Annotated in this window: 129 protein-coding genes, 1 tRNA gene, 2 pseudogenes and 1 riboswitch; of the genes and pseudogenes, 96 read left to right on the forward strand and 36 right to left on the reverse strand. The window is 72.8% G+C overall.

Annotated elements, in window-relative coordinates; translation table 11 throughout:
* Positions 1–171 precede the first annotated feature (171 nt).
* Together ACFVSN_RS34335 and ACFVSN_RS34340 are read right to left on the reverse strand one after the other, a co-directional pair.
* Positions 172–2,085: an FAD/NAD(P)-binding protein gene (locus ACFVSN_RS34335; RefSeq protein ID WP_387957438.1), complete on the reverse strand. Its 1,914-nt coding sequence runs from the start codon at positions 2,083–2,085 to the stop codon at positions 172–174.
* Positions 2,082–3,041 (reverse strand): amino acid ABC transporter permease, encoded by a 960-nt coding sequence (locus ACFVSN_RS34340; RefSeq protein ID WP_387957440.1) that lies wholly within the window; start codon positions 3,039–3,041, stop codon positions 2,082–2,084. The genes ACFVSN_RS34335 and ACFVSN_RS34340 overlap by 4 nt, the downstream gene beginning before the upstream one ends.
* A gap of 504 nt (positions 3,042–3,545) precedes the next feature.
* Here ACFVSN_RS34340 and ACFVSN_RS34345 point away from each other — a divergent pair.
* The 8 genes from ACFVSN_RS34345 to ACFVSN_RS34380 all read left to right on the forward strand — a co-directional run bounded on the left by ACFVSN_RS34345 (position 3,546) and on the right by ACFVSN_RS34380 (position 11,395).
* Complete coding sequence (locus ACFVSN_RS34345; protein WP_380440072.1) at positions 3,546–4,706, forward strand: LLM class flavin-dependent oxidoreductase; 1,161 nt, start codon at positions 3,546–3,548, stop codon at positions 4,704–4,706.
* Positions 4,703–5,203 (forward strand): GNAT family N-acetyltransferase, encoded by a 501-nt coding sequence (locus ACFVSN_RS34350; protein ID WP_387957442.1) that lies wholly within the window; start codon positions 4,703–4,705, stop codon positions 5,201–5,203. The genes ACFVSN_RS34345 and ACFVSN_RS34350 overlap by 4 nt, the downstream gene beginning before the upstream one ends.
* A gap of 25 nt (positions 5,204–5,228) precedes the next feature.
* Complete coding sequence (locus ACFVSN_RS34355; protein WP_387957444.1) at positions 5,229–6,176, forward strand: ABC transporter substrate-binding protein; 948 nt, start codon at positions 5,229–5,231, stop codon at positions 6,174–6,176.
* A 49-nt stretch (positions 6,177–6,225) separates the two neighbouring features.
* On the forward strand, positions 6,226–7,212 hold the full coding sequence (locus tag ACFVSN_RS34360) for an amino acid ABC transporter permease (protein ID WP_380500572.1): 987 nt from the start codon (positions 6,226–6,228) through the stop codon (positions 7,210–7,212).
* Positions 7,213–7,241: 29 nt separating this feature from the next.
* Positions 7,242–7,994 carry an amino acid ABC transporter ATP-binding protein gene (locus ACFVSN_RS34365; RefSeq protein WP_387957511.1) on the forward strand — a complete coding sequence of 251 codons (753 nt, stop codon included), beginning with the start codon at positions 7,242–7,244 and terminating at the stop codon, positions 7,992–7,994.
* A gap of 46 nt (positions 7,995–8,040) precedes the next feature.
* On the forward strand, positions 8,041–9,024 hold the full coding sequence (locus ACFVSN_RS34370; RefSeq protein ID WP_380496757.1) for an ABC transporter substrate-binding protein: 984 nt from the start codon (positions 8,041–8,043) through the stop codon (positions 9,022–9,024).
* Positions 9,025–9,099: 75 nt separating this feature from the next.
* Positions 9,100–10,347 (forward strand): serine/threonine-protein kinase, encoded by a 1,248-nt coding sequence (locus ACFVSN_RS34375; RefSeq protein WP_380440082.1) that lies wholly within the window; start codon positions 9,100–9,102, stop codon positions 10,345–10,347.
* A gap of 196 nt (positions 10,348–10,543) precedes the next feature.
* A complete protein-coding gene (locus ACFVSN_RS34380; protein WP_380500574.1) occupies positions 10,544–11,395 on the forward strand; it encodes a fumarylacetoacetate hydrolase family protein in 852 nt (283 codons plus the stop codon).
* A 75-nt stretch (positions 11,396–11,470) separates the two neighbouring features.
* Here ACFVSN_RS34380 and ACFVSN_RS34385 read toward each other — a convergent pair whose 3' ends face one another.
* Positions 11,471–12,229, reverse strand: a complete 759-nt coding sequence (locus ACFVSN_RS34385) for a TetR/AcrR family transcriptional regulator (RefSeq protein WP_380440185.1) — start codon at positions 12,227–12,229, stop codon at positions 11,471–11,473.
* Positions 12,230–12,423: 194 nt separating this feature from the next.
* On the opposite strand from ACFVSN_RS34385, the gene ACFVSN_RS34390 reads away from it, so the two are divergent.
* The 3 genes from ACFVSN_RS34390 to ACFVSN_RS34400 all read left to right on the forward strand — a co-directional run bounded on the left by ACFVSN_RS34390 (position 12,424) and on the right by ACFVSN_RS34400 (position 17,263).
* Positions 12,424–14,184 (forward strand): DUF885 domain-containing protein, encoded by a 1,761-nt coding sequence (locus tag ACFVSN_RS34390; RefSeq protein WP_380440086.1) that lies wholly within the window; start codon positions 12,424–12,426, stop codon positions 14,182–14,184.
* A gap of 256 nt (positions 14,185–14,440) precedes the next feature.
* Positions 14,441–16,006, forward strand: coding sequence for an MFS transporter (locus tag ACFVSN_RS34395; protein WP_380440088.1), 1,566 nt, complete (start codon positions 14,441–14,443; stop codon positions 16,004–16,006).
* A gap of 243 nt (positions 16,007–16,249) precedes the next feature.
* Positions 16,250–17,263 carry a trypsin-like serine peptidase gene (locus ACFVSN_RS34400; RefSeq protein WP_387957448.1) on the forward strand — a complete coding sequence of 338 codons (1,014 nt, stop codon included), beginning with the start codon at positions 16,250–16,252 and terminating at the stop codon, positions 17,261–17,263.
* A 118-nt stretch (positions 17,264–17,381) separates the two neighbouring features.
* On the opposite strand, the gene ACFVSN_RS34405 is transcribed toward ACFVSN_RS34400, so the two are convergent.
* Positions 17,382–17,453, reverse strand: a tRNA-Arg gene (locus ACFVSN_RS34405).
* 159 nt (positions 17,454–17,612) lie between these two features.
* On the opposite strand from ACFVSN_RS34405, the gene ACFVSN_RS34410 reads away from it, so the two are divergent.
* The 26 genes from ACFVSN_RS34410 (at position 17,613) to ACFVSN_RS34535 (ending at position 45,481) form a co-directional block, all read left to right on the forward strand.
* A complete protein-coding gene (locus tag ACFVSN_RS34410) occupies positions 17,613–18,041 on the forward strand; it encodes a response regulator (protein WP_380496763.1) in 429 nt (142 codons plus the stop codon).
* A gap of 84 nt (positions 18,042–18,125) precedes the next feature.
* Complete coding sequence (argS, locus tag ACFVSN_RS34415; protein ID WP_380440092.1) at positions 18,126–19,787, forward strand: arginine--tRNA ligase; 1,662 nt, start codon at positions 18,126–18,128, stop codon at positions 19,785–19,787.
* Positions 19,788–19,880: 93 nt separating this feature from the next.
* Entirely contained in the window at positions 19,881–21,275 is a 1,395-nt protein-coding gene (gene lysA, locus ACFVSN_RS34420) for a diaminopimelate decarboxylase (protein WP_380496765.1), read from the forward strand.
* Between the two features lie 137 nt (positions 21,276–21,412).
* Positions 21,413–22,705, forward strand: coding sequence for a homoserine dehydrogenase (locus tag ACFVSN_RS34425; protein WP_380440096.1), 1,293 nt, complete (start codon positions 21,413–21,415; stop codon positions 22,703–22,705).
* Positions 22,706–22,715: 10 nt separating this feature from the next.
* A complete protein-coding gene (gene thrC / locus ACFVSN_RS34430; RefSeq protein WP_380440098.1) occupies positions 22,716–23,813 on the forward strand; it encodes a threonine synthase in 1,098 nt (365 codons plus the stop codon).
* 409 nt (positions 23,814–24,222) lie between these two features.
* Entirely contained in the window at positions 24,223–25,161 is a 939-nt protein-coding gene (gene thrB, locus ACFVSN_RS34435; RefSeq protein ID WP_329927985.1) for a homoserine kinase, read from the forward strand.
* Positions 25,162–25,761: 600 nt separating this feature from the next.
* On the forward strand, positions 25,762–27,858 hold the full coding sequence (gene rho / locus ACFVSN_RS34440) for a transcription termination factor Rho (RefSeq protein WP_387957451.1): 2,097 nt from the start codon (positions 25,762–25,764) through the stop codon (positions 27,856–27,858).
* A gap of 163 nt (positions 27,859–28,021) precedes the next feature.
* Positions 28,022–29,110, forward strand: coding sequence for an LCP family protein (locus tag ACFVSN_RS34445; protein WP_380440100.1), 1,089 nt, complete (start codon positions 28,022–28,024; stop codon positions 29,108–29,110).
* Positions 29,111–29,247: 137 nt separating this feature from the next.
* The gene (gene rpmE / locus ACFVSN_RS34450) at positions 29,248–29,469 is read left to right on the forward strand and encodes a 50S ribosomal protein L31 (protein WP_030235761.1); all 222 of its coding nucleotides are present in this window, start codon (positions 29,248–29,250) and stop codon (positions 29,467–29,469) included.
* Between the two features lie 112 nt (positions 29,470–29,581).
* On the forward strand, positions 29,582–30,658 hold the full coding sequence (gene prfA, locus ACFVSN_RS34455) for a peptide chain release factor 1 (protein WP_380500579.1): 1,077 nt from the start codon (positions 29,582–29,584) through the stop codon (positions 30,656–30,658).
* A gap of 61 nt (positions 30,659–30,719) precedes the next feature.
* Positions 30,720–31,586: a peptide chain release factor N(5)-glutamine methyltransferase gene (prmC, locus tag ACFVSN_RS34460; RefSeq protein WP_380440104.1), complete on the forward strand. Its 867-nt coding sequence runs from the start codon at positions 30,720–30,722 to the stop codon at positions 31,584–31,586.
* 145 nt (positions 31,587–31,731) lie between these two features.
* Positions 31,732–32,379 (forward strand): L-threonylcarbamoyladenylate synthase, encoded by a 648-nt coding sequence (locus ACFVSN_RS34465; protein WP_380440106.1) that lies wholly within the window; start codon positions 31,732–31,734, stop codon positions 32,377–32,379.
* 32 nt (positions 32,380–32,411) lie between these two features.
* Positions 32,412–33,053: a protein-tyrosine-phosphatase gene (locus ACFVSN_RS34470; protein WP_359971718.1), complete on the forward strand. Its 642-nt coding sequence runs from the start codon at positions 32,412–32,414 to the stop codon at positions 33,051–33,053.
* A 126-nt stretch (positions 33,054–33,179) separates the two neighbouring features.
* Complete coding sequence (gene glyA, locus ACFVSN_RS34475) at positions 33,180–34,460, forward strand: serine hydroxymethyltransferase (protein WP_380440108.1); 1,281 nt, start codon at positions 33,180–33,182, stop codon at positions 34,458–34,460.
* Positions 34,461–34,630: 170 nt separating this feature from the next.
* Positions 34,631–35,911, forward strand: coding sequence for an MraY family glycosyltransferase (locus tag ACFVSN_RS34480; RefSeq protein WP_380440110.1), 1,281 nt, complete (start codon positions 34,631–34,633; stop codon positions 35,909–35,911).
* A gap of 300 nt (positions 35,912–36,211) precedes the next feature.
* Positions 36,212–36,655 (forward strand): hypothetical protein, encoded by a 444-nt coding sequence (locus tag ACFVSN_RS34485; protein WP_380440112.1) that lies wholly within the window; start codon positions 36,212–36,214, stop codon positions 36,653–36,655.
* Positions 36,656–36,940: 285 nt separating this feature from the next.
* The gene (gene atpB, locus ACFVSN_RS34490; protein WP_380440114.1) at positions 36,941–37,747 is read left to right on the forward strand and encodes a F0F1 ATP synthase subunit A; all 807 of its coding nucleotides are present in this window, start codon (positions 36,941–36,943) and stop codon (positions 37,745–37,747) included.
* 94 nt (positions 37,748–37,841) lie between these two features.
* Complete coding sequence (atpE, locus tag ACFVSN_RS34495; RefSeq protein ID WP_350879602.1) at positions 37,842–38,078, forward strand: ATP synthase F0 subunit C; 237 nt, start codon at positions 37,842–37,844, stop codon at positions 38,076–38,078.
* 34 nt (positions 38,079–38,112) lie between these two features.
* The gene (locus ACFVSN_RS34500; RefSeq protein ID WP_380440116.1) at positions 38,113–38,670 is read left to right on the forward strand and encodes a F0F1 ATP synthase subunit B; all 558 of its coding nucleotides are present in this window, start codon (positions 38,113–38,115) and stop codon (positions 38,668–38,670) included.
* Positions 38,667–39,482, forward strand: coding sequence for a F0F1 ATP synthase subunit delta (locus ACFVSN_RS34505; RefSeq protein WP_380440118.1), 816 nt, complete (start codon positions 38,667–38,669; stop codon positions 39,480–39,482). The genes ACFVSN_RS34500 and ACFVSN_RS34505 overlap by 4 nt, the downstream gene beginning before the upstream one ends.
* 156 nt (positions 39,483–39,638) lie before the next feature.
* Positions 39,639–41,213: a F0F1 ATP synthase subunit alpha gene (gene atpA / locus ACFVSN_RS34510; RefSeq protein ID WP_380440121.1), complete on the forward strand. Its 1,575-nt coding sequence runs from the start codon at positions 39,639–39,641 to the stop codon at positions 41,211–41,213.
* Between the two features lie 32 nt (positions 41,214–41,245).
* Positions 41,246–42,157 (forward strand): F0F1 ATP synthase subunit gamma, encoded by a 912-nt coding sequence (locus tag ACFVSN_RS34515; RefSeq protein WP_380440123.1) that lies wholly within the window; start codon positions 41,246–41,248, stop codon positions 42,155–42,157.
* Between the two features lie 2 nt (positions 42,158–42,159).
* On the forward strand, positions 42,160–43,605 hold the full coding sequence (gene atpD, locus ACFVSN_RS34520) for a F0F1 ATP synthase subunit beta (protein WP_380440125.1): 1,446 nt from the start codon (positions 42,160–42,162) through the stop codon (positions 43,603–43,605).
* A gap of 184 nt (positions 43,606–43,789) precedes the next feature.
* Complete coding sequence (locus ACFVSN_RS34525; protein ID WP_329927969.1) at positions 43,790–44,173, forward strand: F0F1 ATP synthase subunit epsilon; 384 nt, start codon at positions 43,790–43,792, stop codon at positions 44,171–44,173.
* Positions 44,174–44,321: 148 nt separating this feature from the next.
* A complete protein-coding gene (locus tag ACFVSN_RS34530; RefSeq protein WP_218201846.1) occupies positions 44,322–44,822 on the forward strand; it encodes a DUF2550 domain-containing protein in 501 nt (166 codons plus the stop codon).
* An 86-nt stretch (positions 44,823–44,908) separates the two neighbouring features.
* Positions 44,909–45,481, forward strand: a complete 573-nt coding sequence (locus tag ACFVSN_RS34535) for a cob(I)yrinic acid a,c-diamide adenosyltransferase (protein WP_380496773.1) — start codon at positions 44,909–44,911, stop codon at positions 45,479–45,481.
* Positions 45,482–45,485: 4 nt separating this feature from the next.
* On the opposite strand, the gene ACFVSN_RS34540 is transcribed toward ACFVSN_RS34535, so the two are convergent.
* Positions 45,486–46,085: a hypothetical protein gene (locus ACFVSN_RS34540; RefSeq protein WP_380440129.1), complete on the reverse strand. Its 600-nt coding sequence runs from the start codon at positions 46,083–46,085 to the stop codon at positions 45,486–45,488.
* Between the two features lie 157 nt (positions 46,086–46,242).
* Between ACFVSN_RS34540 and ACFVSN_RS34545 the strand changes: the two genes are divergently transcribed.
* The 5 genes from ACFVSN_RS34545 (at position 46,243) to ACFVSN_RS34565 (ending at position 52,465) form a co-directional block, all read left to right on the forward strand.
* Positions 46,243–47,463 carry a sensor histidine kinase gene (locus ACFVSN_RS34545; protein WP_387957453.1) on the forward strand — a complete coding sequence of 407 codons (1,221 nt, stop codon included), beginning with the start codon at positions 46,243–46,245 and terminating at the stop codon, positions 47,461–47,463.
* The gene (locus ACFVSN_RS34550; protein ID WP_380496777.1) at positions 47,460–48,110 is read left to right on the forward strand and encodes a response regulator; all 651 of its coding nucleotides are present in this window, start codon (positions 47,460–47,462) and stop codon (positions 48,108–48,110) included. The genes ACFVSN_RS34545 and ACFVSN_RS34550 overlap by 4 nt, the downstream gene beginning before the upstream one ends.
* A 200-nt stretch (positions 48,111–48,310) precedes the next feature.
* Positions 48,311–49,180, forward strand: a complete 870-nt coding sequence (locus ACFVSN_RS34555) for a 3-hydroxyacyl-CoA dehydrogenase family protein (RefSeq protein ID WP_380496778.1) — start codon at positions 48,311–48,313, stop codon at positions 49,178–49,180.
* A 410-nt stretch (positions 49,181–49,590) separates the two neighbouring features.
* Positions 49,591–49,914, forward strand: coding sequence for an STAS domain-containing protein (locus ACFVSN_RS34560; protein ID WP_380440136.1), 324 nt, complete (start codon positions 49,591–49,593; stop codon positions 49,912–49,914).
* A gap of 250 nt (positions 49,915–50,164) precedes the next feature.
* Complete coding sequence (locus ACFVSN_RS34565) at positions 50,165–52,465, forward strand: ATP-binding protein (protein ID WP_387957455.1); 2,301 nt, start codon at positions 50,165–50,167, stop codon at positions 52,463–52,465.
* Positions 52,466–52,469: 4 nt separating this feature from the next.
* Here the strand turns inward: ACFVSN_RS34565 and nucS are convergent, their stop codons facing one another.
* The gene (gene nucS, locus ACFVSN_RS34570; protein WP_355252708.1) at positions 52,470–53,129 is read right to left on the reverse strand and encodes an endonuclease NucS; all 660 of its coding nucleotides are present in this window, start codon (positions 53,127–53,129) and stop codon (positions 52,470–52,472) included.
* 486 nt (positions 53,130–53,615) lie between these two features.
* Here nucS and ACFVSN_RS34575 point away from each other — a divergent pair, with 486 nt between their 5' ends.
* Positions 53,616–54,008, forward strand: a complete 393-nt coding sequence (locus tag ACFVSN_RS34575) for an SCO5389 family protein (protein ID WP_329927961.1) — start codon at positions 53,616–53,618, stop codon at positions 54,006–54,008.
* A gap of 93 nt (positions 54,009–54,101) precedes the next feature.
* On the opposite strand, the gene ACFVSN_RS34580 is transcribed toward ACFVSN_RS34575, so the two are convergent.
* Positions 54,102–55,268: an LLM class flavin-dependent oxidoreductase gene (locus tag ACFVSN_RS34580; protein ID WP_380440189.1), complete on the reverse strand. Its 1,167-nt coding sequence runs from the start codon at positions 55,266–55,268 to the stop codon at positions 54,102–54,104.
* Between the two features lie 389 nt (positions 55,269–55,657).
* Here ACFVSN_RS34580 and ACFVSN_RS34585 point away from each other — a divergent pair, with 389 nt between their 5' ends.
* A complete protein-coding gene (locus ACFVSN_RS34585) occupies positions 55,658–55,978 on the forward strand; it encodes an ATP/GTP-binding protein (RefSeq protein WP_387957457.1) in 321 nt (106 codons plus the stop codon).
* Between the two features lie 29 nt (positions 55,979–56,007).
* Here the strand turns inward: ACFVSN_RS34585 and ACFVSN_RS34590 are convergent, their stop codons facing one another.
* Together ACFVSN_RS34590 and ACFVSN_RS34595 are read right to left on the reverse strand one after the other, a co-directional pair.
* Complete coding sequence (locus ACFVSN_RS34590) at positions 56,008–56,775, reverse strand: ABC transporter permease subunit (protein ID WP_380440142.1); 768 nt, start codon at positions 56,773–56,775, stop codon at positions 56,008–56,010.
* A gap of 1 nt (position 56,776) precedes the next feature.
* On the reverse strand, positions 56,777–57,781 hold the full coding sequence (locus tag ACFVSN_RS34595) for an ABC transporter ATP-binding protein (protein WP_387957459.1): 1,005 nt from the start codon (positions 57,779–57,781) through the stop codon (positions 56,777–56,779).
* 92 nt (positions 57,782–57,873) lie between these two features.
* On the opposite strand from ACFVSN_RS34595, the gene ACFVSN_RS34600 reads away from it, so the two are divergent.
* On the forward strand, positions 57,874–58,671 hold the full coding sequence (locus tag ACFVSN_RS34600) for an alpha/beta fold hydrolase (RefSeq protein WP_387592128.1): 798 nt from the start codon (positions 57,874–57,876) through the stop codon (positions 58,669–58,671).
* Positions 58,668–58,979 carry a hypothetical protein gene (locus ACFVSN_RS34605; protein ID WP_329927956.1) on the forward strand — a complete coding sequence of 104 codons (312 nt, stop codon included), beginning with the start codon at positions 58,668–58,670 and terminating at the stop codon, positions 58,977–58,979. The genes ACFVSN_RS34600 and ACFVSN_RS34605 overlap by 4 nt, the downstream gene beginning before the upstream one ends.
* A gap of 61 nt (positions 58,980–59,040) precedes the next feature.
* On the opposite strand, the gene ACFVSN_RS34610 is transcribed toward ACFVSN_RS34605, so the two are convergent.
* The 3 genes from ACFVSN_RS34610 to mce form a co-directional block, all read right to left on the reverse strand.
* A complete protein-coding gene (locus ACFVSN_RS34610; RefSeq protein WP_329927955.1) occupies positions 59,041–59,970 on the reverse strand; it encodes a cellulose-binding protein in 930 nt (309 codons plus the stop codon).
* Positions 59,971–60,077: 107 nt separating this feature from the next.
* A complete protein-coding gene (locus ACFVSN_RS34615; RefSeq protein ID WP_387957462.1) occupies positions 60,078–64,889 on the reverse strand; it encodes a hypothetical protein in 4,812 nt (1,603 codons plus the stop codon).
* 563 nt (positions 64,890–65,452) lie between these two features.
* Positions 65,453–65,896, reverse strand: coding sequence for a methylmalonyl-CoA epimerase (gene mce / locus ACFVSN_RS34620; protein WP_329928148.1), 444 nt, complete (start codon positions 65,894–65,896; stop codon positions 65,453–65,455).
* A gap of 248 nt (positions 65,897–66,144) precedes the next feature.
* Between mce and ACFVSN_RS34625 the strand changes: the two genes are divergently transcribed.
* Both ACFVSN_RS34625 and meaB read left to right on the forward strand, forming a co-directional pair.
* Positions 66,145–67,353 (forward strand): acetyl-CoA C-acetyltransferase, encoded by a 1,209-nt coding sequence (locus ACFVSN_RS34625; RefSeq protein WP_380440151.1) that lies wholly within the window; start codon positions 66,145–66,147, stop codon positions 67,351–67,353.
* Between the two features lie 77 nt (positions 67,354–67,430).
* Positions 67,431–68,390, forward strand: coding sequence for a methylmalonyl Co-A mutase-associated GTPase MeaB (meaB, locus tag ACFVSN_RS34630; RefSeq protein ID WP_387957464.1), 960 nt, complete (start codon positions 67,431–67,433; stop codon positions 68,388–68,390).
* Between the two features lie 66 nt (positions 68,391–68,456).
* Here the strand turns inward: meaB and ACFVSN_RS34635 are convergent, their stop codons facing one another.
* From ACFVSN_RS34635 to ACFVSN_RS34655, 5 genes are all read right to left on the reverse strand, one after another.
* Entirely contained in the window at positions 68,457–68,972 is a 516-nt protein-coding gene (locus ACFVSN_RS34635) for a MarR family winged helix-turn-helix transcriptional regulator (RefSeq protein WP_380440155.1), read from the reverse strand.
* A 65-nt stretch (positions 68,973–69,037) separates the two neighbouring features.
* Entirely contained in the window at positions 69,038–69,772 is a 735-nt protein-coding gene (locus tag ACFVSN_RS34640) for an AIM24 family protein (protein WP_380440191.1), read from the reverse strand.
* Between the two features lie 134 nt (positions 69,773–69,906).
* Positions 69,907–70,557 (reverse strand): AIM24 family protein, encoded by a 651-nt coding sequence (locus tag ACFVSN_RS34645; protein WP_380440157.1) that lies wholly within the window; start codon positions 70,555–70,557, stop codon positions 69,907–69,909.
* Positions 70,557–71,195, reverse strand: coding sequence for an AIM24 family protein (locus tag ACFVSN_RS34650; protein WP_359969407.1), 639 nt, complete (start codon positions 71,193–71,195; stop codon positions 70,557–70,559). Before ACFVSN_RS34650 ends, ACFVSN_RS34645 begins: the two co-directional genes overlap by 1 nt.
* A 58-nt stretch (positions 71,196–71,253) precedes the next feature.
* Positions 71,254–72,048: a DUF2127 domain-containing protein gene (locus ACFVSN_RS34655; RefSeq protein WP_380496788.1), complete on the reverse strand. Its 795-nt coding sequence runs from the start codon at positions 72,046–72,048 to the stop codon at positions 71,254–71,256.
* A gap of 249 nt (positions 72,049–72,297) precedes the next feature.
* Here ACFVSN_RS34655 and ACFVSN_RS34660 point away from each other — a divergent pair, with 249 nt between their 5' ends.
* Positions 72,298–72,609, forward strand: a complete 312-nt coding sequence (locus tag ACFVSN_RS34660) for a DUF3817 domain-containing protein (protein ID WP_380496789.1) — start codon at positions 72,298–72,300, stop codon at positions 72,607–72,609.
* A 216-nt stretch (positions 72,610–72,825) separates the two neighbouring features.
* Here the strand turns inward: ACFVSN_RS34660 and ACFVSN_RS34665 are convergent, their stop codons facing one another.
* The gene (locus ACFVSN_RS34665) at positions 72,826–74,463 is read right to left on the reverse strand and encodes a M4 family metallopeptidase (RefSeq protein ID WP_387957466.1); all 1,638 of its coding nucleotides are present in this window, start codon (positions 74,461–74,463) and stop codon (positions 72,826–72,828) included.
* A gap of 497 nt (positions 74,464–74,960) precedes the next feature.
* Between ACFVSN_RS34665 and ACFVSN_RS34670 the strand changes: the two genes are divergently transcribed.
* The 3 genes from ACFVSN_RS34670 to ACFVSN_RS34680 all read left to right on the forward strand — a co-directional run bounded on the left by ACFVSN_RS34670 (position 74,961) and on the right by ACFVSN_RS34680 (position 77,873).
* A complete protein-coding gene (locus tag ACFVSN_RS34670) occupies positions 74,961–75,509 on the forward strand; it encodes a MarR family winged helix-turn-helix transcriptional regulator (protein ID WP_380440165.1) in 549 nt (182 codons plus the stop codon).
* A 77-nt stretch (positions 75,510–75,586) separates the two neighbouring features.
* Positions 75,587–75,928 carry a DUF3817 domain-containing protein gene (locus ACFVSN_RS34675; RefSeq protein ID WP_329927945.1) on the forward strand — a complete coding sequence of 114 codons (342 nt, stop codon included), beginning with the start codon at positions 75,587–75,589 and terminating at the stop codon, positions 75,926–75,928.
* 259 nt (positions 75,929–76,187) lie between these two features.
* Entirely contained in the window at positions 76,188–77,873 is a 1,686-nt protein-coding gene (locus ACFVSN_RS34680; protein ID WP_387957469.1) for a methylmalonyl-CoA mutase, read from the forward strand.
* A gap of 76 nt (positions 77,874–77,949) precedes the next feature.
* Here the strand turns inward: ACFVSN_RS34680 and ACFVSN_RS34685 are convergent, their stop codons facing one another.
* A complete protein-coding gene (locus tag ACFVSN_RS34685; RefSeq protein ID WP_387957513.1) occupies positions 77,950–78,594 on the reverse strand; it encodes a TetR/AcrR family transcriptional regulator in 645 nt (214 codons plus the stop codon).
* Positions 78,595–79,020: 426 nt separating this feature from the next.
* On the opposite strand from ACFVSN_RS34685, the gene ACFVSN_RS34690 reads away from it, so the two are divergent.
* The 4 genes from ACFVSN_RS34690 (at position 79,021) to ACFVSN_RS34705 (ending at position 83,579) form a co-directional block, all read left to right on the forward strand.
* On the forward strand, positions 79,021–80,028 hold the full coding sequence (locus tag ACFVSN_RS34690; RefSeq protein WP_387957470.1) for a tetratricopeptide repeat protein: 1,008 nt from the start codon (positions 79,021–79,023) through the stop codon (positions 80,026–80,028).
* Positions 80,029–80,725: 697 nt separating this feature from the next.
* Entirely contained in the window at positions 80,726–81,394 is a 669-nt protein-coding gene (locus ACFVSN_RS34695; RefSeq protein ID WP_380440169.1) for a DUF6230 family protein, read from the forward strand.
* 131 nt (positions 81,395–81,525) lie between these two features.
* Positions 81,526–82,107 carry a DUF6114 domain-containing protein gene (locus ACFVSN_RS34700; protein ID WP_387957472.1) on the forward strand — a complete coding sequence of 194 codons (582 nt, stop codon included), beginning with the start codon at positions 81,526–81,528 and terminating at the stop codon, positions 82,105–82,107.
* Complete coding sequence (locus ACFVSN_RS34705) at positions 82,104–83,579, forward strand: hypothetical protein (RefSeq protein WP_387957474.1); 1,476 nt, start codon at positions 82,104–82,106, stop codon at positions 83,577–83,579. Before ACFVSN_RS34700 ends, ACFVSN_RS34705 begins: the two co-directional genes overlap by 4 nt.
* Positions 83,580–83,657: 78 nt before the next feature.
* Here the strand turns inward: ACFVSN_RS34705 and pyk are convergent, their stop codons facing one another.
* The 7 genes from pyk to ACFVSN_RS34740 all read right to left on the reverse strand — a co-directional run bounded on the left by pyk (position 83,658) and on the right by ACFVSN_RS34740 (position 96,673).
* A complete protein-coding gene (gene pyk / locus ACFVSN_RS34710) occupies positions 83,658–85,085 on the reverse strand; it encodes a pyruvate kinase (RefSeq protein WP_380440177.1) in 1,428 nt (475 codons plus the stop codon).
* Positions 85,086–85,179: 94 nt separating this feature from the next.
* The gene (locus tag ACFVSN_RS34715) at positions 85,180–86,421 is read right to left on the reverse strand and encodes an acetate kinase (RefSeq protein WP_380440179.1); all 1,242 of its coding nucleotides are present in this window, start codon (positions 86,419–86,421) and stop codon (positions 85,180–85,182) included.
* 100 nt (positions 86,422–86,521) lie between these two features.
* Positions 86,522–88,651 carry a phosphate acetyltransferase gene (gene pta, locus ACFVSN_RS34720; RefSeq protein WP_380509446.1) on the reverse strand — a complete coding sequence of 710 codons (2,130 nt, stop codon included), beginning with the start codon at positions 88,649–88,651 and terminating at the stop codon, positions 86,522–86,524.
* Positions 88,652–88,853: 202 nt separating this feature from the next.
* Positions 88,854–91,190: a 1,4-alpha-glucan branching protein GlgB gene (gene glgB, locus ACFVSN_RS34725; protein ID WP_387957476.1), complete on the reverse strand. Its 2,337-nt coding sequence runs from the start codon at positions 91,188–91,190 to the stop codon at positions 88,854–88,856.
* A 61-nt stretch (positions 91,191–91,251) separates the two neighbouring features.
* Entirely contained in the window at positions 91,252–92,742 is a 1,491-nt protein-coding gene (locus ACFVSN_RS34730) for a phosphotransferase (protein ID WP_380505779.1), read from the reverse strand.
* Positions 92,743–92,996: 254 nt separating this feature from the next.
* The gene (gene treS, locus ACFVSN_RS34735; protein ID WP_380441325.1) at positions 92,997–94,721 is read right to left on the reverse strand and encodes a maltose alpha-D-glucosyltransferase; all 1,725 of its coding nucleotides are present in this window, start codon (positions 94,719–94,721) and stop codon (positions 92,997–92,999) included.
* Positions 94,718–96,673: an alpha-1,4-glucan--maltose-1-phosphate maltosyltransferase gene (locus ACFVSN_RS34740; protein WP_380498053.1), complete on the reverse strand. Its 1,956-nt coding sequence runs from the start codon at positions 96,671–96,673 to the stop codon at positions 94,718–94,720. The genes treS and ACFVSN_RS34740 overlap by 4 nt, the downstream gene beginning before the upstream one ends.
* 1,159 nt (positions 96,674–97,832) lie before the next feature.
* On the opposite strand from ACFVSN_RS34740, the gene glgP reads away from it, so the two are divergent.
* Complete coding sequence (gene glgP, locus ACFVSN_RS34745; RefSeq protein WP_387957479.1) at positions 97,833–100,526, forward strand: alpha-glucan family phosphorylase; 2,694 nt, start codon at positions 97,833–97,835, stop codon at positions 100,524–100,526.
* 39 nt (positions 100,527–100,565) lie between these two features.
* On the opposite strand, the gene ACFVSN_RS34750 is transcribed toward glgP, so the two are convergent.
* Complete coding sequence (locus ACFVSN_RS34750) at positions 100,566–102,422, reverse strand: ABC transporter ATP-binding protein (protein WP_387957481.1); 1,857 nt, start codon at positions 102,420–102,422, stop codon at positions 100,566–100,568.
* Positions 102,419–104,221 carry an ABC transporter ATP-binding protein gene (locus ACFVSN_RS34755; RefSeq protein ID WP_387957484.1) on the reverse strand — a complete coding sequence of 601 codons (1,803 nt, stop codon included), beginning with the start codon at positions 104,219–104,221 and terminating at the stop codon, positions 102,419–102,421. Before ACFVSN_RS34755 ends, ACFVSN_RS34750 begins: the two co-directional genes overlap by 4 nt.
* A gap of 233 nt (positions 104,222–104,454) precedes the next feature.
* Between ACFVSN_RS34755 and ACFVSN_RS34760 the strand changes: the two genes are divergently transcribed.
* The gene (locus ACFVSN_RS34760) at positions 104,455–105,882 is read left to right on the forward strand and encodes a family 2B encapsulin nanocompartment shell protein (protein ID WP_387957486.1); all 1,428 of its coding nucleotides are present in this window, start codon (positions 104,455–104,457) and stop codon (positions 105,880–105,882) included.
* A gap of 11 nt (positions 105,883–105,893) precedes the next feature.
* On the opposite strand, the gene glgX is transcribed toward ACFVSN_RS34760, so the two are convergent.
* A complete protein-coding gene (gene glgX / locus ACFVSN_RS34765; RefSeq protein ID WP_380498039.1) occupies positions 105,894–108,098 on the reverse strand; it encodes a glycogen debranching protein GlgX in 2,205 nt (734 codons plus the stop codon).
* Positions 108,099–108,353: 255 nt separating this feature from the next.
* Here glgX and ACFVSN_RS34770 point away from each other — a divergent pair, with 255 nt between their 5' ends.
* The 6 genes from ACFVSN_RS34770 (at position 108,354) to ACFVSN_RS34795 (ending at position 115,041) form a co-directional block, all read left to right on the forward strand.
* On the forward strand, positions 108,354–109,595 hold the full coding sequence (locus ACFVSN_RS34770; RefSeq protein ID WP_380441337.1) for an Ig-like domain-containing protein: 1,242 nt from the start codon (positions 108,354–108,356) through the stop codon (positions 109,593–109,595).
* Between the two features lie 168 nt (positions 109,596–109,763).
* On the forward strand, positions 109,764–111,002 hold the full coding sequence (locus ACFVSN_RS34775; protein WP_380441339.1) for an Ig-like domain-containing protein: 1,239 nt from the start codon (positions 109,764–109,766) through the stop codon (positions 111,000–111,002).
* A gap of 200 nt (positions 111,003–111,202) precedes the next feature.
* Positions 111,203–112,417 carry an Ig-like domain-containing protein gene (locus tag ACFVSN_RS34780; RefSeq protein ID WP_380441341.1) on the forward strand — a complete coding sequence of 405 codons (1,215 nt, stop codon included), beginning with the start codon at positions 111,203–111,205 and terminating at the stop codon, positions 112,415–112,417.
* A gap of 160 nt (positions 112,418–112,577) precedes the next feature.
* A complete protein-coding gene (locus tag ACFVSN_RS34785; RefSeq protein ID WP_380441343.1) occupies positions 112,578–113,135 on the forward strand; it encodes an ATP-binding protein in 558 nt (185 codons plus the stop codon).
* Between the two features lie 553 nt (positions 113,136–113,688).
* Complete coding sequence (locus ACFVSN_RS34790) at positions 113,689–114,624, forward strand: DMT family transporter (RefSeq protein WP_387957489.1); 936 nt, start codon at positions 113,689–113,691, stop codon at positions 114,622–114,624.
* 135 nt (positions 114,625–114,759) lie between these two features.
* A complete protein-coding gene (locus tag ACFVSN_RS34795; protein ID WP_387592072.1) occupies positions 114,760–115,041 on the forward strand; it encodes a hypothetical protein in 282 nt (93 codons plus the stop codon).
* Positions 115,042–115,122: 81 nt separating this feature from the next.
* Here the strand turns inward: ACFVSN_RS34795 and ACFVSN_RS34800 are convergent, their stop codons facing one another.
* The 4 genes from ACFVSN_RS34800 to gcvT form a co-directional block, all read right to left on the reverse strand.
* Positions 115,123–116,490: an L-serine ammonia-lyase gene (locus ACFVSN_RS34800; RefSeq protein WP_380441348.1), complete on the reverse strand. Its 1,368-nt coding sequence runs from the start codon at positions 116,488–116,490 to the stop codon at positions 115,123–115,125.
* Between the two features lie 154 nt (positions 116,491–116,644).
* The gene (glyA, locus tag ACFVSN_RS34805) at positions 116,645–117,913 is read right to left on the reverse strand and encodes a serine hydroxymethyltransferase (protein ID WP_380441350.1); all 1,269 of its coding nucleotides are present in this window, start codon (positions 117,911–117,913) and stop codon (positions 116,645–116,647) included.
* A gap of 136 nt (positions 117,914–118,049) precedes the next feature.
* Positions 118,050–118,424 (reverse strand): glycine cleavage system protein GcvH, encoded by a 375-nt coding sequence (gene gcvH, locus ACFVSN_RS34810; RefSeq protein WP_359969324.1) that lies wholly within the window; start codon positions 118,422–118,424, stop codon positions 118,050–118,052.
* A gap of 99 nt (positions 118,425–118,523) precedes the next feature.
* The gene (gene gcvT, locus ACFVSN_RS34815; protein WP_380441352.1) at positions 118,524–119,645 is read right to left on the reverse strand and encodes a glycine cleavage system aminomethyltransferase GcvT; all 1,122 of its coding nucleotides are present in this window, start codon (positions 119,643–119,645) and stop codon (positions 118,524–118,526) included.
* Between the two features lie 231 nt (positions 119,646–119,876).
* A riboswitch (glycine riboswitch) is annotated at positions 119,877–119,982 on the reverse strand.
* A 208-nt stretch (positions 119,983–120,190) separates the two neighbouring features.
* Here gcvT and ACFVSN_RS34820 point away from each other — a divergent pair.
* The 8 genes from ACFVSN_RS34820 to ACFVSN_RS34855 all read left to right on the forward strand — a co-directional run bounded on the left by ACFVSN_RS34820 (position 120,191) and on the right by ACFVSN_RS34855 (position 129,357).
* The gene (locus tag ACFVSN_RS34820; RefSeq protein ID WP_380441354.1) at positions 120,191–120,985 is read left to right on the forward strand and encodes an enhanced serine sensitivity protein SseB C-terminal domain-containing protein; all 795 of its coding nucleotides are present in this window, start codon (positions 120,191–120,193) and stop codon (positions 120,983–120,985) included.
* A gap of 116 nt (positions 120,986–121,101) precedes the next feature.
* A complete protein-coding gene (locus ACFVSN_RS34825) occupies positions 121,102–122,043 on the forward strand; it encodes an enhanced serine sensitivity protein SseB C-terminal domain-containing protein (RefSeq protein WP_387957493.1) in 942 nt (313 codons plus the stop codon).
* 464 nt (positions 122,044–122,507) lie between these two features.
* Positions 122,508–123,497 (forward strand): ABC transporter permease, encoded by a 990-nt coding sequence (locus tag ACFVSN_RS34830; protein ID WP_387957496.1) that lies wholly within the window; start codon positions 122,508–122,510, stop codon positions 123,495–123,497.
* Positions 123,498–123,551: 54 nt separating this feature from the next.
* Positions 123,552–125,312, forward strand: a complete 1,761-nt coding sequence (locus tag ACFVSN_RS34835) for an ABC transporter substrate-binding protein (protein ID WP_380498046.1) — start codon at positions 123,552–123,554, stop codon at positions 125,310–125,312.
* 99 nt (positions 125,313–125,411) lie between these two features.
* The gene (locus tag ACFVSN_RS34840; RefSeq protein ID WP_387957498.1) at positions 125,412–126,422 is read left to right on the forward strand and encodes an ABC transporter permease; all 1,011 of its coding nucleotides are present in this window, start codon (positions 125,412–125,414) and stop codon (positions 126,420–126,422) included.
* A complete protein-coding gene (locus ACFVSN_RS34845) occupies positions 126,419–127,489 on the forward strand; it encodes an ABC transporter ATP-binding protein (protein WP_380441365.1) in 1,071 nt (356 codons plus the stop codon). The genes ACFVSN_RS34840 and ACFVSN_RS34845 overlap by 4 nt, the downstream gene beginning before the upstream one ends.
* 34 nt (positions 127,490–127,523) lie before the next feature.
* Entirely contained in the window at positions 127,524–128,588 is a 1,065-nt protein-coding gene (locus tag ACFVSN_RS34850) for an ABC transporter ATP-binding protein (RefSeq protein WP_380441367.1), read from the forward strand.
* Between the two features lie 109 nt (positions 128,589–128,697).
* On the forward strand, positions 128,698–129,357 hold the full coding sequence (locus ACFVSN_RS34855; RefSeq protein ID WP_380441369.1) for a trimeric intracellular cation channel family protein: 660 nt from the start codon (positions 128,698–128,700) through the stop codon (positions 129,355–129,357).
* Here the strand turns inward: ACFVSN_RS34855 and ACFVSN_RS34860 are convergent.
* On the reverse strand, positions 129,293–130,039 hold the full coding sequence (locus ACFVSN_RS34860; protein WP_380441371.1) for an IclR family transcriptional regulator: 747 nt from the start codon (positions 130,037–130,039) through the stop codon (positions 129,293–129,295). The two genes, ACFVSN_RS34855 and ACFVSN_RS34860, sit on opposite strands and share 65 nt — an antisense overlap.
* A gap of 176 nt (positions 130,040–130,215) precedes the next feature.
* On the opposite strand from ACFVSN_RS34860, the gene ACFVSN_RS34865 reads away from it, so the two are divergent.
* From ACFVSN_RS34865 to ACFVSN_RS34960, 20 genes and pseudogenes are all read left to right on the forward strand, one after another.
* On the forward strand, positions 130,216–131,397 hold the full coding sequence (locus tag ACFVSN_RS34865) for a cysteine desulfurase family protein (protein WP_387592058.1): 1,182 nt from the start codon (positions 130,216–130,218) through the stop codon (positions 131,395–131,397).
* Between the two features lie 170 nt (positions 131,398–131,567).
* Positions 131,568–132,704: a tRNA 2-thiouridine(34) synthase MnmA gene (mnmA, locus tag ACFVSN_RS34870; RefSeq protein ID WP_387592055.1), complete on the forward strand. Its 1,137-nt coding sequence runs from the start codon at positions 131,568–131,570 to the stop codon at positions 132,702–132,704.
* A gap of 47 nt (positions 132,705–132,751) precedes the next feature.
* Entirely contained in the window at positions 132,752–133,276 is a 525-nt protein-coding gene (locus ACFVSN_RS34875; protein WP_380441377.1) for a TIGR00730 family Rossman fold protein, read from the forward strand.
* 13 nt (positions 133,277–133,289) lie between these two features.
* Positions 133,290–133,979, forward strand: coding sequence for an SDR family oxidoreductase (locus ACFVSN_RS34880; RefSeq protein ID WP_380505820.1), 690 nt, complete (start codon positions 133,290–133,292; stop codon positions 133,977–133,979).
* Positions 133,980–134,015: 36 nt separating this feature from the next.
* Complete coding sequence (locus ACFVSN_RS34885) at positions 134,016–135,026, forward strand: methionine synthase (protein ID WP_387592050.1); 1,011 nt, start codon at positions 134,016–134,018, stop codon at positions 135,024–135,026.
* A gap of 21 nt (positions 135,027–135,047) precedes the next feature.
* A complete protein-coding gene (ligA, locus tag ACFVSN_RS34890) occupies positions 135,048–137,351 on the forward strand; it encodes an NAD-dependent DNA ligase LigA (protein ID WP_387957515.1) in 2,304 nt (767 codons plus the stop codon).
* 326 nt (positions 137,352–137,677) lie between these two features.
* Positions 137,678–139,450 (forward strand): annotated as a pseudogene (locus tag ACFVSN_RS34895) (putative bifunctional diguanylate cyclase/phosphodiesterase); the annotation flags it as partial.
* 162 nt (positions 139,451–139,612) lie between these two features.
* Positions 139,613–139,909, forward strand: coding sequence for an Asp-tRNA(Asn)/Glu-tRNA(Gln) amidotransferase subunit GatC (gene gatC / locus ACFVSN_RS34900; protein ID WP_329927886.1), 297 nt, complete (start codon positions 139,613–139,615; stop codon positions 139,907–139,909).
* A 5-nt stretch (positions 139,910–139,914) separates the two neighbouring features.
* Positions 139,915–141,408 (forward strand): Asp-tRNA(Asn)/Glu-tRNA(Gln) amidotransferase subunit GatA, encoded by a 1,494-nt coding sequence (gene gatA / locus ACFVSN_RS34905; protein WP_380441383.1) that lies wholly within the window; start codon positions 139,915–139,917, stop codon positions 141,406–141,408.
* Complete coding sequence (locus ACFVSN_RS34910) at positions 141,405–141,665, forward strand: hypothetical protein (RefSeq protein WP_380441385.1); 261 nt, start codon at positions 141,405–141,407, stop codon at positions 141,663–141,665. Before gatA ends, ACFVSN_RS34910 begins: the two co-directional genes overlap by 4 nt.
* Positions 141,666–141,756: 91 nt before the next feature.
* A complete protein-coding gene (gene gatB / locus ACFVSN_RS34915; RefSeq protein WP_380441388.1) occupies positions 141,757–143,265 on the forward strand; it encodes an Asp-tRNA(Asn)/Glu-tRNA(Gln) amidotransferase subunit GatB in 1,509 nt (502 codons plus the stop codon).
* Positions 143,266–143,491: 226 nt separating this feature from the next.
* The gene (locus tag ACFVSN_RS34920) at positions 143,492–143,650 is read left to right on the forward strand and encodes a hypothetical protein (protein ID WP_380441391.1); all 159 of its coding nucleotides are present in this window, start codon (positions 143,492–143,494) and stop codon (positions 143,648–143,650) included.
* Between the two features lie 50 nt (positions 143,651–143,700).
* Positions 143,701–146,841, forward strand: coding sequence for an AAA family ATPase (locus ACFVSN_RS34925; RefSeq protein ID WP_387957501.1), 3,141 nt, complete (start codon positions 143,701–143,703; stop codon positions 146,839–146,841).
* Positions 146,842–147,299: 458 nt separating this feature from the next.
* Complete coding sequence (locus ACFVSN_RS34930; protein WP_387592143.1) at positions 147,300–150,242, forward strand: putative bifunctional diguanylate cyclase/phosphodiesterase; 2,943 nt, start codon at positions 147,300–147,302, stop codon at positions 150,240–150,242.
* A 332-nt stretch (positions 150,243–150,574) separates the two neighbouring features.
* Complete coding sequence (locus ACFVSN_RS34935; RefSeq protein ID WP_380499309.1) at positions 150,575–152,431, forward strand: acetolactate synthase large subunit; 1,857 nt, start codon at positions 150,575–150,577, stop codon at positions 152,429–152,431.
* Positions 152,432–152,511: 80 nt separating this feature from the next.
* Entirely contained in the window at positions 152,512–153,036 is a 525-nt protein-coding gene (gene ilvN, locus ACFVSN_RS34940) for an acetolactate synthase small subunit (RefSeq protein ID WP_238951331.1), read from the forward strand.
* Between the two features lie 102 nt (positions 153,037–153,138).
* Complete coding sequence (gene ilvC / locus ACFVSN_RS34945) at positions 153,139–154,137, forward strand: ketol-acid reductoisomerase (protein ID WP_030243908.1); 999 nt, start codon at positions 153,139–153,141, stop codon at positions 154,135–154,137.
* A 248-nt stretch (positions 154,138–154,385) separates the two neighbouring features.
* On the forward strand, positions 154,386–155,966 hold the full coding sequence (gene serA, locus ACFVSN_RS34950; protein WP_380441418.1) for a phosphoglycerate dehydrogenase: 1,581 nt from the start codon (positions 154,386–154,388) through the stop codon (positions 155,964–155,966).
* Between the two features lie 289 nt (positions 155,967–156,255).
* On the forward strand, positions 156,256–156,417 hold the full coding sequence (locus ACFVSN_RS34955; RefSeq protein ID WP_380441399.1) for a hypothetical protein: 162 nt from the start codon (positions 156,256–156,258) through the stop codon (positions 156,415–156,417).
* A 226-nt stretch (positions 156,418–156,643) separates the two neighbouring features.
* Positions 156,644–159,991 carry a S8 family serine peptidase gene (locus tag ACFVSN_RS34960; RefSeq protein ID WP_387957503.1) on the forward strand — a complete coding sequence of 1,116 codons (3,348 nt, stop codon included), beginning with the start codon at positions 156,644–156,646 and terminating at the stop codon, positions 159,989–159,991.
* A gap of 59 nt (positions 159,992–160,050) precedes the next feature.
* Here ACFVSN_RS34960 and ACFVSN_RS34965 read toward each other — a convergent pair whose 3' ends face one another.
* Positions 160,051–162,483 (reverse strand): YfhO family protein, encoded by a 2,433-nt coding sequence (locus tag ACFVSN_RS34965; RefSeq protein WP_387957505.1) that lies wholly within the window; start codon positions 162,481–162,483, stop codon positions 160,051–160,053.
* Between ACFVSN_RS34965 and ACFVSN_RS34970 the strand changes: the two genes are divergently transcribed.
* From ACFVSN_RS34970 to cimA, 4 genes are all read left to right on the forward strand, one after another.
* A complete protein-coding gene (locus ACFVSN_RS34970) occupies positions 162,406–163,191 on the forward strand; it encodes a Uma2 family endonuclease (RefSeq protein ID WP_387957507.1) in 786 nt (261 codons plus the stop codon). The genes ACFVSN_RS34965 and ACFVSN_RS34970 overlap by 78 nt on opposite strands.
* A 9-nt stretch (positions 163,192–163,200) precedes the next feature.
* Complete coding sequence (locus ACFVSN_RS34975) at positions 163,201–164,238, forward strand: 3-isopropylmalate dehydrogenase (RefSeq protein ID WP_380441407.1); 1,038 nt, start codon at positions 163,201–163,203, stop codon at positions 164,236–164,238.
* A 259-nt stretch (positions 164,239–164,497) separates the two neighbouring features.
* Positions 164,498–165,610: a branched-chain amino acid aminotransferase gene (locus ACFVSN_RS34980; RefSeq protein WP_380441409.1), complete on the forward strand. Its 1,113-nt coding sequence runs from the start codon at positions 164,498–164,500 to the stop codon at positions 165,608–165,610.
* A gap of 360 nt (positions 165,611–165,970) precedes the next feature.
* Positions 165,971–167,575, forward strand: coding sequence for a citramalate synthase (cimA, locus tag ACFVSN_RS34985; RefSeq protein ID WP_387957509.1), 1,605 nt, complete (start codon positions 165,971–165,973; stop codon positions 167,573–167,575).
* 60 nt (positions 167,576–167,635) lie between these two features.
* Here cimA and ACFVSN_RS34990 read toward each other — a convergent pair.
* Positions 167,636–167,722, reverse strand: a pseudogene (locus ACFVSN_RS34990) (ATP-binding protein); the annotation flags it as partial.

Below are 167,722 nucleotides of genomic sequence, written 5' to 3' on the forward strand. Positions count from 1 at the left end.
ACTCTGTGGGTGGGGTGTTCTCACCGTTGGCAGTCTGAAAATCACCCGTCACGCCCCTCTCCGCGGCCACCCCCTCCGCCACCCCCTCCCGCAGCGCACCCTCTCGCCTGTGGGGGGAGGGGGAAGGGGGGTGGTTGAGGGGGTGCGTTGGTGCGGCGCGGTGGGGGGGCTTCAGATGGCCAGTGCCGGGGTCGGGTGGGTGGCCATGGTTTGTAGCAGGGTTCGGGCGGTGGAGTCGTTCTGGCGGAAGCCCAGGGAGTTGGTGCGGGGGCGGGCGAAGGCCGAGGCGGCGCGGAGGGTGGTGTGGGGGCCCATGGCGGTGCGGCGCGGGTGTGGGGCGCCGTTCAGGGCGGGGTCGATGAGGCGGCTGTCGTGTGGGGAGATCGCGATCAGGCCGGAGTGGTGGGTGTACTCCTCGTCGGTCAGGACTTCCTCGACGACCCGGTGGGTGTGGTGCAGGTCTTGCAGGACGGGGTCCGCGGTGCGGCCGATGGTGTGCTTCGGGAGGTAGGCCTCGATGAGGGCCGTCGCGGTGACGGTGTGGCCGGGGACGGTGGTTCCGGAGGCTCGCCAGGTGCCGTCGGCCTCGTTCCGGGTGATCCGGATGCCCGCGCCGAGGAACCGGACCACGCCGGCCTCGGAGAGCGCGAGCAGCTGGCGCAGCCGGAAGCCGGGCGGGCCGGAGGCGAGGTGGTTGAAGTAGCCGAAGAACCACCCGTCGACCTCCTCCGCGATCGACCGGGCGGTCAGCAGCCCGGAGCCGATCACCCGGGGGAGCTGGCCGAACAGCGAGAGCAGGGCGAGGAACGCGCCGAGGTCGGCGCTGTGGGCGGGGTCGGCGCGGCGGTCGGCGTCGGCGGTGATGTAGGCGCGCAGGTGGGCCTGGAGTTCGTCTGCGGACCTCAGTTCTGTTCCGGCCAGCGGGCGGTCGAGCCGTTCGAAGTCGAGCCGGTCGGCGGGGTCGGGGACGGCTTCGGCGACGAGGGCGGCGAGTTCGGGGGTGTACCAGCCGTACCGGTCGTAGCGGGCGAGGAACCCGGTCCAGGGCAGGGCGGTGCGTTCGGGGTGTGCGTGGAACAGTTCGTGGTAGTAGCCGAAGCCGACCTCCTTGGCCATCAACGGCCAGACGTCGCGGCGCAGTTCGAGCGGCCCTCCGGTGGCGAGGACGGCGTCGACGGCGGCCGCGCCGAAGTAGCGGGGGAGCGGGGCGGGCGGGCCTTGGAGGCGGTAGCCGGTCTTGGAGTGGTAGGGCACGCCGCGCCGGGAGCCGAGGTGGAGTACCGGTTCGCGGCCGGAGGGGTGGTAGCGCAGCCCGTCCGAGGTGGGTTCGTAGTGTCCGCCGCGGCCTTCGGTCAGGAGCGTGATCAGGTCGACCGCGGCCAGGCCGAGGCCGCGCAGCACGGTGTGCTCGCCGGGGGCGAGGCCCGTGAGGTCGGCGTCGGCGGTGTAGGCGGGCGGGAGGTGGAAGCGGCCGTGCCGGGCGGCGAAGTCGGCGTCGGCGTCGTGGCGGGGGTGCGGGGTGGAGTCGAGGTGGCCGAGGGTGAGGGCGACGTGGTCGGCGGTGAGCGTGCGGTCGCCGAGGTGGACGGTCTGCGGGCCGTCGGCGGGGCCGTCGATCCGCCGGACGGTGTCCCGGTGGACGGTCACGGTGACGTGCGGCGGCAGGTCGGCGACGGCGCGGCGGAACACCCAGTCCAGGTAGGCGCTCTGGGCCCGGCGGGTGGGGAAGTCGGTGGGGGCGAGGGTGCGCAGCTCGGCCCGCACGGCCGGGTCCGCGACCTCCCGGTAGGGCGCGAACTCGTGCCGGCGGCGGGCCCATTCGGCGAGCGAGGGGCCGGGGCGGACCGGGCCCTCGATGGTGGAGTGCTCGTCGGTGAACATCGTGACGTCCTCGGCCATCGAGTTCATCCGCAGCAGCGGGGACTGGTCGTGCCGCCAGATCCGGCCCGCGCCCGGCGGGTGCGGGTCGACCAGGTGCACGTGCAACGGCCGGTCGGCGGGCAGGAGTTCGGGGGCGTTGGCGGCGATCCGTTCCAGCAGCCCGGTGCCGCGCGGGCCCGCCCCGACGATGACGAGAACGCTCATGCCCCGACCGCCCGCCGGAGGGCCGCCCGGGCGCGCTGGAGCGGGGTGGGCGGCAGCCCGTCCCGGGTGGCTCCCCTGGCGTAGTGCCGTTCGACGTAGTACTGGCCGACGGACAGGACGGTGGTGATCACCAGGTACCAGATGGTGGCGACCATCAGCATCGGGATGACCTGGTACGACTGCAGGTAGACCAGCTGGACCGAGTACAGCAGGTCGGACACGGCCAGCACGCTGACGATGCTGGTGCCCTTGAGGGCGCCGATCAGCATGTTCCCCGCGGTGGGCACGATCGCCCGCATCGCCTGCGGCACGACGATCCGGCGCAGCACCCGCCACCGGCCGAGACCGAGCGCGGCCGCGGCCTCCAGCTGCCCGCGGTCGACGGACAGGATGCCGCCGCGGATCACCTCGGCCGCGTACGCGGTCTCCAGCAGGGTGAGGCCGATGACGGCGGTGAGGGTGGGCCCGATCAGGTTGACCGTCTTCACGGTGACGAACTCCGGGCCGAACGGGATGCCGACGCCGAGGGTCGGGTAGAGCGCGCCGATGTTGAAGAAGAACAGCAGCTGGACCAGCGGCGGGGTGGAGCGGAAGAGCCAGATGTAGCCCCAGCTCAGCGTGCGCAGCACCGGGTTGGCGGACAGCCGCATGGTGGCGAGCAGGGTGCCGAGCACGAAGCCGAGGCCGAGCGTGACGGCGGTGAGCCAGAGGGTCAGGCCGAGCCCGTCGAGGACGGACCGCGCGGTGAACCACTCGGCGACGACGCCCCACTGGAAGGCGTCGTTGCGGACGACCGACGCGACCGCCATGACGAACAGCAGCAGGGCGACCGCGGCGGCGATCCACTGGCCGGGGCTCCGGCGGGCGACGATCCGGGCCTCGGCGGCGGGGTCCGGGGGCGGTGCGGGGCGGGCGGTCGGTGCGGGGGAGGGGAGGACGTCCGGCGGAGTGGCCATGGCGGAGGCTCCTGGCGGGAGGCGGGAGGTACGGGTGTCGTCACGTACGGCCGTCACGCCGGCCCGCGTCCCTCAACACGGCCGGCTCTGCGCTCCGCCGTGATCGTAGGCCGCGGCGCGCGCGGGCTGTCAAGGGTGACCAGGAGTCGCGGGAGGACGTCGAGAGATTGCAACAGCGCTGCAATGATGGGCGGTTGACGTACCGCTCGGGCCGCTGGTCAACTTGAGGCCATGTACGCCGAGCAGCTCCTGGTCACCCGCGACCACATCGACTTCGGTCGGGTGTGGTCGGCGGCGTGTCCGGCCTGACCCGGCAGCGGACCGCCGTCCTCCCTCACCGAGGGCTTTCCTGACGGCCTTCCCGACAGCCGTGCGCTGCCGCTCCCCCCGGCCTCACCCACTGCGCTCCGGCAGTTCCCTCGCCCGTCACGTACCCGTGCTCACGGCCGCCCCGCCGCGGCCGCCTCCGGCACGCCCGGATCCGCCCATTCGAAAGGTTCCGCCATGCCCGTCGAGTTCCTCGGCATCGCCGCCACCGGCGACGGTTCGGAGACCACCGCCCGCACCACCGCCGCCTTCGACCGCGACTACACCCTGCGGCTGGCCCGCGCCCACGAGGACCACGGCTGGGACCGCGTCCTGTTCGCGTACGGGGCCGGGTCGCCCGAGCCGGCCGCGGCCGCCGCGTTCCTCGCGTCGAAGCTCGACCGGCTGCAGATCCTGCTCGCCCACCGGCCGAACGTCTCCTACCCGACCTTCGCCGCCAAGACCTTCGCGACGCTCGACCAGATCAGCGGCGGCCGGCTCACCGTCCACTTCATCACCGGCGGCAACGACCACGAGCAGCAGCGCGAGGGCGACTTCCTCACCAAGGACCGCCGCTACGACCGCACCCGCGAGTACATCGGCATCGTCAAGAAGGCCTGGACGAGCCGCGAGCCCTTCGACCACGAGGGCGAGCACTACCGCTTCAACGACTTCGTCTCGGACGTCTTCCCCGTCCAGCAGCCGCGCCCCGGCGTCTCCTTCGGCGGCTCCTCGGACGCCGCCTACGCGGCCGGCGGCGCCGAGGCGGACGTCTACTGCCTGTGGGGCGAGCCGCTGGCCCGCACCGCCGAGCAGATCGAGCGGGTGAAGGAGGCGGCGCGCGCCGCCGGACGCACCGACGTGCCGCGGATCCAGGTGGCCTTCCGGCCGATCGTCGCGCCGACCGAGGAGCTGGCCTGGGAGAAGGCGCACCGGACGGTGGACGCGATCAGGGCCCGCCGGGCCGGCGGGGAGCTGGTGCGCCGCGGCCGGCCGCTCGGTGCCGATGCTCCGGAGAACACCGGTTCCCAGCGCCTCGTCGAGATCGCCGAGGCCGGCGAGCGCTACGACCGCGCGCTGTGGACCCCGACCGCGGCGGCCACCGGCGGGGCCGGCAACTCCAACGCCCTGGTCGGCACGCCGGAGACGGTCGCCCAGGCCCTGCTCGACTACTACGACCTCGGCGTGGACATCCTCTCCGCGCGCGGCTACGACCTGCTGGACGACGCGATCGACTTCGGCCGGTACGTCATCCCGCTGGTCCGCGAGGAGGTCGCCAAGCGGGACGCCGCGAAGGCGGCGGCGCGGGCGAAGCAGGCCGAGCGCGACCGGCACCAGCTGATCGCGGTGCAGGCGTGAGCGAGCCCGCCCATGCGGTGGCGGCCCGCGCGGTGGAGATCCGGCGCGTCACGGTCGACGATCCCCTGGTCGAGCCGCTGCTGCGCGAGCTGACGCACGAGTACACCAGCCGCTACGGCCCCGCGGGGCAGGTCGAGATGACCCGCTACCCGGCGGACGCGTTCGCCGAGCCGCACGGCCTGCTGCTCCTCCTGCTGGAGGACGGCGGGCCGGTGGCCGGCGGCGCTTACAAGCGCTACGACGAGCACACCGCCGAGCTCAAGCGGATGTGGACGGCCTCGGCGCACCGCCGCCGCGGCCTGGCCCGCCGGGTGCTGGCCGAGCTGGAGCGGGCCGCGCTCGCCGCCGGGTACCGCCGGATCTTCCTCACGACCGGTCCGCTCCAGCCCGAGGCCAGGGGCCTCTACCTGGCGGCCGGCTACACACCGCTGTTCGACGTCACCGCCGATCCCGTGGCGATCGGCCCGCTGCCCTTCGAGAAGCACCTCTTCCACTAGCGCACGACCGCACGAAAGGCCTTCCGTGAGAACCACTCCCGTCCGCCGCCTGCTCGCGGCCACGACCGCCCTGCTGCCGGTCCTGGCGGTGGCCGCGTGCGGCGCGGACCCGAAGATCCCGGGCGCGCCCGGTGCGAGCCGACTGGCCGCCGCGGCGGGCCAGGACGTCGTCTCCGGGGTCGCCACGTCGGACGCGGCGGCCGCCCTGCTGCCCGAGGAGGTCCGCGCCGCCGGCACGGTGAGGTTCGGCACGTCCTTCGGCTACCCGCCGAGCGCCTTCTACGCCGACCAGGCCACGAAGAAGCCGGCCGGGATCGACATCGACCTCACCGACGCCGCCGCCAAGGTGCTCGGCCTCACCGTGCAGCGCGAGGAGGCCGCGTTCGAGACGATCCTGCCCGCCCTCGACAGCGGCAAGTACGACGTCGGCACCGGCAACTTCGGCGTCACCGCGGCCCGGCTGAAGACCATCGACTTCGTCACCTACATCGACGACGGCCAGGGCTTCGCGGTGCGCAAGGACGACGCGGGCGCCAAGCCCGTCACCGATCTCGTCCAACTGTGCGGGCTGACCATCGGCACCGGCGCCGGCACCACCTTCGAGACCACGCTGAACGCGAAGAAGAACGTGTGCGCCGAGGCCGGGAAGAAGCCGTACGAGGTCAAGGCGTTCAGCGACAGCGGCGCCGTGCTCACCGGCCTCCAGCAGGGCCGGATCGACATCGTGATGTCCACCATCAACGGCCTGCGCTACCAGGCCGCGCAGGAGGCCTCGGGGACGCGCTTCCTCGGCGAGTTCCACCGGCTGGACGTCGGCTTCGCGTTCAAGAAGGGCTCCCGGCTGACCCCGGCGTTCCGGGCGGCCGTCAACCAGCTGATCAAGGACGGGACGTACGAGCGGATCCTGCGCAAGTGGGGCGTCACCGACTCGGCGATCCCGGAGTCCCTGATCAGCCCGCCCGAACACCCATGACCCCCGGGTCCGTCGGAAGAGCCCCCGGGCCCGTTGGAGGAGTCCCCGCATGACCGTCACCGACACCACCGCCGTCCGCAGACCCGCCGGCACCGCGCGCGGGCCCGGGCACGTCGACCTCGACGAACTGGCCGGGCTGCGGACCGTCCCGGCCCGGCACCCCTGGCGGCTGGCCACCGGGCTGGCCGCGGTCGTGGTCCTCGCCCAGTTCGTCCACGGCCTGGCCACCAACCCGGGCTGGGACTGGGGCACCTTCCGGCTCTACTTCACCGCCGACGTGATCGTCCGCGCAGTCGGCCGCACCCTCGAACTCACCGCCTACGGCACCGTCCTGGGCTTCCTGCTGGGCGCCGTCGTGGCCGCGATGCGGCTGTCGCACAGCCGCATCCTGCGGACCGTCGCGTGGGCGTACGTGTGGGCGTTCCGCTCGATCCCGCTGATCGTCCAGCTGGTGTTCTGGTTCAACCTCTCCTACCTCTACAAGCGGTTCGGCCTCGGCATCCCGTTCGGCCCGACCTTCGGCGGCTTCGAGACGATGAACGTGCTCAGCGCGCTCGGGGCCGCCGTGCTCGGCCTCGGGCTGCACCAGGCCGCGTTCGCCGCCGAGATCATCCGCGGCGGCATCATCGCCGTCGACGCCGGCCAGCGCGAGGCCGCCGCCGCGCTCGGCATCCCACGCCTCCGCCAGGCCTGGCGGATCGTCCTGCCGCAGGCGATGCGCGGCATCCTGCCGTCCGCCGCCAACGAGGTGATCTCGCTGCTCAAGGGCACCTCGGTGGTCTACGTGATGGCCATCGGCGAGCTCTTCTACCAGGCCCAGGTGGTCTACGGGCGGACCGGCCGGGTGGTGCCGCTGCTCATGGTCGCCACCGTCTGGTACGTCCTGCTCACCACCGTCCTGTCCGTCGGCCAGTACTACGTCGAGCGCCACTTCGCCCGCGGCGCCGAGCGCACCCCGCCGCCCACCCCGCTCCAGCGCGCCCGGACGTTCCTCCGGGGCCCCGGCGCGGCCCGCAGCCCGGAAGGACAGTCGTGACCACCCTGACGAAGACCGAGGCGGCCCCCATGGTGCAGGTCCGCGGCCTGCACAAGAGCTTCGGCCCGCTCGCCGTCCTGCGCGGCGTCGACCTGGACGTCCCGGCCGGATCGGTGACCGTCGTGCTGGGCCCCTCCGGCTCCGGCAAGTCCACGCTCCTGCGCTCGATCAACCACCTGGAGAAGCTGGACCGCGGCTTCGTCGCCATCGACGGCGAGCTGATCGGCTACCGGCGCTCCGGCGACCGGCTGCACGAGCTCAGGGAGCGCGAGGTGCTGCGCCAGCGCACCCACATCGGCTTCGTGTTCCAGGGCTTCAACCTGTTCCCGCACCTCACCGTGCTGGAGAACCTGGTCGAGGCGCCGGTCAGCGCGCTGCGCAGGCTGAAGGCCGAGGCCAGGGCGGCCGCGCTGCGGCTGCTGGAGCGGGTCGGGCTGGCCGACAAGGCGGACGCCTACCCGCGGCAGCTCTCCGGCGGGCAGCAGCAGCGGGTGGCGATCGCCCGGGCGCTGGCCCTGGAGCCCAAGGTGCTGCTGTTCGACGAGCCGACCTCGGCGCTGGACCCGGAGCTGGTCGGCGAGGTGCTCGACGTGATCAAGGACCTCGCCCGCAGCGGCACCACGATGATCGTCGTCACCCACGAGATCGGCTTCGCCCGCGAGGTCGCCGACACCGTCGTCTTCATGGACGGCGGCGTGGTGGTCGAGCAGGGCCCGCCGGCCGAGGTCCTGGACCGCCCCCGGCAGGAGCGCACCAAGGCGTTCCTCGCCAAGGTCCTCTGAATCCGCACCCCTTCAGAAATCCCCTTCCCCGTACAGGAGTTCCGCCATGTCCCTGCCCCGCCGCGCCCTGGTCGCCGCAGTCGCCGCCGTCTCCCTCCTCGGCCTGGCCGCGTGCGGCGGCCCCGCGGGCGCCGAGGCGGAGCTCGCCCCGGCCAAGGGCAGCACCGCGCCGGACGGCACGACGGTCAACCTGACGGCCGACCAGAAGCGCGTCACCACGCCCAAGGTGGACGCCATCGCGGCGCTCGTCCCGGAGGAGATCCGCAGACGCGGCACGCTGACCGTCGCCGACAACCTCGGCACCACCCCGCCGCTGGAGTTCTACGCCGACGACGACAAGACCGTCATCGGCGTCGAGCCGGACATCGCCTCGCTCATCGGCAACGTGCTCGGCCTCAAGGTCGAGTTCAACCCGGTGTCCTGGGAGAACATCTTCGTCGGCCTGGACGCCGGCAAGTACGACGCCGGCCTGTCCAACATCACCGTCACCGAGGCCCGCAAGGAGAAGTACGACTTCGCCACCTACCGGCTCGACATCCTCGGCTTCGAGGCCAAGAAGGGCAGCGGCCTGAAGGTGACGGGTGCCAAGGACCTCGCGGGCCGCACGGTCGGCGTCTCCTCCGGCACCAACCAGGAGAAGCTGCTGATCGCCTGGAGCGAGGAGGACGTGCGCAACGGCCTCAAGCCCATCGACATCAAGTACTTCCAGGGCGTCGAGTTCTACCTCGCGCTCTCCTCCGGCCGGATCGACGCCTACGTCGGCCCCAACCCCAGCCTGTCCTTCCACGCCAAGCAGAGCGGCGAGACCGAGGTCGTCGGCACCTACTCGGGCGGCGGCGCCGACGTCCTCGGCAAGATCGCGGCGACCACCAGGAAGGACAACGGGCTGGTCAAGGCGCTCAACGCGGCGATCGAGGAGACGATCAGGAACGGCACCTACGCGCAGGTGCTCAAGCGCTGGGGCCTCGCCAACGAGGCCGTGCAGAGCTCCGAGATCAACCCGCCCGGGCTGCCGAAGACCGCGTCCTGATCCGTTCACCCGTTCGTCTTCCCCCGCCGCTATGGTGGTCCGCCCGGCGGCGAACGCCGGGCGGAGGAAATGGACTTGGGGGGAGACATGCAGGCGGGGGACGTGCTCGACGGCCGCTACCGGCTGGAGTCGCTGCTCGGCCGGGGCGGCTTCGGCTCGGTCTGGCTGGCCACCGACGCGCGGATGGGCCGCAAGGTCGCGGTGAAGGTGCTGCTGGAGGAGCACGCCACCGACCGGGAGGCCGTCAGCCGGTTCATCCGCGAGGCCCGGACGGCCGGCGGGCTCGCCGGCCCGCACATCGTGACGGTGCACGACTACGGCCGGGTGCCGGCCGGGGGCGGCTCGGGGTCGGGGTCGGGCGAGACCCACTACCTCGTCATGGAGTACGTCCGCGGCCGCTCGCTCGCCGACGTCCTCAAGGACGGCGTACCCGACCAGGCCGACGCCCTGCGCTGGGCGCGCCACGTGTGCCGGGCGCTGGACGCCGCGCACCGCGAGGGCATCGTCCACCGGGACATCAAGCCCGAGAACGTCATGATCGCGGAGGACACCGGCAAGGCCAAGGTGCTCGACTTCGGCATCGCCCGCCTGCTCACCCAGAGCGCCGTGCTCACCTCCACCGGCAACATCGTCGGCACCGTGCCCTACCTGGCCCCCGAGGTCTGGTCCGGTGCCGGCGCGGACAGCCGGGCCGACCTCTACGCGCTGGGCGTCATGCTGTACCAGCTGTGCACCGGCCGGCGGCCGTTCCAGGCGTCCTCGGCCGCCGAATACATGTACAAGCACCTGGAGGAGGTCCCGGCGAGGGTCCGCACCGCCGACCCGGCGCTCGGCGACCTCATCGCCCAGCTCCTCGCCAAGGACCCCGCCGACCGGCCCGCCGACGCCGCCGAGGTGCACCGCCGGCTGCGCGAGGTCCGCCCCGGCGCGCCCGGCCACGGCGACCCCGGCCCCAGCCCCGAACAGCTGCGCCGGCGCGCCGACCAGGCCTGGCGGCTCGGCGCGGGCGGCGCGCCCGGCGAGGCCGTGGCGATGCTGCCCGGGATCATCCGCGACCTCGCCCGGATCTGCGGCCCGGCCGACCTCCGTACCCTGCGCACCTGCCACGACCTGGCGGTCTTCCTCGCCCGCGACGGCAGCAGGGGCGCCGCCGTCGCGCTGCTGCGCGAGCTCGTCCCAGCCCTCGCCGCCGCCCCGGAGGCCCGGGCCGACGTGCTGCGCGACCTCGGCCGCTGGGAGCGCGAGCTCCCCGCCGAGGGCCCGGGCGAGCCCCGGGCCCTGACCCTCGACGGCCTGCTCGCCGGCGGCCCGCGGAACGGCTGAGGCACCGACGGGGGTGAAGGGTGTCAACCGTGCGGGACGCCGATTCGGGCCTTCCCCCGGCTGTAGGAATTGATAGGAATTCGCCCACCGGGACGGTCTGGATCGCCCGCGGCGCCGTTGATATACCTCGTTGCCAGACTCGGGACCGGTGTGCGGCCGGCCCGGTGACCTGCGACGAAATGGTGGTGACGGATCGATGAAGCTCCTCCGTGTCGGACCCCCGGGCGCCGAGCGTCCGGTCGTGCTGGGTCAGGACGGCACCGGTTACGACCTCTCCGGCCGGACCCGGGACATAGACGGGTCCTTCCTGGCCGGACTGGACGCGGCCGCGCTCGCCCGGGACGTGGCGGCCGGCCTGCTGCCCGAGGTCGACCTCGCCGGGCAGCGCGTCGGCGCCCCGGTGGCGCGGCCGGGCAAGGTGGTCGGGATCGGGCTCAACTACCGCGACCACGCGGCCGAGGCCGGGGCCGCGATCCCGGACGAGCCGGTGATCTTCCTCAAGCCGAGCTCGACCGTGGTCGGCCCCTACGACGAGGTCCTGGTGCCGCGCGGCGGCGACAAGACCGACTACGAGGCCGAGCTGGCCATCGTGATCGGGCGCCCGGCGAGCTACCTGGCCGGCCACGCCGAGGCGGCGCGGGTGATCGCGGGCTACACGATCGCCAACGACGTCACCGAGCGCGCCTTCCAGCTGGAGCGCGGCGGCCAGTGGGCCAAGGGCAAGTCGGCGCAGACGTTCACCCCGCTGGGCCCGTGGCTGGTCACCGCCGACGAGGTGGCCGACCCCCAGCGGCTGCCGCTGCGGCTCTGGGTCAACGGCGAGCTCCGGCAGGACGGCAGCACCGCGCACATGATCTTCCCGGTGCTCGAACTCGTCCGCTACGTCAGCCAGTTCATGGCCCTGGAGCCCGGCGACGTGATCGTCACCGGCACCCCGGCGGGCGTCACCCTGGGCCACCCGGGCGCGGCGTTCCTGGCCCCGGGCGACGTCGTCGAGATCGAGATCGACGGCCTCGGCCGCCAGCGCCAGGTGCTCGGCAAGGCCTGAGCACCCGCCGCCCGACCCCAGGCACGGGGGTCGGGAGGCCACCTCGGCCCCACCGTTCCACCGCGGCCCGCGCCCCTACCGCCCGGCCGCCAGCACCGCCCGCAGCCGCTCCGCCCGCGGCGCGTCCGGCCCCTCCAGCGCGAGCAGCGCGGCCAGCACCTGCGCCGTCTGCGGATCGTGCAGCGCCGTCGCCGCCGCCATCGCCGTGAACTGGTCGACCAGCCAGTCGCGCAGCTCGGCCACCGGCAGCGCGCGCCCCTCGTCCAGCCAGCTGAGCGAGGCCCCCTCGACCACCGCGATCCACGACCGCACCAGCAGCGTGAGCCGCGGGCCCGCCTCCCGGACGCCCAGGTGCCGCAGCGTGCGCCGCAGCGCCGCCCGCCGGACGTCGTCGACGATCGCCGAGGTGCGGGCCGTCTCCACCACCGAACCGCCGCGCAGCAGCGCCGAGTAACCGGCGTCGTGCTCGGCGACGAACGCGAAGTAGCCGTCCAGGACGGCCGACAGCTGCTCGGACGGCGTGCCGGTGAGCGGGACGGCGAAGCGGCTGGTCAGCTCGTCGGCGGCGGTGCGCAGCGCGGCCTCGTAGAGCTGCTGCTTGCCGCCCGCGAAGTAGCGGTAGACGAGCGGCCGGGAGGCCCCGGCGGCCTCGGCGACGTCGTCCAGGCCGACCTCCTCGGGCGCCCGGGTGGCGAACAGCTCCAGGGCCACCGCGATGAGCTGCTCGCGCCGCTGCTGGACCGGCAGCCGCCGGTAGCCGGTGCGGCGCGGCCGCGGTCCGGGGTCGGCCGGGGGGTCCGCCGGGCCGGATGCGGTGGCGGGGCGGGCATCCATGGCGCTCATGGCCGTCAGCGTAATGGGCGTCGGGACGATCGGATCCTGTCGGGCGTCGATGTTCTCGAACGGCTGTTTGCGGGTGCCTTCCGAACGGTTGTCGCGGCGCGCGGCCGGTCGCCGCCCTCCCGTGGGCCACCCGTACCGGGGGGCAAGGGGGTTGCATTCGGCCCGTGCCGCGAAATGATGTCCGAATGGTTGAAGAACTGATCACCTCCGACGGCCCCACCCCGCGCCGCATCGCCGACGGCTACGTCCGCGACCTCGCCGAGCTCGACCCGCTGACCGCGGTCTACCTGGGGCTGAACCCCGAGGACGACCGGCTCCCCGACCTGTCCCCGGCCGGCGCGGAGGCGGTCGCCGACCTCGCCCGCCGCACCCTGGACCGGCTGGCCGAGGCCGAGCGGGCCGGCGCCGCCGAGGACGAGGCCGAGCGCCGCTGCGCCCGGCTGCTGCGCGAGCGGCTGACCGCCGAACTCGCCGTCCACGACGCGGGGGAGGGCTACCGGGCGGTCCGCAACCTGGGCTCGCCGGTGCACAACACGCGTGACGTCTTCACCCTGATGGCCACCGAGACCGAGGAGCAGTGGGCGGTCGTCGGCCGCCGCCTGGCCCGGGTGCCGGTGGCGCTGGCGCAGTACCGGGAGACGCTGGAGGGCGGCATCGAGCGCGGTCTGCTCTCCGGCCCCCGCCAGGTCGCCACCGTGGTCGGGCAGTTCGGCGAGTGGCTGGCCGATGGCGACGTGCCGGCGGGAGAGGCGCCGCGAAGCGGCTCGGACGAGGGCGGTGGCGGGCGACGGGGGGGCTGGTTCGGGCAGTTCGTGGCGCAGGCGCCGGAGGCCCTGCGCGAGGAGCTGTCGGCGCACGCCGTCGCCGCCGCGGGCGCGCTGGCCGAACTGCGCGACTGGCTGCGCGACGTCTACGGCCCGGCCGCCGCCGGCACCCCGGACACCGCGGGCCGCGAGCGCTACGGCCGCTGGGTCCGCTTCTGGACCGGCTCCGACCTGGACCTCGACGAGGCCTACGCCTGGGCCTGGGGCGAGTTCCACCACCTGCTCGCCCAGATGGAGAGCGAGGCCGAGAAGGTCCGCCCGGGCGCCGGCCCGATGGAGGCGATGAAGTGGCTGGAGACGGACGGCGAGGGCCTCGCCGGCGCCGAGGCCGCCCGTGAGTACCTCCAGGGCCTGATGGACCAGGCGATCCGCGACCTCCAGGGCACCCACTTCGACCTGGCCGAGCCGGTCACCCGGGTCGAGTCGATGATCGCCCCGCCCGGCAGCGCCGCCGCGCCGTACTACACCGCCCCCTCGCTGGACTTCACCCGCCCCGGACGGACCTGGCTGCCGCTGCTCGGCCGCGAGCGCTTCCCGGTGTGGGACCTGGTGTCGACCTGGTACCACGAGGGCGTCCCCGGCCACCACCTGCAGCTCGCGCAGTGGAACTACGTCGCCGACCGGCTCTCCACCTACCAGGTCAGCCTCGGCGGCGTGAGCGCCAACCTGGAGGGCTGGGCGCTGTACGCCGAGCGCCTGATGGACGAGCTCGGCTACCTGACCGACCCGGGCCACCGCCTGGGCTACCTCAACGCGCAGATGATGCGGGCGCTGCGGGTCATCGTCGACATCGGCATGCACGCCGGCTTCGACTTCCCCGCCGAGTCCCCGTACCGGCCGGGCGAGCCGGTGAGCCCGGAGGCCGCCCGCGAGTTCTTCGGCCGCTACTGCGGCCTGTCCGCGGACTTCCTGGACAGCGAGCTGGTCCGCTACCTGGGCATGCCGGGCCAGGCGATCGGCTACAAGCTGGGCGAGCGCGCCTGGCTGCGCGGCCGCGCGGCGGCGAAGGCGGCGCACGAGGCGCGCGGCGAGGAGTTCGACCTCAAGGCCTGGCACATGGCGGCGCTGTCGCAGGGTTCGCTCGGCCTGGACGACCTGGTCGAGGAGCTGTCGGCGCTGTAGCGGCCGGGCCGTCCGGGCCGTCCGGGCCCCGGTCCGCCGGGGCCCGGACGCACGGTCCGGACGGCGGGGCGCGGACGTAGGCCGACGGTCGCAGGACCCCGGTCGTACGGCCTGGTCCTTTCGTCCCGCACCTCTTATTCCATTGGTCTGATATGGGTCGATTTGGTGAGGTTTTTCCTTGCCATTCGTCCGCATGCGCGTTTGGCTGGAAGGCGACTGCGTGACCTCTCCGTAAGCACTCCGGAAGGCTCGACCAGTGTCTGCGCAAACCGCCACCGGTCATGACGCCGCGGACAGCCGCCGCTGGTGGGCTTTGGCGGTCATCGCCATCGCCCAGCTCATGATCGTCCTCGACATCACCATCGTGAACATCGCGCTGCCCTCCGCCCAGCGGGACCTCGGGATCTCGGACGCCGACCGGCAGTGGGTGATCACCGCCTACACGCTCGCCTTCGGCGGACTGCTGCTGCTCGGCGGACGGCTGGGCGACCTCTTCGGCCGCAAGCGCGTCTTCACCATCGGCCTGCTGGGCTTCGCGCTCGCCTCCGCCGTCGGCGGCGGCGCGACCGGTCCGGCCATGCTCTTCGGCGCCCGTGCCCTGCAGGGCGCGTTCGGCGCCCTGCTCGCCCCGTCCGCGCTGGGGCTGCTCTCGACCACGTTCACCAACCCGAAGGAACGCAGTACGGCCTTCGGGATCTTCGGCGCGATCGCCGGCAGCGGCGCCGCGATCGGCTTCATCGCCGGCGGCCTGCTGACCGAGTACCTGAACTGGCGCTGGTGCCTGTTCGTCAACACCCCGATCGCCGTCGCCACCGCCTTCGCGGCCTTCTACGTCCTGGATCGCGACCACATCGCCAAGGGGCGGCGGGTCAGGCTGGACCTGCCGGGCGCGGTGCTCGGCTGCACCGGTCTGCTCGCCATCGTCTTCGGCACCTCCGAGGCCGTCACCCGCAGCTGGGGCGACGCACTGGTGATCGGCTCGCTGGTCCTCGGCGCGGCGCTGATCGCGGCGTTCGTCCTGGTCGAGCGGCGCACCGCGCACGCGCTGCTGCCGATGCACATCGTCGCGGACCGCAACCGCGGCGGCGGCGCTCTCTCGGTGGGGCTGGCGATGGTCGGCATGTTCGGCCTGTTCCTGTTCCTGACCTACTACCTGCAGGTCATCAAGCACTTCTCGCCGGTGGTCACGGGCGTCTCCTTCCTGCCGATGACGGGCGCGATCGTGCTGAGCTCGACCGGCATCGCGGCCCGGCTGATGACCCGGGTGCCGTCCCGGCTGCTGATCGGCCCCGGGTTGCTGCTCGCGGCGGCCGGCATGGCCTGGCTGACCCAGATGAAGGTGGACAGTCCGTGGGCCGCCATGGTGCTCCCGGCGGTGCTGCTGCTCGGCTTCGGCATGGGCCTGGTGTTCATGCCGTCGATGAGCCTGGCCACCCTCGGGGTCGCCCCGAACGAGGCCGGCGCCGCTTCGGCCACCATCAACTCGGCCCAGCAGGTGGGTGGTTCGTTCGGTACGGCGCTGCTGAACACGGTCGCGGCCAGTGCCACGGCGACGTACCTGTCCACCCGGCTCGTGCGGACGCCGCTGGTCCAGGCGCAGGGCGCGGTGCACGGCTACGTCATCGCGACCTGGGTGGCGATGGGCGTGCTGCTGCTGGCGGCGGTGATCGCGTTCCTGATGATCGACCACCGCCCGGCCCCCGGCGAGGCCACGGGCGTCCCGGGTGGCGCCGACGCCGCCGAGGCCGTTGCCGCTGTGGACGGGCAGCCCAGTGCCAAGGCGGGTGCGACCGCCCCGGCGGAGCGCCAGCGCGCCACCTGAAGGTTTCCGCAAGGTCTCGCAGTCAACCTCCGGCGCCTCCTCGACCCCTGGTCACCGTCCAGGGACCGGGGAGGCGCCGCCGTGCTGCCCGGAAGCCTTCGTCGGTGCGGACGGGCCGGAGTCAACTGCCGCCGGGTGACGGCTTTTCTCATGGAGCTTCAAGTCTCGGGTAACAACTTTTCCAGCCGGAGGCGTCATAGTCAGTGACCGGACAACGCCGCCTCCCGGGCAGGAGAGACTCGCATGGGCCAGCACAGCCGCCGCACGACCCCGCGACGCAGATTCCTGGCTCCGACCCTGTTCACCGCGCTCTCGGCGCTCACGGTGGCCGCCGTCGTGACCGGCATGCACTCGCTGAGCCCGTCCGAGGCGACGGCCGCGAGCAGTCCCACCCGCACTTCCCCGGCGGCGACGGCACCCGCGTCGCCCTCGGCCACCGCGGCTCCCACGACCCCCGCGGCCCCCGCGTCGACGTCACCGCTCGCCGAGCCCACGCCGTCGAGCACCCCGACGCCGACCGCCGACACCCCGACGCCCACACCCACGCCTACTCCGACTCCGACCGCCACCGCCACCAAGGCCCCCGGCACCCGCACGGTGAACCTCGGCACCACCGCGGCCGCCCCGGCGACCTCCGAATCGTCCACCGTCGGCGCGCTGTTCAGCGGCTCCGTCGCGGCCGGCAACCACTTCTGCACCGCCAGCGTGGTGCACAGCGCCACCGGCAACCTCCTGCTCACCGCCGCGCACTGCCTCACCAGCACCGACGGCGTGGTGTTCGTGCCGGGCTACCGCAACGGCACGGCCCCGTACGGCACGTGGCAGGTGACCGCGATCCACACCACCACCGACTGGTCCCAGAAGGGCGACGTGGACGAGGACTTCGCGATCCTGGAGACGGCCCCCAGCAACGGCCGCAAGGTCGAGGACGTGGTCGGCGCCAACCGCCTGGGCACCGACGAGTCGTTCGGCGCGACCGTCCGCCTCTACGGCTACCCGGCCGACTCCGAGTCCCCGAGCCTGTGCACCAACGCCAGCGACAAGCAGAGCACCTACCAGCGCGTCATCGACTGCCCGAGCTACCCGGCCGGCACCAGCGGCGGCCCGTGGATCGACACCGCGACCGGGGACGTCGTCGGCGCCATCGGCGGCTACCAGCAGGGCGGGGACACCGACGACGTGTCCTACAGCGCCTACTTCGACCACACGATCGCGACGCTCTACTCCCAGGCCGAGGCCGCCGCCTCCGCCTCCTGAAGCCTGCCGCCCGGCCGCCCACCCCGCGGCCGGGCGGCGTCTCCGCCGGCGTGGTCCGGAAAACGACGAAGGCCCAGATCCGTGGAACAACTCCACTGATCTGGGCCTCGGTTGCAAGTGCCCCCGGTAGGATTCGAACCTACGCACCCGCCTCCGGAGGGCGGTGCTCTATCCCCTGAGCTACGGGGGCCTGCTCTTGCCGTCGGGGCCTGCGCTCCGACGTGGAGAACACTACCAGGCTCCGGCCGTGGTCCGTGCACGGGTTTCGCACCGGGCCGGCCGGGCGCCCGCCGGGCGGAAGTCGGGAAAGGCCGGACGGGGCGGCGGCCCCGCCGATACCCTCGGTGAGGTGTCGGGAGAGTCCGGGCGGGTCCTCGTGGTGGACGACAGCGAGGTGATCCGCCAGCTGATCAGGGTCAACCTCGAACTCGAGGGTTTCGAGGTGGTGACCGCCGCCGACGGTGCCGAGTGCCTGGAGGTGGTCCGCCGGGTGCGGCCGGACGTGGTGACGCTGGACGTGGTGATGCCGCGTCTGGACGGCCTGCGGACGGCGGCCCGGCTGCGCGCGGCGCCCGGCACCAGCGGGCTGCCGATCGCGATCGTGAGCGCCTGCACCCCGGCGGACCTGGATCTGGGGGAGGCGGTGGGGGTGGACGGCTACCTCGGCAAGCCCTTCGACCCGGCGGACCTGGTGGCACTGGTGCGCCGCCTGATGACCCTGGGCGGGCGGCCCGGCGGGTTTCGCCCTGAGCGAACAGAGCGCACCGATCGAGGCTGACACCGCCGCCGGGGCGCCGCACGGGCGTCTCAACCGGCAAACCGAGTGGCGGGCGGGCACCCCGTCTCGCCTACGCTTGGCGTCGTGACCCCCGCAGAGCTTTCCCAGGCAATCCAGGCCGCAGTGAGCGCCGCCGTCGAGGCGGGCGAGCTGGCCGTCGCCGTGCCCGAGCACGTGACGGTCGAGCGGCCCAAGAACAGGGACCACGGCGACTACGCGACCAACGTGGCCCTCCAGCTCGCCAAGGCGGCCGGCAAGCCGCCGCGAGCCGTCGCCGAGGCGCTGGCCGACCGCCTGCGAGGGATCACCGGCGTCACCAAGGTCGACATCGCCGGTCCGGGCTTCCTGAACATCACCCTGGACACCGCCACCGCCGGTGCGCTCGCCCGCACCGTCGTCGAGGCCGGCGAGGCCTACGGGCGCAACGAGGCCCTCAAGGGCCTGAAGATCAACCTGGAGTTCGTCTCCGCCAACCCGACCGGCCCGATCCACATCGGCGGCGTCCGCTGGGCGGCCGTCGGCGACTCGCTCGCCCGCGTCCTGCGGGCCTCCGGCGCCGACGTCACCACCGAGTACTACCTCAACGACGCCGGCGTGCAGATCACCAAGTTCGCCGCCTCGCTGCAGGCCGCCGCGAACGGCCGGGAGGTGCCCGAGGGCGGGTACGTCGGCGAGTACATCGTCGACATCGCCAAGGCGATCACCGGCGCCGTCCCGGGCCTGCTCGACCTGCCCGAGGCCGAGCAGCTGCAGGTCTTCCGCACCGAGGGCCTCAAGCTCATGGTCGCCGAGATCAAGCGCTCGATGGACGAGTTCGGCACCCACTTCGACGTCTGGTTCTCGGAGAAGTCGCTGCACGACTCCGGCGCCGTCGAGAAGGCCATCACCCGGCTGCGCGAGCAGGGCCACGTCTTCGACCAGGACGGCGCGGTCTTCCTGCGCACCACCGACTTCGGCGACGACAAGGACCGCGTCCTGATCAAGGCCGACGGCGACACCACCTACTTCGCCGCCGACGCCGCCTACTACCTGTCCAAGCGCGACCGCGGCACCGACGTCGCGCTCTACATGCTGGGCGCCGACCACCACGGGTACGTCAACCGCCTCAAGGCCATCTCGGCCTGCGCGGGCGACGACATGAACCACAACATCGAGGTGAAGATCGGCCAGTTCGTGAAGATGCTTCGCGACGGCGAAGAGGTCCGCATGTCCAAGCGGGCCGGCAACATCATCACGATCGACGACGTCGTCGAGTGGATCGGCGTGGACGCCGCCCGCTACACGCTGGCGCGCTCCTCCACCGACTCGACGATCACGCTCGACATCAACCTCCTGACGAGCCAGACCAACGAGAACCCGGTTTTCTACGTCCAGTACGCCCACACCCGGATGTGCGGCGTGGCCCGCAAGGCCGCCGAGCTGGGCGTGGACAAGGGCCCGGCCGAGCAGTTCAAACCCGAGCTGCTCGCCACCGAGTGGGAGTCCGACGTCCTCGGCCACCTCGCAGAGTTCCCGCGCGTGCTGGCCACGGCCGGCGAGCTGCGCGAGCCGCACCGGGTCGCCGTGTACCTGGAGAAGCTCGCGAGCAAGTACCACCGCCTGTACGAGAACTGCATGTTCCTGCCCAAGGGCGACGAGGAGCTCAACGACACGCACCGGGCCCGCCTCTGGCTGGTCGAGGCGACGCGTACGGTGCTCGCCAACGGGCTCACGCTCCTGGGCGTGACGGCGCCCGAGCGGATGTAGGAACCACCCCCAAGCGCACAGCGGGGGCGGCTGACGGTCAACGGGGACCGTCGCCGCCCCTCGCCATAGGTCTCGAAGGACTGGGAAAGACACATGAGTCGTTCCGCACACCCCGCAGGCCCCCGGCACGGGGACGTGCTGCCCGAGGGCCACTACCAGGCCCCGCCGGCCGACCTGAACGCGCTCGACCCCAAGGTCTGGTCGCGCACCGTGGCCCGCGACGCCGAGGGCGTGGCCACCGTCGCCGGGATCGACGTCAAGACGCTGGCGGCCGAGTTCGGCACCCCGGCCTACGTCATGGACGAAGAGGACTTCCGCACCCGGGCGCGCGCCTGGCGCGACGCCTTCGGCGCCGACGCGGACGTCTACTACGCCGGCAAGGCGTTCCTCTCCAAGGCGGTCGTGCGCTGGCTGCACGAGGAGGGCCTGAACCTCGACGTGTGCAGCGTCGGCGAGCTGGTCGTGGCGCTGGCCGCCGGGATGCCGGCCGAGCGGATCGCGCTGCACGGCAACAACAAGTCGGTGGACGAGCTGGAGCACGCCGTGAAGGCGGGCGTCGGCCACGTCGTCGTCGACTCCTACGAGGAGATCGAGCGGCTGGCCGCGATCGCCGCCCGGCACGGCGTCCGCCAGCCGGTGCTGATCCGGGTCACCGTCGGCGTCGAGGCGCACACCCACGAGTTCATCGCGACGGCGCACGAGGACCAGAAGTTCGGCCTGTCGCTGACCGGGGGAGCGGCCGCCGAGGCGGTGCGCCGGGTGCTCGGCCACCCGACGAGCCTGGAGCTGCGCGGCATCCACTCGCACATCGGCTCGCAGATCTTCGACATGGCCGGTTTCGAGGTGGCCGCCCGCCGGGTGGTCGGCCTGCTCGGGCAGGTCCGCGACGAGCACGGCGTCCAGCTGCCCGAGATCGACCTGGGCGGCGGCCTCGGCATCGCCTACACCAGCGACGACGACCCCCGCGAGCCGGCCGAGATCGCCGCCGCGCTGGCCGACATCGTCCGCCGCGAGTGCCGGGCGGCCGAGCTGGACGTGCCGCGGCTGAGCGTGGAGCCGGGCCGGGCGATCGTCGGCCCGACCGCGTTCACGCTGTACGAGGTCGGCACCGTCAAGCCGCTGGAGGGCCTGCGCACCTACGTCAGCGTGGACGGCGGCATGTCCGACAACATCCGCACCGCGCTGTACGACGCCGAGTACTCGGTGGCGCTCGTGTCGCGCACCAGCGACGCCGAGCCGATGCTGGTCCGGGTGGTCGGCAAGCACTGCGAGTCCGGCGACATCGTCGTGCGGGACGCCTTCCTGCCGGCCGACCTCGTCCCGGGCGACCTGCTCGCGGTGCCCGCCACCGGCGCGTACTGCCGCTCGATGGCGAGCAACTACAACCACGCCCTGAAGCCCCCCGTGGTGGCGGTCAAGGACGGTGCGGCGCGGGTGATCGTCCGGCGCGAGACGGAGGAGGATCTCCTGCGTCTGGATATCGGATGACGAAATTCTTGTCTCAGATCATGGAACGACCGTAGATCCGTGCGGAAAGTCCCCGAGACTGGTACGGACCGAAGTTCCCGGCGGCCCGAGAAAACCGCCGGAATTACCGAAGCACGATGAATGCAGAGCGGAGTCGGATGATGCGTACGCGCCCGCTGAAGGTGGCGTTGCTGGGCTGTGGTGTGGTGGGCTCCGAGGTGGCGCGCATCATGACGACGACGGCCGACGACCTCGCCGCGCGCATCGGTGCCCCGGTCGAGCTCGCCGGCATCGCGGTCCGCCGGGCCGGCCGGGACCGCCCCGGCGTGCCCGCGCACCTGCTGACCACCGACGCCGAGGCCCTGATCAACCGCGGCGACATCGACGTGGTGATCGAGGTCGTGGGCGGCATCGAGCCGTCCAAACACCACATCCTGTCGGCGTTCAAGCAGGGCGCCTCGGTGGTCAGCGCCAACAAGGCGCTGCTCGCCCAGGACGGTGCCGAGCTGCACGCGGCCGCCGCGGCGGCCGGGGTGGACCTGTACTACGAGGCCGCGGTGGCGGGGGCGATCCCGCTGCTGCGCCCGCTGCGCGAGTCCCTCGCCGGCGACAAGGTGAACCGGGTGCTCGGCATCGTCAACGGCACCACCAACTTCATCCTCGACAAGATGGACACCACCGGCGCCGGCTACTCGGAGGCGCTGGAGGAGGCCACCGCGCTCGGCTACGCCGAGGCGGACCCGACCGCCGACGTCGAGGGCTTCGACGCCGCCGCGAAGGCCGCGATCCTGGCCGGGATCGCCTTCCACACCAAGGTGACCGCGGCGGACGTCTACCGCGAGGGCATCACCGAGGTGACCGCGGCCGACATCGCCTCGGCCAAGGCGATGGGCTGCGTCGTCAAGCTGCTCGCGATCTGCGAGCGGGCCGCCGACGGCGAGTCCGTCACCGCGCGCGTGCACCCGGCGATGATCCCGCTGTCGCACCCGCTGGCCTCCGTCCGCGAGGCGTACAACGCGGTGTTCGTCGAGGCCGAGGCGGCCGGGCGGCTGATGTTCTACGGCCCGGGCGCCGGCGGCTCGCCGACCGCCTCGGCGGTGCTCGGCGACCTGGTCGCGGTGTGCCGCAACAAGCTCAACGAGGCCACCGGCCCCGGTGACTCGGTGTACACGCAGCTGCCGGCCAAGCCGATGGACGAGGTCGTCACCCGCTACCACGTCAGCCTGGACGTGGACGACCGCGCCGGTGTGCTCGCCCAGGTGGCCTCCGTGTTCGCCGAGCACGGCGTCTCCATCGACACCGTGCGCCAGCAGGGCCGTGACGGCGACGCCTCGCTCGTCGTGGTCACCCACCGTGCCACCGACGCCGCCCTGTCGGCGACGGTCGACAAGCTCCGCGCGCTGGACAGCGTGCGGGACGTGGCCAGCATCATGCGGGTCGAAGGGGAGTAAGGAACTAGCCATGAACGCCGTTGCCGAGAACGTCGTCCGAGGCGCGCACACCCACCAGTGGCGCGGCCTGATCGAGGAGTACCGCGACCGCCTGCCGGTCACCGCGGCCACTCCGGTGGTCACCCTGCTCGAAGGCGGCACGCCGCTGGTCCCCGCCCAGGTGCTGTCCGAGCGCACGGGCTGCGAGGTCTACCTGAAGGTCGAGGGCGCCAACCCGACCGGCTCCTTCAAGGACCGCGGGATGACGATGGCCATCTCCAAGGCCAAGGAGGAGGGCGCGCAGGCCGTCATCTGCGCCTCCACCGGCAACACCTCGGCCTCCGCCGCCGCGTACGCGGTGCGGGCCGGGATGGTGTCGGCGGTGCTCGTCCCGCAGGGCAAGATCGCGCTGGGCAAGATGGGCCAGGCGTTGGTGCACGGCGCCAGGATCCTCCAGGTGGACGGGAACTTCGACGACTGCCTGACGCTCGCGCGCGAACTGTCCGAGAAGTACCCGGTGGCGCTGGTGAACTCGGTGAACCCGGTGCGCATCGAGGGCCAGAAGACGGCCGCCTTCGAGATCGTCGACATGCTCGGCGACGCCCCGGACATCCACGTCCTCCCGGTCGGCAACGCGGGCAACATCACCGCGTACTGGAAGGGTTACCGCGAATACGCCACCGACGGCCTGGCCTCCCGCACCCCGCGGATGTGGGGCTTCCAGGCCTCCGGCTCGGCCCCGATCGTGGACGGCGCGCCGGTGCTCAAGCCGCAGACCATCGCCACCGCGATCCGGATCGGCAACCCGGCCTCGTGGGACTTCGCGCTCGCCGCGCGGGACGAGTCGGGCGGCCTCATCGACAAGGTGACGGACCGTCAGATCCTGTCCGCCTACCGGCTGTTGGCCTCGCAGGAGGGCGTCTTCGTGGAGCCCGCCTCGGCCGCCTCGGTGGCCGGTCTGCTGGCCAAGGCGGAGGCCGGCCTGGTCGACCCGGGCCAGCGGATCGTCTGCACCGTGACCGGCAACGGCCTCAAGGACCCGGACTGGGCGGTGGCCGGTGCGCCGCAGCCGCAGATCGTCCCGATCGACCCGGAGGCGGCGGCCCGGCGCCTGGGCCTGCTCGACTGACCCACCAGAACGGGCCCACCGGGCCCATCGGGCAAAAGGCCTGATGCCCCACCGGACCGCGACGGGCCGACCCTTTCGGGGGTCGGCCCGTCAAAGTTCTCGACTGACACTTTTGTGTCAATTCCACTGCGCATTCCGAACCGATTCCGCCCCGCCCTTTGACCGGGTGGGGTGCGCATTCCGGCCAGAAGCGGCAACACACCAGATCGAAGGCCCACGGGGTGTACCACTGGGGAACCTCTCTTCGATACTCTGGGTCCGGCCGTGTGGCACATGCCCCGGGTCCGTCCCCCTCGCGGGCCGCACCGACGACTGTGACCGCCCGCCCCGGTACGGGGCCCGCGGCCCGCCTCCCCACCCCCGCACCGAGGCGCTCCGCGCCGCCGAATTCCCCAGGAGAGTCCACCGCATGGCCGGTCCCGCGTTCCGTGCCGCCGCCGTCCGGGTCCGGGTCCCCGCGACCAGCGCCAACCTCGGTCCGGGCTTCGACGCCTTCGGACTCGCGCTGGGCCTGTACGACGACGTCGTCGTCCGGGTCGCCGACTCCGGCCTGTCCGTCGACATCGCCGGCGAGGGCGCCGACTCGCTGGCCCGCGACGAGCGCCACCTCGTCGTCCGCTCGATGCGCGCCGCCTTCGACCGCCTCGGCGGCCAGCCGCGCGGCCTCGAAGTGGTCTGCGCCAACCGGATACCGCACGGCCGGGGCCTCGGCTCCTCGTCGGCGGCCATCTGCGCCGGCCTCGTGGCCGCCCGCGCCGTCACCATCGGCGGCCCGTCCGCGCTGGACGACGACGCGCTGCTGGACCTCGCCTCCGAGCTGGAGGGCCACCCCGACAACGTCGCGGCCTGCCTGCGCGGCAACTTCACCGTCGCCTGGACCGACGAGGAGTCGGCCAAGGCGGTCGTCCTGGAGCCGTCCGAGCGGGTCGTGCCGGTCGTCTTCGTGCCCGCCACCGAGGTGCTCACCAAGACCGCCCGCGGCCTGCTGCCCAAGACCGTCCCGCTCGGCGACGCCGCGGTGAACGCGGGCCGCGCCGCGCTCATGGTCGAGGCGCTGACCCGGCGCCCCGAGCTGCTGCTCGCCGCCACCGAGGACCGGCTGCACCAGGACTACCGCGCCTCCGCGATGCCCGAGAGCGCCGGGCTGGTGGGCGCCCTGCGCGCGGAGGGCATCCCCGCCGTCATCTCCGGGGCCGGCCCGACCGTCCTCGCGCTCACCGACGAGGCGGGCGCCGACAAGGTGCTCTCCTTCGCCGGGCACCACGGCCACGGCGGCGACCCGGCGTTCGCCGCGCACCGCCTGGAGCTCGACCGCACCGGCGCCACGGTGCTCCCGCTGGACGCCTGAGCAGCACGTCCGGGCGGTCCGCCCGGGCCCGGCGGCGGCACGCCCGCAGCCGGGCCGTCCGGACACGATTGGCAAGCGCAAGGCTGGGGAATGTGTGAGGGGGTCGGTAGTGTTAACCTCATTGCTGCACCAGGTGCCCTCCGGGGCTCGGTGCGCCGCGTCCCGATCCCAGCACTCCGCTGCCGCGGAGTCCCGGCGATATTCGGGGCGACGATTCTCCGGGAGCCCACCGCAGCGCGTACGCAGCCTGCCTGCGCGACTTGCGGCCGCATCCCGAAGCCGTGACGGCACCTGACTCCCACCCGCGGCCTCCCACCTTGAGGCCAGGACGGGCGGAGCGCGGGCCACCGTCACGCGACGGGGGCCCGGGATTCGCAGGCAGCGTGGGGGTACGCCCTTCGGGGAGGTCGGCACACGGCCGGCCCACCGCGCCACTCGCACCACCGTGCTTCGTGCACCGCACCTCGCAGCTCTCCCTCGACGGGCTTCCGCCATTCGAGGGATCCCCGCCTCGGACCGACGCAGTCGAGCGTTGGTCAGGACAGCACAACCGGTCGCCGAGCCAGACAGGCCGACGTCCGCTCCAGGGAAGGACCCTTAGTGAGCGACACCACCGATCTGATGGGCGCGCGCCCGGACGCCGACGCGTCGGACGCCGCCGCCCCCGCTGCCCCGGCCCGGCGCCGCCGTTCGGCCGCCGCGGGCCTGGACGGGATGGTCCTGGCCGAGCTGCAGAAGCTCGCCGCGGACCTGGGCATCACCGGTACCGGACGCATGCGCAAGAGCCAGCTGATCGAGACCATCAAGGAGAAGAGCGGCGGCGACCCGCTGCTCGCCGCCGGTGGTGGCGCCCCGGCCGCCAAGCGCACCGCCGCCAAGGCGGACGCCGAGGCCCCGGCCGAGAAGCCGGCCCGCCGCACCAAGGCCGCCGCGGCCGCCGCCGCCCCGGCCGACGAGCCGCAGGCCCAGATCGAGATCCCGGTCCAGGCCGCCGCCGAGACCGCCGCGCCCGCCCGCGCCGAGCGCACCCGCCGCCGCGCCACCTCGGCCGCCGGCGCCCCGGTCGCCGAGACCGCCGCCGCCGAGCCGGCCGCCGTCGTCGTGGCCGAGCCGAAGCAGACCGAGGCCCGCCCGGCCGAGACCCGCGCCTTCGAGGGCCGCGAGGAGGGCCGCACCGAGTCCCGCCGCGACCGCCGCGAGCGCCGCGACCGCCGCGACACCGGCGAGCGCACCGACCGCCAGGAGGGCGGCGAGGTCCAGGCCGGCCAGGACGGCGAGAGCCGCGAGTCGCGCCGCGACCGCCGCAACCGCCGTGAGCGCGCCGACCGCCAGGGCCAGCAGGGCGGCGGCCAGCAGCAGGGCGCCCAGGGCGACGGCCAGGCCCGCCAGGGCGGCCAGCAGCAGACCCAGCAGCAGCCGCAGGCGCAGCAGGGCGGCTACGACGACGACGAGTTCGGCGACGGCCGTCGCGGCCGTCGCGGCCGCTACCGCGACCGCCGTGGCCGCGGCAGCCGCCGCGAGGGCTTCGAGACCGGCGCCCCCGAGCCGCAGATCGGCGAGGACGACGTCCTGATCCCGGTCGCGGGCATCCTGGACATCCTCGACAACTACGCGTTCGTGCGCACCTCCGGCTACCTGCCGGGCCAGAACGACGTCTACGTCTCGCTGGCGCAGGTCCGCAAGAACGGCCTGCGCAAGGGCGACGCCATCACCGGCGCCGTGCGCCAGCCGCGCGAGGGCGAGCGCCGCGAGAAGTTCAACGCCATGGTGCGCCTGGACTCCGTCAACGGCATGGACCCGGAGAGCGGCCGCGGCCGTCCCGAGTTCAACAAGCTCACCCCGCTGTACCCGCAGGAGCGGCTGCGCCTGGAGACCGACCCGGGCGTGCTGACCACCCGGATCATCGACCTCGTGTCGCCGATCGGCAAGGGCCAGCGCGGTCTGATCGTCGCGCCGCCGAAGACCGGCAAGACGATGGTGCTGCAGGCGGTCGCCAACGCGATCACCCACAACAACCCCGAGTGCCACCTGATGGTCGTCCTGGTCGACGAGCGTCCGGAAGAGGTCACCGACATGCAGCGGTCGGTGAAGGGCGAGGTCATCTCCTCGACCTTCGACCGCCCGGCGGAGGACCACACCACCGTCGCCGAGCTCGCGATCGAGCGCGCCAAGCGACTGGTGGAGCTCGGCCACGACGTGGTGATCCTGCTGGACTCGATCACCCGCCTCGGCCGCGCCTACAACCTGGCGGCGCCGGCCTCCGGCCGCATCCTGTCCGGTGGTGTCGACTCGACCGCGCTGTACCCGCCGAAGAAGTTCTTCGGTGCCGCGCGCAACATCGAGAACGGCGGCTCGCTGACCATCCTGGCCACCGCGCTGGTCGAGACCGGCTCGCGCATGGACGAGGTGATCTTCGAGGAGTTCAAGGGCACCGGCAACATGGAGCTCAAGCTCGACCGCAAGCTCTCGGACAAGCGCATCTTCCCGGCCGTCGACGTGGACGCCTCCAGCACCCGCAAGGAGGAGATCCTGCTCGGCAGCGAGGAGTTGGCCATCGTCTGGAAGCTGCGCCGGGTGCTGCACGCGCTCGACTCGCAGCAGGCGATCGAGCTCCTGCTGGACAAGATGAAGCAGACCAAGAGCAACGCCGAGTTCCTGATGCAGATCGCCAAGACGACCCCCGGGTCCGGCGACTGACCGCAGTCGCACGGCTCGGCCGTCACGGAACCCCGGATCGCGCGAGCGGTCCGGGGTTCCGGCGTTCCCGGGCCCGGCTCCGGCCCAGGATCCGGGCCGGTTGTTCCAGAGTCGGTACATCTCGACCACATTGGTGACTCTTGTCCGATTTACCCTGGAGCGTATGGCCGAGCACAAGAGCGTCCCGAGCAACCGCCGCAGAGTCCTGCGGGTGGTCGCCTGCGCGTCCGCCGCGATCGCCGTCCTCGGCGCCGGGGCCGCCGCGTGGGCCTACTTCACGCTCGACGGCAACATCAAGAGCGTCGACATCAACGCCCGGCTGGGCGACGCCCGGCCGCCGGCCGCCACCGACGGCTCGTTCAACATCCTCGTGCTGGGCTCCGACTCGCGGGCCGGCGCGAACGGCGGCCTGGCGGGCGGGGACACCGGTGACACCGCGCGCTCCGACACCGCGATGGTCGTGCACGTCAGCCAGGACCACTCGCGCGCCGAGGTCGTCTCGATCCCGCGCGACACCCTCGTCGACCGCCCCGACTGCACCGACGCGAGCGGCAAGCCCGTGCCGGCCCTCAAGCGCGCCATGTACAACAGCGCCTTCGAGGCCGGCGGCGCCGCCTGCGCGGTCAAGACCACCGAGCAGCTGACCGGGCTGCGGATGGACCACTACGTGCAGGTCGACTTCGCCGGGTTCGCCCGGGTCGTGGACGCGATAGGCGGGGCCACCGTGACCACCACGGTGGCCATCCACGACAAGGACAGCGGGCTCGACCTCCCGGCCGGCGAGCACCACCTCGACGGCCGGCAGGCGCTCGCCTTCGTCCGCACCCGGCACGGCGTCGGCGACGGCAGCGACCTCGGCCGGATCGAGCTGCAGAAGCAGATGGTGAAGTCGCTGCTCCGGCAGACCGGCGGGGCGGGCCTGCTCACCGACCCGGTCAAGCTGTGGTCGATCGGCGACACCGTCACGAAGAGCATCACCACCGACTCGGCGCTCGGGTCGGTGAACGCGCTGGTGGGCCTCGCCCAGGAGCTCAAGGGCATCGGCCCGGACCAGCTGAGCATGGTGACCCTGCCGGTGGTCGCCGCCCCCAGCGACCCCAACCGGGTGGTCGAGCAGCAGCCCCAGGCGAACCAGGTCTGGGCGGCGCTCAAGGCCGACCAGCCGATCCCGCAGGCGGTCGTCGCGGCCCAGCCCGAGAACCCCGCCCAGGCGGCTCCGACGGCCTCCCCGGCGGCCGCGGCGCGGCGCTGAGGGCGTCCGGAATAACCCGGGACACGACCCGGTTTGGGAAGATGCGGCCCGTCCTGGCAGACTGGACCGTCGGTCCCGGTTCACGTGCGGCATTCCAGCCGCCGACCCGGTGCCCTCCCGATACCTAGGAGAACCCCTTGAAGTCCAACGTTCACCCCGAGTACGTGGTCACCCGTGTGACCTGCACCTGCGGCGCCGAGTTCACGACCCGCTCGACCGAGACCAGCGGCGAGATCCGCGCCGAGGTCTGCTCGCAGTGCCACCCGTTCTACACCGGCAAGCAGAAGATCCTCGACACCGGTGGCCGCGTGGCCCGCTTCGAGGCCCGCTTCGGCAAGCAGCACAGCGCGAAGGCCTAGCGCTCCCTCGGCGCCGGTTCCCGGTGCCCCCGTACTCGTTCCGGGGGCGCTGGGGACCGGCGCCGTTCGCGTCCCACCACCCCATCCGATCCCCGGGAAGAAGGCCACCCCCATGTTCGAGGCAGTCGAAGAGCTCCTCGTCGAGCACGCCGACCTCGAGAAGAGGCTGGCCGACCCGTCCGTCCACGCCGACCAGGCCAACGCCCGCAAGCTGGCCAAGCGGTACGCCGAGCTGACCCCGATCACCCGGGTCTACCGGGAGTGGCGGCAGGCCGGCGAGGACATCGAGGCGGCGCGTGAACTCGCCGCCGAGGACCCGGAGTTCATCGCCGAGGTGAAGGACTCCGAGGCGCGCCGCGAGGAGCTCACGGAGGAGCTGCGGCTGCTGCTCGTCCCGCGCGACCCGAGCGACGACAAGGACGTCATCCTGGAGATCAAGGCGGGCGAGGGCGGCGAGGAGTCCGCGCTGTTCGCCGGCGACCTGCTCCGGATGTACCTGCGCTTCGCCGAGCGGACCGGCTGGAAGACCGAGATCATCGACTCCAACGAGTCGGACCTCGGCGGCTACAAGGACGTCTCGGTCGCGGTCAAGACCAAGGGCAACGCCGAGCCCGGCCAGGGCGTCTGGGCCCGGCTGAAGTACGAGGGCGGCGTGCACCGCGTGCAGCGCGTGCCGGCCACCGAGTCGCAGGGCCGCATCCACACCTCCGCGGCGGGCGTGCTGGTCACCCCCGAGGCGGAGGAGGTCGAGGTCGAGATCTTCGCCAACGACCTGCGGATCGACGTCTACCGCTCGTCCGGCCCCGGCGGCCAGTCGGTCAACACCACCGACTCCGCGGTCCGGATCACCCACCTGCCGACCGGTATCGTGGCGTCCTGCCAGAACGAGAAGAGCCAGCTGCAGAACAAGGAGCAGGCGATGCGCATCCTGCGTTCGCGCCTGCTCGCCGCCGCGCAGGAGGAGGCCGAGCGGGAGGCCTCGGACGCGCGCCGCAGCCAGGTCCGCACGGTGGACCGCTCCGAGCGGATCCGCACGTACAACTACCCCGAGAACCGCATCTCGGACCACCGCACGGGCTTCAAGTCGTACAACCTGGACCAGGTCCTGGACGGCGAGCTGACCGCGGTGATCCAGTCCTGCGTCGACGCGGACGCGGCGGCCAAGCTCGCCGCGGCCCAACAGAACTGAGACCGGCGCGCCAGCGCCGGACAACCCCGCAGCCGGAGCGCAGAAACAAGAGGTCGTACGGATGAACCTGCTGCTCGCCGAGGTGGCTCAGGCCACCCAGCGGTTGGCCGCGGCCGGCGTGCCCTCGCCGCGCTTCGACGCGGAGGAACTCGCCGCCTACGTCCACAACGTCAAGCGCAGCCAGCTGCACACGGTGAAGGACGCCGACTTCGACGCCCGCTACTGGGAGGCCGTCTCCCGCCGCGAGGCGCGCGAGCCGCTCCAGCACATCACCGGGCGGGCGTTCTTCCGCTACCTGGAGCTGGAGGTCGGCCCCGGGGTGTTCGTGCCCCGGCCGGAGACCGAGAGCGTCGTCGAGTGGGCCATAGACGCCGTCCGCGACATGGACGTCGCCGAGCCGCTGGTCGTCGACCTGTGCTCCGGCTCGGGCGCCATCGCGCTCGCGCTCGCCCAGGAGCTGCCGCGCTCGACCGTGCACGCCTTCGAGCTCGACGAGGGCGCGCTGGAGTACACCCGGCGCAACATCGACGCCAGCCCGGACCGGGCCCGCATCACCCTGCACGCCGGCGACGCCACCAAGGCCTTCGCCGACGACCGCTCCTGGGACGGCCGCTTCGACCTGGTCATCTCCAACCCGCCGTACATCCCGCTCACCGAGTGGGAGTACGTCGCCCCCGAGGCCCGCGACCACGACCCGCAGATGTCGCTGTTCTCGGGCGAGGACGGCCTGGACACCATCCGCGGCATCGAGCGGGTGGCCGCCCGGCTGCTGCGCCCGGGCGGCGCGGTGGTGATCGAGCACGCCGACCAGCAGGGCGGCCAGGTGCCGTGGATCTTCAACGAGGAACGCGGCTGGACGGACACCGCCGACCACCGCGACCTGAACAACCGGCCGCGCTTCACAACCGCCCGAAGGGTGTCGTTGTGAACGATCGAGCACAGTACGACCGCCCGAAGGGTGTCGTTGTGAATCGGCGAGCACAGCACGACAGCCCGAAGGGCGTCGTCGTGACCCGCCGCGCGCAGCGCCGCGCCGTGAACGTCATGAGCCACTCCGGAAGGGGACCGCACCGATGAGCCGCCGCTACGACTGTGCCGATGCCGGGGACCGCACCACCGGTCTGCGGGAGGCCGCCTCCGCGATCCGCCGCGGCGAACTCGTCGTGCTGCCCACCGACACCCTGTACGGCGTCGGCGCCGACGCGTTCTCGCCGGAGGCCGTGGCCGCCCTGCTGGCCGCCAAGGGCCGGGGCCGCAACATGCCCTCGCCCGTCCTGGTCGGCTCCCCGACCACCCTGCACGGCCTGGTCACCGACTTCTCCGAGCAGGCCTGGGAGCTCGTCGACGCCTTCTGGCCCGGTGGCCTCACCCTGGTCGCCAAGCACCAGCCCTCGCTGCGCTGGGACCTCGGCGAGACCCGCGGCACCGTCGCCGTCCGGATGCCGCTGCACCCGGTCGCCATCGAGCTGCTGAACGCCACCGGACCGCTGGCCGTCTCCAGCGCCAACAAGACCGGCGGCCCGTCCCCGGCCACCTGCGACGAGGCGCAGGCGCAGCTCGGCGACGCCATCTCGGTCTACCTGGACGGCGGCCAGGCCGACCACGCGACCGCCTCGTCCATCGTCGACGTCACGGGCAAGGTCCCGGTCCTGCTGCGGGCGGGCGCGATCAGCGTCGAGCAGCTGAGGGAGGTCGTTCCCGACCTGGAGGCCGGAAGTTGACACCCACCGCCTCGCTCCACGCCGGTCCGGGCATAGCGCCGTACCTGAGCGTGGGACCCAGGCCGCTGGACCACTTCCGGATCCTGTACGTCTGCACCGGCAACATCTGCCGTTCGCCGATCGCCGAGCGGCTGACCCGGCGTGAGCTCGACACCCGGCTCAGCCCCCGAGTGGCCGGGCGGATCCTGGTGGAGAGCGCCGGCACCTGGGGCCACGTGGGCGCGCCGATGGAGGACCACGCCGCGACCGTGCTCGACGAGTACGGCGCCGACAGCGGCGGCTTCACCGGCCGGGAGCTGCTGGACGAGCACGTGGTCGAGGCCGACCTGGTGCTCACCGCGACCCTGGACCACCGCGCCCAGGTCATCTCGATGGGCCACGAGGCGGGGCTGCGGACCTTCACGCTGAAGGAGTTCACCCGGCTGGTGCGGACGATAGACCCGGGCACCCTGCCGGACCCGCGCCGCGGCGCGGACGTCACCGAGCGTGCCCGTGCGCTGGTCCGGGCCGCCGCCGCGCTGCGCGGCTGGCTGCTGGCCGCCACTCCGGAGTCCGACGAGGTGGACGACCCGTACGGGGCGCCGATCGGCATGTTCCGCAACTGCGGCGAGGAGATATTCCACGCGGTCGACCCGGTGGTCACCGCGCTCACCGGAGTGCCCGCGCACCCCTGAGCGCCCGCGTCCCGCAGGGCCCCGCGCGCGCCCGCCCGGGTGCACCCGGCCCGCGTCGGCGAGCCGCCCGGGGGGCCCGGTCCTACGCTGGAGGGACCGACCCCCGTAGCGCCCGGGAGCACCGCCATGACCGTCACCGACGCCGTGTCCGGCACCACCACGACGACGGGGCGCCCCTGGGCGTCCGAGGCGCTGCACCGGGCCGATCCCCAGCTGGCCGACCTGCTGGCCGCGGAGGCCGAGCGGCGGGCCGAGACGGTCCAGCTGCTGGCGGGGGAGAACCTGACCTCACCGGCCGTCCTGGCGGCCCTGGGCGGCCCGCTGATCGACAAGTACGCCGAGGGGTACCCCGGACGCCGCCACCACACCGGCTGCGCCCTCGCGGACGCCGCGGAGCTCCTCGCGATCGACCGGGCGCGCGAGCTGTTCGCCGCGCCCCACGCCAACGTCCAGCCCCGCTCGGCGACTTCGGCGATGCTGGCGGCGTACGCGGCGCTGCTGCGGCCCGGCGACGGCGTCCTGGCGATGTCGCTGGAGCACGGCGGGCACCTCAGCTGCGGCTCGCGGGCGAACTTCTCCGGCCGGTGGTTCACCTTCACCGGCTACGGCGTGCGCGAGGACGACGGGCTGATCGACCTCGACCAGGTGCGCGAACTCGCCCGCCGGGTGCGGCCGAAGGCCATCGTGGCGGGCTCGATCTCCCACCCCAGGCACCCGGACTGGGCCGGGTTCCGGGAGATCGCCGACGAGGTGGACGCGTACCTCATCGCCTCCGCCGCGCAGACCACCGGCCTGATCGCGGCCGGTGCGGCGCCCTCCCCGGTGCCGTACGCGGACGTCACGGTGGCGGCCACCCACAAGCTGCTGCGCGGCCCGCGCGGCGGCCTGCTGCTGTCCACCGCGGAGCTGGCCGAGCGGATCGACCGGGCGGTGTTCCCGTTCAGCCAGGGCGGCGCGGCGATGAACGAGGTGGCCGGCAAGGCCGTGGCGCTCGCGGAGGCCGCGACGCCCGCCTACCGGGAGTACGCGCGGCGGGCGGTCGCCGGGGCGCGCGTACTCGCCGAGGGGCTCGCGCAGGCCGGTATGCGCCCGTTGACCGGCGGGACCGACACCCACCTCGTGACGGCCGACGTGCGCCCGCTCGGCGTCACCGGGGCCGAGGCGGAGCGGCGCTGCGCGGCGGCCGGGCTGCTGCTCGGCAAGAGCGCCCTGCCGTACGACCCCGCGCCGCCCTCCGAGGCCTCCGGGATCCGGCTCGGCACCGGCACGGTGACCACGCAGGGGATGGGGGAGCGGGAGCTCGCGGAGATCGCCGGGCTGATCGGCCGACTGCTGGCCGGGGACGAGGTCGCGGCGGTCGGCGCGCGGGTGCGGGAACTGGCCCTGTCCTTCGCGGACCGCGGGTGAACCAGCGCGGCGGCGTATCCGGTTCTCCTACCCGGTAGGGCGAACCGCGATGCGCGTCCCCGGCGTCCGACTCAATAAGGTGTGTGCCGTGGCGACGCACCTCGAACCCCGGACAGGCGCGGGAGTACCTTGGGTACCTTCCCGCAGGACAGTGACGCAGGAGGCCAGTGGTGCGTGAGTATCTGCTGGTCCTGTTCACCACCGCGGCCGTCACCTACCTGCTGACCGGCCCGGTCCGGAAGTTCGCGATCGCGGCCGGCGCCATGCCGCCGGTCCGGGCCCGGGACGTGCACCGCGAGCCCACCCCGCGGCTCGGCGGCATCGCGATGTTCGGCGGTCTGTGCGCGGGCATCCTGGTCGCCTCCCAACTCGACAACCTGAGCAAGGTGTTCACCCAGGGCACCGACATCCGCGCGCTGCTCTCCGGCGCCGGGATCATGTGGCTGCTCGGCGTGCTCGACGACAAGTGGGGCGTGGACGCGCTGGTCAAGCTCGGCGGCCAGATGATCGCCGCCGGTGTGATGGTCTGGCAGGGGGTCACGGTGATCACCCTGCCGGTGCCCGGTGTCGGCGCGGTCGCCGTCAGTCCCACCCAGGGCATGGTCATCTCGGTGACGCTGGTCGTCGTCATGGTCAACGCGGTGAACTTCATCGACGGCCTGGACGGCCTGGCCGGCGGCATGGTCTGCATCGCCGCGATGGCGTTCTTCCTGTACTCCTACCGGCTCTGGTACGGCTACGCGATCACCGACGCCGCCCCCGCCGTGCTGTTCAGCGTGCTGCTGATCGGCATGTGCCTGGGCTTCCTGGCGCACAACATGCACCCCGCGCGGATCTTCATGGGCGACTCCGGCTCGATGATGCTGGGCCTGATGCTGGCCGTCGCCGCGATCTCGATCACCGGCCGGGTCGACCCGGACCTGATCAACAACGAGACCGGGTCGCAGACCGCCACCGTCCACGCCCTCGTGCCGATCTACATCCCGCTGCTGCTGCCGCTGACCGTCATCGCGCTGCCGCTGGCCGACCTGCTGCTCGCCGTCGTCCGCCGCACCTGGGCGGGCCAGTCGCCGTTCGCCGCGGACAAGCGCCACCTGCACCACCGGCTGCTCCAGGTCGGGCACTCGCACAGCCGGGCCGTGCTGATCATGTACTTCTGGGCGGCGCTGATCGCCTTCGGCACGGTGGCCTTCTCGGTCACCAACACCGGCCGCACGGTGGTGCTGACGCTCGCCGGGCTCTGCCTGGTCGGTCTGGTCGTGCTCCTGACGCCGCGGTTCCGGCCGCGCGCCCCGCGCGCGGTGCAGGCCTTCGTGCCGCCGCGCTACCGCCGGCAGCCCTCCGGTCCGATGGCTGAACTGTCGGCCAAGGACAAGCAACTTCTGGGTGAAGCCGGCGAGGGCTCCTCGGCGTCCTCCGAACCCCACGGTCGGACCACCGGGCGGCGCTAGCAAGGAATTTGACGCTCCGCCAGATGGGTTCACCCGATCGGCGGCACTCTTGCTCCGCCAGTGTGACAGGAGCCACACATTCATGGTAAAGCTCTCATCAAATAGTTTGTGATACCGTTCACGAGTACCGAGAACACGCCGAAAGACCTGACAGGTGGAGGACTTCCGTCCCTGGTCGGTCTCCCTCGACGGGCCCGCCGCTCCAGCGGGCGGCCCGGCGGCGGCCCCTCGGTCCGGTGCCACCCCACCGAGTGTTCTGCCCCGTCCCCGTAACACCGACATGCCGCCGGAGCTGCCGACATGCCGTCCAACGACGCCCGGATCCTCCGAGGCGCCGCGATTCCCACTGCGGTCGCCGGGATCATCGCCATGGCGATCTCGTTCCCCGTCGCCGGTGGGAAGGCTCTGCTCGGCGCCCTCTTCGGCGCGCTGCTCGTGATGGCCTTCTTCAGCTTCGGCCAGGTCGCGCTCGACCGGCTGACCAGGTCGAACCCGCACATCATGATGGCCGCCGCGCTGCTCGTGTACACCACGCAGATCCTGCTGGTCGGCATCGTGCTCGCGGTCTTCAAGAACACCGAGCTCTTCAACCGGCAGGCGTTCGCCTTCACCCTGCTGGGCTGCGCCCTCGTCTGGACGGGCTTCCAGGTGCGCGGCGCACTCAAGGCCAAGACCTTCTACGTCGTCCCCGACGCCTCCGAAAAGAAGGACGACAAGTCCTCCGGCTCGGGACGTCAACAGTGACGAGGCCCGACTGTCCCCCCAACGAGGGGGGCGGTGTTTATGCGCCACTGACGGGCTGCTATCGTCCGTCGCAACAACGGAGTACGGGAAGAGGCCAGGTCTGTCCGGACATTGGACGGATCGCCCCCCGGATCCGCGCAGTCTTCGATGATCCCGCAGTGGTGCAGCGCACCGCCGCGCAGGATCCGCGAGAAACCCATCAAGTTCCAGTGCCGCTCCGTGGCCGCAGGCCGCGCCGACACACCGAGGTTGCCGTAACCATGCGTCACGACGAAGGAGTCCGTGGTGAGTGCTGAACTCCCCCTCGCCAGCAGTTGCCACTTCGGGGACGCTGGCTGTGGCTTCCCGGCGCCGGGTCTGAACGAGTTCTCGTTCAAGCCGATCTTCACGATCGGCGGCGTCGACTTCAACAAGCCGATGCTGCTGTCGATGATCGTCGCCGTGCTGGTGGTCGTCTTCTTCTGGGCCGCCTTCGCCAAGCCGCGCCTCGTCCCGGGCAAGCTGCAGCTGGTCGGTGAGATCGGCTACGACTTCGTCAAGCGCTCCATCGTGCTGGAGACGATCGGCAAGAAGGGCGAGAAGTACGTCCCGATGCTCGTCTCGATGTTCTTCTTCATCTGGCTGATGAACATCATGTCGATCATCCCCTTCGCGCAGTTCCCAGTCTCGGCGGCGATCGCGTTCCCGGCCGGCCTCGCGGCGGTCGTGTGGATCACCTACATGACGCTGACCTTCAAGAAGCACGGCTTCGTCGGCGGTCTGAAGAACCTCTGCTGGCCGTCGGGCATCCCCGGCTGGGTCATGTTCATCCTGGTGCCGATCGAGTTCTTCTCGAACATCTTCGTGCGCCCCTTCACGCTCGCGGTCCGAGCCTTCGCGAACATGTTCGCCGGCCACCTGCTGATCGTGATGTTCTCCATCGCCTCCTGGTACCTGCTCAGCCCGACCCTGGGCGCGCTGTACGGCTCGGCCTCCTTCATCGTGGCCGTCGCGCTGACCGCCTTCGAGCTGCTGGTCCAGTTCCTGCAGGCCTACATCTTCGTGATGCTGGCCAGCAGCTACATCGCCGGTGCCCTGGAAGAGGCGCACTGAGCCCCGGGGCTCCGGCCCCGCCCCGAACCACACCTCCCGGATCGCCCGGTGGCCAATCACCACCGGATCACCACCCCTGCAAAGGACAACGTCAATGAGCATCCTCGCTGAGGGCAACGTCTACGGTTCCGTCGCCTCCATCGGCTACGGCCTCGCCGCGATCGGCCCCGGCATCGGCGTCGGTCTGATCTTCGGCAACGGTGTCCAGGCCATGGCCCGTCAGCCCGAGGCTGCCGGTCTCATCCGTTCCAACATGTTCATCGGCTTCGCGCTGACCGAGGCGCTCGCCCTCATCGGCATCGTCATGCCGTTCGTCTTCGGCAACAAGTAATCCGCCGTAGACCCTTTCTGAGGAAGGTCCAGATATGAGCCCCGTGCTTTCGCTCGCGGCCGAGGAGAAGATGAACCCTCTCCTCCCCGCGTGGCCCGAGGTGATCATCGGCCTGCTCTGCTTCTTCATCGTCTTCGGTCTGCTCGGCAAGAAGCTCCTCCCCAGCATCGAGAAGGTGCTGTCGGAGCGCCGGGACGCCATCGAGGGCGGCATGGAGCGCGCCGAGGCCGCTCAGGCCGAGGCCCAGGCCCTGCTTGAGCAGTACCGCGCCGAGCTCGCCGAGGCGCGTCACGAGGCTGCCCGCATCGTCGAGCAGGCTCGCGAGCAGGGCGCCGCCCAGCTCGCCGAGATGCGCGAGGAGGGCCAGCGTCAGCGCGAGGCCATCGTCGCCGCCGGTCACGCGCAGATCGAGGCCGACAAGAAGCAGGCGACTGCCGCCCTGCGCCAGGACGTGGGTTCGCTGGCCTCCCAGCTGGCCTCCCGCATCGTGGGTGAGTCCCTCGAGGACCACGCCCGGCAGAGCGGCGTCATCGACCGCTTCCTGGACGAGCTGGAGGCCAAGGCCGCCGTTGCTCAGGGTGCGGCCAAGTGATCGGCGCAAGCCGTGAGGCCCTCGCCGCCGGGCGGCAGAACCTGGAGAGCCTGACCGACTCCACCTCGGTGGACGCGGTCAAGCTCGCCGAGGAGCTCACCGCCGTCACGGTCCTGCTGGACCGTGAGGTGTCGCTGCGCCGCGTCCTGACCGACCCGTCCCGGTCGGGCCAGGACAAGGCCCAGCTGGTCTCCTCGCTGCTGACCGGTCAGGTCTCCGGCGAGACCGCCGACCTGGTGGCCGGCCTGGTCCGCTCGCGCTGGTCCGGTTCGCGCGACCTGGTCGACGCGACCGAGCAGCTCGCCGCGTACGCCGAGGTCATCGCCGCCGACAAGGCGGGCGCGCTGGACGACGTCGAGGACGAGCTGTTCCGCTTCGGCCGCGTCGTGGCCGGCTCGCACGAGCTGCGCGCCGCGCTGACCGAGCCGAAGGCCGGCACCGCCGCCAAGGCGGAGCTGATCGAGAAGCTGCTCGGCGGCCGCGCCAACGCGGGCACCGTCCGGCTGGTCACCGCCCTCGTGAACGCGCCGCGTGGCCGTAGCCTGGAGCAGGGCCTGGAGTCCTACTCGAAGCTCGCCGCCGCGCGTCGCGGCCGGGTGGTGGCCCTGGTCACCACCGCGGTGCCGCTGTCGGACGCACAGAAGGAGCGCCTGTCCGGTGCTCTGGGCCGGATGTACGGCCGCCAGGTCCACCTGAACATCGACGTCGACCCGGAGGTCGTCGGCGGGGTCCGGGTGCAGATCGGCGCCGAGATCATCGAGGGCACCGTGTCGAGCCGCCTCGAAGGCGCTCGCCAGTCGCTCGAAGGCTGAGTACCGAAGCAGCACATCCGACCCTCGGTCGGGAAACCGGCTCCCAACGGAGCCGGCACATCGTACGGCCGGTTCGGCAGACCCGGCCGAGAGTCGAATACTTGCGGCCCTCAATGGCGGGCCGAGGATCGCAAACTAGGAGAGCAGGGAAGCCTGATGGCGGAGCTTACGATCCGTCCGGAGGAGATCCGGGACGCGCTGGCCGACTTTGTCCAGTCGTACCAGCCGGACGCCGCTTCTGTGGAAGAGGTCGGCACGGTCACTGACGCGGCGGACGGCATCGCCCATGTCGAGGGTCTCCCCTCGGTCATGGCGAACGAGCTGCTGAAGTTCGAGGACGGCACGCTCGGCCTCGCGCTGAACCTCGACACCCGCGAGATCGGTGTCGTCATCCTCGGCGAGTTCGGCGGCATCGAAGAGGGCCAGACCGTGCGCCGCACGGGCGAGGTCCTGTCGGTCCCGGTCGGCGACGGCTACCTCGGCCGCGTCGTGGACCCGCTGGGCAACCCGATCGACGGCCTGGGCGAGATCGCCGCCACCGGCCGCCGCGCCCTGGAGCTGCAGGCCCCCGGCGTCATGGTCCGCAAGTCGGTCCACGAGCCGATGCAGACCGGTATCAAGGCCATCGACGCGATGACCCCGATCGGCCGCGGCCAGCGTCAGCTGATCATCGGCGACCGCCAGACCGGCAAGACCGCCGTGGCGATCGACACGATCATCAACCAGCGTGACAACTGGCGCTCGGGCGACCCGAAGAAGCAGGTCCGCTGCATCTACGTCGCCGTGGGCCAGAAGGGCTCCACCATCGCGTCCGTCCGCGGCGCCCTGGAGGAGGCCGGCGCGCTGGAGTACACCACGATCGTGGCCGCTCCCGCCTCCGACCCGGCCGGCTTCAAGTACCTCGCCCCGTACACCGGTTCGGCCATCGGCCAGGAGTGGATGTACGACGGCAAGCACGTCCTCATCATCTTCGACGACCTGTCGAAGCAGGCCGAGGCCTACCGCTCCGTCTCCCTGCTGCTGCGCCGCCCGCCGGGCCGCGAGGCCTACCCGGGTGACGTCTTCTACCTGCACTCCCGCCTGCTGGAGCGCTGCGCGAAGCTCTCCGACGAGCTGGGCGCGGGCTCGATGACCGGTCTGCCGATCATCGAGACCAAGGCCAACGACGTCTCGGCGTACATCCCGACCAACGTCATCTCCATCACCGACGGCCAGTGCTTCCTGGAGTCCGACCTGTTCAACGCCGGCATCCGCCCGGCCGTGAACGTCGGCATCTCGGTCTCCCGCGTCGGTGGCTCGGCCCAGATCAAGGCGATGAAGTCGGTCGCCGGCCGTCTGCGCCTGGACCTCGCCCAGTACCGCGAGCTGGAGGCCTTCGCCGGCTTCGGCTCCGACCTGGACGCGGCCTCCAAGGCCCAGCTGGAGCGCGGTGCGCGCATGGTCGAGCTGCTGAAGCAGGGCCAGTACCAGCCGTTCCCGGTCGAGGAGCAGGTCGTCTCCATCTGGGCCGGCACCACCGGCAAGCTGGACGACGTCCCGGTCGCGGACATCCGCCGCTTCGAGCGCGAGTTCCTGGACCACCTGCGCCTGCAGCACAAGGACCTGCTGGCCGGCATCGTCGAGACCAGCAAGCTGGAGGACGGCACCATCGACGCTCTCACCAGCGCGATCGCCGCCTTCAAGCAGGGCTTCACCACCGCCGACGGCAAGCTCCTCGGCGAGCAGGCCTGAGTCCGGTAGCGAGGGAAAGGACGTAACGACCCATGGGAGCACAGCTTCGGGTCTACAAGCGCCGGATCCGCTCTGTCACCGCGACGAAGAAGATCACCAAGGCGATGGAGATGATCTCCGCGGCGCGCATCGGCAAGGCGCAGCGCGCGGTGGCCGCCTCCACCCCGTACGCCGATGAGCTCACCCGGGCGGTGACGGCGGTGGCCACCCGGTCCAACGCCAAGCACCCGCTCACCACCGAGAACCCGAACGCCACCCGCGCCGCCGTCCTGCTGATCACGGCGGATCGCGGCCTGGCCGGCGGTTACTCGTCCAACGCCATCAAGGCCTCGATGGTGCTCTCCGAGCGCCTGCGCGGCGAGGGCAAGGACGTCGTGACCTACATCGTGGGCCGCAAGGGTCTGTCCTACTACACCTTCCGCAACCTCGCGGTGGGCCAGTCGTGGACGGGCTTCTCGGACAAGCCGGGCTACGGCGACGCGAAGGTCGTGGCGGCCGAGCTGATCGAGGCCTTCACGGCCGAGACCGGCGGCGTGGACGAGATCCACATCGTCTCCACCGAGTTCGTGTCGATGCTGACGCAGAACGCGGTCGAGGCGCGGCTGCTGCCGCTGAAGCTGGACGAGGTCCAGCAGGGCGAGCAGCCGGCCAAGGCGGAGATCTTCCCGCTGTACGACTTCGAGCCGTCGGCCGAGGGCGTCCTCGACGCCCTGCTGCCGCGGTACGTCGAGAGCCGGATCTACAGCGCGCTGCTTCAGTCCGCCGCCTCCGAGCACGCCGCACGCCGGCGCGCGATGAAGAGCGCGACGGACAACGCCGGCGAGCTCATCAAGTCGCTCACGCGGCTTGCCAACTCGGCCCGTCAGGCCGAGATCACCCAGGAAATCAGCGAGATCGTCGGTGGCGCCAACGCCCTCGCCGACGCTAGCCGCGGGAGCGAATGAGTATGACCACCACTGTTGAGCCGACCACGGCGACGGGCCGCGTCGCGCGGGTCATCGGCCCGGTCGTCGACGTGGAGTTCCCCGTCGACGCCATTCCGAACATGTTCAACGCCCTGCACGTCGAGGTGGACAACCCCGACGGCTCGGGCAAGAAGATCCTCACCCTCGAGGTCGCCCAGCACCTCGGCGACGGCCTGGTCCGCGGCATCTCGATGCAGCCGACCGACGGCCTGGTCCGTGGCGCGCAGGTCACCGACACCGGTGCCGCCATCTCCGTGCCGGTCGGCCAGATCACCAAGGGCAAGGTCTTCAACGCCCTCGGTGAGGTGCTGAACGTCGACAAGGCCGAGTTCGAGTCGCAGGTCGAGGTCCGGTGGCCCATCCACCGCAAGGCCCCGAACTTCTCCGAGCTCGAGTCGAAGACCGAGATGTTCGAGACCGGCATCAAGGTCATCGACCTCCTCACCCCGTACGTCCAGGGTGGCAAGATCGGTCTGTTCGGTGGTGCCGGTGTCGGCAAGACCGTTCTGATCCAGGAGATGATCTACCGCGTCGCCGAGAACTTCGGTGGTGTGTCGGTGTTCGCCGGCGTCGGCGAGCGCACCCGTGAGGGCAACGACCTCATCCACGAGATGGTCGACTCGGGCGTTCTGGACAAGACCGCGCTGGTCTTCGGCCAGATGGACGAGCCGCCGGGCACCCGTCTGCGCGTCGCGCTCTCCGCGCTGACCATGGCGGAGTACTTCCGTGACGTCGAGAAGCAGGACGTGCTCCTCTTCATCGACAACATCTTCCGGTTCACCCAGGCCGGTTCCGAGGTGTCGACCCTGCTCGGCCGCATGCCCTCCGCGGTGGGCTACCAGCCGAACCTGGCCGACGAGATGGGCCTCCTGCAGGAGCGCATCACCTCGACCCGCGGTCACTCGATCACCTCGATGCAGGCGATCTACGTCCCCGCGGACGACCTCACCGACCCGGCCCCGGCCACCACCTTCGCCCACCTGGACGCGACGACCGTTCTGTCGCGTCCGATCTCGGAGAAGGGCATCTACCCGGCCGTCGACCCGCTGGACTCCACGTCCCGCATCCTCGACCCGCGGTACATCGCGCAGAACCACTACGAGACGGCCATCCGTGTCAAGGGGATCCTGCAGAAGTACAAGGACCTGCAGGACATCATCGCCATCCTCGGTATGGACGAGCTGTCCGAGGAAGACAAGATCACGGTGCACCGCGCCCGTCGCATCGAGCGCTTCCTCTCGCAGAACACCTACGTGGCCAAGCAGTTCACCGGCGTCGACGGCTCGACCGTTCCGCTGTCGGAGACCATCGAGGCGTTCAACGCGATCGCGGACGGCAAGTACGACACCGTCCCGGAGCAGGCCTTCTTCATGTGCGGTGGCATCGAGGACCTCGAGAAGAACGCCGCCGAGCTGGCGAAGAAGTAATCGCGGCCGGTAGCAGCCGAGTGACCGTGAGGGGTGGGCCCCAACCCTGGGACCCACCCCTCGCGTCGCATCGGCTGTGATTCCGGTCAAGTCCGTGCCGCCGGTTTCATGCCGGAGGTGCGGGGCCGTTATTCTTACCGAAACTCCCGAGTAATCGGGGGTTGCATGAGCCTAGGAGCCCACGTTGGCTGAGCTGCACGTCGAGCTGGTCGCAGCCGACCGCAAGGTGTGGTCCGGTGCGGCCACCATCGTCGTCGCCCGTACGGCCTCCGGTGACACCGGCATCATGCCGGGTCACACCCCGGTGCTGAGCGTGCTGGAGACCGGCCCGGTCACCATCCGCACGGTGGACGGCGGCACCGTCGTCGCCGCGGTGCACGGCGGCTTCATCTCCTTCGCCGACAACAAGCTGTCTCTGCTCGCGGAGATCGCCGAGCTGGCGGACGAGATCGACGTCGCTCGCGCCGAGCGCGCGCTGGAGCAGGCCAAGTCCGACCTGGACGCGCACGCCGAGCGTCGCGCCGAGGTCCGCCTGTTCGCGGCGCGCGGCCTCAAGGCGCACGTCTGAGTACGCCTGACCCCGCCTCGGCGGGGTCGACCGACGGTCCCGGGGACGCGCGAGCGTGACCCCGGGACTGTCGTCTCAGTTGGTAGGTCAACGCGGTCGCCTTGTACGACCGATACGGGGAACGCGGGTAGCGAGGAGGTAGGTGAGCATGGTCCTCGCCCTCGTGGTGTGTGCGGCGGTCGTGGCACTCGGTGTGATCGGCCTGGTCGCGTTCGCGGTACGGCGCCGCCTCATCCAGCGGGTGGGCGGCACGTTCGACTGCAGCTACCGGCTCAAAATGCCCGCCGACGCCTCGACGCAGCCCGACCTCGACGAGAACGGCAAACCCACCTCGGCCCCGGTCCCACAGACCGACGGCAAGGGGTGGGTTTTTGGTATCGGCCGGTACAGCGGCGACTCGATCGAGTGGTTCCGGGTCTTCTCGTACGCCCCGCGCCCGCGCAAGGTGCTCCCGCGCCGGGAGATCGAGGTGCTCGGCCGGCGCTACCCGGAGGGTCAGGAGGAGCTCGCCCTGCTCTCCGGCTCGGTGGTGCTGCGCTGCCTGCACAACGGCGCCCCGCTGGAGCTCGCGATGAGCGAGGACGCGCTCACCGGCTTCCTCGCCTGGCTGGAGGCGGCGCCGCCCGGACAGAGGGTCAACGTCGCCTAGGGCCGATGTCGCCTAGGGTCGACGTCGCGCAGGATCGACGGCGCCTGGGGTTAACGGCGCTTAACCGGCCCGGCTAGTCTGGCCGCATGGTCAATCTGACGCGCATCTACACCCGTACCGGCGACGACGGCACCACCGCGCTCGGTGACATGAGCCGGACCACCAAGACCGACCCGCGGCTGGTCGCGTACGCCGACGCCAACGAGGCGAACGCGGCGATCGGCGTGGCCATCGCCGCCGGGGCGCTGGCGCCGGACGTCGTCGCGGTGCTCACCCGGATCCAGAACGACCTGTTCGACGTCGGCGCGGACCTCGCGACGCCCGTGGTCGAGAACCCGGAGTACCCGCCGCTGCGGGTCCTGCAGTCCTACATCGACCGGCTCGAAGGCGACTGCGACCACTACCTGGAGCAGCTGGAGAAGCTGCGCAGCTTCATCCTCCCCGGCGGCACGGCCGGCGCGGCCTACCTGCACCTGGCCTGCACGGTGGTGCGGCGGGCCGAGCGGGCCACCTGGACGGCGATCGAGACGCACGGGGACACCGTCAACCCGCTGACCGCCAAGTACCTCAACCGGCTCTCGGACCTGCTGTTCATCCTGGCCAGGGCGGCCAACAAGGAGCGCGGCGACGTCCTGTGGGTGCCGGGGGAGAACCGCTAGCGCCCTAGGGCAGCGGGGCCTTCTCCGGGGCGGGCTGCTCGACCGGCCGGCCGTCGACGACCGTCACGCCGGCCGGGGCCTCCTTGGGCCACTTCGAGTAGCAGCCGGCCACGACGACGTTGACGACGGCCGCGATGCCCAGCTTCCAGTACCACTGGGCGAAGGTGCCGAAGTGGGCGCTGCCCGCGGAGAGCGGGACGAGGAGGCTGATCAGGCTCAGGGTGATCGCGGCCGAGACGACCGTGCGCCACGCGATCCGCCACTCGTGCGTGGTCCGCTCCGGGCCGTACTTGGGGGCGGGCAGCGGCTTGGGGCCGCCGGCGAAGCGGTGCAGGAAGTGCCGGTCGGCCCAGGCGACCAGCGAGGGCCCGTAGCCGACCGAGAAACCGGCGTAGCTCGCCGCCAGCGCGTGCATCCAGCCCGCCTCGGCGCCGCCCCGCAGGTTCAGGACGGTGAGCGCGTACAGCGCGAGGTCCACCACCGGGAGGCCGATCAGCAGCGCGGTGCTGGTGCGGCGCCACCGCAGCAGGTAGCGGGCGCTGAGGCCGAGGCCGAGCACGATCCACCAGGAGATCTCGGCCGCGACGATGAGGGTGACGATCACGTTCTGCTCCCGGGCTGGTCGGCGGTGGTACCAGCCTCGTGTGCGGGCGCGCTCGCGTCGTCGTCGTGGAGTGCCGTCCCCGCGTGCATCTTTCGATGTAGCCGGATCCTCCGTGGACCGGAGCGGCGCGGTCCGCCGGGGATGGTGAGATGGGAGGGTGCTCCGTCCGTCCCTCTCACCACACGCGCTGGACCGGCTGATCGCCCTCTGCGGGCTGCTCGGCGGTGCGGTGCTGATCGCCTTCAAGGTGTACGACCGGCCCGACGACCTCCCGCTGTGGGCCGTCGTGGCGCCGCTGCTCGTGATGGCCGCGCTGGAGCTGGTGCGGCGGCGCAGGCCGGTGCTGGCGGTCTCCCTCGGCGGGCTCGCCTTCGCGGGCAGCATCCTCGCGGGCAGCCTGCTGGCGACGACCATCATGTACACCGACCTGCTGTACGCGGCGGTGATCTACGGGTCCGCGCGGATGTCGCGGATCCTGCACCTGACCGGCGGCGCCACCGTGCTGGTGCTCTCCACGCTGGCGCTGATCTACAGCGGAACGCCCGCTGGGCTGCTCGTCGTGGTGGTCACCTCGCTGGTCTTCCTGGCGCCGGTGTGGACCGGGGACGTGGTGCGCAAGCACCGGCAGGAGGCGGAGACCGAGCGGCTGCGCGCCGAACAGACCGCGCTGCTCTCGGAGATGGACCGCCGCGAGGCCATCGTCACCGAACGGGCCCGGATGGCACGGGAGTTGCACGACGTGGTGGCCAACCACCTGTCGGCGATCGCGATCCACGCGACCGGCGCGCAGTCCGTGGCCCGGCGCCAGCGGCGGGCCGAGGACGACCCGCTGGTGGAGGTGCTCGCCGTGATCCGGGAGAACAGCGTCCAAGGATTGGCCGAAATGCGTCGCATGATCGGACTGCTCCGGGACAGCGGCGGGGGCGAGGCCGACGAGTCCTACGCGGCGCCCGACCTCGCCGCGGTGGACGCGCTGCTGACGAAGGCCCGCGCGGCCGGCCGGGACGTCGGGCTGGAGTTCGAGCTGAGCGAGCACGGCGAGCACGGCGAGCGCGGCGAGCTGCCGGTGCCGGTGGGCCTGGCCGCGTACCGGATCGTGCAGGAGTCGCTGACCAACGCGCTCAAGCACGCCGGGCCCGGCCTGGTGCGGCTGCGGCTGGACTTCGGGGCGGGGGAGCTGCGGATCGCCGTTGACAGCCCGTACCGCGCCGAGGAGGGCCGCGGGCTGCCGGGGGCGCGGGCCGGGCTGGTGGGCATGTCGGAGCGGGCCGGGCTGCTCGGCGGCAGTTTCGAGGCGGGGCCGCGGGACGGGAACTGGAGCGTGCGCGCGGTGCTCCCGCACGGCCGGGGGAGCGAAGGGAACGAGGGACGCGCGTGACGATTCGGGTGCTGGTGGCCGAGGACCAGGCTGCGGTGCGGGCGGCGCTGGTGATGATCCTGCGGGCCGAGCCGGACGTCGAGGTGGTCGGACAGGCCGCCGACGGCGAGGAGGCCGTCCGGCTGGCCCTGGAGCTGCGGCCGGACGTGGTGCTGATGGACGTGCAGATGCCGCGCCTGGACGGCGTCTCGGCGACCCGCGAGGTGGTGGCCGCCGGCGCGGCCCAGGTGCTCGTGCTGACCACCTTCGACCTGGACGAGTACGTGTACGGCGCGCTGCGGGCCGGCGCGGCCGGCTTCCTGCTCAAGGACCTGGAGGCGGACACCCTCGTCGAGGGCATCCGGACGGTGGCGCGCGGGGACGGCATGCTGGCGCCCTCGGTGACCAGGCGGCTGATCGGCACCTTCGCCCGGCCGGACCGGGCGGTGGGGCCGGACACCCGGGAGGCGGTGGCCGGGCTCACCCCGCGCGAGCGCGAGGTGCTGGCCTGCATCGGCGCCGGGCTGTCGAACGGGGAGATCGCCGCCCGGCTCGCGATGGCGGAGGCGACCACGAAGACGCACGTCAGCCGGATCCTCGCGAAGCTGCGGCTGCGCAGCCGGGTGCAGGCGGCGATCCTGGCGCAGGACCTCGGGCTGATGATCTGACCGTCGCACCGACGATCGGCCGGGCTGATTGGTTCACCTGACCAGGTCGGTTGCAGATCACACTCCCGATTGCTATTGCACGGACGAAATGGGCGTTAGAGTCCCCGCCAGAGCGACGCGGCTCTACCGGGCGGCGACCCCTGCCCTGAGCCGCTTTCAGGGCCCGCCCGCGAGGCGGCGACGGCATCGGGAGACCCGCCATGAGCAATGCGTCCAGCAAGCAGATCGCCGTGATCGGTGCCGGCCTGATGGGCGCCGGCATCGCCCAGGTGTCGGCCCAGGCCGGCCACCCGGTGGTGCTGCGGGACGTCACCGACGAGGCGCTGCAGCGCGGTCTCGCCGGCATCCGCGCCTCGTACGAGAAGTTCGTCGCCAAGGGCCGGATGAGCGCGGAGGACGCCGAGGCCGCCCTCGGCCGGATCACCACCACCACCGACCTGGGCGCCGTCGCCGGGGCCGACATCGTGGTCGAGGCCGTGTTCGAGAAGCTGGAGGTCAAGGAGGCCGTCTTCCGCGAGCTCGACAAGCTCGCCAAGGACGGCGCCGTGCTCGCCTCCAACACCTCCGCCATTCCGATCACCCGGATCGCCGCCGCCACCCGGCGCCCGGAGTCCGTCATCGGCGTGCACTTCTTCTCGCCGGTGCCGCTGATGAAGCTGGTCGAGCTGGTGCGCGGCTACAAGACCAGCGACGAGACGCTGGCCACCGCCCGCGCCTTCGCCGAGGGCGTCGGCAAGGAGGTCGTGGTGGTCAACCGTGACGTGGCCGGCTTCGTCACCACCCGCCTGATCACCGCCCTGGTCGTCGAGGCCGCCAAGCTGTACGAGACGGGCGTGGCGACCGCCGAGGACATCGACAAGGCCTGCCGCCTCGGCTTCGGCCACCCGATGGGCCCGCTGGAGACCGCCGACCTGACCGGCGTCGACATCCTGCTGCACGCCGCCCGCAACATCTACGAGGAGACCCAGGACGAGAAGTTCGCCGCCCCGGAGGTCATGGCCCGCATGGTCACCGCCGGCGACCTCGGCCGCAAGAGCGGCCGCGGCTTCTACGGGCACGAGGGCAAGTAACCCACGGGCCGCGGGGCCGGGCGGGCCGGGCGATCGAGCATCGTAGGACCCGCCCCGCCCGGGGCGGGTGAGTTTCCTCACGCCGGGTGCCGCAGACGGGTGATTTGGGCGGTAATCGAGCGTAGGTGTGGAGACTACCTGCGTATATTCCCTCGGACGAGTGAAGTTGCTTCAGATCTGACCGCAACCAGCAACCTGCGGTGCTGGTTCGCCGTCAGATGAGGGGCCCAGGTTTGAACGACGGGCGGCCGGCCCGGGCGCGCGGCCCGTCGCCGTTCGGCGCAGCAGGCGGGCCTCCGGACGAGGGGCCACGGCCCGCCCGGGCGGCCACCCCGCTCCCCGGCCCGGCACGGCCGGGGCGGACCCACACCCCCGACACCGGGACCGGCCAGGCGAAGGAGGAGGAGAGCATGCGCATCACCGGCGACCACAGGGCGCTGGCCATCGAGGGCCGCCTCGACGTGCGCACCGCCGCCGACGCGCGGGCCCGGCTCCACCAGGCCGTCGACACCGGCCTCGGCGACCTCGTGCTCGACCTCGCCCGCCTGGAGTTCTGGGACGCCACCGGCCTCGGCGTCATCATGGGCACCCACCGCCGGGCCGGCCGGATCGGCCGCCGGCTCGTGCTGCGCTCCGTCCCGGCCCAGCTCCAGCGGCTGCTGGTGGCCACCAAGCTGCACCGCATCCTCGCCGTGGACGGCGGCGTCGCCGAGGCGCACGGGGTCGGTCTCTGAAGCACGCCGAAGGGGCTCCGGAAGGGGCTCCGAACGCGCTCCGGAAAGCGCTCCGGGGGCGCACGAGGCCCTCGTGGGGCGCGCGTGACGGGACGGCGCTGCACACGCGGGGCCGGATGTGCGAGAGTCTGCCCGTCAGAAGACGGCCGCCGCAGCCGGGCCATGCCCGCCCGGTCCCCGCACGGCCGCGACCGAGACGTCAGCCGGCCGGCGCGGCACGCCGGCGGCCGAGCACGATGCGGAGCAGAACGTGGCACAGCCAACCGGTGAGTTCCGGCAGGAGGCCGTCCGCGCCCGCAGTGGCGAGCTGGTCTCCGGCGCTCTGCTGGTGGGCGTCGGCGCGCCGGACGGCTCCGAGGCCCGGCCCTGCCCCGAGGAGTGGCGCCCGCGCCCCCGCCGGGTGCTGCGCAGCGAGCCCGCCCGCGGACCCGTCGGCGGCGTCGAGCGGGCGGTCGGCCCGCTCGCCCTCGGCGCCGGGCCCGCCGACCTGCCGCTGCTCGACCGCGAGGCGGACGTCGCCGAACTCCTCGGCCTGCTCGCCGAGGGCCGCTCGATACGCCTGGTCGGCCAGGCCGGCTCCGGTCGCAGCGCCCTGCTGTCGGCCGTCGCCGAGGCCGCCGCCGACCTCGCCCCCGGCGGCGTCGTCCAGCTCTGCGGCCACCGCCGCACGACCGCCGACGTGCTCCAGGAGCTGTTCGCCGCCACCCACCACGCCCCCGGCTACCGCCCCGACCCGGCCCAGCTGGCCGCGCACCTCGCCGACGTCGGCGCGATCGTCGTGATCGACGGCGCCGAACCCTCCGGCGCCGAGCTGGAGGAGCTGCTCTCCGCCGCCCCCCGCTGCGCCTTCCTGATCTCGGTCGACCCCGCCGCCCCGCCGCTGTCGGCCGGCTCCCGGCTCCAGGACCACCCCGTCGCCGGACTCTCGCGCGCCGCCTGCCTCGCGCTCGCCGCCCGGCTGGCCGGGCGGCCGCTGGACGTCGCCGAGAAGGCCTGGGCGGTCGACCTCTGGTTCGAGTCCGAGGGACTGCCGCTGCGCTTCGTCCAGGCCGCCGCGCTGCTGCGCCAGCGGGACGTGGCGGTGGACGCGCTGGTCGCCGCCGAGGAGGACCGCCTGGACGTGTTCGGCGCGGTCGACGGGCCCGTCCACGACCCCGACCCGGCCGTCCGCGAGGGCGCGCTGCGCCGGACCGTGCCGCTGCCGTCCGTCGCCGAGACCGCCTCGCCCGCCGTCCGGCTCGCCGAGGGGCTGAGCGAGCCCGCGCAGGCCGTGCTGCGGCTCGCCGTGGCGCTCGGCGGCGAGTGCCCGACCGCGCCGCACCTGCCCGCGCTGATCGACGTCGGCCAGGGCGAGAGCGCGCTCGCCGAGCTCGCCGACGCCGGGCTCGCGGTGTCCATCGGCGGCCACCACCGGCTGACCGCAGGGGCGCTCGAACTGCTCCTCCCGCACTGGCCGGCGCGCGGCAGCGTCGACGGCGCGGCGCAGCACTTCGCCTGGTGGGTCGGGCACAGCTCGGTGTCGCTCGGGCAGATCGCGGCCGAGGCGGAGGTGGTGATCGGCGTCCTGCTGGCCGACCGCACCGCCGGGCGCCACGAGGCCGTCGTCCGGCTGGCCAGGGCCGCCGCCCCCGCGCTGGCCCTGTCGCTGCGCTGGGGGGCCTGGGAACGGGCGCTGCAGCTGGGTCTGGAGGCCGCCAGGCGGACCGCCTCCAAGGCCGACGAGGCCTGGTTCCACCACGAGTTGGGCGTCTACGCGATCTGCGCGCAGGAACCGTCCCAGGCGATCGCCGAGCTGGAGACCGCGCTCACGCTGCGGGCCGTCGTCGGCGAGCAGCGCGGGGTCGCGGCGGCGCGTCGGATGCTCGACCTGCTGCGGGCCGAGGGCCGTCAACTGCCGGGCGCCCAGCCCGCGGCGGCGCCCGCGCGCGGTCCGGTGATCCGCAAGATCGCGGCCAGGGTGCCGTCCGGGCTGCGGTCGAGCCGGCGCCGGCGGGTGGTCGTCGCGTCGGCGGCGGTGCTCACGCTCGGGGTGCTCAGCACGGCGGTGGCGATGAGCGTCACCGGGCCGGGGGAGCAGCGGACCAACGACCCGCACAGCCGGCTCGACCAGGACGACACCGGCACCGGCGGGCAGGTCCCGCTGCCGCACTCCAGCACCGGCGCCGCCACGACGGCCGGCGCGGACGCCCCGGGCAGCAGCCCGGCGGCGAACGGGACCAGCCCGGAGCCCTCGGCGAGCGGCAGTGCGACGCACTCGCCGACCGCGTCGGCGTCGGCCTCGGCGACGGCGTCGAAGAAGCCGAGCCGCTCGCCCGGCGCGACGGGGTCGGACGCCCCGCAGCAGCCGCAGCCGCCCGCTCCGGGCGACCCGCAGCCGCCGACGCAGCAGCCCGGGCCGGGGCCGCAGCAGCCGCCCGTGACCCACCCGAGCCAGCCGCCGGCGCCGAGCAGTTCGCCGACGTCCTCGACCCCGAGTCCCACGGCCTCGCCTCAGCCGACGACGCCGGCACCGACCGGATCGGGCACCCCGACCGCGAAGCCGACGACCTGAGGCGTCAGAACAGCTTCAGCTTGTCGTCGTCGATGCCGCGCAGCTCGTCGTAGTCCAGGACCACGCAGCCGATGCCCCGGTCGGTGGCCAGCACGCGGGCCTGGGGCTTGATCTCCTGCGCGGCGAAGACGCCCTTGACCGGGGCCAGCAGCGGGTCCCGGTTGAGGAGTTCGAGGTAGCGGGTGAGCTGCTCGACGCCGTCGATCTCGCCGCGGCGCTTGATCTCGACGGCGACCGTCGCCCCGTCGGAGTCGCGGCACAGGATGTCGACCGGGCCGATCGCGGTCGGGTACTCGCGGCGGATCAGCGACCAGCCGGCGCCGAGCACCTCCATGCGGTCCGCCAGCAGCTCCTGGAGGTGTGCCTCGACGCCGTCCTTGATCAGGCCCGGGTCGACCCCGAGCTCGTGGGACGAGTCGTGCAGCACCTCCTCCAGGGTGATGATGAGCTTCTCGCCGGCCTTGTTCTCCACCGTCCAGACCCCGTCGGCCTCCTTGAGGACGCACGGCGGGGACATCCAGTTGAGCGGCTTGTAGGCGCGGTCGTCGGCGTGGATGCTGACGCTGCCGTCGGCCTTGACCAGGATGAGCCTGGTGGCGGAGGGCAGATGGGCGGAGAGCCGACCGGCATAGTCGACTGAGCAGCGGGCAATTACGAGACGCACGGTCGACCACGCTAGCCCACCGGGGCCAGTTGATGCGATTCCGCGACGACGGGGTGAAGGAAGCGCGAACCCCGCGAACATGGAGGTTCGGCGATTCCGGGGATGCCTCCCGCGGTCTGGCGCCCCTACGCTGGGGTCGCTACCGTGTGTGACGGCATGCGTGCGGGGCCGCTGTCAACGGGGATGGAGACTTCAGATGAACGATCCGACAGGATCCGGCCATTCTGGTGCACCACGGCGTATTTACGGAGCAATCCCTAGGAACCACCGGCCTGGCCCGCCGTTGACTGACACGCTGTTCTGAAGCGGTCGGTATCCGGGACGTTACGTCCAGTGGTGCCGCCGCACCCTTCGCACGGCGCCGGAAACAGCCGTTCCGTCGCTGTTCCGGACATCCCGTGCGATTTCGCCCACCCTCACTGTGAGCTTCGGACCACGCACCACCACCCGCGCGCCGCGCGCGGGTGGTCCGCGAGAGGAGAATCCATGTCGCTCGACGTCTCACCGGCCCTGCTCGAAAAGGCCGAGCGGGGCGAGGTCGACGAGCGGGAATTCGTCGACTGCGTCCGCGTCTCGCTGCCGTACGCCTGGAACCTGATCAGCTCGCTGGTCGCCCAGGCCAAGGTCGACGGCACCGATTTCGCCGACAACCAGGTACCGCCGCCCAGCGAGCAGGCCCGCGGCCAGCTCCTGCGGGCGCTCGCCAGCGACGCCATCCGGGGTGCCCTGCAGCGGCACTTCGGGGTCCGGCTGGCCTTCCAGAACTGTCACCGGGTGGCGGTGTTCCTGCCGTCCGACGCCAACGAGGCGCGGTTCGACCGCTTCACGTCCGTCCGGGAGCAGCTGCTCAACCAGTCCGAGGAACTGCGGGACTGCTGATCGACCCGCTCACGGCGGCGCCGGAACGCCGTCGGCCCCTCCCCCGGTGCGGGGGGAGGGGGCGGCGCGGTTCGGTCCGGCGGGCGGTGCGGCTCAGCTCAGTTGCGGGAGCACCTCCGAACCGAGCCGGGCGATGTTGTGCAGGGTCGCCTCGCGGTCGCCGCTGCCCTCGGCGAGCAGTGCGAAGCGGCGGATGCCGGTCCGCTCGGCGGTGGCCAGCAGACGGTCGGCGCACTGCTTCGGGGTGCCCACCGCGTGCAGGTCGCACAGGAACTCGGTGTACTGGTGCGGGTCGCGCATCTTGCGCTCCCGGCCGTCCACGGTGCGGTGGGCGCCGAGCCCGTACTCGAACCAGCCCGGCATCGCGCTCAGCAGCGTGGCCCGCGCCGTCGAGGTGCGGTCGTCGACCTGGGCCACGCCGGCCGCGACGTGCCGGCGGTTGATCCGGCGCAGCTGCTCCTCGTCGCGTCCGGCGGCCAGCCAGGCGCTGCGGTACAGCTCCAGCATGTTCAGCTTGTCGTCGTCGCCCGAGTGCATGCCCAGCAGCATCGGCAGGCCGCGTTCGGCGGCGAGTCTGACCCCGGCCGGGGACGTGCACGCGACGACCACCGGCGGGCCGGCCACCGGCCGTCCGGCGGGGGTGAGTTCGTCGCCCGCGCCGAGGCTCGCACCCGCCCCCTCGACGTCCTGGCGCTGACGCGGCAGGCGCACCCGGCCGCCGGGGTCGCCGAGGCCTAGCCAGGCGCCCAGCCCGGGCCGGCGCAGCGGCTCGGTCGCCCGCGGGACGACGGCGACCTCGGGGAAGGCGAACTGCGGCCCGTCCGCGCCGACGCGGGAGCCGCGCAGCCAGCGCAGCAGCAGGTCCAGCCGCTCCGGGAAGCCGTTCTCGAAGGCGTCCACGCCGCTGCCGAACACGTCCAGGTCGATCCACGGGCCGCCGCGGCCCACCCCGAGCGTGAAGCGCCCGCCGGAGGTGAGGTGCAGCAGCGCGGCCTGCTCGCCGAGCGCCACCGGGTGGGCGGTGGACAGCACGCTGACGGCGGTGCCGACGCCGATCCGGCGGGTGCGGCCGAGCAGCAGGGCGGCGAGCGTGGCGGCGTTCGGGCAGACCCCGTACGGGACGAAGTGGTGTTCGGCCAGCCAGACGCTGTCCAGGCCCGCGCGTTCGGCCTCGACGGCGGCGCGTACGGTGCGGTCGAGCGCCTCCCCGTGGCTCTGCCCGGGGAACTGCGCGGAGAGCATGAAGGCGCCGACCCGGATCGGTGCGGTGTCCGCGGGGAACGCGGCGGCCCGCTGCGCGGCGGGCAGCGGATCGCCGGCGGCGGCCGTCACCGGGGGAACGGTGGTCAGCGCGGGCCCGGGGGCGGGCGGCCGGACCCCGACGGGCCGACGGGTCTCGGCGCGGGCGGTGGTCTTGGACATCGGTGGGCCTCCTCGGGTGCGCGCAGGGTCTGCGGGCCCCGCCTGTTCCCCTTGTGGGTATCGGATGTCATGTGCCAATGGCACGCCGAACCACGAATTTCGGGGAAGATCGGGTGGATCTCGCCGGAAACCCCGAACCGGCGCGTGATGCCGTGATAGAGGCTCTCGGGGGTCGTGCCCGGCCGTAGGCTGGAACGGTCCCGAGCCACCGGAGAGAGGTAGTCGCCGTGTCGCCCCGCCACAACCGGATCAAGAGCGCCGCCGACCGGGCGGACGAACCGGCCGCCCCGCTGGGCGGTTCGCTGCGCCGCACCGAGAGCTACCAGGGCGACGACTGGGTGGTCCAGACGGTCGCCGGGACGTCCGGGCGCAGCTACCGCTGCCCGGGCTGCGACCAGGAGATCCCGTCCGGGGTCGGCCACGTGGTCGCCTGGCCGATGCACGGCGCCGGGGTGGACGACCGGCGGCACTGGCACCGCGCGTGCTGGGGAGCGCGGGAGCGCCGGGCCTCCAACGTGCTGCGGGGCCGCGGCGCTCCGCGGTACTGATCCGTCGCTCCGGCCGGCGGTCAACCGCCTTACGCGTCGCGGTTCTTGAGCACGAGCGCGCCGCCGGCCAGGGCGGCCAGCGTCCAGGCCAGGCAGATCGCGAAACCGGCCCACGGTCCGTACGGCTGGCCGTGCTGCTCGTACACCAGCAGCATCCGCGAGCCCGCGTAGTCCGGGAAGTAGTGCGCGAGCGTCTTGACCTTCGGCACCGCCGAGAGGATCGGCGAGAGCAGGAAGAAGAACGGCACCAGCACGCCCAGCGCGAGCGTCTGGTTGTGCAGCATCGCCGTGACGCCGGCCGAGAACAGGCAGAGCATCGTCAGGTAGAGCGCGGCGCCGAACACCGCGCGCAGCACGTTCGGTTCGCCGAGGGTGGTGGAGTGCGAGCCGAGCAGCGACTGGCCGATGAAGAAGGTGACGAAGGCCGTCACGACCGACACGGCCAGGGCCAGCGAGCCGAGGACGACGGCCTTGCCGGTGAGCAGGGTGCCGCGCTGCGGGACGGCGGCCAGGCTGACCCGGACCATGCCGGTGCTGTACTCGTTGCCGATGGCCAGCACGCCGAAGACGATGATGGCGAGCTCGCCGAGCATGATGCCGGAGAAGGCCGTGCCGGTGGCGTCGAACGGGCTCTGGTCGTTGCGCCGGAACTCGGTGAAGTTGTTGTTGGTCAGCAGGGACAGCAGCGCGCCGATGCCGACCGTGACGACGAAGGTCAGCGCGAGGGTCCAGACCGTCGAGCGGACGCTGCGGATCTTCGTCCACTCGGAGCGCAGGATCGCGGGGAAGGACGCCATCTCAGTTCTCCTCCTGTCCGGCCGGGGCGGCCGCCTGTTCGGCGCCGGGCTGCCAGCCGGCGCCCCACACGCCGGGCGCGCCGGCCGCGTCCCGGCCCGGTCCGTCGCCGGCGTGGTACTCCACCGAGTCGGCCGTCATCTGCATGAAGGCCTCCTCCAACGAGGCCTGCTGGGGGCTGAGTTCGTGCAGGACGACGCCGTTCGCGGCGGCCAGGTCGCCGAGGCCGGCGAGGTCGCCGTCGACCACCTCGTAGGAGCCGTCCGGCCCGGTCTCGTGGTGGATCCCGGCGCCGGCCAGGACGTCGAGCAGGCGCTCGGGGCTCGGGGTGCGCAGCCGGACGGCGGAGCGGGAGTTGCGCCGGATGAACTCGGGCATCGGCAGGTCGGCGAGCAGCCGGCCCCGGCCGATGACGACGAGGTGGTCGGCGGTGACGGCCATCTCGCTCATCAGGTGCGAGGAGACGAAGACGGTGCGGCCCTCGGCGGCGAGCCGCTTCATCAGGTTGCGGATCCAGAGGATGCCCTCCGGGTCCAGGCCGTTGACCGGCTCGTCGAACATGACGATCTCCGGGTCGCCGAGCAGCGCGGAGGCGATGCCCAGGCGCTGGCCCATGCCGAGCGAGAAGCCGCGGGCGCGCTTGCGGGCGACCGGGGTGAGGCCGACGAGGGCGAGTACCTCGTCGACCCGGCGCTCGGGGATCCGGTTGCTCTGGGCGAGCCAGAGCAGGTGGTCGCGGGCGGTGCGCCCGGGGTGGACGGCCTTGGCCTCCAGCAGGGCGCCGATGTACTTGAGCGGCTCGCTGAGCTGTCCGTACCTCCGGCCGTCGATGGTGACCCGGCCGGAGGTGGGTCTGTCGAGGTCGAGGATCATGCGCATGGTGGTGGACTTGCCCGCGCCGTTGGGGCCGAGGAAGCCGGTGACGACTCCCTGGGGCACCCGGAAGCTGAGCCGGTCCACCGCGAGGGTCTTGCCGTAACGTTTCGTCAGGTCGTGCAACTCGATCATTCGCGCTCCCTTACTCTCTGTCAGGCTAGGACAAAGCGGATATCGCGGCCCGCTGAGTGGGCCCGCCGGGCGCACCGGAATACGGTGGCCCCATGACCCAGCTCCCCTCAGCATTGTCGGTGCGCGAGAGCGGCACCGGAACGCCCCTCGTACTCCTGCACGCCTTCCCGCTGAACGCCGCGATGTGGTCCGCCCAACTGGACGCGCTGCCCGGACTGACCGGGGACGACGCCCGCGTGCTCGCCCCCGACCAGCGGGGGTTCGGCGGCACCGTGCTGGGCACCGACGAACCCTCGCTGGACCTGGTCGCGGACGACCTCGCGCTGCTGCTGGACGCGGCCGGGATCGACCGGGCGGTGGTCGGCGGGCTCTCCATGGGCGGCTACGTGGCGCTGGCCTTCGCCCGCCGTCACCCGGACCGGCTGGCCGGGCTGCTGCTGGCCAACACCCGCGCCACCGCCGACTCCGACGCCGTCCGCGCCAACCGGGAGCGCATCGCCGCCGCGGTCCTCGCCCGGGACAGCGTCCAGCTGCTGTTCGACGAGGAGGTGGCGGCCGGCCAGCTCGGGCCGGACTCGCAGCACCTGGTCGAGCGGGTGCAGGCGCTGGTCGCCGCCGCGCCGCCGGCCGCCGTCGCGTGGGCGCAGCGGGCCATGGCGGCCCGGCCGGACTCCCGGGAGGTGCTCGCCGGGGTGCGGGTGCCGACCGCGGTCGTCGCGGGCGCCGAGGACGCCCTGGTGGCCGTCGAGGAGGCCGAGCTGATGGCGCGGCTGCGGCCGGACGCCGAACTGACCGTCATCCCCGGGGTGGGCCACCTGAGCGCCCTGGAGGCACCGGAGGCGTTCGACGACGCCGTGCGCAAGCTGCTCGCCCGGGTGGCCGCCGGATGACCGAGGAGGAGGCCGGCTGGGACTTCTCGGCCCTGGAGGTGACCGGCCGGATGCCGCTGACGAACCGCGGCGAGGGGCTGCTGGAGCTGACCCTGGAGCCGCTCGGCGAGGACTACTGGATGCGCCCGGGGGAGACCTTCATCGTCACCTCGTACGGCGACCACGGCTCGGGCCACCCGTTCGAGGTGCAGTACTGGCCGGACTCGGTCTCGGTGTGGTGCACGTCGTGGTTCGGCACCGTCTCGGACGACGAGGGCAACCAGCTCAGCAGCGGCCACCAGCGGCCGGACGGGGCCTACCCGAGATGATGACGCCCTGAACGACGGCGGGCCCTCACCCGGGAGGGTGAGGGCCCGCCGTGCTGCTGCGTCAGCGGCCCTGCTGGGCGGGCACGCCGATGGTGTCGTCGTTCGGCAGCGAGGCGGCGGCCACGGCCGCGCCGGTCAGCGTCGCCAGCATCTCGCGGACGTTGGTCAGCTGGGCGTTGATGCTGTCGCGGCGGTTGGTGAGCGCCGCCAGCTCGCGCTCGGACTCGCTGCGGATCCGGTCGGCCTTGGCGTTCGCGTCGGCCACGATGTCCTCGGACTGGCGCTGGGCCGTCTCGACGGTCTGGCGGGCGCGGCGCTCGGCGTCGGTGCGCAGCTTCTCGGCCTCCAGGCGCAGCTGCTCGGCCCGGTGCTCGATCTCGGCGAGGCGCTTCTCGGCCTTGGCCTGACGGGCGGCCAGGTCGCGCTCGGACTGCTCGCGGCGCTTGGCCAGGTTGGTCTCGAACTCCAGTGCGGCCTGGGCGGCCTTGGTGCGGGTCTCCTCGAAGAGGGCGTCCGCCTCCTCGCGCTTGTTCTGCGCGTCCTTGTTGGCCTCGGCGCGCAGCTGGGCCGCGTCGCTCTTGGCCTTGTCGACGATCCGCATGCCCTCGTCCTCCGCCTTGGCCTTGCGGTCCTTGGCGTAGTTCTCGGCCTCGGTGCGGACCTGCTGGGCGGCGGCCTCGGCGAGCTCGCGGTGCTGCTCGGCGGCGCGGTGCGCCTCGTCGCGCAGGTCCTTGGCCTCCTCCTCGGCGAGGCGCAGGATCTTCTCGACCCGGGCGCCGAGACCGGCGTACGACGGCTCCTGCTCGGCGACCGCCGCCTGGGCGGTCTGCGTCTCCAGGTGGAGCTCCTCGATGCGCTTCTCCAGCGCACTGATCCGGGTCAAGGCACTGTCACGGTCGGCCACCAGCTTGGTGATCCGCTCGTCGACCTGGGCACGCTCGTACCCACGGCGCACCAGGTCGAAGCCGTGAGGGGAGTGACTGTCGCTCATGGGGTTCTGGGCTTCCTGTCGTCAAACCGCTGAGGTGGTTGAGGGAATCCTGACACGGTACCGGAGTGTCGACGGCGAAATGCCGTTGTCCCGCGGACAATGTCCGCTCAATCGGGTGGTGCGTTCTTGGAGCGATTGCCACCCGACCGGGGGGAGCCAACTCCGGCACCGGCCTTGGCACCCCCGTCCTTCTTGCTGTTTCCCCCGTTGGTCTGTGCGACCGGTGCCGGTGCCTCAAAGGCCTCCAGGGCGGACAGGACGTCCTGGACCCTGGAGATCTCGGTGTTGATGTCCTTGCGACGGCGCACCAGTTCGTCGAGCTCGCGCCGGCCCTCGGTGGTGACGCGCTCCGCCTCGGCGCGCGCCTCCTCCAGCAGGCGCTCGGCCTCGGCCTTGGCCAGCTCGACCTGCTCGTCCGCCGCGCGGTCGGCGGCCTGCAGCCGCTTCTCCGCCTCGGCGGACGCCTTCTCCAGCCGCTCCTCGGCCTCCTCCTGGGAGGACCGCAGCTTGGCCTCGGCCTTCTCGATCAGCGCCTCGGCCCGGTCGGTGGAGGTGGAGAGCTTGGTCTCCGCCTCCTTGAGCAGGCCCTCGGCCTTGCGGACCGCCGACAGCCGGACCTTGCTCGCCTCGGCGGACGCCTCCGAGGAGAGCTCCCCGGCCCGTTCCTCGGCGGCGGCGACCAGGGCCGCCGCGCGGTCCTCGGCCTCGGCGACGGTGGCGACCGCCTGCTCCTCGGCCTCGGTGAGCTGCTCCTGGGCGGCCGTCACCAGCGCGTCGACGCGCTCGCCGGCCGACTTCATGGCCGCCGCGTTCTCCTTGCGGGCGCGCTCGTGCAGCGCCTCGACCTCGGCGTCCGTGCGCTCGCGCAGCTCCTCGGCGCGCTCGCGGATCGCGGTCGCGTCCCGGCGGGCCTCGGCGAGCAGCGCGTCGGCGTCGGAGCGGCCCTTCTCCACCTCGCCCTGGCCGGCCGCCTCGCCGGCGGCGACCAGCCGGTCGGCCTCCTTGCGGGCGGCGGCGACCATCGCGTCGGCCTGCTCCTCGGCGGCGGCGGTGGTGGCCAGCGCGGTGGTCTGGGCGTCCTCGCCGAGCGACTCGGCGTCCGCGAAGGCCCGCTCCAGGACGGACTTGGCCTGGTCGCGGGTGGCCTTGTCGAACTGCTCGGCGGCCTCCCGGGTGTCCGCGTCGTAGGCGTCGGCGCGGGCGTGGGTCGCGGAGTCGTACTCGTCGGCCAGGGTGCGGGTCGCGAGCGCGTACTCCTCGGCCTCCGAGCGCAGCGCGGCGGCCAGCTCCTCGGCGTCGGCGACCACGCCGGCCGCGTGCTCCTCGGCGGCGGCGACCGTCCGGGCGGCCTGGGCCTCGGCGTCGGCGCGCAGCTGGTCGGCGGCCTCCTGGGCGGTGCGCAGCTCGTGGTCGGCCTCGGCGCGCAGCTGCTCGTCGTAGGCCTGGGCCTCGGCGTGCCGGCGGGCGATCCCGGCCTCGGCGGCCTCGCGCTCGGCGGCGAGCTCCAGCTCGGTCTGCTCGCGCAGGGCGGCCGTCTCGGCCTCGGTGCGGGCGCGCAGGTCGGCGGTCTCGCGGTCGGCGAGCTCGCGCTGCTCCGAGGTTTCCCGGTCGGCGAGCTCGCGCTGCTCGGCGGTCTCCCGCTCGGCGTCGGCGCGCAGGTCGGCGGCGGCCTGTTCGGCCTGCTCGCGGACGTCGGCGGCCTCGCGCTCGGCGGTGGCCGTCAGCTCGGCGATCTGCTGGGAGGCGGCCTCGTGCAGGCCGGCCACCGACTGGCGGACCTCGGCGGCCTCGTCCTCGGCGACCTCGACCAGCGCGGCGCACTCCGCCTTGGCGGCGGCGACCAGCTCGTCGCCGTCGGCGCGGGCCCGGTCCAGGACGGCACCGGCCTCGGCGCGGATGGTGTCGGCGGTGGCGCGGGCGTCGGACAGCTCGCGGCCGGCCTCGGCACGGACCGTCTCGGCCTGCTCGGCGGCCAGCGCCAGGTCGGCGGCGGCCTTCTCGCGGATCTCCTTGGCGGCCTGGGCGGCCTCGGCCTTGCGCTGCTCGGCGGAGACGCGGGCGGCCTCCAGCAGCTCCTCGGCGTCGGCGCGCTGGGCGGCGGTCTCGGTGGCGGTGTGCTCGGCGAGCTCGTCCGCGGCCTGCTCGGCCTCGGCGCGGACGCGCTCGGCGTAGGCCTCGGCGTCGGTGCGCTGGGCGACCGTTTCGGCGGCGGTGCGCTCGGTGAGGTCGGCGGCGGCCTGCTCGGCCTCCGTGCGGACGCGCTCGGCGTAGGCCTCGGCATCGGTGCGCTGGGCGGTCGTCTCGGCCGCGGTGCGCTCGGTGAGGTCGGTGGCGGTCTGTTCGGCCTCGGTGCGGACGCGCTCGGCGTACGTCTCGGCGGCCTCGCGGACGGCGGCCGTCTCGGCGGCCGTCCGCCTGGTCAGCTCGTCCGCGGCCTGCTCGGCGGCAGTGCGCTGGGCGGCCGTTTCGGCGGCGGTGCGCTCGGTGAGGTCGGTGGCGGTCTGTTCGGCCTCGGTGCGGACGCGGTCGGCGTACGTCTCGGCGGCCTCGCGGACGGCGGCGGTCTCGGCGGCCGTCCGCTTCGTCAGCTCCTCGGCGCCCTGCTCGGCCTGCTCACGCGCGGCCCGGGCGGCGGCCAGCTGCTCCGCGGTCTCCTCGCGCTCGCGCTGGAGCCCGGCGGCGGCCTCCTCGTGCTCGCGCCGGCTCTCCTCGCGCAGCGCGGTGGCGACCGTCTCGGCCTCGCCCCGGGTGCGGGCGGCCTCGGTGTCGGCCTCGGTGCGCACGCGCTCGGCGTCGGCCACCGCGGCGTCCCGCACGGCCTTCGCCGCGGCGTCGGCATCGGCCCGCAGGGCCTCTGCGGCGGTGCCCGCCTCGGCGCGCACCCGCTGGTCGAACTCGGCCGCGTCACGCCGGAGTTCGGCGGTCTCGCGCTCGGCGGCGGTGCGGTTCTCGGCGGCCGCGGCGCGGGCGGCGGCGAGCGCGTCCTGGCCCTGCTGCTCGGCGGCGGCGGTGATCTTCCCGGCCTCGGCACGGGCCCGGGACAGGGTCTGCTCGGCCCGGCCCTGGGTCTCGGCGGCCTGCTCCTGGGCCTGCTCGCGCAGCCGCTCGATCTCGGCGGCGGCGCCGGCGCGCAGCTCGTCCGCGTCGGCCTTGGCCTTGGTGAGCAGTTCCTCGGCGTTCTTCGCCGACTCCTCGATCTGCACCACGGCCTGGCGGCGGGCCTCGCCGCGGACCCGGTCGGCCTCGGCGGCGGCCTGGGCGCGCAGCTCCTCGGCCTCGGCGCGCAGCCGGGCGGCCTCGTCCTGCATCTGCTCGATCCGCTCGCGGATCGCGGCGGCGTCGTCCAGGGCGGCGTTCTGGGCCTGCTCGACGGCGGCCTGGGCCTGCTCGCGCAGGAGCTGGGCCTCGGCGGCGGCCTCGGTGCGGATCCGCTCGGCCTCCGCGGCGGCCTCGCTCCGCGCCGCCTCGGCGTCCCGGTCGGCCCGGTCGAGGACCTCCTCGGCCGTCTTGGCGGCCTTGGCGAGGTGGACGGTGGCGTCCTTGGCGCCCGCCGCGCGGCCCTCCTCCTCGGCCTCGCCGCGCAGGCGCAGCGCGTCGGCCTCGGCCTGTGCCCGCAGGTCGGCGAGGTCGCGCTCGGTGCGGGCGCGCAGGTCGGCGATCGCCGCCTCGGCCTCGGCCTTCAGCTCGGCGGCGACGGACTCGGCGGTGGCGCGCAGCCGCTCGCTCTCCTCGGCCGCGGCGGCCCTGGCGGCGTCCGCCTCGGCCTGCCGGTTGGCGGCCTCGGCCCGCACCGCCTCGGCCTCGGCCCGCACCGCCTCGGCCTCGGCCCGGATGGCCTCGGACTCCTTGGTGGCCTTGGCGACCAGGCGGGCGATCTCGGCCCGGGCGGTCTGGGAGCGCTGCTCGTTGGCGGCGTCGCCGTCGGCGACCCGGCGCTCGACGGCGGCCTCGGCGTCGGCCTGGAGCTGCTCGGCGGCCCGCTCGGCCTGGTCGCGCAGCTCGGCGGCCTCACGGCGGGTGCGCTCGGCCTCGGCGATCGCCTCGGCGCGCAGCCGCTCTATCTCGGCCTGGGCGTGGGACAGCTGCTGCTCGGCGCGGGCCTGCTCGGCGGCGGCGTGCTCCTTGAGCCGGCCGATCTCGCCCTGCGCGGCGGCGAGCTGCTGTTCGGCGGCCGCGTGCGCGGCGGCCAGCTGCTGCTGGGCCTCGCCGCGGGCGGCGTCGACGTCGGCGGCGGCCTGGGCGCCGGCCTGCTGGGCCTGCTCGGAGGCGGCGCGCAGGAGGCGCTCGGCGTCGTTCTGGGCCCTGTGCAGGGCGGCCTCGGCGGCGGCCTGGGCCTCGCCGCGGGCGGCGTCCACGTCGGCCGCGGTCTGCGCGCGGGCCTGGTCGGCGAGGGCGACGGCCTCGGCGCGGGCGGCGGCCATCATCCGCTCGGCCTCGGCGCGGGCCTCCTGGAGCAGGCGGTGGGCCTCCTGCTCGCTGCCGGTCCTGGTCTGCTCGGCCCAGCCGTTCAGGTGCTGCTCGGCGTTGCGGCGCAGCTCGGTGAGCTCGTCCTCCAGCTGGCGGCGGCGGGCGGTGAGCTCGGCCTCCAGGCGGGCGGTGCGCTCGGCGGCCTCGGCCATGATCCGCTGGGTCGCGGCCTGGGAGTCCCGCAGCTGGCGCTCGGCGTCCGCGCGCATCTGCTGGGCCTGCATCTCGGCGGTCCTGAGCATCTGCTCGGCCTGGCCGGAGACGGCGTCGAAGGCACGCGGCTGGGCGAGCATGCGACGGGATTCGTGCAGCTTGGCCCGGAGCACCTCCACCTGGTAGGCGAGGTCCTCGGCGTGCTCGACTGCCTTGTCCCGCTCCTTTCGAGTCCGACCCATCTCGGCCTCGAACTGGGAGAGGTGATCGTCAGCCTCGTAGCGGTCGTTGCCCCGCACTCCGCGGTCCCATCCATCTCCTGGTCGCGTCCTCGACCCGGCCGGTGCGAGGCCCCCGTGGTTCCGGGTGCCGCTCCGACTGGTCCTTGCATCCGCGGCCGGTGAGCCCCCACGTTCAAGCCGGGGCCGCCCGCCGCGGTCGTCGGAGCCCTCGGTGCGGGAGCGCGGTGATGCCGCGTTCCCCCGTCCGGGTGGACTCCTGGGCGAACTCTTGCCTTGTGGAGAATGGTGACAGATCCGACTTGCGACTGTTCAGCCGTGCCCGCGTAGTGGACTCCCCTGCGACGGGCCGCCGCCGGAGGGCGGACGGGCCTGTCATCGGCCGTGCCCGTCCCCTCCGTCCCCCGGAGTCTTCGCGCACCTGGGCATTGTAGTGGGAGCGCACTGCGGGGGAATGGCCGCGTGGGGGTTTTCGGCGTACCCGGCCAGGTTACTGACGAGTTCCCGGGTCCGGGCGGAGCGAGGGCCCCGTCGAAAGGTGCATGCGCGTCCGGCGCCTCCCGGGCGTCAGTGGGGGGAGGGAGCGGGATGCCGCCCGGGGCGGGAGCGGCATCCCGGGGCTCTCAGTGCTCGTCGTGGGCGGCCGGTTCGGCCGAGGTGACCAGCTCGGTCAGGACGCCGCCGCAGTCCTTGGGGTGCAGGAACGTGATCCGCGAGCCCATCGAGCCGATCCGCGGCTGGTCGTACAGGACCCGGACGCCCTTGCCCCGGATCGCCTCCGCGTCGCCGTCGACGTCGGCGGTGCCGAAGGCGATGTGGTGGACGCCCTCGCCGTTCTTCTCCAGCCACTTGGCGACGGTCGAGTCGGGCCGGGTGGGCTCCAGCAGCTGGAGGTAGGAGGCGCCGCCGTCGCCGGTGTCGTTGATCTTGAGCATGGCCTCGCGGACGCCCTGCTCCTCGTTGACCTCGCTGTGGAACACCTCGAAGCCGTACGTGGCGCGGTAGAACTCGACCGTCTTGTCGAGGTCTCGGCAGGCGATGCCGATGTGGTCGATACGGGTCAGCACGGCGGCCTCCGGTGAGCGGGTCGCGAAACGGGTGGCCACCAGTGCAGCGCATCGCGCTTAACGCGCGCCAGCGCCGGACGTGCGAGTCTGCTCACACGCCCGGGGTTCACCCGGACCGCGTTGACACGGTGTTGACTGGACGGTGCCAGTGCGCTCGATCACACCGTAGCTCCGGTGACGGGCGGGTAACAGGTCAGTACATTGAGCGGCATCCTCACCTGGCCACGACGTGCGAAGGGGCTCGTCCCATGACCAACACCACCTCTGTGATCGTTGCCGGTGCGCGGACCCCCATGGGTCGCCTGCTCGGCTCGCTCAAGGGCTTCTCCGGAGCCGACCTCGGCGGCTTCGCGATCAAGGGCGCGCTGGAGCGGGCCGGGATCACGGGGGAGCAGGTCCAGTACGTCATCATGGGCCAGGTGCTCCAGGCCGGCGCCGGCCAGATCCCGGCCCGCCAGGCCGCCGTCAAGGCCGGCATCCCGATGAACGTCCCGGCGCTGACCATCAACAAGGTCTGCCTCTCCGGCCTCGACGCGATCGCCCTGGCCGACCAGCTGATCCGCGCGGGCGAGTTCGACATCGTCGTGGCCGGCGGCCAGGAGTCGATGACCAACGCCCCGCACCTGCTGCCGAAGTCCCGCGAGGGCTACAAGTACGGCGCGGTCGAGGTGCTGGACGCCATGGCGTACGACGGCCTCACCGACGCCTACGAGAACATCCCGATGGGCGAGTCCACCGAGAAGCACAACACCCGCCTCGGCATCGGCCGCGAGGTCCAGGACGAGATCGCCGCCGCCTCGCACCAGCGCGCCGCCAAGGCCCAGGCCGACGGCCTCTTCGACGCCGAGATCGTCCCGGTGCCGATCCCGCAGCGCAAGGGCGAGCCGGTCCTGTTCGGCCAGGACGAGGGCATCCGCGCGGACACCACCGCCGAGGGCCTCGGCAAGCTGCGCCCGGCCTTCGCCAAGGACGGCACGATCACCGCCGGCTCCGCCTCGCAGATCTCCGACGGCGCCGCCGCCGTGGTCGTGATGAGCAAGGCCAAGGCCGAGGAGCTGGGCCTGACCTGGATCGCCGAGATCGGCGCCCACGGCAACGTGGCCGGCCCGGACAACTCGCTGCAGTCCCAGCCGTCCAACGCGATCAAGCACGCGCTGGCCAAGGACGGCCTGACCGTCGCCGACCTCGACCTGATCGAGATCAACGAGGCCTTCGCGGCCGTCGCCCACCAGTCGATGAAGGACCTCGGCGTCTCCGCGGACATCGTCAACGTCAACGGCGGCGCGATCGCCCTCGGCCACCCGATCGGCATGTCCGGCGCCCGGGTGGTGCTGCACCTGGCCCTGGAGCTCCAGCGGCGCGGCGGCGGCGTCGGCGCGGCCGCCCTGTGCGGCGGCGGCGGCCAGGGCGACGCCCTGATCGTGCACGTCCCCAAGGATCACAGCCCGAAGGCCTGATCAACCTCGACCTGTCCGGGGCTGCGGACCGCCACGAGCGGTCCGCGGCCCCGTCGGCATCCGCCAAGGAGCACCCGATGATCGATGTCGCCACGCTGGTCGAACAGGCCCGGCACGGCCGACCGCGCGCCGTCGCCCGGCTCATCACGCTGGTCGAGAACGCCGCCCCGGAGCTGCGCGAGGTCATGGCCGCGCTGGCCCCGTACACCGGACGCGCCTACACCGTGGGCCTCACCGGCTCCCCCGGCGTGGGCAAGTCCACCTCCACCTCGGCGCTGGTCTCCGCCTACCGGCGGCTCGGCAAGCGGGTCGGGGTGCTGGCCGTCGACCCGTCCTCGCCGTTCTCCGGCGGCGCGCTGCTCGGCGACCGGGTCCGGATGCAGGAGCACGCCACCGACCCGGAGGTCTTCATCCGCTCGATGGCCACCCGCGGCCACCTCGGCGGCCTGTCCTGGGCCGCCCCGCAGGCCCTGCGGGTGCTGGACGCGGCCGGCTGCGACGTGATCCTGGTGGAGACCGTCGGCGTCGGCCAGTCCGAGGTGGAGGTCGCCGCGCAGGCCGACACCACCGTCGTGCTGCTCGCCCCCGGGATGGGCGACGGGATCCAGGCCGCCAAGGCCGGGATCCTGGAGATCGGCGACCTCTTCGTGGTCAACAAGGCCGACCGGGACGGCGCCGACGCCACCGCCCGGGAGCTTAACCACATGCTCGGCCTCGGCGAGGCCCGCGAGGCCGGCGACTGGCGCCCGCCGATCGTCAAGACCGTCGCCGCGCGCGGCGAGGGCGTGGACGAGGTCGTCGAGGCGCTGGAGAAGCACCGCGCCTGGCTGGAGGAGCACGGCGAGCTGGCGGTGCGCCGCCGCCGCCGGGCCGCCGACGAGATCGAGGCGATCGCGCTGGCCGAGCTGCGCGCCCGGATCGGCGACCTGCGCGGGGACCGGCACCTGGCCGGGCTGGCCGAGCGCGTCGTCACGGGCGACCTGGACCCGTACGGCGCCGCCGACGCCCTGGTGGCCGGGCTGACCGCCCAGGCCTGAGACGACGGAGGAGGCCGGACCCCGCGGGGTCCGGCCTCCTCCGTGTCCGCGTGCCGTGCGCGGGCCCTACGAGCGGCCGCGCAGGCCGCGCAGGTGCTCGGCGACGGGTGCCAGGGCGTCGTACATCGCGTCCAGCTGCTCCGGGGTGAAACGGTCGATGAAGTGGCTGCGGACGCTGCGCACGTGGTCCGGGGCGACGCGCTGCATCGTCTCCCAGCCCTCCTCGGTGAGGTGTGCGAAGAGGCCGCGGCGGTCGCCCGGACACTCCTGGCGGAGCACCAGGCCGGCCGTCTCCATGCGGGTGATCTGGTGCGAGAGCCGGCTCTTGGACTGCAGGGTGGCCGTCGCGAGGTCGGTCATCCGCATCCGGCGATCGGGCGCCTCGGAGAGGACGACCAGGATCTCGTAGTCGTTGATCGCCAGGTTGTGCGGCTGGAGCTCGCGGCCGAGCTGGTAGTCCAGCAGCTTGGCGACCTCCAGATGGGCGCGCCACATCCGCTGCTCCCGGGCGGTCAGCCAGGGCGTCTCGTCCTCGGGCTGCGACGCGGGGGCGTCCGCGGTGTCGGCGGGGTGCGTGTCCATGGCGCCCAGCATACCCCGATTTAGTTAAATCTTGTACGAGTTTACGGGGCGAAACGTCGTCCGGCTCAGGGTACCGACCCTTCGGCGCCCACGAGACCGACCGGCCGTCCGGCCACCACGCGCTCGGTGGACTGCAGCAGCACCTGGCCGGCGCCGACGAACTCGAACTGGTGCTCCTCGCCGGACACCCCGCCGATGCCGGTCAGCCGCCGCAGGCCGCCGACCACGCCGTGCAGGTAGTCGTGGTCGTAGTGGTGGCAGGGAGCGGGGCAGTCCGCCCAGCCGACCAGCGCCTGTGGGTCCACCCGGATCGGCGGGTCGACGAAGTGCACCGGGCCGTTGGACGCGGCGACGAACCGGCCGGTGCCGAGCAGGGTCAGGAAGCCCGGGACGATCGACTGCTTGAGCCGCAGCGCGGGGTCGAAGGCGAGCAGGTTGCCCGAGCGGACGGTCAGGTTGCCGTCGTCCAGGTCGTAGGAGTTGAGGTCGTAGGCGCGGTCCGCCAGCAGCAGCTTGCCGCGGCCCCGGGCGACGACCCAATCGGCCGCGTGCAGCGGCGAGTTGAAGTGCAGGCTGAGCATCCGGTCGAGCGCGCCGGCGCCGACGCCCTGGAAGGAGATGTCGCCGTAGTAGGCGATCATCTTGCCCTTCTGCAGGAAGTACGAGCCGTTGAGGTCGACCGAGAACGCGTACGGGTTGACGTTGTCGTCGACCGGCAGGGTGTACGCGTCGTGGACCACCGGGCCGGCGCCGTCCCGCGGCTCCGGGAGGGGCACCGAGAGGTCGTACTGGGTGGGCATCGGGATCGCGAGGCCCGGCTGCGTCGGCTGGTCGTAGGGCGACTGCCCGTACTCGGGCTGGCCGTACTCGGGCCGGCCGTACGCCGGCTGCCCGAACGAGGGCGGGCCGTACGGCGGCTGGGGCGGGTGGGTCATCAGAGCTTCTCCTCGCTCGCCTGGACGTACACCGCGCCGTGCCCGTCCAGCTCCAGCTGGAACGCCTCGCCGGAGCCGCGGCCGATGAACTCGCGCCACCCCAGCGCGGTGGACAGCCGGTTGCGCACCTCGCCGCGGTGGGCGACGTAGGCCTGCGGGTCGACGTGCACCGGCTGCCCGGGGACGATCGGCAGCTCGAAGACGCCGCCGTGCGCCATCACCGCGACCGCGCCGTGCCCGTCCAGCCGGGTGGTGAACAGCCCCTGGCCGGTGGCCTGGCCGCGGACGACGCCCATCACCCCGCCCTGCGCGCCGAGGAACGCGGTGGACTGGCGCAGCGAGCCCTCGAAGGCCAGCAGCCGGTCCGCCTCGACGAACAGGGTGTCCCCGGTCAGGTCGATCACGTGCACGTGGTGGCCGCCGTGGCCGAACATGACGGTGCCCTGGCCCTCGACGGTCATCAGCGGGGTGTCCTCGTTCGCCACGCGGCGGCCGATCATCGACAGCACGCCGCCCTGCCCGCCGGTGATGTCCGGCGTGAAGCGGACGTCCCCGGTGTACGCGATCATCGCGCCGCGCTGGCTGAACAGCCGCTGTCCGGGCAGCACCCGGGCCTCGACCAGCTTGCCGTTGAGCTGCCGGAAGGCCATCAGACATCACCTCCGAGGGTGTGCTTCTCGGAGGGCTGGACGTACACCAGGCCCTCGCCGGTGAACTCCACCTGGACGGCCTCGCCGCCGCCCTCGCCGATCGCCGTCGTCCACCCCGCGCCGGACTTGAGGCTGCGGTGCAGGCTGCCGGTGTGCGCGACGTACGCGCCCGGGTCCACCCGCAGCGGCATGTCCTTGCCGACCCGCAGGACGACGGCGGGGCCGTTCGAGGTGACGGCGGCCCAGCCGTGGCCCTCCACCTTGGTGGTGAACAGGCCGTTGCCGGAGGAGACCCCGTTCAGCCCGGTGAAGGTGGTGCCGGTGCGCAGGGCGGCCTCGGTGCAGAGCAGGTTGTCCGCCTCGACGTACAGCACCTCGCCGGTCAGCCGGACCAAGTTGATCTCGGTGGCCCGGTCGGCGAAGTAGCAGGTGCCCTGCCCCTTGACCTCCATCACTTCCATCTGTTCGCCGGTCAGCCGTCTGGCGACCATGCCGCGCAGGCCGTCACCGCCGCCGGTGAGCTTCTTGAAGGCCATCTGCCCGGTGTAGGCGACCATCGAGCCGTTCCTGGCCTTCACGGCGTCGCCCGCCAGCTCGACGGCGAGCACCCGGGACCCCTGGAGTCTGAACTGTGCCACGGCCGCAATGTAACCGGAGCGGCCGTGGCAGTGGGAGGGGGCCCGGGGCGTGTCCGGCTTACGTGCGGGCGTGCGCGCCCCGGGACGGCGGCACCGTGCCGGCCGACTCCTCGACCTCCAGCAGCGAGGCCGAGTGGCGCTCCGCCTCGAAGGCGACCACGCCGCCGCGCAGGCCGAACAGCCGCTTGGAGAGCATGATCCAGACCACCGCGGCGATGTTGAGCAGCAGCGTGCAGATCTTCAGCACGCTCGTCTTCTCGTGCAGCTCGTAGCCCTCCAGCGGGAGGAAGGCGGCGGTCGCGATGACGGTCAGGTACTCGGCCCAGCGCTTGCCCAGCCACAGGCCGAAGGCCTCGACGATCTCGATCAGCGCGTAGGCGACCAGCGCACCGGCGACGATCACCAGGGTGCTCTTCTTGTAGTCGAAGGTCTTGCGGATCGTGTCGACGATCGGGGAGTGCTCGATGTCCCAGTTGAAGTGGTCGGTGACCGGCTTGAAGACCGTCAGGTCCTGGTCGAAGACCCGGTGCACGGCGTCCTGGCTGTTGGAGAACTTCCAGACGCCGAACGCGACGATGAGGATCAGCACGCCGCGCAGGATCCGTTCGACGGCCAGGAAGCGCAGGATGAAGATGTCGCGCAGGGCCTTGCCGCGCGGCACCAGGGGGGCGTTCCCGGCGGGGCCGGAGCCGTGCGGGGCGCCGAGGGCGAAGTCCCCGCAGCGCAGGCAGCGCCAGGCGTCGCCGAGCGCGGTCGCGGCGTGCAGCCGGGCGGCGAGCTCGGGCTCGGCCGGCGCGTAGGTCACGTGCCCGCGCTTGGCGCAGGTCCTTCGGTCCCAGTCCCGCTTGAACATCGGTGGCTACCCCCGTCGTGCGTTGCGTACGGCGCCCGGTTCGCCGGGCGCGCGGGCAGCAGGATAGGGGCAGCGGGCGGCGCGGCGCCCGGCGCGGCGCGGTTCTGGGGCCCGGTTGTGACATCGGGCACCCCTGGCGTGCTGCCGGGCACCCCGGCGGCCGGTTCGGACGTGTGCTCGGTGATAATGGCCGGAGGCTTGTGAGCGGGTTCACAAGCGATCTCCGACCCCCGCATCGAGGTATCCATCGTGAACAGCAGCGCCGTCCACCGCCTGCGCCTGGTCTCCGGCCCCGAAGGGGTCTCGTTCATCCTGCTGCTGATCTGCTCGGTGCTGAAGCGGACCACCAGCTTCGACGCCGTCCCGGTGATGGGGATGGTCCACGGGATCCTGTTCATCCTGTACGTGGTCTTCTGGATCCAGGCGTGGCAGGCGCAGAAGTGGGACGCCAAGCGCGGCGTCCTGCTGTTCGTCCTCGCGGTGCTGCCGACCGGCGGCTTCTTCGCCGAGCGGATGCTCGGCAAGGAGGAGCGCGGGGAGCTGCAGCCGGCCGCCGCCTGACGCCCTCCGTCCCACGCGCAGCCGGTCGACAGGCTGTCGCGGCCTCCTCTCCCAAGGGCCGCGACAGCCTGTCGCCGTTTCCGGGGGTGGCTCCGACAGAAGCATGACAAGTCGCGGCCGGGAAGAACAGAGCGCCTCGGGGGATTGGCCAAGAAGAGGCCCTGCGGACGTTCGGACGTCCGCAGGGCCCTGTGCCGTTCGTCGGGGCGCCGTGGGTCAGTTGACGTTGACGCCGCTCCACGCGGCCGCGACGGCCTTGTACTCGGCGCTGGTGGCGCCGTACAGGTCCGCCGCCGCCTTGAGGGTGCCGGTGCGGGCGCTCGCGTAGTTGGTGGTGGACGTGAAGTAGACGGTCAGCGCGCGGTACCAGATCTGCGCCGCCTTGTCCCGGCCGATGCCGGTGACCGTCGAGCCGTTGGACGTCGGGCTGTTGTAGCTGAAGCCGTTGATGCTCTTCGCGCCGCTGCCCTCGGACAGCAGGTAGAAGAAGTGGTTCGCGACGCCGGACGAGTAGTGGACGTCCAGGTTGCCGACGCCCGACGACCAGGAGTCGGCCGAGGAGCCGTCCTTGCTGGGCTGGTCCATGTAGCGCAACGGGGTGCCGTCGCCGTTGAGGTTGATCAGCTCGCCGATCCAGTAGTTCGGCGGGTTGGAGGGCAGGTTGGCGTAGAACTCGACCATCGTGCCGAGGATGTCGGAGGTGGCCTCGTTGAGGCCGCCGGACTCACCGGAGTAGTTGAGGCCCGCGGTGGCGGAGGTGACGCCGTGGGTCATCTCGTGGCCGGCCACGTCGATCTCGGTGAGTGGGTGGGTGTTGCTCGCGCCGTCGCCGTAGGACATGCAGAAGCAGGTGTCGCTCCAGAAGGCGTTGACGTAGTTGCTGCCGTAGTGGACCCGGCTGGTCGCGCCGACGCCGTTGTTCTTGATGCCGCTGCGGCCGAAGGTGTTCTTGTAGAAGTCCCAGGTGGCCGCCGCGCCGTACTGGGCGTCCACGGCGGCGGACTCGCCGTTGCCGGCGCTGCCGTTGCCCCAGGTGTTGGTCGACTTGGCGTAGAGGGTGCCCGAACCCGAGGTCCGGTTCTTCATGTTGACGGTGGACTGCCCGCCGCGGCCGGCGTCCTTCAGCGAGTAGCCGCCGGTGGTCTGGGTCGTGGTGAGCGGGACCTTGCCGACGAAGACGCCGGTGCCGGTGCCGGCGGCGGTCTGTACCTGCTCGTGGGTGGACAGCACCTCGCCGGAGGCCGCGTCGGTGACCAGCAGCTGGCTGCTCGGGGTGCCGTCGGCGCGCTCGCCCTCGACGGTGGTCCGGTACGCCAGGCGCGGGTTGCCGTCGGAGGCCCAGATCACCAGCTCGGGCTTGCCGGTCCGGTGGACGGCCGTCAGCGGGGACTCGTCCTTGTCGGCGGTGACGCCGACGGTGGACTGCACGGCGCCGGTCGCCTGCGCGGCGGCCTGGTCGGCGGGGATCTCCGGGGTCAGGCTGGGCACCGCGATCGGGGCGGCTATCGCCTTGTCGACCGACTCGACGGCGCCGCCGGCGCTCTGGTGGACCACCAGGTCGCCGCCGAGCACGGGCAGTCCGGCGAAGGTGCGCTCGAAGCGCAGGTGGCGGGTGCCGTCGGCGTCCACCACCGCGTCCTTGGCGACGAGTTGCTCCTGGCCGCCGAGCGCCAGGGCCTTCCCGAGCGGCCCGGCCTGGCCGCCGGCCAGCGCGAGCGCGGCGGCGTACTGCTGCGCGGCCTGCGCCTGGAGCGCGGGCGCGGGGGTCGCCACGGCGGCGGTGCCCACCTGGACGACGCCGGTCAGGAGGGCGGTGGCGGAGAGTACGGCGACGGCTGCGAGCTTTCGCTTCACGTGCGAGTCCTTCCGGGAAACCGCGGGTGCGCGGTCACGCCGCGTCCCGGGGGCCGGGGTCGGCACCTTGGGGGCGGAACGGGCGCTGACGTGCTGGGCAACCCCGTGCGGCGGACGGCGGCGCACCGATGGGTGGGGGTGGTGGCCGCTGAACGGGGTTGGCCGAAAGCATGACAATCGAGCAAACGAAATGACAGGTCTGGTTCATGAATTGGCCAAGTCCCGCCAGGGCGAAGCATTGTGAACGGGCCGACAAAACCGGCGAATCACCCCGTCTTTCAGCGGGTTACCGCCCGAACCGAGGCCTGATAGCGGGGTGAACCGCTGATTCGGCGTCAGCGGCCGTGTCGTGACCGTGCGTTGGCGGGCCGACACACCGCCGCAATGTCCAGGTATGGACCTGCCCGCCCGATTGGCGGGATCCCGCCACGCACCGTCGCTTGTCCAGCATCAGGACGGCTGGTAGCACACGTCCGTTCCGCCGGTACGGTAAGGAGGTGGCCAAGCCCCTCGCACTCGACTTCGACCCGATCGCCCGCGCCGACGAGCTCTGGACCCGCCGCTGGGGCGGTGCCCCCTCGATGGCGGCGATCACCTCGATCATGCGCGCCCACCAGATCCTGCTCTCCCGGGTCGACGCGGTGCTCAAGCCGTACGGGCTGACCTTCGCCCGTTACGAGGCGCTGGTGCTGCTCACCTTCAGCCGGACCGGCGAGCTGTCCCTCTCCAAGATCGGCGAGCGGCTCATGGTCCACCCGACCAGCGTCACCAACACCGTCGACCGGCTGGAGCGGGCCGGCCTGGTCGCCCGCCGCCCCAACCCGCTGGACGGCCGCGGGGTGCTCGCCTCGATCACCGCGCGCGGCCGCGAGGTGGTCGAGGAGGCCACGCGGGAGCTCATGGCGATGGAGTTCGGGCTGGAGGAGTACGACGCGGGACAGTGCCGGCAGGTGTTCGACCTGCTCCGGCCGCTGCGGGTCGCCGCCGGGGACTTCACCGACGAGGGTGACGAAGCCGACGAGGGGCCTGCGCCGGCGCGGCCGTGAGGACGGCTACCCTCGTTCGGAGCGGTGCGCAGATCCGGACGTACCGGCCGATCCAGCCGAACGAGGCGATGTAGAAGATGAAGGCGACCCCCCTGCTGGGCTGGTACCGGGCCCTGGCCGTCGCGACCGGTGTGGCGCTGCTGGTGTTCTGCGGCTTCATGGTCGCGAAGTACGGGTTCCAGACCGGCGAGGACGTGACGACGTACGTCGCGATGCTGCACGGCTACCTGTACATCGGCTACTTCGTGGTGACCTTCCTGCTGGGCCAGAAGCTGAAGTGGCCGCTCGGCCGGCTGGTGCTGACCCTGGCGGCCGGCTGCATCCCGTTCCTCTCCTTCGTCTTCGAGCGCCGGGTGGCCCGCGAGGCCGCCGCGAGCCTCCCGGCCGGGTCGGACGCCCGCCAGCCGGCCGGTGTCTGAGCGCGGACGCGGCGCGCAGCGACGACGGAACCTTCGAGGGCCCTCCTCCCCGGTGCGGGGAGGAGGGCCCTCCGTCGTTCCCGGGGAGGCCCCCTGTTCCCGGGGAGACCTCCCGTTCCCGGGGGATCTCCGCGATGTCCACCCGCTTGCCCCGGTTCGTCCATCGACAAGTAGTAGGACGTCCGAGTAAATTAGTAGGACGTCCTAATAGCTGTGCCGCCCCGGTGCCGTGGCGGCCGTACGGAGCGGAGTTCGGCCCATGGACGCCGAGGAGATCGAGCGCGGACGCCTGCGCTGGCAGCAGCGGTACGACGCGGCCCGCAAGCGCGACGCGGACTTCACCACCCTCTCCGGCGACGAGGTCGCGCCGGCCTACGGCCCGCCGGCCGGGCAGCCGTACGAGGGCTTCGAGCGGATCGGCTGGCCGGGGGAGTACCCGTTCACCCGCGGGCTGCACGCCACCGGCTACCGCGGGCGCACCTGGACCATCCGCCAGTTCGCCGGCTTCGGCAACGCGCAGCAGACCAACGAGCGCTACCGGATGATCCTGGAGGCGGGCGGCGGCGGCCTCTCGGTCGCCTTCGACATGCCGACCCTCATGGGCTACGACTCCGACGACGCCAAGTCGCTCGGCGAGGTCGGCCACTGCGGCGTGGCCATCGACTCGGCCGCCGACATGGAGGTGCTGTTCGCCGGCATCCCGCTCGGCGAGGTCACCACCTCGATGACCATCAGCGGCCCGGCCGTCCCGATCTTCTGCATGTACCTCGTCGCCGCCGAGCGCCAGGGCGTCGACCCGGCGGTGCTCAACGGCACCCTGCAGACGGACATCTTCAAGGAGTACATCGCCCAGAAGGAGTGGCTCTTCGCCCCCGAGCCGCACCTGCGCCTGATCGGCGACCTGATGGCGTACTGCGCGAAGGGCATCCCCGCGTACAAGCCGCTGTCCGTCTCCGGCTACCACATCCGCGAGGCCGGGGCGACGGCCGCGCAGGAGCTGGCGTACACCCTCGCCGACGGCTTCGCGTACGTCGAGCTGGGCCTGTCCCGCGGCCTGGACGTCGACGTGTTCGCGCCGGGCCTGTCGTTCTTCTTCGACGCGCACCTCGACTTCTTCGAGGAGATCGCCAAGTTCCGTGCCGCGCGCCGGATCTGGGCCCGCTGGATGCGCGACCGCTTCGGCGCGAAGACCGACAAGGCGCAGTGGCTGCGCTTCCACACCCAGACCGCCGGCGTCTCGCTCACCGCGCAGCAGCCGTACAACAACGTGGTCCGCACCGCCGTCGAGGCGCTGTCCGCGGTGCTCGGCGGCACCAACTCGCTGCACACCAACGCCCTGGACGAGACCCTGGCGCTGCCCTCCGAGCAGGCCGCCGAGATCGCCCTGCGCACGCAGCAGGTGCTGGTGGAGGAGACCGGCGTCGCCAACGTGGCCGACCCGCTGGGCGGTTCGTGGTACGTCGAGGCGCTGACCGACCGGATCGAGCAGCAGGCCGAGGCGATCTTCCAGCGGATCCTCGACAAGGGCCGCGAGGACCACGAGATCGGCCCGATCACGGCCGGCATCCTGCGCGGGATCGAGGAGGGCTGGTTCACCGGCGAGATCGCCGAGGCCGCCTTCCAGTACCAGCAGGGCGTGGAGAAGGGCGACAAGCGCGTGGTCGGCGTCAACTGCCACCCGCGCAGCGTCACCCCGGAGCTGGAGATCCTGCGGGTCAGCCACGAGGTCGAGCGCGAGCAGGTGCGCGTCCTCGCCGAGCGCAAGGCGGCCCGGGACGAGGCGGCGGTGCGGGCCGGGCTGGACGCCATGCTCGCGGCGGCGCGCTCCGGCGAGTCGATGATCCCGCCGATGCTGGACGCGGTCCGCGCCGAGGCGACGCTGGGCGAGATCTGCAACGTGCTGCGCCAGGAGTGGGGCACCTACCAGGAGACGGCGGCCTTCTGACAGGTCCTCCGGCCGGTTCTCTTCCCGGAGCCGTCCCGCACGCCATGGGCGCGGGACGGCTCCGGCATGCCCCGCGTCAGGGGGTGGCGAGGCTCGGGAAGGGGCCCAGCAGGAGGCTGGTGAAGCGGCGGGTCCACTCCGGGGTGATCGGCTCCCCGCTGACCAGGACGCGGTGCTCGACCGTCCCCGCGATGGTGTCGAAGATGATGTCGATCTCCTCGCCGGCCGCCGACGGGTCGGTGTCCGGGGCGAGTTCGCCGCGCGCCTGGGCGGCCGCCCGGCCCTGGCGGACCAGCCGCTTCTGCGGGTCGACGATGGCCTCCCGGATCCGCCGGCGCAGCTGCCGGTCGCGGGTGCCCTCGGCGAACAGGGCGAGCAGCGCGGCCTGGGTCTCGGGCCGGGCCAGCAGGTCCGCGAACTGGGCCACCACGGCCTCGATGTCGGCCCGCAGGCTGCCGAGGTCGGGCATCACGAGCTCGTCGAAGAGACTGGCGACGGCGTCCACGACGAGCTCGTTCTTCGACGGCCAGCGGCGGTAGAGGGTGGTCTTGGCGACCTTGGCACGGGTGGCGACGTGGCCCATGGTGAGCCCGCCCCAGCCGAGTTCGGCGAGCGTCTCGCGGGTGGCGTCGAGGATTGCGAGGTCGGCGGCGGCGCTGCGCGGGCGCCCCTTGGCCCGGACCGTGACGGCCTCCGCCGGGGTGCCCGGGGCCGCCGGCAGCGCCGTGGCGGACGGGTTCGCGGCGGTCGGCTGGCTCACGGGGGGCTGGGCGGCCGGCACCGGGCCTCCTTGCACTCTACTGGTTAGTAACTTGGGTGGGGCTGGTAACGGTAGCGACTGTCCGGCACTTCGGACAGCCGGGCGGTCCGCGAAAGTGGGGCAGGTCACGTCACGGAACGGCCGGTGGGGCTTGCGGGCGGGCCACTCGCTCCAGTTACGCTACGACTCGTAGCGAAAGCAGTGACAACCGGGCGCCGGATCCCGTGGGACGGGAACAGCGTGGGTGCGGGTGGGGATCCGCACCGGAGGCAGCAGGCTACTGGGGGGAGCGCACGGCGCTCCGGGGAGAGGCACCGCGCAGCCCGCGCGGGACGACTTTCCCGAGGTTGGTGCTCGCGGGCGGCGCGGACGGGGGAGGATGGTGCCATGCAGCCACGGAATTCGCGTCAGAACAGCTCCGCCCTGCGTGGTGCGGTCGACCTCGCCGCCGTGAAGGCGGCCGGTGAGGCAGCCCAGAAGGCCGAGCAGGCGCGGGCCGAGCGGGCCCGCCAGGCCGCCGCCGCCGAGGCGGCCGGCATCGCCCCCGCCGAGCCCGCTTACGAGCTCGTCATCGACGTCACCGAGGACACCTTCGAGACCGAGGTCGTCCAGCGCTCCGCCGAGGTGCCGGTTGTCATCGACTTCTGGGCCGAGTGGTGCGGCCCCTGCAAGCAGCTCAGCCCGATCCTGGAGGGCCTGGCCGAGGAGTACGCCGGCCGGTTCGTCCTCGTCAAGATCGACGTCGACTCCAACCAGATGCTGGCCCAGCAGTTCGGCATCCAGGGCATCCCGGCCGTGATGGCCGTCGTGGCCGGCCAGCTCGTGCCGCTGTTCCAGGGCGCGGAGAGCGCGGCCAACGTCCGCAAGGTCCTCGACCAGCTGATCCTCGTCGCCGAGCAGCGCTTCGGCATCGTCGGCGGCCAGGCCGCCCCCGGCACCGCGGACGGCGAGGCCGGTCCGGCCGGCGCCCCGCAGCGCTTCGAGGACCCGGCGCTCGCCGCCGCGCACGACGCGCTCGACCGCGGCGACCTCGCCGGCGCGATCCAGGCCTACCGGAACGTGCTGGCCGACCAGCCCGGCAACACCGAGGCCAAGCTGGGCCTGGCCCAGGCCGAACTCCTGCACCGCGTCGAGGGCCTGGACCTCCAGGCCGTCCGGGCGGCCGCCGCGGCCGACCCGAAGAACGTCGAGGTGCAGCTCCGGGCCGCCGACCTGGACCTGGTCGGCGGCCACGTCGAGGACGCCTTCGGACGCCTGATCGACACCGTCGGCAAGACCTTCGGCGCGGACCGGGACACCGTCCGGCTGCGCCTGCTCGAACTCTTCGAGGTCATCGGCGCGGAGGACCCGCGCGTCGTGGTGGCCCGCGCCGGGCTGGCGCGCGTGCTCTTCTGAGCCCGCGTGCCGGGTGGTGCGCATGGCACGGCGGGTGACCTGCGGTGTCGCTGGTGATTTGGCGACAATCCGGTCAACCCGGCCGACGTTTACCAAATCTTGATTTCACCCGTGGGTGGTCACCAAGTGTGACCACCCACGGGTGTTTCGGCGGTGTTTCCGGGGGATTTCGCCAACACGATTCCTACACGACGTCACGCACGGTGCAGATCGGGCCGAGTTCATGATCGACGCCACCGACTGTTGCATTACCCGTCAGTAAGGCACCTCTTGTGCTTCGCCCGGGATTCAAGCACGATCGGCCACGCCCGGTCCCAGACTCCTTCCCCCGACAGCCGGTCGGCCACGGGGAGCGCGGGATCCCCACCGGGTGATCCGCCGGCCACGGCCGGCGGTAGGGAGGGCAGGGGGGTATCCGCGGTCCCACGGCGGTTCCTGTCCTTCGACCGGCCGCGTGCCCTGCGCGGTCGCTGGTTGTCGCTCGGGGGTGATCGCCGATGTCGCCGGTCCTGCCCGCCGCCCCACAAGGACGGCCGGTCCAGGGACGGGAGTGCCGCTCCACGCAGGCCGCTCCCGCGTCCGACGACACGCGCGCTCTCCGCTACCGAGGACGTAGCTCTCTCCCATCCCAGGCCCCCACCGGTGCCGGAGGCGCCGCCGGGGAGCCGGAGATGTACGTCCCAGAAGGAGGACTCGCATGTCCAAGACCTACGGCAAGACCCGCTGGAAGCGCTTCGCCCTGGTGATGGTGCCGAGCATCGCGGCCACCGCCGCGGTGGGCTTCTCCATTGCCAACAGCGCGCTCGCCGCCTCGTTCAGCATCTCCGGCCAGGAGTTCAAGGTGCACACCACGCACCTCCAGGGCGAGGGCTTCTCCCAGTTCGGCACCGTCGACGTCGAGGCCGGCGGCAAGCTGCACCCGGTCGCCGTCTCGGCCTTCGACAAGGCCGACATCACCAACCTGTGCCAGTCCGTGGTGACCGACCTGAGCGGCTTCGGCCTCGGCAAGATCACGCTTCAGCTGAACGCCGGCGGCGAGGGGAGCACGCCGGTGCACGCCGAGAAGCTGCTCATCGACCTGGAGGACCTGAAGGCCGACGCGACCTTCCAGGACATCAACATCGGTGAGGACGCCTCTGCCCTGACCGGCCCCGCCGTCGGAAGCTGGCACCCCCACCCGGTGGTCGGGAAGGCGACCGGGGACAAGCTGCCGACCGGCGCCATGGGCTTCGCCCAGGCCGCCAGGACGGCCACCCTGGACAACGTGCAGCAGACCGCGCGCGCCACGTCGGCCGGCACCTTCGTCCTCAGCGGCCTGCACCTGTCGCTCAAGCAGGGCGACGGCGCGGGCAACGAGTGCTTCTGAGCCTCGCCTGACGGCGTGCCGGCCGGCACGCCCGAGTGACGGGTCTTCTCGGGCCGGGGGCGGCGGGTCACCGTCGTTCCCGGCCTCCTGCCAATCGTTCTTCCCTCGTAGCGATGTCGAGGAGCTGCACCATGTCCAGCGCAACGGTCGAAACCCGGACCGGCCACCAGAACGCGATCGGGTGGCTCTGGCGGCACTTCCGCGCGTTCCGCCGCACCAGGCCCTTCTGGGGCGGCCTGCTGGCCATGATCGCCGGCGTCCCGATCCTGTACTTCCCCTACGCGCACCTCGCGCTCGGCAGCGTGACGATCGCGATGTCGACCACGGCGGGGGCCGGGTCGCTGCTGATCGGCATCCTGATGATCATCCTCGGGATCACCGGGTGGTTCCAGCCGGCGGTCCGGGTCTTCGCGGGCATCGCGACCATCCTGCTGACGCTGGTCTCGATCCCGATGTCCAACCTGGCCGGTTTCGGCATGGCGCTGCTGCCGGGCCTGATCGGCGGCGGGCTGCTGGTCTCCTGGGCGCCGCTGCCGGAGCCCGAGGCTGCGGCCGAGAACGCCGTCGCCGAGAACGCCGTCGCCGAGAACGCCGTCGCCGAGAGCGTCGCCGCCGAAGAGCCCGCTGCCGCCGAGGCGCCCACGGCCAAGCTGCCCGCCCAGGCCGTGCCGGGGGAGCAGGCCGCCACGGCGGACCCGGGGGAGGCGCGGTGAGCACGGGCGACGACCAAGCGAAGCGCTCCGGGCGCCACGCCGCTCCGCGGACGCCCGTCCGGGTGCGGCTGCGGGGCCGGGCGCTGGCCATGGCCGCGGTGCCGACGGCGCTGCTGATGGCCGCCGCCTACACGCCGAACCCGGCGTCGGCCGAGTCCACGGCCGGCAAGGCGTGCCCCACCGCCCCCGTGGCGGTGCCGGACGTCTCGTCGGTCCAGGAGACGCCGGTGCCCAAGAGCGAGCTGCCCGCGCCGCCGCCCGGTCCGTCCGCGACGCCCACCGGCACGCCCACCGCGGGGGCGAGCGCCGCTGCGACGGGCGTCCCGACGCAGGCCCCGACGGCCGCGCCCACCCCGCAGCCGTCCGCGCCGGTGAAGACGCCGACCGCCGCCCCGACGGCCCCGACGTCGACGGCGACCACCGCGCCGGCTGTCCGGTCCGCTGCCAACGGCGGTGCGGGCGCGGTGAGCGCGGTCTACCAGGGCGACCCGAACGGGACGGCCAAGGCGTCCCAGGCCGGGCTGATCGACGACATCCTCGGCGGGATCGGCAACCTCCTGAACCCGGGTGGTTCGGCGTCCCCGACGCCCTCCGCGTCGCCGACCGCCACCCCGGCCCCGGCGACCACCCCGGCGCCCGCCGCGCCCGCCCCGCGGGTCGGCGCCCCGGTCCAGCCCGGGCAGCCGCCGACCCAGCCCCAGCCGCAGACCCAGCCGCAGGCGCAGCCGTCCCCGCAGGTGCCCGGCGGCGGCACGGTGACCCAGGCCCCGAAGTCGCCCGCGACGGGCAAGGCGCCCACCAAGCCGGCGCCGTCGTCCAGTGCCTCGGCCGCGCCGTCCGGGTCCGGCACGCCGTCCGCCTCCGCCTCGACCTCGGCGCCGTCGTCCTCGGCGTCCCCGTCGGCCTCCGGCTCCCCGACCGCGAACCCGAACTGCGCGGTGGACGCCCGCGGCCTGACCGCCGCCCCGGCGCCCGGCGAGCAGGTCGTCCCGGAGCAGAACTGGACGCTGCAGACCAGCCGCCTCGGCCTGCACGGCGCGGCCTTCCACGGCGTCTACGACGTCAGGACCCCGACCGGCACCAAGCGGGTGCTGAAGTTCGTGGTGTCGAGCGTCGACATCGAGAACCTCGACATGTCGACTCTTGAGGGCAACGGCGTGACGTTCCACGTCCAGGGCGCCCCCGGCTCGACCTCGACCATGCGCAACGGCGCGGTCACCATGTACGTGGAGCGGCTGTCCGGTCACCTGTCCAAGCTGCTGGGCCTGCCGATCCCGATCGACCTGGGCGAGATCACCCTCACCCCGGACACCCTGCCGCGCTGGCTGTACGACCTGATCGGCTCGGTCCCGATCCCGCTGGACATCGAGCTGACCGGGGTGACCGCCAAGCAGGCCGGCCAGTTCGGCGGCACGCTGCACATCCCCGGGATGCACCTGTTCAACGACAACGCCCCCTACAGCGACAAGTAGGAGCAATGCACGACGCCCGTGGGGCGGCTCCTCCGCGACGGAGGGCCGCCCCACGGGCGTTGGGCGGTGCGGCGCGGACTACTCGCCGTGCGAGCCCAGGCGGTGCACCTGCACCATGTTGGTGGTGCCGGGGATGCCGACCGGGACGCCGGCGGTGACGATGACGGTGTCGCCCTCGGACAGCTCGCCCATCTTCAGCAGCTCGCGGTCGACCTGCGCGACCATCGCGTCGGTGGTGGCCACCTGCTCGGTGACGTACGACTCGACGCCCCAGCTCAGCGAGAGCTGGTTGCGGGTGGCCGAGTCCGGGGTGAACGCGATCACCGGGATCGGCGAGCGGTAGCGGGACAGCCGGCGCGCGGTGTCGCCGGACTTGGTGAACGCGATCAGCGCCTTGCCGTTCAGGAAGTCGCCCAGCTCGCACGCGGCGCGGGCGACGGAGCCGCCCTGGGTGCGCGGCTTGCGGCCCGGGTTGAGCGGCTGCAGGCCCTGGCCGACGAGCTCCTCCTCGGCCTTCTCGCAGATCCGGCTCATGGTGCGGACGGTCTCGACCGGGTACTTCCCGACGCTCGACTCGGCCGACAGCATGACCGCGTCGGCGCCGTCCAGGATGGCGTTGGCGACGTCGGAGACCTCGGCGCGGGTCGGGCGCGAGGCGTGGATCATCGACTCCATCATCTGGGTGGCGACGATGACCGGCTTGGCGTTGCGGCGCGCCAGCGTGATCAGGCGCTTCTGGACCAGCGGGACCCGCTCCAGCGGGTACTCCACGGCCAGGTCGCCGCGGGCGACCATGATCGCGTCGAAGGCGAGGACGATCTCCTCCATGGCCTCGACGGCCTGCGGCTTCTCGATCTTGGCGATGACCGGCACGCGGATGCCGACCTCGTCCATGACCTCGTGGACGTCCTTGACGTCGTCCGCGTTGCGGACGAAGGACAGGGCGATCATGTCGACGCCCAGGCGGAGCGCGAAGCGCAGGTCGTCCTTGTCCTTCTCGGACAGGGCGGGCACGTTCACGGCCGCGCCGGGCAGGTTGATGCCCTTGTTGTTCGAGAGCACGCCGCCCTCGACCACCACGGTCCTCACCCGCGGGCCATCGACGCTGACGACCTCCAGGGCGATGACGCCGTCGTTGATCAGGATCGGGTCGCCGGGCTTCACGTCGCCGGGCAGGCCCTTGTAGGTGGTGCCGCAGATGTGCTGGTCACCGGGGACGTCCTCGGTGGTGATGGTGAACTCGTCGCCGTTGTCGACGGTCACCGGGCCGTTGGCGAAGGTCGCCAGACGGATCTTGGGACCCTGGAGGTCGGCCAGGACGCCGATGGCCTTGCCGGTGTCCTCCGAGACCTGGCGGACCTTTCGGTACCGCTCCTCGTGGTCCGCGTGGGTGCCGTGGCTCATGTTCAGTCGGGCGACGTTCATGCCCGCTTCGACGATGGCCTTCAGCTGTTCGTAGGAGTCCGTCGCCGGACCCAGGGTGCAGACAATTTTCGCTCGGCGCATATGGATCAGTCTATCCGTTCGTGTTATGGGTGCATTCGGCACGAATCGTGAGGAATCGCCGACGAAGGATTCCGCGGACCGAGACGACGGAGTGTCAGTCCTCGGACCCGTGGGTTCCCTGCGCCTCCTGGTCCCGGCGGTGCACGAGGGCGAAGGCCTGTCGGGCGATCTCCAGCTCCTCGTCGGTCGGCACCACCGCGACCGCCACCCGCGCGTACTCCGGCGAGATGATCCTGGGCTCGCCGGAGCGCACGGAGTTCAGCTCGGGGTCCACCGCGATGCCCAGCTCCTCCAGGCCCGCCGTGGCCGCCGCGCGCACCGGTGCGGCGTTCTCGCCGACGCCCGCGGTGAACGCGATCGCGTCCACCCGGCCGAGCACGGCGTAGTAGGCGCCGATGTACTTGCGGAGCCGGTGGACGTAGGAGTCGAACGCGAGCCTCGCGTCCGCGTCCCCCTCGTCCGCGCGGCGCATGATCTCGCGCATGTCGTTGTCCCCGCACAGGCCGCGCAGGCCGCTGCGGCGGTTGAGCAGGTCGTCGATCTCGTCGATCGACAGGCCGCCCACCCGGTGCAGGTGGAACACCACGCCCGCGTCGATGTCACCCGAACGGGTGCCCATGACCAGGCCCTCCAGCGGGGTCAGGCCCATCGAGGTGTCCACGCACCGGCCGCCGGCGACGGCCGACGCGGAGGCGCCGTTGCCCAGGTGCAGCACGATGACGTTCACCTCGGCCGGGTCCTTGCCGAGCAGCCGGGCGGTGGCCCGCGAGACGTACTGGTGCGAGGTGCCGTGGAAGCCGTAGCGGCGCACCCGGTGCTCGTCCGCGACGGCCTTGTCGATCGCGTACCGGGCGGCCGGCTCGGGCATCGAGGCGTGGAAGGCGGTGTCGAAGACGGCCACCTGCGGCAGGTCCGGGCGCAGCGCGCGGGCCACCTCGATGCCGGTGATGTTGGCCGGGTTGTGCAGCGGCGCGACCGGGATCAGCCGGCGGATCTCCCGGAGCACCTCGTCGGTGAGCACGGTCGGCTCGGTGAACCGCTTGCCGCCGTGCACCACGCGGTGGCCGATCGCGGCGAGCTCCGGGGAGTCCAGCCCGACGCCGTCGGCGGCGAGTTCCTCGGCGACGGCCTTGAGCGCGGCGGAGTGGTCCGGGAAGGTCTGCAGGCTCTCGCGCCGCTCGCCGGAGCGCGGGGTGTGCACCAGCCGGCCGCTCGGCTCGCCGATCCGCTCGACCAGCCCGGAGGCGAGCCGGGCGCCGTCGAGCATGTCGATCAGCTGGTACTTGACCGACGAGGAGCCGGCGTTCAGGACCAGGACGCGCGTTCCTTCACTCATGCGTCCACCTCGCTGCGCTCGGTGGTCGCTTCGCGAAACACGCACCCGCTGATGATTCTCCCCCAGCCTCCGGCCGGGGGGACCCCCATGCTGCGCTCGCTCATGCGTTCGGCTCCTTGCGGTCCTGGGACTGGATCGCGGTGATCGCGACGGTGTTGACGATGTCCTCGACCAGCGCGCCGCGGGAGAGGTCGTTGACGGGCTTGCGCAGGCCCTGGAGAACCGGGCCGACGGCGACCGCGCCCGCCGAGCGCTGCACGGCCTTGTAGGTGTTGTTGCCGGTGTTGAGGTCCGGGAAGATCAGCACGGTCGCCCGGCCGGCCACCGCGGAGCCCGGCAGCTTGGTGGCCGCGACGTGCGGGTCCACGGCGGCGTCGTACTGGATCGGGCCCTCGACCAGGATGTCCGGGCGCAGCTCGCGGACGAGCTCGGTGGCCTTGCGGACCTTGTCGACGTCCGCGCCGGAGCCGGAGGTGCCGGTCGAGTAGGAGAGCATCGCGACCCGCGGCTCGACGCCGAACTGGGCGGCGGTGGCCGCGGCCTGGATCGCGATGTCGGCCAGCTGCTGGGCGTCCGGGTCCGGGTTGACGGCGCAGTCGCCGTACACGAGGACCTTGTCGGCCAGGCACATGAAGAAGACGCTCGACACGATGGACGCGCCCGGCGAGGTCTTGATGACCTCGAAGGCGGGCCGGATGGTGGCGGCGGTGGAGTGCACCGCGCCGGAGACCATGCCGTCGGCGATGCCCTCCTGGACCATCAGGGTGCCGAAGTAGGAGACGTCGGTGACGACGTCCAGCGCGAGCTCGACGGTCATGCCCTTGTGGGCGCGCAGCCGCGCGTACAGCTCGGCGAACTGGCGGCGCAGCGGGCTGGTGGTCGGGTCGACGATCCGGACCCGGGCGCGGTCGGCGCCGGAGTCTTCCCGCGGTATCGCGATGCCGAGGCCCGCGGCCGTGCGGCGCACCGCGTCGACGTCGCCGAGGAGGGTGAGGTCGCAGATGTTGCGGCGCAGCAGGATCTCGGCCGCGCGCAGCACGCGCTCCTCGGTGCCCTCGGGCAGGACGACGTGCCGGCGGTCGGCGCGGGCGCGCTCCAGGAGCTCGTGCTCGAACATCATCGGGGTGACCCGCTCGGACCGGCCGACCTCGATCCGGTTGGTCAACTCGACCGTGTCGACGTGCAGTTCGAACAGTCCGAGGGCGATCTCGGCCTTCCGCGGGCTGGCCGCGCTGAGCTTGCCCTCCAGGTGGGTCAGGGTGGCGGCGGTCGGCCAGCTGCCCCCGGGGACGACCGCGACCGGGGTGCCGGGGGCGAGCCGGGCGGCCAGCGCCATGACGTTCGGCCCCGGGTGCTGGCCGAGCGTCAGCAGCACGCCGGCGATCGGCGGGGCGCCGGCGGCGTGCGCGGCGAGCGAGCCGATGACCAGGTCGGCGCGGTCCCCGGGGGTGACGACGAGGGCGCCGTCGGTCAGCGCGTCGAGGAAGGTCGGCAGCATGGCGCCGCCGAAGACGAACCCGCGGACGTCCCGGGCGAGCCCGGCGGCGTCCCCGAGCAGCACCTCGGCGCCGGTCGCCTCGACCAGCTGGGCGACGGTGGGCGCGGCCAGCGCCGGCTCCTCGGGGATGACGTAGGCGGGGATCGGCAGCTTCTCTGTGAGCTTGCGCTGGATCCGCTGCTTGGCGGCGGGGGCGACCCGGTTGGCGATCATCGCGAGGGTCTCGCAGCCGAGGTCGGTGTACGCCCGGTGGGCGTTGCGGACCTCGGCGGTCACGGCCTCCGCCTCCTTGCCCTGCCCGCCGAGCACCGGCAGCACGGCGGCGCCGAACTCGTTGGCCAGGCGGGCGTTGAAGGCCAGCTCGTCCGGGATGTTGGTGTCCGCGAAGTCGGTGCCGAGCACCAGCACGGCCTCGCAGCGCCGCTCCACTGCCCGGAACCGGTCGACGAGGGCCGACACCAGCTCGTCCTGCCCCTGGGCGGCCTGCAGGGCGGCGGCCTCCTCGTACGTCAGTCCGTACAGGTCGGTGGCGGGCAGGTCGATCCGGTACCGGCCGCGCAGCAGCTCGACCACGTGGTCCGACCCGGACTCTCCCGGGGCGTGCGCGTGCACCAGCGGCCGGAACACCCCGACCCGGTCCACCTGCCGGGTGAGCAGCTCCATGACCCCGAGCTCGACCGCCTGCCGTCCGTCCCCCCGGTCGATCCCGGTCACGTACACGCTGCGCGCCACGCGGTCTTCTCCGTCCCGTCGCCTCGGAAAGTGGTCATATCGACCATACCTTCGCACCCCGAACTGGCGTCCGCGAGCAGAGCATCCCGGGGGAGGCAAGGGACGAAGGTCACGTCGGTTGCGGAAGACCGCGAACGGAAGACCGCGAACGGCGGCACCGCGGACGTCCGCGGTGCCGCCGTCGGTCGTGCCCGCGGAGGGGTCAGGCCGGGCGGAGCCAGATGGTGGCCAGTGGGGGGAGGATCAGGTCGGCGGAGCGGGGCTGGCCGTTCCACTCGACGGGGTCGGCCTTGATCGGGGTCGAGTTGCCGGTGCCGGTGCCGCCGTAGGCCTCGGCGTCGGTGTTGAGGACTTCCTCCCACAGCTGGTCGCGGCCGTCGAGGGAGGGGAGGCCGACGCGGTGGCCGTGGCGGACGACGGGGGAGAAGTTGCAGACGGCGACGAGGGGCGAGCCGTCGGCGGCGTGGCGGACGTAGGAGAGCAGGTTGTCGTCGGCGGAGCCGCCGTCGAGCCACTGGAAGCCCTCGGGGGAGGTGTCGAGCTCCCAGAGGGCGGGGGTGTCGCGGTAGTGGCGGTTGAGGTCGCGGACGAGGCGGCGCACGCCCTGGTGGTCGCGGTGGGCCGGCCACTGCTCGTCGAGCACCCACCACTGCGGGCCGGTCTCGTGGTCCCATTCCGCGCCCTGGGCGAACTCCTGTCCCATGAAGAGGAGTTGCTTGCCGGGGTGGGACCACATGAAGCCGAGGTAGGCGCGGTGGTTGGCGCGCTGCTGCCACCAGTCGCCGGGCATCTTGGAGACGAGCGCCTGCTTGCCGTGCACGACCTCGTCGTGGGAGATCGGCAGGATGTAGTTCTCGGAGTAGGCGTACACCATCGAGAAGGTGATCTCGTCGTGGTGGTACCTGCGGTGCACCGGCTCCTTGGACATGTAGACCAGCGAGTCGTGCATCCAGCCCATGTTCCACTTGAGGCCGAAGCCGAGGCCGCCGCCGTCGGTCGGGCGGGTCACGCCGTCCCAGGCGGTCGACTCCTCGGCGATCGTCACGACGCCCGGGCAGCGCCGGTAGACGGTCGCGTTCATCTCCTGGAGGAAGGAGGCCGCGTCGAGGTTCTCCCGTCCGCCGAACCGGTTGGGCGTCCAGGCGCCGCCCTCGCGGGAGTAGTCGAGGTAGAGCATCGAGGCGACGGCGTCCACGCGCAGCCCGTCGATGTGGAACTCCTCGCACCAGTAGACCGCGTTGGCGACGAGGAAGTTGCGCACCTCCTTGCGCCCGTAGTCGAACTCCAGCGTGCCCCAGTCGGGGTGTTCGGCGCGCAGCGGGTCGGCGGGCTCGTAGAGCGGCTCGCCGTCGAAGCGGGCGAGGGCGAAGGCGTCCTTGGGGAAGTGGGCGGGCACCCAGTCGACGATCACGCCGATCCCGTGCCGGTGCAGCGTGTCGACGAGGTGGCGGAAGTCGTCCGGGGTGCCGAGGCGGGCGGTGGGCGCGTAGTAGCCGGACACCTGGTAGCCCCAGGAGCCGCCGAAGGGGTGCTCCATGACCGGCATGAACTCCACGTGGGTGAAGTTCAACTCCTTCAGGTAGCCGGGGAGTTCCTCGGCGATCGCGCGGTAGCTGGTGAGGTCGGGCCGCCAGGACGGCAGGTGCAGCTCGTACACCGACATCGGCGCCCGGTGGTGCGCGGCGCGTGCGCGGCGGGCCATCCACTCGCCGTCCTCCCACCGGTAGGCGGAGGAGGTGACGACGGACGCGGTGCCGGGCGGGCACTGGGCGGCGCGGGCCAGGGGGTCGGCCTTGTCGAGCACCCAGCCCTGCCGGGTGTGGATCTCGTACTTGTAGGTGGTGCCCTCGGCCAGCCCGGGGACGAAGAGCTCCCACACGCCGGAGGAGCCGAGCGAGCGCATCGGGTGCCCGGTGCCGTCCCAGTGGTTGAAGTCCCCGATCAGCCGCACCCCGGCGGCGTTCGGCGCCCACACGGCGAACGCGGTGCCGGCCACGCCGTCCACCGTCCGCACGTGCGAGCCGAGCACCTGCCACAGCTGCTCGTGCCGGCCTTCGGAGATGAGGTGCAGGTCGAGCTCGCCGAGGGTGGGCGGGGTGCGGTAGCCGTCCTGCTGGACGAGGGGTTCGCCGTCCGGGTAGGTCACCAGCAGCCGGTAGTCGGGCGGTGCGCCGCCGGCGAGCAGGCCGGTGAACAACCCGGCCTGCTGGTGGGTGAGTTCGGCCGGGCCCTGGGCGGTCTCGACCACGACCCGTTCGGCGAACGGCCGCAGCACCCGGATCGCGGTGCCGCCGTGCACGGGGTGGGCGCCGAGCAGCGCGTGCGGGTCGTGGTGCTGGCCGCCGACCAGCCGGTCCACCTCGGAGGGCGGCAGCGGCGCCTCGGGCAGCCGCAGGGCCCCGGCCGGCAGCGGTTCGGGAGCCGGGGCGGGGCCGGGAGCAGAGGTGGCGGCGGGGGCAGGAGCGGGTGTCCCCGTACCGGCCAGGAACGTGGCCGGTACGGGACGGGTGGTGCGGCCGGGCGGGTCGAGCGGCGTCACGGCGGGGTCCTCCTGCGGCGGGGGGTGTGGGCGAACTCCTGCGGGCGGTACGAGCGGGGGATCACACGGTCAGGGCGAGCCGGTTGATCGCGGCCAGCGGGATCGGCAGCCAGCTCGGGCGGTGCCGGGCCTCGTACACGACCTCGTAGACCGCCTTGTCGATCTCCAGCGCGCGCATCAGCTCCGGCGAGGCCGCCGGGTCGACGCCGCCCCCGGCGGTGTACCCGGCGCAGAAGGCGGTGCGGTTGCGCTGTGCCCAGGCGGCGGCGAGGTGGGCGAGCTCGGGGTCGACCGGGCCGCCGGCGAGGAGGTGGGCCGCCGCGTAGTCGAAGGAGCGCAGCATCGCGGCGACGTCGCGCAGCGCGGGCTGCGGTTCGCGGCGCTCGTTGACGGACTTGGCGGGCTCGCCCTCGAAGTCGAGCAGGACCCAGCCGTGCGGGGTGCGCATGGCCTGGCCGAGGTGCAGGTCGCCGTGGATGCGCTGGACCGGAAGGCCGTCCGGGTGGGCGTCGGCGAGCTGCTGGAAGGCGCTGCGCAGGGCGGCCCGGTAGCGCATCAGTCCGGGGACGGCGGCGACGGCGCTGTCGAGGCGGTCGGCCATGGCGGTGGCGAGCTGGCGGGTCTGGGCGCGGTCGAGGCGGGCGACGGGCATCGAGCGGGCGAGCACCCGGTGCACCTCGGCGGTGGCCCGCCCGAGCCGGTGGGCCTCGATCGCGAAGTTGCCGGGGGACGGGTCGCCCTTGAGCCGGCCGACCTGGTCGAGGGCGAGCTCCCAGCCGTCCTCGGCGTCCGGCAGGTAACGCTGGAGCAGGCCGAGGGTGGCGGGTTCGGCGCGTTCCATCCGGCTCTCGAACCAGGCCGCGACCCGCGGGATGCGGGTGGAGCCGGCCCGGGAGAGGGCGAGGGAGAGTTCGAGGTCGGGGTTGGTGCCGGGGTGGACGCGGCGGAAGAGCTTGAGGATGTACGAGGTGCCGTAGATGACGGAGCTGTTGGACTGCTCGGCGGTGGAGGCGCGCCCGGGGATCGTGGTGGGCAGGCCGGAGCCGGGGGTGCGGCGGAACGACAGCGAGCCGAAGCGGTCGCCGGTGGCCAGGTGCTCCAGCAGGCGCCCGGTGAGCTCCGGGTCGTGGACGGCGTCGTAGAGCGTCGCGCCGTCGTACGGGCCGTGGGTGAGCCGGCCGAGCACGGCGCCGGGCTCGATGTCGGCGGGGCGCTCGGAACGGACGCCGAGGAGGAGTTGGTAGACGTCCCCGTGCGGGGCGCCGGCCGTGGTGGCGTGCTCGACCCGCAGCAGGAGGTGCAGCAGGGCCGGGTCGCCGACCTGCAGCGGGGTTCCGACCACCGGGGTGAGCCCGGTGATGGGCCGTCCCTTCCCGGCGTACCAGCGCTGGGTGGGGAGCCACTCGGAGATCAGCGGCACGGCCGCCTGGACGAGTTCGCTGACCCCCAGGGCGGTTCTCCGGAGCCCGGTGCTCCGCGCGCCCGCCGACGCGGCGGGGCCGGCCGGGGTGTCGTGCTGCACATGGGCTTGAGAACGGGAGGTTTCGGACATGACTCCCTTTCCCCGGAAGCGGGCCGACTGCCCGACGGGTCTGGCCGGGTCCGTCAGTCTTCCGGATTTCGGCGGCGCGGCGGTGGCGGCACGCGAGCGGGGCTCAGGTGTCACGCCTTCGTGTGGGTGGCCGTTGGGCTGTTCTCCGTACGCGGCGCCGGGGGCGCCGCGGGGCGGAGGACCCCGGGGCGCGCGGGTTCAACTCGCGCTCCCCGAGGGTCTGGTGGTGCGGTCGGGGCCGGTGCGGCGGATCGTTACTTCGACCGCCTGGTCCCGCTCAGTCGCGGGGGCTGCCGGAGCTGGAACCAGTAGAAGCCGTGGCCGGCCAGGGTGAGCAGGTACGGCCACTCACCGATCGAGGGGAAGCGCACTCCGCCGATCAGCTCGACCGGGTAGCGTCCGCCGTACTGCCGCAGGTCCAGTTCGGTCGGTTGTGCGAACCGCGAGAAGTTGTTCACGCACATGACCAGGTCCCCCTCGTGCTCCCGCACGAAGGCCAGCACCGCGGGGTTGCTGGAGGGCAGTTCGGTGTACGTGCCCAGACCGAACGCCGGGTTGAGCTTGCGGATCTCGATCATGCGACGCGTCCAGTGCAGCAGCGAACTCGAACTGCTCTGCTGTGCCTCGACGTTGGTCACCTGATAGCCGTACACCGGGTCCATGATGGGCGGCAGACTGAGCCTGCCCGGGTCGGCGGAGGAGAAACCCGCGTTGCGGTCCGGGGTCCACTGCATCGGGGTGCGGACGCCGTCCCGGTCGCCGAGCCAGATGTTGTCGCCCATGCCGATCTCGTCCCCGTAGTAGAGCACCGGCGAGCCGGGCAGCGAGAGGAGGAGGGCGGTGAACAGCTCGATCTGGTTGCGGTCGTTCTCCAGCAGCGGGGCGAGCCGGCGCCGGATGCCCACGTTGGCGCGCATCCGGGGGTCCTTGGCGTACTCCGCGTACATGTAGTCGCGCTCCTCGTCGGTGACCATCTCCAGGGTCAGCTCGTCGTGGTTGCGCAGGAAGATGCCCCATTGGCACCCGTACGGGATGTGCGGGGTCTTGGCGAGGATCTCCGAGACGGGGTAGCGGGACTCGCGCCGCACCGCCATGAAGATCCGCGGCATCACCGGGAAGTGGAACGCCATGTGGCACTCGTCGCCGCCCGCCGCGAAGTCGCCGAAGTAGTCGACGACGTCCTCGGGCCACTGGTTGGCCTCGGCGAGCAGCACGGTGTCGGGGTAGTCGGCGTCGATCTCCTTGCGGACCCGGCGCAGGAACTCGTGGGTCTCCGGCAGGTTCTCGCAGTTGGTGCCGTCGCGCGCGAACAGGTAGGGCACCGCGTCCAGCCGGAAGCCGTCGATGCCGAGGTCGAGCCAGAACCGCAGCCCGGCGATCATCTCGTCCTGGACGCGGGGGTTGTCGTAGTTGAGGTCGGGCTGGTGAGAGAAGAACCGGTGCCAGAAGTACTGCTTGCGGACCGGGTCGTACGTCCAGTTGGAGGTCTCGGTGTCGACGAAGATGATGCGGGCGTCCGGGTACCGCTTGTCGTCGTCGGCCCACATGTAGAAGTCGCCGTACGGCCCGTCCGGGTCCGCGCGGGAGGCCTGGAACCACGGGTGCTGGTCGCTGGTGTGGTTCATGACGAAGTCGATGATCACGCGCATGCCGCGGGCGTGCGCGGCGTCCACGAACTCCATGAAGTCGGCGATGTCGCCGAACTCGGGCAGCACCGATTTGTAGTCGGCCACGTCGTACCCGCCGTCGCGCAGCGGCGAGGCGAAGAACGGCGGGAGCCAGAGGCAGTCGATGCCGAGCCACTGGAGGTAGTCGAGCTTGGCCGTGAGCCCCTTCAGGTCCCCGACCCCGTCGCCGTTGCTGTCCTGGAAGGACCGCACCAGCACCTCGTAGAAGACCGCACGCTTGAACCACTCGGGGTCCAGGTTCTTCTTCGAGGTCTCGGGGAAGGTGTCGGGGACGGGCTCGTTCACTGTCACGCTGGGTTCCTCCGAACCGTGAGGAGGTGAGCCGGCTCGGCTGAGGGATCGAGCCGGACGTAGTTGTGCCGGCCCCAGGTGTAGGCGGCGCCGGTGAGCTCGTCGTGCACCGCGAACGGGCCGTCGCCGTCGAGCGTGACGGTGGCCTCCTGGACGTGGTGCGGGTCGAGGTTGACCACGGTGATGACCTGGTCGGTCAGGCCCTCCGGGGTGGTCGCGGTCTTGGAGTAGGCGATCACCTGGTCGTTGTCGGTGGGGTGGAAGCGCAGGTCGCGCAGCTGGCGCAGGGCGGGGTGGCGCCGGCGCAGCCGGTTGAGCACGGTGAGCAGCGGGGCGAGGGTGTCGGTGCGGTTCCAGTCGCGCGGGCGCAGCTCGTACTTCTCCGAGTGCAGGTACTCCTCGGAGCCGGGGTGGGCCGGTTCGTTCTCGTACAGCTCGAACCCGGCGTAGACGCCGTAGGTGGGGGAGAGCGTGGCGGCGAGCACGGCGCGGACGGCGAACGCGGCCCGGCCGCCGTGCTGGAGGTAGGCGTGCAGGATGTCGGGGGTGTTGGCGAAGAAGTTGGGCCGCATGTAGGCGGCCGCGTCACCGGTGAGTTCGGTGAGGTAATCGGTGAGTTCCGGCTTGGTGGTGCGCCAGGTGAAGTACGTGTACGACTGGTGGAAGCCGATCTTCCCGAGGGTGTGCATCATCGCGGGGCGGGTGAAGGCCTCCGCCAGGAACACGACGTCGGGGTCGGTGCGGGCGATGTCGGCGAGCACCTTCTCCCAGAACAGCACCGGCTTGGTGTGCGGGTTGTCGACCCGGAAGATCCGCACTCCGTGGGACATCCAGAAACGCAGGATGCGAACGGTTTCCTTGACGATTCCATCCATGTCCTGATCGAAGTTGACCGGATAGATGTCCTGGTACTTCTTCGGCGGGTTCTCGGCGTACGCGATGGTGCCGTCGGCGCGGTGGCTGAACCATTCCGGGTGCTTGTTCACCCACGGGTGGTCGGGGGAGCACTGGAGGGCGAAGTCCAGCGCCACCTCCAGGTGCAGCGCCCGGGCCTCGGCGACGAAGTGGTCGAAGTCCTCGATGGTGCCGAGGTCCGGGTGGACGGCGTCGTGGCCGCCCTCCGGCGAACCGATCGCCCAGGGCGAGCCGACGTCGTGCGGACCGGCCGTCAGGGTGTTGTCCGGGCCCTTGCGGTAGGCGCGGCCGATCGGGTGGACGGGCGGCAGGTAGACCACGTCGAAGTCCATCGCGGCGATCGCGGGCAGCCGCTCGGCGGCGGTGCGCAGGGTGCCCGAACGCGGCGGCTCGACGCCGTTCGGGTCCACCACGGCGCCCTCCGACCGCGGGAAGAACTCGTACCAGGAGCCGAACAGGGCGCGCTCGCGGTCCACCTGGAGCGGCAGCGGGCGGGAGGCGCTCAGCAGCTCGCGCAGCGGGTACCGGGCGAGCAGCTCCAGCACCTCGGGGGCGAGCGCGGCCGCCAGCCGGGACAGCGGCGGCAGGCCTGGGTCGCGCAGCGCGTCGGCGGCGGCGAGCACGTGCGCGCGGCCCTCCTTCTTCGGCACGCCGGCCGCGGCCTGCTCCAGCAGGCGGGCGCCCTCCTCCAGGACGAGCGCGGTGTCCATCCCGGCGGGGAGCTTGACCGACGCCGTCCTGCGCCAGGTGGCGATCGGGTCGCTCCACGCCTCGACCAGGTAGGACCAGCGGCCGGGCGCGGTCGGGGTGACGTGCGCGCCCCAGCGGTCGGTGCCCTCGGCGAGCTCGCGCATCGGGGTCCACGGGCCGCTGCGCCCGCGCGGGTCGCGCAGCACGACGTTGGCGTTGACGGCGTCGTGGCCCTCGCGGAACACGGTCGCGGTGACCAGGAAGGTCTCGCCGGCGACGGCCTTGGCCGGGCGGCGGCCGGAGTCGACGAGCGGGCTGACGTCCAGGACGGGGATGCGGCCGATCACGGTGTCGCTCTCTGTCTTTCGGGCGGCGGTCTTGCCGGCGGCGGTCTTGCGGGCGGGCGCCTTGCGCGGCGGGGCGTCGGCCTTCGCGGCGCCCGCCTTGGTGGCACCGGACCTCGCACCGGCCTTCGCACCGGCTTTCGCACCGGCCTTCGCGCCATCCGCCTCCGGGGTGGCGGACGGTGCGGTGGACCCGGCGGTGGCGGTGCGGCGCGTGGTGGTGGTGCGCCTGCGCGGTGCCGTGGTCCGGCTCTCCGCGACCCCTGGTTGTCGGGCCGCTGCGGAGGACTCGGGCTCGGAGTGTTCGAGCGGGGAGGGGTGTTCGGACGAGGGCTGCCCGGGTGAGGCGTGCTCGGGTCCGGAGTGCGGGGGACGGGCCGCTCCGGCCGCCCTGGGCGCCGGCATCGCCGGATCCGTCCGAGTGTCAGAATCCGCCCGTCCGGCGGATTCCGCGACCGCTGCGTCGAGGGTGTCGGCCACCGGTGTGGACTGGTCCCGCGTGTCGCCGTGCATGCCAAGCTCCTGCCCGAGATCGGCGGCAGCTCCCGCCGGCGCCGGGGGGCGGGCCGGGGGAGTACCGGGAGGACTGCTGGGTGGGGAGGACGTGCGACCGAGAGCCTGCCCGCGCCGCCGTCCCCGGCAACCTGCCCGGCGCCCGCCCGGCCCGTGGGGGGACGCCCCGGAGCCCGCGCGCGTCCCGGCGCACGCCTCCGGGGGCACGCCCCTGGGCGACCCGGTCGACCCGTGAACGAGCCGACCGAGTACGAGGACACGCGTCGGAGCGCCGTGGGCGCCGAATGGGCTAAGGAGGACGAGGAACGATCAACGCGAAAAGGATTCGGACGTGCTGCTTCAAGGGGGGCGCCGCCCGTCGCCGCACTCCCCACAGCATCAACGACCTCGGTTCATACTCGCACCGCGGGCCGGACTTTCGCAGCGGTACGACAGTAGTTTCGGGCTTTGTCCGGAGCGGATGAGCGATCGGAAATGGGGTCGTTCCGCAGTGTTCACGCTTTGGTAGCGCGAGCCCCCGGAAAGTGCGCCTCGCGCGCCCCCCGTGCAGCCCAATGCGCCGAATGCGATCTCATCAATAGGCCGAACGGATGCCCAATAGCCCACTTGACGCACTGTCATGACGGCCGTCGGGGCTACGCTTCACGCCGTGAAGGCAATCCGCAGATTCACCGTCCGCACCGTCCTGCCCGAACAACTCCAGCCGTTGCACGAGCTGGCCCTCAACCTGCGCTGGTCCTGGCACCCCGAGACCAGGGACCTCTTCCGGTCCGTGGACCCGGAGGTCTGGGCCGCGACCGGCGAGGACCCGGTGCGGCTGCTCGGGGAGGTCCCGGCCGCCCGGCTCGCCGCGCTCGCCGCCGACCGGCGCTTCCTGCGCCGCCTCGGCGACCTCGCCGACGACCTGCGCGACTACCTCGCGGGCCCGCGCTGGTACCAGGCCCAGGAGGGCGGCGGCACCCCGCTGCCCGCCGCCGTCGCCTACTTCTCGCCCGAGTACGGCATCGCCGCCGCGCTGCCCCAGTACTCCGGCGGGCTCGGGATCCTGGCCGGCGACCACCTCAAGGCCGCCAGCGACCTCGGCGTCCCGATCATCGGCGTGGGGCTGTTCTACCGGCACGGCTACTTCCGGCAGTCCCTCGACCGGGACGGCTGGCAGCAGGAGCGCTACCCGCTGCTCGACCCGGACGAACTCGCGGTCAGCCTGCTCCGGGAGGCCGACGGCACCCCCTGCCGGGTCGACCTCGCCCTGCCCGGCGGCCGGACCCTCGCCGCGCACATCTGGAAGGCCCAGGTCGGCCGGGTCCCGCTGCTCCTCCTCGACTCCGACACCGAGGAGAACTCGCCCGCCGAACGCGACGTCACCGACCGCCTCTACGGCGGCGGCAGCGAGCACCGGCTGCTCCAGGAGATGCTCCTCGGCATCGGCGGCGTCCGGGCCGTGCGCGCCTACTGCCGCCTCACCGGCCACCCCGCCCCCGAGGTCTTCCACACCAACGAGGGCCACGCCGGCTTCCTCGGCGTCGAGCGGATCCGCGAACTCGTCGCCGCCGGCACGGCCGAGACCGACACCGCCGGGGCCGACGGCGTCGGCCCCGACTTCGCCGCCGCCCTGGAGTCCGTCCGGGCCGGCACCCTCTTCACCACCCACACGCCCGTCCCGGCCGGCATCGACCGCTTCGACCGCGAGCTCGTCGCCCGGCACTTCTCCGGCGACGCCGCCCTGCCCGGCGTCCCGGTCGAGCCGGTGCTCGCGCTCGGCGCCGAGACCTGGCCCGGCGGGGACCCGAAGCTCTTCAACATGGCCGCCATGGGCCTGCGGCTCGCCCAGCGCGCCAACGGCGTCTCCACGCTGCACGGCGAGGTCAGCCGGGCCATGTTCAACGGCCTGTGGCCCGGCTTCGACCCGGCCGAGGTCCCGATCACCTCCGTCACCAACGGCGTCCACGCCGCCACCTGGATCGACCCGGCCGTCGTGCGCCTCGGCGCCGCCGAGATCGGCGCCGACCGCGCCGAGGACGCCATGACCAACGGCGACGCCAAGCGCTGGACCGGCCTGGAGCGGATCGGCAACACCGAGATCTGGGACCTGCGCCGCAGCCTGCGCGCCCAGCTGGTCGACGAGGCCCGCCGCCGGCTGCGCACCTCCTGGCGCCAGCGCGGCGCGGGCGAGGCCGAGCTCGGCTGGGTCTCCTCGGTGCTCGACCCGGACGTCCTGACCATCGGCTTCGCCCGCCGGGTGCCCTCCTACAAGCGGCTCACCCTGATGCTGCGCGACCAGGCTCGGCTGCGCTCCCTGCTCCTGCACCCGACCCGCCCGGTGCAGATCGTCGTCGCCGGCAAGGCCCACCCGGCCGACGACGGCGGCAAGCGGCTGATCCAGCAGATGGTCGCCTTCGCCGACGACCCGGCCGTCCGCCACCGGATCGTCTTCCTGCCGGACTACGACATGGCGATGGCCCAGCACCTCTACCCGGGCTGCGACGTCTGGCTGAACAACCCGCTGCGCCCGCTGGAGGCCTGCGGCACCTCCGGGATGAAGGCCGCGCTCAACGGCTGCCTCAACCTGTCCGTCCTGGACGGCTGGTGGGACGAGTGGTACGACGGCCAGAACGGCTGGGCGATCCCCACGGCGGACGACGCCGGCGGCGTGCTCGACCCGGAGAGCAGCGAGGCCGAGCGGCGCGACGACATCGAGGCGGCGGCGCTCTACGACCTGATCGAGGAGCAGGTCGCCGCGCGCTTCTACGACCGCGGCGCGGACGGGCTGCCGCACCGCTGGATCGCGATGGTCCGGCACACCCTGGTCACCCTCGGCCCCAAGGTGCTGGCCGGCCGGATGGTCCGCGAGTACGTCGAGCGGCTGTACGCCCCGGCGGCGCTCGCCCAGCGCGAGCTGGCGGCCGGATCGGGCGAGGGCGCCCGCGAGCTGGCGGCCTGGAAGGCGAAGGTCCGCGAGGCCTGGCCGGCCGTCCGGGTCGAGCACGTCGAGGCGGACTGCCCGGCCGAGGCGCAGGAGCTCGGCAGCTCGCTGGCGCTGCGGGTGCAGGTCGCGCTCGGCGCGCTGTCGCCGGGCGACGTCGAGGTGCAGGTGGTGTCCGGCCGGGTGGACGAGACGGACGGCATCTCGGACGCCGGCCTGCTCGCGCTCAAGCCGGTCGGCGGCCCGGACCTGGACGGGCGGACGCGCTACGAGGGCTCACTGGAGCTGTCCAGGACCGGTCCGTTCGGCTACACCGTCCGGGTGCTGCCGTCCCACCCGCGGCTGGCCTCCCCGGCGGAGCCGGGGCTGGTCGCCCTGCCCGCCGAGTCGGCCGGGATGGACGCGGGCCTACTGCGCTGAGGCGCTGCGCCGGGACGGGCTGGGCCGCGGCGGGGCGGCTCAGACCAGGCTGTCCCGCCAGGCCTGGTGCAGTTCGGCGAAGCGGCCGGCGCCGGCGATCAGCTCCTGCGGGCCGCCGTCCTCGACGATCCGGCCCTGGTCCATCACCAGCCCGCGGTCGGCGATCTCCACGGTGGAGAGCCGGTGCGCGATGATCACGGCCGTCCGGCCCGCCAGCACCGTGCGCATGGCCCGCTGGACGGCCTGCTCGCCGGGGACGTCCAGCGAGCTGGTCGCCTCGTCCAGGATCAGCACCGCCGGGTCGGCCAGCAGGGCGCGGGCGAAGGCGACCAGCTGGCGCTGCCCGGCGGAGATCCGGCCGCCGCGCTTGCGCACGTCGGTGTCGAAGCCGTCCGGGAGCGCGGCGACGAACTCGTACGCGCCGATGTCCCGGGCGGCCTGTTCGACCTCCGCGCGGGTGGCGCCGGGGCGGCCGATCGCGATGTTCTCGGCGACGGTGCCGGAGAACAGGAAGGACTCCTGGGTCACCATGACCACCCCGCGCCGCAGTTCGGGGGTGGCGAGGTCGCGCAGGTCGACGCCGTCCAGCCGGATCCGGCCCTCGGTCGGGTCGTAGAAGCGGGCCAGCAGCTTGGCGACGGTCGACTTGCCCGCGCCGGTCGCGCCGACCACCGCCACCGTCTGTCCGGCGGGGATCACCAGGTCGAAGGGCGGCAGCACCTCCTTGCCGGTGCGGTAGGCGAAGCGCGTCCCCTCGAAGGAGACCTCGCGGCCCTTGCCGGCCGCCCGCGGCAGTTCGGCGGGCTCGGCCGGCTCGGCGACGGTCGGCTCGTGGGCGAGCAGGCCGGCGATCTTCTCCAGCGCGGCGGCGGCCGACTGGTAGCTGTTGAGGAACATCGCGAGCTGGTCGATCGGGTCGAACAGGCGGCGCAGGTAGAGCAGGAAGGCGGTGAGGACGCCGAGTTCCAGCGTGCCGTCGACGACCAGCCGGCCGCCGAGCAGCACCACGCCGGCCGTCCAGACGTTGGCGGCGGTGCGGGAGAGGCCGACGTAGCGGGCGAGCTCCAGGAAGCCGTCGGCGGTCGCGGTGGCGGAGCGCTGGTTGACCACGGCGAAGGCCGCGTCGTTGGCCTTCTCGCGGCGGAAGGCCTGTACCGGGCGGATGCCGTTCATGGTCTCGGTGAAGCGGACGATCATCGAGGCGGCGGAGGTCCGCGAGCGGCGGTAGACCCGGCGCGAGCGGGTGCGGAAGGAGCGGGCGATCAGGCCGAGCGGCACCAGGGCGGCCAGTGAGGCCAGCCCGAGGCGCCAGTCCAGCACCATGAGCAGCACCGAGATGTAGCAGACCGACAGGAAGACGGTCAGCAGCTCCTGGAGGCCTTCGGAGAGCAGTTCGCGCAGCGCGTCGATGTCGCTGGTGGCGCGGGAGATGATCCGGCCGGAGGTGTAGCGCTCGTGGAAGTCCAGGCTGAGCCGCTGGGCGTGCCGGAAGATCCGGCCGCGCAGCTCCAGCAGGATGTCCTGGTTGACCCGGGCGCTGATCTTGATGAACACCCACTGCAGCAGCGGGCTGAGCAGGGCGAAGCACAGGTAGGCGGCGATCACCGCGATCAGCGGTCCGGCGTCGTTCCCGCGCAGCGCCGGGATGCCGCGGTCCATCGCCACCGCGACCAGCAGCGGGCCGGACTGCAGGGCGGCCTGCTGGACGAGGATCACCACCATCGCGACGGTGATCCGGGCCCGGTGCGGGCCGAGCAGCGAGCGCAGCAGCGCCCGGGGCGCGCCGGGCGGGACGGGGATGTCCTCCTCGTCGTCCGGGGGAGGCGCCAGCTCCTCCTCGGCGGCGGGGCCGGCGGGGTCGGCCGGCTCGACGGCGGGTTCGGCGGTGGTGGTCACCGGGAGGTGCTCCCCTCGGGGATCAGGGCGGCCTCGCCCGTCATCAGTTCGCGGTAGCGCGTGGAGGTGCGCAGCAGTTCCTGGTGGGTGCCGACGGCCTCGATCCGGCCGTCCGCGAGCACCGCGACCCGGTCGGCGAGCAGCACGGTGCTGGGGCGGTGGGCGACCACCAGGGCGGTGGTGCCGGCGAGGACCTCGCGCAGGGCGCGTTCGACCAGGGCCTCGGTGTGCACGTCGAGGGCGGACAGCGGGTCGTCGAGGACGAGGAAGGCCGGGTCGCCGACGACCGCGCGGGCCAGGGCGAGGCGCTGGCGCTGGCCGCCGGAGAGGCTCAGGCCCTGCTCGCCGACCTCGGTGTCCGCTCCGGCCGGGAGCTTGTCGACGAAGCCGGCCTGGGCGGTGGCGAGCGCGGAGCGCAGCCGGTCCTCGCCCGCGCCGGGGGCGCCCATCAGGACGTTCTCCCGGACGGTCGCCGAGAACAGGGTGGGCTCCTCGAAGGCCACCGCGACGAGCTCGCGCAGCCGCTCCCGGGGCAGGTCGCGGATGTCGCGGCCGTCCAGCGTGATGGTGCCGCCGGTGGCCTCGTACAGACGGGGGAGCAGGGCGGTGAGGGTGGTCTTGCCGCTGCCGGTGGCGCCGACCAGGGCCATCGTCTCGCCGCTGCGCACGTGCAGGTCGATGCCCCGGAGCAGGTCGGGGGTGCCGTCGGGGGCGTCGGGGTAGCGGAAGCGGACGCCGGTGAGGCGGATGCCGTCCGAGGTGGCGCCGAGGCCGGTGGCGGTGCCCGGGTCCTCCTCCTCGGGTTCGTCGAGGACCTCGAAGAAGCGGTCGGTGGCGGTGGCGGCCTCGTTGGCGTAGGCGAGCAGCCAGCCGAGGGACTCGACCGGCCAGCGCAGCGCGAGCGCGGTGGAGAGGAAGGCGACCAGGCTGCCGGCGCTGAGCTGGTCGTGGGCGACCAGGTAGGCGCCGACGGCGAGGGCACAGCCGAGGGCGATCTCCGGCAGGCCGACGATCACCGCCCACAGGTTCGCCAGCAGGTGGGCCTTGTGCAGCTCGGTGCGGCGCAGCAGCCGGGACTGGGCGCGGAACCGCTCGTGCATCGAGCGGTGGCGGCCGAAGGCCTTGAGGACGCGGATGCCGAGGACGGACTCCTCGACGACGGTGGCGAGGTCGCCGTTGCGGTCCTGGGCGAGCCGGGAGGCGCCGGAGTAGCCGGACTCGAAGCGCCGGGTGAGCACGAACAGCGGTGCGGCGGGCAGCACGACGATCAGGGCGAGCCGCCAGTCCTGGGTGAACATCACCACCGTGCCGGCCAGGAACATCACCGAGTTGACGATGAGGAAGACCAGCGGGAAGGCCAGGAACAGCCGCATGGTGTACATGTCGGCGGTGGCCCGGGAGAGCAACTGGCCGGATCCCCACCGTTCGTGGAAGGAGACCGGCAGTCGCTGGAGCTTGGCGAAGAGGTCGCCGCGCATGGCCGTCTCCAGCCCGGCCAGCGGGCGGGCCAGGACCACCCGGCGGGTGTAGAACAGGCCGGCCTCGACCAGGCCGAGGAGCAGCAGCAGGCCGACCAGCGGCCACAGCCCGGCGAGGTCGTGCCGGGCCAGGGGTCCGTCCACGATCCGGCCGAGCACGATCGGCACGCCGAGGACGCTCAGCATGGCGAGCACGGCGGCCGTCACGGAGGTGGCGAGCCGGCGGCGGACGGCCCGGGCGTAGGGCCACAGGCGCAGCAGGGAGCGGACCGTGGAGCGGTGGGCGGTCCCGGGGGCGTCGGGTTGTCGGTTCTCGGCCATCGCCGTGAGGGTAGGCAGACCTCCCGTCATTTCTCACCAGGTTTTTCACCCCTGTCGGCGCGGTGCGGCGAGAACCGGCCACCCGTACGGGTGGGGCGGAGGCGTTCGACGGGGCGCACGTGTCGGTTCGTGCAGGGAGGAGTGCGTCGAGCGCCTCTTGCGAGCCCCTGCCGATCGGCCGATTACATCTCCTGACGGATGGTCACTGATGCGCGAGTGGTAGGAGATGCGACATGACGGTCGAGACCGAGCCGGGCCCCGCGGGGGGCGCCGCGCTGGTGCAGGTGCGGACACAGCTCAGCCTCAGCACGGTGGCGGCGCGGAACCTGGCGACGACGACCAAGTCCGAGCCGCAGATGCAGGAGATCACCTCCCGGTGGCTGCTGCGGATGCTGCCCTGGGTACCGGTCCAGGCGGGTACGTACCGGGTCAACCGCCGCCTGAGCTACGCGACCGGGCGCGGCCGGGTGAGCTTCGCCAAGACCGGCACCTCGGTGAGCGTGATCGCCCCCTCGCTGCGCGAGGTGCCGGCGCTGCGCGGCTTCGAGGACGACGCCGTGCTGGAGGAGCTGGCCCGCCGGTTCGTGCAGCGGGACTTCGCCCCGGGCGACGTCCTGGTGCAGGAGGGGTCGCCGATCGAGGAGGTGTTCCTGCTCGCGCACGGCAAGGTCGACCGGCTCGGCACCGGCAAGTACGGCGAGCAGACGGTGGTCGGGACGCTCGCGGACGGCGACCACATCGGCGACGAGGCCCTCACCCGGGAGGACGGCACCTGGCCGTACACCGTGAAGGCGGCGACCGCGGGCGTCGCGATGGCGCTCTCGTGGCCGGTGTTCCAGGAGCTGGTCGACCGCTCGGACGCGCTGCGCGAGCAGCTGCTGGGCTTCGCGGCCGACGCCGCGCAGGCGCAGAACCCGCACGGCGAGGCGAACATCGACCTGTCGGCGGGCCACGAGGGCGAGTTCGAGCTGCCCGGCGCCTTCGTGGACTACGAACTGCGGCCGCGCGAGTTCGAGTTGAGCGTCGCGCAGACCGTCCTGAAGGTGCACACCAGGGTCGCCGACCTCTACAACCAGCCGATGAACCAGACCGAGCAGCAGCTGCGGCTGACCGTCCAGGCGCTGCGCGAGCGCCAGGAGCACGAGCTGATCAACAACCCCGACTTCGGGCTGCTGAGCAACACCGACTTCGACCAGCGCATCCAGACCCACTCCGGCCCGCCCACCCCGGACGACCTGGACGAGCTGCTCGCCATGCGCCGCGACACCGACTACCTGTTCGCCCCCTCGCGGGCGATCGCGGCGTTCGGGCGGGAGTGCAACAGGCGCGGCATCCACCCCGGCACCGTCGACGTCGCGGGCAAGCACCGGCCGACCTGGCGCGGGGTGCCGATCTTCCCGTGCGACAAGATCCCGGTGGCGGACACCGGCACCACGTCCTTCATCGCGATGCGCGTGGGCGAGGACAACCAGGGCGTCATCGGCCTCAACCAGATCGGCATCCCGGACGAGTACGAGCCCGGGCTGAACGTCCGGTTCATGGGCATCGACGAGAAGGCGATCGCGTCCTACCTGGTCAGCGCCTACTACTCGGCGGCGGTGCTGGTGCCGGACGCGATCGGCGTGCTGGAGAACGTCGAGGTGGGCCACGCGCGCGGCTGACGCGCGCCGGATCACTCCGGGGCGGGCGCGCGCAGCAGCTGGAGCGAGCGCCCGCCCAGCACGACGGCCCCCCGCGGGTGCGGTTCGCCGGTGCCCGGGGCCGCCGTGTCGACGACCGTCCCGTACGCGGCCTCCGGCGCGGCCCAGGGCTCGCCGGGGAGGGTGAAGACGACCGGTTCGTGGCCGGCGTTGAGGAGCAGCAGGAAACTGTCGTCGTGCGACGGCCGCCCGGCGCCGTCCCGTTCGGACATCGCGGCACCGGACAGCAGCATGCCGAGGCAGGCCGTCGGCGCGAACCAGTCGGCCTCGGTCATCTCCTTGCCGAGCGGCGTGAACCAGGCGAGGTCCGGCAGGCCGCCCGGGACGGCGGCCCGGCCGGAGAAGAACGCCCGCTGCCGCAGCACCGGGTGGGCGCGGCGCAGCCGCACCAGGCGGGCGGTCAGGTCACACAGGTCCCGCCAGCCGGGCTCGCGCAGCAGGGACCAGTCCAGCCAGCTGACCTCGTTGTCCTGGCAGTAGGCGTTGTTGTTGCCGCCCTGGGTGCGTCCGAACTCGTCGCCGGCGGTGAGCATCGGCACGCCGGTGGAGAGCAGCAGCGTGGCCAGCAGGTTGCGCAGCTGGCGCAGCCGCAGGGCGGTGACGTCCGGGTCGCCGGTCTCGCCCTCGACGCCGTGGTTCCAGGAGCGGTTGTCGTCGGTGCCGTCCCGGTTGGCCTCGCCGTTGGCCTCGTTGTGCTTGCGGTCGTAGCTGACGAGGTCGCGCAGGGTGAAGCCGTCGTGCGCGGTGACGAAGTTGACGGAGGCGTACGGGCGCCGTCCGCCGCGCTGGTAGAGGTCGGAGGAGCCGGACAGCCGGTAGCCGAGCTCGCGGACGTCCGGGCGGGCGCCGCGCCAGAAGTCCCGGACGGTGTCCCGGTACTTGTCGTTCCACTCGGCCCACAGCGGGGGGAAGCCGCCGACCTGGTAGCCGCCCGGGCCGACGTCCCACGGCTCGGCGATCAGCTTGACCCGGCTGAGGAGGGGGTCCTGGGAGACGGCGGCGAGGAACGGGTGCTCCATGTCGACGCCGTCGCCGGCGCGGGCGAGGGCGGCGGCGAGGTCGAAGCGGAAGCCGTCCACGCCCATCTCGGTGACCCAGTACCGCAGCGAGTCGGTGATCAGCCGGATCACCTGCGGGCGCCGGGTGTCCAGGGTGTTGCCGCAGCCGGTGTAGTCGGCGTAGCCGCGCGGACGGTGCGGGGCGAGGCGGTAGTAGGCGGCGTTGTCGATGCCGCGCAGCGAGAGCGTGGGCCCCAGTTCGGCGCCCTCGGCGGTGTGGTTGAACACGACGTCGAGGATCACCTCGATCCCGGCGGCGTGCAGGGCGCGGACCATCCGCTTGAACTCGCCGACCTGGCCGCCGCGCGAGCCGGAGGCGGAGTAGCCGGCGTGCGGGGCGAAGAACCCGACGGTGTTGTAGCCCCAGTAGTTGGCCAGGCCGCGGGCCTGGAGGTGGTCCTCGCTGGCGTGCTGGTGGACCGGCAGCAGTTCGACGGCGGTGACGCCGAGGCGGGTCAGGTGGGCGACGGCGGCGGGGTGGGCCAGGCCCGCGTAGGTGCCGCGCAGGTGGGGCGGGACGTCGGGGTGGCGCATGGTGAAGCCGCGGACGTGCAGTTCGTAGAGGACGGTCTCGGCCCACGGGGTCTTCGGGCGGTGGTCGTCGTACCAGTCGTCGTCGTCGTGGACGACGACGGATCTGGGCACGTAGCGGGCGGAGTCGCGGTTGTCCCGGACGGTGTCGGCGACGTCCGCCTCGGGCCAGTTGCGGACGGCGCCGCTGGCCGCGTCGTGGGAGGTGTAACAGCCGTCGACGGCGCGGGCGTACGGGTCGAGCAGCAGCTTGGCCGGGTTCCAGCGGGCTCCGGTCCACGGGTCCCAGCGGCCGTGCACGCGGAAGCCGTACCGCGTGCCGGGGCGCACGCCGGGCAGGAAGCCGTGCCAGATCTGGAAGTCCTGTTCGGTGAGGCGGTGCCGGCTCTCCTTGCCGTCCTCGTCGAACAGGCACAGGTCGACGGCCTCGGCGCCGGCCGCCCAGAGCGCGAAGTTGGTGCCGGGGCCGCCGAGCCGGTCGGTGCGGAAGCGGGCGCCGAGCGGCTGCCAGTCGCCGGGCCACGGTGGCTCGGCGGTCCGTCCGCCGCGCGTCCGCACACCGGCTTCCAGCTCCTGCCCTGACGCCATGGCCGTGCCCTCCCTGGCCGGGGTGTCCCGGACCCCGTGCCCTTCCTCATTCCCGGTTTGCACTGATCGGAAGCGGCTGAACGGGGGCTTACCGGCGGATGGCGGCCGAGGGGTGCGGGCCGTGGGGTGCCCGGGTCGGCGCGGGGCGCCCGCGCGGCCCGGGGGGCGGGCGCCGGCCGGCCCGCGCCGCCGTGTCCGGTCCCGGGGCTCCTCGTTGTTCCGGATATCGGAACGACACGGCTGGAGGCCCCCGGAATGCGGCGCCGAGGACGGGTTTGGGCGCGGCGGGCGGTGGCGGCGGCCTGGTGCCTGGCCGCGCTCACGGGCTGCGGCAGCGGCGGCGCCCCGGCCGCGCCCGCCAACGACGGGGCCCCGCCCGGGGTGCACACCCCGCCCCCGCCGCCGTCCCGGGCGGTGCTCGCCGCCCTCCCCGCCGACGGCGCCCAGGACGTGCCGCCGGACGGGCCGGTGCGGGTGACGGTCGCGCAGGGCAGGCTGGTCTCCGTCCGGCTCGCCGACAGCAGGGGCACCGAGGTCCCCGGCACCGTCGCCCCGGACGGCGCGGCGTGGACGCCGGACGGCCCGCTGCCGCTCGGCACCGCGTACACCCTGGACGCCGTCGCCGAGGACGGGCAGGGCCAGAAGGCGGCCCAGCACTCGGCGTTCTCGACCGTCGCCCGCGCGCACACCTTCGTCGCCTTCTTCACCCCCGAGGACGGCTCCACGGTGGGTGTCGGGATGCCCGTCTCGCTGCGCTTCAGCCGTCCGGTCACCGACCGGGCGGCGGTGGAGCGGGCGGTGCGGGTGAGCGCGGACCCGCCCGTCCCGGTGGCCGCGCACTGGTTCGGCGGCCAGCGGCTGGACTTCCGCCCGCAGCGGTACTGGGCGGCCGGGACGAAGGTCACGGTGGAGCTGCGGCTGAAGGACGTGCAGGGCGCGCCGGGGGAGTTCGGCACCCAGACCAAGGACCTGCGCTTCACGGTCGGCCGGGCCCAGGTGTCCACGGTGGACCTCGACGCGCACACCCTGACCGTCCGCTCCGGCCAGGGCGGCAAGGTGCTGCGGGTGCTGAAGGTGTCCGGTGGCAGCCCCGACCACTCCACCTACCGGGGGGTGCTGGTGGTGTCGGAGAAGTACCGGGAGACCCGGATGAACTCGCAGACCGTCGGCATGGGCGACGAGTACGACATCAAGGACGTCCCGCACGCGATGCGGCTGACCGCCTCCGGCACCTTCATCCACGGCAACTACTGGGCGGATCCCGGGGTGTTCGGCACCGCGAACACCAGCCACGGCTGCATCGGCCTCGCCGACACCAAGGGCGGGACGGGCAAGGACACCCCGGCCGGCTGGCTGTTCGAGCACACCATCCCGGGGGACGTGCTGGAGGTGAAGGCCTCCGCCGGGGACGTCGTGCCGCCGCAGAACGGGCTCAACGACTGGAACGTGCCGTGGGCCCAGTGGGTGGCCGGCAGCGCGCTGCCGCCGTCCCACTAGCGCCGGGAGCCTTCACGACTGCTTCACCCACCTCCCCCCGGAGTTCACCCGGACGGCCCGGTTATCCTGCTCCGACGTGCCGGGACCCGGCGCGAAAGATCGGCGCCCGGTGCAACTTTCGGGGGCACTCGCCGCGTCAAGTGAGTGAATACCGGGAGGGGAGAAACCGTGAAGACGGGTACGACGGCCGGCGCCGCGATACGCAGGGGTGCGGTGGCACTGGCCATGGGCGGGGTGCTGCTGCTCACCGCGGCCTGCAACGACGACAACGGGGGCGGCGACAAGGCGTCGGGGGGCAGCACGACGGCGGCCGACGGCGCCGCGGCCCCGGCGGCCTCGCAGGCCGCACCGAAGACCTCGGCCGCGGTGCTGGCCGTGGCACCGAAGGACGGCGCCCAGGACGTCGCGCCGAGCAACGGGCTGCAGGTGGGCGTGTCCAACGGCAAGCTCACGTCGGTCGAGGTGACCGACAAGGACGGCAAGCCGGTCGAGGGCGCGATCACCCCGGACGGCACCGGCTGGAAGCCCGCGGCGGCGCTCGCCGTCGGCATGGCGTACAAGGTGAACGCGCAGGCCAAGGACGCCGACGGCCTGGTGGCCGCGTCCACGACGACGTTCACGACGCTGACGCCGGAGAAGAAGGTCTCCACCAACGACAACATCAGCGACGGCGCCACCTACGGCGTCGGCATGATCGTCTCGGTGAACTTCACGAAGGACGTCAAGAACAAGGACGCCGTCGTCAAGGGCATCACCTTCGAGAGCAGCAACGGCACCGAGGTGAAGGGCCACTGGTTCGGCGACCGCCGGGTGGACTTCCGTCCGGCGGAGTACTGGAAGCCGGGCACCAAGGTCACCATCAAGTACCGGTTGAAGAACGTCGAGGTGTCGCCCGGTGTCTACGGCGACGTGGACAAGGACGAGCCCTTCACCATCGGGCGCTCGATGGTCTCCACCGCGGACGCCAAGACGCACCAGATGACCGTCGAGCGGGACGGCAAGAGCACCACCGTGCCGGTCACGCTGGGCGCGGACGCGACGCCGTCCTGGGGCGGCACCATGGTGATCATGTCCAAGGAGAAGGTCACCCGGATGAACTCGCAGACCGTCGGTCTCGGCGGCGAGTACGACATCCAGGACGTGCCGCACGCGATGCGGCTGACCACGTCCGGCACGTTCGTGCACGGGAACTACTGGGCCAAGAACAACCCGTTCGGGAACCTGAACGGCAGCCACGGCTGCGTCGCGATGTCGGACGTGCAGGGCGGCAGCGACTCCTCGGTCGCCGGCAGGTTCTACAACGACTCGATGGTCGGCGACGTCGTCAAGGTAGTGAACACCAAGGAGAAGACCGTCTCGCCCTCCAACGGGCTGGGCGGCTGGAACGTCGCCTGGGCGAACTGGTAGGACTTACCCGGCAATAGGCCCGGGTAGTCCCGTATCGTCACTGCTTTTCCGTCGAGCGGCCCGATCCTCACCCGTTGGGGTCGGGCCGCCGGCGTTTTCCGAGCGCGAAGCCCCTCGAATGGCGCAACCTTTCCGGTGGCCAGCGCGTGTATTGGTCGGGCCCGCTGGGTCCGAACGGGGTGTTTGAGGGAGGGATCGACGTGAAGTCGATACGCAGGGTGATGGCCGTCGGTCTGGTCGGCGGAATGATGGTCCTGACGGCGGCGTGCAACAACAACGACGGCGGCGGGAGCGCGGCCAAGGCCGACCTCGGGGGCGGCGCGGCCTCCGCGGCTCCCTCGGCGGCCGGCACGAGCGCGGCGCCGAAGACGTCGCAGGCCGTGGTGTCCATCGAGCCGAAGACCGGCTCGGTCGACGTCGCGCCGGACGCGCTGAAGGTCGGCGCGACGGGCGGCAAGCTCACCACCGTGAAGGTGAGCGACAAGAGCGGCAAGGAGATACCCGGCACGATCGCCGCCGACGGCTCCAGCTGGACCCCGTCCGCCGGGCTCGCGGTCGGCACCTCCTACCAGGTGAGCGCGATGGCCGCGGACGCCAACGGCGCCGTGGCGCAGGCCGACAGCAGCTTCACCACGCTGACCCCGACGGCGCTGGCCAAGGCCGCCGACAACGTCGACAACAACGCGACGTACGGCGTCGGCATGATCGTCTCGGTGAACTTCAGCAAGGACGTCAAGAACAAGGACGCGGTCCTCAAGGGCATCACCTTCGAGAGCAGCAACGGCACCGAGGTGAAGGGCCACTGGTTCGGCGACCGCCGGCTGGACTTCCGCCCCGCCGAGTACTGGAAGTCCGGTACCAAGGTGACGGTGCACTACCACCTGGGCAGCGTCGAGATCGCCCCCGGCGTCTACGGCAGCGACCGCGACGAGCCCTTCACCATCGGGCGCTCGCAGGTGTCCACCGTCGACGCCAAGACCCACAGGATGACGGTCGTGCGGGACGGCCAGTCCTCCGACATCGACATCACCTCCGGCTCGGACGCGCACCCGACCTGGAACGGCACCATGGTCATCGAGTCCAAGGAGGGCGTGGTGCGGATGCAGTCCAGCACCCTGCCCGGGATGACCGGCGCGCCGTACGACCTCCAGGTGCCGCACTCGATGCGCCTCACCGACTCGGGCACCTACATCCACGGCAACTACTGGTCGGACGCCTTCGGCGAGGACAACGTCAGCCACGGCTGCGTCGGCCTCAAGGACGTCAAGGGCGGCGGCGACTCCACCTCGATGGGCAAGTTCTACGACGGCTCGATCGTCGGCGACGTCGTGATCGTGAAGAACTCCAGCAAGAGCGAGACGCTCGACCCGTCGAACGGTCTGAGCGGCTGGAGCCTGCCCTGGGCCTCCTGGTAGCCACCGGGCACCACGCGTTCCCCGCGACCCGGGACCGGCCTCGTGCCGGTCCCGGGTCGTCGTTTTGCCGCCCGCCCGTCGCCCCCTCTTGCACGGGGCATATGCCGAATCGGTCGTGATCGTTTGCTCATTGTCCGTACGCGGCTGCTTGCGTTCCGCAATGATGGGTCGCATGGCGGGTTGGGGCGAAACAGATCAGTCATCAGTTCCGGGAGCCGGAATGGTCGCGGAGGCGTCCTGGATCGACGTCCCGGGCGCGCTGTCGGCGCTGGAGCGGCTCAGCTCCGGGGAACTGGAGGAGATGTACTTCGGCAGGCTGTGCGACCAGTCCGCGCCGGGCGAGGTGCGGCTGCCGTCCCGGGCGGAGTCCGCTCAGGTGGCCCGCCGGCTGGTGCTCTCCGTCCTGGAGTCCTGGGACCTCCACCAGCACCTGGAGGCGGGGGAGTTACTCACCAGCGAGCTCGTCTCCAACGCCGTTCGGCACGCCGCCGGCCGCACGATCGGGCTCCAGGTGATCCGCAAGCCGGGCTGGCTGCGGGTCGAAGTCCGGGACTCCTCAAGGGCGTTGCCCTGCGTGATCCTCGCCGAGCCGCTGCCCGTCACCGAGCGGGGGCGCGGCCTGAAGGTGGTCGACGACCTCGCCGACCGGTGGGGTGCGGACCTGCTGCCGCGGGGCAAGGGCGTCTGGTTCGAGCTGAAGATCCGCGAGCGCCATTGACGCGGCAGGGTCCGGAAAACACGCAGGGCCCCCTGGAATCGCCGTGGTCCGGCGGATGGGGGCCCGTGCAGGTCATCGCGCCGGCCAAGGGGGTGCGTGCCGCGCGATGGGCGTCGACTGTGCCAGGTCGGGCCAGTCGAAGTCCGATGTGTCGACTATGGCACGGATCTCAGCATGTGGGCAAACCGGGCAGCTTGGATTGAAAGGTTTGTAACCTACTTCACCTTGGGAATTTGCATAGGTTAACGATGTTGCCTGTGAATATTCATAAATGATCGCCCCCGAGGGGCCGCCCGACCGGTGTCGCCATCCCTGTGTGGGTGGGGGCGGCCGTTAACGCTTTCGGGCGAGCGTGCACCATGCGCCGTTGACGTAGCATCGGGGGCGTGAACCCGTACTGGCGCGTCGCGCTGCCACCGCTCCGCGCCTGAGCGGGCGCGCGCAGGTGATCTGACCCGCAGCCCCGGCCGGCCCCTGCCGCCGGGGGTCCGTCGCGTGCGCCCGTTTTCGAAACCAGTCCCAAGACGGTCTTCGACGACGGAAGTTCACCACTGTGCCGAACCGCACCCGTACCCGCACGCCCTCCCGCCCCGCCACCCCGGCGGCTCCCACCGCCCCCGGCCGCCTGCGCGGTCCGCTGCCGATCCTGGCCGCCGCCGTGCTCTGGGGCACCACCGGGACGGCGAGCTCCCTCGCGCCCGCCGGTGCGCCCCCGGCGGTCCTCGGGGCCGCCGCGCTCGTCCTCGGCGGGCTCCTCCTGTTCCTCTCCAGCCGCGACGCCCGCGCCCTGCCCGGGGCGTGCACCCGCGGCGAGCGCCGGCTGCTCGCCCTCGGCGCCGTCGCGGTGGTGGGTTACCCGCTCACGTTCTACCCGGCCGTGACGCGCACCGGCGTCGCCGTCTCCACCGTGATCGCGCTCGGCAGCGCCCCCGTGTTCACCGGCCTCCTCGGCTGGATCGCCGGGCGGCAGCTACCGGGCACCCGGTGGGCCGTCGCCACCGCCGCCGCCGTCCTCGGCTGCGCGGTGCTCGTCCTCGGGCCCGGACTCACCGGCGCCGGCGCGCCCGTGGACCTCCTCGGCGTCCTGCTGGCCGCCCTCTCCGGGCTCTCGTACGCCGCGTACTCGCTCATCGGGGGCGCGCTGATCGCGCGCGGGCACGCGTCGGGCGGGGTGATGGGCGCGATGTTCGGCGCGGCCGCGGTGCTCGTGCTGCCCGTCCTGGTGTGCGGCGGCGGGCCCTGGCTCGTCTCGCTCCGGGGGGCGGCCGTCGTGCTCCACCTGGCCGTGATCACGACCTTCCTCGCGTACCGCCTCTTCGGCCACGGCCTGCGCCGCACCACGGCCCAGACCGCCACGACGCTCACCCTCGCCGAGCCCGCCGTCGCCGCCCTCCTCGGCGTCGCGGTGCTCGGCGAACGGCTGCCGGCCGTCTCGTGGTCGGGCCTCGGCATCCTGGCCGCCGGGCTGGCCTTCCTCGCCTTCGGGTGATCTTGGCGGGTCGTCGGCGCGGCCCCGGGCGGTCGGCGGGCCACTTCGGTATCTCTTGCCGGGACCGGGAGTTGGTGGACGAAGCGTTCGTCCTTCGTCCGCCGACTCCGTGACGACCGGAAGGATTTGCCGACCATGAAGCTCGTACGACGGATCGCCGCCGCGGCCACCGGCCTCACCCTCGCGCTGGGTGGTGTCGTCGCCCTCGCGCCGGCCGCGAGCGCGACCCCGCAGGGCTGCTTCTACTACGTCCTGGAGAACAAGCCGGACGCCGACGCCCAGATCGCGGAGGACGCCTGCCTGATCGGCGCGGCCGGGGGACAGGCTGCCTTCCAGAGCTGTTACCACCTCCTGCGGGAGGACTACGTCCCGGCCGTCATCGCCGGCAACGCCTGCCGCCGCGCCGCGCAGGAATAGCGGCAGGCGGGCCGGCCGCCGCAACACAACGGGCCCCCGGACGGTCACGCCGTCCGGGGGCCCGCCGTCACGCCGGGGCGATCAGCACTCGATGACGTTCACGGCGAGGCCGCCGCGGGAGGTCTCCTTGTACTTGATCTTCATGTCGGCGCCGGTCTCCTTCATCGTCTTGATCGCCTTGTCGAGCGAGACGTGGTGCCGGCCGTCGCCGCGCAGGGCCATGCGGGCGGCGGTGACGGCCTTGACGGACGCCATGCCGTTGCGCTCGATGCACGGGATCTGGACCAGGCCGCCGACCGGGTCGCAGGTGAGGCCGAGGTTGTGCTCGATGCCGATCTCGGCGGCGTTCTCGACCTGCTCGGGGGAGCCGCCGAGGACCTCGGCGAGGCCGCCCGCGGCCATCGAGCAGGCGGAGCCGACCTCGCCCTGGCAGCCGACCTCGGCGCCGGAGATGGAGGCGTTCTCCTTGAACAGCATGCCGATCGCGCCGGCCGCGAGGAGGAAGCGGACGATGCCGTCGTCGTCGGCGCCCGGGATGAAGTTCAGGTAGTAGTGCAGGGTGGCGGGGATGATCCCGGCCGCACCGTTGGTCGGCGCGGTGACCACCCGGCGGCCGGAGGCGTTCTCCTCGTTGACCGCCATCGCGTAGAGCGTCACCCACTCCATCGCGTTGGCCGGGCCGATGCCCTCGGCGCGCAGCGCGCGGGCCGCGGCCGCCGCCCGGCGGCGCACCTTGAGGCCGCCCGGCAGGATGCCCTCGCGGGACATGCCGGCGCGGACGCACTCCTGCATGACCTGCCAGATCTCCAGCAGCCCGGTGCGGATCTCCTCCTCGCTGCGCCAGGCCTTCTCGTTCTCCAGCATCAGGCCGGAGATCGACAGCCCGGTCTCGCGGGTGAGGCGCAGCAGCTCCTCGCCGGTGCGGAAGGGGTACTTCAGCGCGGTGTCGTCCGGCTTGACCCGGTCGGCGCCGATCGCGTCCTCGTCGACGACGAAGCCGCCGCCGACCGAGTAGTAGGTCTTCTCCAGCAGCGTCGAGCCGTCGGCCGCGAACGCCCACAGGGTCATCCCGTTGGCGTGGTACGGCAGCGAGCGGCGCCGGTGCAGGATCAGCTGGGTGTCGGGATCGAAGTCGATCGGGTGCTCGCCGAGCAGGCTGAGCCGCTTCTCGGCGGTGATCCGCTCGACGTCCCGGTCGGCCTGGTCGACGTCGACCGTGCGCGGGGAGTTGTTCTCCAGGCCGAGCAGGACGGCCTTCGGGGTGCCGTGGCCGTGGCCGGTGGCGCCGAGCGAGCCGTACAGCTCGGCGCGGACGCTCACCACCCCGGGCAGCAGGCCTTCGGACCGCAACCGCCGGGCGAACATCCGGGCGGCGCGCATCGGGCCGACCGTGTGGGAGCTCGACGGGCCGATACCGATGGAGAAAAGGTCGAAGACACTGAGGGCCACGGGGGGACGTCCTTGTCTGGTCTCGTGGACGGACATTGCGTTGCTGTGCGTAGGCGCAGCATGAGGAGGGGCACCGCGCGTCTTTCCAGTGTGCGCGGTGCCCCGGAAACTCCCGTGGACGACCGGCGTGAGGCCGGTCACCCACCCCCGGCGATCAGAGGTTCGGGTAGAGCGGGTACTTCTCGGCCAGCGCGGTGACGCGGGCCTTCAGGCCGGCGGCGACGGTCTCGTCGAAGCCCGGCTTGAGGGCCTCGGCGATGATGTCGGCGACCTCGCGGAAGTCCTCGGCGCCGAAGCCGCGGGTGGCGAGGGCCGGGGTGCCGATGCGCAGGCCGGAGGTGACCATCGGCGGGCGCGGGTCGTTCGGGATCGCGTTGCGGTTGACCGTGATGCCGACCTCGTGGAGGCGGTCCTCGGCCTGCTGGCCGTCGAGCTGGCTGTTGCGCAGGTCGACCAGCACCAGGTGCACGTCGGTGCCGCCGGACAGCACGGAGGCGCCGGCCTCGGCGACGTCGGCCTGCAGCAGGCGCTCGGCGAGGATCCGGGCACCGTCCAGGGTGCGCTGCTGGCGCTCCTTGAACTCCTCGGACGCGGCGACCTTGAACGCGACGGCCTTGCCCGCGATCACGTGCTCCAGCGGACCGCCCTGCTGGCCGGGGAAGACCGCGGAGTTGATCTTCTTGGCCCACTCGGCCTTCGACAGGATGACGCCGCCGCGCGGGCCGCCCAGGGTCTTGTGGGTCGTGGTGGTGACGACGTCCGCGTACGGCACCGGGTTCGGGTGCAGGCCCGCGGCCACCAGGCCGGCGAAGTGCGCCATGTCCACCATGAGCAGGGCGCCGACCTCGTCGGCGATGCGGCGGAACTCGGCGAAGTCGAGCTGGCGCGGGTAGGCGGACCAGCCGGCGATGATCAGCTTCGGCTGGTGCTCCTTGGCGAGGCGCTCGACCTCGGCCATGTCGACCTGGCCGCTCTTCTCGTCGACGTGGTACGCGGCCACGTTGTAGAGCTTGCCGGAGAAGTTGATCTTCATGCCGTGGGTCAGGTGACCGCCGTGGGCCAGGCTCAGGCCCAGGATGGTGTCGCCCGGCTGGATCAGCGCGAACATCGCGGCGGCGTTGGCCTGCGCGCCCGAGTGCGGCTGGACGTTGGCGTGCTCGGCGCCGAACAGGGCCTTGACGCGGTCGATCGCGATCTGCTCGACGACGTCGACGTGCTCGCAGCCGCCGTAGTAGCGGCGGCCGGGGTAGCCCTCGGCGTACTTGTTGGTGAGCACCGAGCCCTGGGCCTCCATGACCGCCACCGGGGCGAAGTTCTCGGAGGCGATCATTTCCAGGGTGGTCTGCTGGCGGTGCAGCTCGGCGTCGACCGCGGCGGCGATCTCCGGGTCGAGCGAGTGCAGGGATTCGTTGAGAACCGTCATGGTGTGGTCTTCCCGGGGCGAAGGAGGAATCGGGACCGCCGCGCGAAGTGCGCCCTCGGAAGGGCGGCGGCGGGTGACGGGTGGGCGGTGAGGGGGGCGGGCCGCCGCGCTGCGGCCCGCCGTGCCAAGGGCCTGGTCAGCCGCCGATGAAGGCGGTGTACTCGTCGGCGCTGAGCAGCTCGTCGGTGGACTCCACCTTGACCTTGAACAGCCAGCCGCCCTCGAACGGGGCGCTGTTGACCAGGGCGTTGTCGTCCAGGACGTCCTGGTTGACCTCGACGACCTCGCCGGTCACCGGGGAGTACAGGTCGCTGACCGACTTGGTGGACTCCAGCTCGCCGCAGGTCTCGCCGGCGGTCACCTCGTCGCCGACCTCGGGCAGCTGCACGTAGACGATGTCACCGAGCGCGTCCGCGGCGTGCTTGGTGATGCCGACCGTCGAGACACCGTCCTCGGCGGCCGTCAGCCACTCGTGCTCCTTGGTGTACTGCAGGTGCTGGGGGTTGCTCATGGCGTCATTCTCCAGGATGGGAAGCGGGTACGACGAAGCGGGCCGCCGCGCGGACGGCTTCGTCGCGGATCAGTGGTGACCGAGGGCCCGGGAAGATCCTCAGCGGGCGCGCTTGTAGAACGGCAGGGCGACGACCTCGACCGGCTCGTGCTTGCCGCGCACGTCCACCGCGACGGCGGTGCCGGGGGCGGCGTGGGCCGCGTCGACGTAGGCGATCGCGATCGGCTTGCCCAGCGTCGGGGACGGCGCGCCCGAGGTGATCCGGCCGATCGGGGCGCCGTCGGCGGAGACCACCGTGTACTCGGCGCGCGGCACGCGCTTGCCCTCGGAGACCAGGCCCACCAGGACGCGCGGCGGGGTCGACTCCGCCTCGGCGGCGGCCTTCTCCAGGGCCTTGCGGCCGACGAAGGCGCCGTCGTTGGTGGTCTTGTCGAAGCGGACGACCCGGCCGAGGCCGGCGTCGAACGGGGTCAGGTCGGTGGAGAGCTCGTGCCCGTACAGCGGCATGCCCGCCTCCAGGCGCAGGGTGTCGCGGCAGGACAGGCCGCACGGCACCAGGCCGTGGCCCTCGCCGGCGGCGGTCAGCGCCTGCCAGACCGGCTCGGCGTCGGCCGGGGCGCAGAAGATCTCGAAGCCGTCCTCGCCGGTGTAGCCGGTGCGGGCGAGCAGCACGTCCCGGTCGGCCACCCGGGCCGGGAGGATCGCGTAGTACTTCAGGCCGGGCAGGTCGGCCTCGGTGGTCTTCGCGAGGATCGCGGTGGACTCCGGGCCCTGGACGGCGATCAGCGCGTAGGTGTCGCGGTCGTCGGTGACGACGGCGTCGAAGCCCTTGGCGCGGGCGATCAGCTCGTCCAGCACCAGCTGGGCGTTGGAGGCGTTGGCGACGACGAGGAAGGAGTCCTCGCGCAGGCGGTAGACGATCAGGTCGTCCAGGATGCCGCCGTCCTCGGCGCAGATCATGGTGTAGCGGGCGCGCAGCACGCCGAGGGCGGAGACGAAGCCGACCAGCGCGTGGTCCAGCATCTCGCCGGCCTGCGGGCCGGTCACGGTGATCTCGCCCATGTGGGACAGGTCGAACAGACCGGCCTTGGTGCGGACGGCGAGGTGCTCCTCGCGCTCGCTGCCGTAACGCAGCGGCATGTCCCAGCCGGCGAAGTCGGTCATGGTCGCGCCGAGGGCGCGGTGCAGCGCGTCGAGCGCGGTGAGGCGGAGGGACGACATGGCCTGGGAACTCCTCGGTCTGGGCACTCAGGGGTGCACGCGCCGGACCGGACCCGCTCGGGGACCGACTCCTGCGCGCGGGCATGCGGCGGCGTGGGTCTCCCCATCTGTCGTCGAACCTGAGAGCTTCACCGCGCAGCGGCCCGTCGCTGTTTCCAGCTTTCCGGACAGGATGGCGGCTTGCACCGTGGGTGGGCGCACGACAGGCCGTGCGCCGCTTTCCAGATGTGCCTAACCCGTGCGGTAGGGGGGCCTGAGAGATTCCGGGGAGGACTTGCTCCTTCGGCGCCGGCCGTGCCACCAGACGGGGCACTCCGGACTCTCCCGCGCGGGTTCGAGCGGCCGGTATGGAGTTAGTGGGGCCGACTGCGCACGACGCCGTCGGACGCGCACATCATGGCACGTCCGCGGCACCGATGGGAGGGGGGACCCGGTCACACCCCACAGGGGACCCGGCCACACGCCACACAAGGGAACACGCACCCTAGACTGCTGCGCGTCGGCAGCAGTGGGCGGCCGACCGGCAGAGGGCGGTACAGGGGCGCATGGGGTACCCGGTGGAGCAGCAGCAGGGGTGGGGCGGCCCGGACACGCCGCCACCGGGCGGGGCCTGGCCGGCCAACGAGCTGGAGCAGGTGCTCACCGCCGCGCTGGGCGATCCGGGCGCGACGCCGCGGGTGGTCGAGGTGCTGGCCCGCAGCCAGGTGTGGATCCCGCTGCCCGCCGGCGGCGACCCGCAGGGGCAGTCGCTGGACCTGCCGACGATCGAGCTGGGCGGCGAGCCGTACGTCCCGGTCTTCTCCTCGCAGGAGGTGTTCCTCCAGCAGGCGCCGGGGATGGCGTTCGCGGTCGCCCCGGCCTGGGAGTTCGCCCGCGGGCTGCCGTTGGGCGTCGGGATCGCCGTCAACCCCGAGGCCGCGGTGGGCATCCCGGTGCCGCCGCAGGGCGTCGCCGAGCTGCGCCGCGGTCCGCGCGAGGACCGCTGGGAGGACCCCTCGGCGCCGACCGGTGGCCGGGTCGCGCTGCGCGAGCCCGTGCCGGGGGAGGACCCGGAGCACTTCCTGGCCGTCTGCCGGGCCGAACTCGCCGCCCTGCCGGGAGTGTTGACCGCGCGCCGCGCGCTCGCGAGCATCGAGGGCGAGCCGACCGTGATGTTCATCGGCGTGCAGCTGGACCCGGCCGCCCCGGCCGACCCGGCGGCGGTGAACGAGGCGCTCGGCCGCGCGCTGGGAACCGCGCCGCTGCCCGGCGGCGTCCACCTCGTGCTGCTCGACCTCGCCGACGATCCGGTGGTCGAGTGGCTGCTCACCCGGGTGCTGCCGTTCTACGCGCGGGTGTGACGGGGTTCGTTCGTAGGCACGTCGCCGTGGCGTCGGCCGGTGCCGCGCCATAGGGTGCGTGCAGACGGCCGACGGGCCGGCGGCAGGTGAGGAAAGAGGCGCGGCGAGGTGGGCGCATGAGTGCGGGAGCGGTGTCCGGTGGTGCACCGGGGCCCTGGGGCCAGGCACCGGCCGGACGCCCCGGCGCGGATCCGGGCGTGCTGGAGCGCGCGCTGCGCGAGGTCGCGCCGGAGCGCTACGAGGCGTACGAGCAACTGCTCCGCGCCCTGGCCGAGGGCCAGGTCTGGATGCTGCTGTGGCACGGCACCCCGGGCAGCCCGGACGCCCAGTACGGGAACATGGAGATCAGCGGCCACGGCTACGCGCCGGCCGTCACCTCCCCCGAGCAGCTGGCGGCCTCCGGCTGGGCGCGCGCCCACGAGGTCGTCTCCGGGCGCGAGATCGCCGCGTCGCTGTACCGCACCCGCTGGGGCCTGTGGCTGAACCCGCACGCCCCGGGCGGCGGGGTCGGCGTGCCGTGGGCGGACCTGCGGCGGATCGCGGGGGGCCTGGACCGGCTGCCGGCCGGGCCGCTGAGGCTCAGCGAGCCGCAGGTGAACGCCCAGCAGTTCTTCGCGCTGCTGGAGCACCAGGCGCGCGAGGTGCGGGCCGTCCGGGCGCTGCGCCGGGCCTGGGTGCAGCCGGCCGTGGGCGAACCGTACCTGGCCATCGGCCTGGACCTGTACGACGGCTCCCCGCCGGCCGTGGAGGCGGTGCGCGCGCTGATGCAGCGGGCGATCGCGCTGGCCCCGGAGGGGCTGGCGGTGTCCACGGTGGCGATGGCGGACGAGTACGACCCGGTGGCGTTGTGGATGCGGGCCAAGGCGCGGCCGTTCTACGACCGCGAGGCGGCCGGGCTCGCCCGGCCGACCGGTGCCTACCCGCCGGTGCCGCCGCCGGGCCACCAGGCGCCGCCGTACTACCCGCAGCAGACCGGGCCGGGCTGGCACGGGCAGCCGCAGCCGCAGCCGCAGCCGCAGCCGCCCCAGCGGCCGTGGCCCGGATACCCGGGGCGCTGAACCGCTAAACCCGCCAAAACCCATTTCCAGAAGCCGACTTGACTTTGCGTCAGGTCGGCTTCGGCGTTTTCCGGACGACTTCGCGGCTGCGGGTGTCAGGCATCTTGACACGGTTATCACGACCGTGTGAAGAGGGATATGCCGATGATCGTGGAGGTGCATGCACGCAGATCACAGTTGGGCATCTGTCGCTTGGCAGGGCTGGCGCAAGCCAGTTCGGATGGCAGAGAGTTCTGCGCAACGCACCGCGCGAACTCGGAACCCCACAAAGGTCAACGCGCACGCCGACCGCTCCAGCCACGCGACGCCCATCCCGCGTGGTGGCAGTGCACCGTGCACGACGCACTGCCGCACTGCCGCGAAACCCCGCTCCTTAGCACCTCCGCACGTCCGCATAGCCGCACCGCCGAAGCCGGCGACCGGCACCCGTGGGCCGGCCACCGTCGGCGAGGGGACCTACTGACATGACCACATCCGTCACCACCGCCGGGAACGATCCGGAGGCACCCGCCCCCGCGAGCCCGGCCCAGAAGATCGAGGGCCGCTCCCTCGGCCAGATCGCCTGGACCCGTTTCAAACGGGACAAACTGGCCGTCGCCGGCGGCATCGTCGTGATCCTGCTGATCCTGCTCGCCGTGCTGGCCAAGCCGATCGAGGGACTGTTCGGCCTCGACCCGGACGCCTTCAACCAGGACCTGCTGGACGCCAACCTCGGCGGTCTGCCGCTCGGGGACTGGGGCGGCATGAGCTGGGACCACCCGCTGGGCGTCGACCCCCTCACCGGCCGCGACCTGCTCGCCCGTGTCATCGAGGGCTCCTGGGTCTCCCTGCTGGTCGCCTTCGGCGCGACGCTGCTGTCCAACACGATCGGCACCGTGCTCGGCGTCATGGCCGGCTACTACGGCGGCTGGGTGGACACGCTGATCAGCCGGATCATGGACGTCTTCCTCGCGTTCCCGCTGCTGCTCTTCGCGATCGCGATCTCGACCTCGCTGCAGGGCGGCGCGTTCGGCCTGCACGGCCTCCCGCTGCACCTCCTGGTGCTGATCTTCGTGATCGGCTTCTTCAACTGGCCCTACATGGGCCGGATCGTGCGCGGACAGACCCTCTCGCTGCGCGAGCGGGAGTTCGTGCACGCGGCCCGCAGCCTCGGCGCCCGCGGCCCGTTCATCCTGTTCAAGGAACTGCTGCCCAACCTGGTCGGTCCGATCCTGGTCTACTCGACCCTGCTGATCCCGACCAACATCCTCTTCGAGGCGGGCCTCAGCTTCCTCGGCGTCGGCATCCAGCCCCCGCAGGCCTCCTGGGGCGGCATGCTCAACGACGCGATCAAGTACTACCAGGTGGACCCCCAGTTCATGGTGGTCCCCGGTCTGGCGATCTTCCTCACCGTGCTCGCCTTCAACCTGCTCGGCGACGGGCTGCGTGACGCCCTCGATCCCAAGAGCAACTGACCCTGCGTCAGGAACCTTCACCGTTTCCACATCCTCAAGGGGTTGATCTCACCCATGCGTAGGTCCCGTACCGTCGCGCTGACCGCGGTGGCAGCTGCCGCAGTCCTCGTCGTGACCGGATGCACGTCCAGCAAGACCACAGGTGGCTCCTCCAGCAGCGCGGCCGGCGGCGGCGCCGACGCCGCCACGAAGGGGGTCGTCAACGCCTCGGACAAGAAGGGCGGGACGGTCACCTACGAGATGAAGGGCACCCCGGACTCCTTCGACCCGGGCAACACCTACTACGCCTACATCTACAACTTCTCGCGCCTGTACGGGCGTCCGCTGACCACCTTCGCCCCGGGCCCCGGCGCGCAGGGCAACAAGCTCGTCCCGGACCTCGCGGCCGGCCTCGGCCAGCCCAGCGCCGACGGCCTGACCTGGACGTACAAGCTGCGTCCCGGCCTGAAGTACGACGACGGCTCCGCGATCACCTCGAAGGACGTCAAGTACGCCGTCGAGCGCTCCAACTTCGCGCCGGACGTGAACTCCAACGGCCCGACCTACTTCCACGACCTGCTGGTCGACAACGCCACGCCTTACCAGGGTCCGTACAAGGACAAGGAAGGCGGCCTGAACTCGATCGAGACCCCGGACGACCTGACCATCGTCTTCCACCTGAAGCAGCCGTTCGCGGACTTCGACTACCTGGTCAGCGCCCCGCAGACGGTCCCGGTCCCGCAGGCCAAGGACGACGGCGCCGGCTACGTCAAGCACGTGGTCTCCTCGGGCACCTACAAGTTCGCGTCCTACGACGACGGCAAGCAGCTCTCCCTGGTGCCGAACACCAACTGGGACCCGAGCACCGACCCGATCCGCAAGCAGCTCGCGGACAAGATCGTGGTCAAGATGGGCATGGACCAGGCCACCATCGACAAGGACCTGATCGCCGGCAACGCGCAGGTCGACCTGGTGGGCCTGGGCGTCGACCCGCAGACCCAGGCGCAGATCCTGCAGAACCCGAAGCTCAAGGCCAGCAGCGACAGCTCCTACGGCGGCCGCCTGATCTACACCGCGATCAACACCAAGGTCGCGCCGTTCGACAACGTCGAGTGCCGCAAGGCCGTCCAGTACGCGATCGACAAGCTCTCGGTGCAGACCGTCGAGGGCGGCCCGATCCGCGGCGCGATCGCCAGCACCGTGCTCCCGCCGGACATCCCGGGCCACCAGGACTTCAACACCTGGGCGACCCCGGACAACAAGGGTGACGAGGGCAAGGCCAAGGACGCCCTCAAGGCCTGCGGCAAGCCGGACGGCTTCAGCACCGTGATCTCCGCCCGCACCGAGCGCGACCCCGAGATCCAGGCGGCGACCGCGATCCAGGCCGCGCTGAAGAAGGTCGGCATCAACGTCGAGATCCAGAAGTACCCGCAGGGCAAGTACTTCTCGGACAACGCCGGTTCCCCGCAGTTCACCCAGGACCACAACATCGGCCTGATGATGATGCAGTGGGGCGCCGACTGGCCGACCGGCTACGGCTTCCTGCAGCAGATCGCCGACGGCCGCGCCATCAAGGCCTCCGGCAACAGCAACCTGGCCCAGCTGAACGACCCCGCGATCAACAAGCTGCTGGACGACGCGATCGCCAACACCGACCAGGCGGCCCGCGAGAAGATCTACGGCGACATCGACAAGAAGATCATGGACCAGGCGGTCTACGTCCCGCTGATGTACGCCAAGGTCTTCCTGTACCGCCCGGACAACGCCACCAACCTGGTCTCCACGTCGGCCTTCTCGGGCCAGTACGACTACCTGAACATCGGCACCACCAAGTAAAGAGCCTGGCTCCGCATCCCTGAAGGCAGGTGAAGGCAGCGGCGCCCGCCACCGTCCGGCAGACCCCGGACGGTGGCGGGCCGCCGGAGCCGCCCAACTGTGTTTGCCTACATCATCCGCAGGACATTCGCGGCCGTCGTACTGCTGCTGGTGGTCAGCGCGGTCACCTTCGCGATCTTCTTCCTGCTCCCGCGCATCGCCGGCGAGACCGCCGACCAGCTGGCCGCCCAGTACGTCGGGAAGAACCCGTCGCCGGAGGCGATCGCGGCCGTCAAGAGTAACCTCGGGTTCGACCAGCCGCTGTACACCCAGTACTGGAACTTCCTGAAGGGCCTGGTCGGCGGCGCCGAGTACAAGTTCGGCCCGGACCCGGTCACCTGCCACGTACCGTGCTTCGGCTACTCCTTCAAGAACCACCTCGAAGTCTGGCCCGAGCTCACCAAGCGCATCCCGATCACGCTCTCGCTGGCCATCGGCGCGGCCGTGCTCTGGATGGTCTCCGGTGTCACCACCGGCGTCATCTCCGCCCTCAAGCCGCGCTCGGTCTTCGACCGCATCGCCATGGGCATCTCGCTCGCCGGCGTCTCGCTGCCGGTCTTCTTCACCGGCGCGCTGCTGCTCACGGTCTTCAGCTACGAGTGGCCGATCCTGGACAACCTCCAGTACGTCGACTTCACCGACGACCCGATCATGTGGGCCCGCAACCTGATCCTCCCGTGGATCTCGCTGGCCTTCCTCTACTCGGCCCTCTACGCCCGGCTCACCCGCGCCGGGATGCTGGAGACGATGAGCGAGGACTACATCCGCACCGCCCGGGCCAAGGGCCTGGTCGAGCGCAAGGTCGTCACCCGGCACGGGCTGCGCGCCGCGCTCACCCCCGTCGTCACCATCTTCGGCATGGACCTCGGCCTGCTCCTCGGCGGTGCGCTCATCACCGAACAGGTCTTCTCGCTGCAGGGCGTCGGCGCCTTCGCCGTCCAGGCGATCTCCGACAACGACCTGCCGAAGATCCTCGGCGTCACCCTGCTCGCCGCCTTCTTCATCGTCGTCTGCAACCTCGTGGTCGACCTCCTGTACGCCCTCGTCGACCCCCGGGTGAGGCTCTCGTGACCGAGCTCCAGAAGACCACGGCGCCCGCCGCGCAGACCCCGGCCGGCGACCCGTTCCTCTCCGTCCGCGACCTGCGGATCCACTTCGACACCGACGACGGCCTGGTCCGCTCGGTGGACGGGGTCAGCTTCGACCTGCACAAGGGCCGCACCCTCGGCATCGTCGGCGAGTCCGGCTCCGGCAAGTCCGTCACCTCGCTCGGCATCATGGGCCTGCACCGCTCCAAGCGGGCCCGGATCAGCGGCGAGATCCGGCTGAACGGCGAGGAACTGGTCTCGGCCGGCCCGGAACGGGTGCGCCAGCTGCGCGGCCGCGAGATGGCGATGATCTTCCAGGACCCGCTGACCGCGATGCACCCCTACTACACGGTCGGGGCGCAGATCGTCGAGGCCTACCGGGTGCACCACCCGGACGCGTCCAAGCGGGCGGCCCGCGCCCGCGCGATCGAGATGCTCGACCGCGTCGGCATCCCGCAGCCCGACCGCCGCGTGGACGACTACCCGCACCAGTTCTCCGGCGGCATGCGCCAGCGCGCGATGATCGCCATGGCCCTGGTCAACGACCCCTCCCTGCTGATCGCCGACGAGCCCACCACCGCCCTGGACGTCACCGTCCAGGCGCAGATCCTGGACCTCATCCGCGACCTCCAGGAGGAGTTCGGCTCCGCCGTCATCATCATCACCCACGACCTCGGGGTGGTCGCCGAGCTCGCCGACGACATCCTCGTCATGTACGGCGGCAAGTGCATCGAGCGCGGCCCCGCCGAGACCCTCTTCGACGCGCCCGAACACCCCTACACCTGGGGCCTGCTGGGCTCCATGCCGCGCCTCGACCGGGAGCTCCAGGACCGGCTCGTCCCGGTCAAGGGCACGCCGCCCAGCCTGATCAACGTGCCCGGCGGCTGTGCCTTCCACCCGCGCTGCCCGTACGCCGGGCAGACCGGCGGGCGCTCCACGAGCGAGGTCCCGGTGCTGGCCGAGGCCGCGCCCGGGCACCACGCGGCCTGCCACCTCGCGGCCGCCGAGCGGCACCGCATCTTCGCCGAAGAGATCGCGCCCCGGCTGTGAGCCCGGCCTCGTACCACCTTTCTGGAGAGAACCGATGACGGACACTCAGGCGGCCGCGCCCCAGGCACAGTTGAACGGGGCGTCGCCGGCGCCCGCCTCCGACCGCGAGCCGCTGCTGAAGGTGACCGGTCTGACCCGGCACTTCCCGATCCGCGGCGGGCTGCTGCGGCGCCAGACCGGCGCGGTGCGGGCCGTCGACGGCATCGACTTCACCGTCAACGCCGGCGAGACGCTGGGCGTCGTCGGCGAGTCCGGCTGCGGCAAGTCGACGATGGGCCGACTGGTCACCCGGCTCGACGAGCCGACCGCCGGCACGATCGAGTTCGAGGGCACCGACATCACCCACCTGGGCGTCGGCGCGATGCGGCCGCTGCGCCGCGACATCCAGATGATCTTCCAGGACCCGTACTCCTCGCTCAACCCGCGGCACACCGTCGGCACCATCGTCGGCGCACCGTTCAAGCTCCAGAACGCGGTGCCCGAGGGCGGGCTCAAGAAGGCCGTCCAGGAACTGCTGGAGCTGTGCGGGCTCAGCCCCGAGCACTACAACCGCTACCCGCACGAGTTCTCCGGCGGCCAGCGCCAGCGCATCGGCATCGCCCGGGCGCTCGCCCTGCGGCCCAAGATGATCGTCGCCGACGAGCCGGTCTCCGCGCTCGACGTCTCGATCCAGGCCCAGGTGGTCAACCTGCTGGACGACCTCCAGCGCGAGCTCGGCCTGACCTACCTGATCATCGCGCACGACCTCTCGGTGGTCCGGCACGTCTCGGACCGGGTCGCCGTGATGTACCTCGGCAAGGTCGTCGAGATCGCCGACCGGGACTCGCTCTACCGCAACCCGATGCACCCCTACACCACCGCGCTGATGTCCGCGGTGCCGGTGCCCGACCCGCGCCGCCGCCAGCGCGCCGGCCGCGAGCGCATCCTGCTGAAGGGCGACGTCCCCTCGCCGATCAACCCGCCCAGCGGCTGCCGCTTCCGCACCCGCTGCTGGAAGGCGCAGGAGATCTGTGCCACACAGGAGCCCCCGCTGGCCGTCATGCGGACCGGGCACCAAGTGGCGTGCCACTTCCCCGAGCAGAGCGAGGGGAACGACTAGCACGGCCCGGAGAACACCCGGACGGGCACCCTCGTGGACGCGACGGCCTGACGCACCGGGCGCCGGAGGACGTCGGAGGGGGAGGTCCGCGCAGGTCATAGTTGTTCCCGTGACCTCGCAGATCTTCCCCTCCGACGTGCAGCAGTCGCTGGACCTCGTCGGCATCTTCGTCTTCGCCCTCTCCGGAGGGCTGCTCGCCGTCCGCAAGAACATGGACATCTTCGGGATCTGCGTGCTCGCCGAGGTCACCGCGCTCGGCGGCGGTGTCATGCGCGACCTCGTCATCGGGGCCACCCCGGTCGCCGCGTTCAGCAACCTCGGCTACTTCCTGACGCCGCTCGCGGCCGGTTTCGTCGTCTTCTTCCTGCACCCCGAGGTCGAGCGGATCAACCGCGCCGTCCAGACGCTCGACGCGCTCGGGCTCGGACTGTTCTGCGTCACCGGCACCGCCAAGGCCCACGACTACGGGCTCGGCGCCGTCGCGTCCGTCGCGCTCGGCATGGTCACCGCGGCCGGCGGCGGCGTCGTCCGGGACGTCCTCGCCGGGGAGATCCCCTCACTGCTGCGCTGGGACCGCGAGATCTACGCCGTGCCCGCCCTGGTCGGCGCCGCCCTGGTCGCCGTGCTGATCGGCCTCGACCGGCTCACCGGCGCCACCGGCACCGCCGCCGCGCTCACCGCCTTCGTGCTGCGGATGCTCGCCCTCAAGTACGGCTGGCGCGCCCCGCGGGCCTGGCACCGCAACGGTTCTCGCACCAGCGAGGAGTAGGCGAGCCGCCGTACGCCAGCGAGATCGCCTCCGCCGTGCACAGCAGCTCCGGCACCATCCGGGCCAGCTCGCCCGGCGGCACCTCGCTCACCGGCGCGCTCACCGCGCACGCCGCGACCGTCCGCCCGCCGCTGCCCGACACCGGCGCGGCCACGCACGTCACCGGCTCGCGGTGCTCGGCGGACTCCGCCGCCCAGCCCCGGCGGCGCACCGCCGCCAGCTCCGGCGGCAGCTCCTCCTCGCGGGCGCCGTCCTCCGGCCGCCCGGCCAGCAGCACCCGGCCGATCGCCGTCCCCGCGGCCGGCGCGCGCCGCCCGATCCGCGACGGCCGCCGGGCGCCGGGCCCGGCGACCTCGTCGACGTACAGCACCTCGCCGTCCTCCAGCACGGCCAGCTGGACGGTGAGTCCGCTGCGCGCGTTCAGCGCGGCCAGGTACGGCGCGGCCACCTGGCGGACGTCGATCTCCTCCAGCGCCCGGTGCGCCAGCGACAGCAGCCGGCCGCCCAGGCGGTAGCGCCGGTCCGGCTGGCGCTGCGCGAAGCCGTGCTCCTCCAGCGTGCGCAGCAGGCGCAGCGCGGTGGACTTGTGGACGCCGATGCTGGTCGCCGCCTGTTCCAGGGTCACGGGTCCGTCGCCGAGCGAGCCGAGCAGCGTGAGGGCGCGGTCGACCGACTGCGACATGGCGTCCCCCGAGTTCCGACGAGAAGTGTCCGTCAGGCTAACCACCGGACGGCGCAGTGGGTCAAACCGGCGCCGGACGCGGCGGTCCCGGCTCGGACGGGTCTTTCGGATCAGGTCGCATTCTGGTGCGCAGGCCGGGAACGGTGCCGGGGACGGCCCTCTACAATCTGATGGTTATGCCATACCTGGACCATGCGGCGACCACGCCGATGCTGCCCGAGGCGATCGCCGCGATGACGGCGCACCTCGGTGTCGTCGGCAACGCCTCCTCCCTGCACGCGGCCGGCCGCCGGGCCCGCCGCGTCGTCGAGGAGGCCCGCGAGTCGCTCGCCGACTCGCTGGGCGCCCGGCCGAGCGAGATCGTCCTCACCGGCGGCGGTACCGAGTCCGACAACCTCGCCGTCAAGGGCCTGTACTGGGCCCGGCGGGACGCCGACCCGGCCCGCACGCGGGTGCTGTGCAGCCCGGTCGAGCACCACGCGGTGCTCGACGCGGTGCACTGGCTCTCCGAGCACGAGGGCGCCACCGTCGAGTACCTGCCGGTCGACGGGCTCGGGCGGGTCCATCCGCAGGCGCTGCGCGAGGCGATCGAACGGGACCCGGGCTCGGTCGCCCTGGTCACCGTGATGTGGGCGAACAACGAGGTCGGCACCGTCCAGCCGGTGCGGGAACTCGCGGCCGTGGCGGCCGAGTTCGGCATCCCGATGCACGCCGACGCGGTGCAGGCGCTCGGTCAGGTGGAGGTGTCCTTCGCCGACTCCGGGCTCACCGCGGTCACCGTCACCGGGCACAAGATCGGCGGCCCGTTCGGCATCGGCGCGCTGCTGCTCTCGCGCGGCGCCGCGCCCGTTCCGCTGCTGCACGGCGGCGGCCAGGAACGCGACGTCCGCTCCGGCACCCTCGACGCCCCCGCCGCGGCCGGCTTCGCGGCGGCCGCGGCCATCGCCGTCGAACGGCGGGCCGAGCACGCGGCGGCGCTCGGCGCGCTGCGGGACGACCTGATCGCCTCGGTGCTCGCCGCCGTGCCCGACGCGGTGCTCAACGGCGACCCGGCCCCCGAGGGCCGGCTGCCCGCCAACGCGCACTTCTCCTTCCCCGGCTGCGAGGGCGACGCCCTGCTCATGCTCCTCGACGCCCAGGGCATCGAGTGCTCGACCGGCTCCGCGTGCTCGGCGGGCGTCCCGCAGCCCAGCCACGTGCTGCTGGCGATGGGCGCCGACCCGCTCCTGGCGCGCGCGTCCCTGCGCTTCTCTCTCGGCCACACCTCCACCCAGGACGACGTGAAGGCCCTGGCCCAGGCGATCGCCCCCGCCGTCCAACGCGCCCGCAACGCGGGCCCGATGTCGGTCCGCCGCTAGCCGCTCCGCGGGCGCGCACTTCGGGGGTCTGAACGCCCGTCGAAGGCGCGCGCCCCGGCGCTGTCGACCTGCGGCCCCCGAGCCGGCGTCCGTCGTCGGCCCGGGCCCCGGGCGGAGGCCCGATATCGGCTCGGGGAACACCGGGGGCAGCACGTACGCTTGGGGGCATCATGACTGATTTCCCGGGTGCCCCGACCGCTCCGTCCACTGGCCGTCTGCGCGTGCTCGCGGCGATGTCCGGCGGGGTCGACTCCGCCGTCGCCGCCGCCCGTGCCGCCGAAGCGGGGCACGAGGTGACCGGCGTCCACCTGGCGCTGTCGTCGAACCCGCAGTCCTTCCGGACCGGCGCCCGCGGCTGCTGCACCATCGAGGACTCCCGGGACGCCCGCCGCGCCGCCGACGTCATCGGCATCCCCTTCTACGTGTGGGACCTCGCCGAGCGCTTCCGCGAGGACGTGATCGACGACTTCGTCGCCGAGTACGCGGCCGGCCGCACCCCCAACCCCTGCCTGCGCTGCAACGAGAAGATCAAGTTCGCCGCGCTGCTGGACAAGGCGGTCGCGCTCGGCTTCGACGCCGTCTGCACCGGCCACTACGCCCGGATCGTCGACCTGCCGGACGGCCGCCGCGAGCTGCACCGCGCGGTGGACGCCGCCAAGGACCAGTCGTACGTGCTCGGCGTGCTGGACGCCGACCAGCTGGCCCACTCGCTGTTCCCGCTCGGCGACACCACCAAGGACGTCATCCGCGAGGAGGCCGAGCGCCGGGGCCTGGCCGTCGCCAAGAAGCCGGACAGCCACGACATCTGCTTCATCGCGGACGGCGACACCCAGGGCTTCCTCGCCAAGCACCTCGGCACCGCGACCGGCGACATCCTCGACGTGGACGGCACCAAGCTCGGCGAGCACGACGGCGCGTACGGCTTCACCATCGGCCAGCGCAAGGGCCTGCGGATCGGCCGCCCGGCGCCGGACGGCAAGCCGCGGTACGTGCTCGACATCTCGCCGGTGAACAACACCGTCACGGTCGGCCCGGCCGAGGGCCTGGACGTGGTCGGGCTGACCGCGATCCGCCCGCGCTGGTGCGGGGGCGAGCCGGCCGCCGACGGGCGCTACACCGCCCAGCTGCGCGCGCACGGCGAGGAGGTGCCGGTCTCGGCGTCCGTCGTGGACGGCGAGCTCCGCGTCGACCTGGACTCGCCGGCCCGCGGCATCGCCCCCGGCCAGGCCGTGGTGCTGTACGACGGCACCCGGGTGGTCGGCTCCGCGACCATCGCGACGACCGAGCGCCCGGCCGTCCGGGCCTGAAACCCCGGTGAGCGGTCCCCGGTCCGCGTGATAGACCGGACGACACTATGAACATCACTGTCTTCTGCTCCGCGTACTCGCTCGACGACCGCTACACCGCCCCCGCCGCCGAGTTCGCCCGGCTCCTCGGCGAGGGCGGGCACACCCTGGTGTGGGGCGGCTCGAACGCCGGCCTGATGGGCCTGCTGGCCGACGGGGTGAAGGCGGCCGGCGGGAAGCTGGTCGGCGTCATGGTCGAGATGCTGAAGCACAAGGGGTACGACGGCGCCGACGAGCTCGTGATGACCCGCGACCTGGCCGAGCGGAAGGCGGAGCTCGCGGCCCGCGCGGACGCCATCGTCGTGCTGGTCGGCGGGCTGGGCACGCTGGACGAGGTCACCGAGGTGCTGGAGCTCAAGAAGCACGGGATGTTCGAGAAGCCCGTCGTCGTCCTCGACAGCGAGGGGTTCTACTCGGGCCTGCGCCTCCAGCTGGAGCGGATGGACGCCGAGGGCTTCCTGCCGCGCCCGCTCGGCGAGTTGATCTCCTTCGCGGACACGCCCGCCGAGGTGTTCGCACAGCTCAAGTCCTGAGAGGATCGGCCCCATGCCTGCACATCTGATCACCGGCGCCGGCTCCGGCATCGGCGCCGTCCTGGCCGGGCGCCTCGCCGAGCGCGGCGACGACCTCTGGCTCCTGGCCCGCGACGCCCGCCGCGCCGCCGAGCTGCGCGAGCGCTTCCCCGGCGCCCGCACCCTGGTCGGCGACCTGGGCGACCCGGCCAAGCTCGCCTGGGCCCTCGGCCACCAGGAGCTGCCGGTCGAGCTGGACTCGCTGCTGCACATCGCGGGCGTGGTCGAGCTCGGCCCGGTCGGCGACCTGCCGGTCAAGGTGTGGAACGACACGCTCGGCGTCAACCTCGTCGCCCCGGCCGAGCTGACCCGCCTCCTGCTGCCCTCGCTGCGCCTCGCCAAGGGGCACGTCGTGTTCGTCAACTCCGGTGCGGGCCTGCGGGCCGGCGCCGAGTGGGCGGCGTACGCGGCGAGCAAGCACGGCCTCAAGGCGCTCGCCGACGCGCTGCGCGAGGAGGAGCACGCCGGCGGGGTGCGCGTCACCTCGGTGTACCCGGGCCGCACCGCCACCGCGATGCAGGTCAAGGTGCACCAGCAGGAGGGCAGGTCCTACGACGCCGGCCGCTGGATCGAGCCGGAGTCCGTCGCGAGGGCGGTCCTCGCGGCCCTGGACGCCAGCCGCGACGCGGAGATCACGGACATCACCGTCCGCCCGGGCCACTGATCCGGGGCCGGTCGGCGGCGCACTAGGCTCGGACGGGTGAGCACCCCACACCCCTTCCCCGACCTGCACGGCGCCGCCACCGGCGTCGGTTCGCTGCCCGGCACCGACGCCCGGGAGGCCGCCAGGACCTCCACCGGGGCGCTGGAGCAGCTGCCGTTCCTGCCCGAGCTGCCCGCGCGCGGGCCGGGCGCCGACATGATCGGCCGCAGCGCCGGCCTGCTGGCCGAGCTGTTCGCGCAGACCGAGCCGAGCGGCTGGCGCTTCGCCGACCGCCCCGGCCGGGACACCCGGCGGGCCCGCTCCTGGCTCGGCGAGGACCTCGACGCGCTGGAGGAGTACACCCAGGGCCACCGGGGGCCGCTCAAGGTCCAGGCCGTCGGGCCGTGGACGCTGGCCGCCTCGATCGAGCTGAAGCACGGCGAGAAGGCGCTCGCCGACCGCGGCGCCTGCCGGGACGTCGCCGAGTCCCTCGCCGAGGGCCTGCGCCGCCACCTCGCCGAGGTCCGCAGGCGGGTGCCGGGCGCGGAGGTGGTGCTCCAGCTCGACGAGCCCTCGCTGCCCGCCGTGCTGGCCGGCTCGGTGAAGACCGCGAGCGGCTTCCAGCGGCTGCGCGCGGTGGACCGCCAGGTCGCCGAGGAGGCGCTGCGCGAGCTGATCCGCGCCCTGGACGCACCGGTCGTCGTGCACTGCTGCGCGCCCGACGTGCCGATCCCGCTGCTGCGCCGGGCCGGCGTCGCCGGCGTCTCGCTGGACCTCTCGCTGCTGACCGAGCGCGCCGACGACGACCTCGGCGAGGCCGTCGAGGCGGGCACGGCGATCCTCGCGGGTGTCGTCCCCTCCACTGACCAGGAGGTGTCCGACCCGGCCGGTAGTGTCCAGGGTGTCAGGACCTTGTGGCGCAGGCTCGGGTTCGCCCCGGAGCTGCTGGGCCGTCGTGTGCTCGTGACACCGACCTGCGGGCTGGCCGGGGCCTCCCCGGCGTACGCGCGCAAGGCGCTGCTGCTCGCGGCGCGGGCGGCGCAGAGCCTGGTGGACAACCCGGAATGAGAACGTAGGAGGCTTGCGGTGGTGGCTGTCGAGGGCTGGGAGGACGTCCCGGCGGAGGTGCGCAGGCGGCACGCCGAGCTGGCGGCGGAGATCACCGACTACCGCGCCCGCTACTACGAGCAGGACGCCCCGGTCGTCTCCGACGCCGAGTTCGACGGCCTGATGCGCGCGCTGGAGGCGCTGGAGGCCGAGCACCCGGCCCTCGTCACCCCGGACTCGCCGACCCAGAAGGTCGGCGGCGCCCCGACCGAGCTGTTCGCCTCGGTCGAGCACCGCGAGCGCCTGCTCAGCCTCGACAACGCCATGGACGACGACGAGCTCGCCGCCTGGGCCGAGCGCGTCGCGGGCGAGCTGGCCGGCATCGACTACCACTACCTGTGCGAGCTCAAGGTGGACGGCCTGGCCGTCAACCTCACCTACGAGAACGGCCAGTTGGTGCAGGCCGCGACGCGCGGCGACGGCCGGGTGGGCGAGGACATCACCCCCAACGTCCGCACCATCAAGGAGATCCCGCAGCAGCTCAAGGGCGACGACGTCCCCGAGCTGGTGGAGATCCGCGGCGAGGTCTACTTCCCGACCGAGGCGTTCGACGCGCTCAACGCCTCGTTCGCGGAGGAGAACGAGCGCCGCCGCCAGGAGAACGAGGAGCGCGCCAAGGAGGGCAAGCGGCCCCGGGCGCTGATCCGGCTGTTCATGAACCCCCGCAACGCCGCCGCCGGTTCGCTGCGCCAGAAGGACCCGCTGGTCACCGCCTCGCGCCCGCTGCACATGGTGGTGCACGGCATCGGCGCCCGGGTCGGCTTCGACATCGACAACCAGTCGCACGCCTACGACCTGCTGCGCCAGTGGGGCCTGCCGACCGCCCGGCACAACGAGGTGGTCGGGACGCTCGACGAGGTGCGGGCGTTCATCAAGCGCTTCGGCGAACAGCGGCACTCCGTCGAGCACGAGATCGACGGCGTCGTGGTCAAGGTGGACGAGATCGCCCTCCAGGGCCGCCTCGGCGCCACCTCCAAGTCCCCGCGCTGGGCGATCGCGTGGAAGTACCCGCCGGAGGAGGTCACCGGCAGGCTGGCGGAGATCCGGGTCGGCGTCGGCCGCACCGGCCGGGCCACGCCGTTCGCGGTGCTGGCCGAGCCGGTGAAGGTGGCCGGTTCGATGGTGCAGTACGCGACGCTGCACAACCAGCAGGTCGTCAAGGCCAAGGGCGTCCTGCTCGGCGACACCGTGGTGCTGCGCAAGGCCGGTGACGTCATCCCGGAGATCCTCGGGCCGGTGGAGGACCTGCGGGACGGCACCGAGCGGGAGTTCGTGATGCCCTCGCACTGCCCGGAGTGCGGCGCCGAGCTGCGTCCGATGTCCGAGGGCGACATCGACCTGCGCTGCCCCAACGCCCAGTTCTGCCCGGCCCAGATCCGGGAGCGGATCGCCTTCCTGGGCGGCCGTTCCTCGCTGGACGTCGAGGGGCTCGGCTACGTCGCGGCCACCGCGCTGACCCAGCCGCTGGAGCCGGGCGAGGCGCCGGTGAAGGACGAGGGCGACGTCTTCGGGCTGACGATGGAGCAGCTGCTGCCGATCAAGGTGCTGGTCCGCGACCAGAAGACCGGCATGCCCAAGCTGGACGACCGCACCGGCAAGGAGAAGATCGCCACCTTCTTCGCCAACCAGAAGGGCGAGCCGAAGAAGACGGCCGGCCTGCTGCTGGAGAACCTGGAGAAGGTGAAGGACCGGCCGCTCTGGCGGTTCCTCAACGGCCTGTCGATCCGGCACGTCGGTCCGGTCGCGGCCCAGGAGCTGGCACGGGAGTTCCGCGATCTCGACCGGATCTTCTCGGCCACCGAGGAGGAGCTGGCGGCCGTCGAGGGGGTCGGGCCGACGATCGCCCGGTCCGTCATCGAGTGGTACCAGGAGGAGTGGCACCGCGGGATCCTGGAGAAGTGGCGCGCGGCCGGCGTCCGCTTCGTCGAGGAGCCCGCCGACGAGGAGGAGGCGGAGCGCCCGCTGGAGGGGCTGACGGTGGTGGTGACGGGCACGCTGGCCGGGCACACCCGGGACGGCGCCAAGGAGGCGCTGACCTCGCGCGGAGCGAAGGTGACCGTTTCGGTTTCGAAGAAGACCGACTTCGTGGTCGCCGGTGACAACCCCGGGTCCAAGTACGACAAGGCCGTTCAGCTCGGCCTGGCCGTCCTGGACGACGCCGGCTTCGCCGTCCTGCTCGCCGACGGGCCCGCCGCCGCCCGCGCCCACCTGGGACTCGACACCCCGGAGGACGCTCCCGAGGACACCCCGGAGGACGCCCCCGAGGAGGCCCCCGCCGAGGGCTGACCCGAGCCGCGAGTGGCCGAATCCGTCTTGTTATCGTCCTGATGCAACGTCACCGGGTGCCGTTCAGTGAAAGCGGGCACAGTGTCCCTGAGCGACACCCGGGCACGGTGGCGCGTTTCCGGTTGTCCGAAAGTCTGCCCACCGGGTGGGCCCCGGCATACCCTGGAGCGCAACAGAGTGTCAGCAGGGGTGGGGGCACCGGCTGAGCCGGTACTCCGCGGGGTCGCTCCATGCCCGCCAGCAGTCGGTACCGGCACGGTGCCTCACCGTAAGGCGGCCTGACGGGGCGGGCCCGACGGAGGACAGGGCTTATGGATCGTACGACCGGCGGCGCGCCCACACGCCCGCCGCAGGGGGTGGCGGGTGCGGTCCTGCTGCTCGGCGTGCTGCTGGCCGGAGCCGCGCCGCTCATCCCGCTGGCCGTCCTGGTCTACCGGTACGAACCCGAGCTGTTGCCGCTGTTCGCGGTACCGCTGGCCGTCCTGGTCGCGGCGTGGCGGATCGCCCGGGACCGCGCCCGCGACCAGCTGACCGACCCGCTGACGGACCTGCCCAACCGTCAGGCCCTGCTGCTGGCCGCCCAGGAGGCGATCGCCGAGCACGAACAGGGCTACAGCGTCGGTCTCATACTGCTCGACCTCGATCGCTTCCGATCACTCAACGACACCCTCGGCCACACTGCCGGTGACCGGCTCCTCGTGCACATCGCCCGCCGGCTGCACCGCGCCCTGCGCTCCGGCGGCGCGGTCGGCACCCCCACCCGCGAGTCCATCGACGACGTCTTCGCCGGCCTGCCCCGGCACTACCGCCGCGGCCGCCCGATGGTGGCCCGGATGGGCGGCGACGAGTTCGCCGTCCTGCTGCCCGGCATCAACTACCCGGACTGCCTGGAGCGCGTCGCCAAGGCCCTGATCGCCGAACTCGCCGCCCCGATCCGGCTGGACGGGCTGCTGCTCGTCCTGGAGGCCAGCGCGGGCGTCTGCGTCTTCCCGCAGCACGCCCAGGACGCCGAGTCGCTGCTGCGCCGCGCCGACGTCGCGATGGGCCACGCCCAGCGCGGGCGCAGCGGTGTCGAGCAGTACGACGAGACGCAGGACGCCGACACCCCGTACCGGATCGGGCTCCTGGGGGACCTGCGCCGCGCGCTGGAGACCGGCGAGGTGCAGCTGCACTACCAGCCGAAGGTGGCCTTCGACGGCCGGGTGGTGGGCCTGGAGGCGCTGCTGCGCTGGGAGCGGCCGGGCCAGGGCAAGGTGTCGCCGGACGAGTTCGTCGGGCTCGCCGAGTCCAGCGGGCTGATGCCGCGGCTGACCGACTACGTGCTGGAGGCGGCGGTCGGCCAGCTCGCGTACTGGCGCGACCAGGGCCTGCAGGTGCAGGTCGCGGTGAACGTCTCGCCGCGCGACGTGCTCAACCCGGGCTTCGCGCAGCGCGTCGCGGGGCACCTGGTGCGCCACCAGGTGCCGGCCCACGCGCTCCAGCTGGAGATCACCGAGCGGCTCCTGCTGGACGACTCGAGGCGGGCCGCCGACACCCTGGCGGAGCTGCGCGGCTACGGCGTCGGGATGTCCCTGGACGACTTCGGCACCGGGCACTCCTCGCTGGTGCGGCTGCGCAGCCTGCCGGTCGGCGAGCTGAAGATCGACCGCTCCTTCGTCTCCCGGATGGTCGCCGACGACCACGACGCGGCGGTGGTCCGCTGCTCGGTGGAGCTCGCGCACTCGCTCGGGCTGACCGTGGTCGCCGAGGGCGTCGAGGACGACGAGACCTGGGAGCGGCTGCACTGCATGGGGGTGGACGCGGTGCAGGGCTGGCTGGTGTCGGCCGCGCTGCCGCCCGAACAGGCCACCGCCTGGCTGCGGGTGCACCGCACCGGCAGCCCGACCGTGGAGCGGCTGGCCGCCACGCTGCCGCCCGGCATCAAGCCGGCCGTGCAGAAGGTCCCGGGCGGCAAGCCGGCGATGCCGCCGGTCCTGCCCCCGACACTCCCGCCGGTCCTGCCGCCCGTCCTGCCCCCCGTGGTGCAGGCCGTGCAGGCCGCGCAGATGGAGATCAACGCGCCGGGGACGCAGAGTTGGGCCCGGACCAGGCCGCAGTAACCGCCGCCGCCGGTTACTCGTTGGCCGGTGGCCGGGCCGGGCCCCATAGGATGGGGTCCAAAGACCACGAGGACGGGAGCGCCGAGCCGGCTGCTCCTGCCCGGGCCCGGCACCGCTGAAGCAGCGCCGGGCCTCACCAGAACTCACCCTGAGGATCGCTGCATGCCTGGCATCACGCGCGAGGAGGTCGCCCACCTCGCCCGGCTGTCGCGTCTTGAGCTGAAGCCCGAAGAGCTGGACCACTTCGCCGAGCAGCTCGACGTGATCATCGGCGCGGTCGCCCGCGTTTCCGAGGTCGCCGGACAGGACGTCCCGCCGACCTCCCACCCGCTCCCGCTCACCAACGTCATGCGGGCGGACGAGGTGCGGCCGTCGCTCACCCCGGAGCAGGCGCTCGCGAGCGCGCCCGCCGCCGAGGAGCAGCGTTTCCGTGTGCCGCAGATCCTCGGGGAGGACTGACCGAGATGACCGACCTGATCCGCTACACCGCCGCCGAGACCGCGAGCGCCATCGCCAAGGGCGAGGTCTCCGCCGTCGAGGTCGCGCAGGCGCACCTGGACCGCATCGACGCCGTCGACAAGAAGGTCAACGCCTTCCTGCACGTCGACACCGAGGGCGCGCTGAACGCCGCCAAGGCGGTCGACGAGAAGCGCGCCAAGGGCGAGGAGCTGGGCCCGCTGGCCGGCGTCCCGCTCGCGCTGAAGGACGTCTTCACCACCAAGGGCATCCCGACCACCTGTGGTTCGAAGATGCTCGAAGGCTGGATCCCGCCGTACGACGCCACGCTGACCTCGCGCCTCAAGGACGCCGGCGTCGTCATCCTCGGCAAGACCAACATGGACGAGTTCGCGATGGGCTCCTCCACCGAGAACTCGGCGTACGGCCCGACCGGGAACCCGTGGGACCTCTCCCGCATCCCCGGCGGCTCCGGCGGCGGCTCGGCCGCGGCGCTGGCCGCCTTCGAGGCCCCGCTGGCGATCGGCACCGACACCGGCGGCTCGATCCGCCAGCCCGGCGCCGTCACCGGCACCGTCGGCGTGAAGCCGACCTACGGCTCGGTCTCCCGCTACGGCCTGGTCGCGTTCTCGTCCTCGCTGGACCAGGGCGGCCCGTGCGCCCGCACCGTGCTGGACGCGGCGCTGCTGCACGAGGCCATCGCCGGGCACGACCCGCTGGACTCCACCTCGATCGACGCGCCCGTCCCGGCCGTCGTCGCGGCCGCGAGGATGCGCGACGTGCGCGGCATGCGCATCGGCGTCGTCAAGGAGTTCGCCGGCGAGGGCTACCAGGCCGGTGTCATGCAGCGCTTCGACGAGTCGGTGGAGCTCCTGCGCGAGCTGGGCGCCGAGGTCGTCGAGGTGTCCTGCCCGTCCTTCACCCTCGCGCTGCCCGCGTACTACCTGATCGCGCCGTCGGAGTGCTCCTCCAACCTGGCCCGCTTCGACGCGATGCGCTACGGCCTGCGGGTCGGCGACGACGGCAGCCGCTCGGCCGAGGAGGTCACCGCGCTGACCCGCGAGGCCGGCTTCGGCGACGAGGTCAAGCGCCGCATCATCCTCGGCACCTACGCCCTCTCCTCGGGCTACTACGACGCCTACTACGGCTCGGCCCAGAAGGTGCGCACGCTGATCTCGCGCGACTTCGACGCCGCGTTCGCCGGGGTGGACGTCCTGGTCTCGCCGACCACGCCGACCACCGCCTTCCCGATCGGCGAGCGCGCCGACGACCCGATGGCGATGTACCTGGCCGACCTGTGCACGATTCCGTCCAACCTGGCGGGCAACGCGGCCATGTCGCTGCCGGTCGGCCTGGCCCCGGAGGACAATCTCCCGGTCGGCCTGCAGATCATCGCGCCCGCGATGGCGGACGACCGCCTGTACCGCGTGGGCGGCGCCGTCGAGGCCGCACTCAACGACAAGTGGGGGCACACCCTGCTGGAGGAGGCACCGGCACTGTGAGCAAGATCGAGAAGGCCAAGGCCCAGTCTGCTTCTTTGAAGGGCTTCAAGCATTCCAAGCCCGGTCTGTGGCTGTCCATCGGCACCAGCGCCTTCGGCGCGATCTCCGTGGTCAAGGACGTCCGCAAGGCCCGCGAGGAGAGCGACACCCTGAAGCTGGTCAACGCCCTCGTCGGCGCCGCCGCGCTGATCACCGGCACCGCCCTGCTGGTGCGCGAGCTGCGGCAGCTCGCCTCCGACGACGTGCTGCTGGGCTAGGGCCACTCTTCGGGCCGAGCGCCCCGGCCCGGCCCCGCGCGAGCGGCGGCCGGGCCCGTACCTCCCAAGTCTTTACGTGAGAAGGGACGCTGTGAGCGTCATGAACCTGGTCTCCTACGAGGACGCTCTCGCGTCGTACGACCCGGTGATGGGCCTTGAGGTCCACGTCGAGCTCGGTACCAAGACCAAGATGTTCTGCGGTTGCTCGACCGAGCTGGGCGCCGAGCCGAACAGCCAGACCTGCCCGACCTGCCTGGGCCTGCCGGGCTCGCTGCCGGTGGTCAACGCGACCGGCGTGGAGTCGGCGGTCAAGATCGGCCTGGCGCTCAACTGCGAGATCGCCGAGTGGTGCCGGTTCGCGCGGAAGAACTACTTCTACCCGGACATGCCCAAGAACTTCCAGACCTCGCAGTACGACGAGCCGATCGCCTTCAACGGCTACCTCGACGTGCAGCTGGAGGACGGTTCGACCTTCCGCGTGGAGATCGAGCGCGCCCACATGGAGGAGGACACCGGCAAGTCCAGCCACGTCGGCGGCGCGACCGGCCGCATCCACGGGGCCACCCACTCGCTGCTCGACTACAACCGGGCCGGCATCCCGCTGATCGAGATCGTCACCAAGCCGATCACCGGCGCCGGCGAGCGGGCCCCCGAGGTCGCCAAGGCGTACGTCGCCGAGCTGCGCGAGGTCATCCGCTCGCTGGGCGTCTCCGAGGCCCGGATGGACAAGGGCCAGATGCGCTGCGACGTGAACCTGTCGCTGCGCCCCAACGGCACCGAGACCTTCGGCACCCGCTCGGAGACCAAGAACGTCAACTCGCTGCGCAGCGTGGAGCGGGCCGCCCGGTTCGAGATCCAGCGCCACGCCACCGTGCTGACCGACGGCGGCACCATCGTCCAGGAGACCCGCCACTTCCACGAGGACAACGGCAGCACGACCTCGGGCCGGATCAAGGACAACGCCGAGGACTACCGCTACTTCCCCGAGCCGGACCTGGTCCCGATCGCCCCCTCGCGCGAGTGGGTCGAGGAGCTGCGCGCCGCCCTGCCCGAGCTGCCGCGGGTGCGCCGGGCCCGCCTGCAGGCCGAGTGGGGCCTGTCCGACAAGGACATGCAGTCCGTCCTCAACGCCGGCGCGGTCGGGCCGATCCAGGAGACCATCGCAGCCGGTGCCCCGGCCGACCAGGCCCGCAAGTGGTGGATGGGCGAGCTGGCCCGCCGCGCCAACGAGACCGGCACCGAGCTCAGCGAGCAGCCGATCACCCCGGCGCAGGTCGCCCGGGTCGCCGCGCTGGTCGCCGAGGGCAAGCTGAACGACAAGCTGGCCCGCCAGGTCATCGAGGCCGTGCTGGCCGGCGAGGGCGAGCCGGACGAGGTCGTCGAGAAGCGCGGCCTGGCCGTCGTCTCGGACGACTCCGCGCTCGGTGCCGCGGTCGACCAGGCCATCGCCGAGAACGAGGCCGTCGCCGCCAAGATCCGCGACGGCAAGGTCGCGGCCGTGGGCGCGCTCGTGGGCGCGGTCATGAAGGCCACCCGCGGCCAGGCGGACGCCGCCCGCGTGAAGGATCTGATCCTTGAGAAGCTCGGCGTCTCTGCCTGAGTTCCTAAGGCGCCTTAGGCATCTAAGGCCCCCTAAGTAAGGCCTAAGGCCCGGTTCCACCCCCAGATCGGGAGGGAACCGGGCCTTTGCCGTGCCCGAGTGGCCTCATCTAAGGCATCCGGGCCCCGAAACATCGGGAAGCCTGCCGATGTGGTGCCCCCCTCTGGGAGAGGAAGCTCTTAGTCAACAGGGAAGACCGAAGAACGAAACCCACAAGGGGAACACCGTGATCGAGTACGAGCTCATCCAGCAGCAGGTCCACGAGCTCCAGGTCCACGCCGAACACCAGCGCCTCGTCCGCGAGGCGAAGGAGGCCCGCCGCGGCCTGCGCCGCCCGGTCGCCGCGCGCTTCCAGCGCCGCGCCGCGCGGAAGACGGAATGCTGACGGACCGGCACCCGGCGGGTGCCGAGGAGAAGTCGGAGGGGGAGGCGCGAGTGAGCGCCTCCCCCTCCGGGCGTTCGCCGGGCGAGATATCCCCTCGGCCCGCCGCCACCGCCTATGGCATGCTCGCCTCCATGCAGCAGATGTCGGTCAGTCCCGTCTTCGTCGGCCGCGGCACCGAGATCACCGCGCTGGCCGACGCGCTGCGCCGGGCCGGCACCGGCAGCCCGCAGACCGTCCTGGTCGGCGGCGAGGCCGGCGTCGGCAAGACGCGCCTGCTGGAGGAGTTCCTGGACCGCGCCGGCCACGGCGGGGGAGTGGTCACCACCCTGGGCGGCTGTCTGGAGATCGGCGCCGAGGGCCTCCCGTACGCACCGATCGCGGGCGCCCTGCGCCGGCTGCACCGCACGCTCGGCCCCGAACTGGAGGCCGCGGCCGCCGGTAGCGAGGGCCATCTCGCCCGCCTGCTGCCCGAGTTCGGCGACGGCGACGGCGAACCGAACGACGAGTACGGCCGGGCCCGGCTGTTCGAGCACACCGCGAGGCTGATCGAACGGCTCGGCGCGGACCGTACCCTCGTCATCGCCGTCGAGGACCTGCACTGGTCCGACCGCTCCACCCGCGAGCTCCTCGCCTACCTGGTCCGCACCCTGCACCGCGCCCGCGTGCTGCTGGTCGCCACCTACCGCTCCGACGACCTGCACCGGCGCCACCCGCTGCGCCCCTTCCTCGCCGAGCTCGACCGGCTGCGCACCGTCCAGCGGCTGGAGCTGGCGCGGTTCCGCCGCGGCGAGGTCGCCGCCCAGCTGGCCGGCATCCTCGGCACCGCCGCGCCCGACCGGCAGCTGGTGGACCGGATCCACCGCCGCTCCGAGGGCAACCCCTTCTTCGTCGAGGAGCTCGCCACCGCCTTCGAGGACGGCTGCGGGGCCGGCCTCACCGACTCGCTGCGCGACATCCTGCTGGTCCGGGTGGAGAGCCTGGACGAGGAGGCCCAGAAGGTGGTGCGGATCGCCGCGGAGGGCGGCTCGCACGTCGAGCACGCCCTGCTCGCCGCCGTCCTGGCCGACCTGATGGCCGACGAGGAGGAGCTGATCGGCGCCCTGCGCACGGCCGTCGGCGCCAACATCCTGCGCCTGGACAGCGACGGCGAGGGCTACCGCTTCCGGCACGCGCTGGTCCGCGAGGCCGTCTCGGACGACCTCCTGCCCGGCGAACGGCACCGGATCAACCGCAAGTTCGCGCTCGCCGTCGAGGCCGAGCCGCACCTCGTGCCCGCTGACGCCCTGCCCGCCCGGCTCGCCAACTACTGGTACCACGCGCACGATCCGGCCCGCGCCCTGCCGACCGCCCTGGACGCCGCCCGGGCCGCCCGGCGCCGCAACGCCTTCGCCGAGCAGCTGCGCATGCTCGAACGCGCCCTCGAACTGTGGGACATGGTCTCCGAGGACGTCCTCGCGCACACCCTGCGCCCGTACGACTGGGCCGAGACCTACCCGCCCGGCTCCTGCGACGTCCGTCCCCAGGACGAGGACTGCGACCGGATCCAGCTGATCGACGTGCTCGCCGAGGCCGTCGTCGCCGCCCGGCGCAGCGGCGACCGCGAGCGCGGGCTCAGCCTGGCCAAGCGGGCGCTCAAGCTGGTCGACGAGACGGTGGACCCGCTGCGCGCGGCCTGGTTCCGGATCAACCGGGCCCGCATGCTCGGCCACCTGCGGCGCTCGGGCGACGACGAGGAGATCGCGTACGCGCACCGGCTGGTCGACCACCTGCCGCCGTCCGCGGTGCAGGCCGAGGTGTTCGCGCTCGGCGCCGGCGTCGCGATGCTCAAGGACCCGGGGCCCGAGCACATCGAGCTCGCCGAGCGGGCGATCCGGATCGCCCGCGAGGTCGGCGCGCACGCCGTCGAGCAGCACGCGCGGATGACGCTCGCCGGCCTGCGCTACGACCTGGAGGGGGACGCCGAGTCCGGGCTGGCCGGGCTGCGGGCCGCCGTCGAGGCCTCCCGGCGGGTCGGCACGCCGGACGTGCTGCTGCGCGGCATCAACAACCTCGCGAGCGTGCTGCGCGGGCTCGGCCGGTCCGAGGAGGCGATGGCGATGGCCCGCGAGGGCCTGGAGCACGCCGCCGGCTACGGACTGGTGCGCAACAGCGGCAGCATCCTGACCGGCAACCTGGCCGAGGCGCTGATCGACCTCGGCCGCCTCGCGGAGGCCGTCGAGGTGCTGGGCGACTGCGACCCGGACGAGACCACCAACGCCCACGCCGAGTTCCTGGAGCGGATGCGCGGCGAGATCGCCCTGCTGCGGGGGGACCTGCCCAAGGCGGCCGTCCTCGTGGCCCGGGCCCGGGAGGCCAACCGGGTCGGCCGGATCCAGCACTCGGCGCCGATCAGCCGGCTCGCGGTGCGGATCGCGTGGCTGAACGGCCGGCCGATGGAGGCCCGCGCCGAACTGCTCGGCGCGCTCGCGGACGCCCGGCGGCTCGGCGACGAGGCCGACGTGTACCCGCTGCTGTTCGAGGGGGCCGCGGTGGAGGCGGACTCCCGGGGCCTGCCGGAGGCCGCGGCCGGGCGGGCCGAGGCGCTGGCCGGGATCGCCGCGACGGCGGCCGGGCTCACCCCCAAGGCTCCGCTGCACCACGGCTGGGCGCGGCTGCTGGAGTGCGAGCTGGCCCGCGCCGGGGGCACCGACACCCCGGAGCAGTGGGCCGCCGCGGTCGCCCTGCTGCGGCCGGTCGCCCTGCCGCACCCGCTGGCGCTCGGCCTGCTGCGGGCGGGCGAGGCCGAGGTGCGGGCCGGGCGGCGCGAGGCGGCCGCCGAACTCCTGCGCGAGGCGCGGGAACTGGCCGAGGCGCGCGGCGACCGCCCGCTGGTCGCCGAGATCACCGGCCTGGCCGACCGCGCCGGGCTGGCGCCGGCCCCGGCCGCGCCCGCGGCGGCCTCCTCGGGGCAGGCCGCACCGGCGGGGGAGTCGTTCGGGCTCACCCCCCGTGAGCGGGACGTGCTCCGGTTGCTCGCTCGCGGCTGGACGAACCGGCAGATAGCCGAGGAGCTGTACATCTCTCCGAAGACCGCGAGCGTGCACGTGTCCAACATCCTCGGCAAGCTCGCGGTCGGCGGCCGCGGCGAGGCGGCCGCGCTGGCCCACCGGCTGCGGCTGTTCCCGGACGACCTGGCCCCCGCCACCGGGTGACCCGCGCTCCGGCCCGGGACCGGCCGGCGGACCCCGCCCGCCGGCCCCGGACCGGTGGGCGCCGTCGCGTGCTCCCGTGCGCGCCGCGTGAGCCCCCGCCCGCGCGCCGCCGCCAACCGGGCCGATCCGCCGGAATCAGGTGCATTTCCCTACCCTCCCACCATTACTCTAAGTTCAGTGTGCGTGTCATTGAGTGACGGAATTGGTGTAGGGTCCCGATCGGGAGCATCGGTGCGGTGCGGCGACCGGAAGGCCGCCCACCCCCTGGGCCACCGTCCTGACGGTGCGCCAGGTCACCGCGTACGGCGAAGCGGCGCGCGGCCGGTGGCCCGTGGCCGGGGCGCCGGGTCCCGGGCCGGAGGGGGAGAGGTCAAGTGAGCTCCACCGATACGGTGCTGCCCGCGGCCGAGCGGCCGGGCGCGCCGGCCGCCGACGCGCCCACCACGAGACGCGGCCCGATGCGCCGCCTGCGGGAGGGCCGCGCCCTGCCCGGCCTCGCCCTCGGCGCCCTGTGCCTCAGCTACGCGTGCGGCGCCGCGACCGGCTGGGGGTCCCACCAACTCGCCGTCTTCATGGGTGATTTCGGTCTCGCCGCGGCGGCCCTCGCGGCCGCGCTGTCCTGCCTGGTCTACGGCTGCACGGTCGGTGGCCACGCCCGCCCGGCCTGGCTGCTGTTCGGCCTCTCCTCGCTCACGGTGGCCTTCGGCAACGGCACCTGGGGCTGGTACGAGCTCGTCGAACGCACCGCCCTGCCCCAGGACTCGCTCGCCGCGTACGCCTTCCTGCTGTTCGCCCCGCTCTCCATCACCGGCATCCTGGTGCTCGCCCAGCGCCCGCGCTCCGCGGCCGGCTGGCTCTGCCTCCTGCTGGACGGCTGGCTGATCGCGGGCTCGCTGTTCACCCTCAGCTGGAGCCTGGCGCTCGGCCGGATCGCCGCCGGCGAGGGCGGCTCGGTGCTGACCCTGGCCCTCAAGCTGGCCTACCCGGTGCTGGACATCCTGCTGGTCAGCCTGGTGGTCGGGCTGCGCTTCGGCGGCCGGGACGGCAACCGGGCCGCCGTGCACACCGCGATGATGGCGCTCGCCGTCACCGTCATCTGCGACGCCCTGTTCACCTCCCCGGCGCTGCACAGCAGTTACCACTCCGGCGAGCTCCTCGACGCCGGCTGGTTCTCCGGCAGTCTGCTGCTGGCCTGGGCGCCGTGGTCGCCGCGCTGGCGCCGCCCGCTGCGCGAGCACCCGTCGGCCGGCGGCCTGCCGCGCCGCCGGGTGGCCACCACGTTCAGCGCGCTCACCCCGTACGCCGCGGCCGCGGTGTGCACCGCCGGGATCCTGTACAACGCGCTCGGCGGGCGCCAGCTCGACCGGGTGGTGGCCGCGGCCGCCTGCACCGTCGGCCTCGCGCTCATCCTGCGCCAGGGCGTGATGCTGCTCGACAACCTCTCGCTCGCCCAGGAACTCGCCCACAAGGAGGCGCACTTCCGCTCCCTGGTGCAGGGCTCCAGCGACGTCATCATGATCGCCGGCGCCAACGGCGTCCTCTCGTACGTCTCCCCGGCCGCGCTCGGCGTCTACGGGCGCGACCCGGAGGAACTGGTCGGCGGCAACCTGCTGGACCTCGTGCACCCCGAGGACGTCGACCGGGTGCTCGGCGAGGTGCGCCGCTACCTCGCCCGGGTCCGCCTCACCGCGCACCGCTCGCCGGGCACCGCCGAACCCTCCGCCCGGGTCGAGTGCCGGATCCGCTCCGGCGCCGGCGAGTGGCTGCACGTCGAGTCCACCGTGAGCCGGCACCGCGACGGGCTGATCCTCAACAGCCGGGACGTCACCGAACGCGTCATGCTCCAGGCCCAGTTGCAGCACAACGCCTTCCACGACCCGCTCACCGACCTGCCCAACCGGGCGCTGTTCACCCAGCGGCTGCGGGCCGCCCTCGGCACCCGCGACCGGCAGGGCGGCCGGGGCGAGCCGGGCGCCGGGATCGCCGTGCTCTTCCTCGACCTGGACGGCTTCAAGGCGGTCAACGACAGCGCCGGCCACCAGGTCGGCGACGAGCTCCTGGTGCAGGCCGCCCGCCGCCTGCAGGGCGCCGTCCGCTGCGGGGACACCGTCGCCCGCTTCGGCGGCGACGAGTTCGCCGCGCTGGTGTGCGGCCCGCTCGGCCGCCTCCAGGTCCAGGAGCTCGCCGACCGGCTGCGGGTCGCGCTGTCCGAGCCGTACTGGATCGGCGGCGCCGAGCTCGCGGTCGCCGCCAGCATCGGCATCGCCTTCGGCACCCCCGAGCGCGGCCCGGCCGCCGACCCGCGCACCGGCGCCGACGAGCTGATGCGCAACGCCGACCTCGCGATGTACCGGGCCAAGTCCGAGGGCAAGGGCCGGGTGGTGCTCTACAGCCCCGCCATGCGGGCCGACCTGGAGCGCCGCACCGAACTCGACGAGCGGCTGCGGGTCGCCGTCCGCGAGGGCGGCTTCACGCTGCTCCACCAGCCCGTGGTCGACCTCGGCAGCGGCGCCGTGACCGGCGTCGAGGCGCAGGCCCGCTGGCGCTCGGCGAAGGGCCTGCTGCTCACCCCCGCCGAGTTCCTGCGCTCGGCCGAGCACGGCGACGCGGCCACCCGCTTCTCCCGCTGGCTGATCCACGAGGCGGTGGCGGCGGCCGCCGCCCGGCGCGGCCTGCCCTCCCGCAACCGCACCGGCCCCGCGCCGGTGCCCGTCGCGGTCCGCCTCTCCGCCGAGCGGCTGTGCTCGCCCGGACTGTACGAGACCGTCGCGGCTGCGCTGCGCGACCACCGGCTGCCGGCCGGCGAGCTGGTGATCGAGGTGGCCCGGATGGGCCCGGACGCCCTCGCCGACGAACTCGGCCGCCGCCTGGCCGCACTGCGCCGGCTCGGGGTCGCCACCGTCCTGGCCGGTTACGGCGCCGGCAGCGGCTCGCTGGGCGCCCTCGCCCGGCTGCCGCTGGACGGCCTCAAGCTGGACCGCTCCCTCGTGCAGGACCTCGGCGAGTCCGCGCTCAGCCGCACCCTGGCCGGGCACGCGCTGCGCCTCGGCCGCGACCTCGGGCTGCTCACCGGCGCCGAGGGGGTGGACCTGCCCCGGCAGATCGCCGCCCTGCAGGAGCTCGGCTGCCGCCAGGGCCAGGGATCGGCCTTCGCGCCGCCGCTCGACGAGCCCCGGCTGCGCCGCGCCCTGGTGCGCCGCGGATACCCCCTCCCGAGACCGCTCGGCTCGCTCTCGGCCCGCCGGGCGTACCTGGCCGCGGACACCCGGACGAGTGGCCGCGGGGAGTCTCAGGGAGGGCGTGTCGTACATCACCACGGGGCCTCCGACCTGCCCGAACACCGGGCCGTGACAGGTCCGGGAGCCGGTCCGCATGGCGAGACGGCCGTCCCACCTGCTTGACACGCGCCCCCGAACGGGAGGAAGGTCGTTGCCATGCGCACCCGAATTCTCGTACTTGGCGGGCGCGTCGGCTGAGCGGGCACGCACGCCCCGCTTGTGACAGACCGACGCGCCACCCCTCGCATGCCCTTGGCACGAGGGGTTTTTTGTTGCACTGACGCTGTTCCACCCACGCAAGACCCCTGGCCGCAACTGCTCCGCGAACCCCACGGAAACGGGGAAAAGCGGGACGATTGAGGCAGAGCCGGCGATCGGCCCGAACCGGGACCCCACCCTCGAAGCACCTGGGGCCCGCACCACAGGGCCGGCAAAACCCGAGAAGAGACAGGTAGATGACCGAGCACGCCGCATCCCCCCGCCGCGGGGACAACCCGGCCGCCCACGCTCCCGCTCCCCAGCACGTCGTCGAGACCATGACCGGCGCCCAGTCGCTCATCCGCTCGCTCGAAGCCGTGGGCGCGGACACCGTGTTCGGCATCCCGGGCGGGGCCATCCTGCCCGCCTACGACCCGCTGATGGACTCGGCCAAGGTGCGTCACATCCTGGTGCGCCACGAGCAGGGCGCCGGGCACGCCGCCACCGGCTACGCCCAGGCCACCGGCAAGGTCGGGGTCTGCATGGCCACCTCGGGTCCGGGCGCCACCAACCTCGTCACCCCGATCGCCGACGCCTACATGGACTCCGTCCCGATCGTCGCGATCACCGGCCAGGTCGCCTCCAAGGCGATCGGCACCGACGCCTTCCAGGAGGCGGACATCTGCGGCATCACGATGCCGATCACCAAGCACAACTACCTGGTCACCGACCCCGCCGAGATCCCCCGGGTGATCGCCGAGGCGTTCCACATCGCCGCCACCGGCCGCCCCGGCCCGGTCCTGGTCGACATCGCCAAGGACGCCCTCCAGGCCACCACGACCTTCCGCTGGCCGGTCGAGACCTCGCTGCCCGGCTACCGCCCGGTCACCAAGCCGCACGCCAAGCAGATCCGCGAGGCCGCGAAGATGCTGGTGGGCGCCAAGCGCCCGGTGCTGTACGTCGGCGGCGGCGTGATCAAGGCGCAGGCCACCGCCGAGCTGCGGATCCTGGCCGAGCTGACCGGCGCCCCGGTCGTCACCACCCTGATGGCGCTCGGCGCCTTCCCCGACAGCCACCCGCAGCACCTGGGCATGCCCGGCATGCACGGCAGCGTCCCGGCCGTCACCGCGCTGCAGAAGGCGGACCTGCTGTTCACCCTCGGTGCGCGCTTCGACGACCGCGTCACCGGCAAGCTGGACGGCTTCGCCCCGTACGCCAAGGTCGTCCACGCGGACATCGACCCGGCCGAGATCGGCAAGAACCGCCCGGCCGACGTGCCGATCGTCGGCGACGCCCGCGAGGTGCTGGCCGACCTGATCGTCGCCGTCCAGGCCGAGTTCGACGCCGGCCACAAGGGCGACTACAGCGAGTGGTGGCAGAAGCTCGACGAGTGGAAGAAGACCTACCCGCTGGGCTACGAGCCCGCCCCCGCCGGGGAGCTCTCGCCGCAGCAGGTCATCGAGCGGATTGGCCGGATCGTCGGCCCGGACGCCATCTACGCCGCGGGCGTCGGCCAGCACCAGATGTGGAGCTCGCAGTTCATCCGCTTCGAGAAGCCGGCCACCTGGCTGAACTCGGGCGGTGCGGGCACCATGGGCTACGCGGTCCCGGCCGCGATGGGCGCCAAGGCGGGCCGTCCGGAGGCCGTGGTCTGGGCGATCGACGGCGACGGCTGCTTCCAGATGACCAACCAGGAGCTGGTCACCTGCGCCCTGAACGGCATCCCGATCAAGGTCGCGGTCATCAACAACGGTTCGCTGGGCATGGTCCGCCAGTGGCAGACGCTGTTCTACAACCAGCGCTACTCCAACACCGTGCTGCACGCCGGCCCCGGGCACGACGGCGTCGAGCCGCCGGAGCAGGGCGGCACCCGGATCCCCGACTTCGTCAAGCTGTCCGAGGCGATGGGCTGCGTCGGGCTGCGCTGCGAGCGCCCCGAGGACCTGGATGCGGTCATCGAGCAGGCGATGGCGATCGACGACCGCCCGGTCGTCATCGACTTCATCGTCCACCAGGACGCCATGGTCTGGCCGATGGTCGCGGCCGGAACCAACAACGACGAGATCCAGTTCGCCAAGGGCATCCGCCCCGACTTCGGCGACGACCTCGACTGACGCCCCGCCCTCCCGTCGCCCACCGCCACCCTTCTCGGGACCGGCTTCGCCGGACCCCCCTCGTGCGCCTGAGGAACGACATGTCCAAGCACACCCTCTCCGTCCTGGTCGAGAACAAGCCCGGCGTGCTCGCCCGCATCGCCTCGCTGTTCTCCCGTCGGGGCTTCAACATCGACTCCCTCGCCGTCGGCCCGACCGAGCATCCGGACGTGTCCCGGATGACGATCGTGGTCAACGTCGAGGACCTCCCGCTGGAACAGGTCACCAAGCAGCTCAACAAGCTCGTGAACGTGATAAAGATCGTCGAACTCGACCAGGCCGCTGCGATCCAGCGGGAACTGGTCCTGGTGAAGGTCCGCGCCGACAACGAGACCCGGTCGCAGATCGTCGAGATCGTCCAGCTGTTCCGTGCCAAGACCGTCGACGTGTCGCCCGATGCGGTGACCATCGAGGCCACCGGCAGTTCGGACAAGCTGGAGGCCATGCTCCGGATGCTGGAGCCGTACGGCATCAAGGAACTGGTCCAGTCCGGCCTGGTCGCCATCGGGCGCGGTGCCCGTTCGATCACCGATCGTTCGCTCCGCGCCCTGGACCGCAGCGCGTAACCGGCGTTTCTCACACGCTGAACAAAGACCCCACACCCCGCCGGGTGCGAATACGGTAGGCACCGCGTACCCGGCACCCATCACGCAAGGAGATGTGCCCCCGTGGCCGAGCTGTTCTACGAAGACGACGCCGACCTGTCCATCATCCAGGGCCGCAAGGTCGCGGTCATCGGCTACGGGAGCCAGGGCCACGCCCACGCGCTGTCCCTGCGCGACTCCGGCGCCGACGTCCGCGTCGGCCTCAAGCCCGAGTCCAAGTCCCGTGCCAAGGCCGAGGAGGCCGGCCTGCGCGTGGTCACCCCGGCCGAGGCCGCGGCCGAGGCCGACGTCATCATGATCCTGGTGCCGGACCCGATCCAGGCCGACGTCTACGAGGCGGACATCGCCCCGCACCTGAAGGCCGGCGACGCCCTGTTCTTCGGCCACGGCCTGAACATCCGCTTCGGCTTCATCAAGCCCCCGGCGGACGTCGACGTCTGCATGGTCGCCCCGAAGGGCCCGGGCCACCTGGTCCGCCGCCAGTACGAGGAGGGCCGCGGCGTCCCCGCGATCGTCGCGGTCGAGCAGGACGCGACCGGCAACGCCTTCGCCCTGGCGCTGTCCTACGCCAAGGGCCTCGGCGCCACCAAGGCCGGCGTCATCAAGACCACCTTCACCGAGGAGACCGAGACCGACCTGTTCGGTGAGCAGGCCGTCCTCTGCGGTGGCACCGCCGCCCTGGTGAAGGCCGGGTTCGAGACCCTGGTCGAGGCCGGCTACCAGCCGGAGATCGCCTACTTCGAGTGCCTGCACGAGCTGAAGCTCATCGTCGACCTGATGTACGAGGGCGGCCTGGAGAAGATGCGCTGGTCGGTCTCCGAGACCGCCGAGTGGGGCGACTACGTCACCGGCCCGCGCATCATCACCGACGCCACCAAGGCCGAGATGAAGAAGGTCCTCGCCGAGATCCAGGACGGCACCTTCGCCAACACCTGGATCGCCGAGTACAAGGCCGGTCTGCCCAAGTACAACGAGTACAAGAAGGCCGACGAGGACCACCTGCTGGAGACCACCGGCAAGAAGCTGCGCTCGCTGATGAGCTGGGTCAACGAGAAGGCCTGACCCGGCCCGGGGTCTGCCCCGTTCCGCAACTCCCTTGTACAAGTAGGCTGCTCCCGTCCGGGTGATTTCGCCGGACGGGAGCAGCCTCGTACTCCGCCCGTCGATACACTTCCGAGTGCGCGTCAGGCCCACAGCGTCGTGCGTCTACCTACGCGGCATGCCACCTTCCCCCGCCCTCCACGCCACCGCCGTGCCCGGGGGAACCGGACAGTTAAGGACACACTGTCGTGAGCACTGCTAACAACACTGTGAGAACCGGCGTCGTACTGATCGCCGAGGAGCTGTCGCCCGCCACCGTCGACGCCCTCGGCCCCGACTTCGAGATCCGCCACTGCAACGGTGCCGACCGCACCGAGCTGCTCACCGCGATCGCCGACGTCGACGCGATCCTGATCCGCTCGGCGACCAAGGTCGACGCCGAGGCGCTGGCCGCCGCCCGCAGGCTGAAGGTCGTCGCCCGCGCCGGCGTCGGTCTCGACAACGTGGACGTGGCCGCCGCCACCAAGGCCGGCGTGATGGTCGTCAACGCGCCGACCTCCAACATCGTCACCGCCGCCGAGCTCGCCTGCGGCCTGCTGATCTCCGTCGCCCGCAACATCGCGCCGGCCAACGCCGCGCTCAAGCAGGGCGAGTGGAAGCGCAACAAGTACACCGGCGTCGAGCTGAGCGAGAAGGTCCTCGGCGTCGTCGGCCTCGGCCGGATCGGCGTCCTGGTCGCGCAGCGGATGTCCGCGTTCGGCATGAAGATCGTCGCGTACGACCCCTACATCCAGGCCGCCCGCGCCGCGCAGATGGGCGTCAAGCTGGTCTCGCTCGAAGAGCTGCTGGAGGTCTCGGACTTCATCACCGTCCACCTCCCGAAGACCCCCGAGACGATCGGCCTGATCGGCGACGAGGCGCTGCACAAGGTCAAGCCCACCGTGCGCATCGTCAACGCCGCCCGTGGCGGCATCGTCGACGAGGAGGCGCTCGCGAGCGCCCTGCGCGACGGCCGGGTGGCCGGCGCCGGCCTCGACGTGTACGCCAAGGAGCCGTGCACCGACTCCCCGCTGTTCGCCTTCGACAACGTGGTCGCCACCCCGCACCTCGGCGCCTCCACCGACGAGGCGCAGGAGAAGGCCGGCATCGCCGTCGCCAGGTCGGTGCGCCTCGCGCTGGCCGGCGAGCTGGTGCCGGACGCCGTCAACGTCCAGGGCGGCGTGATCGCCGAGGACGTGCGCCCGGGCCTGCCGCTCGCGGAGAAGCTCGGCCGGATCTTCACCGCGCTGGCCGGCGAGGTCGCCGTGCGGCTCGACGTCGAGGTCCGCGGCGAGATCACCCAGCACGACGTCAAGGTGCTCGAACTGTCCGCGCTGAAGGGCGTGTTCGAGGACGTCGTGGCGGAGACGGTGTCCTACGTCAACGCCCCGCTGTTCGCCCAGGAGCGCGGTGTCGAGGTGCGCCTGACCACCTCCAGCGAGAGCCCCGAGCACCGCAACGTCATCACCGTCCGCGGCACGCTCGCCGACGGCGAGGAGATCGCCATCTCCGGCACGCTGGCCGGCCCGAAGCAGACCCAGAAGATCGTCGGCGTGGACGCCTTCGACGTGGACGTCGCGCTCACCGACCACATGGCCTTCTTCAAGTACGAGGACCGCCCGGGCGTCGTCGGCGTCCTCGGCAAGCACCTCGGCGACGCCGGCATCAACATCGCCGGCATGCAGGTCGCGCGGGACGGCGGCGGCGCGCTCGCGTCCCTCACCGTGGACAGCGAGATCCCGCAGGACGTGCTGTCGGCGATCGCCGCCGAGATCGGCGCCCGCTTCGCGCGGTCGGTCGACCTGGGCTGATTTTCCCGCGGCTCCGTACCGGGCCCGGACCTCCGTTTCGACGGTGGTCCGGGCCCGGTTGCGTGCGTGCGGGTGACTCCCGTCTCAGATACTAGGAAATCCAAGTATTCGTGCAGACACGGCCGGGCCGGGGTCGTACCGTGGAAGAGCCATACGGTGTGCCGCCCCTGTAGCCAGGGCGCGCGGCCCGTGTGTGCGTGCGCCTTCACGGGCAGGCGACCCCTGCCTCTGCGCGTACCCCTCCCCTCACCATGTCGTGCTTCTGCGCGCCGCTTCCAAGGAGTCCGGTATGCCTTCCACCGCCGACCGCCACGCCTCTCCCGCCCCCGCCGCCACCCCCGTCCGCGCCCCGCGCCGCCGCCGGTCCGCCGAGCGGAACCCCTTCGCCGCCGCCGCGCTGCAGCGCTCGCTGGACCGCCGCGACAACGGCGGTGCGACCGGCCACCTCTGACCGGCGGGGCCGTCCGGGCGTTCATCTGCCAACTGGGCCGGACGGGCTGACGGACGGTCACCCGGGAGAGTGCACCTTGCCTCCGTCCGGGGGACGGTGCTCGCACCGGCCGACGCGATCATCCTAATTTGGGGCCCCCGGAAGGGTGATCGACGCCCGCGCGGGCGGGCGTCAGCGACCTCCTCGGTGTGCGGATCCGTCCCCCTTGCCGGGGGAGAGGGCCCACGTGCGTCTGCCAACCGTCCGCCGTTCGCTCGCCCGGATCGGCGTCACCCTGACCCTGCTGGTCGGCCCGGCGGTGCTCGCCGCCGCGCCGGCCGGCGGCAGTCCGCCGACGGACCCGCCCGGGTCCGACCGCGCGGCGTCCGTCCTGCTCGAACTCGGCACCGAGGCGGCCGGCCCCGCCTGGCGGCGCGCCGCCGACGACTCCCGGCGGGCCCGGCGCTCCCCCGAGGAGGTCCGCCGGGTGGCCGCCAGGGCCGGCGCCGACCAGCGGGCCAGGGCCGGCGACGCGCTGGACCGGGCCGCCACGGCCGTCCACCGGGCCGTGCCCGCCGCCCGCGAGCTGTACCGCACCCGCACCCTGCTCACCGGCCTCGCCGTCACCGCGCCCGCCGACCGGCTGGCCGCGCTGCGGGCGCTGCCCGGTGTCCGGGCCGTCCACCCGATCGTCCGCAAGCAGCGCGACAACGCGTACTCCGTTCCGCTGACCGGCGCCCCACAGGTGTGGGAGGCCGCCGCGAGCGGGACGGGGAGCGCCGGCAACACCGGCAAGGGCGTGCGGATCGGCGTCATCGACAGCGGCATCGACTACACCCACGCGGACTTCGGCGGCCCCGGCACCGAGGCCGCCTACCGGTCGGTCGAGCGCGGCAAGCCCGCCCCGGCCGCGCTGTTCCCCACCGCCAAGGTGATCGGCGGCAAGGACCTGGTCGGCGACGACTACGACCCGGACCCGTCCTCCCCGCACCACCAGCCGGTGCCGCACCCCAGCGACAACCCCATCGACTGCGACCGCAACGGCCACGGCACCCACGTCGCCGGCACCGCGGCCGGTCTCGGCGTCACCGCCGACGGCCGCACCTACACCGGGCCCTACCGGGCCGGCCTCGACCCGGCCGGCTTCAGGATCGGCCCCGGCGCGGCCCCCGGCGCCCAGCTGTACGCGATCCGGGTGTTCGGCTGCGAGGGCTCCACCGACCGCCTCGCCCAGGCCCTCGACCTCGCCGCCGACCCCAACGGCGACGGCGACCTCGGCGACCGCCTCGACGTCGTCAACCTCTCGCTCGGCAGCCGCTTCGGCAGCCCCGACGACGCCGACGCGGTGGCCGTCGACCACCTGGCCGCGCTCGGCACCGTCGTGGTCGCCGCCGCCGGCAACGAGGGGGACGTCTACGGCATCAGCGGCAGCCCCGGCACCGCCGCCCGGGCCATCGCCGTGGCCGCCTCCGTGCACGGGCACGCCGACACCGACGGCATCACCGTGCTCGCCCCGGCCGACCTCGCCGGCGCCGTCCCCGCCCACTGGAGCGAGCGCTACCAGGGCTGGTCCACCGCCGACGTGCACGGCCGACTCGCCCTGCCCGCCGACCAGTCGGACGGCTGCGCCGCGTTCAGCGCGGCCGACCGGCAGCGGCTCGCGGGCAAGGTCGCGGTGCTGGCCTGGGCCACCCGCGAGTCCGAGCGGGCGTGCAACTCAGGCCCGCGCGCCGACCACGCCGCCGACGCGGGCGCGATCGGCGCCCTCTACGCCGCCGACAGCGACCACCTGCCCGAGATCGCCGGCAACGACCGCATCCCCGTCGCCCTGCTGGCCCGCGCCGACGGCGAGCGGCTCCGCCGGGCCGCCGCGGCCGGCGGGGCCGAGGTCCGGCTGGCCGCTCCCGGCAACCCGCTGCACGGCTCGGTCTCCCAGCTCCAGCCCGAACGGGCCGACACCCTCACCGACTTCACCTCGCGCGGCATCGGCCTGCCCGGTGTCGTCAAGCCCGACCTCGCCGCCCCCGGCGAGAGCATCTGGTCCGCGCTCGCCGGCAGCGGCAGCGGCGGCCAGCGCGAGGACGGCACCTCGATGGCCACACCGCACGTGGCCGGGCTCGCCGCCCTCGTCCGCGCCGCCCACCCGGACTGGCCGGTCGAGGAGGTCAAGGCGGCGCTGATGAACACCTCCGTCGACACCCGCCTCGACGCGGACCGCGGCAGCCCGGTCTACGGCCCCGAGCGCACCGGCGCCGGCCGGGCCGCGGTCGACCGGGCCGTGCGCACCCCGGCCGTCGCCTACGCCTCCGGGGACGGCGCGGTCGAGGGCTCCGTCGGCGTCTCCTTCGGGCCGGTCGAGGTCGGCGGCCCGACGGCGCTGCGGCGCGAGATCGAGGTGCGCAACCACTCGGCGGCGCCGCTGAGCTACCGCACCGGGTACGCGGCGGCCACCGAACTGCCCGGCGCCCACTACGAGGTGGCGCCGGAGCAGGTCGACGTCCCGGCGGGCGGCACCGCGCACGTCCGGGTGACGCTCAGCGTCCCCGGAGAGCTGGGACGCGCGCCGGACCCGACCCTCGACGCCGTCCAGGGCGGCAAGGCGCGCTCCTACCGGGGCGAGCTCTCCGGACGCGTCCTGCTCAGCCCCGTCACCGACCCGGCCCTGCCCGAGCTGCGGGTCCCGGTGTTCGCGGCCCCGCGGCCCGCCACCGGCCTCAGCGCCTCCGCCCCGGTGCGCACCGCCCGGGACGGCACCCTGCTGGTGCTCGGCGGGAGCAGCGCCCCCGGGGACCGGCCGGGACTCGTCAGTGCCTTCGCCCTCGGCGGCGAGGGCGCCCGCTGGGCCGACTGCCCGCCCGGCGGCGGCGCCGGGCTGCGGCCCGGCTCGGGCATCGTGCCCGAGAAGTCGGGCGGGGACGCGCCGGCGCCGGAGGACGTGTGCGTCGAACACCCCGGCGACCGGGCGGCGAACCTGCGGGCCGTCGGCGCCGCCGCGGACTCCGGGACGCTCTACTTCGGTGCCCGGCTCTGGGCTCCCGCCACGACGCCCGTCGGCCTCTACGGGGTCCGGGTCTCGCTGGACACCGACGGGGACGGCGTCGCCGACGTGATCGTGAAGGCCGACCGGGAGCGCGGCAGCGACGTACTGGTCGCCCGCGCGCTCGACGCCCGCACCGGCGCCGAGTTGGACGTCCAGCCGCTCAACGCCCGCTGGGGCGACGTCGACACCGCCCTGCTGGACAGCGAGGTGCTGGTCCTGCCGGTGCGGATCGCGGCCCTCCCGGGGGTCAAGGAGGGCCACAGCGTGGTGCGGTACGGCGTGTGGACCGGCCCGGCCGTCCAGGGCAAGCCGGACCCGGCCGACGCCTTCGGGTCGATCGGCCTGCGGGGCGTGCGGCCGACCGTCGCGGTCGACGTGCTCCACCCGGCCGTCACGGTCCGGGCCGGGATCGCGGGACCGGCCGCCATCGCGGCCCCGGCGCGGCCCGGCACCGTCCTCGACGTCCACCGGGCGGCGGGCGACACGTCCTCGGTCCTGCTGCTCCACCACTTCAACCCGGGCGCCCGGCGGGCGGAGGTGGTCGCGCTTCCCTGACCCCGGACGGAAGGAGGGGCGGCCCGCACGACACGCGCGGGCCGCCCCTCCGCGTGCCGTCAGCTGGCCTGTGCCGCGCGGGCCTCCCGGCGGCGGACGCGGCGCGGGGTGTGCGGCGGGCGGCGGCGGGAGACGCGGGTGAAGACGGCGACCAGGGCGAGGGCCGCCGTGGTCGCGGACGTGACGACCAGGCCCTCGGTGAGGCCGGGCGGCCGGAACGCGCACGTGACGCGGTCCGCCCCCGCCCCCAGCGGGACGCCGATCATGCCCAGGACCGGTGTGGGCTCCGCGGGCCGGCCGCCGCCGGCCGCGCAGGTCCACCCCTCGGTGGCCGGGACGGACACCAGCGCCGTGCCCGTCGAGCCGGCCGGGAGGACGGCGGTGAGCGCGTGGCCGCCGGCCGTCACCCGGGTCGCGCCGGTCGCCGTCAGCCGGGCCACGGCCGCCTCCAGGGCGCCCGGCCGCAGGCAGCCGATCGGGCGGGCCGGGACCTGGCTCACCCCGTCGGACCGCAGTGCCACCCGGACCAGCCCGTCGGCCGGGACCGGCCCCAGCCGGTGGACCGGGACGGCGGTGGTCGGCTGGTCGCCCTCGCTGCGGTAGGTGGTGCCGAGGCCGCTGACCGTGCCCCGGTACCAGACGCCGTGGAAGAACGCCGTCCCGCCGGGCGTGCACGCCGCCGTGAACTCCGTCGCCGCGCCCCCGCCCGGCAGCGACCAGCCGCTGCTGCCGTGCGGCGTCGGCGCCGGGCCGCCCGCCGGGACGGGCACCGGAGCGTCGTACACCGGGCCGCCGAGCAGTGACTCCTGCCGCGACCACACCGAGGTGGTGTCCACCCGGTGGCCCGCCGGCAGCACGGTGACCAGCGGCGGCGCGGCGGCCCGGCCGGGGGCGAAGCCGTCCGGCGGGGGGCCGTCGTCCAGGTGGGCGCGGACGGCGAACAGCGCCTGCCCGACCGGGTCGGTGACGCTGCCGGTGCTCCGCCCGCCCGCCGTCCAGCCCGCGCCGAGGTCGTGCAGGAGCAGGGCGGCGACGGTCGGCAGGTAGCCGCTGAAGTAGCCGCCGCCCTGGCCGTCGAGGAGCAGCGGGTCGTTGGGGGTGAAGGCGTGCGGGCCCGGGTCGCTGCGCCCGGCGGGCCAGTCCGCGGCCCGGCGCACCGCCGCGTGGGCGGCCCGCACCGCCGTGCCGGAGGCCGTCCCCTCCGGGCCGGGGGCCAGCGCCGCGTAGCCGGACCAGACGGCGTTGCCGAGCACCGCGCCGCCCAGCACCCAGGTGAGGGCGGCGCCGGCCCGCCGGTCGGCGTGCCACCGCTGCGACGCCCACAGCGCGGTGAGCAGCACCGCCCCGCCGACCGCCAGCAGCAGCCAGGTGGACGTCCGCACGGAGTGCCGGCCCGCCGCCAGTCCGGCGATCACCGCGATCACGGCGGCCCCGCCGAGCAGCGCGGGCAGGTCCGGCCGGTGCGCCAGCGACACCCAGGCGGCCAGCACCAGCAGCCCGCTCAGCGCGAACGCCACCCGGTACGGCCCGCCGGCCGGGATCGCCAGGCCGTGCCAGACCAGCACCGTCGGCGTCCAGACGAAACTCAGCACCACCAGCGCCAGCGCGCCGCACCACACCGCCCGCTCGCGCACCCGCACCCGCCGGTTGAACGGCAGCCCGCACACCAGCAGCAGCCCGAACAGGCCGATGGCGACGTCCGGCAGCGGGGCGCCACCGTGCGTGCCGGGCAGCAACTGCGCGAGGTGCCCGCCGAAGCCGTCCGGGCCGAGCGGCTCCACGGGCGACTCCGGCTGGGCGGCGCGGGCGGCCCGGACGGCGACGAACAGGACGGGGGAGGCGAGCAGGACCCCGGCGACGGCCATCGTGACGGCCCGGCCGGTCGTGCGGACGCGGTGGCGGAACGGCCGGGGGGTCGCCAGCAGCCGCACGGCGAGCACGAGTCCGGCGGTGATGGTGGCCATCGCGGCGGTGTAGAGGTTGCCGGCCCAGGCGAGCGCGACGCACAGCGAGCCGAGCACCCAGCGGCGCTCGTGCAGGCACCAGTCGCCGGCCAGGCACAGCAGCGGCAGCGAGACCAGGCCCCACAGCCAGTGCGGCGCCGCCCCGCCGACGGCCAGCACCCAGGCGCAGAGCCCGTACCCGACGGCGGTGAGCGCGCGCAGCCGGCGCGGGCCCGGGTGCAGCCGGCCGAGGACGTGCGTCATCAGGGCGGTGCCCAGGCCGATGCTCGCGAGGGTGACGAGGAGGACCGCGAGGTGTCCCTGGTCGCGGGGGAGGAGCGCGGCGGGCCAGGAGAACGGGTTCATCAGGTACGCGAAGAAGTCGGCGAGGAACGGCACTCCGTACCCGCTGTTCCAGTTGAACAGGAGGTCCCCGGCGGCGCGCCCGTGCACGAGGTCCCACAGGTGGGCGTGGAACGGCACCGCGAGGTCGTCCGCCCCGGGCGGCCACGCCCCGCGGAGCCCGGCGGCCAGCGCGTACCCACCCATCGCGAGCCCGCCCGCCCCCGCACAGACCCCGCCCTCCCGCCGCCACCCAGCCCGCACGCTGCGCCCCGTTCCACGAGGAATCCCGATCTCCGCCACAGTAAGTGCGCCCCCAGCGCATTCCCGGGCGTACGCGCTCCTTCGAACGGGTGGTGTGGAAGCAGCCTCGGGGCCAGTTCTGCCAAGCCTCCACACACGGAGTTGCTCTTCGGAAGCCTGATCTTCTCGTCGCGCCAGACGATGTTCCACTCAAGGACGATCAGCACCTTGGAACGGCAGCTGGAGGACCAGGCGCCGGAGGGCTGGGAGGTCTGGGGCCGGATGGGATTGAAGCTTGACGCCCGGAACCGACCGGAGCCGGACGTGATGGTGGTGGACGCCAGGGCGGACACTGGCCCCGACCAGACGTTCTGTCTCGCGCAGGACGTCCTGCTGGTGGTCGAAGTGGTTGAGGAGGAATCGGCGGAGCGCGATCGTGAGCTCAAGCCGCGCAAGTACGCGAACGCCGGTATCCGGTATTTCTGGCGGGTCGAGTACGAGCAGGACCGCCCGGTCGTCCACACCTACGAGTTGGACCTGGCGTCGAGTGACTACGTTCCGACCGGGGTTTTTCCCGACCGCCTGGTGACGAGACAGCCGTTTCCTCTCGACCTCACCCTGACGCGTCCGGATCGTGGACGCGAGGTGTCAGCCCCTGGGACACCGGAGTAGGGTCCGAGCATGTCTCGCACGATTCGTCTCGCAGTTGTTCCCGGTGACGGCATCGGCCAGGAAGTCGTGGCCGAAGGGCTCAAGGTCCTCAGGGCCGTGCTTCCCGCCGAGGTGAAGCTGGAGACCACCGAGTACGACCTCGGGGCCCGGCGCTACCACCGGACCGGGGAGACGCTGCCGGACGAGGTCCTCGCGGAGCTGAAGGGCCACGACGCGATCCTGCTCGGCGCCATCGGGGACCCGAGCGTCCCGTCGGGCGTGCTGGAGCGGGGGCTGCTGCTGAAGCTGCGGTTCGCCTTCGACCACCACATCAACCTGCGGCCGGGCCGGCTGTTCCCGGGCGTCGCGTCGCCGCTGGCAGGGCAGCCCGAGATCGACTTCGTGGTCGTCCGCGAGGGCACCGAGGGCCCGTACGTCGGCAACGGCGGCTCGCTGCGCACCGGCACCGAGCACGAGGTGGCCACCGAGGTCAGCCTGAACACCGCCTTCGGCATCGAGCGCGTGGTGCGCGACGCCTACCGGCGGGCGCAGGCGCGGCCGCGCAAGAAGCTCACCCTGGTCCACAAGAACAACGTGCTGGTGCACGCCGGCCACCTGTGGACGCGGATCTTCGCCGAGGTCGGCGCGGAGTTCCCCGAGGTCACCACCGACTACCTGCACGTCGACGCGGCGACCATCTTCTTCGTCACCCAGCCGGAGCGCTTCGACGTCATCGTCACCGACAACCTGTTCGGCGACATCCTGACCGACCTGGCCGCCGCCGTGACCGGCGGGATCGGCCTGGCCGCGAGCGGCAACATCAACCCGGGCGGGGAGTTCCCGTCGATGTTCGAGCCGGTGCACGGCTCCGCGCCGGACATCGCGGGCCAGGGCAAGGCCGACCCGACGGCCACCGTGCTGTCGGTCGCGATGCTGCTGGACCACCTGGGCCTGGCCGCCGAGGCCGCCCGGGTCGAGGCCGCGGTCGCCGCGGACCTGACCGAGCGCTCCGGCACCCGCACCACCTCCCAGGTCGGCGACGCGCTCGCCGCCCGAGTATCCGGCTGAGGGGGCCGGATCCGACCAGCGGAGTTCCGGCCGATTACGGGCCGCGACCCCCACAAGGGAATCCGGCCGCGGGGCCGGACCACATAACCGCAGCTTGCAGCTTCCCAAGCGGCAGGCGACTGTTCGGCACGGCCCTCTGGATGCGAGTATCGACAGTGGGCCGTGCCGTTGTGCGTGTGTTCGGGCGTTCACCCGCCCGCAGCGACGCTCAGCCGGCGGTGGCGGCCCGAACCAACCCCACGGTGAAGGACACACAGCCATGAGCACGCCCACCCAGGCGCCCATCACGTTCGACCTCAAGCCCTCCGCCAGCCCGCTGTCCGACGCGGAGCGCGAGGCCCGGCTGACCAACCCCGGGTTCGGTCGCGTCTTCACCGACCACATGGTCACCGTCCGCTGGACCGAGGGCCGGGGCTGGCACGACGCCCAGCTGGCGCCGTACGCGCCGCTGGAGATCGACCCGGCGAACATGACCCTGCACTACGGCCAGGCGATCTTCGAGGGCCTGAAGGCCTACCGCCAGGCCGACGGCTCGATCTCCACCTTCCGCCCGGAGGCCAACGCCGCCCGCTTCCAGGCCTCGGCCCGCCGCCTGGCCATGCCGGAGCTGCCGGTCGAGACCTTCGTCGAGGCCGTCGAGCTGCTGGTCCAGCAGGAGCAGGCCTGGGTGCCGAACGAGCCCGAGCAGAGCCTGTACCTGCGGCCGTTCATGTTCGCCACCGAGGTCGGCCTGGGCGTGCGCCCGGCGAACTCCTACCTGTTCATGATCATCGCCTCCCCGGCCGGCGCGTACTTCCCGGGCGGCGTCAAGCCGGTCTCGGTCTGGCTGTCCAAGGAGTACGTCCGGGCCGCGCCCGGCGGCACCGGCGCCGCCAAGTGCGCCGGCAACTACGCCGCGTCGCTGGTCGCCCAGGCCCAGGCCGCCGAGAAGGGCTGCGACCAGGTGGTCTGGCTCGACGCCGCCGAGCACCGGTGGGTCGAGGAGATGGGCGGCATGAACCTGTACTTCGTCTTCGGCGAGGGCGAGGACGCGAAGATCGTCACGCCGGAGCTGTCCGGCGCCCTGCTGCCCGGCATCACCCGCGACTCGCTGCTGACCCTGGCCGCCGACCTCGGCTACGCCGTCGAGGAGCGGAAGATCTCCACCGACGAGTGGCAGCAGGCCAACGCCGACGGCACCCTCACCGAGGTCTTCGCGTGCGGCACCGCCGCCGTCATCACCCCGGTCGGCTCGGTCAAGTCCGCCGCCGCCGACTGGACGGTCGGCACCGGCGAGCCCGGCCCGGTCACCATGGAGCTGCGCAAGGCCCTGCTCGCCATCCAGGGTGGCCAGAGCCCCGACACCCACGGCTGGCTGCACAAGATCGTCTGATCTCCGCTCCCGCCCCACCGCCTCCGGCCCGCACCGTTTCGCATCGCGAGACGTGCGGGCCGGACCGCGGAGGGTGTGCCAGACTGCCAGCGTGTCCTCGCTGTCGCTGATTATTAGCAGCAGGCGCGCCGGTCCGCAGTGACCGCTCCCGCACGACCCGATGCGGAGCGACCACCAGCGTCCAGACCCGCGCGCAGACCTCTCGCACCCGCGAGGGGTCTTTTTGTTTCCCGGACCGGCCGAGAGCCCCCACGAAGGGCTCGGGGACACCGGGGCCGCGCGCGGGATGCTGGACAGTGGAGCCGGGACGACGAACCGGCAGAGCAGTACGAAACCTCCCCGAACGGAGAACCAGGGGTCATGACCGAGGTCACCCGTACCGACGACAGCTTCCACGTGTTCGACACCACCCTGCGCGACGGCGCGCAGCGGGAGGGCATCAACCTCACGGTGGCCGACAAGCTGGCCATTGCCCGGCACCTGGACGACTTCGGGGTGGGGTTCATCGAGGGCGGCTGGCCCGGGGCCAACCCGCGCGACACGGAGTTCTTCGCCCGCGCCGCCGCCGAGCTCACGCTCGAACACGCGCAACTGGTCGCCTTCGGCGCCACCCGCCGGGCGGGCGGCCGGGCCGCCGACGACCCGCAGCTGGCGGCGCTCGTCACCTCCGGCGCCCCCGTCGTCACCCTGGTCGCGAAGGCGCACGACCGGCACGTCGAACTGGCCCTGCGCACCACCCTGGACGAGAACCTGGAGATGATCCGGGACAGCGTCGAGTTCCTGCGGGCCGCGGACCGCCGGGTGTTCATCGACTGCGAGCACTTCTTCGACGGCTACCGGGCCAACCGCGACTACGCGCTCGACGTCGTCCGCACCGCGCACCGCGCGGGGGCCGACGTGGTCGTGCTGTGCGACACCAACGGCGGCATGCTGCCGGCCGGCGTGCGCGACATCGTCGCCGACGTGATCGCCTCGACCGGTGCCCGGGTCGGCATCCACGCCCAGGACGACACCGGCTGCGCCGTCGCCAACACCCTGGCCGCGGTGGACGCCGGCGCCACCCACGTGCAGTGCACCGCGAACGGCTACGGCGAGCGGGTCGGCAACGCCAACCTGTTCCCGGTGGTGGGCGCGCTGGAGATCAAGTACGACCGCCGGGTGCTGCCCGCGGGCCGGCTCGCCGAGATGACCCGGATCTCGCATGCCATCGCCGAGCTGGTGAACCTGACCCCCGCCACCCACCAGCCGTACGTCGGCTACTCCGCCTTCGCGCACAAGGCCGGGCTGCACGCCTCCGCGATCAAGGTGGACCCGGACCTGTACCAGCACATCGACCCCGAGCTGGTCGGCAACACCATGCGGATGCTGGTCTCCGACATGGCCGGCCGGGCCTCGGTCGAGCTGAAGGGCAAGGAGCTCGGCTACGACCTCTCCACCGACCGCGACCTGGCCGGCCGGGTGGTCGCCAGGGTCAAGGAGCAGGAGAACCTCGGCTACACGTACGAGTCCGCGGACGCCTCCTTCGAACTGCTGCTGCGCGACGAGGTGCGCGGCAGCCGGGAGCGCTTCTACACGCTGGAGTCCTGGCGGACCATCAGCGAGCAGGGCCCGAACGGCTTCACGGGCAACGAGGCGACGGTCAAGCTGTGGGCCAAGGGCGTGCGCCGGATCGCCACCGGCGAGGGCAACGGCCCGGTCGACGCGCTGGACAAGGCCCTGCGCACGGCGCTCGAAGGCATCCACCCGCAGCTGGCCAAGCTGGAACTGGTCGACTACAAGGTCCGCATCCTGGAGGGCCAGCACGGCACCGGTTCCAAGACCCGGGTGCTGATCGAGTCCACCGACGGCTCGTCGACGTGGTCCACCGTCGGCGTGGCCGACAACGTCGTCGCCGCCTCCTGGCTGGCGCTGGAGGACGCGTACACCTACGGCCTGATCCGGGCGGGCGTGGAGCCCACCGAGTGACGATCCGTCAACCCTCCCGTGGCCCGCGGAGGTTCGATCCGCGGGCCACGGGCGCGTCGGCTAGCGGAGTCGGGCGAGGAGGGCGTGTTCGACGAGGGTGATGAGGGCGCTCTTGGCGCTGTCGCGGCGGCGGGCGTCGAGGGTGAT

The organism is Kitasatospora sp. NPDC057904, from assembly GCF_042887925.1.
Lineage (GTDB): Bacteria > Actinomycetota > Actinomycetes > Streptomycetales > Streptomycetaceae > Kitasatospora.

What these genes read in the sequence shown, in the direction of transcription:
- pyk (WP_380440177.1), bottom strand. Translation starts at nt 85,085, where the DNA reads ATGCGCCGAGCGAAAATTGTCTGCACCCTGGGTCCGGCGACGGACTCC.
- ACFVSN_RS34715 (WP_380440179.1), bottom strand. Translation starts at nt 86,421, where the DNA reads ATGAGTGAAGGAACGCGCGTCCTGGTCCTGAACGCCGGCTCCTCGTCG.
- ACFVSN_RS34700 (WP_387957472.1), top strand. Translation starts at nt 81,526, where the DNA reads ATGTCCAGCGCAACGGTCGAAACCCGGACCGGCCACCAGAACGCGATC.
- atpE (WP_350879602.1), top strand. Translation starts at nt 37,842, where the DNA reads ATGAGCATCCTCGCTGAGGGCAACGTCTACGGTTCCGTCGCCTCCATC.
- ACFVSN_RS34530 (WP_218201846.1), top strand. Translation starts at nt 44,322, where the DNA reads ATGGTCCTCGCCCTCGTGGTGTGTGCGGCGGTCGTGGCACTCGGTGTG.
- ACFVSN_RS34645 (WP_380440157.1), bottom strand. Translation starts at nt 70,557, where the DNA reads ATGGCCTTCCGGCAGCTCAACGGCAAGCTGGTCGAGGCCCGGGTGCTG.
- ACFVSN_RS34680 (WP_387957469.1), top strand. Translation starts at nt 76,188, where the DNA reads ATGGACGCCGAGGAGATCGAGCGCGGACGCCTGCGCTGGCAGCAGCGG.
- glyA (WP_380440108.1), top strand. Translation starts at nt 33,180, where the DNA reads ATGACCGTCACCGACGCCGTGTCCGGCACCACCACGACGACGGGGCGC.
- atpD (WP_380440125.1), top strand. Translation starts at nt 42,160, where the DNA reads ATGACCACCACTGTTGAGCCGACCACGGCGACGGGCCGCGTCGCGCGG.
- ACFVSN_RS34575 (WP_329927961.1), top strand. Translation starts at nt 53,616, where the DNA reads ATGTCGCTCGACGTCTCACCGGCCCTGCTCGAAAAGGCCGAGCGGGGC.
- ACFVSN_RS34860 (WP_380441371.1), bottom strand. Translation starts at nt 130,039, where the DNA reads ATGTCGCAGTCGGTCGACCGCGCCCTCACGCTGCTCGGCTCGCTCGGC.
- meaB (WP_387957464.1), top strand. Translation starts at nt 67,431, where the DNA reads ATGATCGATGTCGCCACGCTGGTCGAACAGGCCCGGCACGGCCGACCG.
- ACFVSN_RS34935 (WP_380499309.1), top strand. Translation starts at nt 150,575, where the DNA reads ATGACCGAGCACGCCGCATCCCCCCGCCGCGGGGACAACCCGGCCGCC.
- ACFVSN_RS34730 (WP_380505779.1), bottom strand. Translation starts at nt 92,742, where the DNA reads ATGTCCGAAACCTCCCGTTCTCAAGCCCATGTGCAGCACGACACCCCG.
- ACFVSN_RS34820 (WP_380441354.1), top strand. Translation starts at nt 120,191, where the DNA reads ATGGGGTACCCGGTGGAGCAGCAGCAGGGGTGGGGCGGCCCGGACACG.
- ACFVSN_RS34385 (WP_380440185.1), bottom strand. Translation starts at nt 12,229, where the DNA reads ATGGATGCCCGCCCCGCCACCGCATCCGGCCCGGCGGACCCCCCGGCC.
- ACFVSN_RS34500 (WP_380440116.1), top strand. Translation starts at nt 38,113, where the DNA reads ATGAGCCCCGTGCTTTCGCTCGCGGCCGAGGAGAAGATGAACCCTCTC.
- ACFVSN_RS34965 (WP_387957505.1), bottom strand. Translation starts at nt 162,483, where the DNA reads ATGGGTGGGTACGCGCTGGCCGCCGGGCTCCGCGGGGCGTGGCCGCCC.
- ACFVSN_RS34555 (WP_380496778.1), top strand. Translation starts at nt 48,311, where the DNA reads ATGAGCAATGCGTCCAGCAAGCAGATCGCCGTGATCGGTGCCGGCCTG.
- ACFVSN_RS34690 (WP_387957470.1), top strand. Translation starts at nt 79,021, where the DNA reads ATGCAGCCACGGAATTCGCGTCAGAACAGCTCCGCCCTGCGTGGTGCG.
- ACFVSN_RS34825 (WP_387957493.1), top strand. Translation starts at nt 121,102, where the DNA reads ATGAGTGCGGGAGCGGTGTCCGGTGGTGCACCGGGGCCCTGGGGCCAG.
- ACFVSN_RS34955 (WP_380441399.1), top strand. Translation starts at nt 156,256, where the DNA reads ATGCCTTCCACCGCCGACCGCCACGCCTCTCCCGCCCCCGCCGCCACC.
- ACFVSN_RS34635 (WP_380440155.1), bottom strand. Translation starts at nt 68,972, where the DNA reads ATGGACACGCACCCCGCCGACACCGCGGACGCCCCCGCGTCGCAGCCC.
- ACFVSN_RS34345 (WP_380440072.1), top strand. Translation starts at nt 3,546, where the DNA reads ATGCCCGTCGAGTTCCTCGGCATCGCCGCCACCGGCGACGGTTCGGAG.
- ACFVSN_RS34975 (WP_380441407.1), top strand. Translation starts at nt 163,201, where the DNA reads ATGTCTCGCACGATTCGTCTCGCAGTTGTTCCCGGTGACGGCATCGGC.
- ACFVSN_RS34560 (WP_380440136.1), top strand. Translation starts at nt 49,591, where the DNA reads ATGCGCATCACCGGCGACCACAGGGCGCTGGCCATCGAGGGCCGCCTC.
- ACFVSN_RS34600 (WP_387592128.1), top strand. Translation starts at nt 57,874, where the DNA reads ATGACCCAGCTCCCCTCAGCATTGTCGGTGCGCGAGAGCGGCACCGGA.
- cimA (WP_387957509.1), top strand. Translation starts at nt 165,971, where the DNA reads ATGACCGAGGTCACCCGTACCGACGACAGCTTCCACGTGTTCGACACC.
- ACFVSN_RS34655 (WP_380496788.1), bottom strand. Translation starts at nt 72,048, where the DNA reads ATGTTCAAGCGGGACTGGGACCGAAGGACCTGCGCCAAGCGCGGGCAC.
- ACFVSN_RS34335 (WP_387957438.1), bottom strand. Translation starts at nt 2,085, where the DNA reads ATGAGCGTTCTCGTCATCGTCGGGGCGGGCCCGCGCGGCACCGGGCTG.
- ACFVSN_RS34880 (WP_380505820.1), top strand. Translation starts at nt 133,290, where the DNA reads ATGCCTGCACATCTGATCACCGGCGCCGGCTCCGGCATCGGCGCCGTC.
- prmC (WP_380440104.1), top strand. Translation starts at nt 30,720, where the DNA reads ATGAACCTGCTGCTCGCCGAGGTGGCTCAGGCCACCCAGCGGTTGGCC.
- ACFVSN_RS34980 (WP_380441409.1), top strand. Translation starts at nt 164,498, where the DNA reads ATGAGCACGCCCACCCAGGCGCCCATCACGTTCGACCTCAAGCCCTCC.
- prfA (WP_380500579.1), top strand. Translation starts at nt 29,582, where the DNA reads ATGTTCGAGGCAGTCGAAGAGCTCCTCGTCGAGCACGCCGACCTCGAG.
- thrC (WP_380440098.1), top strand. Translation starts at nt 22,716, where the DNA reads ATGAACGCCGTTGCCGAGAACGTCGTCCGAGGCGCGCACACCCACCAG.
- glyA (WP_380441350.1), bottom strand. Translation starts at nt 117,913, where the DNA reads ATGACGGTTCTCAACGAATCCCTGCACTCGCTCGACCCGGAGATCGCC.
- gatC (WP_329927886.1), top strand. Translation starts at nt 139,613, where the DNA reads ATGCCTGGCATCACGCGCGAGGAGGTCGCCCACCTCGCCCGGCTGTCG.
- ACFVSN_RS34595 (WP_387957459.1), bottom strand. Translation starts at nt 57,781, where the DNA reads ATGATCGAGTTGCACGACCTGACGAAACGTTACGGCAAGACCCTCGCG.
- ACFVSN_RS34850 (WP_380441367.1), top strand. Translation starts at nt 127,524, where the DNA reads ATGACGGACACTCAGGCGGCCGCGCCCCAGGCACAGTTGAACGGGGCG.
- ACFVSN_RS34770 (WP_380441337.1), top strand. Translation starts at nt 108,354, where the DNA reads ATGCGGCGCCGAGGACGGGTTTGGGCGCGGCGGGCGGTGGCGGCGGCC.
- ACFVSN_RS34625 (WP_380440151.1), top strand. Translation starts at nt 66,145, where the DNA reads ATGACCAACACCACCTCTGTGATCGTTGCCGGTGCGCGGACCCCCATG.
- ACFVSN_RS34755 (WP_387957484.1), bottom strand. Translation starts at nt 104,221, where the DNA reads ATGGCCGAGAACCGACAACCCGACGCCCCCGGGACCGCCCACCGCTCC.
- ACFVSN_RS34515 (WP_380440123.1), top strand. Translation starts at nt 41,246, where the DNA reads ATGGGAGCACAGCTTCGGGTCTACAAGCGCCGGATCCGCTCTGTCACC.
- ACFVSN_RS34535 (WP_380496773.1), top strand. Translation starts at nt 44,909, where the DNA reads ATGGTCAATCTGACGCGCATCTACACCCGTACCGGCGACGACGGCACC.
- ACFVSN_RS34590 (WP_380440142.1), bottom strand. Translation starts at nt 56,775, where the DNA reads ATGGCGTCCTTCCCCGCGATCCTGCGCTCCGAGTGGACGAAGATCCGC.
- ACFVSN_RS34610 (WP_329927955.1), bottom strand. Translation starts at nt 59,970, where the DNA reads ATGAGCGACAGTCACTCCCCTCACGGCTTCGACCTGGTGCGCCGTGGG.
- ACFVSN_RS34830 (WP_387957496.1), top strand. Translation starts at nt 122,508, where the DNA reads ATGACCACATCCGTCACCACCGCCGGGAACGATCCGGAGGCACCCGCC.
- lysA (WP_380496765.1), top strand. Translation starts at nt 19,881, where the DNA reads ATGAGTCGTTCCGCACACCCCGCAGGCCCCCGGCACGGGGACGTGCTG.
- mnmA (WP_387592055.1), top strand. Translation starts at nt 131,568, where the DNA reads ATGACTGATTTCCCGGGTGCCCCGACCGCTCCGTCCACTGGCCGTCTG.
- ACFVSN_RS34835 (WP_380498046.1), top strand. Translation starts at nt 123,552, where the DNA reads ATGCGTAGGTCCCGTACCGTCGCGCTGACCGCGGTGGCAGCTGCCGCA.
- ACFVSN_RS34380 (WP_380500574.1), top strand. Translation starts at nt 10,544, where the DNA reads ATGAAGCTCCTCCGTGTCGGACCCCCGGGCGCCGAGCGTCCGGTCGTG.
- ACFVSN_RS34785 (WP_380441343.1), top strand. Translation starts at nt 112,578, where the DNA reads ATGATGGGTCGCATGGCGGGTTGGGGCGAAACAGATCAGTCATCAGTT.
- ACFVSN_RS34425 (WP_380440096.1), top strand. Translation starts at nt 21,413, where the DNA reads ATGATGCGTACGCGCCCGCTGAAGGTGGCGTTGCTGGGCTGTGGTGTG.
- ACFVSN_RS34465 (WP_380440106.1), top strand. Translation starts at nt 31,732, where the DNA reads ATGAGCCGCCGCTACGACTGTGCCGATGCCGGGGACCGCACCACCGGT.
- gcvH (WP_359969324.1), bottom strand. Translation starts at nt 118,424, where the DNA reads ATGAGCAACCCCCAGCACCTGCAGTACACCAAGGAGCACGAGTGGCTG.
- ACFVSN_RS34360 (WP_380500572.1), top strand. Translation starts at nt 6,226, where the DNA reads ATGACCGTCACCGACACCACCGCCGTCCGCAGACCCGCCGGCACCGCG.
- glgX (WP_380498039.1), bottom strand. Translation starts at nt 108,098, where the DNA reads ATGGCGTCAGGGCAGGAGCTGGAAGCCGGTGTGCGGACGCGCGGCGGA.
- ACFVSN_RS34640 (WP_380440191.1), bottom strand. Translation starts at nt 69,772, where the DNA reads ATGCCCACCCAGTACGACCTCTCGGTGCCCCTCCCGGAGCCGCGGGAC.
- ACFVSN_RS34760 (WP_387957486.1), top strand. Translation starts at nt 104,455, where the DNA reads ATGACGGTCGAGACCGAGCCGGGCCCCGCGGGGGGCGCCGCGCTGGTG.
- ACFVSN_RS34675 (WP_329927945.1), top strand. Translation starts at nt 75,587, where the DNA reads ATGAAGGCGACCCCCCTGCTGGGCTGGTACCGGGCCCTGGCCGTCGCG.
- ACFVSN_RS34485 (WP_380440112.1), top strand. Translation starts at nt 36,212, where the DNA reads ATGCCGTCCAACGACGCCCGGATCCTCCGAGGCGCCGCGATTCCCACT.
- ACFVSN_RS34795 (WP_387592072.1), top strand. Translation starts at nt 114,760, where the DNA reads ATGAAGCTCGTACGACGGATCGCCGCCGCGGCCACCGGCCTCACCCTC.
- ACFVSN_RS34400 (WP_387957448.1), top strand. Translation starts at nt 16,250, where the DNA reads ATGGGCCAGCACAGCCGCCGCACGACCCCGCGACGCAGATTCCTGGCT.
- ACFVSN_RS34340 (WP_387957440.1), bottom strand. Translation starts at nt 3,041, where the DNA reads ATGGCCACTCCGCCGGACGTCCTCCCCTCCCCCGCACCGACCGCCCGC.
- ilvN (WP_238951331.1), top strand. Translation starts at nt 152,512, where the DNA reads ATGTCCAAGCACACCCTCTCCGTCCTGGTCGAGAACAAGCCCGGCGTG.
- ACFVSN_RS34695 (WP_380440169.1), top strand. Translation starts at nt 80,726, where the DNA reads ATGTCCAAGACCTACGGCAAGACCCGCTGGAAGCGCTTCGCCCTGGTG.
- thrB (WP_329927985.1), top strand. Translation starts at nt 24,223, where the DNA reads ATGGCCGGTCCCGCGTTCCGTGCCGCCGCCGTCCGGGTCCGGGTCCCC.
- gcvT (WP_380441352.1), bottom strand. Translation starts at nt 119,645, where the DNA reads ATGTCGTCCCTCCGCCTCACCGCGCTCGACGCGCTGCACCGCGCCCTC.
- ACFVSN_RS34445 (WP_380440100.1), top strand. Translation starts at nt 28,022, where the DNA reads ATGGCCGAGCACAAGAGCGTCCCGAGCAACCGCCGCAGAGTCCTGCGG.
- ACFVSN_RS34865 (WP_387592058.1), top strand. Translation starts at nt 130,216, where the DNA reads ATGCCATACCTGGACCATGCGGCGACCACGCCGATGCTGCCCGAGGCG.
- ACFVSN_RS34605 (WP_329927956.1), top strand. Translation starts at nt 58,668, where the DNA reads ATGACCGAGGAGGAGGCCGGCTGGGACTTCTCGGCCCTGGAGGTGACC.
- atpA (WP_380440121.1), top strand. Translation starts at nt 39,639, where the DNA reads ATGGCGGAGCTTACGATCCGTCCGGAGGAGATCCGGGACGCGCTGGCC.
- gatA (WP_380441383.1), top strand. Translation starts at nt 139,915, where the DNA reads ATGACCGACCTGATCCGCTACACCGCCGCCGAGACCGCGAGCGCCATC.
- ACFVSN_RS34390 (WP_380440086.1), top strand. Translation starts at nt 12,424, where the DNA reads ATGGTTGAAGAACTGATCACCTCCGACGGCCCCACCCCGCGCCGCATC.
- ACFVSN_RS34930 (WP_387592143.1), top strand. Translation starts at nt 147,300, where the DNA reads ATGCGCCGCCTGCGGGAGGGCCGCGCCCTGCCCGGCCTCGCCCTCGGC.
- ACFVSN_RS34370 (WP_380496757.1), top strand. Translation starts at nt 8,041, where the DNA reads ATGTCCCTGCCCCGCCGCGCCCTGGTCGCCGCAGTCGCCGCCGTCTCC.
- ACFVSN_RS34875 (WP_380441377.1), top strand. Translation starts at nt 132,752, where the DNA reads ATGAACATCACTGTCTTCTGCTCCGCGTACTCGCTCGACGACCGCTAC.
- ACFVSN_RS34365 (WP_387957511.1), top strand. Translation starts at nt 7,242, where the DNA reads ATGGTGCAGGTCCGCGGCCTGCACAAGAGCTTCGGCCCGCTCGCCGTC.